Source organism: Pseudoduganella lutea, assembly GCF_004209755.1.
Taxonomy (GTDB): domain Bacteria; phylum Pseudomonadota; class Gammaproteobacteria; order Burkholderiales; family Burkholderiaceae_D; genus Rugamonas; species Rugamonas lutea.
In genome coordinates, this window is record NZ_CP035913.1 from 4,818,523 (window position 1) to 5,049,208 (window position 230,686).

Sequence of the window (230,686 nt, forward strand, 5' to 3'; positions counted from 1 at the left end):
CGAGGTTCGCCAAACATCGCCTGCGGTTGGGCCTGTATGTCATCCCGTCCGGTGCGCCATCGGAGCGTCGCCCGGAATAACATCGACGGCGAGTGTAGGCTTGTAGAAGCCTTCTGTCAATGCTATCTTATGTCTTATATAAGACATATAACTTAGTAGGTTTATTACTGGACGGACAGTTCCTTTTGTGGTGAAATCGCGGTCTATGAATCCCGTCACGCCCAACCAGCCCAGCCCAGGCAGCAGTGCGAACGCGCCGGCTGTGCCGGCAGCGGGCGCGACCCCGAACACGCATGCACCTGCCGGGAGCGCCGCCTCTGCTCCGACCGCGCCCGCTCCAACGTTTTCTCCGCTGTACCAGCAGATCAAGGCACTGATCACGCAGAGCCTGCAGTCGGGCGAGTGGAAGCCGGGCGAAATGATTCCCAGCGAAGTGGAACTGGCCAACCGCTACAAGGTCAGCCAGGGCACCGTGCGCAAGGCGATCGACGAACTGGCGGCGGACAACCTGGTGATGCGCCGGCAGGGCAAGGGCACGTTCGTGTCCACCCATCACGAGGCGCGCGCCCATATCCGTTTCCTGCGGCTGCGCCCCGACGAAGGGCAGCCGCATTACCCCGAAAGCCGCTTCCTCGAAGTGAAGCGCCTGCGCGCCCCGGCGGACGTGGCGCGCCTGCTGGACATGAAAACCGGCGACGCCACCGTGTACATCAAGCGGGTGCAGTCATTCGACGGCGTGCCCACGATCGTCGAGGAACTGTGGCTGCCCGGCCAGCTGTTCAAGGGCCTGACGGCCGAGCGGCTGTCCGAATACAAGGGCCCGATGTACGGCCTGTTCGAATCGGAATTCGGCACGCGGATGATCCGCGCCGACGAAAAAGTGCGCGCCGTGCTGGCTGGCGCCGAAGATGCCGCGCTGCTCCATGTGGAGCCGGGCTCGCCCCTTCTTTCGGCCGAACGGGTGTCGTTTACGTATGGCGACAAACCGGTCGAGCTGCGCCGCGGCCTGTACCTGACGAGCCGCCACCATTACCAGAATGATTTGAATTGACGATTTGTCGCGGTTTGCACCCGAAAAATTGATGGGTAGCGCAAACGAATGGAGCAGTGCAGCAAAAATTTGGTGATATGTAAGAATAGATATTGGTCGTTGTGGGGGAATGGGTCAGAATCGCAGTCTCATCATTGTCTTTAGGCAAAGTTGCGCCAAATAGACAGTAAATAAGCGGCAGATAAGCCGCAGATGAGCAAGGGATCGATCCGTTGCGGCGACCATGCGATGCACATATAAGCATTCTCAAAGGGGAGGTAAGCCATGTCTGAAGCCATCAAGGATCCCACGCGCAAGCCGCGTCGGGAATACCGCAACATCCACATCGGTGAACTGGGCCAGTACCGCATGCCGTTGTCGGCGATCGTGTCGATCCTGCACCGCATCAGCGGCATGCTGCTGTTCGTGCTGCTGCCGTTCATCCTGTACCTGCTGCAGGAAAGCATCCGCTCCGAGATCTCCTTCGCGCACTTCCAGGGCATCGCCCAGCATCCGTTCACGAAGCTGGTGATCCTGGCCATGGTGTGGGGCTACATGCACCACTTCTGCGCCGGCATCCGCCACCTGGTGATGGACACGCACGTGGGCCTGGACAAGGATTCGGCCCGCAAGACGTCGGTCGTCGTGCTGATCATCAGTCTGGTCGTGACCCTGCTGGTCGCCCTGAAACTGTTCGGAGTGTTCTGAGATGAAAAACAATATCGGACCAAAGCGCCTCGTCGTCGGCGCCCACTACGGCCTGGGCGAATTCCTCGCGCAGCGCGCCACCGCCATCGTGATGGTGGTGTACACCGTCGTGCTGCTGGGCGCTTTCCTGACTGGCAATAACTTCTCGTATGAGGGCTGGGCCGGCCTGTTCGCGCAGACGTGGTTCAAGCTGTTCACGCTGGCCACGCTGATCGGCCTGTTCTATCACGCCTGGGTCGGCGTCGTTTCCGTCTACCAGGACTACATCAAGAACGTGGGCGTTCGCTTCCTCATTCAAACCGCGTCAGCCATGTGGCTGATCGCGTGCGCCGTGTGGTCGGTGCAGATCCTCTGGAGTGTGTAAATCGTGGCAGCAATCAAATCTTCCATCCCAGTCCGCCGCTTCGACGCGGTGATCGTCGGCGCCGGCGGTTCCGGCATGCGCGCCTCCCTGCAACTGGCAGAAGCTGGCCTGAACGTGGCCGTGCTGTCGAAAGTCTTCCCCACCCGTTCGCACACCGTCGCCGCACAGGGCGGCATCGGTGCTTCGCTGGGCAACATGGCCGAGGACAACTGGTTCTGGCACATGTTCGACACGGTCAAGGGCGGCGACTACCTGGGCGACCAGGACGCGATCGAATTCATGTGCCGCGAAGCGCCGAAGGTCGTGTATGAACTCGAACACTTCGGCATGCCGTTCGACCGCAATCCCGACGGCACGATCTACCAGCGCCCGTTCGGCGGCCACACGGCGAACTTCGGCGAGAAGGCCGTGCAGCGCGCCTGCGCCGCGGCCGACCGTACCGGCCACGCGCTGCTGCACACGCTGTACCAGCGCAATGTGCGCGCCCGCACGCACTTCTTCGTCGAATGGATGGCGCTGGACCTGATCCGCGATAGCGAAGGCGACGTGATCGGCGTGGTCGCGCTGGAAATGGAAACGGGCGACGTGATGATCCTGCAGGCGAAGACGACGATCTTCGCCACCGGTGGTGCCGGCCGTATCTTCGCCGCATCGACCAACGCGTTCATCAACACCGGCGACGGCATGGGCATGGCGGCACGCGCCGGCCTGCCGCTGCAGGACATGGAGTTCTGGCAGTTCCACCCGACCGGCGTGGCCGGCGCGGGCGTGTTGATCACCGAAGGCGTGCGCGGCGAAGGCGGCATCCTGATCAACTCGCAGGGCGAGCGTTTCATGGAGCGCTATGCGCCGACGCTGAAGGACCTGGCGCCGCGCGACTTCGTGTCGCGCTCGATGGACCAGGAAATCAAGGAAGGCCGCGGCGTGGGCCCGAACAAGGATCACGTGCTGCTCGACCTGCGCCACATCGGTAAAGAGACGATCGAGAAGCGCCTGCCGTCGATCCTGGAAATCGGCCACAAGTTCGCCAACGTCGATGCGACGAAGGAACCGATCCCGGTCGTGCCGACGATCCACTACCAGATGGGCGGCATCCCGACCAATATCCACGGCCAGGTGGTCGCACCTTCTGCCGACGGTTCGCAGAAGATCGTCAACGGTCTGTACGCGATCGGCGAATGCGCCTGCGTGTCCGTGCACGGCGCGAACCGCCTGGGCACGAACTCGCTGCTCGACCTGGTGGTGTTCGGCCGCGCGGCCGGCAACCACGTCGTCGCCTCGAACCTGAAGGCGAAGGAACACAAGGACCTGCCGAAGGATGCGTCGGACTTCGCGATGGACCGCCTGAACCGCCTGGAAACCTCGACCGGTTCGGAAAAGGTGCAGGGCGTGGCCAACGATATCCGCGCCACGATGCAGAAATACTGCGGCGTATTCCGCACCGACGACCTGCTGAAAGCCGGCTTCGACGAAATCATGAAGCTGGACGAACGCCGCAAGCACGTGTCGTTCAAGGACAAGTCGAAGGTGTTCAACACCGCCCGCGTGGAAGCGCTGGAGCTGGACAACCTGATCGAAACGGCCAAGGCCACGATCACGTCGGCAGTGGCCCGCAAGGAATCGCGCGGTGCGCATGCGCACAGCGACTTCCCGAACCGCGACGACGAAAACTGGATGAAGCACACGCTGTGGTTCTCCGAAGGCTGCCGCCTGGAGTACAAGCCGGTCGTCACCAAGCCGCTGACGGTGGAAACCTTCAAGCCCAAAGCACGCACTTTCTAAGGTAGCAAAACATGGCACGCACCCTGAAATTCAAGATTTACCGCTACGATCCGGACAAGGACGCCAAGCCCTACATGCAGGACCTGACGGTCGAGCTGAAGGACACCGACAAGATGCTGCTGGACGCGCTGCAGCGCATCAAGTCCGACGTGGACGATTCGCTGGCGCTGCGCCGTTCGTGCCGCGAAGGCGTGTGCGGGTCGGACGCGATGAACGTCAACGGCAAGAACCGCCTGGCCTGCACGACGAACCTGAACGAACTGTCCGAACCGATCATCCTGCGCCCGCTGCCGGGCCTGCCGGTGATCCGCGACCTGATCGTGGACATGACGCAGTTCTTCAAGCAGTACGAGTCGATCAAGCCGTTCCTGATCAACGATTCGATCCCGCCCGAGAAGGAACGCCTGCAGACGCCGGCCGAGCGCGAAGAGCTCGATGGCCTGTACGAATGCATCCTGTGCGCGTGCTGTTCCACGTCGTGCCCGTCGTTCTGGTGGAACCCGGACAAGTTCGTCGGCCCGGCCGGCCTGCTGCAGGCTTACCGCTTCATCGCCGACTCGCGCGACGAAGCCACCGGCCAGCGCCTGGACAACCTGGAAGACCCGTACCGCCTGTTCCGCTGCCACTCGATCATGAACTGCGTGGACGTCTGTCCGAAGGGCCTGAACCCGAACAAGGCCATCGGCAAGATCAAGGAACTGATGGTCCGCCGCGCGATCTGATCCGCCCGGTCCATGCTACGAATCACTGAAACAATGAACACTGAAGACAACCGTTCGCATCAGGAAGACCCCGCCAACCGTGCCCGCCTGCGCTGGCGGTCCCGGCGGGGGCTGCTGGAAAACGATCTGATACTGACCCGTTTTCTCGATGCGCACGAGACGGAATTGACCGACGAAGAAGTGGACGCGCTGACGCGGCTTCTCGACTTGTCGGACAATGCGCTGATGGATCTGGTGCTGGCGCGCAGCGAGCCGGAAGGCGAGCTCGATCTGCCGCATGTGCATGCACTGCTGGGTCGTCTGCGCCGCGCCTGATTTTTTTACAATAGCCGCACCTCATCCAGGAAGGAAGAGCCATGAATACTTCTGATAACAAAGCTACCTTGTCGTTCTCCGACGGCAGCGCCCCGATCGAATTCCCGATCTACAAGGGCACCGTCGGCCCGGACGTCATCGATATCCGCAAGCTGTACGGCGCGACCGGCAAGTTCACCTACGACCCGGGCTTCATGTCCACCGCGGCGTGCAACTCGTCGATCACCTACATCGACGGCGACAAGGGCGAACTGCAATACCGCGGCTACCCGATCGAGCAGCTGGCCGTGAACGCCGACTTCATGGAAAGCTGCTACCTGCTGCTGAACGGCGAACTGCCGACCGAAGCGCAGAAGGCCGAGTTCGTGACCACCGTGACGAAGCACACGATGGTCCACGAGCAGATGCAGTTCTTCTTCCGCGGTTTCCGCCGCGACGCGCACCCGATGTCGGTGCTGGTCGGCACCGTCGGCGCGCTGGCGTCGTTCTACCACGACTCGCTGGACATCAACGATGCCAAGCAGCGTGAAATCTCCGCGATCCGCCTGATCGCCAAGATGCCGACGCTGGTCGCCATGGCCTACAAGTACTCGATCGGCCAGCCGTTCATGTACCCGCGCAACGACCTGTCGTACAGCGCCAACTTCATGCGCATGATGTTCGGTAACCCGTGCGAGGAATATGTGGTCAACGACGTGCTGGTGCGCGCGCTGGACCGCATCCTGATCCTGCACGCCGACCACGAGCAGAACGCTTCCACGTCGACCGTCCGCCTGGCCGGTTCGTCGGGCGCCAACCCGTTCGCGTGTATCGCGGCCGGCATCGCCTGCCTGTGGGGCCCGGCACACGGCGGCGCCAACGAAGCGGCACTGACGATGCTGAAGGAAATCGGCTCGGTCGAGAACATCCCGTCCTTCATCGAGAAGGTCAAGGACAAGAACTCGGGCGTGAAGCTGATGGGCTTCGGTCACCGCGTGTACAAGAACTTCGACCCGCGTGCCACGCTGATGCGTGAAACCTGCCACGAAGTGCTGAACGAACTGGGCCTGCAGGACGACCCGCTGTTCAAGCTGGCCATGGCGCTGGAAGACATCGCGCTGAACGACGAGTACTTCGTGTCCCGCAAGCTGTACCCGAACGTCGACTTCTACTCGGGCATCGTGCAATCGGCACTGGGTATCCCGGTCTCGATGTTCACCGGTATCTTCGCGATGGCCCGTACCATCGGCTGGATCGCCCAGTGGAACGAGATGATCGCCGATCCGGAACAGAAGATCGGCCGCCCGCGCCAGCTGTTCGTGGGTTCGACGGTGCGCGACGTGCCGAAGCTGAAGGATCGCAAGTAATCGTCATCGGTTACGGTGCACTGAAAAGCGGGCTTCGGCCCGCTTTTTTTTCGTGTGCGCCCAGCATGGGCGCACTCTTGTGGGTGAAAGTCCCGCCGCGAGCTGACCACAGCAAGCGAAGTGAAGCGCAACTGCGGAAGGGTGACCGACTGTGGGGAGGAAGCGTGGAGCGAAACTGCGAGCCGATGGACAAGAATCGGATATAAGGCGCTGCCGAGCAGGGCGAGCGGGCACGTAACCGCGAAGCTCTTGTGGTCAAGGCGAAGTGGCGTAGATCTGGCGGTTGTGCAGTGAAGGAGTGCGTTCTTACCTGGGGAGATCTCGCCTCATGCCTGAAAGGGCGACGTGGCAGCACGGAGCGAGAAGTCAGCAGAGGCCGTAGTAGCTTCTTTTTTTTTCTGAGAGGCAAAGGGCCAAACGAGTAGGAGTGTCCGACACCTTGTCGATGAATCGGGTAAGGCATCAGATGTCCGCAGAAGCGGAGCGGGTCGCGGTAAGGCGGGGTGAAGCCTCGTCCCAAGCTTCCAGTGATGAAACCCGGTTCACGCGGCAGAAAACGAAAGACACAGGGCGAAACTTGCTCACGCAAGCGCTCGCGAGGGAAAACATGCATCGCGCGTGGAAGCGCGTGAAGGCGAACAAGGGAGCCGCAGGTGTCGATGGGCTGGATATCAGCCAGACTCAAGAACATCTGAAACACGCTTGGCCGACCATCAAGAAACAACTGCTGGAAGGCACGTACAGGCCGATGCCGGTGCGGCGTGTGGGCATTCCGAAGCCGGATGGAAGCGAACGTGAGCTGGGGATACCCACCGTGATCGACCGTCTGATTCAGCAGGCACTGCTGCAAGTGCTGCAACCGCTGATCGACCCTACCTTTAGTGAACACAGCCATGGGTTTCGGCCCGGCCGCCGTGCGCATGATGCCGTGCTCAGGGCACAGCAATATGTGCAGGAAGGCTACCGCGTCGTGGTCGATGTGGACCTGTCGAAATTCTTTGACCGGGTCAACCACGATATCCTGATCGACCGCCTACGGAAACGCGTGAACGACATCGGAGTGATCCGGCTGGTGCGCGCCTACCTGAACGCGGGAATCATGGATGGCGGTATGGTAAGCCAGCGAATGGAAGGTACGCCGCAAGGCGGGCCGCTGTCTCCACTGCTGGCCAACGTGCTTCTCGACGAGGTGGATCGCGAACTGGAACGCCGGGGCCACCGCTTTGCCCGCTATGCCGATGACTGCAACGTGTATGTGCGCAGTGAGAAAGCTGGCGAGCGGGTGATGGCCCTGCTCAAGCGTCAATACGACAAGCTGCACCTGAAGATCAATGAATCGAAAAGTGCAGTGGCTAGCGCATTAGGCCGCAAATTTCTGGGGTACGAGCTTTATGCAACCAAGAAAGGAGCGGTCAAACGGGCTGTGTCGGACAAAGCGCAAGACACGTTTCGGCAACGGATCAGGCAACTTACTCGCCGGTCCGGTGGCCGCAGCATCAGCGAGATAATCGACAAACTCCGCCCCTACGTGCTGGGATGGAAAGCCTATTTTGGACTGTCGCAAACTCCAGGAATCTGGCGTGAACTGGATGAATGGATGCGTCATCGAATGCGGGCGATCCACCTGAAACAATGGAAACGAGCGAAAACGATATATCGTGAGCTGCTCAATCTCGGGGCAACGCCCAATGTGGCGTTACGGGTGGCGCAGAACAGTCGCCGCTGGTGGCGCAACAGCCGATTTGCTCTAAATAACGTGCTGACGATCGCTTACTTTGATCGCCTCGGCATGCCACGCCTCACTTAACCTCAACTACTCGAACCGCCCGGTGCGGACCCGCATGCCGGGTGGTTTGGCAGGGGACCGGTCAGCAATGCTGACCGCCCCTATGCCGATCTTTCCTCTACTGATTCCGCTGCATGGGATCATGTATAGTCAGTGCCACTGATTAGCAAAGGAAACTCCATGAAACATCGATCGACGGCGGCAATGGCCGTCCTGCTGGGTGTGCTGGGCACGGCGGCGGCCGAGGCCCCCGACGTGCCGTCGAAGGCGTTCGTGGACCTTTGCATGAGCACGTTCGGCAATCCCGACGCCGTGCGGACCGCCGCCCTTGGCCGTGGATTCAAGGCGGCGCCGGAGTTCAAGGAACGCCTGATGCGCAAGGGTGGCGAGGGCGACGTCTATGCCGCTCGCGACCTGGCGCTCGTGGTGGAGCGGGGCAGGCGCATGTGCACGGTATTTGCAAAGAGCGATAATCCCGAAGCCACGGGGGCACACCTGAAAAGCTGGCTTCCGCCGGCATCGACGCCGTTCACGGTCGCTACCGAAAATGTCAGCGGCACGGGCAACCAGTCGACGGTGATGTACCGGATCAGCAAGGAGGGCAAGCCGTTCGCGGCGTGGACATTCAGTACCTACAAGGGTCAGGGAACGTTCAACGTCGCCATCACGCTGCAGTGATCAGGGGAGGCCTGGTCCCGATGGTTGATGCCCGACCTGGCCGCATCGTGCCGGCGGACCGGCACGATGGTTTTCAACGAAACCGGCTGGAACGGGCGGCCATCCGGTGTTGTATATTGCACCGATGACCTGGACCGTTTTCATGCAGCGCCTGTTCCAGCGGCGCCAGGCAACGACGAATATACTGCCGCCGGCAAAACGCATTCACCTCAATGCACACCTCCGTGCGCTGGGCTCGGAGACGGACGCCGATACCATCCGCAATGCGATGCGGCATCGGGATGGCTATGTGCGCGAAGCCGCGCTGATCCGCTGCACCGAACTGGGGTTGGCGCAACTGCTGCCGAACGTGGCCGAACGGCTCAACGACTGGGTACCGCAGATACGGCATGCCGCGAGGTGCGCCATGCTGGAACTGCTGGTGGCCGCGGATGCGCCGCTTGCCTTGGGCGTGCTGCTGGACGTGCAGCGACTCGCCGGCGCGCTGCGGGAAGACCATTCGGCCTGGATCGCCAGGTTCGAATGCGCGCTGCTCGAGAAGATCGGCGTGGCGATGCTGTTCGATGCCACGCGCGATGCCGCCTTGAAGATATCCCGCGCCAGTTTCGACCTGCTGGCACGCCATCGCGCAGTCGATGCACGCACGCTGGCGCTGGCGGCGCTGCATTCGCGGCGCGACGTCGTCCTTGCCTTGCGGGCACTGGATGCGTTTGCGCCGCGGGCTGGCGAGGCATCGCCGGAAGCTCGCGACATCTACCTGCTGGCGATGCGGTCGTCATACGGTGCGGTACGGGCGCGGGCACTGCCATGGTTGCTGTCGATGTCGCCAGGCGACGTGGCCGAGCAGGCCGTCATCGACGCGCTGCTGGACAGCCAGTCAGGGACGCGCATCGCCGTGGCAGCCTATCTGCGGAACACGGGATTCGACTTGCGCGCGCATTACCGCGGGCTGCTAGTTGCGGGCACGCTGCCTGCCAGGCGCCTCGCCACCGCGTTGATGTCGGTTGCCGACTTGCGCGACGTGGACGATCTTCCTTTCATCCAGGGCTTCACCGCATCGCCGGCGGCGCCGCTGCGCAGGGCCGGCTACCTGGGCTGGCTGAGGATCGCACCGCACGACGCTACGAGCAGCCTGACGCGCGCCAGGCGCAATACCTGTCGACGTCCGCCTGCAGGGCCGCCCTCGAAGCGCTGGCCGGCCAGCGTGCATGGGTGAGCCAGCGGGTGGCCGCGGAGCTGGCATTGCTGGCGGCGCCCGGACACCGGCCCGGCCGGTGACGAAGAACGCGCCTCAGGACACGCTGGCCAGGATGCGCGCCTGTTCTTCTTCCGGTCCCGGCCGCTGCTGCGCCCAGTAGTCGATGACGAGCGAGCGTTCCAGGCAGGTACCGAGCGTCTTGACGAAGCGGACGTGGGCGGGATGGTTCAGGTAGTCGTCGCGCGCTTCGGCGCTCGCGAACGTGAGCGTGAAGCAATGCGTGTAGCCGTCGTTCAGGCCTTCCGGGCTCACGTTCGTTCCCGTTTCATAGGCAACGATGCCGGGGATCGCATCGGGCAATTGTCCGAAGCCGGCAACGACGGCGTCGACGGCTTCGGCCGCGGCATCGTCCTTGAATGCAAACAACACGACATGACGCAGGACCAAATCGGGGATCTCGGCAAGCATGGCAGTCCGGTAGAGTGATTGACGGTCTATCGTACACCGCCGTGCGGCGGCCCCGCGCGCAGATCGGGCACCGGTCGTGCCACGGCCTTCACTGTTGCGCCAACTGACTTAATTTTTCCTCGGCGGTATTCATCGGCTTGCCATTCTGGTATCGTTTCACCCGCATTTTTTGTCGCGCTTTTATCGCAACCGGCGGTGGCGGCAGTTGCCACGGGGAGAAGACGATGCACATGGGTACCACCGAACTGTTCCTGATCGCGATGACGGCCATCGTCGGCATTCCCTACCTGGTCTGGCGGCTCGGCGATACCGATTACTGGGCGCCGCTCGTGGTCGTGCAGACGGTGACCGGCATCATCCTCGGGCCCGGCATCCTGGGCAAGGCCTACCCGGAATACTACAGTTTCGTGTTCACGCCGGCCGTGATCAACTGCCTGAACGGCCTGGCATGGTGGGCCGTGATGCTGTTCGTGATGCTGGCCGGGATCGAGCTGGATCTGAAGAAGGCGTGGGCGTACCGCCGCGAAAGCTCGATGACCGCGGGCCTGGCACTGGGCACGCCGCTGCTGCTGGGGTGCGTGGCGGCGGGCGGCATGCTGGCGTTCGACGGCTGGGCCGGTGCGAAGGCGGCCGACTGGCAGTTCATCACGGGCGTGGGCATGGCCTGCGCCGTGACGGCGCTGCCGGTGCTCATCATGCTGATGGAAAAACTGGCGATCCTGCGCCAGCCGCTGGGCCAGCGCGTGCTGCGCTACGCCAGCCTCGACGACCTGCTGATCTGGGGCGTGCTGGCGCTGATCCTGCTGGAGTGGGAGCGGGTAGGGCGGCAGGTAGGCTTCATCGTGCTGTTCGTGCCGGTGACGATGCTGTTCCGCCGCCTGATGGCAAAGCTGGCCGAGCGCGACCGCTGGTTCGTCGCACTGATCTGGCTGTGCGTGTGCTCGTTCGCGGCGGATTGGGCGGGCCTGCATTTCATGGTTGGCGCCTACCTGGCGGGCGCGATCATGGATGCGGAATGGTTTGGCGAAGAAAAGCTGGACAAGATGCGGCAGGTGCTGCTGCTGACGCTGATGCCGGTGTACTTCCTCAGCACGGGCCTGCGCACCAACTGGGCGGTGGGCGGCTATGCCGTGTTCGTGGCGGCCGGCGTGCTGCTGCTGGCCTCCACGGCGGGCAAGCTGGCCGGGGTCCATGCGGCCGGCAGGATGCTGGGGTGGGGGCGAGCGGAGTCGTCGGTGATCGGCTGGCTGCTGCAGACAAAGGGACTGGTGATGATCATCTTCGCCAACATCCTGCTGGACAAGGCGATCATCTCCAGCGAGACGTTCACGGCGCTGTTGCTGATGGCCGTGGCGAGCACGATGTTGACGGTGCCCGCCGTGTACCCGAAGTTGCGGGCGGTGGCGCAGCTGGTGTACAAGGCGGCTTGAGCTGCCATGGTGTCGGACATGTTTTTCCGGATGCCTTTACCGGAAAAACGTGTCGGACACCGGTTCGCGTGTGGGACAGCCTCATGGGAAAACCGGTGTCTGACACTATTTTCTGGACAAATACCCAGAAAATAGTGTCAGACACCTGGCAGCGTAACGCCACGGCTGCGGGCTAATGCGCAGCGAGCCATTGTTCGAGCGCGGGCCGGGTGAGCGGCTGGCTGATGTAGTTGCCCTGCACGCTGCTGCAGCCGTTGGCGGCGAGGAAATCGTGCTGGTCGCGCGTTTCGACGCCGGTGGCCACCACGCGGATATTGAGGTTGTTGCCGATGTCGAGCATGGTTTTCGCCAGCGCGCCGCTGCCCGCCACGCCATTGATTTCCTGCACGCGCTGGCGCGTCATCTTCAGCTGGCTGACCGGCAGCTGGCGCAGGCAGGTGAGATTGTTCATGCCGGCGCCGAATTCATCGACGGACAGGCGGATGCCCAGTTCCTGCAGGCCGTTGGCCAGCCGCGTGGCCTGTTCCGGGTTGTTCATCAACTGCTCCTCGCGCATTTCCAGCGTGAGGCGGCTGGGGTTCACGCCGTGGTGCGCCACGCGCTGGGCGATGTGGGGCAGGTAATCGCGCTGCGTGAACTCGCGGCTCGACGCGTTGACGGAGATCGGGATGTTGGCGAAGCCCAGGTCCGCCAGCCGGCGCAGCGTGGAGCACACGTCTTCCAGCACGCGCCGGCCGAGAGGCACGATCAGGCCGCTTTCTTCCGCGTCGGGCAGGAAATCGGCGGGCAGCAGTTCGCCCCGTTCGGGGTGGCGCCAGCGCAGCAGCGCCTCGATGCCGAGGATTTCGCCGGTGCCCACGGCCACGTGCGGCTGGAACAGCAGGTACAGGTCGTCCCGTGACAGGGCCTCGCGCAGCGCCACTTCCATGCGTTGCCGGGCGGCGGAACTGTCGGCCATGCCGGGCGAATAGAAATGCACCGCATCCGGCCCGCCGTGCTTGCCCTCGTACATGGCGACGTCCGCCGCGTGCAGCAGGTCGCCGGCCGTGCGGCCATCGTCCGGCCACACGGCCACGCCCATGCTGGCGCCCACCGACAGCAGCCTGCCGTCGATGTCCATCTCCGGCGCCATCGCGCGCCGGATCCGTTCGATCATCTTCAGCGTGTAGCGCAGGTTCGGCTGCGCCGCCAGCACCATCACGAATTCGTCGCCGCCGAGGCGCGCCACCGTGTCCGATTCGCGCAATGCAGACTGCAGGCGTTGCGCGACCTGCTTCAATACCATGTCGCCGGCCGAGTGGCCCATCGTGTCGTTGATTTCCTTGAACTTGTTCAAGTCCATCAGGATCACGGCCACCTTGTCGTCGGCACGCTGGGCCGCCTGCAGCGCGTGCTCGAGGCGGTCGCGCAGCAGCAGGCGGTTCGCCAGGCCCGTCAACGGATCGTGCGTGACAAGATGCTCGAGCTGGCTGGTGCGCTGCTTCAGCGCGGTGATGTCCTCGATGATGCCGATGAAGTGCGTGACGTGCCCGCCCTGGTCGCGCACCGGCGTGACCGACAGGTGGTTCCAGAACAGCTCGCCGTTCTTGCGCTTGTTGCGGAACACCACGGTGGCGGCCCGGTGCGCCGCGATCGCGCTGGCCAGGTAGGCGCGCTGTTCGTTGTCCATGTCGTGGGCGGCCATGAAGCGCGAGTCGTGATTGATCGCTTCCACGGCCGTATAGCCGCTGATGCGCTCGAAGGCCGGGTTCACGTATTCGATCGGGTTGTCGCGCCCTTCGTGCCGGGTGATGACGATGCCGTTGCTGGCGGCGAGCAGGGCGCGTTCGAACAGCTCGAGCTTGTCGCGCTGCAGGTAATGCCGCGTGAGATCGACGCCCATGCCGCACAGGTAGCGGCCGTCGCCCTCGATCGACAGCCGCGAGCCGACGAACAGGAAGGGCGTGGTGCCGCCGCTGGCGTTGCGCACCCGGGCTTCGATCTGTACGCGTTCGTCGCCCTGGAACACGGCGCAGAAGGCGCGCGACACGCGGGACCGCGTGTCGGGCTCGAACAGTTCGAGCATGTGCATCGAGCGGAGCCGTTCAGCCGACAGGCCGGTGACCTGTTCCAGCTGCCGGTTCCACAGCACGAAGTAGCCGGACTCGTCCAGGACATAGAAAGTGCCAGCAAGCAGATCCATTACGTCCTGTAACGGCAAATTGCCGACCAGGGCGGCCGCGCTTTCCACCATGTCACTCCTTGAAGTTGTTGTTATACCCGATGCAAGCACAGCTGCCAGCGCGCGGCCGGCGGCTCGTGGCCGCCGGCCGAGACTGGCTACGTGAAACTTGCTGATGCTTGGGAAGGAGTGTGGCGGAAATCAGTAGAGAGTGACGCGCGGTTGCAATCGAAGGATGAGCGAGAGTTTCTATCTGAAAGTTTCTATCTGAAAGTTTTGATGTGAAAATTTTCAATCCGAAAGTTTCAGTCCGTCTGCTTCAATCCCTGGGGCGATCCTCGTCCAGCAGCGTGGAAATCTCGGCGCGTTCGCGCTCGGTAACGTGGCCGCCGCGCAGCGCCGCCAGCACCAGAGCCTTGCCGGAACCGGCGAAGGCCTTGTGGATAAGGTCCTTCAGCAGGCTGGTCTGCATCGAGTCCTGTTCCTGGGCCGGCGCATACACGTGGGCGCGGGCGCTTTCATCGCGGGTGACAAGGCCCTTGCCATGCATCACCTGGAGCAGGCGCAGCACGTTCGCATAGGTCAGTTCCGGCCGGCTTTCCAGCGCGGCCGCATGGACCTGTTTTGCCGTGGCCGGCCCAAGGCCGTACAGCACGCGCAGCATCTCGAGTTCCGCCGCGGTGGGTTTCAGAAGCTTGGTCATGGTGGTAGCGCGCACATGGCAACGTCGTGAAAAGCGTGAGAAGTAGAATAAATGATCTAGAAAGGAATGTCTACCTGCGACCCGCAACGCAGGGTTTCTCCCTGCGTTCTCATGACCAGGCAGTGTCCAATTAACTCAATGGTGGTTGTTGCATCTCAATGCAGCGTGCTATCCTAAGTGGCTATTTCTGGAAGCTTGGAAGTAAATTGTCTTTCGGGCAACCAAAGAGGTCCTTCCCCCACAACTTGATGTGCGATCCGCTAACCGGTCAGGCCGTGTCGCGGAAGGTTTGTATAACCCGCCCCATACTCGCGAAGCGCGAAGAAAGGTGAGCAAGAATGATGCAGCAACAGACGTCCAACTCCTACCTGTTTGGTGGGAATGCGCCGTACGTAGAGGAACTCTACGAAGCGTACCTGGAAAACCCCGGTTCCGTGCCCGACAACTGGCGCGCTTATTTCGACGCGATGCAGCACGTGCCCGCCGTCGACGGCTCCAATAAACCCGACGTCAATCACTCCTCCGTGATCGCCTCGTTCGCCGAGCGCGCGAAGGCTGGCCCGATCCGGACCGTGACCGCCACGGCCGACGCGGAAATGGGCCGCAAGCGCGTGGCCGCCACCCAGCTGATCGCAGCCTATCGCTACCTGGGCTCTCGCTGGGCCAACCTCGATCCGCTGCAGCGCCAGGAGCGCCCGGCGATCCCGGAACTGGATCCGACCTCCTACGGTTTCTCCGATGCGGACATGGATACCGTGTTCAACATCAGCAATACGTACTTCGGCCCGGAGACGGCATCGCTGCGTGACCTGCTGAACTACCTGCGCGAAACGTACACCCGTTCGATCGGCGCGGAGTTCATGTACATTTCCGACCCGGCCGAGAAGCGCTGGCTGCAGGAGCGCCTGGAGTCGATCCGCTCGACGCCGAACTTCACGGCCGAAAAGAAAAAGCACATCCTGGAACGCCTGACGGCCGCCGAAGGCCTCGAGCGCTACCTGCACACCAAGTACGTGGGCCAGAAACGCTTCTCGCTGGAAGGCGGCGAAACGTTCATCGCCTCGATGGATGAGATCATCCAGCGCGCCGGCGAAAAGGGCGTGCAGGAAATCGTCATCGGCATGGCCCACCGCGGCCGCCTGAACGTGCTGGTGAACACCCTGGGCAAGGCACCGAAGGACCTGTTCGAGGAATTCGAAGGCAAGCACGGCGACGACCTGCCGGCCGGCGACGTGAAATACCACCAGGGCTTCTCGTCCGATATCTCCACCGCCGGTGGCCCGGTCCACCTGTCGCTGGCGTTCAACCCGTCGCACCTGGAAATCGTCAACCCGGTCGTCGAAGGTTCCGTCAAGGCGCGCATGGACCGCCGCGGCGATACGCAGGGCGCGCAAGTGCTGCCGATCCTGGTGCACGGCGACGCCGCATTCGCCGGCCAGGGCGTGGTGATGGAAACGCTGAACCTGGCGCAGACCCGCGGCTACGGCACGGGCGGCACGGTGCACATCGTGATCAACAACCAGATCGGCTTCACCACCTCGGACCCGCGCGATGCGCGTTCGACGATCTACTGCTCCGACGTCGTGAAGATGATCGAGGCACCGGTGCTGCACGTGAACGCCGACGATCCGGAAGCCGTGGTGCTGGCTTCGCAGATCGCGCTGGACTACCGCGCGCAGTTCCAGAAAGACATCGTTGTCGACATCATCTGCTTCCGCAAGCTGGGCCACAACGAGCAGGACACCCCGGCGCTGACGCAGCCGCTGATGTACAAGAAGATCGCGCAACACCCGGGCACCCGCCGCCTGTACGCCGACAAGCTGGCGGCCCAAGGCGTGATCCCGGCCGACGGCGGCGACACGATGGTTGCCGCCTACCGCGATGCGATGGACGCCGGCAAGCACACCGTCGACCCGGTGATCTCGAACTTCAAGAACAAGTTCGCCGTCGACTGGCTGCCGTTCCTGAACCGCAAGTGGACCGACGCGGCCGACACCGCCGTGCCGCTGACGGAACTGAAGCGCCTGGCCACCCGTATCACCACGGTGCCGGAAGGCTTCAAGGTGCACTCGCTGGTGGAAAAAGTGCTGGCCGACCGCGCCAACATGGGCAAGGGCGAGCAGAACCTGGACTGGGGCATGGGCGAACACCTGGCCTACGCGTCGCTGGTATCGTCCGGCTATGCCGTGCGCCTGACCGGCCAGGACGCCGGCCGTGGCACGTTCACGCACCGCCACGCCGTGCTGCACGACCAGAACCGCGAACGCTGGGATGCGGGCACCTATGTGCCGCTGCAGAACGTTTCCGAAAACCAGGCACCGTTCACCGTCATCGACTCCGTGCTGTCGGAAGAAGCGGTGCTGGGCTTCGAATACGGCTACTCGACCGCCGAGCCGAACACGCTGACGATCTGGGAAGCCCAGTTCGGCGACTTCGTCAACGGTGCCCAGGTGGTGATCGACCAGTTCATCAGCTCCGGCGAAGTGAAGTGGGGCCGCGCGTCGGGCCTCGTGATGCTGCTGCCGCACGGTTACGAAGGCCAGGGTCCGGAGCACTCGTCCGCCCGTCCGGAACGTTTCCTGCAGCTGTGCGCCGAGAACAACATGCAGGTGGTGCAGCCGACCACCGCATCGCAGATCTTCCACCTGCTGCGCCGCCAGATGGTGCGCCAGTTCCGCAAGCCGCTGGTCGTGATGACCCCGAAATCGCTGCTGCGCAACAAGGATGCCGGTTCGCCGCTGTCCGAGCTGGCCAAGGGCGCGTTCCAGACCGTGATTGGCGAAACCGATGACAAGATCGATGCGAAGAAGGTCAAGCGCGTGATCGCCTGCTCCGGCAAGGTGTATTTCGACCTGGCCAATGCCCGCAAGACCCGCGGCCAGACCGACACGGCCATCATCCGTGTCGAACAGCTGTACCCGTTCCCGCACAAGGCATTCGCCGCCGAACTGAAGAAGTTCCCGGCACTGACCGAAGTGGTGTGGGCGCAGGACGAGCCGCAGAACCAGGGTCCATGGTTCCAGATCCAGCACAACATCTTCGAGTCGATGGATGCGGGCCAGCGCCTGGCGTATGCCGGCCGCCCTGCCTCCGCTTCGCCGGCTGTCGGCTACTACGACAAGCACTACGCCCAGCAGAAAGAGCTGCTGGAAACGGCGTTCTCGAAGCTGAAGGGCTTCATCCTGACCAAGTAACAGCAAGGCACGCCGCGCGGCGCTCGATGCGACCGCGCGGCCCCGACGCATCTATCGAATACACGGAGTTTTACCAATGGCACAAATCGAAGTCAAAGTTCCCCAACTGTCGGAATCCGTCGCCGAAGCGACCCTGCTGGCCTGGCACAAGCGGGTTGGCGAAACTGTCACGCGCGATGAAAACCTGATCGACATCGAAACCGACAAAGTGGTGCTTGAACTGCCGGCACCCGCCGCCGGCGTGATCGTGCAGATCATCCAGAACGACGGCGCCACCGTCGTCGCCGACCAGGTGATCGCGATCATCGACACGGAAGCTACCGCCGTGGCTTCGCCAATCCCGGTCACCGCCGCACCTGTCTCGGTTGAAGCGCCAGCGACTCCGGCTCCGGCCGCGGCCGCCACCGGCGGTGCGAAAGGCGACGTGGCCATGCCGGCCGCCGCCAAGATCCTGTCCGAAAAAGGCCTGTCCGCGACCGACGTGTCCGGCTCCGGCAAGGATGGCCGCGTGACCAAGGGCGACGCCCTGGCCGCTTCCGCCAAGCCAGTTGCACCGGCACCGGCCGCTGCCCCAGCCGCCGCCGCCAAGCCGGCCCTGCAGAAGATCGCCGCGCCGACGTCGCTGAACCTGGGCGACCGTCCGGAAGAGCGCGTGCCGATGAGCCGCCTGCGCGCCCGTATCGCCGAGCGCCTCGTCGAATCGCAATCCACCAACGCCATCCTGACCACCTTCAACGAGGTGAACATGAAGCCGGTGATGGACCTGCGCAACAAGTACAAGGACAAGTTCGAGAAAGAGCACGGCGTGAAGCTGGGCTTCATGTCCTTCTTCGTGAAGGCCGCCGTGGCCGCACTGAAGAAGTACCCGATCCTGAACGCTTCGGTCGACGGTAACGACATCGTCTACCACGGCTACTTCGACATCGGTATCGCCGTCGGTTCGCCGCGCGGCCTGGTGGTGCCGATCCTGCGCAACGCCGACCAGATGACGATCGCCGAGATCGAGAAGAAGATCGGCGAATTCGGCCAGAAAGCCAAGGAAGGCAAGCTGACGCTGGACGACCTGACCGGCGGCACGTTCTCGATCTCGAACGGCGGTACCTTCGGCTCCATGCTGTCGACCCCGATCATCAACCCGCCGCAGTCGGCGATCCTGGGCGTGCACGCGACCAAGGACCGCGCCGTGGTGGAAGATGGCCAGATCGTGATCCGCCCGATGAACTACCTGGCGATGTCGTACGACCACCGCATCATCGACGGCCGCGAAGCCGTGCTGGGCCTGGTGGCGATGAAGGAAGCGCTGGAAGATCCGGCGCGCCTGCTGCTGGACCTGTAATCGAAGCGTAGGTAAATCACCGCGTGCCGGTACGCCACCGGCGTGTGAAGACGTGGTGTCGGACACCCCTGGGTGTCGGACACCGGTTTTTCCCGCCGGCGCTCGTGCTCTCAAAGCACCCCGGCATTAAAGCGAGAGGCATCCTGTGACCATCTCCGACGAAATCCGCCGCCTGCACGAGCTGCACCAGGCGGGTGCCTTGACCGACGCGGAGTTCGCCCGCGCCAAGGAACGCCTGCTGGACGGGGCACCTGGCCACGCGGCTGGCGCCGGCAACGGCGACCTGTCCAGCGAACTGTCGCGATTGCGCCGTTCGCGCGCCGACCGCTGGCTGGGTGGCGTGTGCGGTGGACTCGGCAAGGCTTCCGGTGTCGATGCGTGGATCTGGCGGCTCGTGTTCGTGCTGTTCACGATCTCGTTCGGCTTCGGGCTGGTGATTTACATTCTGTTGTGGATATTCGTCCCGGAAGAGGAACGTCTGCCGGGAGACGAAATAATTGGGAAATGACACATGAGCACTAAACAATTCGACGTAGTGGTGATCGGCGCCGGCCCCGGCGGCTATATCGCGGCAATCCGCGCGGCACAGCTGGGCTTTTCCGTGGCCTGTATCGATGAATGGGCCAACGAGAAGGGCGGCCCGGCCCCGGGCGGCACCTGCACCAACGTCGGCTGCATTCCGTCGAAGGCACTGCTGCAATCGTCCGAGCATTTCGAGCATGCCGGCCACGCGTTCAAGGAGCACGGCATCGAAGTGTCCGGCCTGGCGCTGAACCTGGGCCAGATGCTCAAGCGTAAGAACAACGTCGTGAAACAGAACAACGACGGCATCCTGTACCTGTTCAAGAAAAACAAGGTGAGCTTCTTCCACGGCCGCGGCGCGTTCGGCGGCGCAGCGACGTCTGAAGGCTACCCTATTGAAATCTCCGGTCCGACGACCGAGACGATCACCGGCAAGCAGGTGATCGTGGCAACGGGTTCCAACGCCCGCGCGCTGCCGGGCGCACCGTTCGATGAAAAGCTGATCCTGTCGAACACGGGCGCGCTGGCCATCGAAGGCGTGCCGGCCAAGCTGGGCGTGATCGGTGCCGGCGTGATCGGCCTGGAAATGGGCTCCGTGTGGCGCCGCCTGGGTTCCGACGTCACCGTGCTGGAAGGCCTGCCGACGTTCCTGGGTGCTGTCGACGAGCAGATCGCCAAGGAAGCGCACAAGCTGTTCACGAAGCAGGGCCTGAAGATCAGCCTGGGCGTGAAGGTGGAATCCGTGACGGCCGGCGAGAACAACGTGACCGTGAAATACGCGGATGCGTCGGGCGCCGCCCAGGAAGCCGTGTTCGACAAGCTGATCGTCTCGATCGGCCGCACCCCGAACACGAATGGCCTGGCAGCCGACAAGGCCGGCCTGGCGCTGGACGAGCGCGGCTTCATCGCCGTGGACGACGACTGCAAGACCAACCTGCCGAACGTGTGGGCGATCGGCGATGTGGTGCGCGGCCCGATGCTGGCGCACAAGGCCGAGGAAGAGGGCGTTGCCGTGGCCGAGCGTATCGCCGGCCAGCATGGCCACACCAATTTCGACACGATTCCCTGGGTGATCTACACGTCGCCGGAAATCGCGTGGGTCGGCAAGACCGAGCAGCAGCTGAAGGCTGCCGGTACGGCCTACAAGGCAGGCACGTTCCCGTTCCTGGCCAACGGCCGCGCACGCGCGCTGGGCGATACGTCGGGCATGGTGAAATTCCTGGCCGATGCCACGACCGACGAGATCCTGGGCGTGCACATCGTGGGCCCGATGGCTTCCGAGCTGATTTCCGAAGCCGTCGTGGCGATGGAGTTCAAGGCTTCGGCCGAAGACATCGCCCGCATCTGCCACGCGCACCCGTCGCTGTCGGAAGCGACCAAGGAAGCGGCACTGGCCGTCGACAAGCGCACGCTGAACTTCTAAGCGTCGACACGTAGTTGTGCGCCGGGCCGGTCATCATGCCGGCCCGGTGTTTTTGTATGAACAGAATCTCTCATGAACGTCCTCGAGTTTTACCAGCATGCGCTGGAACAGCGCAACTTCAAGCCCGATGAAGCCCAGCGCCGCGCCGTGGAACGGCTGCAGCAGTGCTACGACGAATGGGTGGACTACAAGGCCCAGCGCTCGAACAGCTTCAAGCGCCTGATCAACCGGCCCGACCCGCCGCGCGGCGTGTACATGTGGGGCGGCGTGGGGCGCGGCAAGTCGTTCCTGATGGATTCGTTCTATTCGGTGGTGCCGGTGGTGCGCAAGACGCGCCTGCACTTCCATGAATTCATGCGCGCCGTGCACATCCAGCTCGACGAGCTGATGGGCATTGCCGATCCGCTCGACGAAGTGGCCAAGCGCATCGCCAAGAAATACCGGCTGATCTGCTTCGACGAATTTCACGTGTCGGACGTGGCCGACGCGATGATCCTGTATAACCTGATGAAGGCGCTGTACGACAATGGCGTGTCGTTCATCATGACGTCGAACTACGAGCCGTCGACGCTGTATCCGGACGGGCTGCACCGCGACCGCATCCTGCCCACGATCGCGCTGCTGCAGGACCGGATGGATGTGCTGAACGTGGATGCCGGCGTGGACTACCGCGGCCGCGCGCTGGAGCAGGTGGATGCGTATTACACGCCGCTCAATGCCGCCACCGATGCCAAGTTGCGCGAGGCGTTCGTGAAGCTGGCCGACACGCAGGAGGAAGATCCGCACGTGACGGTGGAAGGGCGCGAGCTGCATGCGCTGCGCCGGGCCGGCACCGTGATCTGGTTCGATTTCCAGACGCTGTGCGGCGGCCCCCGCTCGCAGAACGACTATCTCGAGATCGCCAGCCGTTTCCATACCGTGATATTGTCCGGTGTGCCGATGATGTCGGCCGGCCAGTCGTCCGAAGCGCGCCGCTTCACGTGGCTGATCGACGTGTTCTACGACCAGGGCGTGAAGCTGGTGATGTCCGCCGAGGTGGAACCGGAAGAGCTGTACACATCGGGCATGCTGGCCAACGAATTCCACCGCACCGTGTCGCGCATCGTCGAGATGCAGTCGCGCGAGTACATGGAAAAAGCCCAGCGCGGTGGCGCGGCCGCCCTGACCTGACCTTGAAATTCACGGATCGAAAGATGGCATTGCATTTGAAAGCTTGGATGTGGATGGGCGGCCTGCTGCTGGCCGGTGGCGCGCTGGCGCAGCCGGCCGCGCCCGTCCAGTCGGTGGAACAGGCCGACGCGGTATTGGCGCAGGTGGCAAAGGACCGCGCGGCGGCCGAGAGCGAATATGCCGCTGGCGAGAGCGTGTGCTACACGAAGTTCTTCGTGAATAACTGCCTGGACAAGATCAAGGAACAGCGGCGCGCGCGGCTCGCCGAACTGCGCACGCTCGAGATCGACGCGAACTATGTCAAGCGCAAGAGCGCCGTCGACCTGCGCGACCGCGAACTGCAGGACCGCAACCAGCGCGACGCCGCCGAGGAAGCCAAGCGCGCTGCCAACCCGCCGGCACCGCACGCCGCCCCGGCCGACAAGCCGCGCCCGCAACCGGCCGGGACACTGCCCGCCCAGCGGCAGGCCGAGCACGCCGCCCGCGAGCAGCAGCGCGCCGCGCAGGATGCGGCCGAGGCAGGCGAGCGCGCCCGCAAGGTCGAGGCATTCCAGCAAAAGCAGGTCGATGCCGCCGAACGGCAGAAACGCGTGGCCGAAAAGCAGGCCGAACGCGCCGCCAAGCGCGCGAAACGGGAAGCCGATGAAGCCGCGAAGAAGGCGGCCGAAGCCGAACAGGCAAAGCAGAAGGCGCAGGGCAAGTAAGCCTTTTGCAACGACAAAACTGGGGACGTACCCCTGTTTCCAGGCAAGATTTCCTGGAAACAGGGGTACGTCCCCAGTTTTGCTTGGATGATTATTTCTGCGCCAGCAGCGTGCGGATCCTGGCTTCGGTCTTGTCGTAGTCGCCTTCGCCGAAATGCGTGTAGACCACTTTCCCTTTCTTGTCGATCAGGTAAACGGCGGGCCAGTACTGGTTGGCGTAGGCATTCCAGGTGGCATAGCGGTTGTCCTGCGCGACCGGGTAGGTGATGTCGAAGCGGCCGATGGCCTTTTTCACGTTGGCGGCGCTGCGCTCGAACGGGAATTCCGGCGTGTGGACGCCGACCACGACCAGCCCCTGGTCCTTGTACTTGCGGTGCCATTCAGTGACGTGCGGCAGCGTGCGGATGCAGTTGATGCAGGTGTACGTCCAGAAGTCCACCAGCACGACCTTGCCGCGCAATTGCTGCATCGTCAGCGGGGCGCTGTTGTGCCATTGCTCGATGCCCGTGAACTCGGGCGCGGTCAGGGGGACGGTGACGGGTGCCGGGGCGGGTGCGGCCGCGGCGCTCGTGCCGAGCAGGGCTGCGGCGATGAGGGTCAGGATGGTTTTCATGTCAGAGTCCTTTTACTTGGGGGAAGAAGTCGGCGGCCTTGGCATACAGCAGCGCGTCGTATTGGAAGTACATCGCCAGCGCGGTCAGCACGATCAGCACGCCGAAGACCTGCTGCAAGCGCACGCTGTACCGGGCGACCAGGCGCACCCGCCGCGTGACGGCCTGGCCGCCCAGCAGGATCGCCAGCATCGGCACGGCGGCGCCCACCGCATACAGGAACAGCAGCCACGCGGAGCGCGCCACATCCTGCGCACCGGCCACCAGCACGAGGATCGATGCCAGCACCGGGCCGGCGCATGGCGTCCACACGGCGCCCAGCGACGCACCGAGCAGGAAGCCGCCGTTCTCCGGCACGGGAAAGGACGGCAGCTTTGCCATCAGCCAGTCGTAGGGCTTGCTCCAGATGCGCAGCAGGCCGAATGCGCCGAGCAGCAGCAGCGATGCGTTGCGCAGCGTTTCCTGGGCCACCTGCACGGCGCTCGACGCCGCACCCAGCAGCAGGCCGGCCGCGGTAAAGGTGACGATGAAGCCGGCGATCGTCATGAACGGCCCGGAGCGGCTGAAGGCCTTGCCCGGCTGGCCGGCGGCCGTGCCGAACAGGATCGGCAGCACGGGCAGGATGCAGGGCGAGGCGACGGTGAAAACGCCGGCGGCCAGCGCCAGCGGTGCGTCGAGCAGGTGGTTCATGGCGGACTTTCGTGAGTGGCGATGTGGTCATTGGACCGCGGCCACGTATCGCCGGTGTGTCGCGCCATGGGGAGAAACGAAACGCTGTTTGTCCGCGCCGGGGGCGGATACATTGGCATACAAATGCCTGGCGCCGTTCGGCTATAACGTCGCCAAGGAGGACTTCAAATGAACCCGTTCAAGACATTCAGGCGCCTGGTGGCGATCTTGCTGTTCGCCGGCGCCGGCATCGCCGCCGAGCTGCGCCATCCGGGACCTTGTCCTTTGGTGACAATACAAGTGAAACGCCGTGCGCTAAGATAAAGCGATGAACAAGACCATGAACGATACCGACCATATCCTGGTCGTCGACGACGACCACGGCATCCGCGAGCTGCTCGCGACCTACCTGGAAAAAGAGGGCATGCGCACCTCGGTGGCCGCGAACGGCCGCCAGATGCGCGCCGCGCTGGATGCGGCCACGCCCGACCTGATCGTGCTGGACCTGATGCTGCCCGGCGAGGATGGCCTGGCGCTGTGCCGCGAGCTGCGCTCCGGCAAACACCGTAACGTGCCGGTGCTGATGCTGACCGCGCGCGACGACGAGGTGGACCGCATCATCGGCCTGGAAATGGGTGCCGACGACTACCTTGCCAAGCCGTTCGGCGTGCGCGAGCTGCTGGCCCGCATCCGCGCCGTGCTGCGCCGCACGCGCATGCTGCCGCCGAACATCCAGGTGACGGAAAGCGTGCAGATGCTGGCCTTCGGCGAGTGGAAGCTCGATACCACGCACCGCCACCTGCTCGACGAGCAGGGCACGATGGTGGCGCTGTCCGGTGCCGAGTACCGGCTGCTGCGCGTGTTCCTCGATCATCCGCAGCGCGTGCTCAATCGCGACCAGCTGATGAACCTGACGCAGGGCCGCAATGCCGACATCTACGACCGCTCGATCGACCTGCTGGTGAGCCGCCTGCGCCAGCGCCTGGGCGATGGCGCGCGCGAGCCCCGCTACATCAAGACACTGCGCAACGAAGGCTATGTGTTCTCGTCGGCCGTGACGCTGCTGGCGGATCCGCCGTGAACCGGCTGTACGATTTCATGCCGCGCAGCCTGTTCGCGCGAATCACCCTGATCCTGTGCGTGGGCCTGGCCATGGCGCAGGCATTGTCCACCTGGCTGACGGTGATGGAGCGGGACCGCGCCCTCGTGGACATCATGACCGGCTACGTGGAGCGTGAGGTGGTCACGTCCGTCGCGCTGCTCGACCACGTGCCGGCGGCCGAGCGCGAACGCTGGCTGCCCCAGCTGGCGCGGCGCAGCTACCGGTTCATCCTGGGGCCCGGCATTCCCGGCGTGGCGCCGGACGCGGAACTGTCGCGGCGCTTCGCCGGCGCGATCGCCGATGGTATCGGCAAGCGCTACCCGCTGACGGCGAACGCGGTACCGGGCGATGACGAGCGCTTCCAGGTGCACCTGGCGCTGTCGGACGGTGCGCCGCTGACGATCGACATGCGACCGATGGCCGGTGCGCCGCTGTCAAGCTGGCTGCCGGCCCTGCTGGCGATGCAGCTGGCGTTGCTGGGAGCCTGCTGCTGGGTGGCCGTGCGCCTTGCCACCCGCCCGCTGCACCAGCTGGCGCAGGCTGCCGACGGCCTGGGCCCGGACATGAAGGCGACCCGGCTGCCGGAAGAGGGACCGTCCGAAGTGGTGCGCGCCGCGCGCGCCTTCAACGCGATGCAGGACCGTATCGCGCTGTATGTCGCCGAACGCATCCGCATCCTCGCGGCGATCTCGCACGACCTGCAGACACCGATCACGCGCATGCGCATGCGGGTGGACATGATGGACGAGAGCGTCGAACAGGGCAAGCTGCGGCAGGATTTGCGCGAACTGGAAACGCTGGTGAAGGAGGGCGTGGCGTATGCGAAGACGCTGCATGGCACGCAGGAAGAGCCGCGCCGGATCGATCCCGACGCGCTGGTCGACAGCCTGGTGTGCGACTACGTCGATGCCGGGCAGGACGTGCGCCTGCGCGGCACGGTCGGCATGCCGCTCGTCACGAAACCGCAGGCATTGAAACGCATCCTAGGGAACCTGGCCGACAATGCGCTCAAATTCGGCGGCGCGGCGGAAATCGAACTGGGCATGGCGCCCGGCGGCCGGCCGACGATCGCGGTGCTCGATCGCGGGCCGGGCATTCCGGACGACCAGCTGGCGGCGGTCTTCGAACCATTCGTGCGGCTGGAGGAATCGCGCAACCGGGAAACTGGCGGCACCGGGCTCGGCTTGTCGATCGTGCGGCAACTGGCGTCGACACTGGGTGCCGAGATCGTGTTGCGCAACCGCGAAGGTGGCGGGCTGGAGGCGAGGGTGGTGCTGCCGGCCACTATGGCAGGCTAGGCTTCCACCAGCCGCACGATCGCCATCGTGCAATTGTCGCCATTGCCCTGCGCGCGTTCGCGTGCCTTGTCGACCAGCAGTTCGGCGGCCTGGCGCGGCGTGCGGCGCGAGACGGCGGCGGCCAGTTCACCGTCGGCGAACCATGGCCACAGCCCGTCCGTGCAAAGCAGGAAACCGTCGCCGGCCCGCAGCTTGTCATGCGAGCCGACGGATACGAACGGTGCTTTCAGCCGGTTGCCCAGCACATTGTTCAGCAGTTGCGAGGCGCGGTGCCGGCGGGCGGTAGCAAGGGCCAGTCCGTCGTTGGCGACGAGGTGCCCGATGTAGTCGGCGTCCCCCGTCTTGCCGGCCGGAGCGCCGCCGGCGAAACGGTACAGCCGGGCGTCGCCCACCGTGGCCCAGATGGCCTGTTGTGCCGGCGTCAGCACCAGCAGGGCCATCGCCGACTGGGCAGTGCCGGCATCGGGCAGCGGGTTCATGACGAGCACCTCGTGCGTTTCCTGGGCAATGGCGCGCAACAGCTGGCCGATGCGTTCGATGCTCGGGGCATCACCGGGCCGGTATTCGTCGAACAACTGTTTACTTGTATGCAGCAGTTGCTCGGCGCCGGCCGCGGTCGCGTGACCGCCATCGCCGACGACGGCCAGCACATAGCCGGGCGCCTGCGCGGCCGTGAAAAGGGCCGCGCGGTCGTGCTGGCGGGGCCGGTCGCCCACGTGCTGCGCGGTGCCGGCTTCGATTTTGTAGATGCTCATGATGGCGGGAAAAGGCTCCCGGCTTCTTTCCGTTGCTGACCTGAGTTAAACTATGCCCTAGCGAGCAGTTTGGTGGCAAGCAATAGTTGCCATGTGGATTGTTGTGCTGTTAGCAAATGATGTTGGTAGGACGATGTTGGCAAGACAATGTTGGCAACGACGTTGGCCTTGAGCTTGGTAGCCCCCACACTGGTAGCGAATTCCCCCATGAAGAACGAAGAAGAGATCCGGCGCCGCATCGTCGAACTGGACGTGGAGCATCGCGACCTGGATGCGGTGATCGAAATGCTGACGCGCGAAGGCCATCACGACCAGCTCCAGCTGCGTCGTTTGAAGAAACGCAAACTGCAATTGAAGGACTACATCACGCTGTTGAAGATGCAGCTGGTGCCCGACGTACCTGCCTGATTTTCGCTTGAGCAACAGCCGAGCAATAGCCGAGCAATAGCCCAGCAACAACCGAGCAATCACCTAGCAAGAAGCAAATTGACCGACCAAGACCAGACGCCAGCCGTTCCCGACGGCCATGGCGACGATTCCGTTTCCGCAGCCGCTCCCGGCAAATACGATGCCGAAGTCGAGCGCCTGTTCGGCGTCGGCGGCCCGCTGGGGCCGGCGGTCGGCGGTTTTCGTCCCCGCAAATCGCAAACCGAGATGGCGAAGGCCATTGCCCAGGCCATCGCCGAACAGCAGACGCTGATCGCCGAGGCGGGCACCGGCACGGGCAAGACGTTCGCCTACCTGGTGCCGGCGCTGATGTGGGGCGGCAAGACGATCGTGTCGACCGGCACGAAGAACCTCCAGGACCAGCTGTTCCTGCGCGATATTCCCACCGTGCGCGCCGCATTGAAGGCGCCGGTGTCGGTGGCGCTGCTGAAGGGCCGCGGCAATTACCTGTGCCATTACCACCTGGAGCGCACGCTGGCGAACGGCCGGATGACGTCGCGCGAGGACGTGGGCTACCTGCGCGAAATTTCCCGCTTCCTGAAGATGACGCAGACGGGTGACAAGGCCGAACTGGCGCGCGTGCCGGAGAACGCGCCGGTGTGGAACCTCGTCACGTCCACGCGCGAGAATTGCCTTGGCCAGGAGTGCCAGTACAACCAGGACTGCTTCGTGCTGAAAGCGCGGCGCGAGGCGCAGCAGGCGGACGTGGTGGTCGTCAACCACCACCTGTTCTTTGCCGACGTGGCGCTGAAGGATACCGGCGTGGCCGAGCTGCTGCCGTCGGCGAACACGATCATCTTCGACGAGGCGCACCAGCTGCCCGATACGGCCACGCTGTTCTTCGGCGAGACGGTGTCCACCAGCCAGGTGCTGGAACTGTGCCGCGACGTGCTGGCCGAAGGCCTGGCGCATGCGCGCGACGGCGCCAACTGGGCCAGCGTGGTCTCCGTGGTGGAGAAGGCGGCGCGCGACCTGCGCCTGACCTTCCCGCAGGATGTGGTGCGGCTGTCGCTGCCGCAGATCGCGCCGTCGTCCGAGTTTTTCCCGGCGCTGGAAAAGCTCAAGCAGGAGCTGGACGGCATGCTCGAGGTGCTGGAAGGGCAGGCGCAGCGCGCCGAGACCATCGAGCATTGCCGCACGCGCGGCCTGGAACTGGCGCAGAAATACAAGGACTGGACCTACGATCCCAAGGTCAAGGTGCCGCCGGGCAAGGAGGCCGTGTACTGGGTGGAGGCGTTCGCCAGCTCGCTGCAGTTGCACAAGACGCCCCTGTCGATCGCACAGATTTTCAGCAACCAACGCGAAGGCACGCCGCGCAGCTGGATCTTCACGTCGGCGACGCTGGCGGTGAAGAACGACTTCAAGCACTTCTCCCATCAACTGGGGCTGTACGACGAGCCGGCGATGTCCTGGCCCAGCCCATTCGACTACGCGGAGCAGGGCATCCTGTATGTGCCGCAGGGATTGCCCGATCCGAATTCGCTGGGCTACACGGACGCGGTGCTCGATTGCGCGCTGCCCGTCATCGAGGCGGCCGGCGGGCGCACCTTCCTGCTGTGCACCACGCTGCGCGCCGTGAAGCGCGCCGCGGAGCGGCTGCGCGATGAATTCGAGCGCCGTGGCCTGAAGTTCCCGCTGTTCGTGCAGGGCGACCGTGGCCGCACCGAGCTGCTGGACCAGTTCCGCAAGGCCGGCAACGGGGTGCTGATCGGTAGCCAGAGCTTCTGGGAAGGCGTGGACGTACGGGGCGAGGCGCTGTCACTCGTCATCATCGACAAGCTGCCGTTCGCGCCGCCGGACGACCCGGTACTGGCCGCGCGCATCGAGGTGATGGAAAAGAAGGGCATGAACGGCTTCGTCCACCACACGCTGCCCGAAGCGATCATCAACCTGAAGCAGGGCGCCGGCCGGCTGATCCGCGATGAAGGCGACCGCGGCGTGCTGATGCTGTGCGATCCGCGCGTGATCACCAAGCCCTACGGGCGCCGCATCTGGCAAAGCCTGCCACCTTTCAAGCGCACCCGCGAGCAGGCGGAAGTGATCGCCTTCTTCCAGCCGCCCGCGGCGGAATAATTCCTCCTTGATCCCTCCATGGCGCGTTGACTGCGCAGTCGCTTGACTGCGCAGTCAACCTGCAAATGAGATTTGCGCCAGCGCAAAGTAACCGTTGACCAGCTTGTTACAGTGGGCCGCAGCAGTTACACAAAAAAAGTCAAATCAGGGGAGAAACAGGAGAGGACGACATGACGATCCGCTATGGCTGTTTCTTCAGCTATGCCCATGGCCAGCATGCCTACATGAGGGAATTCCGCAATGCCCTCGTCGACGCGCTGCGCTGCTACCTCGAACCGCACCTCGATACCGAAGCCGAACTGTTCGTCGACAGCGAACAGCTTGGCGGCGGCGACGATTTGGACACGAAAATCGCCCGCGCCATGTGTGAGAGCGCATGCATGATCATGATCTACACGCCGAAGTACGAGGCCCACGCGTACACCCGGCGTGAATTCGCCGCCATGCAGATGATCGAGGCCGAGCGCCGTGCCTGGTATCCGCTGCCCAGCCACCTGATCATCCCCGTGATCATGACGCGGCACCCGATCGGCCTGCCGCCCCAGATCAGCGAACCGGGCTTCTATGTCGACTTCTCGCGCTACACGCTGGCGACGGGCGACCTGAAGACGAACCCAGATTACCTGCCCGACATCGCCAAGATCGTGCAGCGCATCGTCGCCCATTATCACTACCTGAAATACAGTATCCCGCCCGGGCACGATTGCGGCCGGTTCGTGCTGCCGCCGGCGCCGCCGGAATGGCGCCCGGTGCCGCCGCCGCATTTCCCCCGGTGAGTGTTCCTCGCCGCGCCACACCGTTTTTCATGTGTCCACGCACGTTTCCACAGGTTTTTCTTCGATAAGGGCCCCGCCATGGAACCGCACCGACTGTCCCTCCCGTCGCTCGACGAACCCGGCGAAGTCGCCACCTTCTATTCCCACAAGGGCGGTGCCGGGCGCACGATGGCGCTGGCCAACCTTGCCGTCATGCTCGCGCGCCGCAACAATGCAACCGTGCCGACGCTGATGATCGACTGGGACCTGGAAGCACCGGGCCTGCACCATTATTTCCGCGCGAGCGGGGAGGGGCCGGGCGTGCTGGAACTGTTCGAGGCTTGCCGTGACCAGCTGCTGCGCCGCACGCGGCTGGCGGCCGGTGGCGACGACGCGGTGGTGGCCCAGGCCGTGCTGGATGCGGTGGGCTGGGAGCAGTACGTGACCCGGGCGGACAATGGCCGCCCGCTGTACCTGATGCGCGCCGGCCGGCAGGATGCGAGCTACCCGGAACGGCTCGCGCGGCTGGACTGGGAAGCATTGTTCGACGCCTGCCCGGCACTGTTTCGCGTCTTCGCGGAAAACCTGGCGCGGCGTTTCCGCCACGTGCTCGTGGACTCCAGCGCGGGGCGTGGCGGTACGACGGGCATCTGCACGACGCTGCTGCCAACGAAGCTGGTGCTCGTGTTCGCACCGAACCGCCAGAACCTGGAAGGCATCGAGGCGCTGGTACAGCGCGCCACCACCTGGCGCCGCAGTCATGAGGAAGAACAGCGCCAGATGCTGGTCTACCCGCTGCCTTCGCGCATCGAGATGGACGATTCGTCACGCCGCGCGCTGTGGCGGCGGGGCGATCCTGAGCGCGGCGTTCCCGGTTACCAGCCGCTGTTCGAACGAGCATTTGCCGAAGCTTACGGGTTGTCGCGCATGTCGCTGGAAAGCTATTTCGACGAAGTGCAGTTGCAGCAGGCGCACAGTCTCGCATGCGGCGAACCGCTTCCCGTCCATGGCGACGAGGAACACGACCGCTTTTCCGTCACGCGCACGTTCCAGGCATTCCTTGGATGGTTCCTGGGCGGTTACCGGCCATGGCAGTCGCGCGATGAAATTCCGTTGCTCAATGCCGTGGCGCAGGGCCGGGCGGCAATGGAGCGCGGCGGCGGCCGCGGCGTTTCGCTGCCGCTGGCCCGCGACCTGGCCCGCCTTGGCGAACTGTATCGCCGCGAGGGCCGCCTGGATCAGGCCGCCGGCTGCATCGAGGAAGGCCTGGCGCTGCACGTGCTGATCCTGGGCGACGACCATGCCGATACGCTGGACAGCAAGGCGGCGCTGGCCGACCTGCTGTTCGAGCAGGAAAAGTATGGGGAGGCGCATTTCCTTCAGGAAACGGTGCTGGAAGTGCGCGAGCGGCTGTTCGGCGCCGGCGCACCCGTCACGCTGGAAGCGGCTTCCGCGCTGGCGGCAACGCTGGCGCAACTGCACCAGACACCCGAAGCGCTGGCGCTGCAGGATGCCGTCATCGACGCCCACCAGCGCCAGCTGGGCAATGAACATCTGGCCACCATTGAAAGCCTGGCGGTGCGCGCCGACATCCTGTGCCACGGCGAACAGCTCGAGGGCGCCGTGGAACTGCTCGAACAGGTGCTTGCGCTGCGCAGCCGCCTGCTGGGGCCTGAACACGCCGACACGGTGCGCACGCGCAAGGTGCTGCTGCAGGCACGCAACCGGCTGAAGCAGCCGGAGCGCCCGGCCGCGCGCGATGTGCACGGGAGCAAGCAGGAGTGTGGACACGAATGTGGGCAGGAATGTGGGCAAAAGCGCGGGCGCGATCCGCAAGGCATCGGCATCGAGCAGGGGCGCGCGGCCTATCCGGCAAGCCGCGAACGGCGCGTTACGCCGGACGAGCTCGCCGTCGATGGCGACCTGTCCACGTCGCGCCTGCGCTGAAAGCGCCACATTCCGCAGCACAGGGCAGTGCCAGCATGTGCTGGACGGGCGTTGCTTCAGGTAAAATTCCCCTATGAGAATCCTGATCAGTAACGACGACGGCTACCTGGCGCCCGGCATCAACGCACTCGCGGACGCGCTGGCCACGATCGCCGACATCGTGGTGGTGGCACCCGACAGCAACCGCTCCGGCGCATCGAATTCGCTGTCGCTGGACCGGCCGCTGTCGGTGCAGCAAGCCGCCAATGGTTTCTATTTTGTCAATGGCACACCCACCGACTGCGTGCACGTGGCATTGACGGGCATGCTCGTCGAACGCCCGGACCTGGTGGTTTCCGGCATCAACAATGGCCCCAATATGGGGGACGACACGCTGTACTCGGGCACGGTGGCGGCTGCTACCGAAGGCTACCTGTTCGGCATTCCAGCCATTGCCTTCTCGCAAGGCGAATGGGGCTGGGCCCATATCGACGATGCGGCCAAGGCAGCGCGCGACATCGTGCTGCGCTACGCCGATGCCCTGGCGAAGCCCTACCTGCTGAACGTGAATATCCCGAACCGGCCCTACGATATGCTGGGCCAGCCGGTTGCCACGCGGCTGGGGCGGCGACACCAGGCCGAACCGGTGATCAAGAGCCACGACCCGCGCGGCCGCGAGATTTTCTGGATCGGCCCGCCCGGTGCCTGCAAGGATGCCGGCGAAGGCACCGATTTCCACGCCGTACAGCAGGGCAACATCTCCATGACGCCGTTGCAGATCGACCTGACCCATCGCACACAACTCGACCTCCTGGCAAAGGCCCTCGGATGACCGACAAGCCCCGTAACTTCCCGCTGCCCCTTTCGTCGGTGACGGACAAGGGGCAAAAGAAGCAACCCGTCTTTGGCCCGGTGGCAACACCGCAGACGGCGACGCGCAATGCCGCCTACAACGCCTTGCACAACACGGCCCCGAACACGGCGGGCAAGCCGACCCATGCCCCGGCACCCGGCATGCCGGCGTCCACGCATGGTCTCAATGCGCGGCCCGGTCGCCCGGTCGGCGTGCCGCCCGAGCGCGTGCCGCCGGCGGCACCGAGGCAGGATGCACTGGTGTCGGGCGCGGTGCGGCGCGCGATGGTGGCGCGGGTGGCGCAGCAGGGCGTGCGCGACCGGGCAGTTTTGAGTGCGCTGGAAGCCGTGCCGCGTCACCTTTTCGTGGAAGAGGGGCTGGCGCCGCAAGCCTATATCGATGCGTCGCTGCCGATCGGCCATCACCAGACGATCTCGCAACCCTATATCGTGGGGCGGATGATCGAAGTGATGCGGCAGGGCGCGACACTGCAGCGGGTACTGGAAATCGGTACCGGTTGCGGCTACCAGGCAGCCGTTCTTGCATGTATTGCACAAGACGTGTATTCCATTGAGCGCATCAAACCGTTACATGAGCTGGCGAAAGCCAACCTGCGGCCGCTGCGGGTGCCGAACCTGCGGTTGCATTACGGAGATGGTATGCTTGGGCTGCCACAGGCAGCGCCGTTCGACGGCATCATCCTCGCCGCCGCGGGTCTGGAAGTACCGCGGGCGCTGCTGGAGCAATTGGCCATCGGCGGGCGATTGGTTGCGCCGGTAGGCGAGCGCAGCCAGCACCTGGAGCTGGTCACGCGTGTGGCAAAGAGCGAATGGCAGCGCCAGATGCTCGAAGATTGCCATTTCGTACCGCTGCGGCCCGGTACGGTGTGAAGAACGCAGTGAGGAAATTGCGGTGTGAGAAGTGCGGCAGGAAGCGCGCTTTGTGCGCTCTGTAAAAGCGCATTGGACATTGCACGGAGCGTTTGCGTTGAACGTTTGCAAAAGCGTTTGCCCTGAACATTCGCATAAACGTTTGCAACAAGCGTTTGCATTGAACGTGTGGCAAGTGTTTGCATCAAACGTTTGCACTGCAAGTTCCTCATTGTAAAGAACAAGTAATAACCCGCCTGGCCGCACGACCATGCCCGGTCTCGATGATGTCGATGACGTCGATGATGTCAATGACGTCGATGACTACCGGGCCGCCGCGTGCCGCCCCCAGGTGTAGCCGAGAGATATCAATTCAGATGAGCATGACAAAAAAAAGTTCCCTGTTTGTGTTGTTGCCGCTGGCGGTGTTGACCGCCTGTACGTCCACCCCGAACCAGGCGCCCGTGATCGAGCGCCCCGTCGCCCGCCGCGCGCCGCCGCCCGCGCCCGCGCCGGCACCGGTCCAGGAAACGCGTGAGGGGTACTACGCGGTGAAGAAGGGCGATACGCTGATCCGCATCGCGCTCGATCACGGCCAGAATTATCGCGACATCGTGGCGTGGAATAACCTCGCCAACCCGAACGACATCAAGGTGGACCAGGTATTGCGCGTGGCACCGCCGGAAGATGCGCCGGGCGTGCGCACCGCTGCCGTCGTGATGCCGCCGGACACGACGAAGATTGCGCCGCCGCCACCGAAGAAAACGGAACCGAAAGGCGACAAGAAGCCGTACACCGAAGCCGAACTGAAGAACGACAAGGATGGCAATGGCAAGCCGGACCCGGCGCCAAAGGCCGCCGACCGGCCGGTTCAACTGGCAAGCGTGAAACCGTCGGTACCCGCCGCCGCGCCAGCGCCGGTGCTGTCGCCCGAGGACCGCGAAGTCAGCTGGATGTGGCCCGCCGAAGGCAGGGTTGTCGGCCAGTTCGACGAAGGCAAGAACAAGGGGATCGACATCGCCGGCCGGCCGGGGCAGCAAGTGCTTGCGGCAGGTGCAGGAAAGGTGATGTATGCCGGTAGCGGCATCCGCGGTTATGGTAATCTCGTCATCGTAAAACACAGTAACGGCTTGTTGTCCGCCTATGCGCACAACCGGTCCATCCTCGTCAAGGAGGGCCAGACGGTGGGCAAAGGGCAGGCGATTGCCGAGATGGGGGATTCCGATTCCGACAGCGTCAAGCTGCACTTTGAAATCAGGCAGCAAGGCAAGCCGGTCGATCCTTCGAAATTCCTGCCGAACCGCTAGGAGGCTCCGGCTCCCAGGTTCCCGCCCAGCAGGCAACGTCTACCAGGTAAACGCCCATGCCAAGCTCGCCGAACGATTCTCTGGAAGATGACGCCCTCCCGGACGACATGTCGGATGAGAACTTCGGGGGCGGGCAACTGGCGGACGACCGCCTTGTCGACGACGATGGCGGCGACGACGAGCAAGATGGAAGTGCCGGCAATGGCAGTGACGGTGCCGCCGATGGCCGCGGCGCTGCGCTGGCCAGCGTCGACGAGCTGAAAAAGGTGCTGGCGGCCGAGCTCTCCACCGACACCACGCAGCATTACCTGAACCAGATCGGTACGCGGCCGTTGCTGACGGCGCCGCAGGAAGTGCATTTCGCCACGCTGGCAAAGTCGGGCGATTTCGCCGCCCGCCAGAAGATGATCGAGCACAACCTGCGGCTCGTCGTCTCGATCGCCAAGCACTACATCAACCGCGGCGTGGTGCTGCTCGACCTGATCGAAGAAGGCAATATCGGCCTGATGCGGGCGATCGACAAGTTCGAGCCCGAACGGGGCTTCCGGTTTTCCACTTATGCCACCTGGTGGATTCGCCAGAGTATCGAGCGCGCCATCATGAACCAGGCGCGCACGGTGCGGCTGCCCGTGCACATGGTGCGCGAGCTGAACCAGATCCTGCGCGGCAAGTACCACCTCGAAGCGCAGCACCACAACGGCAAGGATGCCACGGCCGAAGACATCGCCGATCTCGTTGGCCGCCCCGTCGATGAGGTGCAGGACATTCTCGCGCTGTCCGAACATGCCACGTCGCTCGACGCGCCGCTGGACAACGACCCGCAATCGTCGCTGATGGACATGCTGCCCGGCGATGCCGACGACAGCCCGGACGCGCGCGCCGAACACCAGGAAATGACGCACCTGGTGCGCGACTGGCTGTCGCGGCTGCCGGACAAGCAACGCATCGTCATCATGCGCCGTTTCGGCCTCGACAACGACGATCCCGCCACGCTGGAAACCCTGGCCGAGGAAATGGGCGTGACACGCGAACGCGTGCGGCAGATCCAGCAGGAAGCGCTCGTCAAGTTGAAGCGGGCGATGGCGGCGCGCGGCGTGGTGCGCGATTCGCTGCTGTGACGCCGGCCTGGCGCTGACGGTCTCGCACCGGGCGCCGGGCGCCGGCACGGCGTGCCTGGCGCCCGATTTTGTTGCCGCGCCCGCCGGCCCGGCGGAAATTCCCTCCTCCCTTCTGCTATCATACTGCCCTCCCAAAACGCCGCTCCGCCGGCCAACCGATAGACACTCATGCAAGACAACAGCATCGAAATCAAATCGCTCGACATGGACGCGCGCGGCGTCGGTCACCTGCAGGATAACGAAGACGGCACGCCGGGCAAGGTGGTGTTCGTGGAAGGCGCGCTGCCGGGCGAGCGGGTCAGCTTTGAAATGCTGCGCAAGAAAAAGAACTGGGAATCGGGCCGCGTGACGGCGATCCACCGGGAATCGGCCATGCGCGTGCAGCCGAAATGCGTGCATTTCGATTATTGCGGCGGTTGCTCGATGCAGCACCTGGAAGAGACGGCGCAGGTGGCGATCAAGCAGCGCGTGCTGGAAGACAACCTGTGGCACCTGTCGAAGGTGAAGGCGGACGTGATGATGCGCCCTTTGCAGGGCCCGACGTGGGGCTACCGCTATCGTGCGCGCCTGTCGGCGCGCCACGTGGCGAAGAAGGGGACCGTGCTGGTCGGCTTCCATGAAAAGAAATCGGTGTACGTGGCCGACATCCAGAGCTGCCAGATCCTGCCGAAGCACGTGTCGGACATGATGATGCCGCTGCGCGCGCTGATCGGTTCGCTGTCGATCTTCGACAAGGTGCCGCAGCTCGAACTGGCGATCGGCGAAGATTTGACCGTGCTGGTGATGCGCAACATGGTGCCGTTGACGGCGGACGACGAAGCAAAGCTGAAAGCCTTCGCCGACGAATTCAATATCCAGTGGTGGCTGCAGCCGAAAGGCCCGGAAACCGCGTATCCGTTCTACCCGCTGGACAAGCAGCTGCATTACCTGCTGCCGGAATTCGGCATCCGCATGCCGTTCAAACCGGTCGATTTCACGCAGGTGAACCACCAGATCAACCGCGTGCTGGTGCACAAGGCGCTGCGCCACCTGGACGTGCAGCCGGGCGAGCGCGTGGCCGACCTGTTCTGCGGTATCGGCAACTTCACGCTGCCGCTGGCGACCCAGGCGCGCGAAGTGGTGGGCATCGAAGGCAGCACCTCGCTGACGGAGCGGGCGCAGCAGAATGCCGTCGTCAATGGCGTCGGCGACAAGACCACGTTCTACTGCCGCAACCTGTTTGAAGTGACGAAGGATGACCTGATCGCACTGGGCAAATTCGACCGCATCCTCGTCGACCCGCCGCGCGATGGCGCGATGGCGCTGTCGCTGGCGCTGGCGGAGCTGAAGGAAACCAACCCGGAGCTGCTGCCGAAGCGGATCGTCTACGTGTCGTGCAGCCCGTCCACGCTGGCGCGCGATGCGGGCGTGCTGGTGCATCGCGCGGGTTACACGCTGTCGCAGGCCGGGGTGATGAATATGTTCCCCCATACGTCGCACGTCGAGTCCATGGCGGTGTTCGATCTCGCCTGACAGGGCGCCAACCAGGACCTGCGCCCGGTAGTGCCGGCCGCAGGTCCTGGCGTTACTGCCTGGCGTGGCTTTTCGCGTTCAACGCGCGCGGCGCACGACACGCCGTGCGGCCAGCGCCAGCAGGCCGGCGCAAAGCAGCCACCCCGCCGCGGGCTCCGGCACCGGTGCCGCCATGCGCGTCACGTTCGACAGCGCCTGGAAGTAGACGGACACCGGGCGATACTCGCCACTGCCGTTGGCGAAAGCCAGCATGAAGTCGTCTTCCACCATCATCCTGTCCGGCCAGTCCGCGAACGCCAGGCTTTGCCTGGTGAACTGGGTGAATGTGTAGCCATCCCCATCGATAATCCCCACGTGGGCCATGCCTACCACGTCGTAATATTCAGCCGGCGTACCCCATCGTTCGGCCAGCGTCGACAGGTGGCCGCCGATCGTCAGCACCGTGTGGGGGCGCAGCATGAAGTGCACGGCCTGGTTCGATGTGCCACCCACGGCGCCATACCCGCCAAGGCTGGCGTCTCCGATCGCGCCGGCGAAAACGTCGGCCAGGGCGCCGCTCGTCCTTGCTTCAGCAACGCTCCCGCCAAGGCCCAGTCGCAAGGCGGCCGGTATCGCTGGCGTGGGATAGCCGGCGGCGTAATACTCCGCAGTCGATGTATACGCGCTGGCAAACAGCGATGAGTGGGTCGACAAGATATCGTAGCCGGCCGGATTGCCATCGGCCGGCGTGAGATCGAGCACGTCGAAACGGACATTGCTGATCGATGACGTCGCAACACCGTTCGCCGCGGCGCTGAGCGAGGTCAGCAGTAGTGCCAGTGTGGCGAGGGGCATGCGTAATGGGAAAGTCATGAAGCCTCCATGCAGAGTGGTTAAGGGAGGCTCAAGCGCGCGTTCGAGTTGGCGCATCATACGTACTGCTCGGCTTGCTCCCGTTGACCTTGGCCATGCTGGCTCATGGAACTTCCTGAAGGGGTACGTAATTACGCACAGGGAAATATTTCCACAAAATGGGGACTGTCCCCGGTGTTGTTTTGCGACCAGCCCAGCAGTATCAGCCGAGCAGCAGGGACGTAAAAAAGCCGGCGCGAGGCCGGCTTTCGATGGAGCGGGGGAGCTTAGTCGCGGTCGCCGCTGGTGAAGCCCAGGATCGACAGCAGGCTGGTGAAGATGTTGTACACGTCCAGGTACAAGGCCAGCGTGGCGCTGATGTAGTTGGTTTCGCCGCCGTTGACGATGCGTTGCACGTCATACAGGATGAAGGCGGAGAAGATACCGATGGCCAGCACCGAGATCGTCAGCGACAGGGCCGGGATCTGGAAGAAGATGTTCGCCAGCGATGCCAGGATGATCAACACCAGGCCGATGAACGCGAACTTCGCCACGCCGGAGAAATCGCGCTTCGACACGGTGGCGATGCTTGCCAGCACGCCGAAGATCGCCGCGGTACCGCCGGCCGCCAGCATGACGAGCGTGCCGCCGTTCGCGAACGACAGCGTGCGCATCAGCAGTGGCGTCAGCATCAGGCCCATGAAGAACGTGAAGCCCAGCAGCAGGGCCACGCCCACGCCGCTGTCCTTGTTCTTCTCGATCGCCCACATGAACCCGAACGCGATGCCCAGGAACAATATCGCGCCGAGGAAGCCGCCCGGCATCGGAATGCCGAACGTCATGCCCGCGGCCGCGCCCAGCACGGTCGGGATCATCGACAGTGACAGCAGCCAGTACGTGTTGCGAAGCACGCGGTTCTGGGTGACTGCACGCCCACCCGCATGTTGATAAGTTTTTTCCAAGTTCGCCATAATTGCACTCCTTTTGTTGGTACGGTGTACCCTTGCCAAAGCTTAGCACGCGTGGTGCCGAAAAGGGCTGAAGCCCGCCGGGATGGTCTAATGTTGTCAAGTCCGATCTAGTTCGAGACTTAGGTTCGATACTCGAGTGTGACTCTTGAAATCCTCCGGAATCCGCCCAACTGCCTGCGAACGGCTGGGCTTCCCAGCCAACACCGCCCGCAATGATGCGATTTCCAGGGTTTCGATACGGCTTTCCGCCGCTTGTTACGCCATCTTCCGCCCCAACACGCATAGTATATGGGGTGTTGTATGCTAAAATCAAAGGTTGATCGAGAAATCAATTTGGTTTTAACCCTTTCTTTTTACTGGAGTTTTTAATAATGGCAATCGAACGCACCCTGTCCATCATCAAACCGGACGCAGTCGCGAAGAACGTCATCGGCCAGATCTATAGCCGTTTCGAAGGTGCCGGCCTGAAAATCGTGGCGGCCCGCATGACCCAACTGTCGCGCGCCGAAGCCGAAGGCTTCTACGCTGTGCACGCTGCCCGTCCTTTCTTCAAGGATCTGGTGGACTTCATGGTGTCCGGCCCGGTCATGATCACCGTGCTGGAAGGCGAGAACGCCATTGCCGCACACCGCGACCTGATGGGCGCAACCGATCCGAAGAAAGCGGAAAAAGGCACGATCCGCGCCGATTTCGCTGATTCCATCGACGCCAACGCCGTTCACGGTTCGGACGCTGCCGAAACCGCCGCTGTGGAAATCGCTTACTACTTCCCAGCACTGAACGTGTACTCCCGCTAATCGTCAAGATTACGGCGCTATAGCACTACCAAGCAGTACCGCCTGGCGCCCCGGCATGTCCGGGGCGAAGGCGTTTTGAAATGAAGATTGATACGAATATGGAAACGACCCTCACCAACCTGCTGGACCTCGATCCCGCGCAACTGATCGATTACTGCGCGCAGTTGGGTGAGAAGCCGTTCCGCGCCAAGCAGTTGCAACGCTGGATCCACCAGTTCGGCGCGTCGGACTTCGACAGCATGACCGATCTCGCCAAGTCGCTGCGCGAGAAGCTGAGGACGCGCGCCCACATCACGGCGCCCGCGGTCATCAGCGACCATACCTCGACAGACGGCACGCGCAAGTGGCTGGTGGACGTGGGCAACGGCAACGCCGTCGAAACCGTGTTCATCCCCGAGGAAAACCGCGGCACGCTGTGCATTTCCACCCAGGCCGGCTGCGCCGTCAACTGCCGCTTCTGCTCGACGGGCAAGCAGGGCTTCAACCGCAACCTGACGGTGGCCGAGATCATCGGCCAGCTGTGGATGGCCGAGTTCGAGCTGCGCAAGACGAAAGGCATCGAGCCGGGCCCGAAAGGCGAGCGTCAGATCACCAACGTGGTGATGATGGGCATGGGCGAACCGCTGCTGAACTATGAGCCGACCGCCACCGCGCTGAAACTGATGCTGGACGATAACGCCTACGGCCTGTCGCGCCGCCGCGTCACCCTGTCCACGTCGGGCGTGGTGCCGATGATCGACAAGCTGTCGCAGGACGTGCCGGTGGCGCTGGCCGTGTCGCTGCACGCATCCAATGACGAGCTGCGCAATGGTCTCGTGCCGCTCAACAAGAAATACCCGTTGGCCGAATTGCTGGCAGCCTGCAAGCGCTACCTGGAATTCGCCCCGCGCGACTTCATCACGTTCGAATACTGCATGCTGGATGGTTTCAACGATACCGACGAGCATGCGCGCGAGCTGATCGCGCTGGTGAACCACCCGCAATACGGCATCAACTGCAAGTTCAACCTGATTCCGTTCAACCCCTTCCCGGAATCGGGACTGACGCGCTCGAAGAATCCGCGCATCAAGGCGTTTGCCGAGATCCTGATGAATGCCGGCATCGTCACGACGATCCGCAAGACCCGCGGCGACGATATCGACGCCGCCTGCGGCCAGCTCGCGGGCGAGGTCAAGGACCGCACCCGCGTGGCCGAACGCATGGAAAAGATGGCCGAATACCAATCGAAGTTCGGTGCCGATTTCGGCAAGATCGTGGAGATCCGTTCCTGATGTCCACGCCCGCCCAGTGCCGCGCGCGCCTGGCAACCCTCGGCATGGCCGGGTTGCTGGCCGTGCTGCTGGCCGCTTGTACGGGCGGGCCCGGTGGTGCCGGCAATATGGGCGGCTCGGGCGGCACGAGCGGCAAGGCCGAGTTGCCCACGCTGTCGGATGCGACGGCCGCGCAAAAGCGCGCCCAGATCCGCATGCAGCTGGCGGTCGGCTATTACGAGCAGGGCCAGTTGCCGATCGCGCTCGACGAGATCAAGAAGGCCATCGCCGCCGACCCCGGCTATGCGGATGCCTATGGCATGCGCGCGCTGATCTACATGGGCATGGGCGAAGCGACGCTGGCGGACGATAATTTCAAGCGCGCACTGCAACTGGCGCCGAACAATCCGGACATCGCGAACAATTACGGATCGTTCCTGTGCCAGAACGGCCGCGTTGCCGAGTCGTTCCGCTGGTTCGACGCGGCGCTGGCCAGCCGCCAGTATGCATCGCCGGTCAAGGCAATGAACAATGCCGGCAGTTGCGCGCTGAAGAACAAGGATTACGAACGGGCCGAGAAATACCTGCTGCAGGCATTGCAGCTGGCACCGGACCAGCCGTCGACCAGCGCCAACCTGGCGCGGGTCTATTACGAGCGTCGCGACTACGCGCGCGCCAACTTCTTCATTACCCGGCTGGGCAAGGTAGCCCGGCCCGACAGCCTGCCGGCCGACGTGTTGTGGCTGGCGATCAGGGTGCAGCACCGGCTCGGCGACAAAGGGGCGGAAGAAGGTTGGGCGACGCAGCTGCGCCGCCACCATGCCGCCTCGCCCGAGTATGCTGCGTATCAACGCGGGGCGTTTGATGAGTGAGACAGGGGTAATAATGGATTCAGAAGGGCAAAAGCAGCCGCAGGGCCAGCCGTACAATCCGCCGCAGGACCGGCGCGATGCTTCCGCACCCGGGGCAACGCTGGCCGCGCAGCGCGAGAAGATGGGCCTGACCGTGGAACAGATTGCAGACCAGCTGAAACTGGCGCCGCGCCAGGTGGTGGCCCTCGAGCAGGGCGACTTCGCATCGCTGCCGAACATGGCCGTCACGCGCGGTTTCATTCGCGCATATGCCAAGGTGGTGCGCCTGGACCCGGCGCCGCTGGTGGCGCAGATCGAGGTGACGCCATCGGTGACGGCGACGGACCACGTGCCGATCAAGCGCGAGAAGGTTCCCACCCGTTTTTCCGAGTCGCGTTTTCCCACGCTGACCGAGCGGCAGTCGAAGCCGAAGGTGTGGATCATCAGCGGTGTCGTGGCGCTGGCCGTCGTCGGCGCCGCCGCCGCATGGCAGGCCGGCCTCGTGTCGCCTGGCGCACTGCGCAAGCCTGCCGCCACCGCGCCGGCAACGGCTGTCGTACCGGCCGCGCCGGGCACGGCCGCAACCACCGCCACGACCACGACCCCGCTGATCTCCGCGAACGTGCCGCTCGTGTCGGTACCAGGCCAGGGCCCGGCAACGCCGGAAAACACGGCGCCGCTGGTGACGACACCGGCACCCGCGACGGCGGCCACGACTCCGGCACCGGCGACGGTGACCCCGACGCCGGCCGCCACCACGCCGGCACCGGCTACGACGCCGGCGCCGGCAGCAACCACTGCCGCCGCGCCAGCAACGGCAGCAGCAGCAGCAGCGGCACCGCAAGGCGCCAACACGCTGACGCTGGTCTTCACGGCCGATTCCTGGGTCGAGATCAAGCGGCCCGGCGCATCGTCGCTGATCTCCCGCGTCGTGCGGGCGGGCAGCACCGAATCGTTTGAAATCGACCGCCAGTCCACGCTGACCGTCGGTGCGCCCGACGGCGTGCGCGCCACGCTGCGCGGCCAGCCGTTGCCGCTGCCGAAGATGCCGAACGGCACCATTTCCCGCGTCCAGGTCAAGTAATGAGCAATTTCGAAACACACACCGCGATTCCCTCCGGCCCGCTCGCGCGCCGCGCCAGCAAGGGCGTGCTGGTTGCCCATGGCGACCGCAAGGTCTGGGTCGGCGGCGACCATCCCGTCGTCGTGCAGTCGATGACGAACACCGATACCGCCGATGCCGTCGGCACGGCGATCCAGATCAAGGAACTGGCCCGTGCCGGTTCCGAGCTGGTGCGCCTGACGGTGGACCGGCCCGAGGCGGCCCAGGCCGTGCCCTACATCCGCGACCAGCTCGACAAGATGGGCGTCGACGTGCCGCTGGTCGGCGATTTCCACTACAACGGCCACACGCTGCTGACCGAGTATCCGGATTGCGCGGCAGCGCTGTCGAAGTACCGCATCAATCCCGGCAACGTGGGCAAGGGCGCCAAGCGCGACACCCAGTTCGCGCAGATGATCGAAGTGGCGATCCGCCACCAGAAACCGGTGCGCATCGGCGTCAACTGGGGATCGCTGGACCAGGCGCTGCTGGCGCGCATCATGGACGAGAACGCGGTGCGCGCCAATCCGTGGAGCGCGCAGGCCGTCATGTATGAAGCACTGATCACGTCCGCCATCGAGAACGCCCAGCGCGCCGAGGAAATCGGCCTGGGGCGCGACAAGATCGTACTGTCCTGCAAAGTCTCCGGCGTGCAGGACCTGATCGCCGTCTACCGCGAACTCGCGAAACGCTGCGATTACGCGCTGCACCTGGGCTTGACGGAAGCGGGCATGGGCAGCAAGGGCATCGTCGCCTCGACGGCCGCGCTGTCCGTGCTGCTGCAGGAAGGCATCGGCGACACGATCCGCATCTCGCTGACCCCGGAACCGGGCGGCGACCGCACGAAGGAAGTCATCGTCGGCCAGGAAATCCTGCAGACGATGGGCCTGCGCAAGTTCATGCCGATGGTGATCGCCTGCCCGGGATGCGGGCGCACCACGTCGACCACGTTCCAGGAACTGGCCGACGATATCCAGACCTTCCTGCGCGAGCAGATGCCGGAATGGAAGAAGAGCCACCCGGGGGTGGAAGCGATGAACGTGGCCGTGATGGGCTGCATCGTCAACGGCCCCGGCGAATCGAAGCACGCCAATATCGGCATCAGCCTGCCCGGCACCGGCGAATCGCCGGCCGCGCCGGTGTTCGTCGACGGCCAGAAAGTGGCCACGCTGCGCGGCGATACGATCGTGCAGGAATTCCAGCAGATCGTGCTCGATTACGTACAAAAGAACTACACACCTGTAAGCGCATAAGAAACCATGTCCGAAAATAAAAAAGCAGAAAAGATCACCTCGGTCAAAGGGATGCCGGACATCCTGCCCGCCGATGCCCACCTGTGGGAGATCTTTGAAAACACCGCGCAGTCGATCCTGCAAAGCTACGGCTACCAGAACATCCGCACGCCGATCGTCGAGGAGACCCGCCTGTTCGCGCGCGCGATCGGCGCCGTGACCGACATCGTCGAAAAGGAAATGTATTCGTTCGAGGATTCGATGAACGGCGACCAGCTCACGCTGCGCCCGGAAGGCACCGCCGGCGTCGTGCGCGCCGTGCTCGAACACAATCTCGTATACGACGGCCCGAAGCGCCTGTGGTACAAGGGCCAGATGTTCCGCCACGAGCGCCCGCAGCGCGGCCGCTACCGCCAGTTCCACCAGTTCGGCGCGGAAGCCGTTGGCTTCACCGGCCCGGACATCGATGCCGAGCTGATCATGCTGTGCCGCCGCCTGTGGGATGACCTGGGCCTGCCGGAGATCCGCCTGGAACTGAACTCGATCGGCGACGCCGCCGAACGCGCCGCGCACCGCGTGGACCTGATCAAGTACCTGGAACAGCACGAGGAACTGCTGGATGCGGAAGCGAAACGCCGCCTGCACACGAACCCGCTGCGCATCCTGGATACGAAGAACCCGGCGCTGCAGGACATCGTCAACAATGCGCCAAAGCTGCTCGACTACCTGGGCGAGGAATCGCTGAAGCACTTCGAGGGCGTGAAGAATATCCTCGACCGCAACGCGGTGCAGTACACCGTCAACACGCGCCTGGTGCGAGGCATCGACTACTACAACCGCACCGTGTTCGAATGGGTCACCGACCAGCTGGGCGCGCAGGGCACCGTGTGCGCCGGCGGCCGCTATGACCCGCTGATCGAGCAGTTCGGCGGCAAGCCCACGCCGGCCGTGGGCTTCGCGATGGGCATCGAGCGCCTGATCGAACTGATGAAATCGGCCGGCGAAACGGCCGCGCCGAACCAGTGCGACGTGTATCTGGTGCACCAGGGCGAAGAAGCGCAGATGCAGGCCTTCATCCTGGGCGAGCGCATTCGCGACGCCGGGCTGGACGTCATCCTGCACTGTGCCACCACGGCCGGCGCCGGCTCGTTCAAGAGCCAGATGAAGAAAGCCGACGGCAGCGGCGCGTCGTTCGCGATCATCATCGGCGAAGACGAAGTGGCCAACAACACCGCCAGCGTGAAGGCGCTGCGCGGCGCCGAAGGCGAGCAGCAGCAGGCATCCGTGGCGTTCGAGGAAGTGGTCGGCTATGTCGTCGACCAGATCATCGGCGGCGACGCGTGCGGCGACGACTGCGACGATCACCACCACCATCACTGATCCCGAAGGATAGATTCCATGGCATTCGATCACCAAGAAGAAGAACAGCTCGCTTCCCTGAAGGCATGGTGGGCTAGGTACGGCAACGCCGCAACGTGGGTGCTGGTGGCTGGCCTGGCCGCCTATTCCGGCTGGGCGGGCTGGCAGTACTACCAGCGCACGCAGGCCGTCGAAGCGTCCGCACTGTATGACGAGCTGCAAAACTCGGTCGGCAAGGACAATGCCAAGGTGCAGCGCGCCGCCGGCGACATCGAAAGCCGCTATGGCCGCACGCTGTATGCGCAGATGGCCGCGCTGACGGCCGCGAAAAGCGCCTTCGACGCCAACGACCTGAAGACCGCCAAGGCCAGGCTGCAGTGGGTCATCGAGCACGGCAACGACGAGTACAAGGCCGTGGCGAAGATCCGCCTGGCCGGCCTGCTGCTGGACGAGAAGGCCTATGCCGACGCATTGAAGGCGCTGGACGGCGACGTGCCGGCACAGTTCAAGGCTGCCGTCAGCGACCGCAAGGGCGATGTGCTGGCCGCGCAGAACAAGCTGGCCGAGGCACGCGCTGCCTACCAGGCCGCGCTGACCGGCACGGACGAAAAGAATCCCGCGCGCCAGCTCATCGAGCTCAAGCTCGAAGCCGTCGGCGGCACGGTGCCGGAACCGAAGCCGGCCGCCGCCTGAAATCGGCGCTGGCGCCAGCACCAGGTTGCACATCCCGCGGCCGGCATGACGGCCCGCGGGCAGGCATGACCCGTACCGCCTTCCATTGTTAGGAGCAAGGTTTAATTTATGCGTATCACCGGTAAACTCATCGGCGTGAGCCTGCTGTCCATGACGGCCGCGTGCAGTTCCCTCAGCTCGCTGAATCCATTCAAGGAAAAGGACAAGAATCCGCCGGCCGCGCTGGTGGACATCAAGTCGCCGATTCCCGCCAAGGTCGTGTGGAAGCATTCGGTCGGCAAGGCCGGCCTGTACGTGTTCTCGCCGGCATTGGTCGACAACGCGCTGTTCGTGGCCGACAACGATGGCAACATCGAGCGCCTGGACGCGGCCACCGGCCGTTCGCAGTGGAAGATCAAGGCCGGCACCGAGCTGACCGCGGGCGTGGGCGCCAACGGCAAGCTGGTCGCGGTGGGCGGCACCAAGGGCACCGTGATGGCGTTCGACGCCGCGACGGGCAAGGTGCAGTGGAAAGTGCAGGCATCGTCCGAAGTGCTGTCGGCACCGGCCGTGACCGACGAGCTGGTGATCGTGCGCAGCATGGACAACAAGATCACCGCATACGACACGAAAACGGGCGACCGCAAGTGGTTCCTGCAGCGCACCACGCCGCCGCTGACCCTGCGCAACGCGCCGGGCATGGTGGTGGCGCAGCCGAACGTCTACGTGGCCCAGCCGGCCGGCAAGCTGCTGTCGCTGGCGCTGGCCAACGGCGTGCCGCGCTTCGAGGTGTCCGTGGCCGAGCCGCGCGGCGCCACCGAACTGGAACGCGTGTCGGACATCGGCGGCACGCCGGTCGTCATCGGCAGCGATATCTGCGCCGTCACGTACCAGGGCAAGGTAGGCTGTTTCGACCTGACCACGGGCGTGGCCAAGTGGAGCAAGCCGGCATCGTCCGACGTGGGCGTGGGCGTCGACCAGCGCTTCGTCTTCGTGGCGGACGACAAGGGCCACGTGTCCGCGTTCGGCCGCGAAGGCGGGCAGAGTGCATGGAAGAACGATTCGCTGGGCAACCGCGTGCTGTCGACGCCCGTGTCGTATGGCCGCGTCGTGGCCGTAGGCGATTTCCAGGGCCAGGTGCACCTGCTGTCGCGCGAAGATGGCGCGATGCTGGGCCGCGTGGCCACGGACGGCAGCCCGATCAGGTCGACGCCGGTGGTGGCGGGATCGAACATGATCTTCCAGACCCAGTCCGGAACGATCGCCGCGATCGCGGTCGAGTAAAGTAGCAGATATCAAGATACGCTGTAATGACGGCCGCGATGGCGATGGCAATCGCGGCCGGGCAGTTTCCTCAATAACACCAAGCAGTAATGATGATCGCGCGAGCGGTCGAGCAGAATACAAATGAAGCCGGTAATTGCACTCGTGGGGCGCCCGAACGTCGGGAAATCGACCCTTTTCAATCGTCTGACCCGCTCGCGCGACGCGCTGGTGGCGGACTTGCCTGGCCTGACGCGTGACCGTCACTATGGCGAGGGCCGCGTCGGCGAACGCCCGTTCCTGGTCATCGATACCGGTGGTTTCGAACCGGTCGCCAAGGAAGGCATCATGTTCCAGATGGCCCTGCAGACGAAGCAGGCCGTCGCCGAAGCGGACGTGGTGATCTTCCTCGTTGACGGCCGCCAGGGCATGACGCCGCACGACAAGACCATCACGGACTTCCTGCGCCGCAGCGGTCGCCCCGTGCTGCTCGTCGTGAACAAGGCCGAAGGCATGAAGTACACGTCGGCCGTGTCCGATTTCTATGAACTGGGCCTGGGCGATCCCTATGCGATCTCCGGCGCGCACGGTGACGGCGTCACCGATCTGGTGTACGAAGCGCTGGACAAGGCATTTGCCTCGCGCCCGGAAAATGCCGAAGAGCTGCTGCCATCCGAACGCGGCATCAAGCTGGCGCTGGTGGGCCGCCCGAACGTGGGCAAGTCCACGCTGATCAACACGCTGCTGGGCGAGGAACGCGTGATCGCGTTCGACATGCCGGGCACCACGCGCGACTCGATCGAGATCCCGTTCGAACGCGACGGCAAGCACTACACGCTGATCGACACGGCCGGCATCCGCCGCCGCGGCAAGGTGTTCGAGGCGATCGAGAAATTCTCGGTCGTGAAGACGCTGCAGTCGATCTCGGAAGCGAATGTGGTGATCCTCATGCTCGATGCCCAGCAGGACATTTCGGAGCAGGATGCCCACATCGCCGGCTTCATCCTGGAGTCCGGCCGCGCCCTGGTGCTGGCCGTGAACAAGTGGGATGGCCTGCAGTCGCACCAGCGCGACCAGGTGAAGAACGACATGGACCGCAAGCTCGATTTCCTCGGCTTCGCCAAGACGCACTTCATCTCGGCGCTGAAGGGCACCGGCATCGGCCCGCTGATGAAGTCGGTCGACGCCGCCTACGGCGCAGCCATGGCCGACCTGTCCACGCCGAAGCTCACGCGGGCACTGCTGGAAGCGGTCGAGAAACAGGAACCGAAGCGCAAGGGCGGCCTGCGGCCGAAGATGCGCTATGCCCACCAGGGCGGCATGAATCCGCCGATTATCGTCATCCACGGCAATTCGCTGGACGCGATCAGCGAGCCTTACAAGCGCTACCTGGAAAAGCACTTCCGCGAGACATTCCAGCTCGTCGGTACGCCGCTGCGCATCGAATTGCGGACGGGTAAAAACCCGTTCGACAAGCGCGAGAAGAGCTGACCGCGAACCTGGCCACCGGCTGTCGCTTGGATAGAAAGAAGTCGCAGATAGCAGCCGAGCCGCAGGGGTCTGTCCCCGGTAAGTAGGGACAGGCGCCTCAGCTGTCAGCTTGTCGAGGGGACTGACCCCGGTTTTTTGCCAGCATTTCGACAGCATAACGAAAAACCGGGGTCAGTCCCCTAATCAATCCTGCGGCAAGCACTCCAGGCGTCACTTACCGGGGACAGACCCCTGTAACCCGGTATTTCACCGACCCGGAAACTTCACATTCCGAATGCATTTTTTTCCTTGTTTTCATTCGGACACCCCTGCATAAATTACAAAAACCGGTTACAGTAGCTTCGAAGCATTTCCGTCTGGCGGAGGGTGTTTTTTACCTCTGCAATAAGGAGTAGCCGGCACTTGAATTCAAGCGTTTCGCCTCCAATTCCAACACAACAACATAAACTGGAGCTGTTATGAGCAATAAAGGGCAATTGTTACAAGACCCATTCCTGAACGCGCTGCGCAAGGAGCACGTTCCTGTTTCGATCTATCTCGTCAACGGCATCAAGCTGCAGGGTCATATCGAGTCGTTCGACCAGTATGTCGTCCTGCTGCGCAATACCGTCACGCAGATGGTGTACAAGCATGCCATCTCGACCGTGGTGCCGGCACGTGCCGTCAACCTCAACATCGATTCCGAGGCGGAGTAACGCGTTGATCCTTGTGACAACGCCGCAGCCCTGCATTCCGCTTCAACGTCCTCTGACCGTCCCATGCGCGCAGCTTTAGTCGGTGTGGATTTCGGTCAGGGCGACTTCGGCGCCAGTATCGACGAATTGATGCTGCTCGCGCGATCCGCGGGAGCGGAGCCCATCACGACCGTCACCGGCAAGCGTTCCAGCCCCGATGCCGCCTATTTCGTCGGCAGCGGCAAGGCCGACGAGATCGGCCATGCGGTGCAGGACCACCAGCTGGAGATCGTCATCTTCAACCATGCGCTGTCGCCAGCCCAGCAGCGCAACCTGGAAAAGCGCCTGAACGTGCGGGTGCTGGACCGTACCAGCCTGATCCTCGATATCTTTGCCCAGCGTGCCCAGAGCCACGAGGGCAAGCTGCAGGTCGAGCTGGCGCAGCTGCAGCACCTTTCCACGCGGCTGATCCGCGGCTGGACCCACCTGGAGCGCCAGAAGGGCGGTATCGGCCTGCGCGGCCCCGGTGAAACCCAGCTGGAAACCGACCGCCGGCTGATCGGCGAACGGGTGCGGATGCTGCGCGCACGCCTGGCGAAACTGCGCAAGCAGCATGAAACGCAGCGCCGTTCACGTGGCCGCAACAATGCCTTTTCCGTGTCGCTGGTCGGCTATACCAATGCCGGCAAGTCGACGCTGTTCAACGCGCTGACCAAGGCCGGCGTCTATGTAGCGGACCAGTTGTTCGCCACGCTGGACACCACCTCGCGCCGCGTGTACATGGGCGAGGACGCCGGCAACGTCGTGATCTCCGACACGGTCGGCTTCGTGCGCGAACTGCCCCACCAGCTGGTGGCCGCGTTCCGCGCCACGCTGGAGGAAACCATTCACGCCGACCTGCTGCTGCACGTCGTCGATGGTGCAAGCCCGGTGCGGATGGAGCAGATCGAAGAGGTCAACGCTGTGCTGCGCGAGATCGGCGCCGACCATATTCCCCAGATCCTTGTCTGGAACAAGATCGACGCGGCTGGCCTGGAGCCGGCGGTGGAACGTGATGAGCATGATAAGATTGCTCGCGTTTTCATCAGTGCCCGTACGGGCGAAGGCCTCGATCTGCTGCGCTCATCGATCACCGAGGCGGCCCAGGTTCAACGGGAGGCGAATCTGCGTCCGAAGGACGACACGCCGCCCGATGCCATTTCCACATTCACCGATGTCTAAAACATGCCTCTTTCCTCACTAGCGAAAAGATTAGGCCTGAAGCTGTCCCTGAACGACCCCCGCTGGGGCCAGGACAAGGATAACAACAGGCAGGCCCAGGAAGGCAAGAAGCCCGGCGACGGACCGCCGGACCTCGACCAGCTGTGGCGCGACTTCAACCAGCGCCTGAACGGCCTGTTCGGCAACAAGAACCGCAACAACAATAACGGCGGGGGCGGTGGTGGCGGCAACAGTGGCGGCGGCGAGCTGCGCGGTGCCGGCGTGACCGTCGGTGCCGCCGCGGTGATTGCCCTGCTGGTCTGGCTGGCAAGCGGCGCCTTCATCGTGCAGGAAGGGCAGAAGGGCATCGTGACCACGTTCGGCCGCTTCAGCCATGAAACGCCGGCCGGCTTCAACTGGCGCTGGCCGTATCCGTTCCAGGCCAACGAAACCGTCAACGTGGCGCAGGTGCGCACGGTGGAAGTGGGTTATCGCGGCAATACCCGCAACAAGCAGGCCCGCGAATCGCTGATGCTGACCGATGACGAGAACATCATCGACATCCAGTTCGCCGTGCAGTACCAGCTGAGTGATCCGGTGGCATGGCTGTACAACAACCGCGATGCGGAAGACACCGTGCGCCAGGTCGCCGAAACGGCGATCCGCGAGATCGTCGGCCGCAGCAAGATGGACTTCGTGCTGTATGAAGGCCGCGAAAAGGTTGCCTACGACACGCAGCAACTGATGCAGCAGATCCTCGATCGCTACGCATCCGGTGCGCAGGTCACCAATGTGACGATGCAGGGCGTGCAGCCGCCGGAGCAGGTCCAGACCGCGTTCGACGATGCCGTCAAGGCCGGCCAGGACCGCGAACGGCTGAAGAACGAAGGCCAGGCTTATGCGAACCAGGTGGTCCCGACGGCGCGCGGCGCCGCGTTCCGCCTGCTCCAGGAAGCGGAAGCCTATCGCTCGATGGTCGAGCAAAACGCGGCCGGTAATGCCGACCGCTTCAAGTCCGTGCTCGTGGAATACCAGAAGGCACCGGGCGTGACGCGCGACCGCATGTACCTGGACACGATGCAGCAGATCTTCGCCAACACCAGCAAGGTGATGGTCGACTCGAAGGCCGGCAGCAACCTGCTGTACCTGCCGCTGGATAAACTGATCGCGCAAGTTGCCGCCACCGAGGCGCAGCGCGCCAACGTGACGGCGCCGCCACCGTCCGCCGTGCTGCTGCCGCCGCCCGAGCAGTCGTACGCCGGTGACCAGAATCGCGCGCGTGAATCGTCCCGTAGCCGGGAGGGCCGTTAATGAACCGTCTAGTAACTATCGTCGTCACCGCCTTCATCGCGCTGATGCTGCTGTCGTCCACCGTGTTCGTGGTGGACCAGCGCAAGTTCGCCATCGTGTTCGCACTGGGTGAAGTCAAGCAGGTGATCCGCGAGCCCGGGCTGCACTTCAAGCTGCCGCCGCCGTTCCAGAACGTGATCTACCTGGACAAGCGCATCCAGACCCTGGATTCGCCGGAAGCGGACCGCTTCATCACGGCCGAAAAGATGAACATCCTGGTCGATTCGTTCGTCAAGTGGCGCATCGTCGATCCGCGCCTGTACTTCGTCAGATTCGGTGGCGACGAAGGCCGTGCCGGCAACCGCATGGCGCAGATCGTCAAGGCGGCGCTGAACGAGGAAATCACCAAGCGCACCGTGCGCGAAGTGATCTCCGGCCAGCGCGGCAAGGTGATGGAAGGCTTGCGCACCAAGGTGGAGAATGAAGCGAAACAGATCGGCGTGCAGATCCTGGACGTTCGCCTGAAGCGTGTCGACTACGTCGAGCAGATCAACAACTCGGTGTACGAGCGCATGAAGGCCGAGCGCCTGCGCGTGGCCAACGAACTGCGTTCCACCGGTTCGGCCGACTCCGAGAAGATCCGCGCCGATGCCGACAAGCAGCGCGCCGTGATCCTGGCCGAAGCCTACCGCGAAGCCGAGAAGATCCGCGGCGAGGGCGATGCCAAGGCCAGCGCGATCTACGCCGAGGCATTCGGCCGTAATCCCGAGTTCTACAAGTTCTATCGCAGCCTGGAAGCCTACCGGACGTCGTTCAAGACCAAGGCCGACGTGATGCTGATCGACCCGAACTCGGAGTTCTTCAAGTACTTCAAGGGCAGCGGCTCGGCCGGTAAATAAGCCGGAACACGCCACTGCTCAGAAAACCCCAAATGCGGAAGCCGGGGTCAGACCCGCCGGGTCTGACCCCAGTTTTTTGCCTTTGGGGTTCATAGTTTTGCGGGCACGCAGGCACCGGGATCCCCGGGCGGCCAGACTTTTTACCTCTTTAACCACGTTTTCGCGTAAAATATGCGGTTCGGTTTGCGCCGCCCGCTTGCGCGCCGTGCCGATTGAACGTTTTTTAACAAACCGGTTCTCCCATGCCGAATTGGCTTTTGCCCGAACATATTGCGGACGTTTTGCCGTCCGAGGCGCGCAAGATCGAGGAATTGCGTCGCCTGATGCTGGATAACTTCCGCCGCTACGGCTACGAACTCGTGATGCCGCCGCTGCTGGAGTACGTCGAGTCGCTGATGACCGGCGCCGGCCAGGATACCGAGCTGCGCACCTTCAAGCTTGTCGACCAGATCACCGGCCGCATGCTGGGCCTGCGCGCGGACATGACGACCCAGGTCGCCCGCATCGACGCCCACCTGCTCAACCGCGCCTCCGTCACCCGCCTGTGCTATGCCGGCCCGGTGCTGCATACCCGTCCGTCGGGGCTGCATGCCACCCGCGAACCGCTGCAGATCGGCGCCGAGATCTATGGCCACGCCGGCCTGGAAGCGGATGCCGAGATCCAGGAGCTGGCGCTGGCCTCGCTCGAGATGGCGGGCTTTGCCGACGTGCGGCTGGACCTGGCCCACGTGGGCGTGCTGCGCGCGATCCTCGAGCAGGATGCCGCCGCCCAGCGCGACCACGATGCGATCGTGCAGTTGCTGCGCGCGAAGGATGTGCCGGGGCTGCGCGAGCAGACTGCGAACTATGCCGCCGCCACGCGCGACGCGCTGCTGGCGTTGCCGAACCTGTATGGCGATATCGATGTGCTGGGCACCGCGAAACATGCGCTGCCGGACCTGCCGGGGATTGCAAAGGCGCTGGCCGAACTGGCCGCGCTGGCCGCATCCGCCATCGGTCGCGCGGAAGTCGCGATCGACCTTGCCGACCTGCGCGGCTACCAGTACGAAAGCGGCGCCACGTTCGCGCTGTACGTGCCGGGCCTGCCGAACGCGGTGGCCCGCGGCGGCCGCTACGATCACGTGGGTGAAGCCTTCGGCCGCGCCCGTCCCGCGACGGGCTATTCGATGGACTTGCGCGAACTGGCCCGGCTGCTGCCGACGGCCGACCGCAAGCACGCGATCCGCGCGCCATGGGGCAACTCCCCCGAGCTGAAAGAACGTATCGCCGAGCTGCGCAAGGCCGGCGAGGTTGTGATCCAGTCCCTGCCGGGTCACAGCGATGAACAGGACGAGTTCGAGTGCGACCGCGCGCTGGTGCTCGACGAGAGTGGTAGTAACTGGATTCTTAAAAACTTAGGTTAGTGTGATGTCAAAAAAAATCACTGCAACAAACGTGGTCGTCATCGGTACCCAATGGGGCGATGAAGGCAAGGGCAAAATCGTCGACTGGCTGACGGAACACGCGCAAGGCGTGGTGCGCTTCCAGGGCGGCCACAACGCCGGCCACACGCTGGTGATCGGCGGCGTGAAGACCGCGCTGCAGCTGATCCCTTCGGGCATCATGCGCCCGGGCGTGGCCTGCTACATCGGCAACGGTGTCGTCGTCTCCGTGCCGGACGTGCTGCGCGAGATCGACAAGCTGGAAGCCGTGGGCGTGGAAGTGGCGTCGCGTTTGAAGGTTTCCGAAGCCTGCCCGGTGATCCTGCCTTACCACACCGCGCTCGATGGCGCCCGTGAAGCCGCCCGCGGCGCCGCCAAGATCGGCACCACCGGCAAGGGCATTGGCCCGGCCTACGAAGACAAGGTGGCGCGCCGCGCCATCCGCGTTGCCGACCTGCTCAACGAAAAGCGTTTCGCCGAAAAGCTGGCCGAAAACCTGGACTACCACAACTTCGTGCTGGAAAACTACCTGAAGGCACCGAAGGTCGAGTACCAGAAGACCCTCGACGATGCGCTGGCCTATGTGCCGCGCCTGCGCCCGATGGTGGCCGACGTGTCGAGCGCGCTGTATGCCGCGCACAAGGCCGGTGCGAACCTGCTGTTCGAAGGCGCGCAGGGCTCGCTGCTGGACGTGGACCACGGCACCTATCCGTTCGTGACGTCGTCGAACTGCGTGGCCGGCAACGCCGCCGCCGGTGCCGGCGTGGGCCCGAACATGCTGCACTACATCCTGGGCATCACCAAGGCCTACACGACGCGCGTGGGTTCCGGCCCGTTCCCGTCGGAGCTGCCGACCGATGCCGGCGTGGGCCACCACCTGGCGCAAGTCGGCCATGAATTCGGCACCGTGACGGGCCGTGCCCGCCGCTGCGGCTGGTTCGATGCCGCGCTGCTGCGCCGCTCGGTGCAGATCAACGGCGTGTCGGGCATGTGCCTGACGAAGCTGGACGTGCTCGACGGCATCGAGTCGCTGAAGCTGTGCACCGGCTACATGATCGACGGCCGCAAGGTCGACATCTTCCCGGTCGGCGCCGAAGACGCGGCCCGTTGCGAGCCGATCTACGAAGAAATGCCCGGCTGGACGGAAAGCACCGTCGGTGCGAAATCGCTGGCAGCCCTGCCGGCCAATGCACGCGCCTATATCAAGCGCATCGAGGAACTCGTCGGCGTACCCGTCGACATGGTTTCCACGGGACCGGATCGCGAAGAAACCATCGTTCTGCGCCACCCGTTCGAATAAAAAAAGCCACAAGCAGGAAGGAATCAAATGAGCAGCCCTCAATCCGACAACAAGCACCTGTGGGTGACCTGGGATGAATACAACCGCCTCGTCGAAGGCCTGGCACTGAAGGTCTATGAATCGGGCTTCAAGTTCGACATGGTGCTGTGCCTGGCGCGCGGCGGCGTGCGCCCCGGCGACGTATTCTCGCGCATCTTCGACGTGCCGCTGGCGATCCTGTCGACGAGCTCCTACCGCGCCGACAAGGGCACGGTGCAGGGCGACCTCGACATCGCCAAGTACATCACGGTGACGCGCGGCACGCTGGCCGGCAAGATCCTGCTGATCGACGACCTGGCCGATTCCGGCGTGACGCTGATGAAGGTCATCGACCACCTGAAGGCCAACTACGCGGATGTCGAAGAGGTGCGCTCGGCCGTGATCTGGACGAAGGGCAGCTCCGCCTTCAAGCCGGATTACCAGATGCAGGAACTGCCGCACAACCCGTGGATCCACCAGCCGTTCGAGGATTACGACGGGCTGCGTCCCCACCAGCTGGCTTCGTGGCTGAAAAAGGGCGAGCAGAGCGCATAAGCTTTCGCGCTTGCGAGACAATGGCGGAGGGCCTGACGGCCTTCCGCCATTTTTCGTTCTGGTACCCATTCAATAACAATAAAGAGCTTGCCCGATGACCGAAAACTTCTTCCAGACCTTCATCCTGCTGCTGCTGGTGACCGACCCGTTCGGCAACGTGCCCCTGTTCGCCGCCGCACTGCAACCGGTCGCACCGGCGCGGCGGCCGAAGATTGTCGTGCGCGAATGCCTGATCGCGTTTGCCGTGCTGCTGGTGTTCATGTTCTTCGGCCGCCCGTTCCTGCATGCGCTGAGCCTTTCGGAGGTATCGCTGCGCATCGCCGGCAGCGTGATCCTGCTGATGATCGCGATCCGCATGGTCTTCCCGCATCCGGATGGCGTGCTCGGTCGCAACGAGGGCGGCGAGCCGTTCATCGTGCCGCTGGCGATTCCCGCGCTGGCCGGGCCGTCCGCGCTGGCCACGGTGCTGCTGTTTTCCAGCGAAACCCGCGGCGACGTGATGATCCACGTCGCCGCGCTGGCGGCCGTGGTCGTGGTCTGGCTGGCCGTGTTCCTGGGTGCCGAGCGCCTGCAGAAGGTGCTGGGCACGCAGGTGATGACGGCGTTCGAGCGGCTCATGGGGCTCATCCTCGCGGCGATGTCGGTCGAGATGATGCTGGGCGGGATCCGCGAATTCGTGAAGACACTGTAGCCATGAGCGAGCTGCTGGCACTCCCTGTCCTGGCGCTTGCCTTCATTGCGCTGTTTACGCGCGAGGTGATCGCGCCGGCTTCGCGCAATCATTGCGACCGGCGCTGGCTGCTGCTGGCCAGCGGTACCGGCGCGGCCACGGTGGCCGTCACGCTGGCCGCCGGCTGGTTCTTCAGCACCGCCATCCACGAGGCGGCGTTGCTCGACACGAGCGGGTGGCCGGTCCTCGCGACCGGCTTCGCCAGCTTCCTGGCCACGAGTTTCGTGTTCTACTGGTGGCACCGCGCCACGCACCGCTTCGACCTGCTGTGGCGCATCTTCCACCAGCTGCATCACAGCGCGCGGCGGGTGGAAGCGCTGACGGCGTTCTATGCCCATCCGCTCGACTCGGCGGCGGCCATCTGCATCAGTGGCTGCGCCAGCTACCTGCTGCTGGGCGCCAGCCCGACCGCGGCGGCAATCGCATTGCTGCTGACCGGCCTGTTCGACCTGTTCCTGCATGGCGACATCGCGACACCGCGCTGGCTCGGCTACCTGGTGCAGCGGCCGGAAATGCATACGGTCCATCATCAGCTGCATCACCACGCCCAGAACTACGGTTTGCCCGTGTGGGACCTGCTGTTCGGCACGTGGACGAACCCCGAGCACCGCGTGGCGGAGCTGGGCTTCGACGGCGACAAGCCGGACCGCATCGCCGACATGCTGCTGTTCCGGGATGTTCATCGCCCGCACTGACGCTGCCAATTCCACGAAAACGGCTCAGCCATGAAAAAACGCCGCGTCGAACGCGGCGTTTTCATGTGGGGAAGGGTTATTTGTTCCTCTACTTGCCCGTGATCGAAATCACGTCCGCCCCCGGCGCACCGAACATCTGCTCCTTCAGCAGGTGCAGCTGGTCGCGCACCTGCGCGGCCTTCTCGAACTCCAGGTTCTTCGCGTGCTCGACCATGAGCTTCTCGAGGCGCTTGATTTCCTTCGACGCCTGCTTCTCGTTCATCGACTCGTACTTCGCGGTCTCCTGCGCCGCCTTCAGGTTCGTCGACTCGCGGTTCGGATCGTACACGCCGTCGATCATGTCCTTGATGACCTTGTTGACGCCGCGGGCGATGATGCCGTGCTTCTCGTTGTGGGCGAGCTGCTTGGCGCGGCGGCGTTCCGTCTCGTCGATCGCGCGCTTCATCGAATCGGTCATCTGGTCCGCGTACAGCAGCGCCACGCCGTTCAGGTTACGGGCCGCGCGGCCGATCGTCTGGATCAGCGAGCGCTCGGAACGCAGGAAACCTTCCTTGTCGGCGTCCAGGATCGCCACCAGCGACACTTCCGGCAAGTCGAGACCCTCGCGCAGCAGGTTGATGCCGACGACGACGTCGAACGTGCCGATGCGCAGGTCGCGCAGGATTTCCACGCGTTCCACCGTTTCGATATCGCTGTGCAGGTAGCGCACCTTGATGCCGTGGTCCGACAGGTATTCGGTCAGCTGCTCGGACATGCGCTTCGTCAGCGTCGTCACCAGCACGCGCTCGTTCTTCGCGACACGGTCGTTGATTTCCGAGAGCAGGTCGTCGACCTGGGTGCGCGCCGGCCTGACGATCACTTGCGGGTCCACCAGGCCGGTCGGGCGCACCACCTGTTCCACCACCTGGTCGGCATGCTTCTGCTCGTAATCGGCCGGCGTGGCGGACACGAAGACCGTCTGCCGCATCTTGCCCTCGAACTCCTCGAACTTCAGCGGGCGGTTGTCGAGCGCCGACGGCAGGCGGAAACCATAGTCGACCAGGTTCGTCTTGCGCGACCGGTCGCCGTTGTACATGGCCGACAACTGGCCGACCAGCACGTGCGACTCGTCCATGAACATCAGCGCATCCTGCGGCAGGTAGTCGATCAGCGTTGGCGGCGGCTGGCCCGGCAGCGCGCCGGACAGGTGCCGCGAGTAGTTCTCGATGCCCTTCGTAAAGCCGATCTCGGCCATCATTTCCAGGTCGAAGCGGGTGCGCTGCTCGAGGCGCTGCTCCTCGATCAGCTTGCCTTCCTTGCGGAAGAATTCCAGCCGGTCGCGCAGCTCCGCCTTGATCGACTCGATGGCGCGCAGCACCGTCGAGCGCGGCGTCACATAGTGCGAACCGGGGTAGACGGTGAAACGGGGGATCTTCTGGCGCACGCGGCCCGTGAGCGGGTCGAACAGCTGGATCGATTCCAGCTCGTCGTCCCACATTTCCAGGCGCACAGCCAGTTCCGCGTGTTCGGCGGGGAAGATGTCGATCGTGTCCCCCCGCACGCGGAACGTGCCGCGGCCGAAATCGACTTCGTTGCGCGTGTACTGCATCTGGATCAGCCGGGCGATGATGTCGCGCTGGCTCACCTTGTCCTTGGCGCGCAAGGTCAGGATCATCTGGTGGTATTCGTTCGGGTTACCGATACCGTAGATGGCCGACACGGTCGCCACGATGACGACGTCGCGCCGCTCCATCAGCGACTTCGTGCACGACAGCCGCATCTGCTCGATGTGCTCGTTGATCGACGAATCCTTCTCGATAAACAGGTCGCGCTGCGGCACATAGGCTTCCGGCTGGTAGTAATCGTAGTACGACACGAAATACTCGACGGCATTCTGCGGGAAGAACTCACGGAATTCGCTGTACAGCTGGGCAGCCAGCGTCTTGTTGGGCGCGAACACGATTGCCGGGCGGCCCATGCGGGCAATCACATTGGCCATCGTGTAAGTCTTGCCGGAACCCGTCACGCCCAGCAGCGTCTGGAACGAGAGGCCATCCTCGATGCCTTCGCACAGGCTGTCGATCGCCGTCGGCTGGTCGCCGGCGGGCGGGAAGGGCTGGTGCAGCTTGAACGGGGAGTCCGGGAACGTCAGCACGGTGGGCTCGGGAGCGCCTGCCAGTGATAAATCAGCCATGAAGTCAGACCTTTGCTAGAATAGGGAGTTGCGCACACACTGCGCAGTTGTTGCGCAGCGACCGGCACAGATGGTCAATGTTGCGCATCGGAATTGCCGGGTACCGTCATCGCGGTACCGCCGCAGTACCTTGACAGCTTCCTTTGTAGTTTGTAATGCTCACCCCGCTGCGAATCGCATCCAATCGAATCCAATCCTATCATGACGAATCCTTCCGTTTTCAGTGCCATCGAGATGGCTCCGCGCGACCCGATCCTGGGCATCACCGAAGCTTTTAACGCCGACACCAACCCCAATAAAATCAACCTGGGCGTGGGTGTTTATTATGACGACAATGGCAAGGTGCCGCTGCTGTCGTGCGTGCAGAAAGCTGAAAACATCCTGATTGAACAGCCAGCCCCGCGCACGTACCTGCCGATCGAAGGCCTGGCCGCGTATGACAAGGCGGTGCAGGAACTGGTATTTGGGGCTGACAGTGCCGTAGTTCAAGAGCGCCGCGCGATCACCGTGCAGGCCCTGGGCGGCACCGGCGCACTGAAGCTGGGCGCCGACTTCCTGAAGCGTTTCTCGCCGAATTCCGAAGTGTTCATCAGCGATCCAAGCTGGGAAAACCACCGCGCCCTGTTTGAAAGCGCCGGCTTCAAGGTCAACAACTACGCCTACTACGATGCCGCCACCCATGGCGTGAATTTCGAAGGCATGCTGGCCGCGCTGAAGGCCATGCCGCAAGGCGCTGTCGTCGTGCTGCACGCCTGCTGCCACAACCCGACCGGTGCCGACCTGTCCCAGCAGGAATGGGACCAGGTGATCGACGCCGTCGTGACGCGCGGCCTGATCCCGTTCCTGGACATGGCTTACCAGGGCTTTGGTGCCGGCATCGCCGAAGACGGCGCCGTGGTGCGCCGCTTCGCCGCCACCGGCGTGCCGCTGCTGGTGTCGAACTCGTTCTCGAAGTCGTTCTCGCTGTACGGCGAGCGCGTGGGTGCACTGTCTGTCGTGGCCTCGACTGCCGAAGAAGCGTCGCGCCTGCTGTCGCAGCTGAAGCGCGTGGTGCGCACCAACTACTCGAACCCGCCGGTACACGGCGGCAAAGTGGTCGCCACCGTGCTGTCGACACCGGAACTGCGCCAGCTGTGGGAAGACGAGCTGGGCGCGATGCGCGTGCGCATCAAGGCCACCCGCGACGAGTTCGTGCAGAAGCTGAAGGAAAAGGCACCTGGCCACGACTTCGCGTTCGTGCGCGAACAGGTGGGCATGTTCTCGTACTCGGGCCTGACGAAAGAGCAGGTTGCCAAGCTGCGCGAAGAATCGATCTACGCCGTGGACACTGGGCGCATCTGCGTGGCTGCGCTGAACTCGAAGAACATCGACATCGTGGTTGACGCGATCGCCAAAGTTCTCTAAAATCCTGCTTCTTCGTTGACGTACGTCAGCGAAGAATGCCGGAAACGGTGGCAGACGATACCGAAAAGCAAGCTTGCAAATGTTGCTCTGAACGTATAAGATGCTGCTTCTAATCCCTGATAGCTCAGTCGGTAGAGCGACGGACTGTTAATCCGCAGGTCCCTGGTTCGAGTCCAGGTCGGGGAGCCAGAATTCATGTGAAAAGCCCAGCCTTTACCGGTTGGGCTTTTTGCATTTCGTCCTGGCGATTCGGCCTTGGTCCTTTCACTTTTTATGCGGCGGCAATTATGGAAAACAACGATCAGCGCTACCTGGTTCAGCAAAACAAAATCAGCGACGGCGACAAGAAGCCGCCGGTCTTTGCCAAGGTGATGCGCAGCAAGGAAGGGGTGTTCGAGGGCGTGTCGTTCATAAAGAACAAGGAAAAGGCGACGATCATGACGGTCACCCAGGCGCAGGAAGTTATCGACTGGGCAAAGAAAAAGAAAGCCGCCGCGCATGAATATGAAACGAAGATCATCTGCCTGGGGCAATAGCCTGGCCGTGCCGTGATCGGGAACCGGAAAGGCCGCGCGAACGCGGCCTTTTTTCATGGTGCCGGCATACATGGTGCTGGCATAAATGGTGCTGACCTACATGGTGCCGGCATACAGGGCGCCTGAATCCATGCCCTCAGAGCAAGCGCCGCGCCGTGATCGCCTCCACATCGATCGCCCCGCTGCCGGTCGTGTACACGGCGGTCACCGCCAGCTCGACCGTGCTGATGATTTCCAGGATCCCCGAGCTCAGCGGTAAATCGCCGTCCACGGCACCACCCAGCAGTTGCTGTTGCAGGCGGCAGCAATCGTCCATCGTTGCCGTATGCGGCGGCAGGGTGATCACCTCCATCGCCGTGATGGTGGCGATGCGCGGCTCGCGGCCCCGCACGGCGCCCGCCAGTACCAGCGGAATGAGACGCTTGAGCACCGGGGCAGGGCGCTCGGCCAGGTTGTGCACGTTGATTTCCGTGGCGTAACGGCCCGGCGCCATCGGCGCGCAAGCGCAGCAGGCGTCGCCCTGCGTGCCGCAGATGAAATTCACGCTCCATACGAACAGGCGGATGTCCGTGGCGCCCACCGTGACGGCGGGCCGGTCGGGCTGGCCGATGACGATGCCGGGCGGCTCGCCGCTGGCCACGTCCCAGCACACGTCCACGCGATAGCTGCCATTGCCCAGGTCGGTGACCGGGCTGTTCAGGATCGAGCCGGGTGCCGGCGTGATCACCATGTCCGCCTCGCGGCCCGGGCCGAAGCGGTTGCCGTATTTGTCGCGCGGCGTAAACGTCATGCGCATGCAGTCGCGGCCATCCGGGCCGGGGCCCAGCGGATCGGTGGTGACGATCGTGTTGCCGCCATCGATGCCCACATCCACGTGTTCGGTCCACACCAGTTCGCGCATGCCATCGCACTCGCCATAGCGCGCCCTGGCATGGAACGTGTAATGGCCTTCCATGCGCAGGTAATCGGGCAGCTGGATGCCCACCGAGCCACCCGGCTCGAATGCGCCGCGGGTGCTGGCCGTATCGTCCTCCAGCGTGAAGTGATCCTGCACATACTGGATCACTGGCGGGCCAGCGCCTTCGAGCGACTTCAGCGTGGCCTGGCGCGGCGGGATCGTATCGCCGTTCACCGGCAGTGCCGGGCCCAGGCCTGCATCGCTGAGGAGGTTGCCGAGGCCCTTGTCGGGCCGCGTGACCGTCAGTTCGGCATGCACATGCTGCGGCCAGCTGTGATCGGCATGGCGGACGCGCAGCAGCGGCGAAATATCGTCGCCCGTATAGCGGCGCGGTCGTGGCTCGGGTTCGCGCAGCAGCCGCGGGCCACCGGCCGGGATGATCGACACGAAAAAGCGCAGCGCCGGCGCGGGTGGCGGGAATTCGCCGCCGCCGCCCGGGCGCAGCACTTCGACCTGCCATGCGCCGTCGCGCTCGCCGCCTTGCGGCAGCGGCACGCGCAGGTAGGCCCAGTTGCGGCCCGTCGAACCGTCGACGCCGGCCGTGGCGGCGCTGACGATCGTGCCGCCCGGCGTGCGCAGGCGCACGTCCAGCCACGCATCCGTGCGGTCCCAGCCAATCACGGCCGTCAGGCGCTCCTCGCCGCACACGTTGAATGTGACCGGCGCCGCATCGGCACCGGCCGGCAGGTCGGTTTCCGGATCGAGCAGCACGCCCGCCTCGAAGATGTTGCCGAACGCCTGCGAGAAGAATTTCAGCAGCGCCAGCCCGCTGCTGGCGCGAGTGAACAGGCCGCCATGGTTCGTGGCCAGTGTGGAGAGCAGGGCGCTGTCCAGGTTCGAGTCGGCGCCGAGGCCGATCGCATGCACGTCGATGCCGCCCAGCGACGGCTCCACGTCGACGATCGACGGCGTCTGGTTTTGCAGGCCATCCGTCAGCAGCAGGATCGCGCGCGGGTTCGCGCCGGGCATGGCAAATTGCGCACGCGCCGCATCGAGCCCGCTGCCGATGCCAGTGGCGCCGCCGGAGGCCAGGCTGCCCACGATGCCGCCGGCAAACGGTGGCGGCCCGACCAGCGTGTTCTTGTTCGGGTTCGTGACCGGCGCGATCGCGAAAGTGGGCGGGCCAGCACTCGTGCTGAACGAGACCAGGCCGGCGCGGTTGCCGGTATCGGCGCGCACCAGTTGCACGAACAGCGATACCGCATCCTTCGCGGCATCGATCTTGCGCCGCCCCGTGCCGTCCGGCTCGTCCATGCTGCCCGAGCGGTCGATCACCAGCATCACGTCGCGCGTGAGCGGCGGTGGCGGTGATGGGGCGATCTGCGTGAGGAACGTGGCCGTGGGGAAGTACGACAGTTGCGATCCGGTGCAGGGGCTTCCATTCGACAGCACGCCGACGATGCGGCCCGCCGCGTCGAACAGCCCGGAGCCCGAACTGCCGCCGGAGACGTGGAACGTGTTCGGCACGCGAATGCTCGTGGCACCGCTCGCCGTGACCGTGGCGAAGCCCGGATGGGGCAGCGACATCTTCTTGACCGCGCCGTTCGGGTGGTGGATGCCGAAGACCTGTTCGCCGACGACGGGAATATCGGGCCGCAGCGTGATCGGGGCGATGCCGGCCGGGCTGGTCTTCAACTGCAGCAGGCTGTAGTCGAAGCCCGAATCGAAACGCTGCTGCAAGGCCGCCGAGACCTTGTGGAAGCGGGGCGCGTAGCCGGCCGGGCGGCTGCCGTCGCATTCCGTTTCATAGTCGAACACGACGGAGCTGGACAGCGCCTCGGCCGGGGTGTGGCAGTGGCCGGCGGAGATCACCTTGTCGGCATCGACCAGCGTGACGGTGCACGTGGACACCGACTCCGCGCCGCCCGGCCCATGGCCAGGGTGGACCGTGACGATCATGCCGACGCTGCGCGCGACCTGCCGGCGCAGGTCGCCGGACGGCATGCAGCGCACGTTCTCCCAGTTCGGCGGCGGCGAGCAAAACCAGAACGGGTCATACGTGGGCTCGGTGTACACGGGATCGGGCAGGAACGGATCGCTGTTCGAGAACGACGGGTGGCCCGGTTCGCCCGCATGGCGCTCGCCGCGGCCGTAGCGGTCGATCTGCGCACCGCCGGATGCGGCGCCACTGACGATGTAGCGCACCGGCACCGTGCCGCCGCCAAGCGCGTGCACGTTGACGGGCCGCGTCCAGAACGCGCCGCCATCGGCCGCCGTGAACACGTCGGTGTCGTAGCCCAGCTCCACCTCGATGCGGTTGGCGCCGGGCAGGTTCACGTTCTGGAAATGCAGCATGACGAACTTGGTACCGCCTGGGGCCGGCGCGTGCACGAAATCGATGGCCCAGGTATCGGGCGCGGTGGGCGGGCTGCCGGTGTCCGGACCGATGGCAAGGGGCGCGCCGAGCACCTGCACGGTGCCTGTGATGTGCGACATGATGACCTCCCGTCAGACCGGCCGGCCGTGGACCGGCACCACGTCGATGCCGGTGGTGCCGGTCGTATAGATTGCGGTAACGGCCACGTCGCGCGTGGCGGTGATTTCCAGGATGCCGATCGTCAGCGCATCGACGGGGGCACCGAACAGCAGTTCGCCGATGCGGCAGCAATCGTCCATCGTGGCCGTGTGCGGCGGCAGTTCGATGCCGTCCTCGGCACGGCTCGTGCCGAAGCGGGGCTCGCGGCCCACCGGGGCACCGGCGAGCACCACGGGAATGAAGCGCTTGCGAACGGTGATCTCCAACTGGCTGTAGTTGTGGATGCTGACCTGCGTGGCATACCGGCCCGGCTGCACGGGGCTGCAGCCGCACGCCTCCGGCTGCGTGCCGCACACGAACTTGACCGAGTAGCGCACCGTGCGGGGACGGCAGGCCGGGATCGTGATCTGCACTTTTTTCGCGGCGACGATCCTGCCATCGGCCACCACGTCCAGCGTGCCGGTGGCTACCTGCTCCTTGTCCCTGCATTCGGTGCCGCGAAAGCGCACCTCGAACTTCAGCACGTGTTCCACGTCGCCCTGCAGCGGGCCGTAGCCGCCGGCCGGCGTGATCGATACGACGAACGGCGCGATGGTGGCGGACGGTACCAGGTCGAGGTGATCGATGCCGTGCGTGCCGGGACTCTTCGGCACGGTGACAGTGATGGTTTCATCGAATGTCTCGCCGGGGTCCAGCGTGAGTACATTGGTATCGGGCGAGATCGTGACCGGGCCGAGCGCATGGTCGCCCGACGCAGTGGAGTCCGCAGTGACATCGGCAGTGACATCGGCAGTGACATTCGCAGTGACATCGGCAGTGACATCGGCAGTGACATTCGCAGTGACATCGGCAGTGACATTCATGGTGGACTCCCCGCTGTGCGCCAGCACTGTTCTTCAACTATAGGCAGCGGACTCGGGCTGCGCCAGTCCTTTTTGAAACCGTTGCGCGACTGCCGATCAGCTCGCAGTACGTGTGTTGTGACGTGCCGCGGGGGGCATCGTACTGGCGGTGCGGGAAGAGGCTGGAGGCACCGCCGGCCAGCCTGCCGATACCGGGGCTCGATGCCCCGGTATGCCGGTCACGATGCCGCTACCGCACGACGTAGACCATGCCAGCGCCACCCACGGCCATGCCCTGGCTGTTCTGCTGTTCGACGCCGATCATGTACTGCTGGCCGGCGCCGGCCGATGCCGGGATCGTGGTGCGCAGCGCCAGCGGGTACACGATGCCGGCTGCCTTTTCCATCGTCACGCGCACCAGCGGCTGCGTGATGTCCACGTAGCGCTGGCCGTTGCGGATGACCACGTCGCCACCCTGCACGGTCACGTTGCGCAGCTTGTGCTGCTTGTTGCACTCGAACCTGGAGCCCTTGCCCAGCGTGAGGATGCCGGTGCAGCAGCCGAACCGGGTCTTGACCCTGGTCTCCTCGAGGAAGACGAGGGCGCTGTCGCAACTGGCCTCGTCCCGTGGCTCGCCCTGTTCCACCTGCCCGGCAAAGTCGACGGCCGGGAACACGGTACCCGGTTCATCCAGCGACAGCGTCAGCGGCATGCCGGCCGGCAGGCGGCTGCGGTCGACCTGCAGCGTCATGCGCGGTTCGGCGTTCCACCGGTTGCCGGCGATGAAGTGGAACGTGGCCGGCGCGCTGGCCAGCACGTCGATCACCGAGAGGTTGCGCTGCGCCAGGTTGTTGCGTCGTGCCGTGATCGGATCGCCCGTCAGCGGCGCGGTCGCGAAGGCATAGTCGTTGTCGGCGTTGACCACGGCCATCAGGCAACCGTGCCAGCCGTTGTTGGCTTCCCAGCCGTACAGCGTTTTCGTCTGCGCGGCCTCGATGCGGAACCGGGCGATCACCGAGGCGCCGGCAGCCACGGTGCCGAAGGTGGCCGCGAGCGCGGCCGGCGCCACGTGGGTGGCGTCCGTCAGCGTCCAGTCCTGCGGATACACGAATTGCAGGCCCACGAAGGGCGTGATGCGCGTGCTGACGGTGACGTTGCGGGCCTCCCGCGAACCGTTGTTGGTCACCCGCACATAGATGTAGTTGGCCTGGCCCCGCTCGACGTTCTTCGATTGCAGCGGGTCGCTGGGATTGAACACATTGTCGTCGGTGATGCGCACGACCACATCCGAGAAGTCCCAGAAATTGCCGCCCGTGTAGGGCTCCAGGCCATTGTCGGACGGGGCGTCCTTGATCATCACGTCGGCCTCGTCGAGCGCGCGGTAGACGTTGATGCGGCCATAGCCCATTTCGTGGTTCCAGCTGCCGTTCGGGCGGCCCACCGTGTCGGCGTAGGCCACCGCGCCGACCTTCTGCGCGGTGCGCTCGATGTGGGCGCGCACCTGCACGTTCGACAGCCCGGGGTAGGTGCTGCGGATCAGTGCCGCCAGGCCGGCCACGTGCGGCGTGGCCGATGACGTGCCGTTGAAGACCAGGTCGTAGTCGCCGCCGGTACCCGGCGTGGTGTTGTAGCCGCTTGCGCCCTGGATGTCGGTGGTGGGAATGTGCACGCCCGGCGAGACCACGGAGATCGCCGGGCCGAAGTTCGAGCCCCAGTTCTCGCCGTCGGGCGACAGCGGCGTCTTGCGGTTGTCGATCTCGTCCGATGCGCCGACCGCGATGACCAGCGGGTTGGTGGCCGGGTAGGTGATCGGGCCGTTGTAGTTGTGCGTGGCCACGCACATCACGACATCGCTGTTGAACGCGTTCTGGATCGCCGGATCGATGATGGCCGGGCTCCAGGCGTTCCAGCCGAAGCTCATGCTGATCACGTCGGCGCCGTTGGCGGTGGCGTAGTTGATGCCGGCCGCCACTTCGACGTCGGTCCACGCATCGAACGCCACCGGCAGGATGCGCGCATTGCCGGCCACGCCGGTGACGCCGGTACCGTTGTCATAGGTCGCCGCCACGATGCCGGCGCAGGCGGTGCCGTGGTTGCCGGTGGGCGCGCCGTCCGGCAGCATGGTGCCGAGGTTGATGCCGGGCGCCGAGAAGCGCAGGTCCGGGTGGTTCAGGTCGCAGCCCTCGTCGAGCACGCAGACGACCACGGTGGCGACGCCAGTGGTGATGTCCCAGCCGGTGGTGCCGGGGCCGCCGGCCTCGATGCGCGTCATGTCCCACTGCTGCGGGAACAGCGCATCGTTCGGCGCGATCGACGTTGGCGTGAGCAGCGGCATCGTCTCGAACTGGAAGTCGACCAGGGCGCCGTCCGGCGATTGCCGTACGCGTTCGCGCAGCTGGTAGGCGTTGACCTCGCGCACGTTGGCGATCTGGAAGTAGCGGTAGCCGTTCAGGTAGCGCGATTTTTCCGGCACTTCCTTCAGTGCCGGCTGCGGGCCGTCGGCGCGGGTCAGCGCGGCCGGCACGCCGGGGCGGGCGGGATCGGGATCGCGCCCGTCGCGCAGCTTGATGACGCCCACGTTGGGCAGCGGCGTCATGAGGCCGCGGCGGCCTTCCTGCCCGGCCATGCGGTACACGGGGCCGACCCAGTCGAGGCCGATCGCGGTGCCCGCCTGTTCGATCTTCTGCAGCCGCTCGTCGTCGATCGGCCTGCGTGCCTGCGCCCAGTAGCGCGACTTCGTATGGTTGACCCGCTCGCCTGGGATATGGGAACTTTCGGGCTCGTCTTCCAGGAACATTTCCATGCCGTGCAGGAATTGCTCCACGTCGGCGCGCTCGCGCGGGGATTTCAGCGCGAGCAGCACGCGGCCCGGATCGCGCGCCAGCGGTGCGCCGGTGCTGTGGGCCATCACTTCGGGAAATCGGTTCATGACTCTTCCTCGGGTTAATCCTCGTTTTGCGGATTCCCTCGGCCGGGGAGACTGGTCGCCGCGAGGCGATCCCATTCAGTCTAGGCGGTTCATTGATGGAAGCTACCTGCAAATTGTCTGTAATTGTCGCTGCCTTGATGCACCTCACAACTTGCGCCGTAAAATTGTGTTGTCGACTTTGCCGAGCGTCGCTATAATGCGGCCTCTTTTCCCTGATAGCTCAGTCGGTAGAGCGACGGACTGTTAATCCGCAGGTCCCTGGTTCGAGTCCAGGTCGGGGAGCCAGAATTTCAAAAGCCGCGTTTATCGCGGCTTTTTGTTATCCGCGGCAATGACAGAATTTCAGGTAGTTGGCAGTGCAACCATAAAGCGGAGCCGCACGATGAGCATCCGCATCAGAAGACGGAGACAGCGTTGACCACCCTTGCAGCATTATTCTTAACCCAGGAAGGCAAATGATGAAACTGTCCAAGATGCACAAGCGTCTCCTCGCGCTGACGGCCGCGCTGCCGATGGCCGCCATGGCCCAGGACGCCACCCAGGCAGGCACGGAACAATCGACCCAGCAGGTCGCGCAGCAGCCGGTCGCCAGCGGCCAGCTGGAAACCGTGACCGTAACGGCCCAGCGCCGCGCCGAGAACATCAAGGAAGTGCCGGTGTCGGTCTCGATGCTGCAGCACGAGAAGCTGGACGTGATCCTGTCGGGTGGCCAGGACGTGCGCGTCCTCGCCGGCAAGACGCCGAGCCTGAACGTGGAATCGTCCACGGGCCGTGTGTTCCCGCGCTTCTATATCCGCGGCTACGGCAATGCCGACTTCTCGATCTTCGCCTCGCAGCCCGTGTCGCTGATCTATGACGACGTGGTGCAGGAGAACCCGATCCTGAAGGGTTATCCGATGTTCGACCTGGCCAACATCGAAGTGCTGCGCGGCCCGCAGGGCACGCTGTTCGGCCGTAACACGCCGGCCGGCGTGGTGAAGTTCGAGTCCGCCAAGCCGAGCCTGAAGGGCGTGGAAGGCTACTACAACTTCTCCGTGGCCAGCCACGGCACCACCAACGTGGAAGGCGCCGCCAACATTCCGCTGTCGAACGAGTGGGCACTGCGCGTTTCCACGCTGCGCCAGCACCGCGACGACTACGTGGCCAACGGCTTTACCGATGGCCGCGATTCGCTGGATGGCTACAACGAGCATGCCGAGCGCGTGCAGGTGCTGTACCAGCCGAACGGCACGTTCAACGCGCTGTTCAACGTGCACCAGCGCACGACAACCGGCAACTCGCGCCTGTTCCAGGCCAACATCATCAAGAAGGGCAGCAACCAGCTCGTTGACAACTTCGACGAACGCATGGTGTTCACCAACGGCCAGAACTACCAGAACCTGACCACGCGCGGCGGCAGCGTGCGCCTGTCGTGGGACCTGGGCGCCGTGAAGCTGTATTCCGTGACCGGCTACGAGTCGATCGCCGAGTACAACAGCCGCGGCGACATCGACGGCGGCAACCCGGTCTACGGCCCGGGCGTGGTGCCGTTCCAGGTCGAGACGGCTTCCGTGCTGCCGGACCTGAAGCAGTACACGCAGGAATTCCGTGTCGAATCGAAGAAGGCGGGCCCGCTCAGCTGGCAGGCCGGCGTGTACTACTTCGACGAAGACGCCACCGGCGGCAGCGACAACTTCAACACCGCCGGCGCCCGCACCAGCCGCGTGGTCAGCAACCAGCGCAACAAGGCCTGGGCGGCGTTCGGTTCCGTGAACTACGCGGTGACCGATGCACTGACCGTGCGCGGCGGCCTGCGCTACACGAACGACAAGAAGGACTTCCAGACGATCGAAGCCACGGGCACCACGCTGCAGGGCCCGTCGACGATCAACGCGGAACGCCACAAGGCGAACTGGGACCTGTCGGCCACGTATGCGATCAACCCGGACGTGTCGGCCTACGCCCGCGTGGCGACAGGCTTCCGTGCCCCGTCGATCGGCGCGCCTTCGGCTTCCGGCCCGGCCACCATCGCCGATGCGGAAACGATCACGTCGTATGAAGCCGGCATCAAGGCCGATCTGCTGAACCGCCGCGCCCGCGCTTCGCTGTCGATCTTCGACTACGACGTGAAGGACCAGCAGCTGACGGTGGTGGGCGGCAATTCCAACGTGACCGCGCTGATCAACGCCGAGAAGACCAAGGGCCGCGGCATCGAAGCGGAGATCGAAGGCTTCGTCACGCCGGACTTCAAGGTGTCGGCATCGACCAGCTACAACTACACGAAAATCCAGGATCCTTCGCTGTCGGTCAACAAGTGCGCCCAGTGCACGGTGCTGGACCCGCTCAACGCCGCCGGCCGTGTCGTCATCGACGGCAACGCGCTGCCGCAGGCGCCGAAGTGGATCGTCAACCTGTCGGCCCGCTACAACTGGCCGCTGGCCGAAGGCAACCTGTTCGTGCTGACCGACTGGTCGTACCGCAGCAAGGTCAACTTCTTCCTGTACGAGGCCAAGGAGTTCACCGGCGCGCCGCTGACGGAAGGCGGCCTGCGCGTGGGCTACAACTGGCAGGGCGGCAAGTATGAAGTGGCCGCGTTCGGTCGCAACATCACCGACCAGCGTCGCATCACGGGCGCCATCGACTTCAACAACCTGACCGGCTTCGTCAACGAGCCGCGTCAGTGGGGTGTGCAGCTGAAGGGTCTGTTCTAAGAGCTGGATGTGAGGCTGCTGGCAATGGTTCTTCTTGCCAGCGGTCAAAGCGGCCGCTATAATACGGCCTCTTTTCCCTGATAGCTCAGTCGGTAGAGCGACGGACTGTTAATCCGCAGGTCCCTGGTTCGAGTCCAGGTCGGGGAGCCAGAATTTAAAAAGCCCAGCAGCGATGCTGGGCTTTTTCCGTATACGGCGCCATCTCAGCCGTCGTTGCAGGCACTCTCGCCGCCACGACTGGAACAGATGCGCACCCGGCACAGCCGGCCTTCCTCGCCGCCCACTCGCCAGCAGCGCTGCAGCAGGCTTTCCGTGCTGTCGCCGGTGCGCGGTTCGACCACGTCGCGCTCATCGGCATGCGCGACCAGGGCGGACAGCAAGACCACGTCGGTATCGGCTGCCGTCCGCGGCGTGCGGCGGACTGGCTCGCGAGCTGCCACGACCTGCCGCGCCTTGGGCTTCGCTGCGGGTTTCGGCTTGGGATGCAACGACGCCTTTGCCACCCGGTCATGGCGGACCATTGCCGCGATCCGGGCTGGCGCCGGCACGGCGGCCGGTGTCGGCAATATGGACAGTGAAGGCTGGGCGGGCGGCAGCGCTTCGTCGACGATCTCGGCCGCTTCTCCGATTTCCGCTGAAGATGCCGACGGTGACAGCGCGGCTTGCACCATGGGCGGCAGCGTTTCATGCACGATCACGGGCGACGGCCCGCTGTACAGCCACCAGGCCACCAATGCGCCAAGCAGCACGCCACTGCACACGAGCAGCGATGCGCCGCGCGCGGCAGAGGGTGCAGAAGAGGGCGCGACGGTGCCGGGGCGCCGCGGCGTTTCCACGCCCTTGTGTTCGAGACTGGCCAGTATGCCCTTGCCGGGTTTTGATCGATCCAAGATTGTTCTCCAAAGCTTGATGTGGGCGTCTTGCACGGGTGGCCCGCTGGCTTACGATGGGCCCGTCCGACGATTAGTTTCGCGCGGGCATTTTTTCATCGTGTTGACGGAGCGCACCATGTTTCTCTTTTCCATATTCGTGTTGTTCCTCACCGCCTGCCTGGCGGGCTGGCTGCTGGTGTTCCCGGCTGGGCGGGACGCGGCCGGCGCGGTGGCGCTGCGGCTGGGGCGCGATGTCGACCGGGCCCGCAAGGACGTCACCGCGCACGGGTCCCGGGGCATGCTGGAGGCGGGGCGCGGCATGCGGGCCTTCCTTGCAAGGCTGGGGCGGCTCTTGCGGCGCTCCCCCCTCCTGACCGCCGCCTGCGCCGCCTTGATATTGCTGCCGCCACTGGCCGCGCTGTCGCTGGCCGGGCGCACGGAACTGCCCGGCGTTGCCGCGCCGGACCCCGCCGTCAACGAACAGGTCGCCGACCTGCTGCGCGGCGAACGGCTGGCCGCACCGGCGCCGTTGCCGCCTGCCGCCTTCACCACGGCGGAAGTGACGCTGGTGCGCCCGCAACTGGCCGGCGCGAACCGCAATTGGGACCTGCTGGACCCGGATTTCACGCAGCGCCTGCTGCTCATGTTCAAGGTCATGCGCGACCAGTACGGCTACGAAATGGTGCTGCTGGAAGGTTATCGCAGCCCCGAGCGGCAGAACCGGCTCGCTGACGCCGGCGGTCATGTCACGAATGCGCGTGCCTTCCAGAGCTGGCACCAGTTCGGCCTGGCGGGCGACTGCGCCTTCCTGCGCAATGGAAAAGTCGTGATCTCGGAAAAGGATCCGTGGGCGATGCGCGGTTACGAGCTGTACGGCCAGGTGGCGGAAGCGGCCGGCATGACGTGGGGCGGGCGCTGGAAGATGATGGATTTCGGCCACGTGGAACTGCGGACACAACGCCGCCGGTAGTTGCGCACAGTCAATAAATTTCCTCAAGGATAGTGGCACCATCATCCGATCCGAAACGAACGGGTGCCACATGATGCGACGAATCTGGTTGTTCCTGACGGACTCCCGTCACTTTGCGATCCTTGGCCTGGCCGCGATGGCCGGTCTGTACTACCTCGGTGCCGAGCTGCTGGAGCTGGCGCTGATCTGGGCAATCGGGGCCGCCTGTACGACAGTGCTGCTCTGGCTGCTCGTGCGGTGGCTGCGGCGCGTGCTCGCGGCGCGGCGCGCGGCGCGGCTGGAGAGCGCGATCGGGGAAAGCGCCGAACCGGCAGCCGCCGGCGACGATGTGGACGTGCTCCGCACCGGCTTGCTGAAGGCGATCGACACGATCCGCGGTTCGAAGCTGGGCATCACATCGGGCAGTCGCGCGCTGTACGAGCTGCCGTGGTACATGATCATCGGGAACCCGGCCGCCGGCAAGAGCAGCGCGGTCGTCCATTCTGGCCTGCAGTTCCCGATCGCCGACAGCAAGGTGGTGCAGGGTGTCGGCGGCACCCGCCATTGCGACTGGTTCTTCACCACCGAAGGCATCGTGCTCGATACGGCGGGCCGCTACTCGGTGGACGACGAGCATCGCGGTGAATGGCACGGTTTCCTCGACCTCCTCAAGAAGCACCGCACGCGTGCGCCGATCAACGGCATCCTCGTCGCCGTCAGCATCGCGGAACTGCGCGGCGCCGATGCCGATGCCGGCATGCGCCTGGCGCGCAGCCTGCGCAAGCGCGTGCAGGATCTGATCGAACGGCTCGAAGTGTTCGCACCGGTCTACGTGGTCTTCACCAAGGCCGACCTGATCGCCGGCTTCACGGAATTCTTCGCACCCTTCGAGCGCGCCGAGCGCGAACGGCCGTGGGGCGCCACGATGCCTTACCAGCGCAAGATCGGCACGCAGGCCATCCTTGCCTTCTTCGACGGCGCGTTCGACGAACTGCATGAAGGGCTGAAGGAAACCTGCATCGCCAACATGTCGCTGCGGCGGCGCGACGTGCCACCGTCGGGCGCGTTCACGTTCCCGCTCGAATTCGCGTCGCTGCGCGTGCCCCTGCGCGCCTTCCTGGCCACGCTGTTCGAGGAAAACCCGTTCCAGTTCAAGCCCTTGTTCCGCGGCTTCTATTTCACCAGTGCGCTGCAGGAGGGCGTGCCCGAGTGCCCGCAGTCGCGACTCGTGGCCGAGCGCTTCGCGCTGTCGTGCCGCACCGAACCCGCGCCGCGCGAAGAAGTGCGCCAGGCCGGCTACTTCCTGCTGGACCTGTTCCGCAAGGTGATCTTCGAAGACCGTAACCTGGTCTCGCAATATGCCAGCCGCAGCAAGCAGCAATGGAAGTACGGCGCCTTCGTCATGGTGGCCGTGGCGCTCGGGGTATCGCTGGCGGGGTGGAGCTGGTCCTACCTCGGCAACCGGCAACTGCTGGCAACGGTGCAGGGCGATCTCGACAAGGTGGTGCGCCTGCAGGATGGTCGCCTGGACCTGCAGTCGCGGCTGGAGGCGCTGGACGTGCTGCAGCAGCGCATCGCGCAGCTGGAAAACTACCGCCTGGAACATCCATGGGCGCTGTCGCTCGGCCTGTACCAGGGCGACCTGCTGGAGCGCAAGCTGCGCGAGGAATTCTTCGGCGGCGTGCGCGAGGTGATGGTGAAACCCGTCACGGCCAACCTGGAGGCGCTGCTGTACGAGATGAACGCGAACGCCAGCCAGCTCGCCGCGCCCGCAACGGCGGCGCAGCAGCCCGCGCAAGGCACTGCGCGCGCGTATGCCGACGCGTCGCCCACCAGCGTGGAAGATGCCTACAACGCGCTGAAGACGTACCTGATGCTGGCCGACCCGGCGCACGCCGAGCCGGGCCACCTGAACGATCAGCTGACCCGTTTCTGGCGCGGCTGGCTGGAAGCGAACCGCGGTGCCATGCCGCGCGAGCAGATGATCCGCAGCGCCGAGCGGTTGATGACGTTCCACCTGGCGCACCTCGGCGATCCCTCGTGGCCGCGGATCGAGCAGAAGCTGGCGCTGGTGGACACGGCGCGCGAGAACCTGCGGCGTGTCGTGCGCGGCATGCCGGCGCGCGACCGCGTGTATGCCGAGATCCGCGCCCGCGCCGCAACGCGCTTCCCGGCCATGACCGTCGGCCGCATCGTCGGCGAACAGGATGCGGCGCTGGTGCAGGGCAGCCATGCGGTGTCCGGCACGTTCACCCGCCAGGCATGGGAAAGCTACGTGGCCGGCGCGATCCGCGACGTGTCGGCAAAGGAGCTGCAAAGCACCGACTGGGTGCTGAAGACATCCAGCCGCGACGACCTCACTCTGGAGGGCAGCCCGGAACAGATCGAGAAGAACCTCGTCGACATGTATCTTGCCGACAAGGCAGCCGCCTGGGCAGCGATGCCATTGCATCAATGGCTGCGCACCGTCGTCAAGGACGCCGGCCAGATGGCCCAGCTCGACGAACTGCTGGGCACTGTCGCGCCGCCGCCGGAGAACTGATACCCGTACCGTGTTCCGCTTGCATTCTCCCGGCGTTATCGTCAGACTGGCCTGAAAAGATAATGCAGGGAGGCAATTATGAACAATCTCCGGATCGGCGCGCGCCTTGCGCTCGGCTTCGCGCTCGTGCTGGTGCTGCTGGCAGTCATGACGATCACCGCCGTGACGCGCATGCAGGGCGCCAGCCGGCTGACCGACGAGCTGGTGACGCAGCGGGTGCACAACGAACGCCTGATGGCCGAATGGAACAAGGTCATCGAAGTCAACGCGGCCCGCACCATCGCCGCCTTCCTGGTGCCGGACGTGGCGGCGCAAAAGGCCATCGAGGCCACGATGGCCGCGTCGTCGAAGCGGGCGACGGAAATCCAGGACCAGCTGGGCAAGGAGCTGGTCGACGCCGAATCGCGCAGCGGCCACGCCGCTGTCATGGCAGCCCGCAAGGCGTACTCGGACATCCGCAAGACCATGCTGACGGCCAAGGCCGCCGGCGACAGCGCCACCGCGCAGCGCATCTACGGCGGCGAACTGAATACAACCCGTGAAGCCTACCTGGCCGCGCTGGCAAGCCTGCTGAAAACGCAGCAGACGGCGCTCGACGCCACCGCCGCCGAAATCCGTGCCAGCTATGCCGCCAGCCGCAACCTGCTGGTCGCGCTTGGCCTTGGTGCCATCGCGGCCGGCATCGCGCTTGCGTGGTACCTGACGCGCGCGATCACGGAGCCGCTGCACCAGGCCGTGCAGGTTGCCGAAAGCGTGTCGTCCGGCGACCTCACCAGCGTCATCGAAACCTCGCGCGGCGATGAAACGGGCCAACTGCTGCGCGCCCTGAAACGCATGAACGGCAGCTTGCTGACGATCGTCAGTCAAGTTCGCAACAGCACCGATACGATCGTCGGCGCCGCCAGTGAAATTGCCGCCGGCAACCTTGACCTGTCGTCGCGCACCGAACAGCAGGCCAGCGCGCTGCAGCAGACCGCCGCCACGATGGAAGAACTGACATCCACCGTGCGCTCGAACGCCGACAATGCGCGCGAGGCGCGCACGCTGGCCGACGGCGCGGCCGTCATCGCCGGCCAGGGCGGCACCGTGGTGGCCGATGTGGTGCACACGATGAAGGCCATCAACGCGTCGTCGGGCCGCATCGTCGACATCATCGGCGTCATCGACAGCATTGCGTTCCAGACCAATATCCTGGCGCTCAATGCCGCCGTCGAAGCGGCACGGGCGGGCGAGCAGGGCCGGGGCTTCGCCGTCGTGGCATCCGAAGTGCGCGCCCTGGCGGCACGGTCCGCGACGGCGGCACGGGAAATCAAGGAACTGATCGGCGACTCGGCGCAGAAGGTGCAGGCCGGTACCGCACTGGTGGACCGGGCCGGGGGAGCGATGGGCGATATCGTGGCGGCCATCGGCAAGGTCACGCAGATCATCAACGGCATCGCCGACGCCAGCGCCCAGCAGCAGGATGGCATCGAGCAGGTCAACCAGGCCATCTCGCAGATGGACCAGGTGACGCAGCAGAACGCGGCACTGGTCGAGCAGGCCGCCGCGGCGGCGGCCGCCATGCAGGACCAAGCGGGCCGGCTGGCCGACGCGGTGGCCGTGTTCCGGCTCGACACGGCGCCGCCATCGCGCCGCCGCGAAGACCCTCATGCGGGAACGAGGGCCTTGCTGCAAGCCTGAGCGCGGCTACAATGCGCGCATGACTTATTTGAAAACGGCGTCGAGAGCGGCGTCGAGAACGGCGTCTAGGCGGGCGCAATGCCCCACCTGCCTGCGCGCCGCCAGCACCTGCATCTGTCGCTGGATCGCGCCGGTCCATGCCGCCACCGCCGTGCTGATCCTGCAGCATCCGATGGAAACCGCGAATGCCAAGAACAGCGCGCGCTTGCTCCACCTGTGCCTGCCGGGCAGCACGCTCGTCGTCGGCGAAACGTTCGACGATCTCGCGCAGCTGCTCGATCCTTTGCATGATCCTTCATCGCGGCCGCCTTCGGCCGGACCGCGCCGCCCCGTGCTGCTGTATCCGGACACGCCGGGCGACCGCTCGCTCGGCATCGCGCCCCCGCCCGCATTCGCGCCGGCCGCGGCGCAAGACGTGATGCTGGTGGTGCTCGACGCCACGTGGCGCAAGAGCCGCAAGATGCTGTACCTGAATCCGGCATTGCAGGCATTGCCCCGGCTGGCGTTGCGCGACGTACCTGCCTCGCATTACCTGATCCGCAAGGCGCACGCGCCGGGGCAGTTGTCGACACTGGAGGCCACGGCCTACGCGCTGGCCCAGCTGGAGAACGACGAAGCCCGCTTCATGCCGCTGATCGCGGCATTCGACGGCTTCGTCGGCCAGCAGCAGGCGCTGGCCGACGCCGGTCGGGCCAATCCGGTCAGCTGATCAGCTTCAGTCCCGGCGGCAGCGCGTCGCCGAACATGCGTTGTTCGCTGGCCTGGTCCAGTTCGACGACATCGCGCACCATGGCGCCCCAGGTCGGCGGCGCACCCATGGCCGTCAGCCGGCGCAGCACTTCCTCGCGCAGGGCGGGGCTGATGTCGCGCGACCGGTCGCCCGTCATGCGCGCCAGGTGCGCGGCGGCAAAGCCGGCCGGCTCGATCTTCTTCCAGTCGAGCTTCAGGATTTCGCCCAGCCATGTTTCGACGGCAGCGGCCGGCGCCACTTCGTGCGCACTGCCGTGGAACGGCTTGCGCGCACCCACGCGGCCCAGTGCCCACAGGTAGCGGGTAAAACTGGCAGCGCCCTTCGCCTCGAACTTCGGGCCGCTGGTCGGCAGCTTGCGGATCGTGCCGATCATCCAGTCGCCGATCTCCGCCTTGTAGGCGGAAGGAATGCGCTCCAGCGAGGCGCCGAGGCGCAGCATGTCTTCCTCGCTGCCGTCGACCAGCGTGGCGGGGCGGGTGCCGCGTTCGGCCGCGCTGGCTTGCAGGTTGAAGGCGAAATCGTCCAGCAAGCGCAATTGCATCTCGGTCGTGAGGCCGCCGGCCACGCGGCGCCACAGCGTCCACCATTCGGCGCGCACCTGGCTGTCCTTGAAATACTGGGCGCCGCTGTCGAACAGCGCCCACAGCTGGCCGATGCGCCATTCGTCGAGCGGCGCGCCGAAGCCGGGCCGCAGGCACCAGCCGGCCAGGTTGAGCCACACGCGCTCGTGCTCGGGTGAACGGCGGCGGCCCTTGGCGCGCTGCATCAGCGCGTCGAACAGGTGCCGCAGCAGCGGCGTGGGCCACCGCTCGCGGCTGCCCAGCAGCTGTTCGAGCTGGCCGCGCAGCTGGCGCACTTCCTTGCTCTCGACGTGCAGCACGCGCGAACCGAAGATGCGGTCGATTTTCTCCACGGCGTCGGCAAAGCGCGGCGGCGGTGCCACCGGTTCCTGCGTCTCGGCCGTTTCTTCTTCCACGCCGCGCAGCTGGAACTCCAGCAGCCAGCGCCGGCCGCTGGCCGCTTCCACGCAATGCACTTCCAGCGTGCCCACTTCGGACAGCGCCGCCGCCAGCCGCACCGGGATCTCCCTCGGCACCTTCGTGTTGTCGGTCTTGAGCACGGTGGAAATCGCCGGCAGCGGCACGTAGTCGGCCGGATCGAGGTCGGCCAGGTCGCCTGCGCCATGGCGCAGGTCGGTGACGGTGGAGACCAGATGGAAGCGCACCGGCCGGCCCACGCGCAGGCCGAACGTGCGGTCGGCCAGCGTGATCTCGCTGCCCGGCTGGGCGCCGCGCGGCAGGATGCACACGGCGCGGCGCTTCACGCCCGGCGCCTTGTCGGCGTCGAGCAGCAGGTAGTAGGCGCGCGCGGAACCGCCGGCGATCGACGGCGCCATGCCCTGTCGCGACAGCGAATAGGCGACACCGCCGCGGGCCACCGCCACGTCCGGATTATCGTTGTGCAGCACCTTGATCTGTCCCAGCCCTTGCTGGCTCCGCCAGCCGGACAGCGTATCGGCCAGCCGCCGCGCCAGCGTTTCGGCGCGGAACACGCCGCCGTTCAGCAGCAGCGTGTCCGGCACGGGGAACGTGGTGCCGTCGTCGATGCCGAGCGCGGCGCGGGCAGCCTGCGCATGCTGGCGCAGGAAGCTGGCGAGATGGCGCGTGACGGCGGCATCGCTGGCATACGGCAGCCCGAATTCGACGATGCCGCCGCGCGAGCGGCGCGCGTCGGCCTGGTCGGCGTTCAGCGGGAAGAAGCCTTCGACGACGACCTGCGCCACGTCGTCGCGCGTCAACGTCACGGAGCGGCTGCCGCCGATCAGCTTCGATCCGCTGCCCAGCAGCGTGACGTTGGCCTGCGAGGGGCCGCCGGCCGCCAGCAGCTGTTCCTTCGCGGCGCGGCAGCGCTCCGTGAGCTGCGCCAGCCGGCCAGCGGAAAGGCGCTGGGGGCTGTCGGCCGGCGCCAGCCGCGATTCGGCCAGGTGCGCCAGCGCGAGGTCCATGTTGTCGCCACCCAGGATCAGGTGGTTGCCCACGCCGATCCGCTCCAGCACCGGCTCGCCGTTCGCCACGCGGACCTGCACGAGCGAGAAGTCGGTGGTGCCGCCGCCCACGTCCGCCACCAGCACGAGGCGCGTATCGGCCAGCTCCCCGGCCAGCGTGGCGCGGTGGCGATACAGCCAGTCGTACAGCGCCGCCTGCGGTTCTTCCAGCAACCGCACGCCATGCAGGCCGGCCTGCTTGGCCGCTTCCAGCGTCAGTGCGCGCGCGCCTTCGTCGAACGACGCGGGCACGGTCAGCACGATGCGCTGGTCTTCCAGCAGGTGGTTGGGGAAACGGGCATTCCACGCGCCGCGCAGGTGCGCGAGGTAGCTGGCGCTGGCGGCCACGGGAGACACCTTCGGCACGCCCTCGGGCGCGCCCCATGGCAGGATCGGCGCCGTGCGGTCGACGCCGGGGTGCGACAGCCAGCTCTTGGCGCTGGCCACGTAGCGCCCCGTGACCTGGGCGCCCAGCGTGCGCGCCAGCCGGCCGACGACGAAGCGCTCCACGCCGGCCACGTCGGCCTGCACCCACGGCAATTGCAGCTCGGCCGGCCCCAGCTCGCCTTCGGCCGGGTGGTAGCGGTTCGATGGCAGCAGCAGCGCGCCATGGACTTCACCTGGCGCGGTCAGCTGGTCGATGTCCAGCAACTGCACTTCGGTGGCGCCGGGTGCCGCATAGGCCAGCACCGTGTTGGTGGTGCCGAGATCGATGCTGACCAGGTAGGGTGTCATTGCCCTTCGGCGTTGCCGCGCACGTCGAATTCCACCTTCCAGCGCTGGCCGTCATCGGCCACCGCCAGCAGTTCCAGCGTGCCGGCCTCGGTGGCATGCGCGTGCAGCCGCACCTGTACCACGTCGCCCGCCTGGCGGCCTTCCGGCGACAGCTCGGCCTGGATCTCGTTGAGCTCCACCAGTTCGTCCGGGCCCCAGAAATCAAGCACGGTGCCGATGGCATCCTGCCGGCGCGTGGACGAACCGAAGAAGCGGAACTGCACCGGCTCGCCGACAACGAGGCCGAACTCCTGGCCCGGCAATTCCAGTTCGCTGCCTTCTTCCATGCCGAACGGCGCCACGCACAGCGCCTGGATCGGCGGCTCCATGCCTGGGATGGCCGGCATCGACGATTCCACCGCCACGTAGTACGAGCGGGCCGTGCCGCCGCGAATGCGCACCCCGGTACCGCGGCGCACGTAGCTGTAGTAGGCCGCGCCACGCGCCACGGCGAGATCGAGGTCGGCGCCGCCCAGCATGCGTGCGGCTTCCGCGCCTTCCATGTACAGCCAGTCGTTGATCGTCTCCATTACCCGCCGGGCCAGCAGTTCGGATTTGAACACGCCGCCATTGAACAGCACCGCGCTCGGGTGCAGGAACGAGTGGTCCGGATTCTGCAGGTCGGCAAAGCCCGGCACGTCGGCCGTCGCGCCCTTCTGACGGCCCAGGAAGGCGGCCAGGTGGCGCGTGATCGCGGCATCCTGCGCATAGGGCAGGCCCAGTTGCGTCAGGCCGGCGCGGGTGCGCACGGCCGGGCGGGCCGCCGCTTCCACTTTCGGGAAGAAACCGTCGGTAATGAATGCCGTGACTTCGTCGCGGGTCAGTTCGGTGCGGATTGAGCCGCCGATCAGCTTGGAGCCGCGGCTCGGCACCACGATCGGCCAGGTCTGGGCGCTGGCGTCGGCCAGCAGGTTTTCCTTGGCGGCGCGGCAGCCGTAGGTCAGCGCGCGCAGTTGCCACGGGTCGAGCTGCGTGCCGTTCGCGGCAAGCTTGCGCGCCACGAGGTGGGCGAGGGCGAGGTCCATGTTGTCGCCGCCCAGCAGGATATGGTCGCCCACGGCCACGCGGTGCGGTTCCAGCACGCCATCGCGCTCGGTGATGGCGATCAGCGAGAAGTCGCTGGTACCGCCGCCGACGTCGACGACGAGGATGATGTCGCCAGGCTTGACTTCCTTGCGCCAGCGGCCTTCGCTGCCCTGGATCCAGCTGTACAGCGCGGCCTGCGGTTCTTCCAGCAGGGTCACGGCCTGGTAGCCGGCGGCACGGGCCGCCTCGGCGGTCAGCTCGCGCGCCGCGGGGTCGAACGAGGCGGGGATCGTCACCGTCACGGCCTGCTCGCCGAATGGCGCATCCGGGTGCGCCGTGTTCCATGCCTGGCGCAGGTGCGCCAGGTAGCGGGTGGACGCTTCCAGCGGCGACACGCGGGTCACTTCTTCCGGCGCGTCGTTCGGCAGGATCGCGGCGCGGCGGTCCACGCCGGGGTGGCACAACCAGCTCTTCGCGCTCGACACGAGGCGGATCGGCGTGGTGGCGCCGCGGCTGCGCGCCATCTCGCCGGCAACCGAGGTTTCACCTTCCGAGCTCCACGGCAGCGCCAGTTCGCCCGGCGGCAATTCATCGGGGTGCGGCAGGTACAGGAACGAGGGCAGCAGCGGCAGGTCTTCCACCGTGCCTGGCGCCGTCAGCTGGGGTACGCCCAGCACCGACTGCTGCGTCTTTTCGCCATCGCTGCCCGCCAGGTCCACATAGGACAGCGCGCTGTGCGTGGTGCCCAGGTCGATGCCGATCGCAAAGCGTGGCGTGTTGGTGGTTTCGCTCACAGTTCCACCTCCGCCGGCGCCAGCACTTTCGCGTCATGCGCTTCGGCCAGCTTCGGCAGGCGCACGGCCGTGGCGCGCCAGCCGCGGTGGCTCAGCGTGCCCTTGAATGGCGGCTTGCCGACGACGTTGCCGGTCAGGCGCACGGCGGCGGCATCGAAGCCTTCTTCCAGCGTCACGCGGCTGCCTTCGGCTTCGGCGCGGGCCGGTTCGATCGTGAAGTGTTCCTTCAGCACCTTGCTGCAGCCTTCGTGCACCACGCGCGCGGCGGCGCCGATGTCGGCATCCGAATAGCCGGCCAGGTTTTCCTGCGTGAAATCGATAAGGCGCGCTTCGCGCTGCAGCAGCGACAGCAGTTGCAGCGCGGCATCCGGCGTGGCTTCGCGCAGCGGTGGGGCCACCGGCGCAGGTGCGGGGGCCGGGACGGGCGCAGGAGCCGGCGGCGGCGGGGGAGCTGAAGGAGCAGAAGGAGCCCTGATGGGGCCGACCTGGTCGTTCTGGAAGCGGGCGGCGAATTCGGCGTCACCGAGCGTCTTGAAGAAGGCGCTGAACGCAAGCGGGATCCTCGCCAGGAAGGACGGAGTAGTCGTGGTCATATTGGGTTTGTAGGGTGGGGCCCGGTTCGATACCGGACGGACAATTGCGAATCATACCAGTTGAGGAACTGCCAACGCACGTGCGGTGGTTGCATGCCCTTGAAAACAGGCCTAGAATACTGTATATACATACAGTTATAGTGAAACGCTGGAGCTCCCATGCACCGAGATAACTTCACCACAAGTAACTTGTTTTCAAGTCACCTCGCCACGGACCGCGAGCCTCATGCCGGGCAAGTCATGTCCATGCCCCGGTCGTTGAAGGCGCTGAAAGGGCGCGGCGCCGTCACGAACGTGCAGGGCCGCTACGAGCTGGACGTGCGCGAAACCTTCGACGATGGCTGGTTGCGCGAGGAAGAGGAACCCCGGGTCTGGCGCACCCAGGTGACCGAGGAAACGGCGAAATCGATCCTGTCGCGCAACCAGTCGCCGGACATTCCCTTTGGCGTATCGCTGAATCCCTACCGAGGTTGCGAGCACGGCTGCATCTACTGCTTTGCCCGGCCCACGCACAGCTACCTGGGCCTGTCGCCCGGGCTTGATTTCGAGAGCAAGCTGTTTGCAAAGATGAATGCGCCGGACCTGCTGCGCGGCGAACTGTCGAAGCCCGGCTACACGGTGGAGCCGATCGCGCTGGGCGTCAATACCGATGCCTACCAGCCGGTCGAGCGGGAACTGAAGCTCACACGGCGCGTGCTCGAGGTCTTGCAGGAATGCCGGCACCCGGTGGGGCTGATCACGAAATCCGCGCTGATCGAACGCGACATCGACATCCTCGCGCCCATGGCGGAAAAGCGCCTGGCCGCGGCGTCGATCACGCTGACCACGCTCGACCCGAAGATCGCTCGCACGCTGGAACCGCGCGCCGCCGCGCCCGAGCGCCGGCTGCGCGCCATCCGCACGCTAACGGAGGCGGGCATCCCGGTCGGCGTGTCGGTCGCACCGATCATTCCGTTCGTCACGGAGCCGGAAATCGAGAAGATCATCGAGGCGGCATTCGATGCCGGCGCCGTCCAGGCCAGCTACGTGGTGCTGCGGCTGCCGTGGGAAGTCAATCCCCTGTTCCAGCAATGGCTGGAAGCCCACTTCCCGGACCGCGCCCAGCGCGTGATGAACCGCGTTCGCGAAATCCATGGCGGCAAGGATTACGACGCCTCGTTCGCCACGCGGATGAGCGGCCAGGGTCTGTGGGCCGACCTGATCCGCCAGCGGGTGGAAAAAGCCATCCAGCGTTGCGGCATGGCGGGGCGGGGCAGCCGGTTCCGGCAGCTCGATTGCACGCGGTTCCGGCCGCCACTGGTCGTGCCGCAGATGGGAGCGAAAGCGAAGCAGGCCGAGGCGGCAGGGCAGTTGAGCCTGTTTTGATGGCCGCCCTGGATGATCTGGTTGACGCAGGTTGATGACAGTAACTTGCACCGGTTTGCGTAACCGATCCAACTTCTGACAGATGCCGAGCCAGGAACAGGATTTCCTAACATCAACATTTGACATTTATCAGAGTAGTGAAACGATGCCCATGATTAAATTATTTCCTATTGGAACTAATTTATCAGTAGCGCCCACCCTTTGTGGCCGGGCGCTGCCCGCCGGGGGAAATCGTGTTTATCTCTACATCCAGGATCGTCATTTGCCATCCCGTATGGCGCTATCTCTGGCCATTCCAATCCAGGGGCCGGTTGATTTCATATGCGATGCTGCTTCCAGCCGGCTTGCTGGCAATATCGTCCCTGCTGTATTTCCTCGCCCGGGGGCGCCACTGTTACCGGTTCTGCTGGTGGGGGCAATGGGTGGCATTCCGGTATCGTATGCCATGCTGCCGGCGGAAATGACGATACGCACGAGCGGCGGCACCGGCAAAGTCGCGCGCGCGATCCGCGAACATATCCTGGCATCGAGTTACATGATCACGGCAATGGGCAACGGCGCAATCCGCTATACGCCTGTCGGTTCGCGCTGGTTGCGGTGGGGTGAAAATAAGGTCACTGTGTCGCCATGCGGGGATTCCATGCTCCTCCTCCAGGGCTCCGTATTCGGCCTTTTCAGGCTCCGGAAACTGCTGGAAGGTTCCCGGGCCGGCCCCAGCGGCGTCATATCAACTGCGAGCTGAGCGACAGCGGGCCGAGGCCTTATGGCCGAGGCCTTATCCGCCGGCAAGCGCCAGCAAATGGCGCTCGATCGCGAAAACATGCTCATCCTCGTGCCCCATCGCGCGCAGCGCATGTGCTAGGTGCACGAGGTATTCCACATTCGGCCCGCTCGGGCCGCGCGCGGCGGCGATATGCCGGGCGATATCGGCTTCCGACGCTTCGCCCAGATAAGCCGCATTGTCGTGCCGCGCAATGTAGACCAGGCCGGTCTCGCTGCCGCCATCGTCGAAGCGGATATCGATTGGCAGCCGCAGGTAGCCGTTCTTTTCGCGGTGATCGAGGTGCGCGAATTCTTCCGGCGTCACCAGGTAAGCCATGCCGTGACACACGGCGCCTTCCTGCGGCACGAGCGTGACGACGCGGCCCGGCGCCTCCAGCGTGCCGCGATGGTCGTGCGAGCCTTGCCAGAAGCGGCGCACCCAGCCGGCGATACTGGCCGGGCGCCGTTCGATAAAGGGGAAATCGGCTTTCCAGATCAGCGAACCGTAGCCGAACAGCCACACGTTGTGGTGGCGATCGAACAGATCCATCGCGCGGTTGATCTCGATGGTGTTGTGCGACATGAGCGGAAAAGGGATGGTGGACCAGCAATTATATGCGGTGACAGGCAGCAGGGCGTCCGTCAACCGCGCACCACGCGATCGCGGCCTTCCTGCTTGGCGCGGTATAACGCCCCGTCGGCGCGCATCAGCAGCGTCGAGGGCTTGTCGCCGGCGATCGCTTCGGCCACGCCGATGCTGATCGTCAGCGTTACTTCCCGTCCATCCTCGGCATGCACGAGGATCGCGGCGGCCGCGGCGCGCAGCCGTTCCGCCGCCACGGCGGCCACCGCGACCTCCGTTTCCGGCATCAGCACCACGAATTCCTCGCCGCCAAAGCGCGCCGCCGTGTCGATCGCGCGCAGCGATTCGGCCAGCAGCTTCGACACGGCCACGATGGCCCGGTCACCCGTGTCGTGGCCGAACGTATCGTTGATGCGCTTGAAGAAGTCGATGTCCACCATCAGTACCGACAACGGATGGCCGAAGCGGCGCGCACGTTCCAGCTCGCCCGCGATCTGTTCCGTCATCTTGCGGCGGTTGGCGATGCCGGTCAGCGGGTCGGTGGTCGCCAGCTGTTCCAGCCGGGTGTTCGCCATCAGCAGTTCCAGCGTACGCTGCAGCACACGGTCTTCCAGGTTGTTGCGTTCATCGTTCAGCGCGGCCAGCGTGCGGCGCCGGTCGCGCAGCGCGACCACCAGCGCCGAGATGAGCGCCCCTTGCAACACGATCAGCGTAAGGCCGGAAACGATCTGCCAGCGATACCGGTCCCATACACTGTCCGGCTGGTTCAGCAGCTTCGCCTCGGGCGGCAGGTCGCGCAGTCCATGGCGGCTGACCGTCGGCGCATCGAAGACATAGCGCTGCAGCGGGATATCGTCGATACGGGCACCCAGCATGATGCGGCCGATCACGCGCCCGATGCCTTCGCCGCTGATGACGTAGCCGCCGACCATGCCGGGCAACACGAGCGAATCCAGGTGGGTGAACACGGGCACCGCACTGGCCGCGGCGATGCGGTGCGCCAGGTCATGCGGATCGAGCTTGCCACCCCTGTCATTCAGGCCCGCGGCCAGCAGCAGCAGGGCGCTGTGCCGGTCCAGCGTCGACAGCTTGCGCGACACCTGCTCGAAGTCGTCATCGGTCCAGTACTCGAAAGCGAGCCTGCCGGCATAGCGCGGTGCGGCTGCCCGGATCGCGAGGATCCAGCGCTGCACGCGCGCGCTGTTGTCGCCGATCACGACCAGGCGCCGAACATTCGGCGCGGTGCGTGGCACGATGCCGACCGCACGGCTGAAATCCGGGTCGGTGTTGATCGACGAGCCGTCCGTCGGCCGCCAGCCGGTATGGCCGTAATTGACGTAGAAGCGCTGCACCCCGGGGAACAGCTCAGGGTGCGCGCCGAGGAAGATGGCGGCTGCCTGGCCCTCGGCGATGACCACGTCGAGCCCTGCGCGGGCATACTTGCTGCGCAGGTGAGGCGCCATGCCGGCCGTCGCGGCCTCGACTCCGACCCGGCCGGCATCGAGGCGCTCCTCGAAAATGACCGGCATGGGCACCATGCCGCGCCGGGCCAGCTCGTCATGCATGCCCTCCTGCAGCAGCCGCTGCCAGTTCGACATGGAATCCGGGCCCAGCGAATGCAGTAGCAGTACCCTGCGTTCGTCAGTGGCGCTGGCGCCTTGTGCCGGTTGCACGGCTAGCAAGAGTGCCAGCGCCAATACCGATGCCAATGCCAGCCAGCAGCCGGCCACCAGCGAAAGTCGCTGGCGGGGCGGCCGGGAATGCGGCTGGGAAAGTTGCATAAAATGCAACCTTGAATGCAGCGTGAAGAGCATTGATTGGTGGCAGGCGGATGGCGAAACGATTACGGACGAGTCGGGAAAAGACGCTCATGGCGTGACGAAGTTGGCGCAGCGCGCCAAGGATTGTTGCGTAGAAAGTGTAACACGGTCGTGCGGAATATTGTTTCTTATTGGAAATCATCCGTGGCCGTGTTGCAACAACGTGGGCTGCGCTCACGGCGGCGCGGCTTCGTGTTCCACGAGTGCCTGCAAGTCGCGCGCACTGACCGGCTTACCCAGGTGCGCTGTAAACCCGGCCGCGGTCGATCGGCGCTCGTCGGCTTGCTGGCCATACGCCACCAGACCGATCAGCCTGGTCTCGCGCAAGTGGGGCCGGCGGCGTAATTCCGCTGCCAGCTCGTAGCCGTCCATCCCCGGCAGGCCGATGTCCAGGATCGCCAGGTCCGGCGTCACGCTGTCGGCCAGTCGCAGCGCCATCGCGGGATCGGAAGCCGCATGCACCTCGTGGCCGCGCAGTTCAAGCAGCGCCCGCAAGCTCTCCAGCACGTTCGGGTTGTCGTCCACCAGCATGATCCGGCTGCGCCCGGCCGGCATCGAGGTGGACGACTGCGCGGAAGGCTGCGCGGCAGGATGGACAGCCGCCTGCGCGGCGCCGGGACCGGGCAGGGCGGCAGGCAGGGCGGTTTCCGGTACGCCGGCCGCGAGCGGCACGCGCACCTCGAACACGCTGCCCATGCCAGGGCCGCCGCTGCTGGCGGTCACGGTGCCGCCGTGCAATGTGACGATGCTCTTCACGATCGCCAGTCCCAGGCCCAGGCCGCCGCGCGAGCGGTCCAGCGCCTGGCGCTCCTGCACGAACTTGTCGAACAACTGGGGCAGCATCTCGCGCGAGATGCCGATCCCGGAATCGGTTACGCGGATGATCGCGTCGGTGCCGTGGCGGCGCGCCTCCAGGCCGATATCGCCGCCGTCACCCGTGTACTTGGCGGCATTCGTCAACAGGTTCGACAGCACCTGAACGAAGCGCACCGCGTCGGCATCCACCGCCAGCCCGGCCGGCGGCACAGCGAGGTGCAGGCGATGGCGGCGTTCCTCGAACAGCGGGCTGACCGTCTCCACCGCCTGCGTCGCCAGCGCCGCCAGTTCGATGCGCTCGCGCCGCAGCTCGAACTTGCCCTGGGCGATGCGGGCCACGTCGAGCAGGTCGTCGACCAGGCGCACCAGGTGGCGGGCCTGCCGTTCGATCACCGCGTGTTCCTTGCCGAGCGCGCCGATGCCTCGCAGCCGCATCAGTTCCAGCGCCACCAGGATCGGCGACAGCGGGTTGCGCAGCTCGTGGCCGAGCATGGCCAGGAATTCGTCCTTGGCGCGGTTGGCCACCTCGGCGTCGCTGCGCGCCCGCACCAGCGCCGTCACGTCGAACGCCACGATGGCCACACGGTCCGTCTGGCCGGCCGCGTTGCGGATCGGCTGGTGCACATAGTCGAAGAAGCATTCCTCCGGTGCGCCACCGGGCTGGCGCTGCAGCCATACCCGGCGTGCCTGGCCCACCGCCGGCTCGCCGCTGGCCAGCACGTGCTCCAGTTCCTCGAACAGCGCGGGGTCCGATATTTCCGCCAGCGCTTGCCGGAACGGCGTGCCCTGCACGTCGCGTCGCCCGATCAGGTCGGCGTAGCGCTCGTTCACCAGTTCGTAGACCAGGCTCGGCCCGCGCAGGATGGCGATCGCGGCCGGGGCCTGCTTGAAGACCTCGGCCATCCGTTCGGCATGGGCGCGTTCCACCTGGCGGATGCGGTAGCGGATCAGTTGGGATTCGATCCGCGTCAGCAGTTCGCGCGCCGAGAAGGGCTTGGCGAGGTAGTCGTCGGCACCGGCGTTCAGGCCCTCGATGCGCGCTTCCTCGCCGGCGCGGGCCGACAGCAGGATCACCGGCACGTCGTGCAGCGCATCGTCCGCCTGCACGGCGGCGATCAGGCCGAAACCGTCCAGTTCCGGCATCATCACGTCGGAAACGATCAGGTCCGGCCGCTCGCGCCGCGCCGCTTCGAGTGCGGCGCGGCCATTGGCCACGGCCGTCACGCGCCAGCGCTGGCGCAGCAGGCGTTCCAGGTAGCCGCGCATGTCGGCATTGTCGTCCGCCACCAGCACGTGGGCACCGTGCGCCAGTAGCGTGCGGTCTTCCTTTTCATCGTCGGCAAGCCGCGGCAACCAGCGCCGTGCCTCCGTCGTGTAGGCTTGCAGCGTGGCGGTCGAGGCGGTGCCATCGGCCCGTCCCGCCAGTTGTTCCTCCGGCAGGTGCGCCCGGCCCAGCGGCAGCGTCACCGTGAAGCAGGTGCCGGCGCCCGGTTCGCTGCGAACGCTGATCTCACCGTGATGCAGGTCGACCAGGTCGCGCACCAGCGCCAGGCCGATGCCCGAACCCTCGTGCGAACGCGAGCGCGCGCCTTCCACGCGCTGGAAGCGCTCGAAGATCTTGCCCAGGTGCGGGGCGGGAATGCCCACGCCGGAATCCTGCACCGTCAGCACCGCATGGCCATCCTGCTGCCGCAGCGCGACCGCGATGCGGCCCTCGAACGTGAACTTGAACGCGTTCGAGAGCAGGTTCAGCACGATCTTTTCCCACATCGCCGTATCCACCCAGGCCGGCGTGGGCAGGGGCTCGCACTGCACGTCCAGCGCCAGCCCGGCGCTCTCGACGATCGAACGGAAGCCGCTGGCCAGGTCGCCGGTGAGCGCGGCCAGGTCGACCTCGGCATACGATGCCTGCATGCGGCCGGCCTGCACGCGCGAGAAATCGAGCAGCGTGTTGACCAGCTTCTGCAGCCGCAACGCATTGTCATGCGCCAGTTCCAGCCGCTGGCGCTGGGCCGGCGGCAATGGCACCGCCTCGTCCGCCAGCGCATCTTCCACCGGGCCCAGCATCAATGTCAGCGGCGTGCGGAACTCATGACTCACATTGGAAAAGAACGCCGTCTTGGCACGGTCCAGTTCGGCTAGTGCATCGGCGCGGCGGCGCTGCTCCTCGGCCGCGGTGGCGTTCTGCAGCGCCGCCGCCACCTGGCCGGCGACCAGGCCGAAAAACGTGCGGTATTCGGCATCGAGCGGCCGCGCCGGATTGACACCCACGATCAGCGCGCCGGACGGCCGTGCCCGTCCGGGTATGGTCAGCGGCAGCGCCAGCGCCTGCATGACCGCTTGTCCGGCCACGCCAGCGGGAAGACCTTCAATGTGGCCGACCGGCACCACCCTGGCACTCCCGGTGGTGCAGATTTCAGCGATTGGCCATGGCGCGGCGGGGTCGTCGAGCGCGATGGCGGTCGGCGCCACGCCCTGGCCCGCCGGCAGGTGCGCCGCCTGCTGGAGCAGCACGGTGCCCATCCCGTTCCGGGTGTCGCCGTTGTCCGCCGCCAGGTAGAGCAGGGCGAACGGCATGTCGAGCGGATTGCGGCCTATGGTCGCCATCGCCGTCGCGCAGGCGCGCGCCACGCTGTCCTCGCCCAGGGCGGCGGCGGCCAGCGCCGACAGGGTCGCCAGCCGGCGCGTGTTCAGGTTGCTGGCGGTCACATCCGTCGATGGGCAGAACAGGCCACCCACCCCACCCGATTCATCGACGATCGGGCTATAGGAGAATGAATACCAGGTTTCTTCCAGGTAGCTGCCGCGGTTCATGTAGAGCTGCACGTTGGCGACGAACGTGGCTTCGGCCTGCTGGAACACCTTGTCGGCAAGCGGACCGCAAATGTCCCAGATTTCCGCCCATACCTGCGCGGCCGGCAGGCCCAGCACCCAGGGGTGCTTGGCGCGGCTGAGCACGTCCACATAGGCATCGTTGTACAGGAACGTGGCTTGCGGCCCCCAGCCGATCCAGATCGGATGGCTCGAGTTCAGCATCAGGCTCACGGTGGTGCGCAGGCTTTGCGGCCATGCCTCCAGCGGCCCCAGCGGCGTAGCCGACCAGTCATGCGCGGCAATCAGCCCCGGCATTTCGCCGGGTGCGTTCAGGAAACTCAGGTGGGCAGGCAGGACGGGCCGCGCCGGCTGCTCGTCATCTCTCAAGGCGCTCTCCGTCATGTGCAAATAATTTCAGCAATGTTGATTATCATTTACTCTACGTGACAGCGTGGCGGCACACAAGCCGCGCACGCTTGGAACGCTGGCGCAGCGGCATGCCGGCCCGCCAACGGCACTGGTTTGACAATCAATGACGTGCGCAGGATACTGACCCGACATCACCTTCGAACCATGACGTTCCCTTTCCCGATCCGCACGGAGTGTCCGCCCGGCGCCTGCGACTGCCGCCGCGAGCTGCTGGAAAACGATCCGCAGGCGGACGTGCGCGTGCTGCGCCTGACGCGCGAGGAAGAAAAGCGGCTGGTCGAACGGATCGCGGCAATCGGCAGCTATGCCGAGCTGATGCGGGTAGGCCAGCGGCTGCAGGAGCAGCTGGGCGTGACGCTGACGATCGCGCCCGGCCCCAACGAAGTGCGCACGGTGCGCGGCTTCGCCATCGAGCTGGCACCGCGGCCCGGGCTGTGCCGCAAGACACGCCAGGCCGTGCCCGCCGCGATCCGGCGCTGCCTTGAAGCCCACCCGGAAATCGCTTTTGCCATCCTGGACGCGCACGATCTGTTTGGCCGGCCCTGAAAGTTGCTTGAAAAATGGGGCGGTACGGCGCTCCGGCGTCCCCATTTTTCAAGCAACTTTTTTGCACGCTGCTGCGGTAGAATCCCGCGCTTTGCTCCTCGCCAGCGTATGACGATTCCACCGCACTTCCTCGCCGCCCTCGACAAGGCCGATCCTTCCTGGCACCCCACGCTGGTGGCTGGCCTCGAAGCCGTGGCGGCCGCCGATCCCGCTTACCTGCCGGCGCTGGCCCAGGACACTTACCTGCCCACCGACCTGCGCCTGTTCGCCGCCTTTGCGCAGCCGCTGGACAGGGTGCGCTACGTGCTGGTGGGCGAGGGACCCTATCCCCGTGCGGAAAGCGCGACCGGTATCGGCTTCATGGATGGCGCCGTTGGCAGCCTGTGGTCGGACGATGCCGATGGCGGACTGTCCAAACGCGTCAACCGGGCCACCTCACTGCGCAATTTCATGAAGATGCTGCTGGTGGCGGATGGCCAACTGGATGTGACCGAGACCGCCGGCGTGGCGCTGGCTGCGTGCGCGCGCCGCGCCCGGGGCGGGGCGGCGATCGGCACGCTGGCGGAACTGCAGGCACGGCTGATGGATCACGGTTTCCTGTTGTTGAACGCGTCACTGGTGTTCCGGCCGCACGTGGCGCCCGTCAAGGACGCCAGGGCATGGCTGCCGTTTTTCGCCACGGTGGTCGACGTGCTGGCGGCGCGCCCGGAGCAGCCCAGGCTGGTGCTGTGGGGAAAGATTGCGGAGCAGTTGAACAAGTTGCCGGCGGTGGCAGCGATGCCGCAGGCGGTGGCCGAACATCCGTATAACCTGTCGTTCATTGGCAACGCGGACATGCATGCTCTCTTTGGCCCCATGCGCTTGTTGTATCGCAGCTGAGCTTGTCGGAAACGCCGCGTGCACCGGGCAAAACGGCTTGTTACCCGGCCAGCGGCACCGAACCCGGGCCCGGCAAGGATTTCAGGAAGCTGTTATACTTGACTAAATCGTTCGGGTAATCAGGTTTTAGTGGCGCCCCATTGAGAGTTCGCAACGTGACTTTCGATGAGCTTGATCAACAAGAGCAAGCATGTGGTGAAGCAGGCACAAGATTTTACCTGAAATCAATACCGAACTTGTAGTACGAGTATCAGGAAAACCAGCAAGGAGCGCGTCGGGAGGGTTTTCTCGGCGGCATTTATTCGAGGTCGTATGCGTCTGACTACCAAAGGCCGCTTTGCCGTGACGGCAATGATCGACCTGGCGATGCGCCAGGGCAAGGGTCCCGTCACGCTCTCTGGCATCAGCCAGCGGCAAGCCATTTCGCTGTCCTACCTGGAACAGTTGTTCGGCAAGCTGCGCCGGCACGAAATCGTGGAATCGATCCGCGGGCCCGGCGGCGGCTACAGCCTGGCCCGCCGCGCCGACAAGGTGACGGTTGCCGACATCATCATCGCCGTCGACGAGCCCCTGGATGCGACGCAGTGCGGCGGCAAGGAAAACTGCCATGGCGCGGACCACGCCAATGGCGCCCGCTGCATGACCCACGAACTGTGGACCACGCTGAACGAAAAGATGGTCGATTACCTCGACTCGGTCTCCCTGCAAGACCTGGTCGACCAGCAGAAACAGAAGAACGCCGAGCAGAACGTGGTGGTCATGCACCGCAACGAGCACGCCGCCCTGGCCAAGTAACTCGGCACACAGAACAAACCCACACACGCCGCAAAGCACTGGAGTGAAAAGATGAACGCCCCTGAAAAAAACGTCCCCAAGGTTGCCCCGGTCGATTTCAAGACCGCGCCGCACTTCCCGATCTACATGGACTATTCGGCCACCACGCCGATCGACCCCCGGGTGGCGGACAAGATGATCCCGTACCTGCGCGAGCAGTTCGGCAACCCCGCCTCGCGCAGCCATATGTACGGCTGGACGGCGGAAGCGGCCGTGGAAGAGGCGCGCGGCCACGTGGCGGCGCTGATCAATGCCGATCCGCGGGAAATCATCTGGACCTCCGGCGCTACCGAAAGCAACAACCTGGCGATCAAGGGCGCGGCACAGTTCTACAAGACCAAGGGCAAGCACATCATTACGGTGAAGACCGAGCACAAGGCCGTGCTGGATACCGTGCGCGAACTGGAACGCCAGGGCTTTGAAGCCACGTACCTGGACCCGCAGGATAACGGCCTGATCACCGTCGAGCAGCTGGCTGCGGCCGTGCGCCCGGATACGATCCTGGTCTCCGTCATGCTGGTCAATAACGAGATCGGCGTGATCCAGCCGGTCGGCGAGATCGCGGCATTCTGCCGTGGCAAGGGCATCATCTTCCATTGCGACGCCGCGCAGGCGACCGGCAAGCTGGCCATCGACGTGCAGGCGCTGAAAGTCGACCTGATGACGTTCACGGCGCACAAGACCTACGGCCCGAAAGGCATCGGCGCGCTGTATGTATGCCGCAAGCCGCGCGTGCGCCTCGAAGCGCAGATGCATGGCGGTGGCCATGAGCGCGGCCTGCGTTCGGGCACGCTGCCGGTGCACCAGATCGTGGGCATGGGCGAAGCGTTCCGCCTGGCCAAGGTAGAGATGGATGACGAGATCGCCCGCATCAAGGTGCTGCGCGACCGGCTCGCGACGGGCCTGCAGACGATCGAAGAGGTCTACATCAACGGCGACATGGACCATCGCGTGCCGCACAACCTGAACGTGTCGTTCAACTACGTGGAAGGCGAGTCGCTGATCATGGCCGTGAAGGACCTGGCGGTATCGTCCGGTTCGGCCTGCACCTCGGCCAGCCTGGAACCGTCGTACGTGCTGCGCGCGCTGGGCCGCAGCGACGAACTGGCGCACAGCTCGATCCGCTTCACGATCGGCCGCTTCACGACCGAACAGGACATCGACTTCGCCATCGAACTGATGAAGTCGAAAGTGGGCAAGCTGCGCGAACTGTCGCCACTGTGGGACATGTTCAAGGAAGGCATCGACATCAATTCGATCCAGTGGGCCGCTCACTAAGCAGTTCAACTTATTCAGTTGGTGTCTGACACCAATCGGGAAAACCGGTGTCAGACACCAAGTCTACAAACAAGGAGCAATATCATGGCTTACTCGGAACAAGTACTCGACCACTATGAAAACCCGCGCAACGTGGGCGCGTTTGAAAAGGGCGACGACACCGTCGGTACCGGCATGGTCGGCGCGCCGGCTTGCGGCGACGTGATGAAGCTGCAGATCAAGGTCGGTGCGAATGGCCTGATCGAAGACGCGAAATTCAAGACCTATGGCTGCGGTTCGGCGATCGCTTCGAGCTCGCTGGTGACCGAATGGGTCAAGGGCAAGACGCTCGACGAAGCGCTGGCCATCAAGAACACGCAGATCGCCGAGGAACTGGCGCTGCCGCCGGTGAAGATCCATTGCTCGATCCTGGCAGAAGACGCCATCAAGGCAGCAGTGAGCGACTATAAGGCCAAGCACTCGGCCTGAGTTTGAATGCATGAACGGAACCCGCAACGCGGGTTCCGCAGAAGGAGGAATTCGCATGGCAGTCACCCTGACCGAAAAAGCAGCAAAGCACATCTCCCGCTACATCGAACGGCGCGGCAAGGGCGTCGGCCTGCGCTTCGGCGTGCGCACGACGGGCTGCTCGGGGCTGGCCTACAAGCTGGAATACGTCGATGAAGCGGCGCCGGAGGATTCGGTGTTCGAATCGCACGGCGTGAAGGTATTCGTCGATCCGAAAAGCATGCCGTACATCGATGGCACGGAACTCGACTTCGCGCGTGAAGGCCTCAACGAGGGCTTCAAGTTCAACAATCCGAACGAAAAAGACGCCTGCGGTTGCGGCGAGAGCTTCCGCGTCTGATCCGCATCGCGGATCCCGCATTACAGATTAATCGACCGTGCAGAACCATTTCGAATTATTCCAGCTGCCGCGGCAGTTCGCCATCGATGCCGGTGCGCTGGACGCCGCCTATCGCGAAGTCCAGGGCCGCGTGCATCCCGACAAGTTCGTCAACGCCACGGACGCTGAAAAGCGTGTCGCGATGCAGTGGGCCACCCGCGCCAACGAAGCCTATCAAACGTTGAAGAATCCGCAGCGGCGCGCCCAGTACCTGTGCGAATTGCATGGCGTCGACCTGCAGACCGAGTCGAACACGGCGATGCCGATGGCGTTCCTGATGCAGCAGATGGAATGGCGCGAGGAACTGGCCGAGGCGCGCGCGGCGCGCGATGCCGCCCTGCTCGACAAGCTCGACGGCCAGTTGCGCACCGCCCGCAAGGATCTGCTGAAGGATATCGAGGCGCAGCTGGACGCGGGCGATTACCACGCCGCCGCGCAGGGCGTGCGCGCACTGATGTTCCTGGAAAAATTCGGCGAAGAAGTGCGCTTTGCCTTCGACGCGCTCGACGCATAGCCGCATATCCACCACGCGCCGCGGTGGCTTGCCCTGGCGGCATGCAGCATCCGGCAGGCGCACAACAACAACAGGTTTTACATGGCTCTTCTGCAAATTTCCGAACCAGGCATGTCCACGGCGCCGCACCAGCATCGCCTGGCGGTCGGCATCGACCTGGGCACGACGAACTCGCTGGTCGCCACCGTGCGCTCGTCCATTCCCGAGGTGCTGAACGACGAGGATGGCCGGCCGCTGCTGCCGTCCGTCGTGCGCTATCTGCCGAACGGCAACGCCAACATCGGCTACAAGGCGCTGGCGGCGCAGACCACCGACCCGAAGAACACGGTGGTTTCCGTCAAGCGCTTCATGGGCCGCGGCCTGAAGGACATCGCGTACGCGGAAAACCTGCCGTATGACTTCGTCGATGGCCCGGGCATGGTGCAGCTGAAGACGGTGGCCGGCGTGAAGAGCCCGGTCGAAACGTCGGCCCAGATCCTGGCCACGCTGCGCCAGCGCGCGGAAGATGCACTGGGCGACGACCTGGTGGGCGCCGTGATCACGGTGCCGGCGTATTTCGACGACGCGCAGCGCCAGGCCACGAAGGATGCGGCCCAGCTGGCCGGCCTGAACGTGCTGCGCCTGCTGTCGGAACCGACCGCCGCCGCCATCGCCTACGGCCTCGACAACGGCTCCGAAGGCCTGTTCGCCGTGTATGACCTGGGCGGCGGCACGTTCGACATCTCGATCCTGAAACTGTCGAAAGGCGTGTTCGAAGTGCTGGCCACCGGCGGCGACTCGGCGCTGGGCGGCGACGATTTCGACCACCGCCTGTTTTGCTGGATCCACGCGCAGGAAAAGCTGGCGCCGCTGAACGACAAGGACACCGCCGTGCTGATGGTCAAGGCGCGCGAAGCCAAGGAACTGCTGTCGACGAAGAGCGAAGTGCTGGTCGACGCCAGCCTGTCTTCCGGCGAAAACGTGCACCTGGTGATTACCGCCGAGACGTTCAACGAGATCACGAAACATCTCGTCGCCAAGACGATGAACGCCGTGAAGAAGGCGTTGCGCGACGCGAACGTGGACGCCGACGATATCGATGGCGTCGTCATGGTGGGCGGCGCCACGCGCATGCCGCACGTGCAGCGCGCCGTGGGCGAATTCTTCCACACGATCCCCCATGCGAACATCGACCCGGACAAGGTAGTGGCGCTGGGCGCTGCCATCCAGGCGAACCTGCTGGCCGGTAACCGTGCCGCCGGCGACGACTGGCTGCTGCTGGACGTGATCCCGCTGTCGCTGGGCATCGAGACGATGGGCGGGCTGGTGGAAAAGATCATCCCGCGTAATTCGACGATTCCCTGCGCCCGCGCCCAGGAGTTCACCACGTTCAAGGATGGCCAGACGGCACTGGCCGTGCACGTGCTGCAGGGCGAGCGCGAACTGGTGACCGACTGCCGTTCGCTGGCGCGCTTCGAGCTGCGCGGCATTCCGCCGATGGCGGCCGGCGCGGCGCGCATCCGCATCACCTACCAGGTCGATGCCGATGGCCTGCTGTCCGTCTCGGCGCGCGAACTGCGCTCCAACGTCGAAGCGTCGATCACCGTGAAGCCGTCGTACGGCCTGGGCGACGACGATGTCGCGCGCATGCTGCAGGAGTCGTACACGTCCGCTGAAAGCGACATGAAGGCGCGCGCGCTGCGCGAAGAACAGGTCGAGGCCGAGCGCATCCTGCTGGCCACGCAGTCCGCGCTCGACGACGATGCGGGCCTGCTGTCGGACGAGGAGCGGGTTGCCGTCGATGCGCTGATGCAGAAGACGCGCGACGTGCTGGCCGCATCGGTGGCCGCTTCAGGGGACAATGCAGTTGACCACCTTGCCGTGAAAGCCGCCGTCGAGGAACTGGCGCACGGCACCGAGGAATTCGCTTCGCGCCGCATGGACCGCAGCGTGCGCAGCGCGCTGGCGGGCAAGTCGCTGGATCAAGTTGCCTAAGTGCGGGTCGCATAACCAAACCGCTTCATACAAAATCATTACAGAGGTAGCAAGTGCCACAAATCGTCATCCTGCCCCATGCCAAGCTGTGCCCCGAAGGCGCCGTCATCGAGACGGAAGCGGGCAAGTCCGTCTGCGACGTCCTGCTGGACAACGACATCCATATCGAGCACGCGTGCGAAAAATCGTGCGCCTGCACCACCTGCCACGTGATCGTGCGCGAAGGGTTCGATTCGTTGAACGAAGCCACCGAAACGGAAGAAGACCTGCTCGACAAGGCCTGGGGCCTGGAAGCGCAGTCGCGCCTGTCTTGCCAGTCGATCGTGGCCGATGAGGACCTCGTCATCGAAATCCCGAAATACACCATCAACCATGCCAGCGAAGGTTCGCACTGACCATGAAATGGACGGACATCACGGCGATCGCGGAAGCGCTGTATGACAAGTATCCGCACCTGGATCCCACGGCAATCCGTTTCACGGACCTGCACAACTGGGTCGTGACGCTCGAAGGCTTCGACGACGACCACAAGCGCGGCGGCGAAAAGATCCTGGAAGCGATCCAGCAGGCGTGGATCGATGAAGCACAGTAAGGCCGCGAAAGCGGTGCTGCCCACCACGGTGACGGATATCCCGGAAATCAAGCCGGGCCAGTCCGTCGCGCTGCTGCAGGAACTGCACATCCTCACGCGCGATGGCAAGCTGAACCAGGACAGCCGGCGCAAGCTCAAGCAGGTCTATCACTTGTACCAGTTCATCGAGCCGCTGCTGAACGACGTGGTGAAGGAGAAGGGCGCCGTGTCGCTGGTCGACCATGGCGCAGGCAAGTCCTACCTCGGCTTCATCCTGTATGACCTGTTCTTCAAGGCGCTGCAGGGCGACGCGCACCGCGATTCGCATATCTACGGCATCGAGACGCGCGACGAGCTGGTGCAGCGTTCGCGCGAGCTGGCCGCGAAGTTCGACTTCCCGGGCATGTCGTTCCTGCCCCTGTCGGTGGCCGAGTCGACGACCTCGTCCGAACTGCCGCCGACGGTCGACATCGTCACCGCGCTGCACGCCTGCAATACGGCGACGGATGACGCGATCGACTTCGCACTGAAAAAACGCGCAAAGCACATCGTGCTCGTGCCGTGCTGCCAGGCCGAAGTGGCAACGGTGCTCAAGAAAAACAAGGGCCAGTCGCTCGGCAAGAGCGCGCTCACGGAAATCTGGCGCCACCCGATCCACACCCGCGAATTCGGCAGCCAGATCACCAACGTGCTGCGCTGCCTGCAGCTGGAAGCGCACGGCTACCAGGTCAACGTGACGGAGCTGGTGGGCTGGGAGCATTCGATGAAGAACGAACTGATCATTGCCACGTACAAGAACCTGCCGCGCAGGCGCCCGGCCGACCGACTGAAGGAAGTGCTCGATACGGTCGGCTTGCAGGAAATGGGCGACCGTTTCTATACGGGCGCGGAGGCTGGCCATGAGTGACGACACGATCCGCCTGTCCAAGCGGGTAATGGACGAGAAGGGCTGCTCGCGGCGCGAAGCGGAGCTGTACATCGAAGGCGGCTTCGTGCTGGTCGACGGTGCCGTCGTCGAAGAGCCGGGCGCCCGCGTGGCGCCGGCGCAGACGGTGGCGCTGGCGCCCGATGCCACGCTGCTGGAGATCGTGCCGGTCACGATCTTGCTGAACAAACCGGCTGGCGCCGACGCGCTGCGCTGCCTGTCGGAAGAGACGCTGCACCGCAGCGGCCATGGGGGCGAGCGCTTCCTGAAGCGCCACCTGCACAACCTGACGCCCGCGCTGCCGCTCGACGCCTCGGCCAGCGGGCTGTTCGTGTTCACGCAGGATTACCGGGTGATCCGCAAGCTCGTCGACGAACCGGGCTCCGTCGAGCAGGAACTGGTTGTCGACGTCGACGGCACGATCGTCGACAATGGCCTTGCCCAGCTGAACCAGGGCGCCACGAAGGTGAGCTGGCAAAACGAACGCCGGCTGCGCTTTGCCGTGAAGGGGCCGAAGCCCAGCCAGATCGACCGGATGTGCGGCGCCGTCGGCCTCACGCCAACCGCCGTCAAGCGCCTGCGCATCGGGCGTGTGTCGATGGGCAGCCTGCCGGCCGGCCAATGGCGCTACCTGCTGGGTTACGAACGCTTCTGACCCGCCCAAAAAAACTGGGGACGTACCCGTGTTTGGAGGAAATTTCCTCTAAACAGGGGTACGTCCCCAGTTTTGCTTTCTGTTATCTTATTTCCGCTTCTTGCTGTTCGCCGTTGCCGTGGTCGTATAGAACTCCGGTGGCTTGCGGGCGACCCAGTCGATGAACGTGCGGATATCGTCGTTTTCCCGTAGCTTGTCCCACGTGTGATACGTGCGGAACAATTCTTTTTCGGTAAAGACCGAGTGGATCTTGCGGTGGCAGATCTTATGGATGGGGAATTGGGCGCGGCCCTTGAACGTCTTCGGCACCAGGTGGTGCCGGTCGATGTTGGCGGTGCCGAGCGGGCGTCCGCACAATGGGCACAGCGGTTCGGCGGGGGTGTCGTCGTCCGGTTTCATCCGCCGCAAATGAGGGCGGCAATGGCCGCGCGCAAGGTCAGGCTGCCTTGGCGGCAGCCTTCTTTGCAGGCTTCGGCAACTGCACGAGGCGCGTGCCGGCGATGCGGTCGTGCAGGAATTGCCGGTCGCGGTCGAGGAAGGCCGTCAGCGACCACGCACCGATGCCGATGGCGATGGCGCCCAGCGCATGCCAGTGCTCCAGCCCGAACACCCGGCTGGCGATGAGCGCCGGCAGCACCCACATCCAGGCCAGCAGGTAACGCAGCGCGGCGCGCTGGAGCGGCAATGGCGCGCCGTCGGGCAGCGTGACGCGCAGGCGCCACGTCTGCATGGCCAGTGTTTGGCCCTTGCGGCTCCATTGATGGATGAAATACGCGCCCAGCACGAGGAACGCCAGCGCCTGGCGGCCATGCTCGACGGCGGCGGCATGGCTGGCGTCGACGGCGAATTCGAACACGAGGAATGGCAGGAACAGGGCGGCAAACGCGAGCAGCAGTTCATACACCATCGACACCAGGCGGCGCCTGATCGAGGGCATGGATACTGCCGCGTTATCTGGCTGCATTGGGAGAGCCCGACACGGTGGATGCCGGCGCTGCCGGCGTTGCCGGGGCGGCAGGGGGCGCGGAAGCGGCCGGTGACGGCGGGTTCTGCTGCATCATCACGGCTGGCGTAGCGGCTCCTTCGAGCGGATACACGAGTTCCTGGGCCGGCTGCGGCGCAGGGGCCGGGGCAGGCGAGGGCACGGGCGCCGGCGACGTGGACGTCATGGCCGGCGGGGGCGCGACCGGGCCGTGCGGCTTGACCGGTTGCGGTGTCTTGGCCAGGCTCTGCGCGGGCGTGGGCGGCTTGGCGACCTGCTGCTTTTTCGCCGTCCCGGCCTTGGCCAGCTTGCGTTTTTCTTCGTCGGACAGCTGTTGGTATTCTTCCCACTGGGCCGCCTTCTTGCCGCCGACGGCGCGCTGGGCACGTGCGTAGTTTTCGCGCACGGCCTTGCGTTCCTCGGGCGACATTTCCGTCCAGGCGCGCATGCGTTCGAGCATGCGCTTTTTCTCGGTGGGTTTCATGGACGCATAGCGGCCGGCGATGTCGAGCCACTTTTGCTTGCGCACAGGCCCCAGGTCGTCCCAACCCGCCTTCAGCGGGCCAAGCGCTTCCTGCTGGGCAGGCGTGAGATCCTGCCAGCGCAATTCGGCGACGGAAGGCGCGAGCAATGCCGATGCGGAAGCCGCCGGTGACGGCGCCGCATCCGGACGGTTATAGCGCAACGCAGCAACGCCGACGCCGATCGCAACGATCAGCGCGGCAATGCCACCAACTGCCCATGCACGCCCGTGCTTTTGCGCCATCCTCAACGCCCGCGCGTTTCGAGATAGGCGTTGAAGCCGTTATCCAGGTAGGCCGACAGCGGCAGTTCGTCCGACAGCAGGGCGGCATCCAGCTCCGCCAGCTCGGCGATCGACTGCTGCTGCTCGTACTGGTAAACACCCACCATGCCGCCCACCACCAGCAACAGCGGCAGCACGACGGAGAAGCGGCTGATCCAGCCGATCGGTGCCGAGAAGAAACCGTTGCCGCCAGCGGTGGTAGCCACCGTGGCACTACGGGTCACGCGCACGTCGACGTGCGCTTTCTTGCGGGCCAGGGCAGCCTGGCGGGCGCTGGCAAGGCGGTCGGTCGTCGAAGCCGGCAAATCGTCCAGCTTCTCGTTGAGCGCATGGCGCACGCGGTAAGCGAAATTGATTTCTTCGGTATTCATAGTTTGATTCCCTTGGCTTTGAGTGCTTCGGCGAGAGTGTGAGTTGCTCTAGAGCAATGTGTTTTCACGCTCCCTTCGGAACATCCCATCGCTGCGGCCGTCTCTGCTACATCCATATCCTGCCAGTAACGCATAAGGAATGCTTCCCGTTGACGTGTCGGGAGTTTTTGCACTTCATCTTCAATGAGTTGCAAGGTCTGCATGCGCTCGACCTGGTCGGCGCTGGACTCGGCGGCCTGGGTGCCTTGTTCGGCCTCGTAGGATTCGAGTATATCAAAATCCTCATGTTCCTCCTGGGAATTTCCCAGGCCGGAAAACAGGCTGACCCACGTGTTTCGCACCTTTTCGCGGCGGAAATAATCGAGGATGGTGGTTTGCAGGATGCGCTGGAACAGCAGGGGGAGTTCGGCGGCCGGCTTGTCGCCGTATTTCTCCGCCAGTTTGATCATTGCGTCCTGGACGATGTCCAGTGCTGCCTCATCCTTGCGTACCGCATAGACCGCCTGCTTGAAGGCACGTCGTTCGACGTTTTCCAGAAAGTCCGAAAGTTCTTTATCTGTTGCCATCAGGAGGGGGAAACGTGCCGTTGAGGTCTTCTAAGGAGTGCATCCTAGCAAAAATCAAGTATTCCCGCATTTTTTTGGCGCTTTTTGCCACGCTTATCCATTCTTCATGCACCGAACGGGAGCATCAAGACGGAAAAATCATAATATTCCTTGACCATTGATGGTGCAACGCAGTAACGTATGGAATGCTTCGCACACCACGAGGCTCCCAGATCGCGCGCCGCTGCACAAAAGGCCGCCGTGCCCGATCCGCTTTCATATGTCAGCAGTTTGCTCCAGCCCGTGCCAAAAGCGCGAGAGGTCGGCCGAACAGCTGCAGAAACTCAGGCAGAAAGAATCGCGTTACAGCGACCGTCTCGCACCCCACTACGGTTGGGGGAACAGCCGGCGTGACCGTGAATGAAAAGTATGCATGAGGGAGCTGTGGCGATAGGCTAACTTCGACAGGCAAGAGCATCCGTTCAATCTCCTATGGACCTTGAAAGGAATGTTTCATGAACAACGAAGCAGCCATCACTGGCGCCGAGATACTCGTGCGCTGTCTGGCCGAAGAGGGCGTCGAACACGTCTTCGGCTATCCGGGAGGAGCAGTCCTCTATATCTACGACGCCATCTTCAAGCAAGACAAATTCCAGCACATCCTGGTTCGCCATGAGCAGGCCGCCATCCATGCAGCGGACGCGTACTCGCGCAGCTCGCAGAAGGTCGGCGTTGCCATCGTCACGTCGGGCCCCGGCGTCACCAATGCGGTGACCGGCCTGTCGACGGCCTATATGGATTCCGTGCCGATGGTCGTCATTTCCGGCCAGGTGCCGAGCCATGCCATCGGCCAGGATGCCTTCCAGGAGTGCGACACCGTCGGCATCACGCGCCCGGTCGTCAAGCACAACTTCCTCGTCAAGGACGTCAAGGACCTGGCGGAAACCATCAAGAAGGCCTTCTATATCGCCAGCACCGGCCGTCCAGGCCCCGTGCTCGTCGATATCCCGAAGGACATCTCGATGCACAAGCATACGTTCTCCTATCCGAAGGAGATCGAGATGCGCTCGTACCGCCCGGTCGACAAGGGCCATTCGGGCCAGATCCGCAAGGCGGTGCAGCTGCTGCTGTCGGCAGAGCGCCCGATGATCTACGCCGGCGGCGGCGTGATCCTGGCCAATGCAGCCCCCGAACTGAACAAACTGGCCGAGCGCCTCGGCTTCCCCATCACGAATACGCTGATGGGCCTGGGCGGCTCGCGCTCCTCGAGCGACCAGTGGGTGGGCATGCCCGGCATGCACGGCACCTACGAAGCGAACATGGCGATGCAGAACTGCGACGTGCTGATCGCCATCGGCGCCCGTTTCGACGACCGCGTGATCGGCAACCCGAAGCATTTCGCATCGAACCCCCGCAAGATCATCCACGTGGACATCGACCCGTCGTCGATCTCCAAGCGCGTGAAGGTGGACATCCCCATCGTCGGCAACGTCAAGGACGTGCTGGTCGAATTCCTCGCGCAGCTCGACGCGGCCGACCACCGGCCGAATCCGGCCCAGCTGTCGAAGTGGTGGAACCAGATCACCGAATGGCGCAACCGCGAGTGCCTGAAGTATCCAACGTCGGACCTGGTCATCAAGCCGCAGGCCGTGGTGGAAAAAGTCTACGAGATCACGCGCGGCGACGCGTTCATCACGTCGGACGTGGGCCAGCACCAGATGTGGGCCGCGCAGTACTACAAGTTCGACAAGCCGCGCCGCTGGATCAACTCCGGTGGCCTGGGCACGATGGGCGTCGGCTTGCCGTACGCGATGGGCGTGCAGATGGCGAATCCGGATGCGACGGTTGCCTGCATCACCGGCGAGGGCTCGATCCAGATGAACATCCAGGAACTGGCTACCTGCAAGCAGTATCACCTGACGCCGAAGATCATCATGCTGAACAACCGCTTCCTGGGCATGGTTCGCCAGTGGCAGCAGCTGGACTACGGTTCGCGCTATTCCGAGTCGTACATGGATTCGCTGCCTGATTTCGAGAAGCTGGCCGAGGCCTATGGCCACGTCGGCATGCGCATCGAAAAGCCGGGCGACGTCGACGGCGCGCTGCGCGAAGCCTTCGGCATGAAGGACCGCCTGGTGTTCATGAACTTCATCACCGACCAAAGCGAAAACGTGTGGCCGATGATCCAGACCGGCAAGGGCCTGTCCGAAATGCTGCTTGGTTCGGAGGACCTCTGATATGCGACACATTATCTCTGTACTGCTTGAAAACGAAGCAGGTGCCCTGTCCCGCGTCGTCGGCCTGTTCTCGGCGCGCGGCTACAACATCGAAACGCTGACCGTGGCGCCCACCGAGGATCCAACGCTGTCGCGCATGACGATCGTCACCAGCGGCTCGGACGACATCATCGAACAGATCACCAAGCACCTGAACCGCCTCATCGAAGTGGTGAAAGTGGTGGACCTGACCGAAGGCCAGCACATCGAGCGCGAGCTCATGCTGATCAAGGTGCGGGCGGTAGGCAAGGAGCGCGAAGAGATGAAGCGCACCGCGGACATTTTCCGTGGCCGCATCATCGACGTGACCGAAAAAACCTACACGATCGAGCTGACCGGTGCAAAGAGCAAGCTCGATGCCTTCATCGACGCGATCGACCGTACCTCGATCCTGGAAACGGTCCGCACGGGCGGTTCCGGCATCGGCCGCGGCGAGCGGATCCTGAAGCTCTGATCACCGGCCAGGCCGGACCAGTAAAACGTTAATACGATTCACACAAAATACTTAGGAATGACCATGAAAGTTTTCTACGACAAAGACGCTGACCTCTCCCTGATCAAGGGTAAAAACGTTGCCATCATCGGCTACGGCTCGCAGGGTCACGCGCACGCACAGAACCTGACCGAATCCGGCGTGAACGTCACCGTCGGCCTGCGCAAGGGCGGCGCGTCGTGGCAGAAGGTCGAATCGGCCGGCATCAAGGTTGCCGAAGTCAACGATGCAGTCAAGGCGGCCGACGTCGTCATGATCCTGCTGCCGGACGAGAACATCGCCCAGGTCTACAACGAAAACGTTGCACCGAACATCAAGCAGGGCGCCGTGCTGGCGTTCGCTCACGGCTTCAACGTGCACTACGGCCAGGTCGTGCCGCGCGAAGACCTGGACGTGATCATGGTCGCACCGAAGGCCCCCGGCCACACCGTGCGCAACACGTACAAGCAGGGTGGCGGCGTGCCGCACCTGATCGCCGTGTACCAGGACAAGTCCGGCAACGCCCGTGACATCGCCCTGTCCTACGCTTCGGCAAACGGCGGCGGCAAGGCCGGCATCATCGAAACGAACTTCCGCGAAGAGACCGAGACCGACCTGTTCGGCGAACAGGCCGTGCTGTGCGGTGGCGCCGTCGAACTGATCAAGGCCGGCTTTGAAACGCTGACGGAAGCGGGCTACGCGCCGGAAATGGCGTACTTCGAATGCCTGCACGAACTGAAGCTGATCGTCGACCTGATCTACGAAGGCGGCATCGCCAACATGAACTACTCGATCTCGAACAACGCCGAGTATGGCGAGTACGTGACCGGCCCGCGCATCGTGACTTCCGAAACCAAGGAAGCCATGCGCGCCGTGCTGAAGGATATCCAGACCGGCGAATACGCCAAGTCCTTCATCCTGGAAAACAAGGCCGGCGCACCGACCCTGATCTCGCGCCGCCGCCTGACGGCCGAGCACCAGATCGAAGAAGTGGGCTCGAAGCTGCGCGCGATGATGCCTTGGATCGCCGCCAACAAGATGGTCGACAAGTCGAAGAACTGATCGGTTTGCGCGTCACGGAAAACGGCCCTCGCGGGCCGTTTTTTTTCGCCGCAATATTTCCTAAAATCGGGGACTGTCCCCGATTTTAGGAAATATTTCCAGGAAATGGGGACAGTCCCCGAATTCTGGAAATATTTCCTTGGCGGGCTTCGAGGGCAACAATCGATTCAGGCGGTGCTGCGCTGCTTTTCCAGCGCCGCCAGCAGTGCGTCGATATAGGTGCGGCTGGCACGCAATGGCGTGCCGTCGCGCAGGCGCAGCAAGGCGTCGCGGTTGCCCAGCGTGCGCAGTTCCGCTACGCGGTCGACCCGCACGATGGCGGAGCGGTGCACGCGGGCAAACACGGCCGGATCGAGCGCTTCAATCAACCGGTGCAGCGGCGTGCGCACGAGGTATTCCCGGCCGGCCACGTGCAACGTGGCGTAATCGCCGGCCGCATCGATCCATTCCACGTCGTCCGCCGGCACGAACACAAGGCGGCTGCCGTAGCGCACGGTAAAGCGTGACAGGTATCCGGCCTGCGGTCGCGGGTCCACCATCGGGGACGGCGTGGCCTGGTGCCGGAAGCGCCACGCCTGCCGCGCCCGCGCCACCGCTTCGGCGAAGCGCTCGTCTTCCACGGGTTTCAACAGGTAGTCGACGACGTCCAGTGCGAACGCCTGCACGGCGAACTGTTCGTAGGCCGTCAGCAGCACGGCCAGCGGACGTTCCGACGCCGGCAGGGCGGCCAGCACGTCGAGCCCGTTCAGGCCCGGCATGTCGACGTCGAGGAACACCAGGTCCGGCCGTGACTCGCGGATGCCGGCCAGCGCCGCGGGGCCGTCGCCGAGTTCCGCCAGAACGTCGATATCCGGGCAGTGCCGCAGCCGGGCCAGCACGCCGGCGCGCGCGAGCGGCTCGTCGTCGATGACGAGGGCGCGCATCATGCCGCCCGCACCCCTGACGCATGCATCCCTGACACATGCGCCCCCGATGCACGCATCCATGATGCGCCCGCGCCGGCATCGCGCCGCAGCGGCAATTCGATCGTTACTTCGAACCGGTTGTCGGCCAGCTGCCGGGCCGTGAAGCGGGACGCGTCGCCATACAGCTTCTTCAGCCGATCGGCCACGTTGCGCATGCCCACGCCGAGCGATTCGCCATCCTTCGTCGCCGCGATGCGCGCATCGTTGACCAGCCGGATGCGCAGCATGCCGCCGGCATCGGCGATCGCCAGCGCCAGGGCGCCGCCCGCCGCATCGGGCGCGATGCCATGCCGCACGGCGTTTTCCACCAGCGGCTGCAGCAGCAGGCATGGCACCTGCGCATCGAGCAGGCCTGGGCCGATATCGATGTCGATGTGCAGCCGCTCGCCCAGCCGCGCCTTCTCGATCTCGAGGTAAGCCTCGGTCAGCGCCAGTTCGTCGGCCAGCGCGTGCTCGTGCGCGTGCCCGGTGGCCAGCGTGGCGCGCAGCAGATCCGCCAGCTGCGCGATCATCCGGTTGGCGTCGCGGTCGCGGCCCGTGGCCACCAGTGCCGACACCGCATTCAGGGTATTGAACAGGAAGTGCGGCTGCAGCTGGAAGCGCAGCGCGCGCAGCTCCGCATCGCGGGCCAGCAGCAGCGCCTCGGCCGCGCGCGAGCGCTCGTGGCCCAGCGCGCTGTTGTAGGCCACCACCGCATGCGTGGCGCAGAAGGCGATCAGCGGCAGCCAGCAGCCGTCCAGGCCGGCGAACAGGTTCCGCCAGTGGTAGCCTTCGCGCAGCGCCAGGTGGATGCCCAGTGTCTGCCCCAGCAGGCTGTTCGCCACCGACATGGCGTACGTGGCCGCCAGCAGCGCCAGCACGGTGCCCCACCAGGGCAGGCCACGCTGCCACAGGCGGCGCTGCAGCCAGGCGGTCGGTGCGATCCACGCCAGGTAGGTGCACAGGTACAGCGTGCGGAAGATCAGCGGCCGCTCGTGGCCGAAGTCCGGCACGCCCATGATCGCGATGCATGCCGTGATCGGCAGCGCCGCCAGCAGCGCATGGCGAAAAGGCGGGTCGGCCAGGCGGGCGGTATCGAAGGAGCGTTCGGACATCGGGCGATTGTAGCGGCAAGTCGCCGAAACGTCAGCCGAGCGAAAACACCATCGAACTGATCTTCCAGCCGCTTTCCGTCTTTACCAGGTGCCAGGATTCCGCACCGCGATTGGTGACCTTGCCATCCTCGACAAAGTCGAAATCGAAATAGACCGCCCCCACGCTGCCATTGCTGTGGATGCGCACATTGTAGAAACGCTCCTCGACGGGCAGCTTGCTGTTGCCGACGAACTCGGCGAACTGCCGGTAGCTCGATGGCCGCACGCGTGGCTGGCCCGGCTTGCGTTTCACGGCATCGCTGGCCACGGTCAGCCAGCTGTTGTCGGCCGGGAGGAACATCGCTTCCAGCGCGGCCCGGTCCTTCGCCACGATCGCGGCCTGGAACGCCTTGACGATGGTGCCGATCTCCGCGACGGCGACCGCATCGTCGCCGGCCGGCTGCGCGTGGGCGAGGGGATGGCAGAAGGCGGACAGCAGCAGGGCGGTGGCAAGCAGTCTTTTCATGGTCGATGCTCCGGAAGAAGTGATGCCGGCAATGTAGGCCGGCCGCGCGCGGGCCGGTGCCATTTTGCGGCGAACCGGTACCTGTGCGCGCCAGAACGGGCACGCCGCTGCGCGCCCTGCTCGGCTAGAATCGATATTGCTGTTTCGTCACCACCGTTCCGAAAGTCCCATGCGCATCCGAACCCGCCTGCTGTTGCTGATCCTGTCGATCCTGTTTCCCGCCATCGTGGCGGCGTCGGTGGCGGTATGGTATGTGTACCAGGAGCAGCGCAAGGCGGAAGTGGCCGGCATGCAGGAGGCGGTGCGGGCACTGTCGCTGCTGGCGGACAGCGAGCTGCTGACGATGGAGGGCATCCTGCGCACGCTGGCCACGGTGCCGGCCCTGCAGCAGGGCGATTTCCGCGCCTTTCACGAGCAGGCCCGCCGGGTGGCGCCACCGGCATATTCGGTGATCGTCGTGACCGACCTGGAAGGGCGCCAGCTGCTCAACAGCCGGCAGCCGTTCGGCGGCGCGCCGGTGCAGGGCAAGTCGAACCTGATGGCACTGCGCCGCGCCGCCGGGCTGGAGGGGACGGTCGTTTCCGACCTGTTCGTCGCGCCCGTCGGCAAGCGACCCGATATCGCGGTGCAGGTCCCGGTGCGGATCGACGGCAAGCTGCGCTACTACCTGGCGATGGGCCTGGCGGCGGACCGGCTGGTACCGCTGCTGGTCCAGCAGGGTTTGCCGCCGGCGTGGACCGCGTCGCTGACCGACCGGCAGGGCCGCGTGATCGCGCGCAGCCGCGATGCGCACAAATATATCGGCATGAGCGTGCGCCCCGCGCTGCGCGCCCGCATCCAGGCCGGCGAACGGTCCGGCGTGCACCAGGGCGTCACGCTGTCAGGCATCGAGACGATGGCCTTCTTCAGCCGTGCGCCGCTGTCGGGCTGGACCGTGATCCTCAGCGTGCCGCTGGAAGAGATGCGCCGGCCGGCGATCTATGCGGCCACCGGGTTTGCCGCGATGACGCTGCTGATGCTGGCCCTGTCGATCGGCGGCGCCCACTGGTATGCCCGGCGCACTGCCGCGCCGATCGAGCAGCTGCGGCGCTGCGCGGAAGCGCTGGGCCGGGGCGAACCGGTCGTGGCGGTGGCGTCGGGCATGGCCGAAGCGGACGCCGTCAGCGCCGCGCTGGCCGACGCGGGCACCCGGATCCGCGACAACGAGGCGGAGCTGGAACGCAAGGTGGCCGAGGCGGTGGCCGCCGCCGAGCGCGCCCAGCGTGCGCTGCTGCAGGGCCAGAAGCTGGAAGCGCTGGGGCGCCTGACGGCGGGCATCGCCCACGATTTCAACAATGTGCTGCAAACCCTGTCCGGCGCGCTGCAACTGATTCCGCTCACGCACGACCGGGCACGCGTGCAGGCGCTGGCCGAAACGTGCCAGCGCGCCATCGCGCGTGCCACCACGCTGACGGGGCAGATGCGCTCCTTCGGCACGGTGCAGGATGCGCGGCTGGCCACCGTCGATCCCGTGACAGCCATCCACAATGTGCTGCCGATGCTGAAGAATGCGCTGCCGGACAGCGTGGAACTGTCGCTCGACCTGCCTGCCGCGCCGTGGCCGGTCACGATCGATCCGCTGCAGATGGAACTGGCCCTGCTCAATCTCGTCATCAATGCGCGCGATGCGATGCCGGCCGGCGGCAAGGTCGGCGTGGCACTGAGCAAGCAGGTGCTGCCGGGCCCGGCGCACGGGCTGGCACCGGGCGACTACCTGCGGTTGTCGGTCACGGATACCGGTACCGGCATGAGCCAGGAAACACTGGCGCACGCACTGGAACCGTTCTACACGACGAAAGGAGTGGACAAGGGCACCGGCCTGGGCCTGCCGCAAGCCTACGGCTTCGCGACCCAGTCGAACGGCACGCTGGTGCTGGACAGCGTGCCGGGTGCCGGCACCACGGTGACGATCTGGCTGCCGCGCGCGGCCGCCGACGCAACGGTGCAGGGCGCCAGCGCGCCGGCCGTACCGCCCGAACTGCAGTGCGCCGAGGGGCTGGTGCTGTTCGTCGAGGACGACCCGCTCGTGCGCGAGACGATGATGGCGGCACTGGCCACGGCCGGCTTCGAGGTGCAGGCCGCCGCCAGCGGCGAGGAAGCGCTGGCCGTGCTGGAGTCGGGGGCGCCGGTGCGCCAGCTGTGCTCCGACATCGTGATGCCCGGCGCGATCGGCGGCGTGGAACTGGCGCGTATCGTGCTGACGCGCTACCCGGAAGTGCGCATCGTGCTGGCCACCGGCTACACCGACAGCCGCGTCAGCCTGCCCGGCGTGCGCCTGCTGGCCAAGCCTTACGATATCGCGGAGTTGTTCCAGGCACTCAGGTAAAGCAAGCGAAAACCGATGCCGGACACCATTTCCTCTGGAAATAGTGTCCGGCACCCTGCATGGCCACTACGGCCGGCGCAGCGCCTCCGTCAGCACGCGGCCCTCGGCCCCGGCCGGCGCCCGCACCTGCAGCAGGGCGGCCAGCGTCGGCGCAATGTCCACCACCTCGGCATATTGCGTGTAGTTGCCTGGCGTGATCCACCGCTTGCCCATCATGATGAGCGGCACGCTCGTGTCGTAGCGGTACGGCGTGCCGTGCGTGGCGCCGCTGGTGCCCGAACCGAATGCCCAGTAGGCCCGTGGCACGACGACGATGTCGCCGGATTCGGCACGGTGCCAGCCGCGGCGCATCAGCAGGTCTTGCCGGGTGCCGGTGGCACCGCTCTCCTCGAAGCGCGTGCGGGTGTAGACGTCGGCGACGCCGGCCTGCGCCTGCAGCCATTTGCTGGCGGCCGCTTCCACGTCGGCGCGCCGGATGCCCGCCTTGTCGATCGCGGCCGTGTCGAGGTAGATGTTGGGCGGCACGGCGTTGACGATGGGCTTCAGGCCGTTGAAGGTCGCGGCCAGGTGCTGTTCCAGGCCGGCCAGCAGCTTCTTGCCGTCGATGCGGCCGGCATCGATGCGCTGCCGCTGCGAGAACTCGGCGCTGTTGGCGAAGCCGTGGTCGGCGGTCAGCACGATCATCCAGCCATCCGCGCCCACGCGCTTGTCCAAGTGGGTGAAGAAGCTGGCGAGCATGCGGTCCAGTCGCTGCAGATGGTCGTGCGACATCTTGCTTTCCGGGCCATGGCGGTGGTTCACGTAGTCATGGCCGGAAAGGCTCACGCCCAGCAGGTCCGGCACGCCGGCCGGGTTGGCGCCCAGCGCTTCGCCGTCGATGGCGGCGCGGGCGAAGTCCAGCGTCAGCTCATCCACGGCCGGGCCTTCCTTCAGCCGCTTGTAGTAATCGGCATCCGGCTTGCCGCTCTCGCCCCGGTAGGAGAACGAGAACGGCGGGCCTTCCGCATCGTTCGCATAGGCGCTGTCGGCCAGCAGCGGGCGCCACGTCTGGCCGTAGTAGCGGTCCTGCGGCTTGCCGGCCAGGTAAGCCTGCACCCATTGCGGGTGCTGCTGCATGTACCACGTGCTGCTGGCGAAATTGCCGCTGCCTTCCATGTACATGTACGCGGTGCCGCCCTTGCCGGCCAGCAGGATCGCACCGCGGTCCTTGCCGGATACCGCGATGACCTTGGCCCGGTTGCCCGTTGCGTAGCGCAGCTGGTCGCCCAGCGTATCCACGCGCAGCCGGGCGGGCGAGGTGCCGTCGCTCGGGTCGGTGTCCTCGCCGATGTACTGGTGGGTGCGGTCCTCGGTGCAGTAGACCGGCTGGCCGGTGGCCCGGTCGATCCAGTTGTTGGCGACGATGCCGTGCTGGTTCGGGTAGGCGCCCGTCAGGATGGCGGCATGGCCGACCGCGGTCACGGTGGTGCCATGCGCCTGGTGCGCATCGCTGAACCAGGCGCCGCCGTCGAGCAGCCGGCGGAAGCCGCCCTTGCCGAACTGGTCGCGGTAGCGCACCAGCTGTTCCTGCGGCAGGCCGTCGACGGCCATCACGACGACGAGCTTGGGGGCGGGGGCGGGCCTGGCCGGCGCCGCCGCGGCAGGCACGGATATCGACAGCAGCAGTGATGTCAGGAGCGGTGGCAGCAAGATCGCAGTTTTCATTTTCATGGTCATAAAACGGTCAGTCTTCCATGATGACAGATTCGCGTGCCGCCGCAATGGAATCGCTGTTACAAACGTTCACCAACTGGGGGCCGGCGGTTGTTGCGGATCGGTTAAAGTGCGCTCACCATTTCAACCAGGATTCACACAACGGGATCCAACCAAGGAGAGGCTCATGACCCTGATGAAAACCGTCGCCGCCGCGGCACTCGTGTTCAGCGCCGCGCAGGCGGGTGCCCAGGCCCAGGTGCCGACCACCGGCACCACCGTCATCATCCCCGCAACGGGCGAAGTGAAGGCGCCGAACGACCAGGCGATCGCCGTGCTGGCCGTCGAGGAGCAGGACAAGGACAAGGCCGCCGCCGCCTCGCGCGTCAACCAGAAGATGAAGCAGGGCCTCGACATCCTGAAGCGCGAAGATCCGCAGGCCAGCCTGAAGACGATGAACTACTACACCTACCCGGTGTACCCGGAAGACCGCCCGGTGCAGCCGATGGCGGCGAGCAAGCCGCGCGTGCCCACCGCTTGGCGCGTCGGGCACTACGTGGAAGTGAAGACCACCAATCTGGGCGGCTTGCCGAAGACCGTGGCCGCGGCGCAGAAGGTGCTCACGCTGAATGCGATCCAGTTCGGCCTCACGCCGGCCGCGACAAAGAAACTGGACGACCAGCGCATCGCCGCCACCTACAAGAACCTCAACGAACGCATCGCCTCGGTGGCGGGCGCGATGGGCCGGCCGGTAAGCGACGCCGTGCTCGATACGGTGGATTTCGAGGGGTCCGGCAATTATGCCGACCGCGAAGCCGGCGGCCAGGTGATGATGGCGATGAGCAAGCGGTCGATGGACTCGGCGGAAGTGGCCGAACCGTCGTTCGAGCCCGGCGAAACCACGTTGCAGATGCGCCTCGTGGGCAAGGTGCGCTTCCGCTGACGCTTCTGGTGGGTCACTTGGGCGACAGTGCGCCTGCATGCTCCTCTATAATAGGGTGCGCCCTGCCGGGTCAGCATGCCCGGCAGGAACAGAACAATAACGCAGCACTCAGGCATTCCATGGCTAAATTTCCCCGTCGCCGGCCCAAGGCCGGTGCCGCTCCCAACGGCAAGGCGCCGCGTCGCAGCGCATTCAGCAGGTTCGCCCGCAAGACCAACGAGCGGGGCGAACTCCAGCCGCGCCGCGGCATCTACCTGTTGCCGAACGCGTTCACGACCGGCGCACTGTTCTGCGGCTTCTATGCGATCGTGATGGCGATGAACCAGCGCTTCGAGCACGCCGCCTGGGCCATCTTCGTGGCGATGCTGCTCGACGGCCTCGATGGCCGCGTGGCCCGCCTCACCAATACGCAGAGCGAATTCGGCGCGCAATACGACAGCCTGTCCGACATGGTGTCGTTCGGCGCCGCACCGGCGCTCGTCATCTATGAATGGTCGCTGCGCGGCCTGGGCAAGCTGGGCTGGATCGCCGCCTTCGTCTACTGTGCCGGCGCCGCGCTGCGGCTGGCCCGCTTCAATACCAACATCACCGTCGTCGACAAGCGCTACTTCCAGGGCATGCCCAGCCCCTCCGCGGCGGCGCTGATCGCCGGCTTCGTGCTGGTCATGGTGGACATGGGCGAGCATGGCGTGTACTACCCGTGGGCATCGTGGGCGCTGGCGCTGTTCGCCGGCCTGACGATGGTGACCAACGTGCCGTACTACAGCTTCAAGGACATCAACTTCAAGAAGTCGGTGCCCTTCATCACCGTGTTCCTGATCGCGCTGGCGTTCACGCTGGTGTCGCTGGATCCGCCCAAGGTGATGTTCCTGCTGTTCGTGCTGTACGGCCTGTCCGGCTACGTGGTCTTCGCCGTGCGGCTGGCGAAAGGCAAGCCCGTGTCGATCGTGCAGGTCGACGAGGAAATCGACGAAAGCGACCGCCGCTGACCGGTGCCGGCAGGCGGCCAATCAAGGAGCAATGCATGAGCAACCGCCTGATTATTTTCGACACCACCCTGCGCGACGGCGAGCAGTCGCCGGGCGCTTCGATGACCAAGGAAGAAAAGATCCGCATCGCGCGCCAGCTGGAAAAACTGCGCGTGGACGTGATCGAAGCCGGCTTTGCCGCGGCCTCGCCCGGCGATTTCGAGGCCATCCGCGCCATCGCCGCCGCCATCAAGGATTCCACCGTCTGCTCGCTGTCGCGTGCCAACGACCGCGACATCGAACGCGCCGCCGAGGCGCTGGAGCCGGCGGCCCGGAAGCGCATCCATACCTTCATCGCCACCTCGCCGCTGCACATGAAGATGAAGCTGCGCATGGAACCCGAGCAGGTACTGGAGCAGGCCACGCAAGCCATCCGTTTTGCCCGCCGCTTCACCGACGACATCGAATTTTCCCCGGAGGATGGCAGCCGCTCCGAGGAGGATTTCCTGTGCCGCGTGCTGGAAACCGTGATCGCCGAGGGCGCCACCACGATCAATTTCCCCGATACCGTCGGCTATGCCGTGCCCGAACTGTTCGGCGAAACGATCCGCCGGCTGCGCGAGCGCATCCCCAATGCCGACAAGGCCGTGTGGTCGGTGCACTGCCACAACGACCTGGGCCTGGCCGTGGCCAATTCGCTGGCCGGCGTGATGATCGGCGGCGCGCGCCAGATCGAATGCACGATCAACGGCCTGGGCGAACGCGCCGGCAACACCGCGCTGGAAGAAGTGGTAATGGCGCTGCGCACGCGCGGCGGCTACTACAACCTCGAGTGCGGCATCGACACCACGCAGATCGTGGCCACCTCGAAGATGGTGTCGCAGATTACCGGCTTTGCCGTGCAGCCGAACAAGGCGGTGGTCGGCGCGAACGCGTTCGCGCATGCGTCCGGCATCCACCAGGATGGCATCCTGAAAGCGCGCGAAACCTACGAGATCATGCGCGCCGAGGACGTGGGCTGGACGGCGAACCGGATCGTGCTGGGCAAGCTGTCGGGCCGCAACGCCTTCAAGCAGCGCCTGCAGGAACTGGGCATCGAACTCGATTCGGAAAGCGACGTCAACGCCGCATTCGCCCGCTTCAAGGACCTGGCCGACCGCAAGGCCGAGATCTTCGACGAGGACATCATGGCCCTCGTTTCCACGGAAGAGCGGGAAGGGGGCGAGCACTACCGGCTGGTGTCGCTGTCGCAGCGCAGCGAAACGGGCGAACTGCCCCATGCGCGCGTCGTCTTCTCGGCCGGCGAACGCGAAGTCGCCTGTGAGGGCACGGGCGACGGCCCGGTCGACGCGATCGTCAACGCGATCGAAAGCGAGGCCCGCACCGGTGCCGAACTGGTGCTGTTCTCGATCGCCGCCATCAGCCCCAGCTCGCAGTCGCAGGGCGAAGTGACGATGCGCCTGTCGCAGGCCGGGCGCATCGTCAACGGCGTGGGCGCCGATCCGGACATCGTCGTCGCCTCCGCCAAGGCCTATCTCGCCGCGCTGAACAAGCTGCACGCGAAGGAACGCGTCAATCCGCAGACCGAGCGCATCTAGCGCCAGGCTTCGAGGCATGGTGTCAGACACTGTTTTCCGGGAGATTCATCCGGAAAACAGTGTCTGACACCGGTTTTTGTTAGAAGAATCCTTCCCGCGACTCCCGCAGCGGGTCCGGCCCCGCCATCATCTCGCGCACCTTGCCATCCCGGCTGAAGTGCACGTGCATCATCGAATCCCACACACCCGACTGCTTGTAGCGGTAGCTCCACACTTCGAGGTCGCGCCGCGACAGGTACATGGTTTCGGCCGGGTGGCCGAAGGTGTGCAGGATCGATGTCTTGTCATCGATGCCGAGCTTCACGCCAGCGAATTTTTCATCCGTGAGCACCTGCTCATAGGAGCGCAGCCGGCCATCGGCGCCGTAGCGCGCCATGTAGGTGAACTGGCCGAACGCGCCGGCGCCGTATTCGGCGATCGTTTCGCCGCCCGCCGTGAAGCGGGCACTGGGCTGGCCCAGGCGCGATTCGACGGCTGCCATCGGCTCGCCCGGCTGCGGAGGCGGGCCAAAGGCGCAGCCGCCCAGCAGCGCGGCGAACAGCACGGCGGGCATTGCTGGAATGATCATCTTTCTCATATCGCCTCCCGGGCTAATTGAACAATTGTAGTCAGAAGTTCGCATGGCCCGCACGAATTCCGTTATACTTGCGGGTCTGTCCGCATGGGCAGGCATATTCATTTAACGTAGTTCACGATGTACAGGGTTTCTTACTCCGCGCATCGCATGTGAAAGGTTCATCATGTCCGTAGAAAACATCAACAAATCCGCGATCATCGCGGACAACGCACGCGCCCAGAACGATACCGGCTCGCCAGAAGTCCAAGTTGCACTGCTGACCGCACGCATCAACGAACTGAACGGCCACTTCAAGGCCCACAGCAAGGATCACCACTCCCGCCGCGGCCTGATCATGATGGTCAACCGTCGTAAGAGCCTGCTGTCCTACCTGAAGAACAAGGACGCAACCCGTTACCGCGACCTGATCGCCAAGCTCGGTCTGCGTAAGTAATTTTTTGCATTCCCGGTTTTAGTCGAGATGCCTGCGCCAGTTCGCTGACGCAGGCATTTTGCATTCTGGATCATGATTTATTGCCAAGTGGAACGCACCTCGCGTTGCGCGCGGCACAGTAGAGCAGTAAGGCGCCGGGCATCAGCCAGCCGCCTGTGGTGAGGTGAACGACAGCGCCTGAAAATCTGTCGGCAAATAGAAAGGGATTACCCATGTTTAACAAAGTTACGAAAACCTTCCAGTACGGCCAGCATACCGTGACCCTGGAAACTGGCGAGATCGCTCGCCAGGCCTCCGGTGCGGTCCTGGTGTCGGTGGACGACACCGTCGTGCTGGCGACCGTGGTGGCGCGCAAGGATGCCAAGCCCGGCCAGGATTTCTTCCCGCTGACGGTCGACTACATCGAGAAGACCTATGCAGCTGGCAAGATCCCCGGCGGCTTCTTCAAGCGCGAAGGCCGTCCGTCGGAGAAGGAGACGCTGACGTCCCGCCTGATCGACCGCCCGATCCGCCCGCTGTTCCCGGAAGGTTACATGAACGAGGTGCAGGTCATCATCCACGTTCTGTCGGTCAATCCCGAAATCGACCCTGACATCGCTTCGATGATCGGTGCCTCCGCCGCCCTGTGCGTGGCCGGCGTGCCGTTCAACGGCCCGATCGGCGCCGCCCGCGTGGGCTACGCCAATGGCCAGTACATCCTGAACCCGACCACGACCCAGCTGAAGACGTCCGAGATGGACCTGGTGGTGGCCGGTACCGAAACCGCCGTGCTGATGGTGGAATCGGAAGCCAAGCAGCTGTCCGAGGAAATCATGCTGGGCGGCGTGGTCTATGGCCACGAGCAGATGCGCGCCGTGATCGACGCGATCCACGCGCTGGTGGAAGAAGGCGGCAAGCCGGAACAGGAATGGACCGCGCCGGCCAAGAACGAAGCGCTGATCGCCAAGGTCGCGCAGTTCGCCGAAGCCAAGATCAACGAAGCATACCAGACCAAGAACAAGCAGGCCCGCCAGCAGGCGCTGCGCTCGATGCAGAGCGAAGTGATTGCCGACCTGGCAGCGCAAGCCACAGCCGAAGGCACCGATGCACCGGATTCCGTTGAAGTGGGCAACATCCTGTTCGACATGGAAGCCAAGGTCGTGCGTTCGCAGATCCTGAACGGCGAGCCGCGCATCGACGGCCGCGACACCCGCACCGTGCGCCCGATCGCGATCCGCACGTCGGTCCTGCCGCGTACCCACGGTTCCGCGCTGTTCACCCGTGGCGAAACCCAGGCGCTGGTCGTGGCCACGCTGGGCACCGCCCGCGATTCGCAGAAGATCGACGCGCTGATGGGCGAGTACACCGACGACTTCATGCTGCACTACAACATGCCACCGTTCGCCACCGGCGAAACGGGCCGCGTGGGCACGCCGAAGCGCCGCGAAGTGGGCCACGGCCGCCTGGCCAAGCGCGCACTCGTTGCCGCGCTGCCGTCGCCGGAAGAGTTCAGCTACTCCGTGCGCCTGGTGTCCGAGATCACCGAATCGAACGGTTCCTCGTCGATGGCTTCCGTCTGCGGCGGCTGCCTGGCGCTGATGGATGCCGGCGTGCCGATGAAGGCGCACGTGGCCGGTATCGCCATGGGCCTGATCAAGGAAGGCGGCAAGTTCGCCGTGCTGTCCGACATCCTGGGTGACGAAGACCACCTGGGCGACATGGACTTCAAGGTGGCCGGCACCGCCAACGGCATCACGGCGCTGCAGATGGACATCAAGATCCAGGGCATCACCAAGGAAATCATGCAGGTCGCGCTGGCGCAGGCAAAAGAAGGCCGCCAGCACATCCTGGGCGAGATGCAGAAGGCGATGCCGCACGTGAAGACGGAACTGTCCGACTTCGCGCCGCGCCTTATCACCATCAAGATCAACCCCGAGAAGATCCGCGACGTGATCGGCAAGGGCGGCGCCGTCATCCGCGCGCTGACCGAGGAAACCGGCACGCAGATCGACATCAGCGACGAAGGCGTGGTCACCATCGCTTCCGTCGATGCCGCCGCCGGCCAGGAAGCCAAGCGCCGCATCGAAGAGCTGACCGCATCGGTCGAAGTGGGCAAGACCTACGACGGCACCGTGCTCAAGCTGCTGGACTTCGGCGCGATCGTGCAGGTCATGCCGGGCAAGGATGGCCTGCTGCACATCTCGCAGATCGCCAACGAGCGTGTGAACGCCGTTGCCGACTACCTGAAGGAAGGCCAGCAAGTGCGCGTGAAAGTCCTGGAAACGGACGATCGCGGCCGCCTGAAGCTGTCGATGAAGGCTGCCGCCGAAGAAGGCGCCGCTGCCAAGTAATCGTCCTTCCTGGATGACCGAAACCGCCGGTGCGCAAGCCCGGCGGTTTTTTTTTAGAGGATTGCCACAGCATCGCCGCAGCGAAAGCCGCTATGCTCCGTTCCGGTCCAACTAACCGGGAGCATCACGATGAGCAAGGCCCTTCGTCTTTCTGAAAAATGGTTCCAGCGCGGCCTATGGCTGGTGGCTTTCCTGTTTGCAGGCTTCCTGATCGGCCTGGGTGGCAAGATCGTCGACAACCTCAATCTCGTCGAGGAACCGATTGAGCTGGAGCAATTCATCGATCATGCAAAGCTGGCATCCGTGCGCGAAACGATCGAGGTTGCCCAAAGAAACGAGAAAGCCGCCGACGATGCGCTGGAGCAGGCCGCGCAACAGCACAGGGTCGCGAAGGCCAATACGGAGTCATCGCGCGAAACATTCAACAACTGGCTGTCGACGCGCCATGCCACCGCCCGGCCCGACCAGGATCCGGATCTCATCGCGCGCACGCGGCAGCTCGATGGCCTGGCCGCGGCGGAGCACAAGGCGTTGACCGGCGTGCAGGAACAGGAGCAGCTCCAGCTCAATGCGCGCCAGGCGCGCGTTGCGGCTTACACGCAACTGCAATCGCTCGAAGCGGCTGCGCAGCCATCGTACGAACGTGCCTTGCACATGCGCGAACTGCGCGTGTTTGCCTACCGCCTCGCGCTGACCCTGCCGCTGCTGCTGGTCGCCGGCTGGCTGTGGAAGACCAAGCGCAAGAGCACGTGGTGGCCGTTCGTGTGGGGCTTCATCTTCTTCGCGCTGTTCGCGTTCTTCGTCGAACTGGTGCCCTACCTGCCCAGCTACGGTGGCTACGTGCGTTACGTGGTCGGCATCCTGCTGACGGTGATCGTCGGCCGGCAAGCCATCCTTGGCCTGCAGCGCTACCTGGAACGGCAGCGCGCCGCCGAGGCGCTGCCGGATACGCAGCGCCGCGAAAACCTCGGCTACGACATCGCGCTGGCTCGGATGGGGAAGGGCGTCTGCCCCGGCTGCGAGCGCGGGGTCGACCTGAAGGACCCGAAGATGGACTTTTGCCCGCACTGCGGCATCGGCCTGTTCAACCACTGCACCGCGTGCACGGCGCGCAAGAACGCCTTCACCCGCTTCTGCTACAGCTGCGGCACCGAGGCCTCCTCGCAAAAAGCGTAACGTGGCGAAATATTGCCCAAAACCGGGCTCTGACCCTAATGCCGTTACGTTAGTGCTTGGCTGGCCTATTGATCCGCATGCAGACACCCCAAAAGCGAAGGGCTGGGGTCAGACCCGGCGGGTCTGACCCCGGAATCTGCCTCTGGGTTTGGTTTATCTGAACGGCATTAGGGTCTGACCCCGGTGTCAGGAAATGTTACTGCCAGGCCAGCTGAGCGGTTGGTTGTGCAGCCTTGAGTCGCACAGGCAAAGCGGCGCGGGCCGGGGCCTGCTGGTCCAGCTGGAACACGGCAACGGTCTGCTCCAGCGTGGCAGCCTGTTCCTGCAGGGCGCCGGCGGCGGCGGCGGCTTCCTCGACCAGCGCGGCGTTCTGCTGCGTGACCTGGTCCATCTGCGTGACGGCATCGTTGATCAGGTCGATGCCCGAGCTCTGCTCGGCGGTGGCCGTCTGGATCTCGGCCATGATATCCGCCACGCGGGCGATGCCGGTCACGATCTCGTCCATCGTGTTGCCGGCCTGGCCGACCAGGGTCGAGCCGGTTTCGACGCTCGCGACCGACTCGGCGATCAACGTCTTGATTTCCTTGGCGGCGGCAGCCGAGCGCTGCGCCAGCGTGCGCACCTCGCTGGCCACCACGGCAAAGCCGCGGCCCTGTTCGCCGGCGCGGGCTGCTTCCACGGCGGCGTTCAGCGCCAGGATATTGGTCTGGAAGGCAATGCTGTCGATGACGGCGATGATGTCCTCGATCTTTCGCGACGAGGTGGTGATGGCGCCCATCGTGTCGATCACCCGGGCTACGATCTGGCCGCCCTGCTGGGCCACCTGCGACGCCGAGACGGCCATGGTGTTGGCCTGGCGCGCATTGTCGGCGTTCTGGCGCACGGTCGACGTCAGCTCTTCCAGCGACGATGCCGTTTCTTCCAGGCTGGCCGCCTGCTGCTCGGTGCGGCGCGACAGGTCCATGTTGCCGTCGGCGATCTCGTTGCTGGCCACGGCGATCGAGCCGCTGCCTTCGCGCACGGTGCGCACGGTTTCGGCAAGCTTGTCCTGCATGCTGGCCAGGCCTTTCATCAGCGTGCCCATTTCGTCATGGCGGGTCGTATCGATACGGCGCGACAGGTCGCCGGCTGCCATCGCGTCGAAATGTTCCAGTGATTCGCGCAGCGGGCCCATAATGGCGCGCATCAGCGTTGCGCAGGCCACGAAGATCAGGACGATGCCCGCGACGACCGCGCCGATCGATAGCGCCATCACGGTGCCGTACAGGCGCTGGCTCTCCTTGAAGTTGCTTTGCGCGAGATGCGTGAGGTGCTCGTCGAGCTCGTCCGACGCGTCGCTGTAGGCGGAAAACAGCTTTTGCATGTCGTGCATGGCGAGATGGTCGACACGCGCGGCATCGCCATCGCGCAGCGCCTGCGCCAGCGCATGCAGGCCTTTGTCGATCAGGTCCTTGCGCGTTGCCGCCACCTTGTCCGACAGTGCCTGTTCCGCCGCTTCCAGCGGCAAGGCGAGGTACTCCTTCCAGGCGGTGTCCGATTTGGCCACGAACTCGCCGGCGCGCTTGAGCAGGGCCGGCACTTCGGCAGACTCCGGATGGAAGACCGCGCGATCCTGTACCAGCCGTGCGCGCATCAGCTGCGCTTTTGCAGCGGCGACGGCCTGTGCCGACGCCATCTGGTTGCTGTAAGTCTGTTCGAGGGCGGCGTTGACGGAGTGGACGCCATAGATGCCCACGGTGCCGGTAACGGCAATCAGCAGCCCAAGGATGGCCATCGTGGCGATGAGGCGGGTACGAATGGAAAGACGATTCAACATGGCATTTGCGTGAATGAGCAGGGCGCACGGCCCGGGAGGTCGGTTCGCCAGGATGCCTGGCGGGCGTATGCGCGGGGACATGGCGCGATGCTGCCGAAATTCCGGTAGGGATGGGGCGGGAGGCGGGCAGGAGGTTGGGGCCGTCTCGTTCCGGGAGCGAAGGCCCCAACCTTAACATGGGTGTTGATGCAGCGCAACATCAAGGGTCATACGATGTCGTATGAATGTTGCGTTTTTGCGTGACGGCAGCGCGCCTGCGCGCGATGCCGATCACTTGCCCGTATTGCCCGTATAAGTCACGCGGTAGATCTTGCCCGCATGGTCATCGGAAATGAGCATGGCACCATCCGGGGCGATGGCAATGTCCACCGGCCGGCCGCTCACGTCGTCACCCTGCAGGAAGCCGTCGATGAACGTCGTCGTCGATACTTCCTGGTTGCCCTGCAGCGTCACGAGGCTGACCTTGTAGCCGATCTTCTGCGTGCGGTTCCACGAGCCATGTTCGGCCACGAACACCTGGTTGCGGTATTGCGACGGGAATTGCGTGCCCGAGTAGAAGGCCAAGCCGAGTGGCGCCACGTGGGGGCCCAATTTCGCCACCGGCGGCGTGAACTGCGCGCAGCTGCGGCCGGCGCCGAATTTCGGGTCCGGCACCACCCCGCCATGGCAGTACGGGAAGCCGAAGTGCATGCCCGCCTTCGGCGCCACGTTCAATTCGCACGACGGGTTGTTGTCACCCATTTCATCGGGGCCGTTATCGGTGAACCACAAGTCCTTCGTGACCGGGTGCCACGCAAAGCCGACGGTATTGCGGATGCCGTTGGCGACCATTTCCCAGCCGGTGCCGTCCGGGTTCATGCGCCAGATCTTCGAGTAGACCTCGTCGTCCTTGTCGCAGGTATTGCAGGGCGAGCCGACGGGGATGTACAGCTTGCCGTCCGGACCGGCCTTGATGATCTTCTCGCCATGCCATTTATCGTTCGGCAGGTCATCCTTCACCACCTTGTAGGCCGGCTTGTTCGCGTAGTTCCTGTCGATCGCGTCGAAGCGGATCACGCGCCCGATCTCGGCCACGTACAGCGCGCCGTCCAGCAGCGTGACGCCGATCGGGTTGTCCAGCCCGGATGCGATGGTGACGACCTTGTCGGCCTTCCTGTCGCCGTTCTCGTCGACCACCGCGTACACCTTGCCGGCCTTGCGCGAGCCCACGTACACGATGCCGCCAGGCGACACGGCCATCGAGCGAGCCGTGTCCACGTTCTCGGCATACACGGCAATCGAAAAGCCCTTCGGCAGCGTCAGGCGGGCCAGGCCGTCGTCCTGGCCGGATTGCACTGTGTCTGATTGCGCTACCACCGGCGCCGCGGCCGTGGCCTTGCGTCCGCCTGGCGCCACGTAATCGGCCAGCGCGGCGATCTGCGCCTTGTCGAGCGTGCCTTCCCAGCCGGGCATGCCCTTGTCCGGCAAGCCCTTGGCGATGATCTTCGACAGGTTGGCCCGCGTTGGCGTGCCGTGCAGCCACTGCTTGTCCGCCAGGCTGGGGGCCGTCGCGCCTTCCAGTTTCACGCCGTGGCATGACGCGCAATTGTTCTGGTAAAGGCGGGCGGCATCGGGCAACCGGGCCGCGGACGGCGCGGCATGCGCGGCGGTGGCCAGGCCAAGCAGGGCCAGGGGCAAGGCAAACTTCATCGAATACTCCGGTGGGGTTGTAAATCCCGCCATCATAAACTCAAGCGTTGCCCACCTCCAGCAGTGATGCGATATCGGCCACGGTGGGGGCGTGGCGCCCGCGCCGATGCAGGCCGCGGCGCCCGCCGCGGCGGCGAAGCGCAGGTGCTCCGCGGGCGTGCGATCGGGAGCCGCCAGCTGGCTGTACGCGAAACCGGCGATGCTGGCGTCCCCGGCGCCCACGGTGTCGGCCACCTTCACATTGAAGGCCGGCGTGTGCCATGCCGCATCGCCCACGTGCAGCGATGCGCCATGTTCGCCGCGCGTATACAGGAACTGTGCCTGCGGGTTGAAACCGCGCAGCGTGGCGAACGCGCCTTCGATGTCGTCGGTGCGGAACAGGCCTGCCAGGTCCTCGTCCGACACCTTGACCACGTCGGCCAGCGCCGTCATCGCGCGCAGCGTGGGGTCGTAGCGCGCGTCCATCAGCAGCCGCCAGTTCGGGTCGTAGCTGATGCGGATGCCGGCGCGCTTCGCTTCCCGCGCCAGCTCCACCAGCCGGCCAGCCAGCGGCTGGCGTGCCAGGCTGATGCCGCCGAAATGCATCCAGCGGCAGTGCGTGCGCCATTGTCCCGGCAACGCCTGCGGGTCGAAGTGCAGGTCGGCGCTGTCGTCGCCCACGAAGAAATACGTGGGCGGCGAGAGCCGGTGCACGACTGCCAGCAGTGGCGATTTGTCCAGCCGCTGCAGGAAGCGGGCGTCGAGCCCCGAGGCCATCGATGCCTCCCACAGCGCGTCGCCGAACACATCGCGGCTGATGGCGCCGGCAAACGCGGTGGGCACGCCCAGCTTGGCCATCGCCCGGGCCACGTTCCACGTCGAGCCGCCGGTGCGCGCGGCCCATTGCATGTGCGCGGCGTCGGCCACGATCAGGTCCGTCAGCGCTTCGCCGGCCGAGATGAAGACGGGTTCGTTCATTTCAGCACCGCCAGCACTTCATAGCAGGCACCCATCGTGTGGTAGTCGGTCTTGCCGGCCGGGCTTTTCTCGTCGGTCAGCCTGGCATTGTCCGGGCCCAGGATGCGGTACCAGGCGCCATGCACGTGGTCGACAAAATGCTCCCAGCTGTATTGCCAGATGCGGTCGTACCAGTCCCAGTAGCGCTGCTCGCCGGTGCGCGCGGCCAGCAGGGCGGCGGCGGCGAAGCTTTCCGCCTGCACCCAGAAGTATTTGTGGCCATCGCAGATCGCACCGTCCGGCGCGAAACCGTAGTGGATGCCGCCGTGCCGTTCGTCCCATGCCTTCGCCAGTGCGGCATCGAAGAAGTGGACCGCGCGCGGCAGCAGCCAGTCGGACGGGCCGGCCAGCTGGCTCGCATGGCGTTCCAGGATGAGCAGCAGTTTCGCCCACTCGGTCAAGTGGCCCGGCTGGTAACCCCACGGGCGGAAGATGTTGGTGCTGTCATGGCGGTTGTAGTCGCCATCGACCGACCAGTCTTCCCGGTAGTGTTCCCACACCAGGTCATCCGCCAGTGCCGCCTGGCGCACCGCGATGTTGCGCGCCAGCGTTTCGGCGCGGTGCAGGTAACGCACGTCCGCGGTGGCATCGAACGCGGCCAGCATCGCTTCGCACGAGTGCATGTTGGCGTTTTGTCCGCGGTAGGGCGACACTTCCCAGCCGGCCGACGCTTCATCCGCATACAGGCCGTGTTGCGGCTCCCAGAAGCGCCGCTCCATCAGTTCGTACGTTTCCTCGAGCCAGCCGCGCGCCTCCGCCACGCCGGCCTGCAGCGCATGCGCATAGGCCAGCACCACGAAGGCCAGGCCATAGCAGTGGTTCGTGGCGTCGGTCACGGTCTTCACGCCGTCGCGCCAATCCAGTTCCCATGCATAGCCGCCGGTGGCCGGGTCCCGGTGCACGTCGCGCAGGAAGGCAAGGCCATGGCGCACGCGCTGGAGGTCCGCCTCTTCATGGAAGTGGCGATACGCCATCGCGTAATTGAAGACAAAGCGCGTGCTGCTCACCAGGTGGCGTGTGTGGGCGTCGTAGACGGTGCCGTCGTCCTTGTAGAAGTGATAGAAGCCGCCGCGGGCATCGACCGAGCGGGGATCGTAGAAATTGCGGGTGTCGCGGATATGCCGCAGCAACGTTTCGCGGGAATGAAAATCTGGTAACATCGATTGTCCGTTTCAAGAGGTTTTTCCGCAGCACCCGCGCCATGGCCGGCATCGGGATCGCGCCAGCGGAAATCGTTTCATATCGTGTGCCCCTGGCATCGCGGATTCGCGGATCACGCGTGCGGGTCATTTCATGGGCAAACAGCCGCCCCTCCGCGGCCCTTCGGCTGCGGCTTTACTGCGCAATGCGTACAAGTTCGTGGTGGTGGCGGTTCCCCCGATCAGTCAAGCCCGCTGCCAGGTCGGCAGGCAAGCCAGCAGCTAAGCCAGCAGCGAGCCCGGCACCTGGGTCAGCAGACGGTGCTGGTGCGCACCACCAGCTCGACCGGCGCAACCTTTTCCACGGCCTCGCCGGCGCGGCCGTTCAGCAGCAACTCCACGCCCAGCGCCCCCAGTTCCTTCTTGTTGATGCGCAGCGTCGTCAGCGGCCGGTGGCCCAGCACCGCCGTCGAGATATCGTCGAAGCCTACGATGGCCACGTCGTGCGGCACCTTCAGGCCTTTCGCCAGGCAGCAGCGCATCGCCACCAGCGCGGCGCTGTCGTTGTAGCAGAACACCGCGTCCGGCGGTTTCGGCAGTGCGAGCAGCGTTTCCATCGCTTCCCATGCCCCCTGTTCCAGGTCCACGCCATCGGGCAGCGGCGCTTCCAGCCGGGGATCGGCCAGGATGCCGGCATCGAACAGCGCCTGCCGGTACCCGCGCGCGCGCTCGCGGATGCTGTAGTGCGACAGCGACCCGCAGATGAAGCCCACGCGCTCCCGCCCGCGTTCGATCAGGTGCTTCGTGGCCAGGTAGCCGCCCATCATGTTGTCCGGATTGACCGAGCTGTAGCCGCGCAGCTTCATGTCGATCAGCACGATCGGCTTGCCGGTGGCGCGCAGCGCCGACAGCAGTTCGGGTTCGAAGAAACCGGCGCACACGATGGCGTCCGGTGCATGCATGCGCAGCTGGTCCACCAGGCCATCGGCCGGGCCGACCGCCATGAACGACAGCACGATGCCCTGCTTGCGGCACGCTTCCTCGGCGCCGTGCAGCACGGGCGAGTAGAACGGGCTGCTGGCGGCCGTGTTGTGCTGGCGGTGCAGCAGGAACGTGAGGCGCCGCAGCCGCTTGGGCCGCAGCTTGCAGAAGTCGTAGCCCAGGTCGCGGGCCGTTTCCAGCACTTTCTGGCGCGTGACCTCGGTCAGCCCCGGCTCGTTCTTCAGGGCCCGCGAGATCGTTCCCGCCGAAACGCCGGCGGCGCGCGCGATGTCGCGGATCGTGACGCCGCCCTGCGCGACGGTGGCGGCCGTCATGGACGGCTCCCCGCTGGAAATGTGCTCATGGATTCGCCTCCGTTGTGGTTGAGCGGGCACCGGGCCTGGTGGCCCCGACCGCTCTTTATGGCCACAGTCTTGCACAGCCGCTCGGCCATGGTCAAACAACCAGGGGCCCGGGCGCGGCAGTTTAGTCGCATTTACTAAACAAGGTGGGCAAGCATGCCCCATGCTGCGGCGCGCCATGGCAAAGGGCGGGCAGGGCTGTTTAGTGAACGACGCTAAACTAGGCCCGTTTTACCGATCATGTTTGACCGGCCATGCACGCTTATGGAGAATCGTTGCCATAACAACACCCGGCCTTTCGCCGGATACCAGGAGACAATCGATGGCACAGATGTCACCCGCGGCCCTTGGGCCGCAGGGCAGCGCTCCCGCGCAGCCCCAGCAAACCTTCCCCCTCGTCGTGATCACCGTGCTGTTCTTCATGTGGGGCTTGCTCACATCGCTGAACGACGTGCTGATCCCCCACCTGAAGTCGGTCTACACGCTGAACTACGTGCAGGCGATGCTGGTGCAGTTCTGCTTCTTCGGCGCGTATGCCATCGTGTCGCTGCCGGCCGGCGCCCTGATCCGCCGCATCGGCTACAAGCGCGGCGCCGTGGCCGGGCTGATGGTCGCGGCGCTCGGCTGCGCGCTGTTCTACCCGGCGGCAACGAGCGGCTACGGGCTGTTCCTGTTCGCCTTCTTCGTGCTGGCCGCCGGCATCACCGTGCTGCAGGTGGCGGCCAATCCGTTCGTGACGGTATTGGGACCGCCGGCCACGGCATCGAGCCGGCTGACGCTCACGCAGGCATTCAATTCCCTGGGTACGACGATCGCGCCGGCACTCGGCGGCATGCTGATCCTGGGTGGCGTCATGGCCGAATTCGATGTCAGCCAGCTGTCCGGCGAGGCGCTGGCGCGTTACCGGCTTTCCGAAGCGGCAGCCGTGCAGGGCCCGTATCTCGCGCTGGCCGCCGCGTTGCTGGTGCTGGCCGTCTTGTTCGCACTGGTCCGGCTGCCGGCGATCACCCACGCCGACGACACGCCGCGGACGGCCGGCGGCTCCGTGCTCGCGCACCGCCACCTGGTACTGGGCGCGATCGGCATTTTCCTCTACGTGGGCGGGGAAGTGGCGATCGGCAGCTTTTTGATCAACTTCATCGGCGAGCCGCAGATCGCCGGCCTGGATCACGGCGCGGCGGCGAAATATGTCAGCTATTACTGGGGCGGCGCGATGATCGGCCGCTTCATCGGCTTTGCCGTGATGCGCAGGGTAAGCCCCGGCAAGGCGCTGGCGTTCAACGCCATGGCCAGCATCATGCTGCTGCTGGTGGCGATCTTCGGCTCCGGCGCAACGGCCATGTGGGCGGTGATCGGCGTGGGCCTGTTCAACTCGATCATGTTCCCGACGATCTTCAGCATGGCGCTGTACCGCCTCGGCGCGCAGACGGGGCAGGGCTCCGGCATCCTGTGCATGGCCATCGTGGGCGGCGCCATCGTGCCGTTCGTGCAAGGGGCGCTGGCCGATGCGATCGGGCTGCAATGGTCGTTCTTCGTGCCGGCCGCCTGCTATGTCTTCATCCTGTACTTCGGCATCCGCTACGCGCGCATGTATGTAGACCAGTGAATGTCGGCCAGTGAATGTCGAGCAATGAACATCGACCAATAAGCGTCGACCGATAAGCGTCGGCAATGAGCGCCGACCAACAAGCGAGAGAGAAATCCATGAAGCACGACGCAGCAATCCTGCTGGCGCTGGCGGCACTGCCATGCCTGGCCGCGGCAGCCGAGTCGGCCCGGCCCTGGCTGGACAAGAGCCTGGACCCCGACCGGCGCGCCGCGCTGGTCCTCAAGGAAATGACGCAGAAGGAAAAGCTGAACTGGGTGTCGAGCCATTTCGGCGCGGACCACGGCGGCAACAAGACAAAGAAGGTGCCCGAAGCGCTCCCGTTCTCGGCCGGCTACGTGCCGCCGCTGCCGCGCCTGGGCCTGCCCGCGCTGTTCCTCACCGATGCCGGCATCGGCGTGGCCACGCAAAACACCACCACGCCGCGCGAGCGCACCGCGCTGCCCTCCGGCATCGCCACGGCGGCCACGTGGAACCGCAAGCTGGCCTATGAAGGCGGGCGGATGATCGGCTTCGAGGCGCGCGCATCCGGCTTCAATGTGATGCTGGCCGGCGGCATGAACCTGATGCGCGAACCGCGCAACGGCCGCAATTTCGAGTATGGCGGCGAAGATCCCTTGCTGGCCGGCGTGATGGTGGCCGAGCAGGTGCGCGGCATCGAGTCGAACCACGTCATTGCGACGATCAAGCACTACGCGCTGAACGCCCAGGAAACCGGAAGGTTCGAGCTCGATGCCCGCATCGACCCGGCGGCGCTGCGCATGTCCGACCTGTTCGCGTTCCAGGTGGCGCTGGAAATGACGGATGCGGGATCGTTCATGTGCGCCTACAACCGCCTCAACGGGCCGTACGGCTGCGAGCACCCGTGGCTGCTGAACACCGTGCTGAAGGGCGACTGGGGCTTCAAGGGCTTCGTGATGTCCGACTGGGGCGCCACGCACAGCACGGTGGAAGCGGCCAATGCGGGACTGGACCAGCAGTCGGGCTTTGAATTCGACCGGTCCCGCTACTTCGGCGGCGCGCTCGAGGAAGCGGTGGAAAGCAATTTCGTGCCGCAGAAACGGCTCGACGACATGGCATTGCGGATCCTGCGCACGATGTTCGCGAAAGGCGTCGTCGACCATCCGGTGAAGGAGGGTGGGGCGATCGACTACGACGCCCATGGCCGCATCAGCCAGGCCGATGCCGAGGAAGGCATCGTACTGCTGAAGAACGCCGGCAAGCTGCTGCCGCTGTCGACGTCCGCGAAGAAGATCGTCGTCATCGGCGGTCATGCGGACAAGGGCGTGCTGGCCGGCGGCGGTTCGTCGCTGGTGTATCCGCGCGGCGGCAATGCCGTGCCCGGCCTGCTGCCGGCCACCTGGCCGGGGCCGATCATGTATTACCCGTCGTCGCCATTGAAGGCGATCCAGGCCCGCGTGCCGGGTGCCCAGGTGGCATTCGACGATGGCACCGATCCGGCCAGGGCGGCCCGCCTGGCGGCGGGTGCGGACGTGGTGCTGGTGTTCGCCACGCAGTGGGTGGGCGAAGCGCTGGACGCGACGTCGCTGGCGCTGCCCGACAACCAGGATGCGCTGATCGCCGCCGTTGCCGCCGCCAACCCGAAGACGGCCGTGGTGCTGGAAAACAGCGGGCCTGTGATGATGCCCTGGGTGGACCGGGTGGCCGGCGTCGTCGAGGCATGGTATCCGGGCACGAATGGCGGCGAGGCGATCGCCCGCGTGCTGTTCGGCGAAGTCAATCCGTCCGGCCGGCTGCCCGCCACGTTCCCCGCTGCCGAGTCGCAGTTGCCGCGGCCGAAGCTGGACGGCGACCCGGCAAAGCCAGAAGAGCGCTTCACCGTCGATTACCACGAGGGCGCCGCCGTCGGCTACAAGTGGTTCGACCTGAAGGGTTACAAGCCGCTGTTCCCGTTCGGCCACGGCCTGTCGTACACGCAGTTCGGCTATTCGGACCTGAAGGCGCAGCTGGTCGACGGCAAGGTGCAGGTGCGCTTCACCGTCACCAATACCGGCGGCGTGGCCGGGAAGGACGTTCCGCAGGTGTACGTGTCGCCTTTGTCGGCGAAATGGGAATCGCCCAAGCGCCTGGCCGGCTGGGACAAGGTGGACCTGGCACCCGGTGCCAGCACCAGCGTGACACTGTCGATCGACCCGCGCCTGTTCGGCATGGTGAGGGGCAGCGCCAGCACGTGGCACGTGGCCGGTGGCCGCTACCAGGTGAAGCTGGCCCGCCATGCGCAGGATGATGCGGCGCGCACCGTAACGATTCAATTGCCTGCCCAGGTGCTGGACGCGGCAGGCCACCCCCTGAAGACAAAAACGAAAGGATGACGATGAAAAAAGTGATCGCACTGGCAGCCTCGCTGCTGATGATGGGCGTGGTACCTGTTGCCTCGGCGGCGGCCCCCGACTTCGTGGCCGTGAAAAAGACGCAGTTCACCCGCAATGGCCATCCGTACTACATCGCCGGCGCCAACTTCTGGTATGGCGCCTACCTCGGCGCCAACGATCGTCCGCGGCTGCTGAAGGAACTCGATACGCTCAAGGCCATGGGCATCAACAACCTGCGCGTGCTGGCCGTTTCCGAGAAGACGGACATGAAGAGCGCCGTGCGCCCCGCTACCACGAACGAACCGGGCAAGTACGACGAGCGGCTGCTGGCGGGCATGGATTTCCTGCTGGCCGAGATGGGCAAGCGCGACATGACGGCCGTGATCTACCTGAACAACTTCTGGCAATGGTCGGGCGGCATGACGCAGTACCTGAACTGGTTTGCCGGCACGCCCGCGCTCGACCCGAACGTGACGAAGGACTACGAGACCTACATGCGCGAGACGGCGCGCTTCTACACGAACGAGAAGGCGCAGGCCGAGTACCGCAACGTGATCCGCACCTTCATCAACCGCAAGAACACGGTGACCGGCAAGCCGTATGCGGGCGACCCGGTGATCATGTCGTGGCAGCTGGCCAATGAGCCGCGCCCCGGCAATGCCAGCTCGACGCCGCAGGAAAAAGAGATCTACGTGAAATGGATCGCCGACACGGCCGCCTACATCCGTGGCCTCGACAAGAACCACCTGGTCAGCACCGGCAGCGAAGGCCTGGCCGGTTCGGCGCACGATGCCGCGCTGTTCGAGAAGGCGCACGCGTCGAAGGATGTCGACTATTTGACCTATCACCTGTGGCCGAAGAACTGGGGCTGGATCGACTCGAAGCGGGTCGATGCCACGTGGAGCGGCGCGCTGGAGAAGAGCAGCCACTACCTGAACGTGCACATCGACTATGCGAAGAAGATGGGCAAGCCGATCGTGCTGGAAGAATTCGGTATGGACCGCGACGGCGCGTCGTTCGACATCAAATCGTCGACGAAAGTGCGCGACCGCTTCTACAAGGTGGTGTTCGATGTCGTCGTCGGCCGCGCCGAGAAGGGCGATCCGGTTGCCGGCTTCAACTTCTGGGCATGGGGCGGCGCGGGCCGCGCGGCCAATGCCGACTACTGGTGGAAGGAAGGCAACGACCTGATGGGCGACCCGCCGCAGGAAGAGCAGGGCCTGTATTCCGTGTTCGATACCGACAAGTCGACGATCGCGCTGATCCGCCAGTACGCCGATCGCCTGCACGCGCTCGAGCGCAAGTGAAGAGAATCGGCAGTGTGAAGCCGGCGCGCACGGTGCGGCCCGCCCCGGCTGATGGCCCCGTGAACGATGCTGGCGGGGTATCATCCCGCCATCCGTTCACGTACTCACAGGAGATGAAGTTGGAGATGAAGGCGATTTTTCTGGCGGCGCTGGCCGCGTTGGGATTTGCAGGGTCGGCAGGCGCGGCACCGCCGGAGGGGCGCTCGTGCGCGCTGAACGTGGAACCGCGCACGGTGGAATACCCATGGATGTCGATCGCGCGCTGGAACGAGATGAACGATGGCCTGAAGGCGCGTGCCGCGCAGGGCGATGTGGACGTGCTGTTCCTCGGCGATTCGATCACCGAGATGTGGGACAGGAAGGCGTGGGACAGCCGCTTCGGCAAGTACCGCGCGGCGAACTTCGGCATCGGTGGCGACCATACCGGCAACGTGCTGTGGCGCCTGAAGAACGACGGCATGGACAAGCTGCGGCCGAAGGTCGTGGTGCTGCTGATCGGCGTGAACAACTTCGGCCTGTGCAATGAGCAGCCGGAGCAGGTAACGCGTGGCGTGAAGGCCGTCGTCGCGGAACTGCGCGCGCTGTATCCGGATGCCAGGATCCTCCTCAACGGCATCCTGCCCAACGGGGAACTGGCGAACGACGAGCGCCGCGCGAAGGCGAAGGCCGTGAACCGCGAGATCGCCGCCCTGGACGATGGCCGCCATGTGTTCTTCCGTGACTACGGCTCGCGCTTCCTGCAGCCGAACGGCGATATCGCGAAAGAGACGATGGCGGACTTCCTGCACCTGACGCCGCAGGCCTACGTGACGTGGGCGGATGCGATGGGGCCGGATATCGAGACCTTGATGCGCGAAACATCGACGCGCGACAAGCCCGCCCGATGATGCTTCCGGGGCGATGGCTTGCCGCCGGCGCCACGCTTGCCGCGCTGTGCGGCGGTGCGGGTGCCGCCGAGGTAGTGCTGGCCGGTGGCGATGCCGTTGCCCGAATGGGGCGAATGGTCGATACCGCTGATGGCGGCGTGCGCTTTGCTTATCCGGGTGTGTCGTCGTTCCTCCGATTCGACGGGCGCGAGCTGGTTCTCGACGCCTCGACGACAGGGGACAGCAGTTACCTGGACGTGATCGTCGACGGCACGTTCGCGCAGAGCGTGCACGTGCCCCGCGGCCGTGCCTTCCATGTACTGGCGAGCGGCCTGCCGGCCGGGCCGCACACGGTGCAGGTGCTGCACCGCTCCGAAACATGGCATGGTGTCGTCACGCTGCACGGCTTCACGACCGATGGGCATGTGCTCGCACCGCCCGCGCTGCCGTCGCGCCGCGTGCTGTTCCTGGGCGACTCCGTCACCTGCGGCGAAGCGCTCGAACGCACGCCCCCGGGGCCGAAGCAGCCCGTGTGGTGGAACCCGCGCCTGTCCTACGGCATGCTGGCCGGCGCCGCGCTTGGCGCCCAGGTCCAACTCGTGTGCCACGGCGGCCGCGGCCTGGTGCGCAGCTGGAACGGCCGCACCGACGAATTCAACCTTGACCGTTTCTACGAACTGGCCATCGCCGCGCCCGACGCGCCCGCGCCATGGCACCAGCAGCGCTACGCGCCCGACCTGATCGTCAGCGCGATCGGCACCAATGATTTCAACGGGGGCATTCCCGACCGCACGCAATACGTGGACGCCTACGTCGCCTTCGTCCACACGCTGCTGCGCGACCATCCGCAGGCCCGGATCGTGCTCACCGAAGGCGCCATCCTCCACGGCGACAAGAAAGCCGCGCTGACCGCATACATCGCCGCCGTCATCGCCCGCACCGGCAACCCGCGCGTGCACCACATCCCCTCCCGCCACTACCCCGGCGACGCCCAGGACGCCCACCCCACCCGCGACCAGCACCAGCAAATGGCCGATGACCTCGTCCCACCGCTGCGCCAACTGATGAGCTGGTAGCAAAACAACACCGGGGACAGTCCCTCCAAGGGGGACAGTCCCCAGATTTTTTACAACAGTTGCTGCGACAATTTCTCCTGTGCCTGAAATACTGTCGAGCTACGAGATTTTTATAAAGCTTTCAGAGGGGGCGGTTGCCGGTAACCGCGCGCCGGATCAGGTGGAGGTCGCCAGGCGAGATGGCGTCGGCAAACAAGCCTCGATATGCTTCGTAGCGTTTCGATGCGTGTGCGTTGAGGCTCAAGTACGTCGTGTGCGGGATCAGCAACTCGTCGGCCAATAGACCCGCGTTGCCGGAGTAACTCGACCAGCGATACCTGGACGGTGCGTCCACCATGCTTGCGCGTACGGGATTGAGTTCGATGTAGCGCTGGCACGTCAAGAAATACCGATCGGTCGTTACAGGCGACGAGTAATAGCGCCCTTGCCACACACTACCGCTCCGACCGCAGCGCCGGTTCAAGTACTGCGCATAGTTTTGCGCAATATTTTTCATCAATATCGGCAACTGGACTACGTCCTCTATCGACGCCAGCAGATGCACGTGATTTGTCATCAAGACATAAGCGTGGATCGACGCGTCATAGGTTCGGCCAAATTCGTCGAGCCATTCAAGATAATGCGAATAATCCGAGCGCTGGAGGAAGCATGGCTGGCGGTTATGGCTGCGCTGAATGATGTGATGGGGGTATCCCGGCAACAGGAGTCTGGCGTGGCGTGGCATGGGGAGCTCCGTCTAAAAAACTCAACAGTGACATCCGGCGACTTGGCGCTACTGCGGCCGCTCAACCCCCTACCAAAAATCAGGGCTACGGAGTGTTGTAAATAGTTTGGGGACTGTCCCCTCCAGAGGGACTGTCCCCGTTGGAGGGACAGTCCCCGGTTTTGGGAAACAAAAAAGCCGCGCGGAGCGCGGCTGTGAAGTGACACCAGAGAGATCAGTATTCGGCGCCGATCCGGAAGCCGAACATGCGCGGTTCGACGAAGTAGGCTTTCATGAAGCCGCCGTAGACGGATTCGCGGTTGAGCGCTGCGTGCTTGTTCGCGGCGTTGCGCACGTACAGCTCGGCGTGCCACTTGTCGTTCGGCGCGTCGAGGCGGGCCGAGATGTCCGTCATCGCATAGGCTTTCTGGTAGCGGCCGACCACGTCGAAGTCGGAATTGCGCAGGTCGAAGTAGGCCTTGTCGCGCCAGTTCACCTTGATGTACGGCGTGATGCGGTAGCCGTTGTCGAGGCCGAATTCCTGCGAGAAGTTCAGGTTGACCTGGAACTTCGGCGTGTTCGGCAGGTGGTTGCCGTCGATGTTGTACAGGCGCCGGCCTTGCAGGTTCTTTTCGGGGCCCGTGTACGCGGGCGGGCAGGGCGGCAGGCCAAGCTCGGTGCGCACGTCGCACTGGTAATCGTCGGAGAACTCCGGGAAGTCGTGCACGTCCGTGTTGATGTAGGCGAAGCCGCCACCCAGGCGTGCGCCGCGCCATGGCCGGTAGTCCCATTCCAGTTCCAGGCCCGGGATGTCGACCTTGCCGACATTGATCGTGCGCCAGCTTTCATACACGTCGCACTTCGGCTGGTCGGCCGGGCAGGGCAGGCCGTTGTCCGGAATGATCTGGTTGACGAAGTAGGTGCCGGTCAGCTGCATGTCCTTGTACTTCATCCAGAAGGCGGTGGCCGACAGCGACAGGCGGTTGTCCAGGAACTTGCCCTTGTAGCCCAGCTCGTAGTTGGTGACCGTTTCGGGGCCATAAGGCATGAACGTCACCACGCCCGGCTGGCCATCGGCGCACAGGTGGTAGTTGCAGCTGTCCGACTTGTCGGCGAAGCCGCCCGCCTTGTACCCCGTCGAGACGGAGGCATACGCCATCTGGTTCGGCGTCATCTGCTTTTGCAGGCCCACGCGCCACGTCACCTTCTTCCACGTTTCCTTGTGGTCGTTCGACGTGGGCGCACCGTACAAACGATATGCGGCGACGCTGCCGCCCATCGCATGCGTCAGGTCGGTCCCGTTGTGGACACGGAAGCCGGGCGTGCCGGGAATGCCCTGGCTGAACAGGCCATTATAGTAGGCCGGGTCGCCTTTCCAGTTGGCGCCATACACTTCGCCGCCCTTGTCTTCCTTGCTGTCCTTGCTGTAGCGGGCGCCCAGGGTGCCGGTCCATGTCGGCATGAACTTCCAGTCGGCCTGCGCGAACGCGGCCTTGGCATCGACCTGCCGATTCGGCTGGTGATACAGCACCGAGCCCACGTCGCCGTGCGGCTTCTGGATCGTGTTGGTCTGCTCGTAGTCGATGCGGTTGCGCTCGTGCATCCAGAACAGGCCGGCCACGTACTGCACATTGCCCAGCGTTTGCTTCAACTGCGCCTCGTGCACCGTCGACAGGTAGCGCGACGACAGCGTGCGGTGGAACGAGTCGGTCAGCGGCCACGTGCCCCAGTTGCCGTCCATCGAGTTCGGGTAGGCACCATTGATCTGGAACGGCGCAGCGTGCTGCATGCCGAATTCGTCGTCGGTGCGCTCGGAACGCTTCTGGTCCGCCACCTGGAATGTATAGTCGAAGGTGGTGTTCTGGTTGATCGCCCACGACACGCCGGTGCGCAGCGTGCGGATCTGCATGTCCACTTCGCCGGGCACGTTGACCAGCAGGTCCCACTTGCCCGTGCCCGGCGCGCAGGTGTAGCGCGTGCCGGCCGACGCGTCGCAGTCGCGGAACGCGGCACCGCCGGCGCCATTGTCCTGGAAGTGCTCGTAGGCGGCCTTCAACGTGATGTCGTTGTTGACCTTGTACAGGGCCGACAGGCGCGCCGCCCACTGGTCCTGGTTCGTGTAGTACTTGTCCTTGCCGATCACCGCGTTGAAGCGCTGGTCCACGTCCGGAATGCCATCGGGCACCCAGCCCAGCTGCGGCGCGTTCGCTTCGGACAGGTCGCGCTTCTGGTTGGCGTAGCCGTCGCGCGTGACCTTCATGAAGGTGCCGCGCAGGGCCAGCTGGTCGTTCACCTTGACGTTCTGGACGAGGGTGACCTGCTTCTTGCGATAGTTGCCGATGTCGATATGGGCCTTGCCATAGTTGCCGGAAAAGTCCGGCTTGGCCGAGATCACGTTGACGCTGCCGCCGGTCGAGTTGCGGCCGAACAGCGTGCCCTGCGGGCCGCGCAGCACTTCCACCTGGTCGACGTCGAACATCAGCGCCTGCGCGCCTTGCGGGCGCGGCGAATACATGCCATCGACGTGGAAGCCGACGGCCGGGTCGCCCGTCTCGGTGAAGTTGGTGGACGTGATGCCGCGGATCGTGATCTGCACCGCCGAATCGAGGCCGGTGCTCTGGATGACGACGTTCGGGATTTCGCCGGACAGGTCCGCGAGATTGGTCGCGCCCTTGCGCGTCAGCTGCTCCTGGCTGAACGCCGACACGGCCAGCGGCGTTCTCAGCAGCGACGTCGAATAACGCGTCGCCGTCACCTTCACTTCGGGGATCTGGTCGCCGCCGTTCGTCGGGCCCAGCGTGGGGGCTTCGGCTGCGGGCGTGTTGTTCGGATCGGCCGCAGCACCGCCGGCCTGTGCATGCGCGGATAGCGGTGTCACTGCCGCGGCCAGGGCGCTGGCAACGGCAAGGCTCATCAGGGTTCGCTTGGTAGAACGCATTTCGTCTCCTTGGAATATCGGCCGGGCGCGGCCTTTTTGTCGGGACGAGTATTCATTTTTAAAAAAGCAAGATCAAGCGATTCCCCAAATGCCGTTGCTGTTTAATCCGGTTTACTAAACAGGGATGGCTTGGGGGCGGGCGCGCCTGCCAGGCCCCATGAATCCGGCCCCGGCTGTTGCGTGAAGGCGGGCGGTTTGCGCGGCCTGGAGTGCGATTTTGTCGCCTGGACCGCGAATCCTGCAGTTCGTCGCAAGCACCAAACGCTCGTGCACTGCCCGGGTTAACATGCCACCATCGCCGAACATTCCCGGAAGGAGCCAGACAATGATGACCGCACCGATGATTTGCCCCATCTTCCGGGTCCAGCCGGCCCATGCCGCCTGCTGACATCAACCCGAGAACCGCAAGGACGCCCCATGCACAAACCCCTCACCTTTGCCTTCCTGATGACAACCCTGTGGCTGATGCTCGGCACGGTGTGCGCCGAAGAAACCACCGAGACCAGGAACATCGATGCCAGGGTGGTGCGCGTCAGGCTCGATGGCCTGGTCAACCTGAAGCTGAGCCAGGGGGCCGAGCCGTCGCTGCGGATCGTCGGCGACGAGCGCCATGTGGGCAAGGTGATCGCCGTGCAGACGGGCGACACGTTGCAGCTCGACAGTGACACCAATGTCGGCAAGGGCGGCCGGGCGTCGCTGCGCGCCGAACTGGTGCTGCCGCAACTGCGCGAACTGGTGTCCGAAGGCATGGGCACGACCGAGGTCAGCGGATTTTCCGGCGACACGCTCGACATCACGCTGGACGGCACCGGCAGCATGAAGATCGCCAGCGCATTCAAGCGCCTGAAGGCAAGCCTGTGCGGCATGGGCAGCATGCACCTATGGATGTCGGACAGCGAGGACGTCGAGGTCGACCTGCGTGGCGCCGGCTACGTGACGATCGGTGGGCGCAGCAAGATGCTGCGGGCTTCGCTGGGCGGGCTGGGCGGCCTGAATGCGCAGCAGTTCCAGGCCGACTCCGTGGAGATCGATTTGTCGGGCCTGGGCAACGCCACCGTGCATGCGCGGACGAACGCCAACCTGCACCTGTCCGGCCTTGGCTCGGTGACGGTGTATGGCAAGCCGATGAACCGCAACGTCAGCGTCGACGGGCTGGGCAAGGTGAGCTGGAAGTAGCGGCAGGGACCGACAAAGAGCGACGGACCGGGCACGAGGCCCGGACGAGACGGAAACAAGTAAAAGAACGAATCCCATTCTCGCAATGAAAAAAACAGGACGACTCATGATGGCGCTGGTCGCCGCGGCCGTGATCGCGCTGGCCCTGCAGGGCAGGGCGATCGCCGGCTTCGCCGAAGGCGCGACCGCCTACAACAACCGCAACTATTCGCTCGCCTACAAGGAAATCCTGCCATTGGCGCGGGCCGGCAATGCCGATGCGGAGCACCTGATGGGCCTGATGTACTACATGGGCCGCGGCGTGCAGCAGGACTATAAACAGGCGCTGATGTGGCACCGCCGCGCGGCCACGCGGGGCAAGGCCGACGCGCAATACGTGGTAGGCGCAATGTACTACACCGGCAATGCGGTGATCCAGGACCACAAGCAGGCCGTGACCTGGTTCCGCAGGGCGGCCGAGCAGGGCCATCCCGATGCGCAGCAGGTGCTGGGCCTGATGTACCGGTACCACATCGGCGGCATGCCGCAGGATAACGTGATCGCCTACATGCTGTGGAACCTGGCCGCTGCCGCCGGCAACGCCAACGCCGCCGAGCAGCGCACCGCCGTCGCCAAGAAGATGACGCCCGAGCAGATCGAGGAGGGGCAGGCTCTCTCCGCCGCCTGGCGGCCCGGCAAGCCCCTGCCGCGCACTTCGCGCACTGGAGGGTGACGCGGGGGTTTCGCGAAGCACTGCTTCGCGCCCGCGGAACGACGCAGCCTTGCAAGGCTGCGGCTGGATGCATGAGCAGTTGGGCAGGAATATTCGCGAAGCACTGCTTCGCGCCCGCGGAACGACGCAGCCTTGCAAGGCTGCGGCTGGATGCATGAGCAGTTGGGCAGGAATGTTTTGAAAAATGGGGTCCGTCCCTAATGCCGTTCAGTTAGCGGAATTCGATGTAGTTCACGGCGCTAGCGTATTGGTGTCGGACACCGGCTTCCTGGTGTCCGACACCGGTTTTCCGCCCAGGAAATCGGCACCATCTGGCGAAGACCGGTGTCCCACACATTTTCCGGATGAAGCGCCCGGAAAAAATGTCCGACACCAGGCACGCTAAAGCCAACCCAAATGGTCACGTCGCCTTAACTTAACGGCATTAGGGTGCGCCCCCATTTTCCAGGCAATGTTTCTCGAAAAATAGGGTGCGTCCCCATTTTCGGGGCAACACTTGCGGCTTCTGCCGAAATAGCATCCCTGCGCTAGAATCGTCCTTTCCCCAGAAAGGATGACCATGCGCGCAATCGAGATCACCAAGGCCGGCCCGCCCGATGTACTGCGGCTGTGTTTTCGCGACAAGCCCCAGCCCGGTCCGGGCGAAGTGCTGATCCGCGTGCACGCGGCCGGCGTCAACCGGCCGGACGTGTTCCAGCGCCTCGGCAGCTACGCGCCGCCGCCGGGCGCCTCGGACTTGCCGGGCCTCGAGGTGGCCGGGGAGGTGGTCGAAGGCGATTTCGCCAATAGCGGATTCAAGGCGGGCGACCTGGTCTGCGCGCTGGTACAGGGTGGCGGCTATGCCGAATATGTGGTGGCGCCCGTCGAGCAATGCCTGCCGGTGCCCCATGGCCTGTCGCTGATCGAGGCTGCATCGCTGCCGGAAACGTACTTCACCGTGTGGAGCAATGTGTTCGACCGCGCCCGGCTCGGCGCCGGCGAGTCGCTGCTGGTGCAGGGCGGCACGTCCGGCATCGGCGTGACGGCGATCCAGCTGGCCGGCGCGCTGGGGCACCGCGTGTTCGCCACGGCGGGCAGCGACGACAAGGCGCGTGCGTGCGAGGCGCTGGGCGCCGAACGGGGCATCAATTATCGCCGCGAGGATTTCGGTGCGGTCGTCAAGCAGCTCACCGGCGACAACGGCGTCGACGTCATCCTCGACATGGTCGGCGGCGACTACCTGTCGCGCGAGATCAATTGCCTGGCCGACGATGGCCGCATCGCCATCATTGCGCTGCTTGGTGGCGCCAAGGGCACGCTGGACATGGGCCAGGTACTGCGCCGCCGGCTGACCATCACCGGTTCCACGCTGCGCCCCCGCTCGGTGGCCTTCAAGGCCGCCATCGCGGCCCAGTTGCGCGACAAGGTGTGGCCGCTGCTGGAATCGAAGAAGATCCGCCCCGTGATCTACGAGAGCTTCCCGCTCGAGCAGGCCGTGGAGGCGCACAAGCTGATGGAAAGCAGCACGCATGTCGGAAAGATCATGCTGCAGGTGACGTAAAGACAACGCCGGGAACGTTCATGGGGACGTCACGTCCCGGCGCTACATTACTCATGTAGTCGAGCATTGCGCGTTTGACCCTGTATTGCCGAGCACGTTACAATCGCGGGTTACCTTACAACTCAAACAAGTCGGACAGCCATGCGTCGCAAACTCGTCATCGGAAACTGGAAGATGAACGGCAGCCTTGCCGCCAATTCTGTATTATTACGCGGGATCGCGGAAGGCCATGTCGAAGGCAATGTCGATCTGGCAGTCTGCGCGCCGGCGCCGTACCTGGCGCAGTGCCAGGCGGCGCTGACGGGATCGCCGGTCGCGTGGGGCGCCCAGGATGTGTCGGCCTATGCGGCAGGCGCGTATACGGGCGAAACGGCGGCCTCGATGCTGCAGGAATTCGGCTGCCGCTATGTGATCGTGGGCCATTCCGAACGCCGCGCTTATCACCATGAAAGCAATGAACTGGTGGCGCAAAAGGCGCTGGCCGCGCTGAACGCGGGCTTGACCCCGGTGGTCTGCGTGGGCGAAACGCTGGAGGAACGCGAAGCAGGGCGCACCAACGTCGTGGTTTGCGCGCAACTGCAGGCGGTGCTGGACGTGCTGGAAAATCCGGCACTGGAAAAAATCGTGCTGGCCTACGAGCCGGTATGGGCGATCGGCACCGGCAAGACCGCAACGCCGGCGCTGGCGCAGGAAGTGCACGCGGCGCTGCGCAAGCAGGTGGCCGATCGTAGCGCGACCGCGGCCGCGCAGCTGCAGATCCTGTATGGCGGCAGCATGAAGCCGGAAAACGCGAAAGACCTGATGGCGCAGCAGGACATCGACGGGGGCCTGATCGGCGGTGCTTCGCTGAAGGCGCCGGATTTCCTGGCCATCGCGAAAGCTGGGAACTGAGCGGGAAGCCGAACATGAGCCGGGCGACAAGCGCCGGCCAACCGGTTTTCAGTCGGGGTAAAGCCGGCAATTGCATTAGTAACAGCTAGTAACAGTAGTGAAGTCGAGCAGTGAAGGCGGCAATGCCGCCGAAGAAGGAACATCCCGGCAACGGGTGGAGCAAGCGGGCCGCAGGTCCGCGCATTTATCAACTGAGAGTGAAATTACATGAACACCTTGTTCAATCTGGTCGTGGTGGTGCAGGTCCTGTCGGCACTGTCGATCATCGCCCTCGTGCTGATGCAGCACGGTAAAGGCGCCGACATGGGCGCCGCGTTTGGCTCCGGCTCGTCCGGCAGCCTGTTCGGCGCCAGCGGGTCGTCGAACTTCCTGTCGAAATCGACGGCCCTGGCGGCGGCGATTTTCTTCAGTGCGACACTCGGCCTCGCAGTGATGTCCAATGGCCGTACCGCGAACAGCGGTGGCGGGCTCCTGCAGAACGTGACCGTGCCGGTCAAGGGTTCGGCGGCGATCCCTGCGGCAACGCCTGTCACGCCGGCACCTGCCGATACGGGCGTGCCGCCTGCGTCGAATGCGGGCGTTCCTGCGGCAACGAATCAAGGCAATGTGGAAGGTGCCGCACCAGTGGCACCCGCAGCGCCGGCAGCACCGAAGTAAACCGGATATTTTTGAAGTTTTTGCCGTTTTTCTCTTTGATATCGCGCAATTCACATTAACAAACTGCGCAAAGACGAGTAGAATAGCGGCCTTAATGCCGACGTGGTGAAATTGGTAGACACGCTATCTTGAGGGGGTAGTGGCGCAAGCTGTACGAGTTCGAGTCTCGTCGTCGGCACCAGAATTTGAGAAGCCAGCAAAAGGCCCAAGGAGTTTGTCCTCACAGCCTTAGCTGGTTTTTTTACGAGGATGTGTCGTTCGGTCCCCGTCTCAGCGTTTGATCGGGGTCGAGCGTTGCAAGCTGCACCGCAATGGTGTGGCGCCTCGCCAACCGGTCGTTCAACAACAGCTGTGACCCTATCGTGAACCTCGAAACTTATTTCCCCGTTCTTTTATTCATCCTGGTGGGCATCGGCGTCGGTGTCGCTCCCCAGATCCTGGGTCGCCTGCTCGGCCCATATCGCCCGGATGCGGCGAAACTCTCCCCCTACGAGTGCGGCTTCGAAGCCTTCGAAGATGCACGCATGAAATTCGACGTGCGTTACTACCTCGTCGCAATCCTCTTCATCCTGTTCGACCTGGAAACGGCTTTCTTCTTCCCATGGGGCGTCTCCATGCGCGAACTGGGCTGGCAGGGCTACGTGACGATGATGGTGTTCATCGCTGAATTCGTCGTCGGTTTTTGGTATATCTGGAAGAAAGGTGCCCTTGATTGGGAATAAGCCATGGCTATTGAAGGCGTATTAAACGAAGGTTTCATCACCACCTCGGCCGACAAGCTGATCAACTGGGCGCGGACCGGGTCGATGTTCCCGATGACGTTCGGCCTGGCGTGCTGCGCGGTTGAAATGATGCACGTGGGCGCTGCCCGTTACGACATGGACCGCTTCGGCGTCGTGTTCCGTCCGTCGCCGCGTCACTCCGACGTGATGATCGTGGCCGGCACGCTGTGCAACAAGATGGCGCCGGCACTGCGCAAGGTGTACGACCAGATGCCGGAACCGCGCTGGGTCATCTCGATGGGTTCGTGCGCCAACGGCGGCGGCTACTACCACTACTCCTACTCCGTCGTGCGCGGCTGCGATCGCATCGTGCCCGTCGACGTCTACGTGCCGGGTTGTCCGCCGACCGCCGAGGCACTGTTGTACGGCATCATGCAGCTGCAAAACAAGATCAAGCGCACCAATACGATTGCACGGTAACGGGGCGCCCAAGAACTATGACAACACAACTGGAAGCTTTGCAAGGCGCCATCACCGGCGCCCTGGGCGAGCGCGTCACGCTCAGCGTGGCCCTCGGTGAAATCACCCTGGTCGTCAAGGCCGACGACTACCACGCAGTAATGCAGACGCTGCGCGACAATGCCGCACTCGGTTTCGATACCTTCATCGATCTGTGCGGCATCGACTATTCCGCCTACGGCGAAGGCACGTGGGAAGGCCCGCGCTTCGCGGCCGTCACGCACCTGCTGTCGGTGAAGCACAACTGGCGCGTGCGCGTGCGCGTGTTCTGCCCGGACGACGACATGCCGCTGGTCGAATCGATCACCGACATCTGGCGCGCCGCCAACTGGTACGAGCGCGAAGCATTCGACCTGTACGGCATCCTCTTCGAGGGCCACAGCGACCTGCGCCGCATCCTGACCGACTACGGCTTCATCGGCCACCCGTTCCGCAAGGACTTCCCGGTCGCCGGCTACGTGGAAATGCGCTACGACGCCGAACAGGGCCGCGTGATCTACCAGCCCGTGACGATCGAGCCGCGCGAAAACGTGCCGCGCGTGATCCGGGAAGAAAAATACGGGATGAAATAATGGCTGAGATTAAGAATTACACCCTGAACTTTGGTCCGCAGCACCCGGCAGCGCACGGCGTGCTGCGCCTGGTGCTGGAGCTGGACGGCGAAGTCATCCAGCGTGCCGACCCGCACATCGGCCTGCTGCACCGCGCCACCGAGAAGCTGGCCGAGCAGAAGACCTACCTGCAGTCGGTGCCGTACATGGACCGCCTCGACTACGTGTCGATGATGTGCAACGAGCACGGCTACGTGCTGGCCATCGAGAAGCTGCTGGGCATCGACGTGCCGCTGCGCGCGCAGTACATCCGCGTGATGTTCGACGAGATCACCCGCATCCTGAACCACCTGATGTGGCTGGGCGCGCACGCGCTGGACGTGGGCGCCATGGGCCCGTTCCTGTACTGCTTCCGCGACCGCGAAGACCTGTTCGACTGCTACGAAGCAGTATCCGGCGCGCGCATGCACGCGGCCTACTACCGCCCGGGCGGCGTGTACCGCGACCTGCCGGACGCGATGCCGAAGCACCGTCCTTCGTCGATCCGCAGCCAGAAGGAAATCGACCGCCTGAACGAACACCGCCAGGGTTCGCTGCTGGACTTCCTGGAAGCGTTCACGAACCGGTTCCCCGGCTATGTCGACGAATACGAAACCCTGCTGACCGATAACCGTATCTGGAAGCAGCGTACCGTGGGCATCGGCGTGGTCACGCCGGAAGATGCGCTGGCGATGGGCTTCACCGGCGCGATGCTGCGCGGTTCCGGCGTGCAGTGGGACCTGCGCAAGAAGCAGCCGTACGAAGTGTACGACCTGATGGACTTCGACATCCCCATCGGCACCAACGGCGACTGCTACGACCGCTACCTGGTGCGAGTGGAAGAACTGCGCCAGTCGAACCGCATCATCAAGCAGTGCATCGAATGGCTGCGCAACAACCCGGGCCCGGTCATGACGGACAACCGCAAGGTCGCTCCGCCATCGCGTGTGGACATGAAGTCCAACATGGAATCGCTGATCCACCACTTCAAGCTGTTCCAGGAAGGCTTCCACGTTCCGCCGGGCGAGGTCTACACGGCCATCGAACACCCGAAGGGCGAATTCGGCATCTACATCGTTTCCGACGGTGCCAACAAGCCGTACCGCCTGAAGATCCGTACGCCGGACTACACCCACCTGCAAGCGCTCGATGAAATGGCGCGCGGTCACATGATCGCCGACGCCGTCACCATCATCGGCACGCAGGACATCGTGTTCGGCAGTATCGACCGCTAACGAGGCAGGAAAAGATTATGTTATCCGAGCAGTGCTATAAAAAAATCGACCGCGAGCTGGCCAAGTACCCGGCCGACCAGCGCCAGTCGGCCGTGATGGCCTCGCTGGCCCATGCCCAGGTCGAACTGGGCTGGCTGTCGCCCGAAACGATGAAGGAACTGGCCGACTATATCGGCATGCCGGCGATCGCCGTGCAGGAAGTGGCCACCTTCTACAACATGTACAACCTGAAGCCGGTCGGCAAGCACAAGATCACCGTGTGCACCAACCTGCCATGCGCTCTCTCCGGCGGCGTGAAGGCCGGCGAGCACCTGAAGCAGAAGCTGGGCATCGACTACCGCGACACCACCGAAGACGGCGAATTCACCCTGCTCGAAGGCGAGTGCATGGGTGCCTGCGGCGACGCGCCGGTGCTGCTGGTGAACAACCATCGCATGTGCAGCTTCATGAACAACGACAAACTCGACGCGCTCGTGGAGGAACTGAAGAAATGACTTCCCTGCACGACCGTCACATCAATCCGCTGATCCTGAAGGACCTGAACGGCGACAACTGGCACCTGGCCGACTACGTGAAACGTGGCGGCTATTCGGCGCTGCGCCGCATCCTCGAGGAAAAGATCCCGCCCGAGCAGATCATCGCCGAGCTGAAGACGTCCGGCCTGCGCGGCCGCGGCGGCGCCGGTTTCCCGACCGGCCTGAAGTGGAGCTTCATGCCGCGCCAATTCCCGGGCCAGAAATATCTCGTCTGCAATACCGATGAAGGCGAGCCGGGCACGTTCAAGGACCGCGACATCATCCGCTACAACCCGCATTCGCTGATCGAGGGCATGGCCATCGGCGCGTATGCGATGGGCATCACCGTGGGCTACAACTACATCCACGGCGAGATCTTCCAGGATTACCTGCGCTTCGAGGAAGCGCTGGAAGAAGCCCGTGCGGAAGGCTTCCTGGGCGACCGCATCATGGGCAGCGAGTTCAGCTTCCAGCTGCACGCGCACCATGGCTACGGCGCCTACATCTGCGGCGAGGAAACCGCGCTGCTGGAATCGCTGGAAGGCAAGAAGGGCCAGCCGCGGTTCAAACCGCCATTCCCGGCCTCGTTCGGCCTGTATGGCAAGCCGACCACGATCAACAACACGGAAACGTTCGCGGCCGTGCCGTTCATCCTGAACATCGGCGCCGAGAACTACCTGGGCCTGGGCAAGCCGAACAACGGCGGCACGAAGATCTTCTCGATCTCCGGCGACGTGGAACGCCCGGGCAACTACGAAGTTCCGCTCGGCACGCCGTTTGCGAAGCTGATGGAACTGGCCGGCGGCATGCGCGGCGGCAAGAAGATCAAGGCCGTGATCCCTGGCGGTTCGTCCGCCCCGGTGGTGCGCGGCGAGATCATGATGCAGACCGACCTGGACTACGATTCGATCGCGAAGGCGGGCTCGATGCTCGGTTCCGGCGCCGTCATCGTGATGGACGAGACGCGCTGCATGGTCAAGGCGCTGGAGCGCCTGTCGTACTTCTACTACGAGGAATCGTGCGGCCAGTGCACGCCGTGCCGTGAAGGCACGGGCTGGATGTACCGGATGATCCACCGCATCGAGCATGGCCAGGGCCGCCAGACCGACCTGGACATGCTGAACTCGATCGCCGACAACATCCAGGGCCGCACCATCTGCGCACTGGGCGATGCCGCGGCGATGCCGGTGCGTGCGTTCATCAAGCAATTCCGCGAAGAATTCGAATATCACGTCGAGCACAAGCACTGCCTGGTGCCTGTGTCGGCCTTCTAAAGCGTTGATCATGGTTGAAATCGAAATTGACGGCAAAAAGGTAGAAGTCCCACCGGGTTCAATGGTGATGGACGCTGCCAACAAACTGGGAACCTACATCCCGCACTTCTGCTATCACAAGAAACTGTCGATCGCAGCGAACTGCCGCATGTGCCTCGTCGAGGTGGAAAAAGCGCCGAAGCCGCTGCCGGCCTGCGCCACGCCCGTCTCCGCTGGCATGATCGTGCGTTCGCACAGCGAAAAGGCCGTGCAGGCGCAGAAGTCGGTGATGGAATTCCTGCTGATTAACCACCCGCTGGATTGCCCGATCTGCGACCAGGGCGGCGAGTGCCAGCTGCAGGATCTGGCCGTGGGCTACGGCAAGAACAACTCCCGCTACGAGGAAGAAAAGCGCGTCGTCGTGCCGAAAGAGGCCGGCCCGCTGGTCTCCATGAAGGAGATGAGCCGCTGCATCCACTGCACCCGTTGCGTGCGTTTCGGCCAGGAAGTGGCCGGCGTGATGGAACTGGGCATGCTGGGCCGCGGCGAACACGCGGAAATCACGACCTTCGTCGGCGAAGCCGTCAGCTCCGAGCTGTCCGGCAACATGATCGACCTGTGCCCGGTGGGCGCGCTGACGTCGAAGCCGTTCCGCTACAGCGCCCGTACGTGGGAACTGTCGCGCCGCAAGTCGGTATCGCCGCACGATGGCCTCGGCACGAACCTGATCGTCCAGGTCAAGCAGGGCAAGGTCAAGCGCGTGCTGCCGCTGGAAAACGAGAACATCAACGAGTGCTGGATTTCCGACAAGGACCGCTTCTCGTACGAAGCCCTCGACTCCGCCGAGCGCCTGACGCAGCCGATGCTGAAGCAGGGCGGCGAGTGGAAGGAAGTCGACTGGCAGACCGCACTTGAATATGTCGCGCACGGCTTGAAAAACATCCGTCACGAGCACGGCGCCGACGCGATCGCCGCCTACGCGACCGCGCATTCGACGCTGGAAGAACTGGCGCTGCTGAAGAAGCTGGCGTCGGGCATCGGCTCGGAGAACATCGATTTCCGCCTGCGCCAGACCGACTTCGCGCTCGACGGCCAGGTCACGCCGTGGCTGGGCATGCCGATCGCCGACGTGTCGAACCTGCAGCGCGCACTGGTCATCGGTTCGTTCCTGCGCAAGGATCACCCGCTGCTGGCCTCGCGCCTGCGCGCCGCCGTGAAGAACGGCGGCCAGCTGACGCTGGTGCACGCCACGCGTGACGACAGCCTGATCACCGTTGCCAACAATATCGTGGCCGCGCCGTCGGACTGGCTGGCCGCGCTGTCGGGCATCGTGTCCGCCGTGGCCTCGGCCAAGGGCGAAGCCGCCCCGGCAGGTTTCTCCAGCGAGTTCAGCGACGCCGCCAAATCGGCCGCCGCGAGCCTGCTGTCCGGCGAACAGAAAGCCGTCTTCCTGGGCAATGCCGCCGTGCACCACCCGCAGGCATCCGCGATTGCCGCGGCCGCCCAGTGGATCGCCAACGCGACCAACGCGAAATTCGGCTACCTGACCGAAGCCGCGAACACCGTCGGCGGCTACATCGTCGGCGCGTTGCCGGCGAAAGGCGCAGCCGCGTTCTCCACGCCGAAGAAAGCCTACGTGCTGCTGAACGCGGAACCGGAACTCGATGCCGCCAACCCGTCGCAAGCCGTGGCCGCGCTGAAGGGCGCCGAGATGGTCGTCGTGATGTCGGCCTTCAAGCATGGCGCCGACTACGCCGACGTGCTGCTGCCGGTCGCGCCGTTCGCCGAAACGTCCGGCACCTTCGTGAACTGCGAAGGCCGTGCGCAAAGCTTCAACGGCACCGTGAAACCGGTGGGCGAAGCACGCCCTGCGTGGAAGGTGCTGCGCGTGCTGGGCAATATCCTCGGCCTGCCGGGCTTCGACTACGAAACGTCGGAATCGGTGCGCGACGAAGTGCTGGGCAAGGACGTCACCGACGTCTCCGCCAAGCTGTCGAACGTGTCGAACGTGGTGCCGACGGCTGCCTCGTTCGGTGCCGGCGACAAGCTCGAACGCATCGCCGACGTGCCGATCTATTTTGCCGACGCGCTGGCGCGCCGTTCGGCGCCACTGCAGGCCACCGTCGACGCGCAGGCGCCGAAGGCCGTCATCTCGGCCGCGCTGGCCGGACAGATCGGCGTCAAGACCGGTGACATGGTGCAGGTGCTGCAAGGTAACGGTTCGGCGATCCTGGAAGCGCGTGTCGATGCCGGCCTGCCGGCCAACGTGGTGCGCGTGTCCGCGGCCCACGCTTCGACCGCGACACTGGGCGACATGTTCGGTGCAATCTCGGTAGCCAAGGCAGGGGAGAACAAATAATGGCGCTGGAATTCGTCAATACCATCAACACCGCCGGCGCCGATGCGCTGGGCTCGGCCTGGCCGTTCGTGTGGACGATGATCAAGCTGCTGTGCGTGCTGATGCCGCTGCTCGGCATGGTGGCCTACGCCACGCTGTGGGAGCGCAAGCTGATCGGCTTCATCCAGATCCGTATCGGCCCGAACCGCGTGGGACCGATGGGCCTGCTGCAACCGATGGCCGACGGCATCAAGATGCTGCTGAAGGAAATCGTCGTGCCGACCAAGGCCGCCAAGAGCCTGTTCGTGATCGGCCCCGTGATGACGATCATGCCGGCCCTGGCCGCCTGGTCCGTCGTGCCGTTCGGCCCCGAAGCCGTGCTGGCCAACGTCAACGCCGGCCTGCTCGTGCTGCTGGCGATCACGTCGATGGAGGTGTACGGCATCATCATCGCCGGCTGGTCGTCGAACTCGAAGTACTCGTTCATGGGCGCCATGCGTGCCTCGGCGCAGATGATCTCCTACGAGATCCCGATGGGCTTCGCGCTGGTCGTGATCCTGATGGTGTCCGGCTCGCTGAACTTCATCGATATCGTCGTCAGCCAGCAGACCGGCCGTTTCGCCGACATGGGCGTCAACTTCATGTCGTGGAACTGGCTGCCGCTGCTGCCGCTGTTCGTGATCTACCTGACGTCCGGCCTGGCCGAGGCGAACCGCGCGCCGTTCGACGTGGTCGAGGGTGAATCGGAAATCGTGGCCGGCCACATGGTGGAATACTCCGGCATGTCGTATGCGATGTTCATGCTGGCCGAATACGCCAACATCATCCTCGTCGGCGCACTGGCATCGATCATGTTCCTGGGCGGCTGGTCCGCACCGTTCGCGTTCCTGGAATTCGGCGGCGGTTTCGGCGGCTTCTTCTGGCTGTTCGTGAAGACGTTCCTGATCGTGTCGCTGTTCATCTGGGTGCGCGGTACCTTCCCGCGTTACCGCTACGACCAGATCATGCGTCTGGGCTGGAAGGTCTTCATTCCCCTCACGCTGTTCTGGCTCGTGCTCGTCGCGACCTGGATGCAGACGCCGTGGAACATCTGGAAGTAAGGAAGCGCAAAAATGACTCGAGTAAAAGATTTTATCGGCAGCATGATGCTGACCGAACTGATCAAGGGCCTCGCGCTGACGGGCAAGTACATGTTCTCGCGCAAGATCACCGTGCAGTATCCGGAAGAGAAGACGCCGATGTCGCCGCGCTTCCGCGGCCTGCACGCGCTGCGCCGCTATCCGAACGGCGAAGAACGCTGCATCGCCTGCAAGCTGTGCGAAGCGGTGTGCCCGGCCATGGCGATCACGATCGAATCCGACGAACGCGACGACGGCACGCGCCGCACGACGCGCTACGACATCGACCTGACCAAGTGCATCTTCTGCGGCTTCTGCGAAGAATCGTGCCCGGTCGATTCGATCGTCGAAACGCACGTGCTGGAATACCACGGTGAAAAGCGGGGCGACCTGTACTACACCAAGGAGATGCTGCTGGCTGTCGGCGACCGCTACGAGGCGGACATCGCCGCCAACCGCGCCGCGGATGCCGCGTACCGCTGATCTGGATCGGACTTACACATGACTTTTACAACCGTTTTGTTCTACGTGTTCGCGGCCATCATGGTGGTTTCCGCGGCACGCGTGATCACGGCGCGCAATCCCGTGACGGCGGCACTGTTCCTGGTGCTGGCCTTCTTCCAGGCAGCCGGCATCTGGATGCTGCTGAAAGCCGAGTTCCTGGCCGTCGTGCTGGTGCTCGTCTACGTGGGCGCCGTGATGGTGCTGTTCCTGTTCGTCGTGATGATGGTCGACATCGACCAGACCGAGATGCGCAAGAACTTCTGGAGCTACCTGCCGGTCGCATCCATCGTCGGCGGCATCATCGTGCTGGAGATGGCATCGGTACTGTGGCGCAGCTTCGGCATGGAAACGCCGGTACCTGAAGCTGCCAATACCATCGGCACCACGAAGGCGCTGGGCATGCTGATCTACACGCAGTACATCTTCGCGTTCGAAGTGGCCGCCGTGATCCTGCTGCTGGCAATCGTCGCCGCCGTCGCGCTGACGCTGCGCCGCCGCAAGGACATCAAGTACTTCGATCCGGGCGAGGCCGTGCGCGTGAAGCGCAACGACCGCCTGAAGATCGTCAAGATGGACGCCGTGAAGAAGGAAGTGGCGTCGACCGTAGCAACCAAGGAGGCACCATGACCCTGTCACTGGCACATTACCTGGTCCTGGGCGCGATCCTGTTCGCGATCTCGATCGTCGGTATTTTCCTGAACCGCAAGAACGTCATCGTGCTGCTGATGGCGATCGAACTGATGCTGCTGGCGGTGAACACCAACTTCATCGCATTCTCCCATTACCTGGGCGACGCGGCGGGACAGATCTTCGTGTTCTTCATCCTCACGGTGGCGGCGGCGGAAGCGGCAATCGGCCTCGCGATCCTGGTGCTGATGTTCCGTAACCTGGACACGATCAACGTCGAAGACCTGGACAGCCTCAAAGGCTAGTTTTTAACCCTCGAATAATAAACAGATAGGTTCATCATGACGGGGCTTAACCCTAACCTTCTTCTCGCTGTTCCCCTCGCGCCACTGGCGGGGTCCGCGATCGCGGGCCTGCTGGGCACGAAGTTCTTCGGCAACGTGGTCAACCGCAAGGTCGCCACGGCCGCCACGATCCTGGGCGTGCTGGTCGCGTTCCTGATCTCCTTCCAGGTCTTCATGCAGGTACTGGACGGCGCCACCTACAACGATACGGTGTATCGCTGGATGACCGTGGCCGGCATCAACTTCGAAGTCGGCTTCCAGGTCGACTCGCTGACCGCGATGATGATGTGCGTCGTCACGTTCGTCTCGCTGATGGTGCACATCTACACCATTGGATATATGGCCGAGGACGAAGGCTACAACCGCTTCTTCTCGTATATTTCGCTGTTCACCTTCTCGATGCTGATGCTGGTGATGGCCAATAACTTCCTGCAGCTGTTCTTCGGCTGGGAAGCGGTGGGCCTGGTGTCCTACCTGCTGATCGGCTTCTGGTACAAGCGCCCGACCGCGATCTTCGCCAACATGAAGGCGTTCCTCGTGAACCGCGTGGGCGACTTCGGCTTCATCCTCGGCATCGGCCTGATCCTGGCCTACACCGGCACGATGGATTACCAGGAAGCGTTCGCCAAGAAGGACCTGCTCGTCAACGCGACGCTGCCGGGTACCGACTGGATGGTCATCACCGTGGCCTGCATCTGCCTGTTCATCGGCGCGATGGGCAAATCGGCGCAGTTCCCGCTGCACGTGTGGCTGCCGGACTCGATGGAAGGCCCGACCCCGATCTCGGCACTGATCCACGCCGCGACGATGGTTACCGCCGGCATCTTCATGGTGTCGCGCATGTCGCCGCTGTTCGAACTGTCCGACGTGGCGCTGTCGTTCATCCTCATCATCGGCTCGATCACCGCGCTGTTCATGGGCTTCCTGGGCATCATCCAGAACGACATCAAGCGCGTGGTCGCTTACTCGACGCTGTCGCAGCTGGGCTACATGACCGTCGCGCTGGGCGCCTCGGCCTACTCGGTCGCCGTGTTCCACCTGATGACGCACGCGTTCTTCAAGGCGCTGCTGTTCCTGGGCGCGGGTTCCGTGATCATCGGCATGCACCACGACCAGGACATCCGCAACATGGGCGGCCTGCGCAAATACATGCCGATCACGTGGATCACGTCGCTGCTGGGTTCCCTGGCACTGATCGGTACCCCGTTCTTCTCGGGCTTCTACTCGAAGGATTCGATCATCGAGGCGGTGCACGCCACGCACCTGCCGGGCGCAGGCTTCGCGAACTTCGCGGTGCTGGCCGGCGTGTTCATCACGGCGTTCTACTCGTTCCGCATGTACTTCCGCGTGTTCCACGGTCCGGAAAACTTTGGTAAAGCCCATGCGCACGGCCATGACGACCACCATGCCAAGCATGACGACCATGCGACGGCCAAGGCCGCCCATGGCGATCCGCACGCGTTGCACGATTCGGATGCGCACCACGAAGAAGAAGACGACGACCACGGCCACCATGGCCTCGAGCCGGGCCAGAAACCGCACGAATCGCCGTTCGTCGTGTGGTTCCCGCTGGCCGCGCTGGCGATTCCTTCGGTGATCATCGGCTTCCTGGCCGCCGGCCCGATGCTGCATGGCGACTTCTTCAACAACGTGATCTTCGTCGATGCGGCCAAGCACCCGGCGATGACGGAACTGAACGAGATGTGGCACGGCCCCGTCGCGATGGCCCTGCACGGCCTGCAGACGGCACCGTTCTGGCTGGCCCTGGCCGGCGTGGTGGCGTCGTACTACTGCTACATGATCAATCCGCGTGTACCGGCATGGTTCTACGAGAAGTTCAAGTTCCTGCACACGCTGCTGGACAACAAGTACTACATGGATGCGTTCAACCAGGCCGTGTTCGCCAAGGGCGCACGCATGCTGGGCACCGGCCTGTGGCAGGTCGGCGACCGCGCGATCATCGATGGCTTCGTCGTCAACGGTTCCGCCAAGCTGGTCGGCTGGTTCTCGTCGCTGGCGCGCCTGGGGCAGACGGGTTACATCTATCACTACGCGTTCGTGATGATCATCGGCATCCTGGGCTTCCTGGTGTACTTCCTGCCGTTCTGGCACGCTTAACGCCACACGCAAAAGAGATAAAAGATGCAGTCAACGATTAATAATCTTCCTCCTTACCTCAGCCTGTCGATCTGGCTGCCGATCCTGTTCGGCGCCATCATCCTGGCGATCGGCCGCGATTCGCGCGCCGGACTGGTACGCGTGCTGGCACTGATCGGCTCGATCGTCTCGCTGTTGCCGACGATCCCGCTGTTCACGCAGTTCGACAATGCCAAGCACGGCATCCAGTTCGCCGAAAGCAGCCCGTGGATCGAGCGCTTCAACATCCACTACTTCCTCGGCATCGACGGCCTGTCGCTGTGGTTCGTGCCGCTGACCGCGTTCATCACGATCATCGTCGTGATCTCCGCCTGGGAAGTGATCCAGGAGCGCGTGGCCCATTACATGGGTGCGTTCCTGATCCTGTCCGGCCTGATGATCGGCGTGTTCACCGCGCTCGACGGCCTGCTGTTCTACTTCTTCTTTGAAGCCACGCTGATCCCGATGTACATCATCATCGGCGTGTGGGGCGGTGCGAACCGCGTGTATGCGGCATTCAAGTTCTTCCTGTACACGTTCCTCGGCTCGCTGCTGACGCTCGTCGCCATCATCTACCTGTACAACAAGTCCGGCTCGTGGAACATCCTCGAATGGCACCAGCTGCCGCTGACGATGGCCGAGCAGGTGGCGATCTTCGTCGCCTTCTTCATGGCGTTCGCCGTGAAGGTGCCGATGTTCCCGGTGCACACCTGGCTGCCGGACGTGCACGTGGAAGCGCCGACCGGCGGTTCCGCCGTGCTGGCCGCGATCATGCTGAAGCTGGGCGCCTACGGTTTCCTGCGCTTCTCGCTGCCGATCACGCCGGACGCCTCGCGCGACCTGGCACCTGTCGTCATCGTGCTGTCGCTGATCGCCGTGATCTACGTGGGCCTGGTGGCCATGGTCCAGAAGGACATGAAAAAGCTGGTCGCCTATTCGTCGATCGCGCACATGGGCTTCGTCACGCTGGGCTTCTTCATGTTCAACGACATGGGCACGCAGGGCGCCATCATGCAGATGATCTCGCACGGTTTCGTGTCCGGCGCGATGTTCCTGTGCATCGGCGTGCTGTATGACCAGGCGCACTCGCGCCAGATCGCCGACTACGGCGGCGTCGTCAACAAGATGCCGAAGTTCGCAGCGTTCTTCATCCTGTTCTCCATGGCCAACTGCGGCCTGCCGGCAACCTCCGGCTTCGTGGGCGAGTTCATGGTGATCCTGGGCGCCGTGCAGTTCAACTTCGTGACCGGCATCCTGGCCGCGACCGCGCTGATCCTGGGCGCCGCCTACTCGCTGTGGATGGCCAAGCGCGTCATCTTCGGCAAGGTGGCCAACCACCACGTGGCCGAGCTGAAGGACCTGAACAACCGCGAGTTCCTGATGCTGGGCCTGCTGGCGATCGCGACCCTGTACATGGGCCTGTACCCGGCGCCGTTCACGGATACGATGCAAACCTCGGTGGCCGACCTGCTCCAGCACGTCGCGCAGACCAAGATTGCGCAATGATTGCAGATAGGACCCTAGTTACATGAATCCGAACGATACCAATCTCGCACCGATCTACGCGGAGATCTTCCTGCTGATCGCCACCTCGGCGATCCTGCTGATCGACGTGTACCTGCCTGCCGCGAAACGGAACATCACGTACATGCTGTCGCTGCTGGCCCTGGCCGGCGCGGCGGTGATCACGTATGGCGACTTCGCCGCCGGCACCACGACCTATGCCTTCAACAACATGGTCGTGTCCGACCCGATGGGCAACCTGCTGAAGCTGTTCACCTACCTGTCGGTGGGCGTCACGCTGGTGTATGCACGCCAGTACACGACCGACCGCGGCATGCTGGGCGGCGCGCTGGGTGGCGAGTTCTACGGCCTTGCGCTGTTCGCTACCCTGGGCCAGATGGTGATGATCGCCGCCAACAGCTTCCTGTCCATCTACCTGGGCCTGGAACTGATGTCGCTGTCGCTGTACGCGCTGGTCGCCCTGCGCCGCGACAACACCAACGCCACCGAAGCTTCGATGAAGTACTTCGTGCTGGGTGCGCTGGCTTCCGGCTTCCTGCTGTATGGCATGTCGATGCTGTACGGCGCCACCGGCACGCTGGACCTGACCACGATGTCGGCCAAGATCGCCGCCGGCACCATCAACAATACGATCCTCGTGTTCGGCCTGGTGTTCGTCGTCGCCGGCCTGGCGTTCAAGCTGGGCGCCGTGCCGTTCCACATGTGGGTGCCGGACGTGTACCAGGGCTCGCCGACCGCCGTCACGCTGCTGCTGGGTGGCGCGCCGAAGCTGGCCACGTTCGCCATCGTCGTGCGCCTGCTGGTGGAAGGCCTGATCCCGCTGGCGTTCGACTGGCAGCAGATGCTGCTGATCCTGGCCGTGATGTCGCTGGTGATCGGCAACCTGACCGCGATCGCGCAGACGAACCTGAAGCGCATGCTGGCTTACTCGACGATCGCACAGATGGGCTTCGTGCTGCTGGGCATGATGGCCGGTGTCGTCGGCACCGACCAGTCGAACGGTACGGCTGCCTACAGCTCGGCGATGTACTACTCGATCACCTACGTGCTGACCACGCTGGCCACGTTCGGCCTGATCATGGTGCTGGCCCGTGCCGGCCACGAGGCCGAGGAACTGGTCGACTTCAAGGGCCTGGGTAAGCGCTCCGGCTGGTACGCGCTGCTGATGACCGTGCTGCTGTTCTCGCTGGCCGGCGTGCCGCCGATGATGGGCTTCATGGCCAAGCTGACCGTGCTGCAATCCGTGCTGAAGACCGGCCACCTGTGGCTGACCGTGTTCGCCGTGATGGCATCGCTGGTGGGTGCGTTCTACTACCTGCGCGTCGTGAAGGTGATGTGGTTCGACGAGCCGTCCGACACGGCACCGATCCGGGTTGCCGGCGACAAGAACGTCGTGCTGGCCGTCAATGGCCTGATGGTCGTCGTGCTGGGTGTGGTGCCCGGCCCGCTGCTCGACGCGTGCATGCACGCAATGAGCAAGACGCTGGCGTCGTAAGCCATGGATGTCGGCGCCTCGGCATGGTTGGTCGTCCTGCTGGCCCTGGTGCTGGCCAACCTGCCGTTCATCAATGAGCGCATCCTCGCCCTCGTTCCACTGAGAGGTGGAGCAGGGCAGGCTCCCTCCAAGCCCTTCATCGTGCGGCTGCTCGAACTGACGGTGCTGTACTTCATCGTCGGCGGCATCGGCCGCGCGCTGGAAGGGCGCATCGGTACCGCGTTCCCGCAAACGTGGGAGTTCTACGCGATCACCGCCTGCATGTTCCTCGTCCTTGCCTTCCCCGGCTTCGTCGTCCGCTACCTGAAGAAGAAGCACTGAAGGAGCAGTAAAGAGCGATGTCATCACGGCATCGCTTTCCTTCCTGCGCTGCTACACTGTGGCCTTTACGATCACAGGAGCTTTCATGAGCACTGACGCTCACCTGAAGGAAGAGAAGGTCGACGGCGGCATCGCCTACGACGGCGGTTTCCTCAAGATCCACAAGGACCGTGTGCGCCTGCCCAACGGCGCCCTGACGAACCGCGAATACATCCGCCACCCCGGCGCCGTGGCGATCCTGCCGGTGCTGGACGATGGCCGCATCCTGCTGGAGCGCCAGTTCCGTTATCCGAATGCGCAAGTCTTCATCGAATTCCCGGCGGGGAAAATCGACGAGGGCGAAGACCATCTCGAATGCGCCAAACGCGAGCTGGAAGAGGAAACGGGCTACACCGCGACCGAATGGCATTTCGTGACCACGATCCACAACGCCATCGCCTATTCCGACGAGCACCTGGACCTGTACCTCGCGCGCGGCCTGAAGGCGGGCGACGTGAAGCTGGACGAAGGCGAATTCGTCGAATGCTTCACGGCCACGCTCGACGAGCTGCTGGAGTGGGTGCGCACGGGCGAGGTCTCGGACGTGAAGACGGTCATCGGCGCATTCTGGCTCGACAAGCTGCGGCGCGGGGACTGGAAGCTGAACTGACCATGTCGCGCGTTGCGTCGTTGCCGCTGCTGCTGGTGTGCGCCTTCCTGGCGGCACCGACAACGCAGGCCGCGCCGGCCCGCACGGCCTTCCAGGTGCGGTGCGAGGACACGATCACCAAGACTGTCTCGATATTTTCGGCAAAGCAGAACGGCTACACGGTCAACACCCAGCTGTCCTATAAAATGCTGACCGCGATGAAGGGCGTAGCGCGTCGCAACGAATTCGTGCTGGGCCTGACGCGCACCGAATCGATGGTGCGCATCGGCGCGGACGGCGCCATGCTGCAGGACCCGGCCACCGGCTACGAATGCATCGCGCCGAAGCTGCAGGTACAGCTGACCTACGCGCCGGTGAAGATCTATGTCGGCAGCGAGTTCCCCGTGGGTTCGTGCGGCTACAAGGAAATCCTCGCGCACGAGATGCGGCATATGCAGGCCTACATGGATCACCTCCCGAAGGTGGAAAAGACGGTCGCCGCCGCGCTGTCGAAGCGCTTCGGCGGCAAGCCATTCTATGCGCCAAGCGGCACGGCGCGCTCGGCGCTGTCGTTCGAGATCGATTCCGGCTGGCTGCCCTACATCAAGGCCGAAATGGCGAAGGTGGAGGCGGTGCAGGCCGCGATCGACGCGCCAGCCGAATATGCGCGGCTGTCGAAGGCGTGCAATGGCGAGATCCAGAAGATCCTGATCAAAACGCGGGCGGGCCGGTGACACAAGTAACAACCCGGATGCAAGGTCCAGGGTCGGACCCAACGGGTCCGACCCCAGGTTTTGCAGTCGGGGTCAAGCACGGATACTGATGAAATACTTTGCACTGATCCCCGCCGCCGGCGTGGGAGCGCGGATGGCGGTGGGCTATCCGAAACAATACCTGCCGCTGCTGGGCCGCCCGATGCTGCGCCATACGGTCGAGGCGTTCCTGCGTTCGCCGCTGATCGAGCACACGTACGTGGTCGTCAGTGCCGGCGATGCCTATGTCGCCGACGTGCTGCCCGACGACCTGGAAGGTGTAACGGTGCTGCGCTGCGGCGGTGCCACGCGGATGGAGTCGATTCGCAACGGCCTGCGCCTGCTGGCGGAAGCGATCGGTGCGCAAGACCGCGTGCTGGTGCACGACGCGGCCCGCCCCGGTCTCACGCCCGCGATGATCGGCAAGCTGGTCGCCGAAGCAGGCGCGGAAGCGGCGGGCGGCCTGCTCGCGCTGCCCGTGGTCGACACCGTGAAAAGCACCCGTGGCGGCAGTGTTGCGACCACGCCGCGCGACGGCCTGTGGCTGGCCCAGACGCCGCAGATGTTCCCGTGCGCACTGCTGCGGCGGGCGCTCGAGGAAGCGCCCGACCCCGATGCGATCACCGACGACGCCAGCGCCGTCGAACTGCTGGGCTACTCGCCGCGGCTGGTCGAGGGCCACCCGCGCAACCTGAAGGTGACGCTGCCGGCCGACGTGCGCATCGCCGAAATGTACCTCTCGATGGATATCACGCAATGAAAAAACTCCCGTTCCGCATTGGCCAGGGCTACGACAGCCATCGCCTGGTCGAAGGCCGCAAGCTGATCCTTGGCGGCGTCGATATTCCCCATGTCAAAGGCCTGGATGGCCATTCGGATGCCGATGCGCTGCTGCACGCCGTCACCGACGCGATCCTCGGCGCCGCCGCGCTGGGCGACATCGGCAGGCATTTCCCCGACACGGCCGTCGAGTTCAAGGGCGCCGATTCGCGCGTGCTGCTGCGCGCCGCGGCGGACAGGGTCAAGGCAACGGGCTATGACATCGGCAACGTCGATGCGACCATCATCGCCCAGCGCCCGAAGATGGCGCCGCACATCGCCACGATGGTCGCCCATATCGCCGCCGACCTCGGCATCGAGCCGGGCCAGGTGAACGTGAAGGCAAAGACCAACGAGAAGATGGGTTACCTGGGCCGCGAGGAAGGCATCAATGCCGAAGCGGTCGCGCTGCTCGTGCTGCGCGAGGAATGACGGGGCCGCACAGCATGGGCCGCGACCTGTCCGCCTACCGCGAGGTGGCCGTCGAATCGTTCGACGACCGCGGCACGGTGCGCGTCCGCCCGATGGTGGGGCAGGCTTACCACCCGCTGCTGCGGGTGCAATGCGCGCGGGCCTTCGTCACCGATTACCCGGTCGGCACGCGCTTCCTCGTGCACGCGAAACTGACCGACCGGCTCGGCGGGCCGCCGTTCCTGTACGTGTACCATGGCGATCCGGTGGTGGTGCTGACCACCGCGCAGGCAAGTAAATTCCTCGCCGAGTTTCGGCGGGGCCGCATCTGACATCGCGTCGACAGGGGGAACCGTGATACGCATTCGTGACATCGACCACGTCGTACTGCGCGTGGTGGACCTGGACCGCATGACCCGTTTCTACCTCGATGTGCTGGGCTGCGCGATCGAGCGGCGGCAGGACGAGATCGGCCTCGTGCAACTGCGGGCGGGCAGTGCGCTGGTCGACCTGGTGCCCGTCGACGGGAAACTGGGCCGCATGGGCGGGGCGCCGCCGGGCAGGGAAGCCCGGAATGTCGACCATTTCTGCTTCCGCGTCGAGCCGTTCGACGAGGCGGCGATCCGCGCGCACCTGGACCGCTTCGGCGTCGCGAACGGGCCGGCCGAATCGCGCTACGGCGCCGAAGGGGAGGGCCGTCGATCTATATCGACGACCCGGAGGGCAATACGGTGGAGCTGAAGGGCCCGCCGTACTGATTGTTTCCCAAGACTTTCAGTCGGTCCGCAGCGGAAATGCGACCCGGAACACCACGTGCGGCGCCTCGTAGCGGTAGGTAACGGTGCCGCCGTGCCCCTTGGCGATATTCTCGGCGATATAGAGCCCCAGGCCCATGCCCGTGCGGTTGGCACGGTTTTGCAGCGCCATCCGCTTGAAGGGGTTGAACAGCTGCGCTTCCAGTTCCGGCGCGATCGGCACGCCGTCGTTGCGCACTTCGAGCACGGCTTTGCCGCCTTCCGCATGCAGCGACACGAGGATGGGCTGGCCGTTGGCGCCATGGTGGCGGGCGTTGCTGAGCAGGTTGCTGATCACCTGCGCCATGCGGTCCGGGTCGGCGCAGCCATGCACATCCCCGGCGATGTCGGCGTGGTACACCGTGCCGGGATGGGCGAAGCGCATTTCATCGAGCAGGTCTTCGGCCATCTTCGACAGGTCGACGTCGATCTTGCGCATCGCCAGGCCCAGGCCGCTGTCGAGCCGGCTCATGTCGAGCACCTGGCTGATCAGCCGCTGCATGCGGCCGGACGAGCGCTCGATGCGCTGCCCCAGTTGCTGCGGCTGGGCGCCGTGCTGCAGCACGGAAGCCGCCATCGAGATCGACTGCAGCGGATCGCGCAGGTCGTGGCCCAGCATTGCCAGCAGCTGCATGCGTGCGCGTTCCGTTTCGGCATGGCGGGCCATGCTGGCGCGGTGCATCTCGCCCAGCAACTGGTCGGCCACCATCAGGCGCGCCGATTCCCACGGCACGGCCTTGTCGTGTACTGATTCCACCCATTCGTCGAACGAGCCGCGCGGCGTCAGGCGGTGGCCCAGCGGGCCAGTTTTCACCATCTTGTCCGGCTTGCCGGCCCAGCGCACGGTTTCGACCTGCTCCTTGCGCAGCGCCAGCAGCCAGCCGGACGTCGCAGGATCGAAGTGCAGCGCCAGCAGCCCGACCCAGGGTCCGATGCGTGCGCGCAATGCCTCGGGCCACTCGTCGCGGCGGTAGCGGTGCAACATTTCATCGCCATCCGGCGGCAGCGATGCCACGATGGTCGCGGCCAGTTCCTCGTCCACGCCATGCGCGGTCAGCTTGCCCTGCTGGGCGAATACGAGCGCGTCCGCGGCGAGTTTCGCCGCGAGGTCCTCCGCATGCTGCTCCAGGGCTGCCAGCACGTCGTCCTCGTGGAGCAGTGTCTCGATCAGCCGCGTACGCACCTCCGCAGCCTGCTCCGCCAGCGCAACCCGATCGCGCGAGTCGAGGCTCAGCACTGCCGCACCGAGCACTTGTGCCATCACATCGCACGCCATGCGCACCGCATACGGCACGCGCAGCGGCGCCATGTGGTGGCAGGCGATCAGCCCCCACAGCCGGCCGTTGATCACGATGGAGACACTCATCGACGCGCCCACGCCCATGTTCTGCAAATATTCGACGTGGATCGGCGACACGCTGCGCAGCACCGAATGGCTCAAGTCCACTGGCGGGTCGCCAGCCACCCCCACTATCGGCACCGGTGTATAGCCGATGTCTGCAATCAGGCGCAGCGTGTTGATGGTGTAGAGCCGGCGGGCCTGGGCGGGAATGTCGCTGGCCGGATAGCGCATGCCCAGGAACGGTTTCAAGTCGTCGCACCGGGCTTCGGCGATGACGTCGCCGCTGTCGTCGTGCCGGAAGCGGTAGGCCATCACCCGGTCGAAACCGGTGATGGCGCGCACCTGTTCCACGGCGTGACGCAGCAGGTCCTCGATGGTGCGCTGGCGCCGCAGTCGCTCGATCGCCGCATGGGCCTTCAGCGCGAACGCGGCCAGCGCATCGGCCTCCACCTGCCGCAATTCGAACTCGGCGATCGCATGGGTGCCGTTGCCATGTACGACGCAATCGAACGTATGGCCATTGCCGCGGGTTTCGATGCCGGTTGGCGAATCGGCGCCGTCTTCCAGGCAGGCGCGCAACTGCTCGGTCACGCCGGACTCCAGCGGCAGGGCGCCGTACGGAATGCCGATGGCCGGCTCGAAGCCGAGCAGGGCGGCCGTGTTGGCGCTCCAGGCGCGCAGCGTGCCGTCGGCCGCGAACGCCAGTAGGGCGCCATGCGGCTGGATCAGGCCGGGAATATGGATCGGTTCATCCGCGCAGTTGTCCAGGCCGACCGGCGTGGCCGGCCTCGTCTGGGGGCCCGGCTGTTCGTTCATGCGGCGGCCCGTGGCGGCGCAACGGCATCGCTGGCGGCATGGCGCAGGGCGATCAGGCTGTCGAAGGCGTCGCAAGCGCCCCGGCAAGCCTCGGCGACCGCGGCGTCATCCTGCACCGCGGCACGCAGCAGGCGCAGGAAGTGCTGCCAGCGCGGCCCGGGCGGCACGCCGCCAGCCTGCAGGTAGTGCAGAGGATGCGGGGCCAGCCGGCCGGCCAGGCGCCGGTACAGCACGGCGCCGCCCAGGCGCGAACCTTCGATCACGTACGACACGCCCCAGCGGTAGGCGGCACTGTCGCGCCCTTGCCATGGCGCGGCCGGCAACGGATCGTCGCCCCCGGCCAGTACCGGGTCGGCAAGGTCGGCCTCGATCTGCGGCAGGTGGGGCACGGGCGCAAGCAGCGCCACATCCTGCGGGCCGTCGGTAAAGCGGGCCTGCCATGATTCGATTGGCTGGAGCCAGCTGCGCAGCAGTGCGAGGTGGGCACGGTAGTCCTGCAGCGTGGGCAGCGGCCGGGCGAGCGGCATGTCGCTGTCCAGCTCAGCATGGCGGGTGGCGGTGGCTTCGCGCAGGGCGGCAAGGATTTCGGAGCGATCGACGGTCATTGAAACATTGTACCGTTCAGTCCTCGTCGTCGTCGTCCGATTCGTCCGGTACGTCGCGCCGGCGCTCCGCGTCGGCCTCCAGGCGCAGGCGCGCGGCGGTACCCATGAAATCGTCGACGCTGTGGTCCGGGCTCTGACGCACGGCCGGCGGCAACAGGACCGACATGTACAGTTCGTCCGACAGGCGCCCCGTGGTTTGCAGGTTGCTCATCATGACCAGCCCCGAACCCAGTCCCATCAGCACGCCGCAGGCGACCTGCACGCGCCTGGGCGACATGTGCGGGCGCACGGTGCGCACGTGGAAGTAGACCATGCCGCAGACGATCAGGATCGCCACATGGTTGCCGTAGCGGGTAAAGACTTCGGCGGACCAGGCGAAGGCCAGCACCGACGACAGCGCCTTCCACGCGCCGATCGTCACCAGCCCGGCGCCCAGGATGAACAGGTGCCGGCCCAGCCGCGCATGGCCGCCGAACAGGCGGTTGACCAGCGCCCAGACGCCGCTCCACACGAGGCCCGCGCCCAGGCCGGTGGCGATCGTCAGCAGGTAGCGGATCGCCTGGAAGCCTTCCGTATCGGTCAGCGCTTCATCCACCCCGAGGAACAGCGCGATCAGCGCGATCCCGGCCATGGCCGGCGCGCCGCCTTCCCACGCATGCATCGTGGTATCGGTGACTTCCGCCTCGACCGGGAAGCCGGCGTCGCGCACGCGCAGCCGCGTGTGCCCCAGCCGCACGACCGTGGTGCCGTCCAGCGCGACCGCCGGTTGACGCCGGCCATGCAGCACGATGCCGTTCTGGCTGCCCAGGTCGCGCAGCACGAGGGCGCCGTCGCCATCCGTTTCCAGCACGGCGTGGCGGGCCGCCGTGTGCGCATCGTCGAGCACGAAATCGTTGTCGTAGCCGCGTCCGAGCGTGACGGGCAGCGTATCGAAGCGCTGGCGGGACAGCACGTCGCCATTGCGGGCCAGGATCTCGATGAAGTACGGTGCCGTCATTTGACACCCGTGCGCGCCAGCGCTTCGAGAAAGGCGCGCGCGGTGCGCATGCCGTTGTCATAGGACACGCCGCGCGCGTCCAGCCGGCTTTGCAGGTTCATCATGCCGTCGTCGGTGCTGGCCGTCAGCAGCGAAAAGTCGTACAGGCCGGCGAACTTGCGGTAGGCGCGCACGCACAGCACGGCGCGCATCGGCAGCGAGCCATTCGTCACGAACTGCTCCGTGCATTGCGGGCCGGTCAGGCGGCTGTCCTTGTAGCTGCCGAACGATTCGTTCTTGAACGAGGCGGACGACAGCTGGGCGAAGCGGATCGCATCGAGCCCGATGCTGCGCAGGTACTGGTGGCGGATGCCGACCGCGCCTGTCTGGAGCGAACCGGACACGAACACCGCCGACTCCATGGCGCAGCTCGTGGTGTCGACGGCAAACGGTTTCTCCGCGCGCGACGTGGCCTGCGCGCTGGAGTTGCCCCAGCAGCGCATCTGCTCCGTTTCGCGCACCGGCACCTCGTAGGGGCCCATCGTCTTCTTCGTGAGTGGGCCGGCCAGCAGGTGGTCGACCATGGCCTTCTGGTGCGCCAGCAGCTGCTGCGTGACGATCGCCGTGAAATCCTTTGGCGCCGCGCCCTTGGCGGCCATCCTGTCCGTGACCTGTTTCAGCAGCCGCTGCGCGTAGCGGATCGGCACGAGAAAGCTGACCAGTTCGCCATCGAGGCGCTTGGCCACATTGACCCCCGCCACTTCGCCGGCCGCCGTCACGCTGGGACCGCCGCTCATGCCCGAGTTGATCGGGCCGGTGAACATCAGCTGGTCATAGAAGCTGCGTGAAATGACGCCGTTGAACGCGCCTTCCGAAATGGCAAAGCCCAGGTCGAGCGGGTTGCCGAGCGAGTACAGGTACTGCCCCTGCGTGAGGCGCACCGGTTCCTCGGGCACCTTGAAGAAGCCGGTGCCGTAGCGGTTCACGCGCACCACCGCCAGGTCGTGCAGCACGTCGACCGCCAGCAGTTCGATGTTGCCGCGCTGTCCCGCCGTGTCGACCCATTCGCCCGTGTACGTTTCCGGATCGAGGGCAAACTGCGACACCACGTGGTAATTCGTCAGCACCAGGTTCGACGTGCCGACCAAAAAGCCGGAGCCGACCGAGGATTGCGTGCGGCCGCTTTTCAGCAGCGAACGCACCTGCAGCAGGTCGGCCTTGGCGGCGGCATACAGTTTCTGGGCGGCGGAGGAGGGCGTGGGCAGCGGCGCCGGCTCGCCCTGGGCATCCTGCTCGGGAACGCGCCGGGGTGCCGGCGCGGTGGGCGGCGCCGGCATGCCTTGCTGATTCGACGGCGAGGATGGGGGAACAGGCGCGGCCAGCGCGGCGGCACCCCAGGTCACGGTGATCGCGAGTTGAACGCTTGCGGCAAGCCGGGTAGGTTTCATGCAGTTCCTGAACTACTTTTCGACAACGAAGAGTGTACCTCAGGAACCCCGGCCGGGGAGCGGCAGCGAGGCCGCCGTTACGTTTGCTTACTTCTGAAAATACGTGGCGTATCTACTGTTCGCCGTCGCTGGTGGCGGTGGCGACGACGGGCGACATCATGTGCCCCAGCTTCAGCGCCTTCGTGTTCAGGTAATGCTGGTTGAAGACGTTGCGATTGACCAGCAGCGGCACGCGTTCCGCGACGGGCACGCCCATCTTTTCCATGGCCGCGATCTTGCGCGGGTTGTTCGTCATGAGGCGCAGGCTCTGCACGCCGAACTGGTGCAGCATCGGCGCCACCAGGCCATAGCTGCGCTGGTCCGGCTTGAAGCCCAGCTGCTCGTTGGCCTGCACCGTATCGGCGCCCGCTTCCTGCAGCCGGTAGGCACGCATCTTGTTCAGCAGACCGATGCCGCGGCCCTCCTGGCGCAGGTAAAGCAGCACGCCGCGGCCCTCGGCCGCGATGCGCTGCAGCGCGCCCTCGAGCTGGGCACCGCAATCGCAGCGCTGGGAGAACAGCACGTCGCCGGTCAGGCACTCGCTGTGCACGCGCGCCAGCACGGGCGCGCCGTTACCGATATCGCCCAGCACCATCGCCAGGTGCTCCTTGCCGGTCGAATGCTCGATGAACGCGTGCAGCGTGAATTCCGCCCACGGCGTGGGCAGGGCGCACGAGGTGACGTATTCGAGATCGGCGGGATCGACAGGGAGTTCAGCAACGGGCTGCATGGCTATGCTCTTTTCATTCGGGTACGTATAAGCCCTTCATCATAACAAAAATTGTGGTTTCGGCAGAGGCACCCTATGGCCGAGCCCGTGTCCACCATGGGGTCAGGCCCAAAAGTGGACACGGGCTCGGCCATTGCCGATATGCCACGGCCGAGCTCGTGTCCGAAAAAAGGGTTGACCCCAAGGTGGACACGGACTGGGCCGTTATCAGGCCGGCAGGTCGAACACCAGCACCTCGGCCGCTTCGGCCTTGTCCAGCGTCACCTGCGTTTCGCGGGTGAGCTTCAGCGCGTCGCCGCCCTTGAGCGCGGTGCCGTTGACGCTCACCGTGCCGCGGATGACGTGCACGTAGCTGGCGCGCTCGTCATCCAGCGCATGGGTCACGCTGTCGGCCTCGTTCAGGATCGTCGCGTAGATCCGCGCATCCTGGTGGATCGTCACCGAGCCATCCCGGCCGTCGGGGGAGGCGATCAGGCGCAGCTTGCCCTGCTTGCTCTCCGGCGAGAAGTGCTTTTCCTCGTAGCCCGGGGCGATACCGGTTGCCGACGGCTGGACCCAGATCTGCAGGAAGTGCACGCGTTCGGTGTCCGAGTGGTTGAACTCGCTGTGCCGCACACCGGTGCCGGCCGTCATGCGCTGCACGTCGCCATAGCGCAGCACGCTGCCGTTGCCCATGCTGTCCTTGTGTTCCAGCGCGCCTTCCAGCACGTAGGAGATGATCTCCATGTCGCGGTGGCCGTGGGTGCCGAAGCCCTGGCCCGGCATTACCTTGTCCTCGTTGATCACCAGCAGCGGGCCAAAGCCCATGTGGCGCGGATCGTGGTAATGGCCGAACGAGAAGGTGTGACGGGAATCGAGCCAGCCGTGGTTGGCGGCACCGCGTTCTTCGCTGCGACGGACTTCTTGCATGATATGCTCCTTGAATGTTGTTTGCGATCGTTTCGAACACCGTTTTTCTTGTGTTCTCAGCTCGGATGAAATGAGTATAGGCTTCTCCAAACGATTAAAAAAACGGAAAATTTACTGCTCTATTATCGAAAAATTCGAACATGCTCAGACTCAGCCTGGAAGCCCTTCAAATCGTCGATGCGATCGACCGCCGGGGCTCGTTTTCAGCCGCCGGCAAGGAATTGCACCGCGTGCCTTCGACCATTTCGTACACGGTGAGCAAGCTCGAGGATGATCTCGGGGTGCAGGTGTTCGAGCGCAACGGCCCAAAAGTGGAGTTGACGAAAGCGGGCCGCGAACTGCTGAAGGAAGGTCGCTACCTGCTGCGTGCCGCGCAGGACCTCGAGCACCGCGTGCGCCGCGTGGCATCCGGCTGGGAGACCGAGCTGGCGATCGGCCACGATTCCATGTTTTCCAGCCTCGCCTTCGGCGACGATATCCGTGCCTTCTATGACGTCGCGCAGCAGACCCGCCTGCGCATCGTGCGCGAGGCGCTGTCGGGCACCTGGGAAGCGCTGCTCGACCGGCGCGTCGACCTGGTCATCGGCGCGCCCGGCGACGGCCCGGCAGGTGGCGGTTATGTGTCCGAGCCGATTGGCACGCTGGGATGGGTATTCGCGGTGGCGCCTTCCCATCCGCTGGCAGCCGTCGAAGGCCCGCTGGGCCGCACGCACCTGCAGCAGCACCGTGCCGTGGCGATGGCCGATTCGGCGCGGCAGATGGCACCCCGCACGGTCGGCCTGTTGCTGGGGCAGGATACGCTGACGGTGCCGGACATGGCATCCAAGGTGCAATACCAGGTTGCCGGCCTGGGCTTCGGCTTCCTCCCCGAGCCATGCGCCCGTGCCGCGATCGCCGCCGGGCTGCTGGTGGAAAAGCAGGTGGAAGAACCAAAGCCGGATGAAACGTTCTACCTGGCCTGGCGTACCGGGGAAACGGGCGCCGCGCTGCAGTGGTGGCTGGCGCGGCTGCGCGCTGGCACACTGTTCGACCGCATGTGTCGTCACTTGCCCACGACCTGATGGCGCTTCTTTGCGCTGCGTCAAGAATTCAGTCGGAGTAAGGTGGCCCGTGGTAACTATTGACTCTGGCCAATAAATTCGGGCTACCATCCGGATCTCCATCCCGGAGATCCAACATGGCCACGACATTCCTGCACCTGCTTGCCGACCGCGATGGCGTATCGACCGGCCTGCTGTCCACGCGCGGCGGCCGGTGCGCCGGCGCCGCCGCGCTGTCGGCCGTCACCGGCGATGTGGCGGGCCATTGCCATGGCTGACATGGCGATCGCCCGTTGCCTGGCCCTATGCCGCGTGGCCCGTTCACAGCGGGGGCCGGCGCTGGCGGCAACGCTCGACCGGCTGGAAGAAGAACTGGGCGGGCTGTCTGCGCGGCGCGGCCCGGCACAATTGGCCGAAGCAGCCGAAGCGGCCGAAGTGGCCGGAGTGGCCGACGCGGCAATGGAACTCGACCTTGCCGGGTATGTCACCGGCTGGAACGCCGGTGCCGGAGAGCTGTTCGGCTACACGGCCGCTGAAGCGATCGGGCAGCACGTGCTGTTCCTGTACCCGGACGACGATCAGGGGGGCATCGCCGAGCTCGTCGTGGAGCACGACCGGGCAAGCACCGAAGTACGCCGCCGCCGCAGATCCGGCGACACGCTTCGGGTGCGGCTGTCGATCACGCCGGTCAAGGATGCGGCCGGCGACGCAGCCGGCATGCACGTGCGACTGGCCCCGGTCGAGGAGGGCATGTCGGTGGCCGGGAAAGCCAGCCTGCATGCCCGCATCATCGACGAGACTGACCAGGGCGTGGTGGTCATCGATGCGAACGAGCGGATCGTGTCGGTCAATGGCGCGTTCACGCGCATCACCGGCTATACGCGGGCCGATGCGATCGGCCAGACGCCGGACCTGCTGCGCTGCGGTACCAACGATTGGCGTTTCCGGTCGCTCGTGCAGGCCGCGCAGGCCGGCGCCGCGCCGTGGCGCGGCGAGCTCACGGGGCACCGCAAGAACGGCGAGCCGTTTCCGCAGACAGCGGTCGTCAGCGCCGTGCGCGACGGGACCGGCCGCATCAGCCATGTGTTCGCGCTACTGACCGACATCAGCGTGCACAAGGATGCGGAGGCGCGCATGCAGCGCCTGACCAGCTACGACGCGCTGACCGGACTGCCAAACCAGGCCCTGCTGATGCAGTTGCTGGGACAGGCGATGGCCGCGGCGCGGCGCAACCGCGACAGCGGCGCACTGCTGGTCGTCGAGATCACGCGACTGGGTGCCATCACCGACACGCTGGGCCACGAGATCAGTAACGCGCTGCTGGTCGAGGCGGGCAAGCTGCTGCGCTCGCGGCTGCGCGAGGGCGACATCCTGGCGCGGCTGGGTGGCGGCAAGTTCGCCATCGGCCTGCCGCGCATCGAACGGCGCGAGCATGCCGCGCTGGTGGCGCACAAGGTCACCGAGGTGCTGGCCGCACCGATCGCGGTCGGCCAGCATTTGCTGCAGGTCGGCACCCACGTCGGCATCGCCGTCTGGCCCGAGGATGCGCACGAACCGGGTGCGCTGCTGCGCGGCGCAGACGTGGCCGCCACGCGCGCCGGCACCAGCACGGAACCGGCGCTGCTGTTCTTTTCCGAAGAGATGAACCAGCGTGTCAGGGAACACCTGCGCATCGAAAGCGAACTGCGCGACGCGCCGGGCAACGGCGAACTACTGCTGTACTACCAGCCGAAGGTGAGCCTGCGCAGCGGCCGCATCGTCGGCGCCGAGGCGCTGCTGCGCTGGCGGCATCCGGTGCGCGGCCTGGTGTCGCCCGGCGTGTTCATTCCCGTGGCCGAGGAGACCGGGTCCATCATGGCGCTCGGCAACTGGGTGATCGAGGAAGCCTGCCGGCAGATCGCCCGGTGGCGCGATGCGGGCGTGGCCATGCCGCCCGTTGCCGTCAACCTGTCGGCACGGCAGTTCGACCGCGGCCTGCCGCAGCGCATGGCCGCGGTACTGGAACGCCACCAGGTGCATCCCGGCCAGATCATGCTGGAGATTACGGAGAGCCTCCTGGTGCGGGGCGCCGACACCGTCATCGCGATCATGAACGAGCTGGTGGCGATGGGGCTGGCACTGGCGCTGGACGACTTCGGTACCGGTTACTCGAGCCTGGCCTACCTGAAGAAATTCCCGATCAGCACGCTCAAGATCGACCGGGCCTTCGTCGTCGGCCTGCCGCACGAGGAAAACGACTGCGCCATCGCGCGCGCGATCGTCACGATGGCGCAGCAGCTGCGCCAGGAAATCGTGGCCGAAGGCGTTGAAACGATGGAGCAGATGACCTTCCTGCGCGAGCTGGGCTGCGACCAGTTGCAGGGCTACCTGTTCAGCCAGCCCGTGCCCGCCGCCGATTTCGAGCGTATGCTGCGCGGGGGACAGTGCCTCGCGCTGGCTCCACCGGATTGCTGAAGACTGGCTCTTGGACGGAGCCAGTGGCACGGCGACAATGGTCCCTCGACAAAAACGAGGGAACCATGCCTGCTGCCACCATTGTCCATCCCGCCATGTTCCGCCGCAGACGCCGGGGAGCACGGCCATGAAGCGCGCCGACCTGGGCCAGCTGGTGCTGGTGGCGGCGATCTGGGGCGCTTCCTATCTTTTCATACGGATTGCCGCGCCAGCGTTCGGCCCCGTGGCGATGGCGGGCGCGCGGGCGACCCTGGCCTCGCTGATGATGCTGCCGCTGCTGCTATGGCGCGGCCTCGGCGGCGAAACGCTGCGTCACTGGAAGGGCATCCTGCTGGTAGGCGTGACCAACGTCGCGCTGCCTTTTCTCCTGTTTAATTTCGCCGCGCTGGCGATCCCGGCCGGGCTGTCGTCGATCCTGTCGTCGACCACGCCGCTGTTCGCCGCGCTGGTCGGCGCCATCTGGCTCGGCGAAGCATTGACCGTGCAGCGCATGGTCGGGCTGGCGACCGGCTTCGGCGGCGTCGTACTGCTGGTGGCCGACAAGGTGCACCTTGGTGATGGCGAGCTTTGGCAGACGCTTGCGGCAACGCTGGCCTGCCTGGCGGCGACGATGCTGTACGGGTTCACCGGCAATTTCACCAGGCGTTACCTGGCCCATGTGGCACCGCTGGCCGTGGCCGGCGGCAGCCAGGTTGCCGCCGCCGTGCTGCTGGCGTTGCCGATGATGGTGAGCTGGCCGCGGGCAATGCCGTCCGCGCATGCCTGGTCCGCATTGCTGGCGCTGTGCGCGCTGTGCACCACGTTCGCGTACGTGCTGTTCTATGGGTTGATCGCGCGCCTCGGCGCCAGCCGGGCGATGAGCGCGCTGTTCCTGATCCCGGCATTCGGCGTGCTGTGGGGCGGCCTGTTCCTGGGCGAGCCGTTCACGTTGCGGATGGCCCTGTGCTGTGGCGTGATCCTGGCCGGCTGCGCGCTCACGATGGGCCTGCTCAAACTGCCGGGATGGTGCGATTCACCCCGCAGGCTCGGCGGCTAGCACCAACCTCATGGCGCCAACCTCATGGCGCCAACCTCATGGCGCCAACCTCATGGCGCCAACCTCATGGCGCCAACGGGGAAAGCCGCCCGGAAGGGCGGCTTTCGTTGTTTCCGAATGGCCGGAAAGTGCGCCTGGGCGCGGGGGACAGGGCGCAATCAGCCCTTGTCGTTCTTGTGGCTCTGCCGGCCGGCCTGGGCGTGCTGCTCGGGCGTGCCGCCGCGGGTACCGCCGCCGCTCGAGCCCTGATTGCCCTGATTGCCACCACCGCTGGAGCCCTGGCTGCCGCTCTGGCGGTTGCCATCGTTCTTGTGGCTCATGCTGCCGGCCTTGCGTGCCTCTTCCGAGGTGAACTCATGCGCATTGCCGGAAGCATGCGCTGCGCGGCCACCTTCCGAGGCGATTTCGCGCTGGCGCTGCGGATCCATGGAGGCGAAGCCGCGGTTGCTGGTATCGCCGCTTTGCTTGCTGCCTTTGTTGCCGCCCTGGTTGTTGCCTTGGTTCGATGATGCCATGGTTCTCTCCTTGATCGTGATGAACATTGCACATCCTTTACGAAACCTGTGTTCACGCCCAAAATCGCGTGCAAGTCGTGTAAAGGAGCGCTCATCTTAGGCGCATCGGATGGACGTTTTTATAAGAGGTCACGACTGTGCCTTGTAGGACAAAGCCCCATATAAAAGTAACACAGCAATTTGAAAATGTAACATTCATAGCCTTGGCGGAATCCTATGACCATCACCGCAACACTGGCGTTTTCCACCTTGCCGCCCGCCGGGCCGGCAAGCCTTGCAATGCGGGCGCAACCATTACGGCTGTGTCCCGGCGACGATTTGCGCAGCGCCATCGAACAGGCCTTCCAGGGGCAGGGCGCCGCGTTTGTATTGCAGGCGATCGGCTCGCTATCGGTCGCGCGCCTGCGCTTCGCCGGCCGCCCGCAAGCCGATGAGATGACGGGCGACATCGAGATCCTCACGCTGGCCGGTTCCGTGTCACCGGCCGGCGCCCACCTGCACATGACAATCGCCGACGCCGAAGGCCGCGTAGTTGGCGGCCATGTCGCGCCAGGCTGTATCGTGCGCACGACGGTGGAGCTGCTGGCGGCGGTGCTGCCTGGCCACGTCTTTTCCCGTGAAATGGATCCGGCGACGGGGTATCCGGAACTGGTCATCGCGGGTGCGCGCTGCGCTCCGTAGCCGGATACCGCGTCCCGCCCTCGCAGTCGCCACGACGGCCGAGCACGTGTCCACCATGGGGCCAGGCTCGAAACCGGACACGAACGCGGCACTGATACGGTCAGCAGAAGCATTCTAGCGCCGAGGCCGTGTCCGAAAACGGGGTTGACCCCATGGTGGACACGGCCTCGTCAGTTGCGTCGGAGGTGGGGCCCGGACCGGATGCCGTATTGCCTGCGGCGCCTGTCAGCGGGTGGTCGGTTTGGCGCTCCGCAGCGGATCGAGCAGGCTGCGCAAGTCGTTATGGTCGAGCTCGTACATCAGCGCCAGCAGCGCGCCCAGCTCGCCCTTTGGAAACCCGGCGCCGGCAAGCCAGCCCAGATAATGGCCGGGCAGGTCGGCAAGCTTGCGGCCTTTGTATTTTCCATAGGGCATCTCGCGAACGAGGAGCAGGGTAAGGGCTTCGCTATTCATGGTCGGGGTATTGTTGCATTGGCATCAGCAGGCACTGGCCGGGTTGCACGACATTTGCAAGAAAGGCTTGCAAAAGGGCGAGCTCATCGCCGGAAAGCCGAAGCTGCGCCTTGATCAGGGCGTTTCCGGGTCGGCAGCGGGATCGCCCAGCTGGGCAGGCCCTTTCTTCAGCTGCTTCATGAATTGCTTGAAGTGCGGCTGGAACTCGGCGAACAGCGGATGATCGCGGTTTTCCAGCAGCACTTCGGAGAACAGCTTCAGGCCCACGGCAAACGACGTGGCGGTGTCCGGATCGAAATCGCCGCGGCCGCGCATGCGCTCGACGATGGCAAAGATGTCGTCATGGTTGCCCGTGTCGAATACCAGTGGGGCGCGCGTGACGGGATTGCCACCCGGGTCCTGCACATGTTCGACGGTGATGCGGTAGCGGTGCTGCTTCATGCTTTCTCCCCGATTGAGTTCAGTCCGGCAGCAGCAGCGCATGCTGCGTGGCGGTATGGAAATCGCGCCAGACACGGTTGATGGCGGCATCTTCCCGCGCCGCCTGCAGGCCGCAGTACGGATACAGGCCATCGACGGCCCGGCGGCAGGTGTCCACCAGTTGCAAGGATACCCGCTGCAGCAGGACTTCGTCCGGTACCGTGTGCCGGACCACCGCGGCCCAGGCGCTGTCGAGCGCGGCATACAGCGCCGCCCGATCGGCCGCCAGTTCTTCGCGTGTTCGCGCCAGCCGCGCCGCCACCGTCGGCACCTCGATCAGCGGCACGCCGGTGCCGTGCTGGCGCCGCGCCGCGACGAGGTCCCCGGCCAGCGCCACGAAATGGCCGGCCATGCCGAGCAGGTTGGCCGCCAGGGTTACATAGGCAAGCGCCATGAACGGGAAGCGATAAAGCGGGCCATCGGCCGTGGCGTGGGCGGCATCGATGGTGAAGCCATGGCTGGCCGGCACGCGGGCGCCGTCGATCCGGTACGCATGCGACGCCGACGCACGCATGCCGATCGCCTGCCACGAAGCCTCCCGCGCCACCTGCCGGGCCGGCACGACGAAGGCGCGGATGCGTGGCTTGCCATGCCCGTCGCGCAGCACTTCGCCACGCTCGCGCAGCACGGCGTTCAACGTGAAATGGCTGGCCATTGGTGCGCCGCTGGCGTAATCCCAGCGGCCGGTGATGAGGAAATCGTCGCCGTCGATATCGGCAAAGCCGGTCGGGGCCCCGCTGCCGGCCAGGCAGGCGCCCGGCATCGCCATGATGTCGCGCGCCAGGGCAGGGGGCAGGAAGCCGGCAAACCAGCCGGCACCCGCGCACAGCGTGACGACCCAGCCCAGGCTGCCATCGGTGGCCGCGATGGCCTCTTCCAGCCGCACCACCTCCGGCAGCGGCAACTCGGCACCGCCCGCGGCGCGCGGCGCCAGCATCTTCAGCCAGCCCCGCTCATGGATGTGCGCCTGCTGATCCGGCAGCAGGAAGCCTGCCAGCTCGGCCTCGCGCCACGGATCCGCTGAAACTGTTCCATCACCCGCCATAGATGCGCTCCAAGCTGCCCTTGCCGAAGTATTTTTCATATTCGGCGGCCGCGTTCACGTCCATCATGCCGGCGAGGTAGTCGAGCACCAGCCGCTCGCGCGTGTCCTTCAGGCAGCGCAGTTCCGGCGGCAGCAGTACGTTGTCGCGGTTGTAGTTGCGGTCGGTCAGCACCTCGAACAGGCCGCGGAGGATTTTCTCGCCGCGTTTTTCATACAGCTGCACATCCTTCTTGCGCAGGATCGCCTTCCACAGCAGGGTTTTCAACCCGCGCGCCAGCGGGCCCATCGCGCGGTAGCCCAGCTCGGGGCCGTGCGGACCGTCGACCACGGCGATGTCGCGGCACAGCTCGTGCACGATCTGCGACGTCATTTCCTTGCGCAGCACGATCGAATATTCCTCGGAGCTGGCCTGCGCCTCGCTTTTCAGCGCTTCCTCGTGGGCGCCATGGGCGATGCGCGAGAACGGTTCGAATGCGTCGGCGAAATCGCGGCTGATGCGGAATTCATGCAGGATCTCGCCCCACGTGATGATGCCGAAGCTCATCGCATCTTCCAGGTCGTGCGCGGCATACGCGATCTCGTCGGACAAATCCATGATCTGCGCATCGATGGTCTTGCGCAGCGACAGCCCATGCCGGGCCAGTTCACCGGACAGGAAATGGAAATCCTCGTCGTACAGGAATTTCCTGGGATTGTCGGCACGGCGGTAGAAGTACTTGGTGATGCCGGCCAGCGTGCGCACGGTGAGATTCAGGCCGGCATAGGCATGGTGTTTTTTCTCGAGGGTGCGCAGGATGCGGAATGCCTGGGCATTGCCTTCGAAGCCGCCATGCGCGCAGCCCAGTTCATCGAGGATGCGCTCGCCGTAATGCCCGAATGGCGGGTTGCCCAGGTCGTGCGCCAGTGCGCATGTTTCCGCGACAACGCTGCGTTCGAGCCCCAGGTCGGCGGCGATCGAGCGGGCGATCTGCGCCACTTCCAGGCTGTGCGTCAGCCGGTTGCGGTTGAAGTTGGCGGCATCCACGCCGAGCAGCTGCATCTTGCCCTGCAGCCGGCGAAACGACGCCGAATACAGCACGCGCGCATAGTCGCGCATGCATTCCTCGCGGCCCTCGGCGCGGCCGTCGGCCTGCGCATGGACACGTACTTCGAGCGGCAGGATCAGCGCTTCCTGCTCGCGGGCGAATTCCCTGGTTGCGGTACTGTACATATCGAATCCTCGTGATGACCGCCGATTGTAGCCCGCCGACGGGTGTATATTGCTGCCGATTCATCTTTCGCTTCACATTTCGCTTTACATTTTCGACCCACATCTGACACCACCGAGCATGTCCCCGGCTATCCTGTTTTTCGTCATCTTCGCGTATTTCGGCCTGTTGCTGGCGGTGGCCTGGGCCACGTCCCGCAACGCCGACAATGCCAGTTTCTTCATCGGTAACAAGAGCTCCAACTGGGCGCTCGTCGCCTTCGGCATGGTCGGCACCACGCTGTCCGGCGTCACCTTCATTAGCGTGCCCGGCGCAGTCGGGCGCGACGGCTTCGGCTACCTGCAGATCACGCTCGGCTACGTGATCGGCTACCTGGTCGTGGCATTCGTGCTGCTGCCGTTGTACTACCGGCTCAGGCTGACGTCGATCTACCACTACCTCGACGTGCGGCTGGGCCGGCGCTCGTACCAGAGCGGCGCCGCGTTCTTCATCGTGTCGCGCACGCTGGGCGCCACCGCGCGGCTTTACCTGGTCGTCAACATCCTGCAAGCCACGATCCTGGACCGCCTCGGCGTGCCGTTCTGGGCCACGAACCTCGTGATCCTGCTGCTGATCCTGCTGTACACCTATGAAGGCGGCGTGAAGACGATCGTCTGGACCGATACGCTGCAGACGACCGGCATGCTGGCCGGCCTCGTCACGTGCGTGTGGTTCCTGCTGCACACGCTGGACCTGTCGGTCATGGACAGCCTTTCGCAAATGCAGTCGGCAGGCCTGGCGCGCGTGTTCGACTTCGATGTCGACAGCCCCGGCTTCCTGTGGAAGCAGGTCGTGGCCGGCGCGTTCATCACGATCGCGATGACGGGCATGGACCAGGAGATGATGCAGAAGAACATCTCCGTACGCACCTTGCAAGGCGCGCAAAAGAACATGCTGCTGCTCACGTTCATCCTCGTCATCGTGCTGGGCCTGTTCCTGTTCCTTGGCGGCCTGCTGCACCTGTATGCGCCGCAGGCGGGCGTGACGGCCACCGGCGACAGGCTGTTCCCCACGATCGTGATGGACCACCTGCCGGCGGCGATGCAGCTGATCTTTTTCGTGGCACTCGTGTCGGCCCTGTTTCCCAGCGCCGATGGCGCCATCACGGCGCTCACGTCGTCGTTCTGCATCGACCTGCTCGGCCTGCAGCGGCGCGGCCTGTCCGAGCGCGCGCAGGTGCGCCGGCGCCACCAGGTGCACCTGGGCTTCTGTGCCCTGTTCCTGCTGCTCGTGATGGTGTTCAAGTGGATCGACAGCGCCAGCATGATCGGCGTGATCCTGAAGCTGGCCGGCTACACGTATGGCCCGCTGCTGGGCCTGTTCGGCTTCGGCTTGCTGACCCGGCGCGACGTGCGCGACCGCCTGGTGCCGGCCGTCGTCATCGCCGGGCCGGTGCTGTGCGCGCTGCTGGAACACTGGCAGCACCTGTTCCTTGGCACTTACAGGCTGGGGCTGGAGCTGCTGCTCGTCAACGGCCTGTTTGTGTTCGCGGGGCTGTGGCTGGTTTCCTCACCCGGAAGACGTGGCGCGCCGGGCGCCGCAAACTGATACAGTCACGTAATACAGTACTAAACCAAATTATCAACTTTAATCCCCGGAGTTGCCCGTGTCCCGATCCGTGTTTTCCTACGTCCGTGGTGGTATTGGCCGCGTGTGGCGCTTCATCGATGCCAGCCGCCGTGCCGTGATGAACCTGATTTTCCTCGTGATCGTCATCGCCTTGCTGTATGCAATCTTCGGCGGCGGCGTCAAGCCGCTGGGTGAGAAGACGATGCTGGTGCTGAACCTGAACGGCCAGCTGGTCGAGCAGGCGCCCGGTGGCGCCAAACTGGCCGCGCTGGCCAATCTCGGCGACGAGAACGTGCGCCGCTATATCCAGCTGCGCGACGTGCTGCGGGTGCTGGACAACGCGGGGCGCGACCCGGACATCGGCGGCGCCGTGCTGCTGGTGGACGAGATGGAAGGCGGCGGCCCGGCGATGCAGCGCGAGATCGCGGCCGCCATCGACCGCTTCCGCGCCACCGGCAAGAAGGTCGTGGCCTGGGGGTCGAACTACAACCAGAGCCAGTACCAGATCGCGGCCCATGCCAGCGAAGTCTACCTGCACCCGATGGGCACCGTGATCCTCGATGGCTACGGCAAGTACCGCACCTACTACCGCGATGCGCTGGACAAGCTGGGCGTGACGGTCAACCTGCTGAAGGTCGGCAATTTCAAGAGCGCGGCCGAGCCGCTGGTGGCCAACGGTCCGTCGCCGGCCGCCGCCGAAGCGGAAGCCTACCTGAACAACGACCTGTGGAACCGCTACCTGCAGGACGTGGAAAAGGCCCGCAAGCTGCAAGCCGGCACGATCGCGCAAGGCATCGAGAACCTGCCGGCCCTGCTGGAACGGCACGACGGCAACCTGGCGAAGATGGCGCTCGGCGTGAAACTGGTGGATGGCCTGAAGACGCGCGACGAGATCCGCAAGCTGGTGCTGGAGCGCGGCGTGCCCGATGCGCAGAACAAGTCGTTCCGCCAGGTCGCCTTCGATGACTACCTGGCGCGCCTGCCGCAGCACATCGCCGGCGACGCCGTCGGCGTGGTGATGGCGGTCGGCGAAATCGGTGACGGCATCGCCGCGCCGGGCGCGATCGGCGGCCTGTCCACGTCGAACCTGATCCGCATGGCGCGCGAGGACGAGAACATCAAGGCCATCGTGCTGCGCGTCGATTCGCCGGGCGGCAGCGCGTTCGGTTCGGAACTGATCCGCCGCGAACTGGAACTGACGCGCGCGGCCGGCAAGCCGGTGGTCGTCTCGATGGGCAACCTGGCCGCATCGGGCGGCTACTGGATCTCGATGTCGTCCGACGAGGTGATCGCCGACGCATCGACGATCACGGGCTCGATCGGCGTGTTCGCGCTGTTCCCCACCGTGGACAAGGTGATGGACAAGCTGGGCATCCACACCGCGGGCCAGCCCACCACGTGGCTGGGCGACGCCGGCAACCCCACGCGCCCGATGGACCCGCGCTTCGGCCAGCTGCTGCAATCATCGATCAACAACGTGTATGCGGAATTCACGACGAAGGCCGCGCAAGCCCGCAAGAGCACACCGGAAAAGATCGACGCCGTGGCGCAGGGCAGGGTGTGGACGGGGGCCCAGGCGCAGGAGCGCGGCCTGGTCGACACGCTGGGCAGCTTCAACGACGCGGTACGCTCCGCCGCGCGCCGCGCCAAGCTGGGTGCTGACCCACGCATCGTGTACATCGAGCGCGAAACCACGCGCTTCGACAAGCTGCTCGACTTCTTCGGCGCCCCGCAGGCCATCGGCGACGTGATCGACGCCGCCGTCGCACGGCAAGTCGGCTCGGTGCTGGCGCCAGCCGGCATCCCCGCCGGCGTGGCCGGCCATGTCGCCAGGGAGCTGAACTGGCTGAACGACATGACGGCGAAGAAAAAGCCATTCATGGCGCTGACGCACTGCATGTGCGGGGTGCCGGAGTGACGCGGTAATGTGGTGGCGCGGCCGCCGGCGATCGACTCGCGACGTGCGGTCTTTCATCGGTTCGGCCGGTGCGCAGCCGCGCCTGGCGCAGTGGCTCGATAACGGGCGGCTGGCTGGGGAAACGTGAGTTGACCCCATCTGGCCGGCGTGCAGCCGGCCAGCCTTCGATTTTTCTTCCTTCTCCGGCCAGGAATTCTTCCAGCGCCCGCCGCGACATCGACTACGCAAAACCATCGCGATGTCGACCCCGGCCGGTTTCGGCCCACCTGCCAACGCCCGGCATCCCGCAGGGCTCTTCATGAACGATACCCAGGTTTCCTGCGCATGGCCGGACGGATCAGTCACGCCTGGTGTGATGTGAAAGAAGGTCGACCTGACAGCATGGGCTATGCAGTCCCTGTGTGAACAGGAGAGATACATCCTTGCCAATGCTCGAAAGGCAAGTGTTGGTAATGTGTCTTGCGGTAAGGACAGGAATGGCACCGTTCCTGTCGTCAAGGCGCGACTGTCCCGGACGTTTCGCGGCACAGTTTGATCCAGGGCAATCCCACGATATATCCCGGCGGCATGATTTCAGTTCCGAAAATTACAACCGGGAAATCGCAATGAGTACCGTAACGACGCAATTCGATGCTGTTCTGGACGGCACGCAGCAATATTACCGGCCGCTGCTGCCGTGCAGCATCCCTGGCCTGGACAACGACGCCGGCTTCTCCACGATCTGGTACGCAACAGACATTCTTGCGACCGACCAGGCGGAGCAGAACGGGCTCTACAACTACGCCACGCAGGTACTCACGCCTACCGTCAGCGGCAACTACACGATCACGGTGGACGCCGCGCAGGGCCTGCTGGCCCCGGGCGGCAGGTCCGATACCCAGATCTGGCTGTATGACACGACCTTCGATCCGGAGGATCCGCTCGTCAATGTCATCGCCGCGAACGAGGACATCGATTTCGAGGACGAAGATGGCGAGCCGGCCATCTGGCTGTCCCACCTGCCGAACATGGCCCTGGTTGCCGGACATACGTACGTGCTGGTGGTGACCACGTATTCCCCCGACGCCACCGGCTTTGCCAACTTCAGCGCCACGGGGCCCGGCGACCTGATGCTGGGCGACCTTCCGTCGGACACAACGCCACCGGTGATGGAATCGGTCGGCGTGCCGCCGGTGGGCACGTATGGCGCCGGCGAGCATCTCGATTTCACGGTCACGTTCAATGAAACGGTGCTGCTTGAAACGAGCGCCGGCTGGCCGACGCTGGGCATCGCCATCGGCGGCCAGACCGTGCAGGCCGCCTACGCGAGCGGCGCCGGTACCGACACGCTGACGTTCCGCTACACGCTGCTCCCAGGCCAGGAAGACACCGACGGTATCGCCGTCACGGGGTTGATGCTGCACGGCTCCTTCATTCACGACCTTGGGTACAACGAGGCGGACATCACGCTGCAGGACGTGGGCGACACCAGCGGCGTGCTGGTCGGCAGTGCCGCGCCGGCCATTGTCGCGGTCGCGGTACCGGCGGCGGGCACGTACGGGCAGGGCGGCCAGCTCAATTTCAGGGTCACGCTCGACGAAGCCGTCATCGTCGACACCAGTGGCGGCACCCCGCGTATTGCGCTCAATATCGGCGGCCAGACCGTCCACGCGCATTACGTGAGCGGCAGCGGCACCACGTCGCTGGTCTTCCAGCACACGCTGGCAGGCGGCATGACCGATAACGATGGCGTCACGATCGGCGCATTGTCGGCCAATGGCGGCACGCTGAGGGATGCCGCAGGCAACGATGCCGCGCTCGCGCTGCATGGTGTGGCCAGCACCGCGGGCGTGCTGGTCGACAGTCTCGCACCCGCCGTCGTCGCAGTCGCGGTACCGGCAGCGGGCACCTATGCGATGGGCGGGCAGCTGCAATTCACGGTCACGTTCGACGACGCCGTCACCGTCGGCACCGGCGGCGGCACCCCGCGCATCGCGCTGGACGTCGGCGGCCAGGTTCTCTACGCGAACTACGTGAGCGGCAGCGGCACCACGGCGCTGGTCTTCCAGCACACGCTGGCAACCAACAGGTCCGATACCGACGGCATCACGATCGGCTCGCTGCAGGCCAATGGCGCCACCCTGAAGGATGCCACCGGCAATAACGCCGCGCTGGCGCTGCAAGGAGTGGCCAGCACCGCGGGCGTGCTGGTCGACAGTGCCCCGCCTTCCATCTTCGGCAACATCGGCGTCCCCGCAGCGGGCTCGTACCGTGCCGGCGAAACGCTGACCTTCAACGTGGTCTTCGATGATAACGTGATCATCACGGGCACCGACAGCACGCTGGGGCTGACGATCGGCAGCACGGGGCGCTTTGCCACCTTCGCTTCGAAGACGCAGAATTCGATCACGTACACCTACACGGTGCAGGCGGGCGACAACGATACGAACGGCATTGCGGTCACCTCGCTGAATGCCGGCACCAGCACGATCCGCGACGCGGTCGGCAATGACGCTTCGCTGACGCTGTTCAGGCATGTGCCGTCAACAACCAACATCCTGGTCGACACGCGGGCACCGGCGGTGACCGCCGTGGCGGTACCGCCGAACGGCGCCCACGCTGCCGGCACGGTGCTCGATTTCACGGTCACTTTCGATGAAAACGTGACCGTCACCGGCACCGACGGCACGCTGGCGCTGACGATCGGCGCCACCGCACGTACTGCGACGTTCCTGTCCAGCGGCGCGAGAACGGTGACCTACCGCTATACCGTGCAGGCTGGCGACAACGATGCCGATGGCATCGCGGTCGGTGCCATCAACCTGGGTGCCGGCGCGATCCGCGATGCGGCCGGCAACAATGCCGCGCTGTCGCTGGCCGGGCGCGTGCCGCCGACCGCCGGCATCATGGTGGACACGCAGGCGCCCTCGGTCACCAGCGTGACAGTACCGCCGGATGGCACGCACAAGGCCGGCACGGTGCTCGACTTCTCGGTGACCTTCGACGAGGCGATCATCGTTACCGGTACCGATGGCACGCTGGCCCTGACGATCGGTGGCATCGGGCGCAACGCCACGTTCCTGTCGAGCAGTGGCAACACGATTACCTATCGCTACACCGTGCAGGCCGGCGACAACGATGGCGACGGCATCACGGTCGGCGCCATCGGCCTGGGCACCGGGACCATCCGCGACGCGGCCGGTACCAATGCGGCGCTGTCGCTGGCCGGGTACGTGCCGTCGACCGCCGGCATCATGGTGGATACGCGGGCGCCGGCCGTGGCCAGCGTGACCGTACCGCAGGATGGCACGCACACCGCCGGCGCGGCACTCGACTTCACAGTTGCCTTCGACGAGGCGGTTACCGTTACCGGTACCGATGGCACCCTGGCGCTGACGGTCGGCGGCACCGTACGGGAGGCGACTTTCCTGTCCAGCACCGGCACCACGATCACGTATCGCTACACCGTGCAGGCCGGCGACAACGATGCCGATGGCATCACGGTCGGCGCGATCAACACCGGTAGCGGCGCGATCCGCGACGCGGCCGGCAACGATGCCGCGCTGTCGCTGGCCGGGCAGGTGCCACCGACAACCGGCGTCGTGGTGGACGCGCGCGCGCCGGCGGTAACCGGCGTATCGGTACCGCAGGGTGGCTCCCACGGCGCCGGCGCGCAGCTCGATTTCACGGTGACCTTCGACGAAGCGGTGACGGTAAACGGCATGGATGGCACGCTGGCCCTGGCGATCGGTGGCGCCGCACGTAATGCAACGTTCCTGTCGGCCTCCGGCAACACGGTGACTTACCGCTACACGGTGCAGGCCGGCGACAACGATGCCGATGGCATCACGGTCGGTGCGCTGGCACTGGGCACGAGCACGATCCGCGATGCGGCCGGCAATGATGCGGCACTGTCCCTGGCCGGGCAGGTGCCGCCGACCGATGGCATCGTGGTGGACACGCAGGCGCCGGCGGTGGCCGGCATGACGGTGCCGCTGGGCGGCATCCATGGCGTTGGCACGCAACTCGACTTCACGGTCGCTTTCGACGAAGCGGTGGTCGTTACCGGCACGGATGGCACGCTGTCCCTGACGATCGGCGGCAGCGCACGCAACGCCACGTTCCTGTCCAGCACCGGCGACACGGTGACGTATCGCTACACCGTCCAGGCTGGCGACAGCGATGCCGACGGCATCACGGTTGGCGCGATCGGCCTGGGTGCCGGCGCGATCCGCGACGCAGCCGGCAACGATGCCGCCCTGTCGCTGGCCGGGCACGTGCCGCCGACAAGCGGCATCGTGTTGGATGCGCGCGCACCAGAGGTGACGGGCATGACGGTACCGGCGGACGGTGCGCATGCCGCGGGTGCGGTTCTCGATTTCACCGTTGCGTTCGATGAAGCGGTGACCGTCACCGGCACTGACGGCACGCTGGCGTTGACGATCGGCGGCATGGGCCGCAGTGCGACGTTCCTGTCAAGCACCGGCAACACGGTGACGTATCGCTACACCGTGCAGGCCGGCGACAACGATGCCGATGGCATCACGGTCGGTGCGCTGGCACTGGGTACGAGCACGATCCGCGACGCGGCCGGCAACGATGCCGCGCTGTCGCTGGCCGGGCACGTGCCGTCGACCGCAGGCATCTCCGTGGATACGCAGGCGCCGGCGGTGGCCGGCATGACGATACCGGCGGACGGCCTGCGTGCCGCCGGTGCGGTTCTCGATTTCACGGTGGCCTTCGACGAGGCGGTTACCGTTACCGGCACCGACGGCACGCTGGCGTTGACGATCGGCGGTACCGCACGCAGTGCGACGTTCCTGTCCAGCACCGGCAATACGGTGACGTATCGCTACACCGTGCAGGCAGGCGATAACGATGTGGACGGCATCGCGATCGGTGCGATCGATCCTGGCGCCGGCACGATCCGCGACGCGGCCGGCAATGACGCGGCGTTGTCGCTGGCCGGGCACGTACCGCCGACCGGTGGCATCGTGGTGGATGCGCAGGCGCCGGCGGTGGCCGGCATGACGATACCGGCGGACGGCGTACGTGCCGCCGGTGCGGTGCTCGATTTCACGGTGGCGTTCGACGAGGCGGTCACCGTCACCGGAACGGATGGCTCCCTGGCCCTGACGATCGGCGGCATCGGGCGTAGCGCAGCGTTCCTGTCCAGCACCGGCAACACGATCACCTATCGCTATACCGTGCAGGCGGGCGACAACGATGCGGACGGCATCGCGGTCGGTGCGATCGATCCTGGCACCGGCACGATCCGCGATGCGGCCGGCAACGATGCCGCGCTGTCGCTGGCCGGGCACGTGCCGCCGACCGCCGGCATCGTGGTCGATACGCAGGCGCCCGTGGTCACCAGCGTGACCGTACCGCCGGATGGCACGCACAAGGCCGGCACCGTGCTCGATTTTTCGGTGACGTTCGATGAGGCGGTCACTATTTCCGGTACCGATGGCACATTGGCCCTGGCGATCGGCGGCATCGGGCGCAACGCCGCGTTCCTGTCCAGCACCGGCAACACGGTCACGTACCGCTACACGGTGCAGGCCGGCGACAACGATGCCGATGGCATCACCATCGGTGCGCTGGCACTGGGCACGGGCACGATCAAGGACGCGGCCGGCAACGATGCGGCGCTGTCGCTGACCGGGCTCGTGCCATCGACCGCCGGCATCGTGGTGGACACGCAGGCACCGGCGGTGGCCGGCATGACGGTACCTCAAAATGGCACCCTCAGCGCTGGCGCGGTACTGGATTTCACGGTGGCCTTCGACGAAGCCGTGCTCGTTACCGGCACGGATGGCGCGCTGGCCCTGACGATCGGCGGCACCGCACGGGAGGCGACTTTCCTGTCCAGCACCGGCAACATCGTAACCTATCGCTATGCCGTGCAGGCTGGTGACAGCGATGCGGATGGCATTGCGATCGGTGCGATCGACGTCGGCACCGGCGCGATCCGCGACGCGGCCGGCAACGACGCGGCGCTGTCGCTGGCCGGGCACGTGCCGCCGACCGGCGGCATCGTGGTGGATGCGCGCGCACCGGAAGTGACCGGCATCACGGTACCGGCGGACGGCGCGAGTGCTGCCGGTGCGGTGCTTGATTTCACCGTTGCGTTCGATGAAGCGGTCACCGTCACCGGCACCGATGGTTCGCTGGCCCTGACGATCGGCGGCATTGGGCGCAGTGCGGCATTCCTGTCCAGCACGGGCAATACGGTGACGTATCGCTATACCGTGCAGGCAGGCGACAACGATGCCGACGGCATCGCGATCGGGGCGATCAGCCTGGGTGCCGGCGCAATTCGCGACGCGGCCGGCAACGATGCGGCGCTGTCGCTGGCCGGGCACGTGCCGTCGACCGCCGGCATCACCGTGGATACGCGCGCGCCGGCCGTGGCCGGCGTGACGGTACCGCCCGATGGCACGCACAAGGCCGGCACCGTGCTCGATTTCACGGTGGCCTTCGATGAAGCGGTGACCGTTACCGGCACCGACGGCACGCTCGCCCTGGCGATCGGCGGCACCGCACGCAGTGCGACTTTCCTGTCCAGTACCGGCAACACGGTGACGTATCGCTACACCGTTCAGGCAGGCGACAACGATGCGGACGGCATCGCGATCGGTGCAATCGATCCTGGCACCGGCACGATCCGCGACGCGGCCGGCAATGATGCGGCGCTGTCGCTGGCTGGAAACGTGCCGCCGACCGGTGGCATCGTGGTCGATACGCGGGCGCCGGCGGTGGCCGGCATGACAGTACCGCCGGGGGGTTCCCACGGCGCCGGCACCGCACTCGACTTCACGGTTGCCTTCGACGAAGCTGTCACCGTTACCGGTACCGATGGCACGCTGGCCCTGACGGTCGGCGGCACCGCACGCAGTGCGGCATTCCTGTCCAGCACCGGCAACACGGTGACGTATCGCTACACGGTGCAGGCTGGCGACAGCGATGCCGACGGTATCGCGATCGGTGCCATCAGCCTGGGCGCCGGCACGATCCGCGACGCGGCCGGCAACGATGCGGCGCTGTCGCTGGCCGGGCACGTGCCGCCGACCGGCGGCATCGTGGTGGATGCGCAGGCGCCGGCCGTGACCGGCGTGGCCGTGCCGCAGGATGGCGTCCATGACGCCGGCACGCAGCTCGATTTCACGGTGACCTTCGATGACGCGGTGACCGTCACCGGTACAGAAGGCTCACTGGCGCTGACGATCGGTGGCATCGGGCGCAGTGCGGCTTTCCTGTCCAGCACCGGCAATACGGTGACGTATCGCTATACCGTGCAGGCAGGCGACAACGATGCCGACGGCATCGCGATCGGGGCGATCAGCCTGGGTGCCGGCGCAATTCGCGACGCGGCCGGCAACGATGCCGTGCTGTCGCTGGCCGGGCTCGTGCCGCCGACCGCCGGCATCACAGTGGACACGCGGGCGCCGGCCGTGGCCGGCGTGATGGTACCCCCGGATGGCACGCACAAGGCCGGCACCGTGCTCGATTTCACGGTCGCCTTCGACGAGGCGGTGACCGTTACCGGCACGGATGGCACGCTGGCGCTGACGATCGGCGGCATCGGGCGCAGCGCGGCGTTCGTTTCCGCCAGTGGCAACGCGATCACTTATCGCTACACGGTGCAGGCCGGCGACAACGATGCGGACGGCATCGCGGTCGGCGCCATCGGCCTGGGTGCCGGCACGATCCGCGACGCGGCCGGCAACGATGCCGCGCTGTCGCTGGCCGGGCGCGTGCCGCTGACCGGCGGCATCAGGGTGGACACGCAGCCGCCGGCCGTGACCGATGTATCGGTACCGCTGAGCGGCGTCCATGGGGCAGGGGACCACCTCGATTTCACGGTGAGCTTCGACGAGGCGGTGACCGTTACCGGCACTGACGGCACGCTGGCGCTGACGATCGGCGGCATCGGGCGCAGCGCCACGTTCCTGTCCAGCACCGGCAGCACGGTCACCTACCGCTATACGGTGCAGGCGGGTGACAATGATGCCGATGGCATCACCGTCGGTGCGCTGGCACTGGGCACGAGCACGATCAGGGATGCGGCCGGCAACGATGCATCGCTGCTGCTGGCGGGCCACCTGCCCGGCACGGGCGGTATCCGGATCGACGCCGATGCGCCCGCCGTGGCCGGCTTCATCGGCGTGCCCGCACCCGGCACCTATGCGGCCGGCGACACGCTGGTATTTTCGGTGACGTTCGATTCGAGCGTCACCGTGCAAGGCGGCATCAGCGTGCTTGGCCTGGTGATCGGTGGCGCAGCGCGCGAAGCCGTGCTCGTGTCCAGTGCGGGCCCGGTGCTGACGTATGCCTACACGGTGCTGCCGGGGGACATCGACGCGGACGGCATTGCCGTCGGCGGCATCGCACTGAACGGCAGCACGATCAGGGATGCGGCCGGCAACGATGCGGCGCTGGCCCTGGGCGGCCACGTGCCGCCGCTGGGTGCGGTGCTGGTCGATGCGCAGGCGCCGTCGGTCACCGGTGTCGCCGCTCCCGCGGCCGGCACATATGCCGCGGGCGACACGCTGGCCTTTACCATTACCTTCGATGACAACGTGGCGGTCACCGGCACGGACAGCACGCTGACCGTGAACGTTGGCGGCGTGAACCGGGCAGCGGCCTTTGCGTCGAGCAACGGGAATTCGGTGACCTATACCTATACCGTGCAGGCAGGGGAAAACGATGGGGATGGCATCGCGATCGGCGCGCTGTCGCTCGGCACGAGCACGATCCATGACGCGGCCGGCAACGATGCGGCCCTGTCGCTGGCGGGCCGCCTGCCGCCGACCGGCGCAATCCTGGTCGATACGCAGGCGCCCGTGGTGACGGGCGTCGCGGTGCCGGGCAATGGCGTTTACGGCACCGGCATGCACCTCGACTTTACCGTCGCCTTCAGCGAGGCCGTGACCATCAGCAGCACCGACGGCACGCTCTATCTCGTTGTCGGTGGTACGCTGCGCACCGCGACGTTCCTGTCCAGCGGCAGCAATGTCATCACTTACCGCTACACCGTGCAGTCGGGCGATGCCGATGCGGACGGCATCAGCGTCTTCGGCATCTCCCTCAACGGCAGTACCATCACGGATGCCGCCGGCAACGATGCGGTGCTGGTCCTGGCCGGCCATGTGCCGTCGCTGGGCGGCGTGCGGGTCGATACAACCGTGCCGGGGCCGATCGATACGCAGGCGCCATCGGTGACGCACGTGGGCACGTCCGCCGATGGCACCTACGCGGCGGGCGAGCAGCTGGAGTTCACGGTGATCTTCAATGAAAGCGTGATCGTCACCGGCGCCGACAGCGCACTGGGCCTGACGATAGGCGGCGCCGCGCGCAGCGCCACCTTCCTGTCCAGCAGTGCCAACGCGGTGACGTACCGCTACACGGTGCAGGCCGGCGACAACGATGCCGATGGCATCACGATCGGCGCGCTGGCGCTGGGCACGAGCACGATCCGTGACGCGGCCGGCAACGATGCGGCCCTGTCGCTGGCCGGGCACCTGCCGCCGACCGGCGCAATCCTGGTCGATACGCAGGCGCCCGTGGTGACCGGCGTGGCGGTGCCGGGCAATGGCGTGTACAGCACCGGCATGCACCTCGACTTTACCGTCACCTTCAGCGAGGTCGTAGATGTCGCCGGTGCGGGGAGCACGCTGGGCCTCGCCATCGGCGGCGCCGTGCACAATGCGCAATTCCTGTCCAGCACCGGCAACACGATCACCTACCGTTACACGGTGCAGCCGGGCGATGCCGATGCCGACGGGATCAGCGTCGTCGGCATCACCCTCGACGGTGGAACGGTCACGGATGCCGCCGGCAACGATGCGACACTGGCCCTGGCCGGCCAGGTACCGCCACTGGACGGGGTGCTGGTCCAGGGAAGCTTGCCCGATACCACCGCCCCGGTATTCATCAACGCCAGCGTCAATGGCCGCACGCTGGTGCTGTCGTACGACGAGGCCGGCCTGCTCGACGCGGTGCATGGCCCGGCCGCCGGTGCGTTCACGGTCATGGTGGCCGGCGTGGCCAGGGCCGTATCGGTCGTCGCTGTCGACGCCGACGCCCGCACGGTCACGTTGACGCTTGCCACGGCGGTGCGCCATGACCAGCCGGTGACGGTGGCGTATGCCGACCCGACCGCGGGCAACGATGCCGCTGCGATCCAGGATGTGGCCGGCAATGATGCCGCGCCGCTGGCGGCGACACCGGTCATGAACACCACCCCGCCGATCCTGACACCGCCGCCGGTCGATCCACCGCCGGTCGACCCGCCACCCGTCGATCCGCCGCCTTTCGGCGACGCCACCATCGATGGCCTCGTGGTGCGGACCGTCACCGAGACCCAGGCCGATGGCTCGGTAACGCAGGTCATGACGATTCCGGTCGTGACGGCGAGCCGTGTCGAGCAGGTGGGAGCGGTGGACATGGCCGACATCCCGCTCGTGACGAATGCGGCGGGCACGAGCCTGCTGACCGCGCAGCTGCCGATCGGCTATGGCCTGCAGGCCAGTGGCGCGACGCAGCCGACGACGGTCGACGCATCGTCGACCGACCTGATTCGCGAGATCCGCGCGCATACCGCCAATGGTTCCGCCGACCAGGCACAGCTGACCGGCGCCGGCACCAGCTTCATCGGCACGCTGGACGACGGGGGCGCACTGCTGGTGCAGACCATCGTGCCCATCGCCGCCGGGGATGCCGTGCCCGGCCGGCTCATCATCACCGGCGCACCGGCCGCCGCCGGCCACGTGCCGACGGCACTGGTAATCGACGCCCGTGGATTGCCGCCCGGTACGAGCATCGAGCTGAACGACGTGGAGTTCGCGGCGGTGGTGGGCGCCGTGCGGATCGTCAACGGTGCCGGGGCGCAGATCGTCTTCGGTGACGGCGCTGCCCAGGAAATCATGCTGGGCGAGGGCGACGACGTGCTGCACGGCGGCGCCGGCAACGATATCGTTGGCAGCGCCGCCGGCAACGATCGCGTATTCGGCGACGAAGGCGACGACATCGTCTTCGGCGGCGAGCATGACGACATGGTCGATGGCGGCAGTGGCAACGATATCGTGCAACTGGCCGGCGCCGGCCGGTCCGACTACAGCCTGCGCGTGGTGGACGGCAACCTCGTCATGGCGCACCGTGACGGCGGTATCGATGGCACGGACGTCGTCAGCAACGTGGAGACACTGCGCTTCCTGCGGGCCGACACGTCCACGGCCGGCACGGTGGGCCGCCTCGTCGAGGCACTGACCGGCGACCCCGCCAGCGTGGCCACCGTGGATGCATTGGTGGTCATGGCCGGGCAGGGCGCGGGCCTGTCGCATATCGCGCACATACTGTACGGGCAGGCCGGCCCCGACGCGCTGGACGACACGGCCTTTGTCGGCCTGCTGTACCGCAACGTGTTCGGCCGGGAGGTCGACAGCGTGGGGGACGCCTACTGGCCCGGGCAGCTGGCAGGCGGCGCGGCCCGGGCCGACGTGGCGCTGCTGATCGCCGATTCCGCCGAAAAGCTGGCGATGCCGACCGACGTGCATTTCGGCGATACCGACGTGGGCACGCTGGTGCGGTTGTACAGCACGCTCTACGACCGCGCGCCGGACGAGGGAGGGCTGAACTTCTGGATCGCCGCGCATGAAAGCGGCCTGGCGATGGCATCGATCGCCGATGCGTTCGTGGCCGATGTGGAGGGCCGCAGCCAGTACGGCGGGCTTGGCGATGCCGACTTCGTGACGGCGCTGTATCACGCGGGCATGCATCGCGAGCCTGGCGCGGAGGAAGTGCAGTACTGGACCGGACTGCTGGGCGAAGGCCACGCCGACCGCGGCGACGTGCTGCTCGCCTTCGCCGACTCGGCGGAAAAGGTGGCGCTGGTGGGGACCATGTCGAGCACGTTCGACCTCGTGTAAGGCATGCGGTGCAGCGCGGCGCGGCCCGGTCCCCGGTCCGCGCCGCGACTTTTTTGCTGCAAGTGCACAGGCCATGCTTCGGCGGTGAATTCGCTTGACCATCGGCCAAGCGCGGGCCTATCCTTGGTGCGCCGCACAAGCCGCCATCCGGCCCGCATTATTCATCCGCGCCATTACGTCTGCGCCATTCTATCGATAGGAACTGTGATGACAACGTATCCTGCCTTCCCTCCCGCTGCCCCGGGCGCGGATTTGCTGAACATCTTTGCGCAACTCGGCAATACCTACACGCACTCGCTCCAGTCGAGCACACAGGAAATATGGATGAGTTCCATGCGCATCGTCCAGGAACACACGGCGCGCGCGCTCGCCAATGCCTCGCAGGATTGCATGGCCGCGCTGGCGAAGAACGCTGCCGACATCGGCCAGCGCTCCTTCGCCGACATCGTCAGTGCCCACCAGCAGGCGATGGCATCGATGGGCTCGGCATTCACGAAGTCCGTCATGACCGGCGCCGCGCCGCAAAACTTCGGCAAGCTGTTCCTGCCGGCGTGACCGCTCGCGGAGATTTGTAGCCAGTTTGTAACTGCCGCACCATCGCCTCCGGGCGCGGCCGCCGCCGCGCCAGCCCCGCCAGTTCAGCCTTTACGCCCGCCGCATGCCGGCGCGAATCTCGCGCATCGCACCGTTTCCCATGGTTTCGGGGTGTAAATGTAAGCAAAGCGAAACAAGCCGCAGAATCCGCTGTGATAGAGTCGATTTGATAAGCATAGTTACTCTACTGAACAGCCACAAGGATCAGCGATGACCTCGCCAGCAGCGCTCACGACCCCCTCGAACAAACCCCGCCGCCGTACCCGCATCCTCGGAACCATCATCGCCATCCTTGCCATCGCCGCCATGGGCTGGCTTGCGTGGTATCTGACGCACCGGCCCGCCGAAGGTCCCGGTGGTCCGGGCGGCCCGGGCATGGGCGGCCCCGGTGGTCCAGGTGGTCCCGGCGGCCCCGGTGGCCGCCGCGGCGGCATGGCGACAACGGTCGGCGTTGCCACGGCCGAGCAGGCCAACCTGCCGGTCACGCTCGATGCGCTGGGGACCGTCACCGCGGCGGCCACCACCACGGTGCGGCCGCAGGTCTCCGGCATCCTGCAGAAAGTCCTGTTCAAGGAAGGCCAGCTGGTCAAGGCGGGCCAGGTGCTCGCGCAGATCGACCCGCGCCAGTTCGAGATGGCGCTGCTGCAGGCCACCGGCCAGCGCCAGCGCGACGAGGCGCAGCTGGAAAATGCGCGGCTCACGCTGGAACGCTACCGCACGCTGCTGTCGCAGGATTCGATTGCCCGGCAGGATGTCGACACTCAGGCGGCGCTGGTCAAGCAGCTCGAAGGCACCGTGATGACGGACCGCGCCGCCGAAGGCACGGCGCGGCTCAATCTCGGCTATACGAAGGTGGTGGCACCGATCACCGGCCGCGTGGGACTGCGCGTCGTCGACGTGGGCAACCTCGTGTCGGGCAGCGATACGAACGGCATTGCCGTGATCACCCAGCAATCGCCGATCGACGTGGAGTTCGCCGTGCCGCAGGACCGCGTACCGGACATCATGAGCCGCGCCTCGACCGGCGCCACGCTGGTGGCGCAGGCGTATGACCGCACCCGCACCGAAGTGCTGGCCAGCGGCCGCTTTGCCGCGCTGGACAACCAGGTCGACACTTCGACCGGTACGGTGATGGCCAAGGCGCGCTTCGACAACGACAGGATGACGCTGTTCCCCAGCCAGTTCGTCAACGTGCGGCTGGAAATGCGCACCATCGCCAATGCCGTGCTGGTACCCGTAACAGCGCTGCGCCACGGCACCGATGGCGACTACGTGTGGGTGCTGAAGAACGATCGCACGGTGACGATGCGGCCCGTCAAGCGCGGCCAGGCCACGGTGGACAAGGTGCAGGTCGTTACCGGCCTGCAGGTGGGCGAGAAGGTGATCACGGAAGGCGCCGACCGCCTGAAGGAAGGCGCGCAGGTCATGCTGCCGGGAGACAAGCCGGGGCAGGGCCGCCAGCGCCAGGGCGGGCAGCCCGGCGCACGGCCGGCGGGACAGGCCGACACCCGCCCGGCCGGTGCGCCCGATGTGGCGCCCGGCGCCGTCGGCAGCGATGCGGCGAAGATGCAGGACCGCCGGGCCACGCAGGGTGAAGCGCCGCAGCGCTCGATGCCGGAAGAGGGCGGCCGCAGCGCGCCGAGCGCCGCGGATGGCAGCAATACCGCGCCCGGCGCAGGACCCCAGCGCGGCAATGAGCGCCGCGAACAGCCGGCGGCCGCAAGATGAGTCCATCGGCACCATTCATCCGGCGGCCGGTTGCCACGTCGCTGCTGATGCTGGCGATCATGCTGGCGGGCCTGGTGGGCTTTAAGTTCCTGCCCCTGTCCGCGCTGCCGCAAGTCGATTTCCCGACCATCCAGGTGCAGACGCTGTATCCGGGGGCGAGCCCGGAAGTGATGGCGCAGACCGTGACGGCGCCGCTGGAACGCCAGTTCGGCCAGATGTCCGGCCTGCAGCGCATGAGTTCCAGCAGCGCCGCCGGCGTGTCGATCATCACCCTGCAGTTCGGCCTGGGCCAGACGCTCGACGTGGCCGAGCAGGAAGTGCAGGCGGCCATCAACGCGGGCAGCTCGCTGCTGCCGACCGACCTGCCGGCGCCGCCCGTCTACGCGAAGGTCAATCCGGCCGACGCGCCGGTGCTGACCCTGGCCATCACGTCGGACACGATGCCGCTGACCGAGGTGCAGAACATCGTCAATACCCGCCTGGCCCTGAAGATCAGCCAGGTATCGGGCGTGGGGCTCGTCAGCCTGTCCGGCGGGCAGCGTCCGGCCGTGCGCATCCAGGCCGATACACTGGCGCTGGCCAGCTATGGCCTCGGCCTCGACACGCTGCGCACCGCGATCGGCAATGCCAATTCGAACAGCGCCAAGGGATCGTTCGACGGCCCCACGCGCGCGTTCACGATCAATGCCAACGACCAGTTGCTGACCGCCAGCGACTACAAGAGTCTCATCGTCGCGTACAGGAACGGCGCGCCGGTGCGGCTGACCGACGTGGCACGGGTCGTCGACTCCGCCGAGAACATCAAGCTGGGCGCCTGGGCCAACACGAAGCCGGCGATCATCCTGAACGTGCAGCGGCAGCCCGGCGCCAACGTGATCGCCACCGTCGATGCAATCAAGGAACGCCTGCCCGAGCTGCAGCAGGGCCTGCCGAGCGCGCTGCGCGTGGACGTGCTGTCGGACCGCACCACCGGCATCCGCGGTTCCGTGCACCACGTGCAGCTCGAGCTGCTGCTGGCCGTCATCCTGGTAGTGCTCGTGATCTTCCTGTTTCTGCACAGCGTACGCGCCACCGTGATCGCCAGCCTGGCGGTGCCGATCTCGCTGATCGGCACGTGCGGCGTGATGTACCTGATGGGCTACAGCCTGAACAACCTGTCGCTGATGGCGCTGACGATCGCCACCGGGTTTGTCGTCGACGATGCGATCGTCATGATCGAGAACATCGCCCGCTACATCGAGGAGGGCGAAACGCCGATGGCCGCCGCGCTGAAGGGCGCCAAGCAGATCGGCTTCACCATCATCTCGCTGACGGTGTCGCTGATCGCCGTGCTGATCCCGCTGCTGTTCATGGGCGATGTCGTTGGCCGGCTGTTCCGCGAGTTCGCCGTCACGCTGTCGATCACGATCCTGATCTCGGCCGTGGTGTCGCTGACGCTGGTGCCGATGATGTCGGCCCGCTGGCTCACGTCGCACCAGGATGACGACCCGAAGAGCTTCGGCGCCCGCGTGCAGCGCTTCTTCGACCGGGTGATCCATCACTACGACCGCTCGCTGCAATGGGTGCTGCTGCGCCAGGGTCTGACGCTGCTTGTGGCGCTCGGCACGCTGGTCCTGACGGTCGTGCTGTACATGCTGATTCCCAAAGGGCTGTTCCCCACGCAGGACACGGGCCAGCTGCAGGCGCGCATCGAAACGGCGCAGGCGGTCTCGTATGCCCGCATGGCCGAGCTGCAGCAGCAGGCCGCCAGGGCGATCCTGGAGGATCCGGAAGTGCAGTCGCTCAGTTCCATCGTCGGCGTCGACGCCGCCAACAACACGATGCTGCACACGGGCCGCATGCTGATCAACCTGAAGGCGGACCGCGGCGACCAGCAGGCGCTGATGAACCGGCTGCGCCAGCGCGTGTCCGAAGTGGCCGGCGTGCGCATCTACCTGCAGCCGACACAGGACCTGACGATCGATGCCGAAAGCGGCCCCACGCAGTTCCGCGTGTCGCTCGAAGGCGCCGACACGGCCAGCGTCAACGAGTGGGCCAACAAGCTGGCGGTACAGATGGCCCGCAAGGAGCAGTTGCGCAACGTGGTGTCCGACGCCGGCGCCACCGGCGCGGCAGCCTACATCAACATCGACCGCGATACCGCTTCGCGGCTGTCGATCACCGCGTCGGCGATCGACGATGCGCTGTACAGCGCGTTCGGCCAGCGCATCGTGTCGACCATCTTCACGGAGACGAACCAGTACCGCGTGATCCTGGAAGCGGCACCGGGCATGCTGTCGACGCCGCAATCGCTGGGCGACCTGCAGATCCGCACCGGCGGCGGCAAGCCGACGCCGCTGTCGGCGGTGGCGACGATCACCGAGCAGCCGGCGCCGCTGCAGATCACGCACGTGGCGCAATACCCGGCCACCACGCTGGGCTTCGACACGGCCGATGGCGTATCGCTGGGCCGCGCCGTGGATGCGATCAGGGAAAGCGCCACCGAGATCGGGCTGCCCGGTTCCGTGACGATGACCTTCCTGGGCGCCGCCGGCGCCTACCAGGCGTCGCTGACGAACCAGCTGTGGCTGATCCTGGCCGCCGTGGTGTGCGTGTACATCGTGCTGGGCGTGCTGTATGAAAGCTATATCCATCCGCTGACGATCCTGTCGACCTTGCCGTCGGCCGGCGTGGGCGCGCTGCTGGCGCTGATGGTGTCCGGCCAGGACCTTGGCGTGATCGGCATCATCGGCATCATCCTGCTGATCGGCATCGTGAAGAAGAACGCGATCATGATGATCGACTTCGCCATCGAGGCCGAGCGCGATGACGGAATGAAGCCTCGGGAAGCGATCCACCAGGCGGCGCTGCTGCGTTTCCGGCCGATCCTCATGACGACACTGGCCGCGCTGTTCGCCGCCGTGCCGCTGATGTTCGGCTGGGGCGAGGGCGCCGAGCTGCGCCGGCCACTGGGCCTGGCCATCTTCGGCGGCCTGCTGCTGAGCCAGTTGCTGACGCTGTACACGACGCCGGTGATCTATCTCGCGTTCGACCGCCTCGGCCAACGGTTTGGCCGCAAACCGGACCTGTCGGCGGGGGCACGCAATCCCGACGGAGCGGCATCGTGAATCTGTCCGAACCGTTCGTCCGGCGCCCGATCGCCACTGTCCTGCTGACGATCGGCCTGGCGCTGGCCGGCATTGCCGCGTTCTTCGTGCTGCCCGTGTCGCCGCTGCCGCAGGTCGATTTCCCGGCCATTTCCGTGTCGGCCAACCTGCCCGGCGCCAGCCCGGACACGATGGCCAGCAGCGTGGCCACGCCGCTGGAGCGCAGGCTGGGCGTGATCGCGGGCGTCAACGAGATGACGTCGAACTCCTCGTCCGGCTCCACGCGCATCAACCTGCAGTTCGACCTGAACCGCAAGATCGACGCGGCCGCCCGCGAAGTACAGGCGGCGATCAATGCCTCGCGCGCCGACCTGCCGGCCACGCTGAAGAGCAACCCGACCTACCGCAAGATGAATCCGTCGGATTCGCCGGTGATCATCCTGGCGCTGACGTCGCCAACGCGGCGGCCGGGCCAGATCTACGAAGCCGTGTCGAACATCGTGCAGCAGAAGCTGGCGCAGGTGAAGGGCGTGGGCGACGTGGAAATCGGCGGCGGTTCGCTGCCCGCCGTGCGCATCGAACTGCTGCCGTTCGCGCTGAACCAGTACGGCGTTTCCACGGAAGACGTGCGCGCCGCGATCCAGGCCACCAATGCCAACCGGCCGCGCGGCGCCATCGAGAGCGAAGGCCGCCGGCTGCAGATCTATTCGGCGCCCGGCACGGCGACCGGCGGGCGCACCGCGGCCGACTACCGCGACCTCGTCGTCGCCTGGCGCAACAACGCGGCCATCCGCCTGCGCGACGTGGCCACCGTCGAGGATGGCCCGGAAAACAAGAATACCCTCGGCCTGTTCAACGGCCAGCCGGCCGTGATCGTGCTGATCACGCGCCAGCCTGGCGCCAACATCATCGAAACCGTGGACAGCGTGCGCGCGCTGCTGCCGCAGCTGCGCGCCCAGCTGCCGCAGGACATCACCGTGTCCGTCGCGTCGGACAGCACGACGTCGATCCGCTCGTCGCTGCACGAGGTCGAGTTCACGCTGATCCTGTCCGTGGTGCTGGTGGTGCTCGTCGTCAGCGCGTTCCTGCGCAGCGTGCGGGCCACCATCATCCCCGCCATCGCCACGGTCGTGTCGCTGCTCGGCACGTTCGGCGTGATGTACCTGCTGGGCTTTTCGCTGAACAACCTGTCGCTGATGGCGCTCACGGTGGCCACCGGATTCGTGGTCGACGACGCGATCGTCGTGCTGGAAAATACGGCGCGCCACGTCGAGAACGGCATGGACCGCTTCAAGGCCGCCCTGCTGGGCGCGAAGGAGGTGGGCTTCACGGTGCTGTCGATCAGCCTGTCGCTGGTGGCCGTGTTCATCCCGCTGCTGTTCATGGGCGGTCAAGTCGGGCGGCTGTTCCGCGAGTTCGCGGTGACCCTGTCGGCCGCCGTGATGATCTCGCTGGTGATCTCGCTGACCACCACGCCCATGATGTGCGCGTGGCTGCTCAAGTCCGAGAAGGACCGCAAGCCGCCGGGCCGCGTCTCGCGCGCTTTCGAGGCCAGCTTCGACTGGATGCAGCGCGTGTATGCGCATGCGCTGGACTGGGCGCTGCACAGCGTGTGGCTGGTGATGCTGATCCTGGGTTTCGTGGTGGCGCTGAACGTGTACCTGTTCGCGGCCGCGCCGAAAGGCTTCTTCCCGCGCCAGGACACGGGGCAGGTCAATGGCGGCCTGCGCGCCGACCAGAGCATCTCGTTCCAGGCCATGCAGCAAAAGCTGCGGCAACTGGTGGACATCATCCGCAAGGATCCGGCCGTCGACACCGTGGTGGGCTTCACGGGCGGTTCGCGCGCCGGCGGCGGTTTCATGTTCGTCAACCTGAAGCCGGCGGACGAGCGCGACGTGGCGGGGCAGGCCGTGATCGACCGCCTGCGCCCGCAACTGGCGAAAGTGACGGGCGTGCAGCTGTTCCTGAACCCCGTGCAGGACTTGCGCATGGGCGGGCGCTCCAGCAACTCCACCTACCAGTACACGCTGAAAAGCGATAACCGGGAAGACCTGAAGAACTGGGCGATGAAGCTGGCCGACGCGATGAAGAACGCGCCGGAAATGACGGACGTCGATACCGACCAGCAGGACAACGGCGTGGAAACGTTCGTGACCATCGACAAGGAAACGACGGCGCGCTTCGGCATGACGGTGCGCGACGTAACCAACTCGCTGTACAACGCATTCGGCCAGCGCCAGGTGGCGACCATCTACGATGAACTGAACCAGTACAAGGTGGTGATGGAAGTGGCGCCGGAGTATGCGCAAAGCCCCGAGGCCCTGCGCGATGTCTACGTGCCGAGCAAGGCTGCCGCGACAACCGATGTGGTGGCCAACACCGCGGCCAACACCGCGACCGACACCGCGTCGACATCCGGCGGCAGCAACGCATCGGCCAACAATGCGCAGGGCCAGCGCGACTCGTCGACCGGTTCGGCGCTGTCGACGGCACGCTCGGCGATGGTGCCGCTGTCGGGTATCGCCTCGTTCGCGGAAAGCGCCACGCCGACGTCCGTCAACCACCAGGATGGCGAACTGGCAACGACGATCTCGTTCAACCTTTCGGAAGGATTCACGCTGAGCCAGGCGCAGGAGGCGGTCAAGCAGGCCGAGGCCGATATCGCGATGCCGAACAATGTGCGCGGCAGCTTCGAGGGCCAGGCGAAACAGGCCGAGGAATCGAACCGGCAGCAGCCCTTGCTGATCCTGGCGGCGATCGTCGTCATCTACATCGTGCTGGGCATCCTGTACGAAAGCCTCGTGCACCCGATCACGGTATTGTCCACGCTGCCGTCGGCCGGGGTGGGCGCCGTGCTGGCGCTGCTGCTGTTCCGCATGGAGTTTTCCATCATCGCGCTGATCGGCGTGTTCCTGCTGATTGGCATCGTGAAGAAGAATGCGATCCTGATCATCGACTTCGCGCTGGAAGCGGAGCGGGCCCGCGGCATTCCGGCCATCGAGGCGGTGCGCGAGGCGTGCCTGCTGCGCTTCCGCCCGATCCTGATGACGACGCTGGCCGCGGCGCTGGGCGCGCTGCCGCTGGCGATCGGCTTTGGCGAAGGGTCCGAGCTGCGCCAGCCGCTGGGCATCGCCATCATCGGCGGCCTGATCGCCAGCCAGCTGCTGACATTGCTGACGACGCCGGTCGTCTACATCCTGCTCGACAGGCTGCGCACCCGCAACCCCGAAGAACGCAAGCTGAGCCGCGCCGCCGGCGACGCGCCCCTGACCACATGAAGACCACCATGATTTATCGCCTGTCCGCCATTGCCCTCGCCGCCGCCTTGTGCGGCTGCGCCGTCGGCCCGAAGTACGAGGTGCCAACCACCGCGGCGCCGGCCACGTTCAAGGAAGCCGAGGGCTGGACGCCAGCGGCACCCGCCGATGCGATGGAGCGCGGCCCGTGGTGGATGCTGTTCGGTGATCCGCTGCTGAACGAACTGGCCGCGTCGGTCGACGTGAACAACCAGAACGTGGCGCTGGCCGCCGCGCAGTACGCGCAGGCGCGCGCAGTCGTTGCCGAGCAGCGAGCGTCGCTGTTTCCCAGCGTGGCGCTGAACGGCTCGGGCAACCGGTCCGGCGGGGGCGAGACCCGGCCGTCGAACAATTACCGCGTCGATATCGGCGGCAGCTGGGAGCCGGATACCTGGGGCAGCCTGCGCGCCGGCGTGACAGGTGCGCAGGCGAGCGCCCAGGCCAGCGCGGCGGACCTGGCGGCGGCCCGGCTGTCCGCCCAGGGCGAACTGGTCGCGAACTACATCGGCCTGCGCCAGGCGGACGTGGAACGGCAGATCCTCGACACCACGATCCAGGGCTACCGGCGCGTGCTGCAGATCACGCAGAACCGCGTGGACGCGGGCGTGACGGCCCGCTCCGACCTGCTGCAGGCGCAGACGCAGCTGTTCAATGCCGAAGCCGACCTGCTCACCGTGATCCGGCAGCGCGCCGTGTACGAGCATGCGATCGCCGTCCTGCTGGGCAAGGCGCCGGCCGAATTCTCGCTGGCGCCGGCATCGTGGAGCATCGTGGTGCCCGAGGTGCCGCTCGGCGTGCCGTCGACCCTGCTGCAGCGCCGGCCGGACATCGCCGCCGCCGAACGCGACGTGGCCGCCGCCAACGAGAACATCGGCATCGCCCGCGCGGCGTATTTTCCGTCGCTGAACCTGTCCGCCTCGTACGGCTATGGCAACAGCCAGGTCGGTGGCCTGTTCAGCGCCTCGAACAGCCTGTGGTCGCTGGGCCTGTCGGCCGCGCAAACGCTCTTCGACGCCGGCGCCATCGCCGCCCGCGTCGAGCAGACCAGGGCCGCGCGCGATGCCGCCATCGCCCGCTACCGGCAGACGGTGCTCGATGCCTTCGCCGACGTGGAAGACCAGCTTGCCGCGACCCGCGCGCTGGCGCAGCAGCAGGAGCTGCGCCGCCAGGCCTCCGAGGCGGCCGACCAGGTTGAGCAGCAGATGGAAAACCGCTACCGCGCCGGCCAGGTGAACTACACCGAAGTCGTCAGCGCCCAGGTCACCGCGCTGTCCGCCCGGCGCGCGCTGATCCAGGTGCAGGCGGACCGGCAGACCACCGCCGTCGCCTTGATCCAGTCATTGGGCGGCGGCTGGCAAAGTTCGCAGCCCTAAAGTAGGACACTGCGCGCCCATTCCTGCCCGCAACGCCTTGCTGTCCAACAAAACTGGGGACGTACCCCTGTTTCCAGGAAATTCCGGAAGCCTTTCCATAGAGGGCAAGTATGCCGGGAAACAGGGTGACAAGAGGCTCGCTCCCTGTTTTGCAGAAACTTTCCTCTAAACAGGGGTACGTCCCCAGTTTTGCCGGTTTTCACCGTATACTTCCCCGGCTTTTCATCAACCCCAGGGGAACATATCTTGTTCAAAAAACTAGTCCTGCCGGCCACTCTGCTGGCCGCCTTCGGTACCGCACACGGCGACGAAGGCCAGTGGCAACCCCACCAGCTGCCGCAACTGAAATCGGAACTGAAGCGCATCGGCATCCAGATCCCCGCCGAGCGCATCGCCGACCTGACGAAGCATCCGATGAGCGCCATCGTGTCGCTGGGCGGGTGCTCGGCGTCGTTCGTGTCGCCGGACGGCCTCGTGGTCACCAACCACCACTGCGCCTACGGCTCGATCCAGCGCAATGCCACGGCCGAGAAGAACTACATCGTCGATGGCTTCCTGGCGAAGACGCGCGCCGAGGAATTGCCGGGCGGCCCGAACGCGCTGGTGTACGTGACCGAGAAGGTCGAGAACGTGTCCGACCGCGTGCTGAAAGGACTGGACAACGTGGGCGGCAAGGCGCGCCACGAAGCGATCCAGGGGCGCATCAAGGCGTTGATCGCCGAATGCGAAACCGATAAATCCTACCGCTGCTCGGTGCCCGCGTTCCACCGCGGCCTGGAGTACTACCGCATCCGCCAGATGATGATCCGCGACGTGCGCCTCGTGTATGCGCCGGCGGACATGGTGGGCAACTACGGCGGCGATATCGACAACTACGAATGGCCACGCCACACCGGCGACTATTCGTTCCTGCGCGCGTACGTGGGCAAGGATGGCCGCCCGGCCGATCCCTCGCCGGACAACGTGCCTTACAAATCAAAGGACTTCCTCGTGGTGTCCGCCGAAGGGCTGAAGGCGGGCGATCCGATCCTGCTGGCCGGCTACCCGGGCCGCACGAGCCGCTACAAGCTGCCGGCCGAGATCCGTTTCGCGCGCAACGTGAGCTACCCTGCGATGGTCGCCGAATACCAGGCCGACCTCGACACGATCGCCGCGGCCACGAAGAACAGCAAGAACGACGAAGTGCGCTATGCATCCGTGGCGAAGTCGATCAACAACCGGATGAAGAAGACGCAGGGCCTGCTGGACGGCTTCGCGCGCAAGGACATCGCCGCCATCAAGGACGTGCAGGATGCCGACTTCCGCGGCTGGTATCAGAAGTACAGTTCGACCTTGCAGCCGAATCTTTCCCAGGCCATGCTGGCCGAGCTGGACGCGGCGATCGCTGCCGACATGGCGCTGGAACAGCAGACGTTCGCATGGAACCTGGCCACCAACTCCGACCTGTTCAAGGGCGCCCGCACGCTGTATCGCCTGGCGCTGGAGCGCAGGAAGCCGGACGCGCAGCGTGAATCCGGCTACCAGGACCGCGACCTCGCCATGATCCAGGCCCGCCTGGCGCGCCTGGAACAGTCGTACGTGGGCAGCGTCGACCAGGCCCGCTTCACGGCTGGCCTGCAGCGCTATGCAAAGCTGCCGGCGGCATTCCACCCGCAAGGCCTCGATGCGCTGCTGCCGGCCGTGGGCGACGTGCCCGCGCTGTATCAAAAGTCGACGCTGGGCGATACGAAGACGCGCCTGGCGCTGATCGACGCCGATGCCGCCGCGCTGGAAAAATCCGACGACCCGTTCATGCAACTGGCCGTGAAGATGCATGCGTTCGCGCTGGCGCTGGAAGAGCGCACGAAGGAGTCGGAAGGCAACCTGGAAAAGGTGATCCCGCAATACATGAGCGCCGTGATCGCCTGGAAGAAGTCGCAGGGCAAGCCGGTGTACCCGGATGCCAACTCGACGCTGCGCGTGACCTACGGCACCGTGGATGCCTATTCGCCGAAGGACGGCATCACGAAAGGGCCGTTCACGACGGTCGAAGGCATCGTGGAAAAGCACACGGGCAAGGATCCGTTCAACGCACCAAAGGCCTTGCTCGATGCGGTGAAGGCAAAACGCTACGGCCAGTTCCGGGACCCGGTGCTGGGTACCGTGCCGGTGAACTTCCTGTCCAGCGCCGACACCACCGGCGGCAATTCCGGCTCCGCGATCGTCAACAAGCGCGGCGAACTGGTCGGCCTGAACTTCGATTCGACGTATGAATCGATCACGAAGGACTGGTACTTCGACACGGCGATCACGCGCGCGATCCACCTCGACGTGCGCTACATGCTGTGGGTGATGAAGGAAGTCGACGGTGCCGACAACCTGCTGAAGGAAATGACGATCAGGTATCCGAAGAAGTAAGCCGGCGCCGGCGCGCACCGCCGTTCGGAAGAGCAGGCGGTGCGGTCGTTGCGCGTGTCGACCATTATCCTTGTAGTCTGGCGATGGCTTTCTATACTAGTTGTGAGCAAGGCGCCGTCTTGCTACACCAGGAGTCGCCATGCAATGCAAGGATGTTCCGGGATGGGCCAGGGCTGCCGCCGCCACCGTGCTGCTGTGTGCCGCCTCAGGCAGTGCCATTGCCGATACCTATCGCATCACCACGCGCGCCGCGGGCGACAATGGATTGTTTTCCCTGGGTTCGATGTTCGAGCTTCCGGGGCCGGAAGCCACCGGGCCCTATGAATGGCGCCTGACCACCGAATTCAGCACTCCCGAATTCGAGCACGGAGGGCAGATCGCCCAGGTGGTCGCCTTCGATGTGGCCATGTCACTGGAACTGACGGTAGGGGGAGCGCACTATTCGACGGTGCAGGACAACGCGATCGTCCGGCTCCAGTACTTTTCTTCCTTCCAGGGCGGACCGTTGTACGACATGCGCTACAGCGTCTACTTCACGCCGCCCCAGACCGCCAATCACGCCCAGCTGACGCAGTCGTTCCTGATCGACCCGATGCTGCTGGCGCCTGCCGACCTGCTCAGTCCCGTTTCGCTGGCGATACCGCAGATCGCGTCGGCAGCTTTCGAGGCCGACAGCTACTACCAGGATCTCGATAATTACCTGTTCCTCGGCTTCGCACACGGCGCCGCCACGACGTTTTCCTATGAAGTCTCGATGGTGCCCGAACCGGCATCCTATGCAATGACATTGCTGGGCTGCGCGGTCGTGGCGGGGGCGGCGTGGCGGCGCCGCGCGGCGGCGTAGCAGGTAGTCACTTGTCGAGCAGCTCAACCGTGGCCTGGTCCGCTTCGCCATCGTGGAAGGTTGCCAGCGCCGTGGCAAAGGGAGCATCGCCCACGGCCGCCGCCGCAAACAATGTCATCGACGAGCGAAACTTCAGCGCGTCCACATGGCCCAGGATCGTGTCGATCCGCGTGCCCCCATGCGCGTTGACGAGGGCCGTGCATTCACGCAGCCGCGCGCCAAGGACAGGGTGCGCGAGATAGGCGCGCGCCTCGTCGAGCGAGGCAATACCATAATACTGCGCCGTTTCCGAGCGGCCCAGCCCCTGCAGCTGGGGAAAGATGAACCACATCCAGTGGCTGGTCTTGCGCCCCGCGCGCAGTTCGCGCAGCACGTCGTCATAAATGCGGTCCTGGGCGGCGATGAAGCGGTCGAGATTGAATGGCATGCTGTCCTCCGGAGTGAGCATGCAGTCTACAACGGGCCGCCATCCGATGCCGCCTGCCGATCCCTGCCGATGCTATTTGCTGATGCTACTTGCCGATGTGTTTCGCCAGGAAGGTTTCCAGCTTGCGGTACACCTCGGCCTGGTTTTCGCTGTCGTAGAACCCGTGCCATTCATAGTCCACGTAATACCACTCGGGTGGTCGGCCGGCCTTCGTCAATGCCTCGCGCATGCGGAACGCGTGCTCCTTGGGTGCGATCGTGTCCTTGCCACCGTGAATCAGCAAGACCGGTGCCTTGATGGTGCCCGCATGCAGCGCGGGGGAGATGCGGTCCAGTTCCGCGACATCGTCGCCCACATACAGCTTGTTGTAGCTCCTGGCGGTCTTGGACCGTTTCATTTCTTCCTCCTCCAGGAACAGCTTCAGGTCATACACGCCGGCGTAGCCGATGGCGCACTTGAACAGCTCAGGGTCGCGCGATGCCAGCGTCAGCGCCGCGTAGCCACCGAAGCTGGCGCCGAACACGCACATCCGGTCGCCATCGATGCCGGCATTGGCGACTGCCCAGCGTACGCCATCCACCAGGTCGTCCATGATCTTGCCATGCCACTGGCGATAGCCGGCCTCGCGGAACGTCTCGCCGCGGCCGCCCGAGCCACGGAAGTTCACCTGCAGCACCGCGTAGCCGCGGCTGGCCAGGAATTGAGCGTCGGTGTCGAAGTACCAGGTATCGTATGGACCGTGCGGGCCGCCGTGCGGAATCAGCACCAGCGGCACCTTGCCGCTTGTCCGGTTGCGCGGCATGGTCAGGTATCCATGCAGTTGCAGGCCGTCACGCGCCTTGAACGAGACAGGCGTGCGTTCCGCCATCTGGTCCGGCTCGAGCGCCTCCATGGCGGCGAACAGCATGTCGGCGCGTCCGCTCTTGCGGTCGAACAGGTAGTAGGTGCCGGGATCGCGGTCGCTCCGGACGACGAACAGCAGCTTGTCGCCATCCCGGGTAACGTCGAGGAAGCGTACGACGTCGCCCGGGAATTGCGCGGCAAGCTGCTTGTGCAGGATCACGTCCGGATGGCTGTCCGGTTCCAGGTAACGCACTTCCGGCTTGCCGACGGACGTGAAAGCGGCGATCGGCAGGTAACGGCTGGTGCCGAACATGGCACTGCCGACAGAGCCTTCCGCATGCGAGGCCACCACGTGCCGCGCGCCCGTCGAAAGGTTTTCCCGCACCAGCACCTGGGGACCGCCGCGCTCGGCGTGCCACGCCATGAATTCGCGGTCGTCCGCCGAGAACGCGAAGGGTTGGAGCAGCGTGCCGGTTTTTGCCTGCGGAACCCGGGTCCACCTGGCACTGTCGCCTTCGCGGCGCAGCAGTGTGAAATGCGCGTTGTCGTCGCTGCCGGTGGCGAAGCGGGGCTGGCCATCGTTCTGCACCAGGAAATTGAAGCGTGGATGCGGCACGCGTGCTACCGTGCGGCGCCTGCCCTTGAGCGAGTCGACATCGAGCAGTTCGCTCACATCGGCGCCCCACAGGTAGGCGGACAGAAAGACGCGGCCAACGCGTTCGGCCGGGATGTCCGAGACGTAGGCGAAGCCATGGTCGTCCTGGTAGCCACTGGTGCGCCCCGAGTTCAGGAACCGGTCGTAGCCGTACAGGTATTCCTGCTTCTTGCCGTCGTAATCCATGGCCAGCACCTCGCCATACGAGGTCGGTACTTCGCGCGAGCCCTGTTCGTGGCCCTTGCGCACGACCAGCCGCGTGTTGCTGACCCAGTAGTAATCGAGCGGCACCTGGAACGCCGGCAGGCGGACGACGCTTTCGATCGCCAAGTCGGGCAGGCTGTAGAACGTCATCGTCGGCACGTCGCGCTTGCCGATCGGCATGCGCACGGTGACGGCCAGGTGCTTGCCGTCGGGCGACAGGCGCGGCTGGGAAAACTGTTCTTGCCTGGCAAACGAGAGAACGGGAATCGGGGACGCCGGTGCTTGCGCGATCGCGGGCAGGGAAGGCAGGGCGAGCAGGAGAGGGATCAAGCGGTGCATGGATGGCCTTGGAATAAGTGGATATTATTATCCAAGTAATTATTATTAACAATACGCAATAATTGGAGAGAATTGCCGTGCACGTTGTGTTTCGGCAGCCGGTACAAGGCAATGTGGCTCCGCGACCACCCTCATGGCATAATCCGCAGTCCTCCAGCACGCTGCCTCATGAACGAATCCCTCAACCTGCTCGGCTTGTCCACCACGCCGCTCGAACTGCTGTCCTTTGTGCTGTCGATCGCCACCGTCTGGCTGAACATCCGCCAGAACCACTGGGCGTGGCTGTTCGCGATCCTGTCTTCCGCGCTGTACGGCGTGGTGTTCTTCCAATCGAAGCTGTATGGCGACATGGGGTTGCAGCTGGTGTTCATCACGGTGTCGTTCTGGGGCTGGTACCAGTGGCTGCATGGCGACGACACGCATGCGCGCCTGCCGGTGACGGGGCTGTCGTGGGCGGGCAGCGGAGCGGCGGCGCTCGGCTGGATCATGGGCTTCATCGCGCTGGCGTGGTTCCTGATGTCGTTTACCGATACCGACGTGCCGTTCGCGGACGGCTTCCTCACCGCGGGCAGCCTGGTGGGGCAGTTGCTGCTGTCCCGGAAAAAGCTGGAGAACTGGCATGTGTGGATCATCGTCGACGTGCTCTACGTGGCGCTGTACGTGCACAAGGGCCTCATGCTGACGGCCGTGCTGTATGGACTGTTCGTGGTGATGGCCACGATCGGCCTGCTGGCATGGCGCAAGTCGATGCTGGCCGAAGCGATGGGTGACGAGCCTGCCAGCAAGGCAATGGTGCTGCGATGAAGACGATGCGCATCGCGATCGTCGGCAGTGCTTCTTCGGGCAAGACGACGCTGGCCCAGGCGCTGGCCGAACGCTACCGCGACGTGTGGGTGCCGGAATACCTGCGCGAATTCGTCGAGCTGCGCCGGCGCGTGCCGGTGGAGGGCGACCAGCTGCACATCGCCGAAACGCAGGCCGCGCGCGAAGATCTCGCCATGGCGCGCGCCGGGCGCTTCGTGTTCTGCGATACCACGCCGCTGATGACGGCCGTGTACAGCCGCCATTACTTCGGTCGCGTCGACCCGCGCCTGGAACAGCTGGTGGCGGCGCGGCGCTACGATGTCACGCTGGCCTGCGCGCCGGACATCCCATGGACACCGGATGGCCTGTGCCGCGAGCCGGAAGACCAGAGTGCGCCGGTGAATGCGATCCTGGCCGAGGAACTGGCCGCGCGCGCGATCGCGCACGTGCGTATCCACGGGCCGCTCGAAGAGCGGCTGCGGCAGGTGGAAGAGGTGCTCGGCCGCGGCTGAGCAATGTTGCCGGCCTCGTGTTGTGGGGCCGCTGGTCCCGCCGCCTGGCGACGGGACATCGGGTTCAACCGCGGATGCTTCAGAAGTTCAGCTGCGCCGACACCCGGAACGTGCGTCCCAGCCCAGGCATCAGGTAGCCGCCCAGGTCGGGCGTCACATCGCGCCAGTAGAACTTGTCCAGCGCGTTGCGCACCTGCGCGCGCACGACCAGCGGCATGCCGTTGACGCGAGTGACGTACGACGTGCCGAAGTTCACCAAGTGGTACTTCGGCACGAATACCGTGTTTTCCTCGTCAAACGCTTTCTTGCCGGCGAATTGCCAGTCGCCGTTCACCTTAAAGGCCGGCGACAGCGCATATTCGGCGAATACCGTCGAACGGATGGCAGGCACGTTCGTCACGCGCTTGCCGTCGTAGAAGCTCTGTCCGGTGCCGCCCTGCTGCGTGCTCAATGCGGCCAGCGAGGCGCCGATCGTCAGTTCTCGCGTGGCCTTGCCCTGCGCGGAGAATTCAAAGCCGCGGTGCTCGGCCTGGCCGTTGCGCACGAAGGTATTGGCGGCGTCGGTGTATTCCAGGCCCTTCTCGATCTGGAACAGGGCGGCCGTATAACTGATGCCGTTCAACTCGGCCTTGGCGCCGATTTCCACCTGCTTCGACTTCGACGGTGCCAGTGCACGGTCTTCGTTGATGGTGCCGAGCGGCGCGATGCCGCCGTGCTGGAGGCCGCGCGCGTAGGTGGCGTACAGCGCCACGTTGCTGCGCGGGCTGTAGACCAGCGCCACGTTCGGCAGCCAGAAGTTGGCGCTGCTCGGCGCCACGCCCAGTTCATCGCGCTTCAGTTTCACGTAGCGCGCGCCCGCGTGCAGGGTCAGTTCGCTCGTGATGCCGACGATGTCCTGCACGAACAATGCGCGCTCGTTGTCCTTGCGGCGCACCGATGCGGGGCCCGTTTCCAGGTCGCTCCGCGGCGGCACCACCACGGGGCGGTAGATGTTGCTGGTGCCGGCCCATTCATAGACATCGTCGCCCCAGCTTTCCTTGTTGCCGTAGAAGGCGAAACCGGTCGACAGGTCGTGCGTCACGGTGCCGGTGGCGAAGCGGCCCTGCAGCATTGCCTGCGCGGTGAGCGGCTTCTTCTGTTCATCGAGGCTGCGGTAGTCATACACGTCGTAGTCGCCATTGCCGCAGAAGCCGGGCCACAGCAGCTCGGCCCCGCAGCCATAGGGGAAGGCCGTGTAGTCGTCACGCTTGAATACGTGGCGGTTCGCCTTCACTTCGAACTTCCAGTCCGGCGCCAGCTGGTACAGGAAACGGGCGCCGAAGTTCATGCTTTCGGTGGCCACCGGGTAGCTCCATGGCTGGTCGTTGAGCAGCGTGTCGGCATCGACGACCGGCAGCGACACGCCATTGATCAGCTGGAAGCCGGGTGCCGACACCTGCGATTTCTTCTGGTAGTCGGCATCGACCTGCAACAGCGCCTGCGGCGAAATCTGCCAGTCGAACGCGCCGGAAACAAAGCTGCGGCGGCCGTCCGCGCCATCCACCCACGAGCGCAGCCGTTCGCCGGCCACGTTGATGCGGTAGCCGAAGCGGCGATCGTCGAAGCGGCCGCCTAGGTCCACGGTGCCCAGCAGGGTGCCGCGCTCGCTCACTTCGAACAGCACGGAGCGCAACGTCGTGCTGGTGGGGCGCTTGGTGACGTAGTTGACCACGCCGCCCGGCGCCGCCACGCCGGCCGTGATGCCCGCCAGGCCCTTCAGCACTTCGATGCTTTCCTTGTTTTCCAGCGGGATCTGGGTGTCGGCCGAAATCGCCAGGCCATCCTTGCGATAGCTGTTCGCATTGTCCAGCTTGAAGCCGCGGATCGAGAATTGCTCGGCATAGCCCACGGCGTTGTAGGCATCGCTGATGCTCGCGTCGTAGCGCGCCGCATCGGTGGTGGAGCGGATGTTCAGCGCCTGCATCTGCTCGCGCGTGATCACGCTGACGGACGTGGGCGTCAGCAGCAGCGGCCGTTCCGAGAAGCCGGCGACGGAAGCGGTTTCCGCCGTGCCGCGCACGGCGGTGACGACGACCTCGGTCATCGCGGGTTCATCGGCTTGCTGGGCGAAAGCGGGAAAAGCCTGCGCGATGGCCAGCGCGGCGGCGGAAAAAGTGGTCTTGTTCATCGATGTGCTCTTCTAATTCTCTTCTAGTTCTCAAGAACCAGCGAGGAAGCACACCAGGGGACGTTGGAAGGGACGAAGACTGCCTTGTGACGAACACCGCACTGCGCTTTCCTTCGCTGGCATTATCCAGATCAGGTACGAAGGGTATCTCTCACCCGGAGCAGGAAGCGTGAATTACTCTTTGAATAATTCAGCAACCCGCCCAGGACCCCTAGCGAAGCCGAGAGCTTATCATAGTTGCATACAATGTCGTGCGCCATTCGTCCGGGCCTATTGTTATACTTGTGGAAACATGGACTCCCAACGACAATATTGCATTGAACCGTCATCAACGTTCCACGCACAGGAGACCGCCATGACGCAGGAACATGTCATAGAAAACCGCGAGAGCCTGGATGCCCAGGTGCTCGACATGCACCGCGCGCTGACCTCGCTGATCGACCGGCTTGGCGCGCTGGACATGTATAACCAGCGCTGCGCCGCCTGCACCGATCCGGAGTTGAAACTGGTGCTGGCAAGCCAGCGCGACAGCACGCGCAGGCACGTGGCGATGCTGCTTGAGTGGGCGCGGCGGCGCGATCCAAAGCTTGACAAGGAGTTGCGCGACGCGCTGTTCAAGGCTGGCCCGATCGCCGCCCAATACCGTTACGATGAGAACATGTAAGGCAGTCCACATAATGAGAATCGAATGAAGCAGCCGTATCACGAAGGAAGCTGGTTTGCCGTCCCCCTGATCAATGGCGGTTACGCGGCCGGGCTCGTTGCCCGCATGTCCCCGCAGGGGAAGATCATGCTGGCCTACCTGTTCGGGCCCAGGCGCGCCGTGATGCCCACGCTGGCCGACGTGCTGGCGCTGAAGGCGGGCGATGCCGTCAAGGCCATCCGCACCGGCGACATGGCGCTGGCCAACGGCCGCTGGCCGGTGCTCGGCGAGGCCGAGCATTTCGACCGCAACGACTGGCCGGTGCCGGTGTTCATCCGCCGCTCCGATGCGCTGAAGCGGGCCTGGCAGGCCACCTACGCGGACGACCCGGCCAAGCCGGAGCGCGAAGTGTCGGTGCCGTATGAAACGGCGGGCCTGGAAAGCGATTCGCTGTTCGGCTATGGATCGACCGAACTGCTGCTGACCAAGCTGCTGGAATAGCAGGCGGAGGAATCATGCACCTGGGAGGCTGTTTCTGCGGTGCCGTGCGCTACCTGGTCACGGCCGAAACGTGCAACAGCACGCTGTGCCATTGCACGATGTGCCGCCGCGCCAGCGGCGCGCCCTGCGTGGCGTGGTTTACGGTGGCACGGACCGGCCTGCATTTTTCTTCCGGCAGCCCGGCCTGGTACCATTCCAGCCCCGGCGTGCGCCGCGGCTTCTGCGCGGCCTGCGGCACGCAGTTGACGTTCGAGGATGACGCCTGCCCGGGCGAACTCGATGTCACCACGGCCAGCCTGGACGACCCCGAACGGGTGCCCCCCGGCGACCATATCTACATGCAAAGCCACCTGCGCTGGCTGCAGCTGGCCGACAGCCTGCCGCGCTACGTGCGCACGCGCGCCGAAGGCGCGCGCCAGGTGCCCTAGCGCATTCAGCTTTCTCCGCCCGGCAGCGCCGGGCAGGCGGCCGCGCGCGACAGCAGCAGCGTGCGTTCGCGTGCGTTCTGCGTCAGGTCCGCCGCGCGCATGAATTCGGCGCGCGCTTCTTCCGGCCGGCCCAATTTGAACAGGAAATCGCCGCGCACGCTGGGCAGCAGGTGGTAGTTGCGCAGCGCCGGTTCATCCACCAGCGTATCGGCCACTGCCAGGCCGGCGGCCGGGCCGAAGGCCATCGCCAGCGCCACGGCGCGGTTAAGCTCCACCACCGGCGATGGCGCCAGCTGCGCCAGGCCATCGTACAGCGCGGCGATGCGTTGCCAGTCGGTGTCGGCCGCCTTGCGTGCGCGCGCATGGCAGGCAGCGATCGCGGCCTGCAGGCCATAGGGGCCGAGGCTCTTGCCGAGCTGCCCGGCACGGTCCAGCGCGGCCAGTCCCCGGCGGATCAGCAGCTGGTCCCAGCGCGCGCGATCCTGGTCCAGCAGCAGCACGGGCGAGCCGTCGGCCGCGACCCGGGCCCGGGCGCGGGACGACTGGATTTCCATCAGCGCCACCAGGCCATGCACCTCGGGCTCCTGCGGCACCAGCCCGGCCAGGATGCGCCCCAGGCGCAGCGCCTCGTCGCACAGCGCCGGGCGCATCCAGTCGGCGCCGGCGCTGGCCGAGTAGCCTTCGTTGTAGATCAGGTAGATCACTTGCAGCACGGAGGAAAGCCGCTGGACCAGCTCGTGCTCCGCCGGTACCTCGAACGGCACGCGCGCTTCGAGCAGCGTGCGCTTGGCGCGCACGATGCGCTGCGCCACCGTGGGCTCGGGCACGAGGAAGGCACGGGCGATTTCCTCCGTGGTCAAGCCACCCAGCAGGCGCAGGGTGAGCGCCACGCGGCCTTCGGTCGGCAGCACCGGGTGGCAGGCGATGAAGACGAGGCGCAGCACGTCGTCGCCAATGCGCTCGTCGAGCGCCCGCTCCAGCGCCTGTTCGCCATTCTGGGCGGCATCTTCGAGCAGGCTTTCGATTTCATACGTGAGCTGCGGTTCCTTGTCCTGCACCAGCTTGCGGTGACGCAGGTGGTCGAGCGCGCGGTTCTTCGCCGTGGCCATCAGCCACGCGGCCGGATTGTCCGGCGTGCCACTGTCGGGGAATTGCACCGGCCACGTCTCGAGGGCCGCCACGAGCGCTTCCTGCGCCATTTCCTCGGCCAGGCCCACGTCGCGCAGCAGCCGCGCCAGCGCGCCGATGATCCTTGCCGATTCGATGCGCCAGACCGCCTCGACGGTGCGATGGACCCGGTCGCTCAATGCGGCAACGGGCACGCCAGCGCCCGCAGTTCCAGCGTCACGTCGGGCCAGGGGAACGGATAGCTTTTCACCCAGGCGATCGCCTCGTCGCGCGAGGCGGCCTGGATCAGCCAGAAGCCGGCGATCAGTTCCTTGATCTCGGTGAACGGGCCGTCGACGACCGATGGGCGGCCGCCCTTGAACTTGACGCGCGCACCTTTGGCCGTGCCTTTCAGGCCATCGCCGGCAAGCAGCACGCCGGCCTGCGCATCCCGGGCATTGCGCGCGTTCATGCGGGCGATGACGTCCGGCGGCGGCGGCAGGTCGGCTTCCAGGGCATCGCTGGAGCGGATCAGGACAGCATAGGGCTCGAGGCGGACAGGCTCGAGATGCGGGGCTGGCCGATGCACGGGCGCGTCGATCCCCGCGCAACCGCCCGTGCACCCCGTTTCACGCACTTCGAGCACGGCATCGCCTTCGGCATCGGCCGTGGGCCAGGCCATGGCCCAGGCGATGGCCTCTTCCTTCGATGCCACGTCGACGATCGCAAAGCCGGCCGCCAGTTCGCTCGCCGGGAAGGGGCCGTGTTCGATGGACCATGCGCCGGCGCTGCGGTGCAGGCGCGTGGCCTGGTGGCCGGGATGCAGCCAGCGCGCGGCCGGCACCGCGTCGACCAGCGACGCGGCGGGAAAAGCGCCGCTTTCGGAACCGGCGTCCGCGCGCCGTATCACCATGAAATGCATCCCCGTCCCTCCCGGTATGGTCCGAAAAAATCAGGCCGAATCCGCGATGCGCTCGCGCAGCCTGTCCTCCTGTTCGCGCAGTTCCGGCGTGAATTCGGCACCGAAATCCTCGGCCTCGAACACCTGGCGGATCTCGATCTCGTCGCCGTCTTCCATGGGCGCGCGCTTGAGCCACTCGATGGCTTCCTCGCGCGACTTTACCTGAATCAGCCAGAACCCCGCAATGAGTTCCTTGGTCTCGGAAAAGGGGCCGTCGATCACGGTGCGGTCCTTGCCGTGGTAGCGGATGCGCACCCCCTTCGAGCTGGGATGCAGGCCTTCGCCGGCCAGCATCACGCCGGCGTTGACCAGTTCCTCGTTGTATTTGCCCATCGCCTCGAGCAGCTCGGTGGATGGCATCCTGCCCGCCTCGGAATCCGGGGTGGCTTTCACGATGATCATGAATCGCATGGTGGTTTCTCCCTGTCGCGTGCTTGTGGGGTAGTTACTGGACCAGTTCCGGGCAGTTCATCGCCGTCTTCGATGCTTCGATGGCTTCCTCGGGCGGTACGTCGCGGATATGCGTGGCCAGCGACCAGCTGTGCCCGAACGGGTCGCGCAGCACGCCATAGCGGTCGCCCCAGAACATGTCCGCCGGCGGCATCTGCGCCGCCGCGCCGGCATCGACCGCGCGCTGGTAAGCCGCGTCGACATCCTCGACATAGCAGTGCAGCGTGACGGGGGAACTGGGCAAGTCTTGCGGGCCGAAGCTGCCATGCTCGGGGAATTCGTCGACGAGCATGATCTTGGTATCGCCGATGCGGATCATTGCGTGCATCAGCTTGCCGCTACCGTCCGGCACCGCCATGCGCACCAGCTCGACAGCGCCAAACGCCTTCTTGTAGAACTCGATCGCCTCGGCGGCGTTGCGGCAGACGAGGTGCGGCGTCACGGTGGGCATGTCCGCAGGAATTTTTTCGACTTCGCTCATGGCTATCTCCTTCATGGTTGTGAGGGAACACGCACTGCGTTCCCATACTCCCACGACGAACGGCGAAACGCCAGATCGACAAAACGCTGAAAATATTTTTCGCCGCTGCGGCGAGGGGAGGGAACGTCAGCCACCGATCGTAGACGCGGCGGCTGACAGTTCATGTCAGGAGCTTGCGCACCGCGTCAGATCGCATCCATCGTGATCTGGATCGACAGGCCGCCGCCTTCGCGATTGCTCAGTTGTAATTCCGCACCATGCCGCAGCAGCACGCGCTCGACGATTGCCAGGCCGAGGCCGGCACCATTGGCCTGGCTGCGCGATTCGTCCAGCCGGGTGAACGGCTTCAGCAGCTCGGCCATCCGATCTTCCGGCACGCCCACGCCATGGTCCTGCACTTCGATGGTTACCCGCCTCGCCGTGTGCATGCCCTTGACGGTACAGCGGATGTCTATCTCGGCCACGTCCGTGCCCGGAGTCTTGCCATAGCGGCGCGCGTTCTCGATCAGGTTGTGGAACACCCGTTTCAGGTCGGTGACGTTGCCGCGCAGCTGGACATCGCAGGCGATGTCGGTGGTGACTTTCACGTCCGGCAGGCGGGAAACCTCATGGGCCACTTCGTCCAGCATGGCCGGCACGTCCACCGGCACGAAGGTGGACGATTCGGTCGGCTTCGCGTAATCGAGGAACTGGGCGATGATCGCATCCATCTGCGCGAGGTCGGATTTCATGCCGTCGCGCGCGTCCGGCGTCAGGTCCGCCATCTCCACTTCAAGCTGCATCCGCGTCAGCGGTGTGCGCAGGTCGTGCGAAATGCCGGCCAGGATCACGGCGCGGTCCGATTCGACCTGCTGCAGGTCGTCCACCATCTGGTTGAAGCTGCGGTTCGCCTGCCGGATCTCCTGCGGCCCCTTCTCGGGCAGCGGCTCGGGCCGGCGGCCTTGCGCGATGGCGCGGGCCGCGACCGTGAGCCGGCGCAGCGGCGCATTGACGAGGCTGGAAATGGCGGCTGCGCCCAGCAGCGAGACAAGCGATACCACGGCGGCCCAGCCGAGCCACTGGATGCCCGTCAGCCAGGGAATGCGCTCGCGCTCGAGCATCAGCCAGTAGGCATCCTCGCCGATATTGAAGCTGACCCAGAAGCCGCGCATGCCGTTGACGCGCGCGGAAAAGCGCGTGTTCTTGCCCAGCTTGGCCTTGACGAGCCGCTCGATATCCGGCATCAGCGCGATGTCGGGCGGCGGGTCGACTTCATCGTTTTCTTCCAGGAGGAAGACGCGGATGCCTTCGTTGGAAACCAGGTCGAACAGGAGCTCGGTGCGCAGCTCCGGGGCGGAGTGCGTCAGCGCCGCGCGCGTGATGGTGACGACCGAGATCACCTGCGCGGCCAGCTGCTGCGCCTGCGGGCCGCGCTGGACCCAGCTGATCATGCCGGTCCACGACGCCATCGACAGCGTCGTGAGCACGCCGAGCAGCAGGAAGGTGCGCCAGAACAGCCCGCTCTTCAGGCGGGCCAGCGAAATGCGACGGAACTTCATCGGACGGCACGCATCAACGCGGCTGTCCCTCCGGGATGAACACGTAACCCAGGCCCCACACGGTCTGGATGTACAGCGGGCTGGAAGGATCCGGCTCGATCAGCTTGCGCAGGCGCGAGATCTGCACGTCCAGCGAGCGGTCGAACACCTCGTACTCGCGGCCGCGCGCCAGTTCCATCAGCTTTTCGCGCGACAGCGGCTGGCGTGCATGGCGGGCAAACACTTTCAGCACGGAGAATTCGCCGGTGGTCAGCGGCACCGTTTCGCCATTCTTCTTCAGCGTGCGCGTGCCCAGGTCCAGCACGAACTGGCCGAACTCGAAGGTTTGCGGCGTTTCCGATGGCGCGCCGGGGATTTCATCGGGCCCCTTGCGGCGCAGCACCGCGCCGATGCGGGCCACCAGTTCGCGCGGGTTGAATGGCTTGGGCAGGTAGTCGTCCGCCCCCATTTCAAGGCCGACGATGCGGTCCACATCCTCGCCCTTGGCTGTCAGCATGATGATCGGCGTCTGGTCGCCGGCGCCGCGCAGGCGGCGGCAGATCGACAGGCCATCCTCGCCCGGCAGCATCAGGTCGAGCACCAGCAGATCGTAGCGTTCGCGCAGCCACAGCTTGTTCATCGCGGTGGCGTTTTCCGCGGTGAAGACATTGAAGCCCTGTTCGGTCAGGTAGCGGCGCAAGAGGTCGCGCAGGCGGACGTCGTCGTCCACGACCATGATCTTGGCCTGGTGGCCGCCATGCGAGGCACTGGTGGAAGAGGTGGAGCCCGCGGTGGAGCCCGCATTGGAACCCGCATTGGAACCCGCATTGGAACCATTACTGCTGGAATCGGTCGAAGTAGTCATATTGCTGTCGGAATTGTCAGAAGCATGTCGCTATGGTAACGTCTTAACGCAATGAAAAGCGCGCACGCATGGGCCCATTACAAAGTGTTACAAACTTTACCCAATCACCCTTATACCCATGGGGAAAGGGGCATACACTTCGTCCATCGGGTACAGGTTACCAGACACGAACGAGGACATGGCATGAGCAAGCAGGCACACGATCGAAGCAGGGCAAACGCGCAATGCGCGCGTGCCGCGATCGCGTCGCTGCTGGTGGCGGTATGCGGCTTGCTGCCCTCGCTCGCCCATGCAGGCCCGAATGACGGGCCACCACGGCGCGACAACCAGCAGCAGCAACAGCAGCGTCGCGACAGCCAGTGGGGCGATGGCGCCGATGCACGGTCCTTCGAGGCGCGCGCCGAAGAGCAGCGCCGGATCATGCAGGAGAATGCCAGCAATGCGGAAATTTCCCGCCGCATGAGCCGCATGACGCCCGACGAGCGGCGCGACCTGCGCCGCCAGATCAACGATGCGCGCATCGAAGTGTATTCAAACCCACCGCGCCGCTGATCTTCCCGCCACTCCTTTCAAGGCCGGTCACTACCTGACCGGCCTTTTTGCTGTCGATCGCATTGGCCGGACGACTTTCCTGCGTTGCGCCTTGTCTGCAGCACGACACATTTTCCACTACATCATAGATGCTTGGCGGCAATCAAATTGCCGATAGGGAAAAATTCTTAAAGTATCTCCTACAGCGTTTCTTGATTCTGAGAAATATTGGGGATTCCAATGGAAATCGGTGGCGAAACGGCAGTCATGCCGGATGAGGAAATGGCCGAACCCATCGTCGGGCGCGACGATGGCATCTGGCTGCGCGCCGATGCGCCGCCATCGGCCCTGGCGGCGGCTGTCGACGCCCTGTTCCAGGCCGGTGCCTTCCTGGCCGGTCTCGATTACGCCGTGTTCCAGCGCATGCTGTACGGGGCCGGGCCCGCACTGCCCGCGGCGTGGCATGGCCAGCCGCTCGTGCGTGTGGCCGATGCCATGGTGTCGTTCGAACCAGCCCGTCGTGGCCTGTACCGGTCCCCCAGGATCGAGTCCGGCGTTGCCTCGTGCTTTTTCGAGCCGGTGCTGCTTGCCAATGCCGTCGGCATCCCGGAACTGTCCAGGCTGGAATTCGACGAATTCGTGGCCGACATGTGGTGCAAGGGCATCCGCTTCGGCATCGATGTACCGACCGTGCGGGCCGTGATGGCTGCCGGAGGAAGGGCACGCATCGTGGTTGCCCGCCGCCTCGACCCCGTGGATGGACGCAATGCGACCATCGTCGAGGTATCGCCGCAACTGCGCCGCTGCAATGCGCCACGCGCATTGGCCAATGGCCGCTTCGACCTGCACGCATTTGAAAACCGCTTCCCGCAAGTGAAGGCGCAGGTGCGGCTGTTGCGCAAGGACCCGTGCACCGCCGGCACGCGCGGTATCGACCTGTCCGGCGAGCCGATCGAGGCGACGGCCGGCACGGACCTGGAGCTCACGGCCGTTGCCGGCCCGGGTACCGTGATCGAGCACCTGGACGGCCACGACTACCTGGTTTCCGCCGCCGAGGGTTTCGTCAACATCGACCGGAACGGCCGTCTGTCGATCGGGCCAAAGATCGTCGGCCGGGATGGTGCCAGCGTGCGCACCACCGGCAACCTGCAACTGGCCGGCGACTATGAGGAATTTGGCGACGTGGAGGAAAACGTCATCGTCGAAGGCAGTGGCATCACCATCCACGGCAACGTGTTCGGCCATATCGCCTCGCGCGGCGGCGCCGTGCACCTCAAGCGCAACCTGATGGGGGCAGCGTCGTCAATGGCGCCGGTGCGATCCGCGTGGGCGGCGTCGCGGCAAACGCGGTGCTGCAGGCGGCAGGTGGCGAAGTAACGATCCGCGAGGCGCAGAACTGCGTAATCAGCGCCGCCCGGGTGACGATCGGCGAAGCGACCAACTGTGAAATCGTGGCCGACGAGGTGGTGATCGGCATCGCCAGCGGCTGCGCGATCGCCGGCCGCAACATGGCAATCACCGTGGCCGGCCCCCGCAAGGGCAGCGAAATGCTGCTGTTCGCGCTGGTCCCCGACACCCGCGACGACGACGAAGCCATTACCGACCTCGCGGCCCGCGCGGCCAGTTGCCGGGCCACGGTGCAGGCATACAGTGCCATGGTCCACGATATCGGCAGCCGCCAGGATGTGCGCAGCTACCTGGCGCTGGCCACCCGCGTGCGGGCCGGGGAAGTCGCGCTGACCGCCCCGCAGCAGGCGCTGTTCAGGAAAATGGGGGAACAGCTCGCGCCGGCGCTGAACGAGATCGCCCAGGTGTCGCTTGCCGGCAACGGCGCGCGGGTGCAGTTGAACGATCTTCAAGGCCAGCTGGAAAAGGCACGGCAGCGCCGCGGCGCAATCGCCGCCACGGCCTCTTGCGCGGTCAAGGTCATCGATGGCGACACCGTACTGCGCACCATGCTGTACCACCCGGATACCGGCCTGCCCACCCGCCTGGCGACAAAGGACATCAAGGCGCACCTGCGGGCCGGCTCGTGGAGCCACGCGTCCGTGCTGCAGGCTGCCGACGGTGCGTTCGACTGGTCATCCGCTGCGTCACATCCGATCCGTCAGGATAGTCCCGACAGGAAACATTGAGCATCCTCAACACTGGAACGGGGGGCAACCTTAGCATGGAGAATGCGCAACTTTGCCGCATGACGGACGAAAGGAACACCATGCAAACCAAGCACTCACCAGCAACGATCAAGGCGCTGGCATCACCCGGATCCGGCGGCCCGCAGGGCGACGCCGAGGCGCGGCAATATCTCACGTTCCGTCTCGGCGGGCTGGAATATGCGCTCGATTATGCCAACGTGCAGGAACTGCGGCCGCTGCAGGCGCTCGAACGCTTCGCAACCGACGGCGAAATCATCAGCGGCGTCGCCGTTTCGCGCGGCATCATCATGCCGGTCGTCGACATGCGCATCGCGTTCGGCCCGCGGCCGTCGGAGCACGACCCGCAGACCGACGTGATCATCCTCAAGCTGTCCACCTGCGTGATGGGCATGGTGACCGATGGCGTGACGGACCTCGTCATGCTGGCCAGCCGGGACATCAAGCCGATCCCGAACGTGGCGGCGGAAGTCGACTATCTGCTGGGCCTTGCGGATGCGGGCGGCCGCCGGTTGATCGTCGTCGACATCGACAGGCTGATGGCGATCCGCCGCACCAGGCCGGACAGCCTGCACGCCGCCGCGTGATGTGGCGGACGCAAAAGAAAACGCCGCCCGAGGGCGGCGTCGTTGTATTGCCGTTCCGTTTCCTCGCTCAGGCCAGCGCCTCGAGCTGTTCCTGCAAGCCCAGCCATTCCTCTTCCAGCTGCGCCAGGTCTTTCGTGTAGAAAGCCTGGTCCGCCAGCAGCGTCTTCAGTTTCGGCTTGTTGGCCGCTTCGTAGATTGCCGGGTCCTGCAATTGCGCGTCGACGTCGGCCTTTTGCGCATTGCGCTTGGCGATCTGCTCTTCCAGCCGCTTGATCTTGTTCTCGATCGGCTTGCGTTGCGCGGCCAGGCGCTGGCGCTGCTCCGCTTCCAGCCGCTTCTGTTCGCGCTTGTCGACGGCTGGCGCGGCCGGCGGCGGCGCCACCGGTGAAGTCGAAGGATACGCCGTCTTGTGTTCCTTGCCGGCCGCCGGCAGCACGTCGGTTCCCTTGCCCAGCTTGGTCTTGAACAGCCAGTCCTTGTAGTCGTCCAGGTCGCCATCGAACGGTTGCAGCATGCCGTCGGCAACGATGATGAACTGGTCGGTCGTCGCCCGCAGCAGGTGCCGGTCGTGCGATACCACCACCAGCGTGCCCTCGAACTGTGCCAGCGCCTCGGTCAGCGCCTCGCGCGTTTCCAGGTCCAGGTGGTTGGTCGGTTCATCGAGCAGCAGCAGGTTTGGCCGCTGCCACACGATCAGCGCCAGCGCCAGGCGTGCCTTCTCGCCGCCGGAGAACGGCGCGATCGAACTCGTCACCATCGTGCCGGGGAAGTTGAAGCCACCGAGGAAGTTGCGCAGCTCCTGTTCGCGCACCGTGGGCGCGATCTTCTGCAGGTGCCACAGCGGCGATTCGTCGTGGCGCAGCATCTCCACCTGGTGCTGGGCGAAATAGCCGATGATCAGGCCCTTGCCGGTGGTCGCCGTGCCGGCCAGCGGCGCCAGGTCGCCGGCCACCGTCTTGATCAGCGTGGACTTGCCGGCACCGTTCACGCCGAGCAGGCCGATGCGCTGGCCCGTCTGCAGGCTGAAGTTGATGCCGTGGACGATCGTCTTTTCCTTCACCTCGTAGGTGACGGGATCTTCGCTGCGGTAGCCGGCATCCACATCCTCCAGCACCAGCAGCGGATTCGGCGCGGAGAGCGGCTCGCGGAACTCGAACGAGAATTCGGCGGCGGCGCGCAGCGGCGCCAGTTCTTCCATCTTCGCCAGCGCCTTCATGCGGCTCTGCGCCTGCTTGGCCTTCGACGCCTTGGCCTTGAAGCGGTCGATGAACGACTCCAGGTGCGCCTTCTTGCGCGCCTGCTTCTCGGCGGCGCCGGCCATCAGCACCATCTGCGCGGCGCGCTGGCGCTCGAAACTCGAGTAGTTGCCGGAGTAGCGCTTCAGCTTGCGGTCGTCGATGTGCACGATCACGTTGACGATCTCGTCGAGGAAATCGCGGTCGTGGGAAATGATGATCAGGGTGCCGGCATAGCGCTTGAGCCAGTCCTCGAGCCAGATGATCGCGTCCAGGTCCAGGTGGTTGGTCGGTTCATCGAGCAGCAGCAGGTCGGAAGGGCACATCAGCGCCTGCGCCAGGTTCAGGCGCATGCGCCAGCCGCCGGAGAAACTGGCCACGGGCTGCTGCATCTGGTCCAGCGTGAAGCCCAGGCCCAAGAGCAGCTGTTCGCCGCGCGACTGCACCGTGTACGCATCGGCATCGGCCAGGGCCACGTGGGCATTGCCCAGCGCAAGCCCCTGCTCGGCGGAGTCGGGCAGCGATTCCAGCCGCTCCAGCTCCGCCTGCAGTTTGCGCAGGTTGACGTCGCCATCGATCGCGTAGTCGAGCGCATTGCGCTGCAGCGGCGGCGTTTCCTGCGCCACGTAAGCCATGCGCCACTTGGCCGGGAAATCGATATTGCCCTGGTCCGGGTGCAGCTCGTTGCGCAGCATGGCGAACAGGCTGGATTTGCCGGCACCATTGGCGCCGATGAGGCCGATCTTGTCACCGGGGTTCAGTGTCAGGTCGACGTTTTCCAGCAGCGGCTTCACACCGCGCATCAGGCTTACTTGTTCGAGACGAATCATGCTTTACTTATCAGAGCTTCAGTTGGTCGGCGGTCGGGAGGAAGACCCCAGGTCCATCTTGTCGCCCATGGGGAGACGACGGTCCGGGGCCTCGATGAGCCACAGTGTTTATTAGAGCTTCAGCTGGTCGGCGGTGAGGAGAAACACCATGTCGTCTCCCTGGCTGGTGGTCAGCCACGTCAGGCCCATGTCGCCGAAGGCCGCTTCCGCGAACGCCTTCTCGTTGCCGATCTCGACGATCAGCAGGCCGTCGTCGGTCAGCCGCTCGGCGGCGCCGGCCACGATCCGGCGCACCAGGTCCATGCCGTCCACGCCGCCATCGAGGGCGATCTGCGGCTCATGGCGGTATTCCTGCGGCAGCCGCGCCATGGAACCGGAATTCACGTACGGCGGGTTGGTGATGATCAGGTCGTATTTTTTCTGCGGCACGGCGGCGTACAGATCCGACTGGATCAGGTTCACGCGGTCTTCCAGCTTGTAGGTTTCCACGTTGCGGCGTGCCACTTCCAGCGCATCGGCCGAGATGTCGACGGCATCGACCTGCGCGTCCGGGAACGCGTCCGCCATCATGATCGCCAGGCAGCCGGACCCCGTGCACAGTTCCAGCACGTTGGCGATGCCTTCCGGGTTGTTGACCCATGGCGAGAAGTACTCGGGAATCAGCTCGGCGATGTAGGAGCGCGGCACGATCGTGCGCTCGTCCACGTAGAACTGGTAGGTGCCCAGCCATGCCTCGTTGGTGATGTAGGCGGCCGGCACGCGCTCGGTGGCACGGCGCTCGATCACGTCCAGCACGCGCTGGATTTCGTCGGGCAGCAGCCGCGCGTCGAGGAAAGGATCGAGCCTGTCCAGCGGCAGCTTGAGCGTGTGCAGGACCAGGTAGGCCGCCTCGTCGAAGGCCTCGGCGCTGCCATGGCCAAAGAACAGTTTCTCGGTGTTGAAGCGGGTCGTCGCGTAGCGCAGCAGGTCGCGCGGCGTGGCAAAGATGGTGGTCATGGTGTTCCTTCGTTTAGGCGAGCAGGTTCTCGAGCGTGCGGCGATAGATGTTCTTCAGCGGATCGATGAAGCGCACTTCCACGTGCTCGTCGATCTTGTGGATGCTGCCGTTCGGCGGCCCGAACTCGATCACCTGCGGGCAGATCTGCGCGATGAAGCGTCCGTCCGACGTGCCGCCCGTCGTCGACAGTTCGGTGTCGATGCCGGTCTCGCCCTTGATCGCTTCGCAGATCGCCGTCGACAGCGTGCCGCGCGGCGTCAGGAACGGATAACCGGAGATGGTCCATTTCAGGTTGTATTCGAGGCCGTGCCGGTCGAGAATCGCATGCACCCGTTGCTGCAGCCCTTCAGCTGTGCTGGCCGTGGAGAAGCGGAAGTTGAAGTCGATGACCATCTCGCCCGGGATCACGTTGTTCGCGCCCGTGCCGGCCTTCACGTTCGACATCTGCCACGACGTGGGCAGGTAGTACTCGTTGCCCTCATCCCAGACCTCGGCGACCAGGTCGGCCAGTGCCGGCGCCGCCTGGTGGATCGGGTTCCTCGCCAGCTGCGGGTAGGCGATGTGGCCCTGGATACCCTTGATCGTCAGGCAGCCGGACATCGAGCCGCGGCGACCGTTCTTGATCATGTCGCCCAGCGTGGCGCTGGACGTGGGCTCGCCGACCACGCAGTAGTCGATCGCTTCGCCGCGTTCCTTCAGCTTGTTGCAGACGATGACGGTGCCGTCGGTGGCCGGGCCTTCCTCGTCGCTGGTGATCAGGAAGGCGATCGAGCCCTTGTGGTCCGGGTGGGCGGCGATGAATTCCTCGCAGGCGACGACAAAGGCGGCGATCGACGTCTTCATGTCCGCCGCGCCGCGGCCATACAGCTTGCCGTCGCGGATCGTCGGGAAGAACGGCTCCGATGTCCATTGTTCGACGGGGCCGGTCGGCACCACGTCGGTGTGGCCGGCGAACACGAACACGGGCTGCTCGGTGCCGCGGCGTGCCCACAGGTTCGTCACGTCGCCGGAGACGATCGTCTCGCAGCGAAAGCCCAGCGGTTCGAGCAGGGCGATCAGCTGCTGCTGGCAGCCTTTGTCCTCGGGGGTGACGGAAGAGCGGCCGATCAGCTTTTCGGTCAGCGCGAGGGTACGGGATTCGGTCATGGTTGTGTTGTCCGCGTGATTAAGCGGCGAAGAGCTGTTGATAGTGGTCTGCCTTGAACCCCACGTGGCACCCGGCGGCCGTTTGCAGCACGGGGCGCTTGATCACGGACGGGAATTCCAGCATCAGGGCGGTGGCGCTGGCGGCATCCACGACAGCGGCCTTGCGCTCGTCCGGCAAGCCGCGCCAGGTGGTGCCCTTCCGGTTGACGAGGGCTTCCCAGTCCACGTGCCGCAGCCAGTGCCGCACGGTGACCTCGTCGAGGCCCTGTTTCTTGAAGTCGTGGAAGGTAAAGTCCTGTTGCTGCTCGGCCAGCCAGACGCGGGCTTTTTTCACCGTGTCGCAGTTGGGGATGCCGTAGAGAGTGATCATGGGTATTCGGGTGGGCGCGCGGCCGCCGGCGGCCGGCCAAAGTGCGCCATTATAGCCGGTCGAACCGGCCACGGAGCCGGCTTGCCGCACCTGGCGCCCGCGGCTGTTGACTCAGCGGTCGAGCGTGAACTCCGTGAAGGACGCTTCGGCCACCGGCCTGGCTTCGGGCTCGCCCGCTTGTTGCCCTGCCG

General features: G+C 65.2%; 193 protein-coding genes, 4 tRNA genes, 1 pseudogene and 1 riboswitch (1 of these 199 cut by a window edge). Of the genes and pseudogenes, 137 read left to right on the forward strand and 61 right to left on the reverse strand.

Going from position 1 to position 230,686, the window contains the following annotated elements; all coding sequences use genetic code 11:
* Nucleotides 1-205: 205 nt before the first annotated feature.
* From EWM63_RS20560 to EWM63_RS20610, 10 genes are all read left to right on the forward strand, one after another.
* The gene (locus EWM63_RS20560; RefSeq protein WP_130188204.1) at nt 206-1,051 is read left to right on the forward strand and encodes a GntR family transcriptional regulator; all 846 of its coding nucleotides are present in this window, start codon (nt 206-208) and stop codon (nt 1,049-1,051) included.
* Between the two features lie 264 nt (nt 1,052-1,315).
* Nucleotides 1,316-1,738, forward strand: coding sequence for a succinate dehydrogenase, cytochrome b556 subunit (sdhC, locus tag EWM63_RS20565; protein ID WP_130188205.1), 423 nt, complete (start codon nt 1,316-1,318; stop codon nt 1,736-1,738).
* A 1-nt stretch (nt 1,739) separates the two neighbouring features.
* Complete coding sequence (gene sdhD, locus EWM63_RS20570; RefSeq protein ID WP_130188206.1) at nt 1,740-2,102, forward strand: succinate dehydrogenase, hydrophobic membrane anchor protein; 363 nt, start codon at nt 1,740-1,742, stop codon at nt 2,100-2,102.
* A gap of 3 nt (nt 2,103-2,105) precedes the next feature.
* A complete protein-coding gene (gene sdhA, locus EWM63_RS20575) occupies nt 2,106-3,884 on the forward strand; it encodes a succinate dehydrogenase flavoprotein subunit (protein ID WP_130184893.1) in 1,779 nt (592 codons plus the stop codon).
* Between the two features lie 11 nt (nt 3,885-3,895).
* Nucleotides 3,896-4,606 (forward strand): succinate dehydrogenase iron-sulfur subunit, encoded by a 711-nt coding sequence (locus EWM63_RS20580; protein ID WP_130184894.1) that lies wholly within the window; start codon nt 3,896-3,898, stop codon nt 4,604-4,606.
* A 33-nt stretch (nt 4,607-4,639) separates the two neighbouring features.
* The gene (locus EWM63_RS20585) at nt 4,640-4,921 is read left to right on the forward strand and encodes an FAD assembly factor SdhE (RefSeq protein ID WP_130188207.1); all 282 of its coding nucleotides are present in this window, start codon (nt 4,640-4,642) and stop codon (nt 4,919-4,921) included.
* Between the two features lie 41 nt (nt 4,922-4,962).
* Entirely contained in the window at nt 4,963-6,267 is a 1,305-nt protein-coding gene (locus tag EWM63_RS20590) for a citrate synthase (protein ID WP_130188208.1), read from the forward strand.
* Nucleotides 6,268-6,712: 445 nt separating this feature from the next.
* A complete protein-coding gene (gene ltrA, locus EWM63_RS20600) occupies nt 6,713-8,074 on the forward strand; it encodes a group II intron reverse transcriptase/maturase (RefSeq protein WP_207221342.1) in 1,362 nt (453 codons plus the stop codon).
* A 159-nt stretch (nt 8,075-8,233) separates the two neighbouring features.
* The gene (locus tag EWM63_RS20605) at nt 8,234-8,731 is read left to right on the forward strand and encodes an NMCC_0638 family (lipo)protein (protein ID WP_130188209.1); all 498 of its coding nucleotides are present in this window, start codon (nt 8,234-8,236) and stop codon (nt 8,729-8,731) included.
* Between the two features lie 142 nt (nt 8,732-8,873).
* Complete coding sequence (locus EWM63_RS20610) at nt 8,874-9,947, forward strand: hypothetical protein (protein ID WP_130188210.1); 1,074 nt, start codon at nt 8,874-8,876, stop codon at nt 9,945-9,947.
* A gap of 75 nt (nt 9,948-10,022) precedes the next feature.
* Here the strand turns inward: EWM63_RS20610 and EWM63_RS20615 are convergent, their stop codons facing one another.
* Nucleotides 10,023-10,397, reverse strand: a complete 375-nt coding sequence (locus tag EWM63_RS20615; protein ID WP_130188211.1) for a Dabb family protein — start codon at nt 10,395-10,397, stop codon at nt 10,023-10,025.
* A gap of 88 nt (nt 10,398-10,485) precedes the next feature.
* Nucleotides 10,486-10,629, reverse strand: a complete 144-nt coding sequence (locus EWM63_RS31845; RefSeq protein ID WP_165390876.1) for a hypothetical protein — start codon at nt 10,627-10,629, stop codon at nt 10,486-10,488.
* Here EWM63_RS31845 and EWM63_RS20620 point away from each other — a divergent pair.
* Complete coding sequence (locus tag EWM63_RS20620) at nt 10,628-11,827, forward strand: cation:proton antiporter (protein WP_371861110.1); 1,200 nt, start codon at nt 10,628-10,630, stop codon at nt 11,825-11,827. The two genes, EWM63_RS31845 and EWM63_RS20620, sit on opposite strands and share 2 nt — an antisense overlap.
* Nucleotides 11,828-11,999: 172 nt before the next feature.
* Here the strand turns inward: EWM63_RS20620 and EWM63_RS20625 are convergent, their stop codons facing one another.
* On the reverse strand, nt 12,000-14,009 hold the full coding sequence (locus EWM63_RS20625) for a putative bifunctional diguanylate cyclase/phosphodiesterase (protein ID WP_165390877.1): 2,010 nt from the start codon (nt 14,007-14,009) through the stop codon (nt 12,000-12,002).
* Nucleotides 14,010-14,307: 298 nt separating this feature from the next.
* Nucleotides 14,308-14,691 carry a BlaI/MecI/CopY family transcriptional regulator gene (locus EWM63_RS20630; protein WP_130188214.1) on the reverse strand — a complete coding sequence of 128 codons (384 nt, stop codon included), beginning with the start codon at nt 14,689-14,691 and terminating at the stop codon, nt 14,308-14,310.
* A gap of 338 nt (nt 14,692-15,029) precedes the next feature.
* Between EWM63_RS20630 and EWM63_RS20635 the strand changes: the two genes are divergently transcribed.
* The 6 genes from EWM63_RS20635 (at nt 15,030) to EWM63_RS20660 (ending at nt 23,040) form a co-directional block, all read left to right on the forward strand.
* A complete protein-coding gene (locus tag EWM63_RS20635; protein ID WP_130188215.1) occupies nt 15,030-17,885 on the forward strand; it encodes a 2-oxoglutarate dehydrogenase E1 component in 2,856 nt (951 codons plus the stop codon).
* Between the two features lie 76 nt (nt 17,886-17,961).
* Nucleotides 17,962-19,221 carry a 2-oxoglutarate dehydrogenase complex dihydrolipoyllysine-residue succinyltransferase gene (gene odhB / locus EWM63_RS20640; protein WP_130188216.1) on the forward strand — a complete coding sequence of 420 codons (1,260 nt, stop codon included), beginning with the start codon at nt 17,962-17,964 and terminating at the stop codon, nt 19,219-19,221.
* A 145-nt stretch (nt 19,222-19,366) separates the two neighbouring features.
* Nucleotides 19,367-19,729 (forward strand): PspC domain-containing protein, encoded by a 363-nt coding sequence (locus tag EWM63_RS20645; protein ID WP_130188217.1) that lies wholly within the window; start codon nt 19,367-19,369, stop codon nt 19,727-19,729.
* 3 nt (nt 19,730-19,732) lie between these two features.
* Nucleotides 19,733-21,166 carry a dihydrolipoyl dehydrogenase gene (lpdA, locus tag EWM63_RS20650; protein WP_130188218.1) on the forward strand — a complete coding sequence of 478 codons (1,434 nt, stop codon included), beginning with the start codon at nt 19,733-19,735 and terminating at the stop codon, nt 21,164-21,166.
* A 72-nt stretch (nt 21,167-21,238) separates the two neighbouring features.
* Nucleotides 21,239-22,336, forward strand: a complete 1,098-nt coding sequence (gene zapE, locus EWM63_RS20655; RefSeq protein WP_130188219.1) for a cell division protein ZapE — start codon at nt 21,239-21,241, stop codon at nt 22,334-22,336.
* Nucleotides 22,337-22,359: 23 nt separating this feature from the next.
* Nucleotides 22,360-23,040 carry a hypothetical protein gene (locus EWM63_RS20660; RefSeq protein WP_229487399.1) on the forward strand — a complete coding sequence of 227 codons (681 nt, stop codon included), beginning with the start codon at nt 22,360-22,362 and terminating at the stop codon, nt 23,038-23,040.
* 91 nt (nt 23,041-23,131) lie between these two features.
* On the opposite strand, the gene EWM63_RS20665 is transcribed toward EWM63_RS20660, so the two are convergent.
* Nucleotides 23,132-23,653, reverse strand: coding sequence for a thioredoxin family protein (locus EWM63_RS20665; protein ID WP_130188220.1), 522 nt, complete (start codon nt 23,651-23,653; stop codon nt 23,132-23,134).
* Nucleotide 23,654: 1 nt separating this feature from the next.
* Nucleotides 23,655-24,341 carry a cytochrome c biogenesis CcdA family protein gene (locus tag EWM63_RS20670; protein WP_130188221.1) on the reverse strand — a complete coding sequence of 229 codons (687 nt, stop codon included), beginning with the start codon at nt 24,339-24,341 and terminating at the stop codon, nt 23,655-23,657.
* 168 nt (nt 24,342-24,509) lie between these two features.
* Between EWM63_RS20670 and EWM63_RS32850 the strand changes: the two genes are divergently transcribed.
* From EWM63_RS32850 to EWM63_RS20680, 3 genes are read left to right on the forward strand one after another with little or no spacing between them, the layout of a single operon-like run.
* A complete protein-coding gene (locus EWM63_RS32850) occupies nt 24,510-24,644 on the forward strand; it encodes a hypothetical protein (RefSeq protein ID WP_259772488.1) in 135 nt (44 codons plus the stop codon).
* A 16-nt stretch (nt 24,645-24,660) separates the two neighbouring features.
* On the forward strand, nt 24,661-25,401 hold the full coding sequence (locus tag EWM63_RS20675; protein WP_130190510.1) for a response regulator: 741 nt from the start codon (nt 24,661-24,663) through the stop codon (nt 25,399-25,401).
* Between the two features lie 17 nt (nt 25,402-25,418).
* Complete coding sequence (locus tag EWM63_RS20680; protein WP_130190511.1) at nt 25,419-26,720, forward strand: ATP-binding protein; 1,302 nt, start codon at nt 25,419-25,421, stop codon at nt 26,718-26,720.
* On the opposite strand, the gene EWM63_RS20685 is transcribed toward EWM63_RS20680, so the two are convergent.
* Nucleotides 26,717-27,475: a PP2C family protein-serine/threonine phosphatase gene (locus EWM63_RS20685; RefSeq protein WP_130188222.1), complete on the reverse strand. Its 759-nt coding sequence runs from the start codon at nt 27,473-27,475 to the stop codon at nt 26,717-26,719. The genes EWM63_RS20680 and EWM63_RS20685 overlap by 4 nt on opposite strands.
* Nucleotides 27,476-27,682: 207 nt before the next feature.
* On the opposite strand from EWM63_RS20685, the gene EWM63_RS20690 reads away from it, so the two are divergent.
* The 9 genes from EWM63_RS20690 (at nt 27,683) to rlmD (ending at nt 38,335) form a co-directional block, all read left to right on the forward strand.
* Nucleotides 27,683-27,883, forward strand: coding sequence for a YdcH family protein (locus EWM63_RS20690; RefSeq protein ID WP_130188223.1), 201 nt, complete (start codon nt 27,683-27,685; stop codon nt 27,881-27,883).
* 78 nt (nt 27,884-27,961) lie between these two features.
* A complete protein-coding gene (yoaA, locus tag EWM63_RS20695; RefSeq protein ID WP_130188224.1) occupies nt 27,962-29,995 on the forward strand; it encodes a DNA repair helicase YoaA in 2,034 nt (677 codons plus the stop codon).
* A 170-nt stretch (nt 29,996-30,165) separates the two neighbouring features.
* Nucleotides 30,166-30,771 (forward strand): toll/interleukin-1 receptor domain-containing protein, encoded by a 606-nt coding sequence (locus EWM63_RS20700; protein ID WP_130188225.1) that lies wholly within the window; start codon nt 30,166-30,168, stop codon nt 30,769-30,771.
* A gap of 78 nt (nt 30,772-30,849) precedes the next feature.
* Nucleotides 30,850-32,697, forward strand: a complete 1,848-nt coding sequence (locus EWM63_RS20705) for a KGGVGR-motif variant AAA ATPase (RefSeq protein ID WP_130188226.1) — start codon at nt 30,850-30,852, stop codon at nt 32,695-32,697.
* 73 nt (nt 32,698-32,770) lie between these two features.
* Entirely contained in the window at nt 32,771-33,508 is a 738-nt protein-coding gene (surE, locus tag EWM63_RS20710) for a 5'/3'-nucleotidase SurE (protein ID WP_130188227.1), read from the forward strand.
* Nucleotides 33,505-34,419, forward strand: a complete 915-nt coding sequence (locus EWM63_RS20715; RefSeq protein ID WP_130188228.1) for a protein-L-isoaspartate(D-aspartate) O-methyltransferase — start codon at nt 33,505-33,507, stop codon at nt 34,417-34,419. Before surE ends, EWM63_RS20715 begins: the two co-directional genes overlap by 4 nt.
* Before the next feature lie 362 nt (nt 34,420-34,781).
* A complete protein-coding gene (locus EWM63_RS20720) occupies nt 34,782-35,705 on the forward strand; it encodes a peptidoglycan DD-metalloendopeptidase family protein (protein ID WP_130188229.1) in 924 nt (307 codons plus the stop codon).
* 56 nt (nt 35,706-35,761) lie between these two features.
* On the forward strand, nt 35,762-36,823 hold the full coding sequence (gene rpoS, locus EWM63_RS20725; protein ID WP_130188230.1) for an RNA polymerase sigma factor RpoS: 1,062 nt from the start codon (nt 35,762-35,764) through the stop codon (nt 36,821-36,823).
* A 168-nt stretch (nt 36,824-36,991) separates the two neighbouring features.
* Nucleotides 36,992-38,335 (forward strand): 23S rRNA (uracil(1939)-C(5))-methyltransferase RlmD, encoded by a 1,344-nt coding sequence (rlmD, locus tag EWM63_RS20730; protein ID WP_130188231.1) that lies wholly within the window; start codon nt 36,992-36,994, stop codon nt 38,333-38,335.
* Nucleotides 38,336-38,413: 78 nt separating this feature from the next.
* On the opposite strand, the gene EWM63_RS20735 is transcribed toward rlmD, so the two are convergent.
* Together EWM63_RS20735 and EWM63_RS20740 are read right to left on the reverse strand one after the other, a co-directional pair.
* Nucleotides 38,414-39,187 (reverse strand): PEP-CTERM sorting domain-containing protein, encoded by a 774-nt coding sequence (locus tag EWM63_RS20735; RefSeq protein WP_165390878.1) that lies wholly within the window; start codon nt 39,185-39,187, stop codon nt 38,414-38,416.
* Nucleotides 39,188-39,453: 266 nt separating this feature from the next.
* Complete coding sequence (locus EWM63_RS20740) at nt 39,454-40,137, reverse strand: Bax inhibitor-1/YccA family protein (RefSeq protein ID WP_130188233.1); 684 nt, start codon at nt 40,135-40,137, stop codon at nt 39,454-39,456.
* A 371-nt stretch (nt 40,138-40,508) separates the two neighbouring features.
* Between EWM63_RS20740 and ndk the strand changes: the two genes are divergently transcribed.
* From ndk to EWM63_RS20830, 18 genes are all read left to right on the forward strand, one after another.
* The gene (ndk, locus tag EWM63_RS20745) at nt 40,509-40,934 is read left to right on the forward strand and encodes a nucleoside-diphosphate kinase (protein WP_130188234.1); all 426 of its coding nucleotides are present in this window, start codon (nt 40,509-40,511) and stop codon (nt 40,932-40,934) included.
* Nucleotides 40,935-41,032: 98 nt separating this feature from the next.
* Nucleotides 41,033-42,205, forward strand: a complete 1,173-nt coding sequence (rlmN, locus tag EWM63_RS20750; RefSeq protein ID WP_130190512.1) for a dual-specificity RNA methyltransferase RlmN — start codon at nt 41,033-41,035, stop codon at nt 42,203-42,205.
* Nucleotides 42,205-43,056, forward strand: coding sequence for a type IV pilus biogenesis/stability protein PilW (gene pilW, locus EWM63_RS20755; protein WP_130188235.1), 852 nt, complete (start codon nt 42,205-42,207; stop codon nt 43,054-43,056). Before rlmN ends, pilW begins: the two co-directional genes overlap by 1 nt.
* Nucleotides 43,057-43,069: 13 nt before the next feature.
* Nucleotides 43,070-44,119: a RodZ domain-containing protein gene (locus EWM63_RS20760; protein WP_130188236.1), complete on the forward strand. Its 1,050-nt coding sequence runs from the start codon at nt 43,070-43,072 to the stop codon at nt 44,117-44,119.
* Nucleotides 44,119-45,390 carry a flavodoxin-dependent (E)-4-hydroxy-3-methylbut-2-enyl-diphosphate synthase gene (ispG, locus tag EWM63_RS20765; RefSeq protein WP_130188237.1) on the forward strand — a complete coding sequence of 424 codons (1,272 nt, stop codon included), beginning with the start codon at nt 44,119-44,121 and terminating at the stop codon, nt 45,388-45,390. Before EWM63_RS20760 ends, ispG begins: the two co-directional genes overlap by 1 nt.
* Nucleotides 45,391-45,396: 6 nt before the next feature.
* Entirely contained in the window at nt 45,397-46,749 is a 1,353-nt protein-coding gene (gene hisS, locus EWM63_RS20770; RefSeq protein WP_130188238.1) for a histidine--tRNA ligase, read from the forward strand.
* 18 nt (nt 46,750-46,767) lie between these two features.
* Nucleotides 46,768-47,421, forward strand: a complete 654-nt coding sequence (locus tag EWM63_RS20775) for a YfgM family protein (RefSeq protein ID WP_130188239.1) — start codon at nt 46,768-46,770, stop codon at nt 47,419-47,421.
* A 108-nt stretch (nt 47,422-47,529) separates the two neighbouring features.
* Nucleotides 47,530-48,684: an outer membrane protein assembly factor BamB gene (gene bamB, locus EWM63_RS20780; protein ID WP_130188240.1), complete on the forward strand. Its 1,155-nt coding sequence runs from the start codon at nt 47,530-47,532 to the stop codon at nt 48,682-48,684.
* Nucleotides 48,685-48,807: 123 nt separating this feature from the next.
* Nucleotides 48,808-50,154 carry a ribosome biogenesis GTPase Der gene (gene der / locus EWM63_RS20785; protein WP_130188241.1) on the forward strand — a complete coding sequence of 449 codons (1,347 nt, stop codon included), beginning with the start codon at nt 48,808-48,810 and terminating at the stop codon, nt 50,152-50,154.
* A gap of 458 nt (nt 50,155-50,612) precedes the next feature.
* Complete coding sequence (gene hfq / locus EWM63_RS20790; protein WP_093558029.1) at nt 50,613-50,849, forward strand: RNA chaperone Hfq; 237 nt, start codon at nt 50,613-50,615, stop codon at nt 50,847-50,849.
* Between the two features lie 63 nt (nt 50,850-50,912).
* Complete coding sequence (gene hflX / locus EWM63_RS20795; RefSeq protein ID WP_130188242.1) at nt 50,913-52,049, forward strand: GTPase HflX; 1,137 nt, start codon at nt 50,913-50,915, stop codon at nt 52,047-52,049.
* Nucleotides 52,050-52,052: 3 nt separating this feature from the next.
* On the forward strand, nt 52,053-53,339 hold the full coding sequence (gene hflK / locus EWM63_RS20800) for an FtsH protease activity modulator HflK (protein ID WP_130188243.1): 1,287 nt from the start codon (nt 52,053-52,055) through the stop codon (nt 53,337-53,339).
* Complete coding sequence (gene hflC, locus EWM63_RS20805) at nt 53,339-54,217, forward strand: protease modulator HflC (RefSeq protein ID WP_130188244.1); 879 nt, start codon at nt 53,339-53,341, stop codon at nt 54,215-54,217. The genes hflK and hflC overlap by 1 nt, the downstream gene beginning before the upstream one ends.
* A 242-nt stretch (nt 54,218-54,459) precedes the next feature.
* Nucleotides 54,460-55,620: an ATP phosphoribosyltransferase regulatory subunit gene (locus tag EWM63_RS20810; RefSeq protein ID WP_130188245.1), complete on the forward strand. Its 1,161-nt coding sequence runs from the start codon at nt 54,460-54,462 to the stop codon at nt 55,618-55,620.
* Between the two features lie 4 nt (nt 55,621-55,624).
* The gene (locus tag EWM63_RS20815) at nt 55,625-56,938 is read left to right on the forward strand and encodes an adenylosuccinate synthase (protein WP_130188246.1); all 1,314 of its coding nucleotides are present in this window, start codon (nt 55,625-55,627) and stop codon (nt 56,936-56,938) included.
* Between the two features lie 27 nt (nt 56,939-56,965).
* Entirely contained in the window at nt 56,966-57,511 is a 546-nt protein-coding gene (locus EWM63_RS20820; protein WP_130188247.1) for a phosphoribosyltransferase, read from the forward strand.
* Between the two features lie 94 nt (nt 57,512-57,605).
* Complete coding sequence (locus EWM63_RS20825; protein WP_130188248.1) at nt 57,606-58,202, forward strand: MarC family protein; 597 nt, start codon at nt 57,606-57,608, stop codon at nt 58,200-58,202.
* Nucleotides 58,203-58,204: 2 nt separating this feature from the next.
* A complete protein-coding gene (locus tag EWM63_RS20830; protein WP_130188249.1) occupies nt 58,205-58,936 on the forward strand; it encodes a sterol desaturase family protein in 732 nt (243 codons plus the stop codon).
* Nucleotides 58,937-59,024: 88 nt separating this feature from the next.
* Here EWM63_RS20830 and uvrB read toward each other — a convergent pair whose 3' ends face one another.
* Nucleotides 59,025-61,109, reverse strand: coding sequence for an excinuclease ABC subunit UvrB (gene uvrB / locus EWM63_RS20835; protein WP_130188250.1), 2,085 nt, complete (start codon nt 61,107-61,109; stop codon nt 59,025-59,027).
* A 201-nt stretch (nt 61,110-61,310) separates the two neighbouring features.
* Between uvrB and EWM63_RS20840 the strand changes: the two genes are divergently transcribed.
* From EWM63_RS20840 to EWM63_RS20850, 3 genes are all read left to right on the forward strand, one after another.
* Entirely contained in the window at nt 61,311-62,513 is a 1,203-nt protein-coding gene (locus EWM63_RS20840) for an amino acid aminotransferase (RefSeq protein WP_130188251.1), read from the forward strand.
* Between the two features lie 113 nt (nt 62,514-62,626).
* Nucleotides 62,627-62,702, forward strand: a tRNA-Asn gene (locus EWM63_RS20845).
* Nucleotides 62,703-62,710: 8 nt separating this feature from the next.
* Nucleotides 62,711-63,049, forward strand: a complete 339-nt coding sequence (locus EWM63_RS20850; RefSeq protein ID WP_130188252.1) for a hypothetical protein — start codon at nt 62,711-62,713, stop codon at nt 63,047-63,049.
* Nucleotides 63,050-63,185: 136 nt separating this feature from the next.
* On the opposite strand, the gene EWM63_RS20855 is transcribed toward EWM63_RS20850, so the two are convergent.
* The 3 genes from EWM63_RS20855 to EWM63_RS20870 all read right to left on the reverse strand — a co-directional run bounded on the left by EWM63_RS20855 (nt 63,186) and on the right by EWM63_RS20870 (nt 70,254).
* Nucleotides 63,186-66,443, reverse strand: a complete 3,258-nt coding sequence (locus EWM63_RS20855; RefSeq protein WP_130188253.1) for a vWA domain-containing protein — start codon at nt 66,441-66,443, stop codon at nt 63,186-63,188.
* Nucleotides 66,444-66,455: 12 nt separating this feature from the next.
* Entirely contained in the window at nt 66,456-67,346 is an 891-nt protein-coding gene (locus tag EWM63_RS20860) for a hypothetical protein (RefSeq protein ID WP_165390879.1), read from the reverse strand.
* 229 nt (nt 67,347-67,575) lie between these two features.
* Nucleotides 67,576-70,254 (reverse strand): S8 family serine peptidase, encoded by a 2,679-nt coding sequence (locus EWM63_RS20870; protein ID WP_165390880.1) that lies wholly within the window; start codon nt 70,252-70,254, stop codon nt 67,576-67,578.
* A 209-nt stretch (nt 70,255-70,463) separates the two neighbouring features.
* Here EWM63_RS20870 and EWM63_RS20875 point away from each other — a divergent pair.
* The 3 genes from EWM63_RS20875 to EWM63_RS20885 all read left to right on the forward strand — a co-directional run bounded on the left by EWM63_RS20875 (nt 70,464) and on the right by EWM63_RS20885 (nt 73,094).
* Nucleotides 70,464-70,539 (forward strand) — tRNA-Asn (locus tag EWM63_RS20875).
* Between the two features lie 170 nt (nt 70,540-70,709).
* Nucleotides 70,710-72,944: a TonB-dependent receptor gene (locus tag EWM63_RS20880; protein ID WP_130188257.1), complete on the forward strand. Its 2,235-nt coding sequence runs from the start codon at nt 70,710-70,712 to the stop codon at nt 72,942-72,944.
* Nucleotides 72,945-73,018: 74 nt separating this feature from the next.
* Nucleotides 73,019-73,094 (forward strand) — tRNA-Asn (locus EWM63_RS20885).
* A gap of 53 nt (nt 73,095-73,147) precedes the next feature.
* Here EWM63_RS20885 and EWM63_RS20890 read toward each other — a convergent pair.
* Entirely contained in the window at nt 73,148-73,834 is a 687-nt protein-coding gene (locus EWM63_RS20890) for a hypothetical protein (RefSeq protein WP_130188258.1), read from the reverse strand.
* A gap of 118 nt (nt 73,835-73,952) precedes the next feature.
* Between EWM63_RS20890 and EWM63_RS20895 the strand changes: the two genes are divergently transcribed.
* From EWM63_RS20895 to EWM63_RS20910, 4 genes are all read left to right on the forward strand, one after another.
* Nucleotides 73,953-74,786, forward strand: coding sequence for a M15 family metallopeptidase (locus EWM63_RS20895; RefSeq protein WP_130188259.1), 834 nt, complete (start codon nt 73,953-73,955; stop codon nt 74,784-74,786).
* A gap of 73 nt (nt 74,787-74,859) precedes the next feature.
* Nucleotides 74,860-77,307: a type VI secretion system membrane subunit TssM gene (gene tssM / locus EWM63_RS20900; protein ID WP_165391041.1), complete on the forward strand. Its 2,448-nt coding sequence runs from the start codon at nt 74,860-74,862 to the stop codon at nt 77,305-77,307.
* Between the two features lie 78 nt (nt 77,308-77,385).
* Nucleotides 77,386-78,987, forward strand: a complete 1,602-nt coding sequence (locus EWM63_RS32855; RefSeq protein ID WP_130188261.1) for a methyl-accepting chemotaxis protein — start codon at nt 77,386-77,388, stop codon at nt 78,985-78,987.
* Between the two features lie 19 nt (nt 78,988-79,006).
* Nucleotides 79,007-79,696 carry a tRNA-uridine aminocarboxypropyltransferase gene (locus EWM63_RS20910; protein ID WP_130188262.1) on the forward strand — a complete coding sequence of 230 codons (690 nt, stop codon included), beginning with the start codon at nt 79,007-79,009 and terminating at the stop codon, nt 79,694-79,696.
* On the opposite strand, the gene EWM63_RS20915 is transcribed toward EWM63_RS20910, so the two are convergent.
* Genes EWM63_RS20915 through EWM63_RS20925 form a run of 3 tightly spaced genes read right to left on the reverse strand, consistent with a single transcriptional unit; the run spans nt 79,689 to nt 84,969 of the window.
* Nucleotides 79,689-82,517, reverse strand: a complete 2,829-nt coding sequence (locus EWM63_RS20915) for an Hsp70 family protein (RefSeq protein ID WP_130188263.1) — start codon at nt 82,515-82,517, stop codon at nt 79,689-79,691. The two genes, EWM63_RS20910 and EWM63_RS20915, sit on opposite strands and share 8 nt — an antisense overlap.
* Nucleotides 82,514-84,376, reverse strand: a complete 1,863-nt coding sequence (locus EWM63_RS20920) for an Hsp70 family protein (protein ID WP_130188264.1) — start codon at nt 84,374-84,376, stop codon at nt 82,514-82,516. The genes EWM63_RS20915 and EWM63_RS20920 overlap by 4 nt, the downstream gene beginning before the upstream one ends.
* Nucleotides 84,373-84,969 (reverse strand): DUF2760 domain-containing protein, encoded by a 597-nt coding sequence (locus EWM63_RS20925; RefSeq protein WP_130188265.1) that lies wholly within the window; start codon nt 84,967-84,969, stop codon nt 84,373-84,375. Before EWM63_RS20925 ends, EWM63_RS20920 begins: the two co-directional genes overlap by 4 nt.
* Nucleotides 84,970-85,209: 240 nt before the next feature.
* On the opposite strand from EWM63_RS20925, the gene EWM63_RS20930 reads away from it, so the two are divergent.
* Nucleotides 85,210-86,334 carry a PA0069 family radical SAM protein gene (locus EWM63_RS20930; protein WP_130188266.1) on the forward strand — a complete coding sequence of 375 codons (1,125 nt, stop codon included), beginning with the start codon at nt 85,210-85,212 and terminating at the stop codon, nt 86,332-86,334.
* A gap of 145 nt (nt 86,335-86,479) precedes the next feature.
* Nucleotides 86,480-87,076: a hypothetical protein gene (locus EWM63_RS20935; protein ID WP_207221125.1), complete on the forward strand. Its 597-nt coding sequence runs from the start codon at nt 86,480-86,482 to the stop codon at nt 87,074-87,076.
* 33 nt (nt 87,077-87,109) lie between these two features.
* On the opposite strand, the gene EWM63_RS20940 is transcribed toward EWM63_RS20935, so the two are convergent.
* From EWM63_RS20940 to EWM63_RS20950, 3 genes are all read right to left on the reverse strand, one after another.
* The gene (locus EWM63_RS20940) at nt 87,110-87,679 is read right to left on the reverse strand and encodes a gamma-glutamylcyclotransferase (RefSeq protein ID WP_130188268.1); all 570 of its coding nucleotides are present in this window, start codon (nt 87,677-87,679) and stop codon (nt 87,110-87,112) included.
* A gap of 59 nt (nt 87,680-87,738) precedes the next feature.
* Nucleotides 87,739-89,460 carry a GGDEF domain-containing protein gene (locus EWM63_RS20945; protein ID WP_130188269.1) on the reverse strand — a complete coding sequence of 574 codons (1,722 nt, stop codon included), beginning with the start codon at nt 89,458-89,460 and terminating at the stop codon, nt 87,739-87,741.
* A gap of 213 nt (nt 89,461-89,673) precedes the next feature.
* Nucleotides 89,674-93,516, reverse strand: coding sequence for an ATP-binding protein (locus tag EWM63_RS20950; RefSeq protein WP_207221126.1), 3,843 nt, complete (start codon nt 93,514-93,516; stop codon nt 89,674-89,676).
* A gap of 186 nt (nt 93,517-93,702) precedes the next feature.
* Between EWM63_RS20950 and EWM63_RS20955 the strand changes: the two genes are divergently transcribed.
* The 12 genes from EWM63_RS20955 to EWM63_RS21010 all read left to right on the forward strand — a co-directional run bounded on the left by EWM63_RS20955 (nt 93,703) and on the right by EWM63_RS21010 (nt 102,620).
* A complete protein-coding gene (locus tag EWM63_RS20955) occupies nt 93,703-94,104 on the forward strand; it encodes a hypothetical protein (protein WP_130188271.1) in 402 nt (133 codons plus the stop codon).
* Between the two features lie 108 nt (nt 94,105-94,212).
* Complete coding sequence (locus tag EWM63_RS20960) at nt 94,213-94,983, forward strand: uracil-DNA glycosylase family protein (protein WP_130188272.1); 771 nt, start codon at nt 94,213-94,215, stop codon at nt 94,981-94,983.
* A gap of 312 nt (nt 94,984-95,295) precedes the next feature.
* Nucleotides 95,296-95,778 (forward strand): Fe-S cluster assembly transcriptional regulator IscR, encoded by a 483-nt coding sequence (gene iscR / locus EWM63_RS20965; protein ID WP_130188273.1) that lies wholly within the window; start codon nt 95,296-95,298, stop codon nt 95,776-95,778.
* Nucleotides 95,779-95,829: 51 nt separating this feature from the next.
* The gene (locus EWM63_RS20970; RefSeq protein WP_130188274.1) at nt 95,830-97,095 is read left to right on the forward strand and encodes an IscS subfamily cysteine desulfurase; all 1,266 of its coding nucleotides are present in this window, start codon (nt 95,830-95,832) and stop codon (nt 97,093-97,095) included.
* Between the two features lie 84 nt (nt 97,096-97,179).
* Nucleotides 97,180-97,563, forward strand: coding sequence for a Fe-S cluster assembly scaffold IscU (gene iscU, locus EWM63_RS20975; RefSeq protein WP_130188275.1), 384 nt, complete (start codon nt 97,180-97,182; stop codon nt 97,561-97,563).
* Between the two features lie 55 nt (nt 97,564-97,618).
* On the forward strand, nt 97,619-97,942 hold the full coding sequence (iscA, locus tag EWM63_RS20980; RefSeq protein WP_130188276.1) for an iron-sulfur cluster assembly protein IscA: 324 nt from the start codon (nt 97,619-97,621) through the stop codon (nt 97,940-97,942).
* Nucleotides 97,943-97,979: 37 nt separating this feature from the next.
* The gene (gene hscB / locus EWM63_RS20985) at nt 97,980-98,495 is read left to right on the forward strand and encodes a Fe-S protein assembly co-chaperone HscB (RefSeq protein ID WP_130188277.1); all 516 of its coding nucleotides are present in this window, start codon (nt 97,980-97,982) and stop codon (nt 98,493-98,495) included.
* Nucleotides 98,496-98,576: 81 nt separating this feature from the next.
* A complete protein-coding gene (gene hscA, locus EWM63_RS20990; RefSeq protein ID WP_130188278.1) occupies nt 98,577-100,469 on the forward strand; it encodes a Fe-S protein assembly chaperone HscA in 1,893 nt (630 codons plus the stop codon).
* 53 nt (nt 100,470-100,522) lie between these two features.
* The gene (gene fdx, locus EWM63_RS20995) at nt 100,523-100,864 is read left to right on the forward strand and encodes an ISC system 2Fe-2S type ferredoxin (RefSeq protein ID WP_130188279.1); all 342 of its coding nucleotides are present in this window, start codon (nt 100,523-100,525) and stop codon (nt 100,862-100,864) included.
* Between the two features lie 2 nt (nt 100,865-100,866).
* Nucleotides 100,867-101,061, forward strand: a complete 195-nt coding sequence (gene iscX, locus EWM63_RS21000; RefSeq protein ID WP_130188280.1) for a Fe-S cluster assembly protein IscX — start codon at nt 100,867-100,869, stop codon at nt 101,059-101,061.
* Nucleotides 101,048-101,947, forward strand: coding sequence for a class I SAM-dependent methyltransferase (locus tag EWM63_RS21005; RefSeq protein WP_130188281.1), 900 nt, complete (start codon nt 101,048-101,050; stop codon nt 101,945-101,947). Before iscX ends, EWM63_RS21005 begins: the two co-directional genes overlap by 14 nt.
* Nucleotides 101,940-102,620: an RNA pseudouridine synthase gene (locus EWM63_RS21010; protein WP_130188282.1), complete on the forward strand. Its 681-nt coding sequence runs from the start codon at nt 101,940-101,942 to the stop codon at nt 102,618-102,620. The genes EWM63_RS21005 and EWM63_RS21010 overlap by 8 nt, the downstream gene beginning before the upstream one ends.
* Before the next feature lie 87 nt (nt 102,621-102,707).
* On the opposite strand, the gene EWM63_RS21015 is transcribed toward EWM63_RS21010, so the two are convergent.
* From EWM63_RS21015 to EWM63_RS21035, 5 genes are read right to left on the reverse strand one after another with little or no spacing between them, the layout of a single operon-like run.
* Nucleotides 102,708-103,019 carry a hypothetical protein gene (locus EWM63_RS21015; protein WP_229487402.1) on the reverse strand — a complete coding sequence of 104 codons (312 nt, stop codon included), beginning with the start codon at nt 103,017-103,019 and terminating at the stop codon, nt 102,708-102,710.
* A 37-nt stretch (nt 103,020-103,056) separates the two neighbouring features.
* Entirely contained in the window at nt 103,057-103,557 is a 501-nt protein-coding gene (locus tag EWM63_RS21020) for an RDD family protein (RefSeq protein WP_229487403.1), read from the reverse strand.
* 13 nt (nt 103,558-103,570) lie between these two features.
* Nucleotides 103,571-104,368, reverse strand: a complete 798-nt coding sequence (locus tag EWM63_RS21025) for a DUF3106 domain-containing protein (protein ID WP_130188284.1) — start codon at nt 104,366-104,368, stop codon at nt 103,571-103,573.
* 2 nt (nt 104,369-104,370) lie between these two features.
* Nucleotides 104,371-104,778, reverse strand: coding sequence for a DUF3619 family protein (locus tag EWM63_RS21030; protein ID WP_130188285.1), 408 nt, complete (start codon nt 104,776-104,778; stop codon nt 104,371-104,373).
* On the reverse strand, nt 104,775-105,344 hold the full coding sequence (locus EWM63_RS21035) for an RNA polymerase sigma factor (protein WP_130188286.1): 570 nt from the start codon (nt 105,342-105,344) through the stop codon (nt 104,775-104,777). Before EWM63_RS21035 ends, EWM63_RS21030 begins: the two co-directional genes overlap by 4 nt.
* 494 nt (nt 105,345-105,838) lie before the next feature.
* Between EWM63_RS21035 and EWM63_RS21040 the strand changes: the two genes are divergently transcribed.
* The 3 genes from EWM63_RS21040 (at nt 105,839) to ilvC (ending at nt 109,133) form a co-directional block, all read left to right on the forward strand.
* Nucleotides 105,839-107,560: an acetolactate synthase 3 catalytic subunit gene (locus EWM63_RS21040; RefSeq protein ID WP_130188287.1), complete on the forward strand. Its 1,722-nt coding sequence runs from the start codon at nt 105,839-105,841 to the stop codon at nt 107,558-107,560.
* Nucleotide 107,561: 1 nt separating this feature from the next.
* Nucleotides 107,562-108,053 (forward strand): acetolactate synthase small subunit, encoded by a 492-nt coding sequence (gene ilvN / locus EWM63_RS21045; protein ID WP_130188288.1) that lies wholly within the window; start codon nt 107,562-107,564, stop codon nt 108,051-108,053.
* A 63-nt stretch (nt 108,054-108,116) separates the two neighbouring features.
* Entirely contained in the window at nt 108,117-109,133 is a 1,017-nt protein-coding gene (ilvC, locus tag EWM63_RS21050) for a ketol-acid reductoisomerase (protein ID WP_130188289.1), read from the forward strand.
* A 167-nt stretch (nt 109,134-109,300) separates the two neighbouring features.
* Here ilvC and EWM63_RS21055 read toward each other — a convergent pair whose 3' ends face one another.
* From EWM63_RS21055 to EWM63_RS21065, 3 genes are read right to left on the reverse strand one after another with little or no spacing between them, the layout of a single operon-like run.
* A complete protein-coding gene (locus EWM63_RS21055) occupies nt 109,301-110,059 on the reverse strand; it encodes a LytR/AlgR family response regulator transcription factor (RefSeq protein ID WP_130188290.1) in 759 nt (252 codons plus the stop codon).
* A complete protein-coding gene (locus tag EWM63_RS21060; RefSeq protein WP_229487404.1) occupies nt 110,056-111,192 on the reverse strand; it encodes a sensor histidine kinase in 1,137 nt (378 codons plus the stop codon). Before EWM63_RS21060 ends, EWM63_RS21055 begins: the two co-directional genes overlap by 4 nt.
* A 31-nt stretch (nt 111,193-111,223) precedes the next feature.
* Entirely contained in the window at nt 111,224-111,697 is a 474-nt protein-coding gene (locus EWM63_RS21065; protein ID WP_165390882.1) for a nuclear transport factor 2 family protein, read from the reverse strand.
* 169 nt (nt 111,698-111,866) lie between these two features.
* Between EWM63_RS21065 and EWM63_RS21070 the strand changes: the two genes are divergently transcribed.
* Nucleotides 111,867-114,062, forward strand: a complete 2,196-nt coding sequence (locus EWM63_RS21070) for a hybrid sensor histidine kinase/response regulator (RefSeq protein ID WP_130188292.1) — start codon at nt 111,867-111,869, stop codon at nt 114,060-114,062.
* A 66-nt stretch (nt 114,063-114,128) separates the two neighbouring features.
* Here EWM63_RS21070 and EWM63_RS21075 read toward each other — a convergent pair whose 3' ends face one another.
* Nucleotides 114,129-115,766: an alkaline phosphatase family protein gene (locus EWM63_RS21075; RefSeq protein ID WP_229487405.1), complete on the reverse strand. Its 1,638-nt coding sequence runs from the start codon at nt 115,764-115,766 to the stop codon at nt 114,129-114,131.
* Nucleotides 115,767-115,941: 175 nt separating this feature from the next.
* Between EWM63_RS21075 and EWM63_RS21080 the strand changes: the two genes are divergently transcribed.
* From EWM63_RS21080 to EWM63_RS21090, 3 genes are all read left to right on the forward strand, one after another.
* A complete protein-coding gene (locus tag EWM63_RS21080) occupies nt 115,942-116,697 on the forward strand; it encodes an SIMPL domain-containing protein (protein ID WP_130188294.1) in 756 nt (251 codons plus the stop codon).
* Between the two features lie 119 nt (nt 116,698-116,816).
* Entirely contained in the window at nt 116,817-117,686 is an 870-nt protein-coding gene (gene pssA, locus EWM63_RS21085; RefSeq protein WP_130188295.1) for a CDP-diacylglycerol--serine O-phosphatidyltransferase, read from the forward strand.
* Between the two features lie 35 nt (nt 117,687-117,721).
* Entirely contained in the window at nt 117,722-119,263 is a 1,542-nt protein-coding gene (locus tag EWM63_RS21090; protein ID WP_130188296.1) for a 2-isopropylmalate synthase, read from the forward strand.
* A gap of 79 nt (nt 119,264-119,342) precedes the next feature.
* On the opposite strand, the gene EWM63_RS21095 is transcribed toward EWM63_RS21090, so the two are convergent.
* Complete coding sequence (locus EWM63_RS21095; protein WP_229487406.1) at nt 119,343-119,831, reverse strand: hypothetical protein; 489 nt, start codon at nt 119,829-119,831, stop codon at nt 119,343-119,345.
* 172 nt (nt 119,832-120,003) lie between these two features.
* Between EWM63_RS21095 and rpsO the strand changes: the two genes are divergently transcribed.
* The 3 genes from rpsO (at nt 120,004) to EWM63_RS21110 (ending at nt 123,779) form a co-directional block, all read left to right on the forward strand.
* Entirely contained in the window at nt 120,004-120,273 is a 270-nt protein-coding gene (rpsO, locus tag EWM63_RS21100) for a 30S ribosomal protein S15 (protein WP_130188298.1), read from the forward strand.
* Between the two features lie 212 nt (nt 120,274-120,485).
* A complete protein-coding gene (gene pnp, locus EWM63_RS21105) occupies nt 120,486-122,603 on the forward strand; it encodes a polyribonucleotide nucleotidyltransferase (RefSeq protein ID WP_130188299.1) in 2,118 nt (705 codons plus the stop codon).
* A gap of 129 nt (nt 122,604-122,732) precedes the next feature.
* Nucleotides 122,733-123,779, forward strand: a complete 1,047-nt coding sequence (locus tag EWM63_RS21110; RefSeq protein WP_130188300.1) for a serine endopeptidase — start codon at nt 122,733-122,735, stop codon at nt 123,777-123,779.
* 196 nt (nt 123,780-123,975) lie between these two features.
* Here the strand turns inward: EWM63_RS21110 and EWM63_RS32960 are convergent, their stop codons facing one another.
* The 4 genes from EWM63_RS32960 to EWM63_RS21135 all read right to left on the reverse strand — a co-directional run bounded on the left by EWM63_RS32960 (nt 123,976) and on the right by EWM63_RS21135 (nt 130,735).
* Nucleotides 123,976-125,595, reverse strand: a complete 1,620-nt coding sequence (locus tag EWM63_RS32960) for a methyl-accepting chemotaxis protein (protein ID WP_130188301.1) — start codon at nt 125,593-125,595, stop codon at nt 123,976-123,978.
* Nucleotides 125,596-125,865: 270 nt separating this feature from the next.
* Entirely contained in the window at nt 125,866-128,241 is a 2,376-nt protein-coding gene (locus EWM63_RS32485) for a PfkB family carbohydrate kinase (RefSeq protein WP_229487407.1), read from the reverse strand.
* Nucleotides 128,238-129,440, reverse strand: a complete 1,203-nt coding sequence (locus EWM63_RS21130; RefSeq protein WP_130188302.1) for an AGE family epimerase/isomerase — start codon at nt 129,438-129,440, stop codon at nt 128,238-128,240. The genes EWM63_RS32485 and EWM63_RS21130 overlap by 4 nt, the downstream gene beginning before the upstream one ends.
* Nucleotides 129,441-129,730: 290 nt before the next feature.
* The gene (locus tag EWM63_RS21135) at nt 129,731-130,735 is read right to left on the reverse strand and encodes a LacI family DNA-binding transcriptional regulator (protein ID WP_130188303.1); all 1,005 of its coding nucleotides are present in this window, start codon (nt 130,733-130,735) and stop codon (nt 129,731-129,733) included.
* A 358-nt stretch (nt 130,736-131,093) separates the two neighbouring features.
* Here EWM63_RS21135 and EWM63_RS21140 point away from each other — a divergent pair, with 358 nt between their 5' ends.
* The 5 genes from EWM63_RS21140 (at nt 131,094) to axe2C (ending at nt 137,950) form a co-directional block, all read left to right on the forward strand.
* Nucleotides 131,094-132,368, forward strand: coding sequence for a sugar MFS transporter (locus EWM63_RS21140; RefSeq protein WP_207221351.1), 1,275 nt, complete (start codon nt 131,094-131,096; stop codon nt 132,366-132,368).
* A 98-nt stretch (nt 132,369-132,466) separates the two neighbouring features.
* Nucleotides 132,467-134,701 carry a glycoside hydrolase family 3 C-terminal domain-containing protein gene (locus tag EWM63_RS21145; RefSeq protein ID WP_165390883.1) on the forward strand — a complete coding sequence of 745 codons (2,235 nt, stop codon included), beginning with the start codon at nt 132,467-132,469 and terminating at the stop codon, nt 134,699-134,701.
* Nucleotides 134,702-134,703: 2 nt separating this feature from the next.
* On the forward strand, nt 134,704-136,008 hold the full coding sequence (locus EWM63_RS21150) for a glycoside hydrolase 5 family protein (RefSeq protein ID WP_130188306.1): 1,305 nt from the start codon (nt 134,704-134,706) through the stop codon (nt 136,006-136,008).
* Between the two features lie 125 nt (nt 136,009-136,133).
* Nucleotides 136,134-136,895, forward strand: a complete 762-nt coding sequence (locus EWM63_RS21155) for a GDSL-type esterase/lipase family protein (RefSeq protein ID WP_207221127.1) — start codon at nt 136,134-136,136, stop codon at nt 136,893-136,895.
* A complete protein-coding gene (gene axe2C / locus EWM63_RS21160; protein WP_229487408.1) occupies nt 136,892-137,950 on the forward strand; it encodes a bifunctional acetylxylan esterase/glucomannan deacetylase AxeC2 in 1,059 nt (352 codons plus the stop codon). Before EWM63_RS21155 ends, axe2C begins: the two co-directional genes overlap by 4 nt.
* A gap of 121 nt (nt 137,951-138,071) precedes the next feature.
* On the opposite strand, the gene EWM63_RS21165 is transcribed toward axe2C, so the two are convergent.
* Nucleotides 138,072-138,674, reverse strand: coding sequence for a transposase (locus tag EWM63_RS21165; RefSeq protein WP_130188307.1), 603 nt, complete (start codon nt 138,672-138,674; stop codon nt 138,072-138,074).
* A 214-nt stretch (nt 138,675-138,888) separates the two neighbouring features.
* Entirely contained in the window at nt 138,889-141,591 is a 2,703-nt protein-coding gene (locus tag EWM63_RS21170; protein WP_130188308.1) for a TonB-dependent receptor, read from the reverse strand.
* Nucleotides 141,592-142,008: 417 nt separating this feature from the next.
* Here EWM63_RS21170 and EWM63_RS21175 point away from each other — a divergent pair, with 417 nt between their 5' ends.
* The 27 genes and pseudogenes from EWM63_RS21175 (at nt 142,009) to EWM63_RS21305 (ending at nt 165,176) form a co-directional block, all read left to right on the forward strand.
* Complete coding sequence (locus tag EWM63_RS21175; protein ID WP_130188309.1) at nt 142,009-142,767, forward strand: GIN domain-containing protein; 759 nt, start codon at nt 142,009-142,011, stop codon at nt 142,765-142,767.
* Between the two features lie 106 nt (nt 142,768-142,873).
* A complete protein-coding gene (locus EWM63_RS21180; protein ID WP_229487409.1) occupies nt 142,874-143,479 on the forward strand; it encodes a tetratricopeptide repeat protein in 606 nt (201 codons plus the stop codon).
* A 559-nt stretch (nt 143,480-144,038) separates the two neighbouring features.
* Nucleotides 144,039-145,019, forward strand: a complete 981-nt coding sequence (locus tag EWM63_RS21185; RefSeq protein ID WP_130190518.1) for an NAD(P)H-quinone oxidoreductase — start codon at nt 144,039-144,041, stop codon at nt 145,017-145,019.
* A gap of 141 nt (nt 145,020-145,160) precedes the next feature.
* A complete protein-coding gene (tpiA, locus tag EWM63_RS21190) occupies nt 145,161-145,910 on the forward strand; it encodes a triose-phosphate isomerase (RefSeq protein ID WP_130188311.1) in 750 nt (249 codons plus the stop codon).
* A gap of 207 nt (nt 145,911-146,117) precedes the next feature.
* Entirely contained in the window at nt 146,118-146,567 is a 450-nt protein-coding gene (secG, locus tag EWM63_RS21195) for a preprotein translocase subunit SecG (protein WP_130188312.1), read from the forward strand.
* A 96-nt stretch (nt 146,568-146,663) separates the two neighbouring features.
* Nucleotides 146,664-146,748: transfer RNA gene (locus tag EWM63_RS21200), tRNA-Leu, on the forward strand.
* 181 nt (nt 146,749-146,929) lie between these two features.
* Nucleotides 146,930-147,289: an NADH-quinone oxidoreductase subunit A gene (locus EWM63_RS21205; protein ID WP_130188313.1), complete on the forward strand. Its 360-nt coding sequence runs from the start codon at nt 146,930-146,932 to the stop codon at nt 147,287-147,289.
* 3 nt (nt 147,290-147,292) lie between these two features.
* A complete protein-coding gene (locus EWM63_RS21210) occupies nt 147,293-147,769 on the forward strand; it encodes a NuoB/complex I 20 kDa subunit family protein (RefSeq protein WP_130188314.1) in 477 nt (158 codons plus the stop codon).
* Nucleotides 147,770-147,786: 17 nt separating this feature from the next.
* Nucleotides 147,787-148,380: an NADH-quinone oxidoreductase subunit C gene (locus EWM63_RS21215; RefSeq protein WP_130188315.1), complete on the forward strand. Its 594-nt coding sequence runs from the start codon at nt 147,787-147,789 to the stop codon at nt 148,378-148,380.
* Nucleotides 148,380-149,633: an NADH-quinone oxidoreductase subunit D gene (locus EWM63_RS21220; protein ID WP_130188316.1), complete on the forward strand. Its 1,254-nt coding sequence runs from the start codon at nt 148,380-148,382 to the stop codon at nt 149,631-149,633. Before EWM63_RS21215 ends, EWM63_RS21220 begins: the two co-directional genes overlap by 1 nt.
* 17 nt (nt 149,634-149,650) lie before the next feature.
* Nucleotides 149,651-150,127 carry an NADH-quinone oxidoreductase subunit NuoE gene (gene nuoE, locus EWM63_RS21225; protein WP_130188317.1) on the forward strand — a complete coding sequence of 159 codons (477 nt, stop codon included), beginning with the start codon at nt 149,651-149,653 and terminating at the stop codon, nt 150,125-150,127.
* On the forward strand, nt 150,124-151,422 hold the full coding sequence (gene nuoF, locus EWM63_RS21230; RefSeq protein WP_130188318.1) for an NADH-quinone oxidoreductase subunit NuoF: 1,299 nt from the start codon (nt 150,124-150,126) through the stop codon (nt 151,420-151,422). The genes nuoE and nuoF overlap by 4 nt, the downstream gene beginning before the upstream one ends.
* 10 nt (nt 151,423-151,432) lie before the next feature.
* Nucleotides 151,433-153,760 (forward strand): NADH-quinone oxidoreductase subunit NuoG, encoded by a 2,328-nt coding sequence (gene nuoG / locus EWM63_RS21235; RefSeq protein WP_130188319.1) that lies wholly within the window; start codon nt 151,433-151,435, stop codon nt 153,758-153,760.
* Nucleotides 153,760-154,839: an NADH-quinone oxidoreductase subunit NuoH gene (nuoH, locus tag EWM63_RS21240; RefSeq protein WP_130188320.1), complete on the forward strand. Its 1,080-nt coding sequence runs from the start codon at nt 153,760-153,762 to the stop codon at nt 154,837-154,839. The genes nuoG and nuoH overlap by 1 nt, the downstream gene beginning before the upstream one ends.
* 12 nt (nt 154,840-154,851) lie before the next feature.
* Nucleotides 154,852-155,340, forward strand: coding sequence for an NADH-quinone oxidoreductase subunit NuoI (nuoI, locus tag EWM63_RS21245; RefSeq protein ID WP_130188321.1), 489 nt, complete (start codon nt 154,852-154,854; stop codon nt 155,338-155,340).
* 18 nt (nt 155,341-155,358) lie between these two features.
* The gene (locus EWM63_RS21250) at nt 155,359-155,988 is read left to right on the forward strand and encodes an NADH-quinone oxidoreductase subunit J (RefSeq protein WP_130188322.1); all 630 of its coding nucleotides are present in this window, start codon (nt 155,359-155,361) and stop codon (nt 155,986-155,988) included.
* Nucleotides 155,985-156,293 (forward strand): NADH-quinone oxidoreductase subunit NuoK, encoded by a 309-nt coding sequence (gene nuoK / locus EWM63_RS21255; protein WP_130188323.1) that lies wholly within the window; start codon nt 155,985-155,987, stop codon nt 156,291-156,293. The genes EWM63_RS21250 and nuoK overlap by 4 nt, the downstream gene beginning before the upstream one ends.
* Nucleotides 156,294-156,329: 36 nt before the next feature.
* A complete protein-coding gene (gene nuoL, locus EWM63_RS21260) occupies nt 156,330-158,450 on the forward strand; it encodes an NADH-quinone oxidoreductase subunit L (protein ID WP_130188324.1) in 2,121 nt (706 codons plus the stop codon).
* A gap of 24 nt (nt 158,451-158,474) precedes the next feature.
* Nucleotides 158,475-159,974: an NADH-quinone oxidoreductase subunit M gene (locus EWM63_RS21265; protein WP_130188325.1), complete on the forward strand. Its 1,500-nt coding sequence runs from the start codon at nt 158,475-158,477 to the stop codon at nt 159,972-159,974.
* Nucleotides 159,975-159,996: 22 nt separating this feature from the next.
* Nucleotides 159,997-161,487, forward strand: coding sequence for an NADH-quinone oxidoreductase subunit NuoN (nuoN, locus tag EWM63_RS21270; protein WP_130188326.1), 1,491 nt, complete (start codon nt 159,997-159,999; stop codon nt 161,485-161,487).
* A 3-nt stretch (nt 161,488-161,490) separates the two neighbouring features.
* Nucleotides 161,491-161,808 carry a DUF2818 family protein gene (locus EWM63_RS21275; protein ID WP_130188327.1) on the forward strand — a complete coding sequence of 106 codons (318 nt, stop codon included), beginning with the start codon at nt 161,491-161,493 and terminating at the stop codon, nt 161,806-161,808.
* A gap of 85 nt (nt 161,809-161,893) precedes the next feature.
* The gene (locus tag EWM63_RS21280) at nt 161,894-162,457 is read left to right on the forward strand and encodes an NUDIX domain-containing protein (RefSeq protein ID WP_130188328.1); all 564 of its coding nucleotides are present in this window, start codon (nt 161,894-161,896) and stop codon (nt 162,455-162,457) included.
* Nucleotides 162,458-162,459: 2 nt separating this feature from the next.
* Nucleotides 162,460-163,170, forward strand: coding sequence for a hypothetical protein (locus EWM63_RS21285; protein WP_229487410.1), 711 nt, complete (start codon nt 162,460-162,462; stop codon nt 163,168-163,170).
* An 88-nt stretch (nt 163,171-163,258) separates the two neighbouring features.
* Complete coding sequence (gene ispD / locus EWM63_RS21290; protein ID WP_130188329.1) at nt 163,259-163,948, forward strand: 2-C-methyl-D-erythritol 4-phosphate cytidylyltransferase; 690 nt, start codon at nt 163,259-163,261, stop codon at nt 163,946-163,948.
* Nucleotides 163,945-164,439, forward strand: a complete 495-nt coding sequence (gene ispF, locus EWM63_RS21295) for a 2-C-methyl-D-erythritol 2,4-cyclodiphosphate synthase (RefSeq protein ID WP_130188330.1) — start codon at nt 163,945-163,947, stop codon at nt 164,437-164,439. Before ispD ends, ispF begins: the two co-directional genes overlap by 4 nt.
* Nucleotides 164,436-164,750: a hypothetical protein gene (locus EWM63_RS21300; RefSeq protein ID WP_229487411.1), complete on the forward strand. Its 315-nt coding sequence runs from the start codon at nt 164,436-164,438 to the stop codon at nt 164,748-164,750. Before ispF ends, EWM63_RS21300 begins: the two co-directional genes overlap by 4 nt.
* A 22-nt stretch (nt 164,751-164,772) precedes the next feature.
* A pseudogene (locus EWM63_RS21305) lies at nt 164,773-165,176 on the forward strand (VOC family protein).
* Nucleotides 165,177-165,192: 16 nt separating this feature from the next.
* Here the strand turns inward: EWM63_RS21305 and EWM63_RS21310 are convergent.
* The 6 genes from EWM63_RS21310 to EWM63_RS21335 form a co-directional block, all read right to left on the reverse strand.
* A complete protein-coding gene (locus tag EWM63_RS21310; protein WP_130188331.1) occupies nt 165,193-167,370 on the reverse strand; it encodes an ATP-binding protein in 2,178 nt (725 codons plus the stop codon).
* The gene (locus tag EWM63_RS21315) at nt 167,367-167,975 is read right to left on the reverse strand and encodes a biliverdin-producing heme oxygenase (protein WP_130188332.1); all 609 of its coding nucleotides are present in this window, start codon (nt 167,973-167,975) and stop codon (nt 167,367-167,369) included. The genes EWM63_RS21310 and EWM63_RS21315 overlap by 4 nt, the downstream gene beginning before the upstream one ends.
* Nucleotides 167,976-167,991: 16 nt before the next feature.
* The gene (locus tag EWM63_RS21320; protein WP_130188333.1) at nt 167,992-168,972 is read right to left on the reverse strand and encodes an FHA domain-containing protein; all 981 of its coding nucleotides are present in this window, start codon (nt 168,970-168,972) and stop codon (nt 167,992-167,994) included.
* Nucleotides 168,969-170,399, reverse strand: coding sequence for a S1 family peptidase (locus EWM63_RS21325; RefSeq protein WP_130188334.1), 1,431 nt, complete (start codon nt 170,397-170,399; stop codon nt 168,969-168,971). Before EWM63_RS21325 ends, EWM63_RS21320 begins: the two co-directional genes overlap by 4 nt.
* Nucleotides 170,400-170,511: 112 nt before the next feature.
* A complete protein-coding gene (gene ribA / locus EWM63_RS21330; RefSeq protein WP_130188335.1) occupies nt 170,512-171,168 on the reverse strand; it encodes a GTP cyclohydrolase II in 657 nt (218 codons plus the stop codon).
* A 207-nt stretch (nt 171,169-171,375) separates the two neighbouring features.
* Nucleotides 171,376-172,077: a pirin family protein gene (locus EWM63_RS21335; protein WP_130188336.1), complete on the reverse strand. Its 702-nt coding sequence runs from the start codon at nt 172,075-172,077 to the stop codon at nt 171,376-171,378.
* A 140-nt stretch (nt 172,078-172,217) separates the two neighbouring features.
* Between EWM63_RS21335 and EWM63_RS21340 the strand changes: the two genes are divergently transcribed.
* The 4 genes from EWM63_RS21340 (at nt 172,218) to EWM63_RS21350 (ending at nt 176,607) form a co-directional block, all read left to right on the forward strand.
* Entirely contained in the window at nt 172,218-173,138 is a 921-nt protein-coding gene (locus tag EWM63_RS21340) for a LysR substrate-binding domain-containing protein (RefSeq protein WP_130188337.1), read from the forward strand.
* 116 nt (nt 173,139-173,254) lie between these two features.
* On the forward strand, nt 173,255-173,395 hold the full coding sequence (locus EWM63_RS31850; protein WP_165390884.1) for a hypothetical protein: 141 nt from the start codon (nt 173,255-173,257) through the stop codon (nt 173,393-173,395).
* Nucleotides 173,388-175,571: a putative bifunctional diguanylate cyclase/phosphodiesterase gene (locus tag EWM63_RS21345; RefSeq protein ID WP_130188338.1), complete on the forward strand. Its 2,184-nt coding sequence runs from the start codon at nt 173,388-173,390 to the stop codon at nt 175,569-175,571. The genes EWM63_RS31850 and EWM63_RS21345 overlap by 8 nt, the downstream gene beginning before the upstream one ends.
* A 127-nt stretch (nt 175,572-175,698) precedes the next feature.
* On the forward strand, nt 175,699-176,607 hold the full coding sequence (locus EWM63_RS21350) for a DMT family transporter (RefSeq protein WP_130188339.1): 909 nt from the start codon (nt 175,699-175,701) through the stop codon (nt 176,605-176,607).
* Between the two features lie 158 nt (nt 176,608-176,765).
* On the opposite strand, the gene EWM63_RS21355 is transcribed toward EWM63_RS21350, so the two are convergent.
* Entirely contained in the window at nt 176,766-177,122 is a 357-nt protein-coding gene (locus tag EWM63_RS21355; RefSeq protein WP_130188340.1) for a KGG domain-containing protein, read from the reverse strand.
* A gap of 279 nt (nt 177,123-177,401) precedes the next feature.
* On the opposite strand from EWM63_RS21355, the gene EWM63_RS21360 reads away from it, so the two are divergent.
* Nucleotides 177,402-177,803 (forward strand): PPC domain-containing DNA-binding protein, encoded by a 402-nt coding sequence (locus tag EWM63_RS21360; protein ID WP_130190521.1) that lies wholly within the window; start codon nt 177,402-177,404, stop codon nt 177,801-177,803.
* Nucleotides 177,804-178,028: 225 nt separating this feature from the next.
* On the opposite strand, the gene EWM63_RS21365 is transcribed toward EWM63_RS21360, so the two are convergent.
* The 4 genes from EWM63_RS21365 to dgt all read right to left on the reverse strand — a co-directional run bounded on the left by EWM63_RS21365 (nt 178,029) and on the right by dgt (nt 180,991).
* Entirely contained in the window at nt 178,029-178,256 is a 228-nt protein-coding gene (locus tag EWM63_RS21365; protein ID WP_130188341.1) for a DUF3820 family protein, read from the reverse strand.
* A 114-nt stretch (nt 178,257-178,370) separates the two neighbouring features.
* On the reverse strand, nt 178,371-178,697 hold the full coding sequence (locus tag EWM63_RS21370) for a DUF3861 domain-containing protein (RefSeq protein WP_130188342.1): 327 nt from the start codon (nt 178,695-178,697) through the stop codon (nt 178,371-178,373).
* 19 nt (nt 178,698-178,716) lie between these two features.
* Nucleotides 178,717-179,781: an acyl-CoA dehydrogenase family protein gene (locus EWM63_RS21375; RefSeq protein WP_130188343.1), complete on the reverse strand. Its 1,065-nt coding sequence runs from the start codon at nt 179,779-179,781 to the stop codon at nt 178,717-178,719.
* Nucleotides 179,771-180,991, reverse strand: a complete 1,221-nt coding sequence (gene dgt / locus EWM63_RS21380; RefSeq protein ID WP_130188344.1) for a dGTP triphosphohydrolase — start codon at nt 180,989-180,991, stop codon at nt 179,771-179,773. The genes EWM63_RS21375 and dgt overlap by 11 nt, the downstream gene beginning before the upstream one ends.
* A gap of 118 nt (nt 180,992-181,109) precedes the next feature.
* On the opposite strand from dgt, the gene EWM63_RS21385 reads away from it, so the two are divergent.
* The 10 genes from EWM63_RS21385 to EWM63_RS21430 all read left to right on the forward strand — a co-directional run bounded on the left by EWM63_RS21385 (nt 181,110) and on the right by EWM63_RS21430 (nt 209,742).
* Entirely contained in the window at nt 181,110-182,576 is a 1,467-nt protein-coding gene (locus EWM63_RS21385) for a sodium:solute symporter (RefSeq protein ID WP_130188345.1), read from the forward strand.
* A gap of 58 nt (nt 182,577-182,634) precedes the next feature.
* The gene (gene sppA / locus EWM63_RS21390; RefSeq protein ID WP_130188346.1) at nt 182,635-184,515 is read left to right on the forward strand and encodes a signal peptide peptidase SppA; all 1,881 of its coding nucleotides are present in this window, start codon (nt 182,635-182,637) and stop codon (nt 184,513-184,515) included.
* A gap of 605 nt (nt 184,516-185,120) precedes the next feature.
* Nucleotides 185,121-196,424, forward strand: coding sequence for a DUF4214 domain-containing protein (locus EWM63_RS21395; RefSeq protein ID WP_130188347.1), 11,304 nt, complete (start codon nt 185,121-185,123; stop codon nt 196,422-196,424).
* Nucleotides 196,425-196,631: 207 nt separating this feature from the next.
* On the forward strand, nt 196,632-196,979 hold the full coding sequence (locus EWM63_RS21400; protein WP_130188348.1) for a hypothetical protein: 348 nt from the start codon (nt 196,632-196,634) through the stop codon (nt 196,977-196,979).
* A 249-nt stretch (nt 196,980-197,228) separates the two neighbouring features.
* Complete coding sequence (locus EWM63_RS21405) at nt 197,229-198,746, forward strand: efflux RND transporter periplasmic adaptor subunit (protein ID WP_130188349.1); 1,518 nt, start codon at nt 197,229-197,231, stop codon at nt 198,744-198,746.
* Nucleotides 198,743-201,853, forward strand: coding sequence for an efflux RND transporter permease subunit (locus EWM63_RS21410; RefSeq protein WP_130188350.1), 3,111 nt, complete (start codon nt 198,743-198,745; stop codon nt 201,851-201,853). Before EWM63_RS21405 ends, EWM63_RS21410 begins: the two co-directional genes overlap by 4 nt.
* On the forward strand, nt 201,850-205,110 hold the full coding sequence (locus EWM63_RS21415; protein WP_130188351.1) for an efflux RND transporter permease subunit: 3,261 nt from the start codon (nt 201,850-201,852) through the stop codon (nt 205,108-205,110). Before EWM63_RS21410 ends, EWM63_RS21415 begins: the two co-directional genes overlap by 4 nt.
* Before the next feature lie 8 nt (nt 205,111-205,118).
* Complete coding sequence (locus EWM63_RS21420) at nt 205,119-206,501, forward strand: efflux transporter outer membrane subunit (protein WP_229487412.1); 1,383 nt, start codon at nt 205,119-205,121, stop codon at nt 206,499-206,501.
* 246 nt (nt 206,502-206,747) lie between these two features.
* Nucleotides 206,748-208,898 (forward strand): S46 family peptidase, encoded by a 2,151-nt coding sequence (locus EWM63_RS21425; protein WP_130188353.1) that lies wholly within the window; start codon nt 206,748-206,750, stop codon nt 208,896-208,898.
* Between the two features lie 139 nt (nt 208,899-209,037).
* A complete protein-coding gene (locus EWM63_RS21430; RefSeq protein WP_130188354.1) occupies nt 209,038-209,742 on the forward strand; it encodes a PEP-CTERM sorting domain-containing protein in 705 nt (234 codons plus the stop codon).
* 7 nt (nt 209,743-209,749) lie between these two features.
* Here the strand turns inward: EWM63_RS21430 and EWM63_RS21435 are convergent, their stop codons facing one another.
* Both EWM63_RS21435 and EWM63_RS21440 read right to left on the reverse strand, forming a co-directional pair.
* Nucleotides 209,750-210,169 carry a DUF1810 domain-containing protein gene (locus EWM63_RS21435; protein WP_229487413.1) on the reverse strand — a complete coding sequence of 140 codons (420 nt, stop codon included), beginning with the start codon at nt 210,167-210,169 and terminating at the stop codon, nt 209,750-209,752.
* Between the two features lie 85 nt (nt 210,170-210,254).
* Nucleotides 210,255-212,210, reverse strand: coding sequence for an alpha/beta hydrolase family protein (locus EWM63_RS21440; RefSeq protein WP_130188356.1), 1,956 nt, complete (start codon nt 212,208-212,210; stop codon nt 210,255-210,257).
* Nucleotides 212,211-212,378: 168 nt separating this feature from the next.
* Here EWM63_RS21440 and pnuC point away from each other — a divergent pair, with 168 nt between their 5' ends.
* Both pnuC and EWM63_RS21450 read left to right on the forward strand, forming a co-directional pair.
* Complete coding sequence (gene pnuC / locus EWM63_RS21445) at nt 212,379-213,014, forward strand: nicotinamide riboside transporter PnuC (protein ID WP_130188357.1); 636 nt, start codon at nt 212,379-212,381, stop codon at nt 213,012-213,014.
* Nucleotides 213,011-213,526, forward strand: coding sequence for an AAA family ATPase (locus EWM63_RS21450; protein WP_130188358.1), 516 nt, complete (start codon nt 213,011-213,013; stop codon nt 213,524-213,526). The genes pnuC and EWM63_RS21450 overlap by 4 nt, the downstream gene beginning before the upstream one ends.
* A 79-nt stretch (nt 213,527-213,605) precedes the next feature.
* On the opposite strand, the gene EWM63_RS21455 is transcribed toward EWM63_RS21450, so the two are convergent.
* Nucleotides 213,606-215,693 (reverse strand): TonB-dependent siderophore receptor, encoded by a 2,088-nt coding sequence (locus tag EWM63_RS21455; protein WP_130188359.1) that lies wholly within the window; start codon nt 215,691-215,693, stop codon nt 213,606-213,608.
* A gap of 91 nt (nt 215,694-215,784) precedes the next feature.
* Nucleotides 215,785-215,916, reverse strand: a riboswitch (TPP riboswitch).
* Between the two features lie 132 nt (nt 215,917-216,048).
* Here EWM63_RS21455 and EWM63_RS21460 point away from each other — a divergent pair.
* Genes EWM63_RS21460 through EWM63_RS21470 form a run of 3 tightly spaced genes read left to right on the forward strand, consistent with a single transcriptional unit; the run spans nt 216,049 to nt 217,265 of the window.
* Nucleotides 216,049-216,357: a ferritin family protein gene (locus EWM63_RS21460; RefSeq protein WP_130188360.1), complete on the forward strand. Its 309-nt coding sequence runs from the start codon at nt 216,049-216,051 to the stop codon at nt 216,355-216,357.
* Nucleotides 216,358-216,381: 24 nt separating this feature from the next.
* Nucleotides 216,382-216,837, forward strand: a complete 456-nt coding sequence (locus EWM63_RS21465; RefSeq protein ID WP_130188361.1) for an Imm26 family immunity protein — start codon at nt 216,382-216,384, stop codon at nt 216,835-216,837.
* Between the two features lie 14 nt (nt 216,838-216,851).
* Nucleotides 216,852-217,265, forward strand: coding sequence for a GFA family protein (locus EWM63_RS21470; protein WP_130188362.1), 414 nt, complete (start codon nt 216,852-216,854; stop codon nt 217,263-217,265).
* Between the two features lie 5 nt (nt 217,266-217,270).
* Here the strand turns inward: EWM63_RS21470 and EWM63_RS21475 are convergent, their stop codons facing one another.
* From EWM63_RS21475 to ompR, 6 genes are all read right to left on the reverse strand, one after another.
* Complete coding sequence (locus EWM63_RS21475) at nt 217,271-218,587, reverse strand: RNA polymerase sigma factor (RefSeq protein WP_229487414.1); 1,317 nt, start codon at nt 218,585-218,587, stop codon at nt 217,271-217,273.
* Nucleotides 218,569-219,285 carry a YciI family protein gene (locus tag EWM63_RS21480; protein ID WP_229487415.1) on the reverse strand — a complete coding sequence of 239 codons (717 nt, stop codon included), beginning with the start codon at nt 219,283-219,285 and terminating at the stop codon, nt 218,569-218,571. Before EWM63_RS21480 ends, EWM63_RS21475 begins: the two co-directional genes overlap by 19 nt.
* Before the next feature lie 39 nt (nt 219,286-219,324).
* On the reverse strand, nt 219,325-219,744 hold the full coding sequence (locus EWM63_RS21485; RefSeq protein WP_130188363.1) for a YciI family protein: 420 nt from the start codon (nt 219,742-219,744) through the stop codon (nt 219,325-219,327).
* Nucleotides 219,745-219,778: 34 nt separating this feature from the next.
* Nucleotides 219,779-220,264, reverse strand: coding sequence for a VOC family protein (locus EWM63_RS21490; RefSeq protein WP_165390885.1), 486 nt, complete (start codon nt 220,262-220,264; stop codon nt 219,779-219,781).
* A gap of 185 nt (nt 220,265-220,449) precedes the next feature.
* Complete coding sequence (locus EWM63_RS21495; protein ID WP_130188364.1) at nt 220,450-221,802, reverse strand: ATP-binding protein; 1,353 nt, start codon at nt 221,800-221,802, stop codon at nt 220,450-220,452.
* Nucleotides 221,803-221,815: 13 nt separating this feature from the next.
* Complete coding sequence (gene ompR, locus EWM63_RS21500) at nt 221,816-222,517, reverse strand: osmolarity response regulator transcription factor OmpR (protein WP_130190525.1); 702 nt, start codon at nt 222,515-222,517, stop codon at nt 221,816-221,818.
* 312 nt (nt 222,518-222,829) lie between these two features.
* Here ompR and EWM63_RS21505 point away from each other — a divergent pair, with 312 nt between their 5' ends.
* The 4 genes from EWM63_RS21505 (at nt 222,830) to EWM63_RS21520 (ending at nt 225,917) form a co-directional block, all read left to right on the forward strand.
* On the forward strand, nt 222,830-223,198 hold the full coding sequence (locus tag EWM63_RS21505) for a hypothetical protein (RefSeq protein ID WP_229487417.1): 369 nt from the start codon (nt 222,830-222,832) through the stop codon (nt 223,196-223,198).
* A 261-nt stretch (nt 223,199-223,459) separates the two neighbouring features.
* A complete protein-coding gene (locus EWM63_RS21510; RefSeq protein ID WP_165390886.1) occupies nt 223,460-224,554 on the forward strand; it encodes a flagellar assembly protein A in 1,095 nt (364 codons plus the stop codon).
* Nucleotides 224,527-225,312 carry a hypothetical protein gene (locus EWM63_RS21515; protein WP_130188366.1) on the forward strand — a complete coding sequence of 262 codons (786 nt, stop codon included), beginning with the start codon at nt 224,527-224,529 and terminating at the stop codon, nt 225,310-225,312. The genes EWM63_RS21510 and EWM63_RS21515 overlap by 28 nt, the downstream gene beginning before the upstream one ends.
* An 80-nt stretch (nt 225,313-225,392) precedes the next feature.
* Complete coding sequence (locus EWM63_RS21520; protein WP_130188367.1) at nt 225,393-225,917, forward strand: chemotaxis protein CheW; 525 nt, start codon at nt 225,393-225,395, stop codon at nt 225,915-225,917.
* Nucleotides 225,918-225,984: 67 nt separating this feature from the next.
* On the opposite strand, the gene EWM63_RS21525 is transcribed toward EWM63_RS21520, so the two are convergent.
* The 5 genes from EWM63_RS21525 to EWM63_RS21545 form a co-directional block, all read right to left on the reverse strand.
* Entirely contained in the window at nt 225,985-227,982 is a 1,998-nt protein-coding gene (locus EWM63_RS21525) for an ATP-binding cassette domain-containing protein (RefSeq protein WP_130188368.1), read from the reverse strand.
* A gap of 111 nt (nt 227,983-228,093) precedes the next feature.
* On the reverse strand, nt 228,094-228,978 hold the full coding sequence (gene prmB / locus EWM63_RS21530; RefSeq protein ID WP_130188369.1) for a 50S ribosomal protein L3 N(5)-glutamine methyltransferase: 885 nt from the start codon (nt 228,976-228,978) through the stop codon (nt 228,094-228,096).
* 13 nt (nt 228,979-228,991) lie between these two features.
* Nucleotides 228,992-230,125, reverse strand: coding sequence for a succinyl-diaminopimelate desuccinylase (dapE, locus tag EWM63_RS21535; RefSeq protein ID WP_130188370.1), 1,134 nt, complete (start codon nt 230,123-230,125; stop codon nt 228,992-228,994).
* Between the two features lie 19 nt (nt 230,126-230,144).
* A complete protein-coding gene (locus EWM63_RS21540) occupies nt 230,145-230,495 on the reverse strand; it encodes an ArsC family reductase (protein ID WP_130188371.1) in 351 nt (116 codons plus the stop codon).
* A gap of 111 nt (nt 230,496-230,606) precedes the next feature.
* Nucleotides 230,607-230,686 carry the 3' end of a PilT/PilU family type 4a pilus ATPase gene (locus EWM63_RS21545; protein WP_130190527.1) on the reverse strand. It continues 1,063 nt past the right edge of the window, so only the last 80 of its 1,143 coding nucleotides appear in the window; its start codon lies beyond the right edge, outside the window; it ends in the stop codon at nt 230,607-230,609.

Excerpts from the sequence above, each read along its gene's own strand:
- EWM63_RS21370 (WP_130188342.1), bottom strand. The coding sequence starts at position 178,697 with ATGAAGCAGCACCGCTACCGCATCACCGTCGAACATGTGCAGGACCCG.
- EWM63_RS21405 (WP_130188349.1), top strand. The coding sequence starts at position 197,229 with ATGACCTCGCCAGCAGCGCTCACGACCCCCTCGAACAAACCCCGCCGC.
- EWM63_RS21450 (WP_130188358.1), top strand. The coding sequence starts at position 213,011 with ATGAAGACGATGCGCATCGCGATCGTCGGCAGTGCTTCTTCGGGCAAG.
- EWM63_RS21480 (WP_229487415.1), bottom strand. The coding sequence starts at position 219,285 with ATGGTGATACGGCGCGCGGACGCCGGTTCCGAAAGCGGCGCTTTTCCC.
- EWM63_RS21220 (WP_130188316.1), top strand. The coding sequence starts at position 148,380 with ATGGCTGAGATTAAGAATTACACCCTGAACTTTGGTCCGCAGCACCCG.
- EWM63_RS21025 (WP_130188284.1), bottom strand. The coding sequence starts at position 104,368 with ATGGCGCAAAAGCACGGGCGTGCATGGGCAGTTGGTGGCATTGCCGCG.
- EWM63_RS21065 (WP_165390882.1), bottom strand. The coding sequence starts at position 111,697 with ATGAAAAGACTGCTTGCCACCGCCCTGCTGCTGTCCGCCTTCTGCCAT.
- EWM63_RS20910 (WP_130188262.1), top strand. The coding sequence starts at position 79,007 with ATGACTTATTTGAAAACGGCGTCGAGAGCGGCGTCGAGAACGGCGTCT.
- nuoG (WP_130188319.1), top strand. The coding sequence starts at position 151,433 with ATGGTTGAAATCGAAATTGACGGCAAAAAGGTAGAAGTCCCACCGGGT.
- EWM63_RS20740 (WP_130188233.1), bottom strand. The coding sequence starts at position 40,137 with ATGGCGAACTTGGAAAAAACTTATCAACATGCGGGTGGGCGTGCAGTC.
- sdhD (WP_130188206.1), top strand. The coding sequence starts at position 1,740 with ATGAAAAACAATATCGGACCAAAGCGCCTCGTCGTCGGCGCCCACTAC.
- dgt (WP_130188344.1), bottom strand. The coding sequence starts at position 180,991 with ATGTACAGTACCGCAACCAGGGAATTCGCCCGCGAGCAGGAAGCGCTG.
- EWM63_RS32850 (WP_259772488.1), top strand. The coding sequence starts at position 24,510 with ATGAACCCGTTCAAGACATTCAGGCGCCTGGTGGCGATCTTGCTGTTC.
- EWM63_RS21040 (WP_130188287.1), top strand. The coding sequence starts at position 105,839 with ATGAACAACGAAGCAGCCATCACTGGCGCCGAGATACTCGTGCGCTGT.
- EWM63_RS21485 (WP_130188363.1), bottom strand. The coding sequence starts at position 219,744 with ATGCGATTCATGATCATCGTGAAAGCCACCCCGGATTCCGAGGCGGGC.
- rpoS (WP_130188230.1), top strand. The coding sequence starts at position 35,762 with ATGCCAAGCTCGCCGAACGATTCTCTGGAAGATGACGCCCTCCCGGAC.
- EWM63_RS21010 (WP_130188282.1), top strand. The coding sequence starts at position 101,940 with ATGAGTGACGACACGATCCGCCTGTCCAAGCGGGTAATGGACGAGAAG.
- ispG (WP_130188237.1), top strand. The coding sequence starts at position 44,119 with ATGAGCAATTTCGAAACACACACCGCGATTCCCTCCGGCCCGCTCGCG.
- ltrA (WP_207221342.1), top strand. The coding sequence starts at position 6,713 with ATGAATCGGGTAAGGCATCAGATGTCCGCAGAAGCGGAGCGGGTCGCG.
- EWM63_RS20840 (WP_130188251.1), top strand. The coding sequence starts at position 61,311 with ATGACGAATCCTTCCGTTTTCAGTGCCATCGAGATGGCTCCGCGCGAC.
- EWM63_RS21395 (WP_130188347.1), top strand. The coding sequence starts at position 185,121 with ATGAGTACCGTAACGACGCAATTCGATGCTGTTCTGGACGGCACGCAG.
- EWM63_RS20620 (WP_371861110.1), top strand. The coding sequence starts at position 10,628 with ATGGGTACCACCGAACTGTTCCTGATCGCGATGACGGCCATCGTCGGC.
- EWM63_RS20935 (WP_207221125.1), top strand. The coding sequence starts at position 86,480 with ATGCCCATGATTAAATTATTTCCTATTGGAACTAATTTATCAGTAGCG.
- EWM63_RS21145 (WP_165390883.1), top strand. The coding sequence starts at position 132,467 with ATGAAGCACGACGCAGCAATCCTGCTGGCGCTGGCGGCACTGCCATGC.
- nuoF (WP_130188318.1), top strand. The coding sequence starts at position 150,124 with ATGACTTCCCTGCACGACCGTCACATCAATCCGCTGATCCTGAAGGAC.
- pilW (WP_130188235.1), top strand. The coding sequence starts at position 42,205 with ATGTCCACGCCCGCCCAGTGCCGCGCGCGCCTGGCAACCCTCGGCATG.
- EWM63_RS32855 (WP_130188261.1), top strand. The coding sequence starts at position 77,386 with ATGAACAATCTCCGGATCGGCGCGCGCCTTGCGCTCGGCTTCGCGCTC.
- EWM63_RS21465 (WP_130188361.1), top strand. The coding sequence starts at position 216,382 with ATGAAGCAGCCGTATCACGAAGGAAGCTGGTTTGCCGTCCCCCTGATC.
- ompR (WP_130190525.1), bottom strand. The coding sequence starts at position 222,517 with ATGGTCGTGGACGACGACGTCCGCCTGCGCGACCTCTTGCGCCGCTAC.
- EWM63_RS21360 (WP_130190521.1), top strand. The coding sequence starts at position 177,402 with ATGCGGGCGCAACCATTACGGCTGTGTCCCGGCGACGATTTGCGCAGC.
- nuoH (WP_130188320.1), top strand. The coding sequence starts at position 153,760 with ATGGCGCTGGAATTCGTCAATACCATCAACACCGCCGGCGCCGATGCG.
- EWM63_RS21070 (WP_130188292.1), top strand. The coding sequence starts at position 111,867 with ATGCGCATCCGAACCCGCCTGCTGTTGCTGATCCTGTCGATCCTGTTT.
- EWM63_RS21340 (WP_130188337.1), top strand. The coding sequence starts at position 172,218 with ATGCTCAGACTCAGCCTGGAAGCCCTTCAAATCGTCGATGCGATCGAC.
- EWM63_RS20955 (WP_130188271.1), top strand. The coding sequence starts at position 93,703 with ATGACGTTCCCTTTCCCGATCCGCACGGAGTGTCCGCCCGGCGCCTGC.
- EWM63_RS20940 (WP_130188268.1), bottom strand. The coding sequence starts at position 87,679 with ATGTCGCACAACACCATCGAGATCAACCGCGCGATGGATCTGTTCGAT.
- pnuC (WP_130188357.1), top strand. The coding sequence starts at position 212,379 with ATGAACGAATCCCTCAACCTGCTCGGCTTGTCCACCACGCCGCTCGAA.
- nuoI (WP_130188321.1), top strand. The coding sequence starts at position 154,852 with ATGACTCGAGTAAAAGATTTTATCGGCAGCATGATGCTGACCGAACTG.
- nuoL (WP_130188324.1), top strand. The coding sequence starts at position 156,330 with ATGACGGGGCTTAACCCTAACCTTCTTCTCGCTGTTCCCCTCGCGCCA.
- EWM63_RS21385 (WP_130188345.1), top strand. The coding sequence starts at position 181,110 with ATGTCCCCGGCTATCCTGTTTTTCGTCATCTTCGCGTATTTCGGCCTG.
- EWM63_RS21280 (WP_130188328.1), top strand. The coding sequence starts at position 161,894 with ATGAGCACTGACGCTCACCTGAAGGAAGAGAAGGTCGACGGCGGCATC.
- hisS (WP_130188238.1), top strand. The coding sequence starts at position 45,397 with ATGTCCGAAAATAAAAAAGCAGAAAAGATCACCTCGGTCAAAGGGATG.
- EWM63_RS21095 (WP_229487406.1), bottom strand. The coding sequence starts at position 119,831 with ATGATCATTCCAGCAATGCCCGCCGTGCTGTTCGCCGCGCTGCTGGGC.
- nuoE (WP_130188317.1), top strand. The coding sequence starts at position 149,651 with ATGTTATCCGAGCAGTGCTATAAAAAAATCGACCGCGAGCTGGCCAAG.
- EWM63_RS20820 (WP_130188247.1), top strand. The coding sequence starts at position 56,966 with ATGAGCAGCCCTCAATCCGACAACAAGCACCTGTGGGTGACCTGGGAT.
- EWM63_RS21455 (WP_130188359.1), bottom strand. The coding sequence starts at position 215,693 with ATGAACAAGACCACTTTTTCCGCCGCCGCGCTGGCCATCGCGCAGGCT.
- EWM63_RS31850 (WP_165390884.1), top strand. The coding sequence starts at position 173,255 with ATGGCCACGACATTCCTGCACCTGCTTGCCGACCGCGATGGCGTATCG.
- iscR (WP_130188273.1), top strand. The coding sequence starts at position 95,296 with ATGCGTCTGACTACCAAAGGCCGCTTTGCCGTGACGGCAATGATCGAC.
- EWM63_RS21470 (WP_130188362.1), top strand. The coding sequence starts at position 216,852 with ATGCACCTGGGAGGCTGTTTCTGCGGTGCCGTGCGCTACCTGGTCACG.
- tssM (WP_165391041.1), top strand. The coding sequence starts at position 74,860 with ATGCGACGAATCTGGTTGTTCCTGACGGACTCCCGTCACTTTGCGATC.
- EWM63_RS20815 (WP_130188246.1), top strand. The coding sequence starts at position 55,625 with ATGTCAAAAAAAATCACTGCAACAAACGTGGTCGTCATCGGTACCCAA.
- EWM63_RS21505 (WP_229487417.1), top strand. The coding sequence starts at position 222,830 with ATGAGCAAGCAGGCACACGATCGAAGCAGGGCAAACGCGCAATGCGCG.
- bamB (WP_130188240.1), top strand. The coding sequence starts at position 47,530 with ATGCGTATCACCGGTAAACTCATCGGCGTGAGCCTGCTGTCCATGACG.
- EWM63_RS21320 (WP_130188333.1), bottom strand. The coding sequence starts at position 168,972 with ATGACGGCACCGTACTTCATCGAGATCCTGGCCCGCAATGGCGACGTG.
- EWM63_RS20870 (WP_165390880.1), bottom strand. The coding sequence starts at position 70,254 with ATGAACCGATTTCCCGAAGTGATGGCCCACAGCACCGGCGCACCGCTG.
- EWM63_RS20585 (WP_130188207.1), top strand. The coding sequence starts at position 4,640 with ATGAACACTGAAGACAACCGTTCGCATCAGGAAGACCCCGCCAACCGT.
- EWM63_RS21335 (WP_130188336.1), bottom strand. The coding sequence starts at position 172,077 with ATGCAAGAAGTCCGTCGCAGCGAAGAACGCGGTGCCGCCAACCACGGC.
- EWM63_RS20610 (WP_130188210.1), top strand. The coding sequence starts at position 8,874 with ATGCAGCGCCTGTTCCAGCGGCGCCAGGCAACGACGAATATACTGCCG.
- EWM63_RS20855 (WP_130188253.1), bottom strand. The coding sequence starts at position 66,443 with ATGTCGCACATCACAGGCACCGTGCAGGTGCTCGGCGCGCCCCTTGCC.
- EWM63_RS21285 (WP_229487410.1), top strand. The coding sequence starts at position 162,460 with ATGTCGCGCGTTGCGTCGTTGCCGCTGCTGCTGGTGTGCGCCTTCCTG.
- EWM63_RS20705 (WP_130188226.1), top strand. The coding sequence starts at position 30,850 with ATGGAACCGCACCGACTGTCCCTCCCGTCGCTCGACGAACCCGGCGAA.
- EWM63_RS20680 (WP_130190511.1), top strand. The coding sequence starts at position 25,419 with ATGCCGCGCAGCCTGTTCGCGCGAATCACCCTGATCCTGTGCGTGGGC.
- EWM63_RS21030 (WP_130188285.1), bottom strand. The coding sequence starts at position 104,778 with ATGAATACCGAAGAAATCAATTTCGCTTACCGCGTGCGCCATGCGCTC.
- EWM63_RS21015 (WP_229487402.1), bottom strand. The coding sequence starts at position 103,019 with ATGAAACCGGACGACGACACCCCCGCCGAACCGCTGTGCCCATTGTGC.
- EWM63_RS20830 (WP_130188249.1), top strand. The coding sequence starts at position 58,205 with ATGAGCGAGCTGCTGGCACTCCCTGTCCTGGCGCTTGCCTTCATTGCG.
- EWM63_RS21075 (WP_229487405.1), bottom strand. The coding sequence starts at position 115,766 with ATGAAAACTGCGATCTTGCTGCCACCGCTCCTGACATCACTGCTGCTG.
- EWM63_RS21005 (WP_130188281.1), top strand. The coding sequence starts at position 101,048 with ATGAAGCACAGTAAGGCCGCGAAAGCGGTGCTGCCCACCACGGTGACG.
- EWM63_RS20670 (WP_130188221.1), bottom strand. The coding sequence starts at position 24,341 with ATGAACCACCTGCTCGACGCACCGCTGGCGCTGGCCGCCGGCGTTTTC.
- EWM63_RS21165 (WP_130188307.1), bottom strand. The coding sequence starts at position 138,674 with ATGCCACGCCACGCCAGACTCCTGTTGCCGGGATACCCCCATCACATC.
- EWM63_RS21375 (WP_130188343.1), bottom strand. The coding sequence starts at position 179,781 with ATGGCGGGTGATGGAACAGTTTCAGCGGATCCGTGGCGCGAGGCCGAG.
- EWM63_RS32960 (WP_130188301.1), bottom strand. The coding sequence starts at position 125,595 with ATGTTGAATCGTCTTTCCATTCGTACCCGCCTCATCGCCACGATGGCC.
- surE (WP_130188227.1), top strand. The coding sequence starts at position 32,771 with ATGAGAATCCTGATCAGTAACGACGACGGCTACCTGGCGCCCGGCATC.
- EWM63_RS21175 (WP_130188309.1), top strand. The coding sequence starts at position 142,009 with ATGCACAAACCCCTCACCTTTGCCTTCCTGATGACAACCCTGTGGCTG.
- dapE (WP_130188370.1), bottom strand. The coding sequence starts at position 230,125 with ATGACCGAATCCCGTACCCTCGCGCTGACCGAAAAGCTGATCGGCCGC.
- EWM63_RS21185 (WP_130190518.1), top strand. The coding sequence starts at position 144,039 with ATGCGCGCAATCGAGATCACCAAGGCCGGCCCGCCCGATGTACTGCGG.
- EWM63_RS21400 (WP_130188348.1), top strand. The coding sequence starts at position 196,632 with ATGACAACGTATCCTGCCTTCCCTCCCGCTGCCCCGGGCGCGGATTTG.
- zapE (WP_130188219.1), top strand. The coding sequence starts at position 21,239 with ATGAACGTCCTCGAGTTTTACCAGCATGCGCTGGAACAGCGCAACTTC.
- EWM63_RS21090 (WP_130188296.1), top strand. The coding sequence starts at position 117,722 with ATGAGCAACCGCCTGATTATTTTCGACACCACCCTGCGCGACGGCGAG.
- EWM63_RS20590 (WP_130188208.1), top strand. The coding sequence starts at position 4,963 with ATGAATACTTCTGATAACAAAGCTACCTTGTCGTTCTCCGACGGCAGC.
- EWM63_RS21315 (WP_130188332.1), bottom strand. The coding sequence starts at position 167,975 with ATGACCGTCGATCGCTCCGAAATCCTTGCCGCCCTGCGCGAAGCCACC.
- EWM63_RS20675 (WP_130190510.1), top strand. The coding sequence starts at position 24,661 with ATGAACGATACCGACCATATCCTGGTCGTCGACGACGACCACGGCATC.
- uvrB (WP_130188250.1), bottom strand. The coding sequence starts at position 61,109 with ATGGCTGATTTATCACTGGCAGGCGCTCCCGAGCCCACCGTGCTGACG.
- nuoK (WP_130188323.1), top strand. The coding sequence starts at position 155,985 with ATGACCCTGTCACTGGCACATTACCTGGTCCTGGGCGCGATCCTGTTC.
- EWM63_RS21060 (WP_229487404.1), bottom strand. The coding sequence starts at position 111,192 with ATGTCCGAACGCTCCTTCGATACCGCCCGCCTGGCCGACCCGCCTTTT.
- prmB (WP_130188369.1), bottom strand. The coding sequence starts at position 228,978 with ATGACCACCATCTTTGCCACGCCGCGCGACCTGCTGCGCTACGCGACG.
- EWM63_RS21180 (WP_229487409.1), top strand. The coding sequence starts at position 142,874 with ATGATGGCGCTGGTCGCCGCGGCCGTGATCGCGCTGGCCCTGCAGGGC.
- ilvN (WP_130188288.1), top strand. The coding sequence starts at position 107,562 with ATGCGACACATTATCTCTGTACTGCTTGAAAACGAAGCAGGTGCCCTG.
- EWM63_RS21300 (WP_229487411.1), top strand. The coding sequence starts at position 164,436 with ATGACGGGGCCGCACAGCATGGGCCGCGACCTGTCCGCCTACCGCGAG.
- EWM63_RS21430 (WP_130188354.1), top strand. The coding sequence starts at position 209,038 with ATGCAATGCAAGGATGTTCCGGGATGGGCCAGGGCTGCCGCCGCCACC.
- sdhC (WP_130188205.1), top strand. The coding sequence starts at position 1,316 with ATGTCTGAAGCCATCAAGGATCCCACGCGCAAGCCGCGTCGGGAATAC.
- EWM63_RS20860 (WP_165390879.1), bottom strand. The coding sequence starts at position 67,346 with ATGAATGTCACTGCCGATGTCACTGCGAATGTCACTGCCGATGTCACT.
- EWM63_RS21170 (WP_130188308.1), bottom strand. The coding sequence starts at position 141,591 with ATGCGTTCTACCAAGCGAACCCTGATGAGCCTTGCCGTTGCCAGCGCC.
- EWM63_RS20560 (WP_130188204.1), top strand. The coding sequence starts at position 206 with ATGAATCCCGTCACGCCCAACCAGCCCAGCCCAGGCAGCAGTGCGAAC.
- lpdA (WP_130188218.1), top strand. The coding sequence starts at position 19,733 with ATGAGCACTAAACAATTCGACGTAGTGGTGATCGGCGCCGGCCCCGGC.
- pnp (WP_130188299.1), top strand. The coding sequence starts at position 120,486 with ATGTTTAACAAAGTTACGAAAACCTTCCAGTACGGCCAGCATACCGTG.
- hflC (WP_130188244.1), top strand. The coding sequence starts at position 53,339 with ATGAACCGTCTAGTAACTATCGTCGTCACCGCCTTCATCGCGCTGATG.
- EWM63_RS20660 (WP_229487399.1), top strand. The coding sequence starts at position 22,360 with ATGGCATTGCATTTGAAAGCTTGGATGTGGATGGGCGGCCTGCTGCTG.
- EWM63_RS20895 (WP_130188259.1), top strand. The coding sequence starts at position 73,953 with ATGTTTCTCTTTTCCATATTCGTGTTGTTCCTCACCGCCTGCCTGGCG.
- EWM63_RS20615 (WP_130188211.1), bottom strand. The coding sequence starts at position 10,397 with ATGCTTGCCGAGATCCCCGATTTGGTCCTGCGTCATGTCGTGTTGTTT.
- EWM63_RS20810 (WP_130188245.1), top strand. The coding sequence starts at position 54,460 with ATGCCGAATTGGCTTTTGCCCGAACATATTGCGGACGTTTTGCCGTCC.
- EWM63_RS21350 (WP_130188339.1), top strand. The coding sequence starts at position 175,699 with ATGAAGCGCGCCGACCTGGGCCAGCTGGTGCTGGTGGCGGCGATCTGG.
- EWM63_RS21110 (WP_130188300.1), top strand. The coding sequence starts at position 122,733 with ATGAGCAAGGCCCTTCGTCTTTCTGAAAAATGGTTCCAGCGCGGCCTA.
- EWM63_RS20580 (WP_130184894.1), top strand. The coding sequence starts at position 3,896 with ATGGCACGCACCCTGAAATTCAAGATTTACCGCTACGATCCGGACAAG.
- EWM63_RS20915 (WP_130188263.1), bottom strand. The coding sequence starts at position 82,517 with ATGACACCCTACCTGGTCAGCATCGATCTCGGCACCACCAACACGGTG.
- EWM63_RS20735 (WP_165390878.1), bottom strand. The coding sequence starts at position 39,187 with ATGACTTTCCCATTACGCATGCCCCTCGCCACACTGGCACTACTGCTG.
- EWM63_RS21140 (WP_207221351.1), top strand. The coding sequence starts at position 131,094 with ATGTCACCCGCGGCCCTTGGGCCGCAGGGCAGCGCTCCCGCGCAGCCC.
- EWM63_RS21440 (WP_130188356.1), bottom strand. The coding sequence starts at position 212,210 with ATGCACCGCTTGATCCCTCTCCTGCTCGCCCTGCCTTCCCTGCCCGCG.
- hfq (WP_093558029.1), top strand. The coding sequence starts at position 50,613 with ATGAGCAATAAAGGGCAATTGTTACAAGACCCATTCCTGAACGCGCTG.
- rlmD (WP_130188231.1), top strand. The coding sequence starts at position 36,992 with ATGCAAGACAACAGCATCGAAATCAAATCGCTCGACATGGACGCGCGC.
- EWM63_RS21520 (WP_130188367.1), top strand. The coding sequence starts at position 225,393 with ATGCAAACCAAGCACTCACCAGCAACGATCAAGGCGCTGGCATCACCC.
- EWM63_RS21495 (WP_130188364.1), bottom strand. The coding sequence starts at position 221,802 with ATGAAGTTCCGTCGCATTTCGCTGGCCCGCCTGAAGAGCGGGCTGTTC.
- EWM63_RS32485 (WP_229487407.1), bottom strand. The coding sequence starts at position 128,241 with ATGAACGAACCCGTCTTCATCTCGGCCGGCGAAGCGCTGACGGACCTG.
- EWM63_RS20960 (WP_130188272.1), top strand. The coding sequence starts at position 94,213 with ATGACGATTCCACCGCACTTCCTCGCCGCCCTCGACAAGGCCGATCCT.
- EWM63_RS21135 (WP_130188303.1), bottom strand. The coding sequence starts at position 130,735 with ATGACGGCCGCCACCGTCGCGCAGGGCGGCGTCACGATCCGCGACATC.
- EWM63_RS20690 (WP_130188223.1), top strand. The coding sequence starts at position 27,683 with ATGAAGAACGAAGAAGAGATCCGGCGCCGCATCGTCGAACTGGACGTG.
- ribA (WP_130188335.1), bottom strand. The coding sequence starts at position 171,168 with ATGCAGCCCGTTGCTGAACTCCCTGTCGATCCCGCCGATCTCGAATAC.
- iscA (WP_130188276.1), top strand. The coding sequence starts at position 97,619 with ATGGCAGTCACCCTGACCGAAAAAGCAGCAAAGCACATCTCCCGCTAC.
- EWM63_RS21420 (WP_229487412.1), top strand. The coding sequence starts at position 205,119 with ATGATTTATCGCCTGTCCGCCATTGCCCTCGCCGCCGCCTTGTGCGGC.
- der (WP_130188241.1), top strand. The coding sequence starts at position 48,808 with ATGAAGCCGGTAATTGCACTCGTGGGGCGCCCGAACGTCGGGAAATCG.
- EWM63_RS21215 (WP_130188315.1), top strand. The coding sequence starts at position 147,787 with ATGACAACACAACTGGAAGCTTTGCAAGGCGCCATCACCGGCGCCCTG.
- EWM63_RS21155 (WP_207221127.1), top strand. The coding sequence starts at position 136,134 with ATGAAGGCGATTTTTCTGGCGGCGCTGGCCGCGTTGGGATTTGCAGGG.
- EWM63_RS20945 (WP_130188269.1), bottom strand. The coding sequence starts at position 89,460 with ATGCAACTTTCCCAGCCGCATTCCCGGCCGCCCCGCCAGCGACTTTCG.
- rlmN (WP_130190512.1), top strand. The coding sequence starts at position 41,033 with ATGGAAACGACCCTCACCAACCTGCTGGACCTCGATCCCGCGCAACTG.
- pssA (WP_130188295.1), top strand. The coding sequence starts at position 116,817 with ATGGCTAAATTTCCCCGTCGCCGGCCCAAGGCCGGTGCCGCTCCCAAC.
- iscX (WP_130188280.1), top strand. The coding sequence starts at position 100,867 with ATGAAATGGACGGACATCACGGCGATCGCGGAAGCGCTGTATGACAAG.
- EWM63_RS20685 (WP_130188222.1), bottom strand. The coding sequence starts at position 27,475 with ATGAGCATCTACAAAATCGAAGCCGGCACCGCGCAGCACGTGGGCGAC.
- EWM63_RS20605 (WP_130188209.1), top strand. The coding sequence starts at position 8,234 with ATGAAACATCGATCGACGGCGGCAATGGCCGTCCTGCTGGGTGTGCTG.
- EWM63_RS20925 (WP_130188265.1), bottom strand. The coding sequence starts at position 84,969 with ATGACCACGACTACTCCGTCCTTCCTGGCGAGGATCCCGCTTGCGTTC.
- EWM63_RS21410 (WP_130188350.1), top strand. The coding sequence starts at position 198,743 with ATGAGTCCATCGGCACCATTCATCCGGCGGCCGGTTGCCACGTCGCTG.
- EWM63_RS20930 (WP_130188266.1), top strand. The coding sequence starts at position 85,210 with ATGTCCATGCCCCGGTCGTTGAAGGCGCTGAAAGGGCGCGGCGCCGTC.
- iscU (WP_130188275.1), top strand. The coding sequence starts at position 97,180 with ATGGCTTACTCGGAACAAGTACTCGACCACTATGAAAACCCGCGCAAC.
- EWM63_RS21250 (WP_130188322.1), top strand. The coding sequence starts at position 155,359 with ATGACTTTTACAACCGTTTTGTTCTACGTGTTCGCGGCCATCATGGTG.
- EWM63_RS20625 (WP_165390877.1), bottom strand. The coding sequence starts at position 14,009 with ATGGATCTGCTTGCTGGCACTTTCTATGTCCTGGACGAGTCCGGCTAC.
- EWM63_RS20760 (WP_130188236.1), top strand. The coding sequence starts at position 43,070 with ATGGATTCAGAAGGGCAAAAGCAGCCGCAGGGCCAGCCGTACAATCCG.
- nuoN (WP_130188326.1), top strand. The coding sequence starts at position 159,997 with ATGAATCCGAACGATACCAATCTCGCACCGATCTACGCGGAGATCTTC.
- EWM63_RS21365 (WP_130188341.1), bottom strand. The coding sequence starts at position 178,256 with ATGAATAGCGAAGCCCTTACCCTGCTCCTCGTTCGCGAGATGCCCTAT.
- EWM63_RS20665 (WP_130188220.1), bottom strand. The coding sequence starts at position 23,653 with ATGAAAACCATCCTGACCCTCATCGCCGCAGCCCTGCTCGGCACGAGC.
- EWM63_RS21080 (WP_130188294.1), top strand. The coding sequence starts at position 115,942 with ATGACCCTGATGAAAACCGTCGCCGCCGCGGCACTCGTGTTCAGCGCC.
- EWM63_RS21355 (WP_130188340.1), bottom strand. The coding sequence starts at position 177,122 with ATGGCATCATCGAACCAAGGCAACAACCAGGGCGGCAACAAAGGCAGC.
- EWM63_RS20635 (WP_130188215.1), top strand. The coding sequence starts at position 15,030 with ATGATGCAGCAACAGACGTCCAACTCCTACCTGTTTGGTGGGAATGCG.
- ispF (WP_130188330.1), top strand. The coding sequence starts at position 163,945 with ATGAAAAAACTCCCGTTCCGCATTGGCCAGGGCTACGACAGCCATCGC.
- hflX (WP_130188242.1), top strand. The coding sequence starts at position 50,913 with ATGCGCGCAGCTTTAGTCGGTGTGGATTTCGGTCAGGGCGACTTCGGC.
- EWM63_RS21540 (WP_130188371.1), bottom strand. The coding sequence starts at position 230,495 with ATGATCACTCTCTACGGCATCCCCAACTGCGACACGGTGAAAAAAGCC.
- EWM63_RS21460 (WP_130188360.1), top strand. The coding sequence starts at position 216,049 with ATGACGCAGGAACATGTCATAGAAAACCGCGAGAGCCTGGATGCCCAG.
- EWM63_RS20630 (WP_130188214.1), bottom strand. The coding sequence starts at position 14,691 with ATGACCAAGCTTCTGAAACCCACCGCGGCGGAACTCGAGATGCTGCGC.
- ndk (WP_130188234.1), top strand. The coding sequence starts at position 40,509 with ATGGCAATCGAACGCACCCTGTCCATCATCAAACCGGACGCAGTCGCG.
- axe2C (WP_229487408.1), top strand. The coding sequence starts at position 136,892 with ATGATGCTTCCGGGGCGATGGCTTGCCGCCGGCGCCACGCTTGCCGCG.
- EWM63_RS21345 (WP_130188338.1), top strand. The coding sequence starts at position 173,388 with ATGGCTGACATGGCGATCGCCCGTTGCCTGGCCCTATGCCGCGTGGCC.
- EWM63_RS20825 (WP_130188248.1), top strand. The coding sequence starts at position 57,606 with ATGACCGAAAACTTCTTCCAGACCTTCATCCTGCTGCTGCTGGTGACC.
- EWM63_RS21210 (WP_130188314.1), top strand. The coding sequence starts at position 147,293 with ATGGCTATTGAAGGCGTATTAAACGAAGGTTTCATCACCACCTCGGCC.
- EWM63_RS20880 (WP_130188257.1), top strand. The coding sequence starts at position 70,710 with ATGATGAAACTGTCCAAGATGCACAAGCGTCTCCTCGCGCTGACGGCC.
- EWM63_RS21020 (WP_229487403.1), bottom strand. The coding sequence starts at position 103,557 with ATGCCCTCGATCAGGCGCCGCCTGGTGTCGATGGTGTATGAACTGCTG.
- secG (WP_130188312.1), top strand. The coding sequence starts at position 146,118 with ATGAACACCTTGTTCAATCTGGTCGTGGTGGTGCAGGTCCTGTCGGCA.
- EWM63_RS20700 (WP_130188225.1), top strand. The coding sequence starts at position 30,166 with ATGACGATCCGCTATGGCTGTTTCTTCAGCTATGCCCATGGCCAGCAT.
- EWM63_RS31845 (WP_165390876.1), bottom strand. The coding sequence starts at position 10,629 with ATGTGCATCGTCTTCTCCCCGTGGCAACTGCCGCCACCGCCGGTTGCG.
- odhB (WP_130188216.1), top strand. The coding sequence starts at position 17,962 with ATGGCACAAATCGAAGTCAAAGTTCCCCAACTGTCGGAATCCGTCGCC.
- EWM63_RS20970 (WP_130188274.1), top strand. The coding sequence starts at position 95,830 with ATGAACGCCCCTGAAAAAAACGTCCCCAAGGTTGCCCCGGTCGATTTC.
- ilvC (WP_130188289.1), top strand. The coding sequence starts at position 108,117 with ATGAAAGTTTTCTACGACAAAGACGCTGACCTCTCCCTGATCAAGGGT.
- EWM63_RS21265 (WP_130188325.1), top strand. The coding sequence starts at position 158,475 with ATGCAGTCAACGATTAATAATCTTCCTCCTTACCTCAGCCTGTCGATC.
- hflK (WP_130188243.1), top strand. The coding sequence starts at position 52,053 with ATGCCTCTTTCCTCACTAGCGAAAAGATTAGGCCTGAAGCTGTCCCTG.
- EWM63_RS20720 (WP_130188229.1), top strand. The coding sequence starts at position 34,782 with ATGACAAAAAAAAGTTCCCTGTTTGTGTTGTTGCCGCTGGCGGTGTTG.
- EWM63_RS21325 (WP_130188334.1), bottom strand. The coding sequence starts at position 170,399 with ATGAAACCTACCCGGCTTGCCGCAAGCGTTCAACTCGCGATCACCGTG.
- EWM63_RS20775 (WP_130188239.1), top strand. The coding sequence starts at position 46,768 with ATGGCATTCGATCACCAAGAAGAAGAACAGCTCGCTTCCCTGAAGGCA.
- EWM63_RS21525 (WP_130188368.1), bottom strand. The coding sequence starts at position 227,982 with ATGATTCGTCTCGAACAAGTAAGCCTGATGCGCGGTGTGAAGCCGCTG.
- EWM63_RS21035 (WP_130188286.1), bottom strand. The coding sequence starts at position 105,344 with ATGGCAACAGATAAAGAACTTTCGGACTTTCTGGAAAACGTCGAACGA.
- EWM63_RS21490 (WP_165390885.1), bottom strand. The coding sequence starts at position 220,264 with ATGAGCGAAGTCGAAAAAATTCCTGCGGACATGCCCACCGTGACGCCG.
- hscA (WP_130188278.1), top strand. The coding sequence starts at position 98,577 with ATGGCTCTTCTGCAAATTTCCGAACCAGGCATGTCCACGGCGCCGCAC.
- EWM63_RS20715 (WP_130188228.1), top strand. The coding sequence starts at position 33,505 with ATGACCGACAAGCCCCGTAACTTCCCGCTGCCCCTTTCGTCGGTGACG.
- EWM63_RS21435 (WP_229487413.1), bottom strand. The coding sequence starts at position 210,169 with ATGCCATTCAATCTCGACCGCTTCATCGCCGCCCAGGACCGCATTTAT.
- EWM63_RS21275 (WP_130188327.1), top strand. The coding sequence starts at position 161,491 with ATGGATGTCGGCGCCTCGGCATGGTTGGTCGTCCTGCTGGCCCTGGTG.
- EWM63_RS21310 (WP_130188331.1), bottom strand. The coding sequence starts at position 167,370 with ATGAACGAACAGCCGGGCCCCCAGACGAGGCCGGCCACGCCGGTCGGC.
- EWM63_RS21055 (WP_130188290.1), bottom strand. The coding sequence starts at position 110,059 with ATGATGCGCGCCCTCGTCATCGACGACGAGCCGCTCGCGCGCGCCGGC.
- rpsO (WP_130188298.1), top strand. The coding sequence starts at position 120,004 with ATGTCCGTAGAAAACATCAACAAATCCGCGATCATCGCGGACAACGCA.
- EWM63_RS21150 (WP_130188306.1), top strand. The coding sequence starts at position 134,704 with ATGAAAAAAGTGATCGCACTGGCAGCCTCGCTGCTGATGATGGGCGTG.
- EWM63_RS21130 (WP_130188302.1), bottom strand. The coding sequence starts at position 129,440 with ATGTTACCAGATTTTCATTCCCGCGAAACGTTGCTGCGGCATATCCGC.
- EWM63_RS21510 (WP_165390886.1), top strand. The coding sequence starts at position 223,460 with ATGGCCGAACCCATCGTCGGGCGCGACGATGGCATCTGGCTGCGCGCC.
- ispD (WP_130188329.1), top strand. The coding sequence starts at position 163,259 with ATGAAATACTTTGCACTGATCCCCGCCGCCGGCGTGGGAGCGCGGATG.
- tpiA (WP_130188311.1), top strand. The coding sequence starts at position 145,161 with ATGCGTCGCAAACTCGTCATCGGAAACTGGAAGATGAACGGCAGCCTT.